Annotated in this window: 204 protein-coding genes, 4 tRNA genes, 1 other RNA gene and 2 pseudogenes (1 of these 211 cut by a window edge); 120 read left to right on the top strand and 91 right to left on the bottom strand. The window is 72.5% G+C overall.

What is annotated here, in order from left to right; translation table 11 throughout:
* Positions 1-145 precede the first annotated feature (145 nt).
* Positions 146-541, bottom strand: a complete 396-nt coding sequence (locus ACFYPS_RS11065; RefSeq protein WP_354963324.1) for a hypothetical protein — start codon at positions 539-541, stop codon at positions 146-148.
* Between the two features lie 88 nt (positions 542-629).
* The gene (locus ACFYPS_RS11070) at positions 630-2,450 is read right to left on the bottom strand and encodes a VanW family protein (RefSeq protein ID WP_387324007.1); all 1,821 of its coding nucleotides are present in this window, start codon (positions 2,448-2,450) and stop codon (positions 630-632) included.
* Positions 2,451-2,632: 182 nt separating this feature from the next.
* On the opposite strand from ACFYPS_RS11070, the gene nudC reads away from it, so the two are divergent.
* Positions 2,633-3,562: an NAD(+) diphosphatase gene (gene nudC / locus ACFYPS_RS11075; RefSeq protein ID WP_387324010.1), complete on the top strand. Its 930-nt coding sequence runs from the start codon at positions 2,633-2,635 to the stop codon at positions 3,560-3,562.
* Here nudC and ACFYPS_RS11080 read toward each other — a convergent pair.
* Positions 3,456-4,880: a polysaccharide biosynthesis protein gene (locus ACFYPS_RS11080; protein WP_387324013.1), complete on the bottom strand. Its 1,425-nt coding sequence runs from the start codon at positions 4,878-4,880 to the stop codon at positions 3,456-3,458. The two genes, nudC and ACFYPS_RS11080, sit on opposite strands and share 107 nt — an antisense overlap.
* Complete coding sequence (locus tag ACFYPS_RS11085; RefSeq protein WP_387324016.1) at positions 4,877-7,102, bottom strand: hypothetical protein; 2,226 nt, start codon at positions 7,100-7,102, stop codon at positions 4,877-4,879. Before ACFYPS_RS11085 ends, ACFYPS_RS11080 begins: the two co-directional genes overlap by 4 nt.
* 136 nt (positions 7,103-7,238) lie before the next feature.
* Here ACFYPS_RS11085 and ACFYPS_RS11090 point away from each other — a divergent pair, with 136 nt between their 5' ends.
* Both ACFYPS_RS11090 and ACFYPS_RS11095 read left to right on the top strand, forming a co-directional pair.
* Positions 7,239-8,957: a hypothetical protein gene (locus tag ACFYPS_RS11090; RefSeq protein WP_387324019.1), complete on the top strand. Its 1,719-nt coding sequence runs from the start codon at positions 7,239-7,241 to the stop codon at positions 8,955-8,957.
* Positions 8,954-9,121 carry a hypothetical protein gene (locus tag ACFYPS_RS11095; RefSeq protein WP_158609830.1) on the top strand — a complete coding sequence of 56 codons (168 nt, stop codon included), beginning with the start codon at positions 8,954-8,956 and terminating at the stop codon, positions 9,119-9,121. Before ACFYPS_RS11090 ends, ACFYPS_RS11095 begins: the two co-directional genes overlap by 4 nt.
* Before the next feature lie 55 nt (positions 9,122-9,176).
* Here ACFYPS_RS11095 and ACFYPS_RS11100 read toward each other — a convergent pair whose 3' ends face one another.
* Complete coding sequence (locus ACFYPS_RS11100) at positions 9,177-10,337, bottom strand: glycosyltransferase family 4 protein (protein WP_354963329.1); 1,161 nt, start codon at positions 10,335-10,337, stop codon at positions 9,177-9,179.
* 258 nt (positions 10,338-10,595) lie between these two features.
* Between ACFYPS_RS11100 and ACFYPS_RS11105 the strand changes: the two genes are divergently transcribed.
* From ACFYPS_RS11105 to ACFYPS_RS11130, 6 genes are all read left to right on the top strand, one after another.
* Positions 10,596-12,266, top strand: a complete 1,671-nt coding sequence (locus ACFYPS_RS11105) for a substrate-binding domain-containing protein (RefSeq protein WP_387324022.1) — start codon at positions 10,596-10,598, stop codon at positions 12,264-12,266.
* Positions 12,263-16,540, top strand: coding sequence for an alpha-(1->3)-arabinofuranosyltransferase family protein (locus ACFYPS_RS11110; RefSeq protein WP_387324025.1), 4,278 nt, complete (start codon positions 12,263-12,265; stop codon positions 16,538-16,540). The genes ACFYPS_RS11105 and ACFYPS_RS11110 overlap by 4 nt, the downstream gene beginning before the upstream one ends.
* Positions 16,537-17,334, top strand: a complete 798-nt coding sequence (locus ACFYPS_RS11115; protein WP_387324028.1) for a class I SAM-dependent methyltransferase — start codon at positions 16,537-16,539, stop codon at positions 17,332-17,334. Before ACFYPS_RS11110 ends, ACFYPS_RS11115 begins: the two co-directional genes overlap by 4 nt.
* A 91-nt stretch (positions 17,335-17,425) precedes the next feature.
* Entirely contained in the window at positions 17,426-18,592 is a 1,167-nt protein-coding gene (locus tag ACFYPS_RS11120) for a DUF3068 domain-containing protein (RefSeq protein ID WP_387324031.1), read from the top strand.
* 420 nt (positions 18,593-19,012) lie between these two features.
* Entirely contained in the window at positions 19,013-19,636 is a 624-nt protein-coding gene (locus tag ACFYPS_RS11125; protein ID WP_387324034.1) for a DUF6230 family protein, read from the top strand.
* A 77-nt stretch (positions 19,637-19,713) separates the two neighbouring features.
* Complete coding sequence (locus tag ACFYPS_RS11130) at positions 19,714-21,177, top strand: DUF6114 domain-containing protein (RefSeq protein ID WP_387324037.1); 1,464 nt, start codon at positions 19,714-19,716, stop codon at positions 21,175-21,177.
* An 85-nt stretch (positions 21,178-21,262) separates the two neighbouring features.
* Here ACFYPS_RS11130 and ACFYPS_RS11135 read toward each other — a convergent pair whose 3' ends face one another.
* Entirely contained in the window at positions 21,263-22,933 is a 1,671-nt protein-coding gene (locus ACFYPS_RS11135) for a DUF885 domain-containing protein (RefSeq protein WP_387324040.1), read from the bottom strand.
* A 141-nt stretch (positions 22,934-23,074) separates the two neighbouring features.
* Here ACFYPS_RS11135 and ACFYPS_RS11140 point away from each other — a divergent pair, with 141 nt between their 5' ends.
* Positions 23,075-24,058: a DMT family transporter gene (locus tag ACFYPS_RS11140; protein WP_354963337.1), complete on the top strand. Its 984-nt coding sequence runs from the start codon at positions 23,075-23,077 to the stop codon at positions 24,056-24,058.
* 21 nt (positions 24,059-24,079) lie between these two features.
* On the opposite strand, the gene ACFYPS_RS11145 is transcribed toward ACFYPS_RS11140, so the two are convergent.
* Entirely contained in the window at positions 24,080-25,150 is a 1,071-nt protein-coding gene (locus ACFYPS_RS11145) for a PHP domain-containing protein (protein ID WP_387324042.1), read from the bottom strand.
* A gap of 29 nt (positions 25,151-25,179) precedes the next feature.
* Positions 25,180-25,944, bottom strand: a complete 765-nt coding sequence (locus tag ACFYPS_RS11150) for a M23 family metallopeptidase (protein WP_387324044.1) — start codon at positions 25,942-25,944, stop codon at positions 25,180-25,182.
* Positions 25,945-26,007: 63 nt separating this feature from the next.
* On the opposite strand from ACFYPS_RS11150, the gene ACFYPS_RS11155 reads away from it, so the two are divergent.
* The 4 genes from ACFYPS_RS11155 to ACFYPS_RS11170 all read left to right on the top strand — a co-directional run bounded on the left by ACFYPS_RS11155 (position 26,008) and on the right by ACFYPS_RS11170 (position 27,961).
* Positions 26,008-26,400: a hypothetical protein gene (locus tag ACFYPS_RS11155; protein WP_387324047.1), complete on the top strand. Its 393-nt coding sequence runs from the start codon at positions 26,008-26,010 to the stop codon at positions 26,398-26,400.
* A 111-nt stretch (positions 26,401-26,511) separates the two neighbouring features.
* Positions 26,512-26,679 (top strand): hypothetical protein, encoded by a 168-nt coding sequence (locus tag ACFYPS_RS11160; RefSeq protein WP_354963340.1) that lies wholly within the window; start codon positions 26,512-26,514, stop codon positions 26,677-26,679.
* A gap of 117 nt (positions 26,680-26,796) precedes the next feature.
* Positions 26,797-27,324 (top strand): tRNA adenosine deaminase-associated protein, encoded by a 528-nt coding sequence (locus tag ACFYPS_RS11165; RefSeq protein ID WP_354963341.1) that lies wholly within the window; start codon positions 26,797-26,799, stop codon positions 27,322-27,324.
* 190 nt (positions 27,325-27,514) lie between these two features.
* Positions 27,515-27,961, top strand: coding sequence for a nucleoside deaminase (locus ACFYPS_RS11170; RefSeq protein ID WP_328426144.1), 447 nt, complete (start codon positions 27,515-27,517; stop codon positions 27,959-27,961).
* Positions 27,962-27,972: 11 nt separating this feature from the next.
* On the opposite strand, the gene ACFYPS_RS11175 is transcribed toward ACFYPS_RS11170, so the two are convergent.
* The 3 genes from ACFYPS_RS11175 to deoD form a co-directional block, all read right to left on the bottom strand.
* Positions 27,973-28,437, bottom strand: a complete 465-nt coding sequence (locus ACFYPS_RS11175; RefSeq protein WP_354963342.1) for a thioesterase family protein — start codon at positions 28,435-28,437, stop codon at positions 27,973-27,975.
* Complete coding sequence (locus ACFYPS_RS11180; RefSeq protein WP_354963343.1) at positions 28,434-29,072, bottom strand: TetR/AcrR family transcriptional regulator; 639 nt, start codon at positions 29,070-29,072, stop codon at positions 28,434-28,436. The genes ACFYPS_RS11175 and ACFYPS_RS11180 overlap by 4 nt, the downstream gene beginning before the upstream one ends.
* A gap of 132 nt (positions 29,073-29,204) precedes the next feature.
* Positions 29,205-29,912, bottom strand: a complete 708-nt coding sequence (gene deoD / locus ACFYPS_RS11185) for a purine-nucleoside phosphorylase (protein ID WP_030328147.1) — start codon at positions 29,910-29,912, stop codon at positions 29,205-29,207.
* Positions 29,913-29,987: 75 nt separating this feature from the next.
* Here deoD and ACFYPS_RS11190 point away from each other — a divergent pair.
* Positions 29,988-30,074: transfer RNA gene (locus ACFYPS_RS11190), tRNA-Ser, on the top strand.
* A gap of 75 nt (positions 30,075-30,149) precedes the next feature.
* Here the strand turns inward: ACFYPS_RS11190 and ACFYPS_RS11195 are convergent.
* Both ACFYPS_RS11195 and ACFYPS_RS11200 read right to left on the bottom strand, forming a co-directional pair.
* Positions 30,150-31,838 (bottom strand): SdrD B-like domain-containing protein, encoded by a 1,689-nt coding sequence (locus ACFYPS_RS11195; RefSeq protein ID WP_387324050.1) that lies wholly within the window; start codon positions 31,836-31,838, stop codon positions 30,150-30,152.
* A 174-nt stretch (positions 31,839-32,012) separates the two neighbouring features.
* Positions 32,013-32,948 (bottom strand): TetR/AcrR family transcriptional regulator C-terminal domain-containing protein, encoded by a 936-nt coding sequence (locus ACFYPS_RS11200; RefSeq protein WP_354963346.1) that lies wholly within the window; start codon positions 32,946-32,948, stop codon positions 32,013-32,015.
* A gap of 264 nt (positions 32,949-33,212) precedes the next feature.
* Between ACFYPS_RS11200 and ACFYPS_RS11205 the strand changes: the two are divergent.
* Positions 33,213-34,625, top strand: a pseudogene (locus ACFYPS_RS11205) (carboxylesterase/lipase family protein); the annotation flags it as partial.
* A gap of 132 nt (positions 34,626-34,757) precedes the next feature.
* Here ACFYPS_RS11205 and ACFYPS_RS11210 read toward each other — a convergent pair.
* Complete coding sequence (locus ACFYPS_RS11210) at positions 34,758-35,252, bottom strand: hypothetical protein (protein WP_387324608.1); 495 nt, start codon at positions 35,250-35,252, stop codon at positions 34,758-34,760.
* Between the two features lie 205 nt (positions 35,253-35,457).
* Here ACFYPS_RS11210 and ACFYPS_RS11215 point away from each other — a divergent pair, with 205 nt between their 5' ends.
* The gene (locus ACFYPS_RS11215; RefSeq protein WP_387324053.1) at positions 35,458-37,116 is read left to right on the top strand and encodes a hypothetical protein; all 1,659 of its coding nucleotides are present in this window, start codon (positions 35,458-35,460) and stop codon (positions 37,114-37,116) included.
* A 106-nt stretch (positions 37,117-37,222) separates the two neighbouring features.
* Here the strand turns inward: ACFYPS_RS11215 and ACFYPS_RS11220 are convergent, their stop codons facing one another.
* Positions 37,223-37,777 (bottom strand): hypothetical protein, encoded by a 555-nt coding sequence (locus ACFYPS_RS11220; protein ID WP_354963347.1) that lies wholly within the window; start codon positions 37,775-37,777, stop codon positions 37,223-37,225.
* Between the two features lie 153 nt (positions 37,778-37,930).
* Between ACFYPS_RS11220 and ACFYPS_RS11225 the strand changes: the two genes are divergently transcribed.
* Complete coding sequence (locus tag ACFYPS_RS11225) at positions 37,931-39,166, top strand: MFS transporter (protein ID WP_354963348.1); 1,236 nt, start codon at positions 37,931-37,933, stop codon at positions 39,164-39,166.
* On the opposite strand, the gene ACFYPS_RS11230 is transcribed toward ACFYPS_RS11225, so the two are convergent.
* Positions 39,141-39,332, bottom strand: coding sequence for a DUF397 domain-containing protein (locus ACFYPS_RS11230; protein ID WP_354963349.1), 192 nt, complete (start codon positions 39,330-39,332; stop codon positions 39,141-39,143). The genes ACFYPS_RS11225 and ACFYPS_RS11230 overlap by 26 nt on opposite strands.
* Positions 39,323-40,090, bottom strand: a complete 768-nt coding sequence (locus tag ACFYPS_RS11235) for a helix-turn-helix transcriptional regulator (RefSeq protein ID WP_354963350.1) — start codon at positions 40,088-40,090, stop codon at positions 39,323-39,325. Before ACFYPS_RS11235 ends, ACFYPS_RS11230 begins: the two co-directional genes overlap by 10 nt.
* A gap of 198 nt (positions 40,091-40,288) precedes the next feature.
* Here ACFYPS_RS11235 and ACFYPS_RS11240 point away from each other — a divergent pair, with 198 nt between their 5' ends.
* Positions 40,289-40,528, top strand: a complete 240-nt coding sequence (locus ACFYPS_RS11240) for a flavin reductase (RefSeq protein WP_387324056.1) — start codon at positions 40,289-40,291, stop codon at positions 40,526-40,528.
* On the top strand, positions 40,525-41,016 hold the full coding sequence (locus ACFYPS_RS11245) for a DinB family protein (RefSeq protein WP_387324059.1): 492 nt from the start codon (positions 40,525-40,527) through the stop codon (positions 41,014-41,016). The genes ACFYPS_RS11240 and ACFYPS_RS11245 overlap by 4 nt, the downstream gene beginning before the upstream one ends.
* A gap of 5 nt (positions 41,017-41,021) precedes the next feature.
* On the opposite strand, the gene ACFYPS_RS11250 is transcribed toward ACFYPS_RS11245, so the two are convergent.
* Entirely contained in the window at positions 41,022-41,858 is an 837-nt protein-coding gene (locus tag ACFYPS_RS11250; protein WP_387324062.1) for a class I SAM-dependent methyltransferase, read from the bottom strand.
* A gap of 76 nt (positions 41,859-41,934) precedes the next feature.
* Positions 41,935-42,019, bottom strand: a tRNA-Ser gene (locus tag ACFYPS_RS11255).
* An 82-nt stretch (positions 42,020-42,101) separates the two neighbouring features.
* Between ACFYPS_RS11255 and ffs the strand changes: the two genes are divergently transcribed.
* Positions 42,102-42,191: signal recognition particle sRNA small type (gene ffs, locus ACFYPS_RS11260), an RNA gene on the top strand.
* Positions 42,192-42,383: 192 nt separating this feature from the next.
* Positions 42,384-45,089, top strand: a complete 2,706-nt coding sequence (locus ACFYPS_RS11265; protein ID WP_354963354.1) for a DNA polymerase III subunit gamma and tau — start codon at positions 42,384-42,386, stop codon at positions 45,087-45,089.
* Here ACFYPS_RS11265 and ACFYPS_RS11270 read toward each other — a convergent pair.
* Positions 45,086-45,790 carry a DUF998 domain-containing protein gene (locus tag ACFYPS_RS11270; RefSeq protein ID WP_354963355.1) on the bottom strand — a complete coding sequence of 235 codons (705 nt, stop codon included), beginning with the start codon at positions 45,788-45,790 and terminating at the stop codon, positions 45,086-45,088. The genes ACFYPS_RS11265 and ACFYPS_RS11270 overlap by 4 nt on opposite strands.
* Positions 45,791-45,994: 204 nt before the next feature.
* Between ACFYPS_RS11270 and ACFYPS_RS11275 the strand changes: the two genes are divergently transcribed.
* The 7 genes from ACFYPS_RS11275 (at position 45,995) to ACFYPS_RS11305 (ending at position 53,152) form a co-directional block, all read left to right on the top strand.
* Positions 45,995-46,303: a YbaB/EbfC family nucleoid-associated protein gene (locus ACFYPS_RS11275; RefSeq protein ID WP_231931157.1), complete on the top strand. Its 309-nt coding sequence runs from the start codon at positions 45,995-45,997 to the stop codon at positions 46,301-46,303.
* Between the two features lie 8 nt (positions 46,304-46,311).
* Positions 46,312-46,905, top strand: coding sequence for a recombination mediator RecR (gene recR / locus ACFYPS_RS11280; protein WP_354963356.1), 594 nt, complete (start codon positions 46,312-46,314; stop codon positions 46,903-46,905).
* Between the two features lie 244 nt (positions 46,906-47,149).
* Positions 47,150-48,823, top strand: coding sequence for an ABC transporter substrate-binding protein (locus ACFYPS_RS11285; RefSeq protein ID WP_354963357.1), 1,674 nt, complete (start codon positions 47,150-47,152; stop codon positions 48,821-48,823).
* 100 nt (positions 48,824-48,923) lie between these two features.
* A complete protein-coding gene (locus ACFYPS_RS11290; protein WP_354963358.1) occupies positions 48,924-49,931 on the top strand; it encodes an ABC transporter permease in 1,008 nt (335 codons plus the stop codon).
* A gap of 65 nt (positions 49,932-49,996) precedes the next feature.
* Positions 49,997-50,956, top strand: coding sequence for an ABC transporter permease (locus ACFYPS_RS11295; protein WP_387324612.1), 960 nt, complete (start codon positions 49,997-49,999; stop codon positions 50,954-50,956).
* 112 nt (positions 50,957-51,068) lie between these two features.
* Positions 51,069-52,055: an ABC transporter ATP-binding protein gene (locus ACFYPS_RS11300; protein WP_354963359.1), complete on the top strand. Its 987-nt coding sequence runs from the start codon at positions 51,069-51,071 to the stop codon at positions 52,053-52,055.
* Positions 52,052-53,152 (top strand): ABC transporter ATP-binding protein, encoded by a 1,101-nt coding sequence (locus ACFYPS_RS11305; RefSeq protein ID WP_387324069.1) that lies wholly within the window; start codon positions 52,052-52,054, stop codon positions 53,150-53,152. Before ACFYPS_RS11300 ends, ACFYPS_RS11305 begins: the two co-directional genes overlap by 4 nt.
* A 70-nt stretch (positions 53,153-53,222) precedes the next feature.
* On the opposite strand, the gene ACFYPS_RS11310 is transcribed toward ACFYPS_RS11305, so the two are convergent.
* Both ACFYPS_RS11310 and ACFYPS_RS11315 read right to left on the bottom strand, forming a co-directional pair.
* Complete coding sequence (locus ACFYPS_RS11310; RefSeq protein WP_354963361.1) at positions 53,223-53,714, bottom strand: hypothetical protein; 492 nt, start codon at positions 53,712-53,714, stop codon at positions 53,223-53,225.
* On the bottom strand, positions 53,696-54,352 hold the full coding sequence (locus tag ACFYPS_RS11315) for an HNH endonuclease family protein (RefSeq protein ID WP_354963362.1): 657 nt from the start codon (positions 54,350-54,352) through the stop codon (positions 53,696-53,698). The genes ACFYPS_RS11310 and ACFYPS_RS11315 overlap by 19 nt, the downstream gene beginning before the upstream one ends.
* Before the next feature lie 107 nt (positions 54,353-54,459).
* On the opposite strand from ACFYPS_RS11315, the gene ACFYPS_RS11320 reads away from it, so the two are divergent.
* Positions 54,460-55,953 (top strand): MFS transporter, encoded by a 1,494-nt coding sequence (locus ACFYPS_RS11320; RefSeq protein WP_354963363.1) that lies wholly within the window; start codon positions 54,460-54,462, stop codon positions 55,951-55,953.
* 72 nt (positions 55,954-56,025) lie between these two features.
* Here ACFYPS_RS11320 and leuA read toward each other — a convergent pair whose 3' ends face one another.
* Both leuA and ACFYPS_RS11330 read right to left on the bottom strand, forming a co-directional pair.
* Complete coding sequence (leuA, locus tag ACFYPS_RS11325) at positions 56,026-57,777, bottom strand: 2-isopropylmalate synthase (protein WP_354963364.1); 1,752 nt, start codon at positions 57,775-57,777, stop codon at positions 56,026-56,028.
* A gap of 237 nt (positions 57,778-58,014) precedes the next feature.
* Entirely contained in the window at positions 58,015-59,286 is a 1,272-nt protein-coding gene (locus tag ACFYPS_RS11330; RefSeq protein WP_354963365.1) for an MFS transporter, read from the bottom strand.
* 78 nt (positions 59,287-59,364) lie between these two features.
* Here ACFYPS_RS11330 and ACFYPS_RS11335 point away from each other — a divergent pair, with 78 nt between their 5' ends.
* Positions 59,365-60,351: an ArsR family transcriptional regulator gene (locus ACFYPS_RS11335; protein ID WP_354963366.1), complete on the top strand. Its 987-nt coding sequence runs from the start codon at positions 59,365-59,367 to the stop codon at positions 60,349-60,351.
* Positions 60,352-60,356: 5 nt separating this feature from the next.
* Here the strand turns inward: ACFYPS_RS11335 and ACFYPS_RS11340 are convergent, their stop codons facing one another.
* Positions 60,357-60,887, bottom strand: coding sequence for a nitroreductase family protein (locus ACFYPS_RS11340; protein WP_354963367.1), 531 nt, complete (start codon positions 60,885-60,887; stop codon positions 60,357-60,359).
* A gap of 84 nt (positions 60,888-60,971) precedes the next feature.
* Positions 60,972-61,757 (bottom strand): hypothetical protein, encoded by a 786-nt coding sequence (locus ACFYPS_RS11345; RefSeq protein ID WP_354963368.1) that lies wholly within the window; start codon positions 61,755-61,757, stop codon positions 60,972-60,974.
* A gap of 268 nt (positions 61,758-62,025) precedes the next feature.
* Here ACFYPS_RS11345 and ACFYPS_RS11350 point away from each other — a divergent pair, with 268 nt between their 5' ends.
* Positions 62,026-63,291: an aspartate kinase gene (locus ACFYPS_RS11350; RefSeq protein WP_354963369.1), complete on the top strand. Its 1,266-nt coding sequence runs from the start codon at positions 62,026-62,028 to the stop codon at positions 63,289-63,291.
* Between the two features lie 5 nt (positions 63,292-63,296).
* Positions 63,297-64,355: an aspartate-semialdehyde dehydrogenase gene (locus tag ACFYPS_RS11355; protein WP_387324077.1), complete on the top strand. Its 1,059-nt coding sequence runs from the start codon at positions 63,297-63,299 to the stop codon at positions 64,353-64,355.
* A 44-nt stretch (positions 64,356-64,399) separates the two neighbouring features.
* Here ACFYPS_RS11355 and ACFYPS_RS11360 read toward each other — a convergent pair whose 3' ends face one another.
* Positions 64,400-65,776, bottom strand: a complete 1,377-nt coding sequence (locus ACFYPS_RS11360; protein WP_387324615.1) for a diguanylate cyclase — start codon at positions 65,774-65,776, stop codon at positions 64,400-64,402.
* A gap of 244 nt (positions 65,777-66,020) precedes the next feature.
* Between ACFYPS_RS11360 and ACFYPS_RS11365 the strand changes: the two genes are divergently transcribed.
* The 3 genes from ACFYPS_RS11365 (at position 66,021) to ACFYPS_RS11375 (ending at position 69,462) form a co-directional block, all read left to right on the top strand.
* Complete coding sequence (locus tag ACFYPS_RS11365) at positions 66,021-66,800, top strand: phosphodiesterase (RefSeq protein ID WP_354963372.1); 780 nt, start codon at positions 66,021-66,023, stop codon at positions 66,798-66,800.
* Between the two features lie 11 nt (positions 66,801-66,811).
* Complete coding sequence (locus ACFYPS_RS11370; protein WP_387324080.1) at positions 66,812-67,480, top strand: histone deacetylase; 669 nt, start codon at positions 66,812-66,814, stop codon at positions 67,478-67,480.
* Between the two features lie 275 nt (positions 67,481-67,755).
* On the top strand, positions 67,756-69,462 hold the full coding sequence (locus ACFYPS_RS11375; protein WP_387324083.1) for a bifunctional metallophosphatase/5'-nucleotidase: 1,707 nt from the start codon (positions 67,756-67,758) through the stop codon (positions 69,460-69,462).
* Positions 69,463-69,556: 94 nt separating this feature from the next.
* Here ACFYPS_RS11375 and ACFYPS_RS11380 read toward each other — a convergent pair whose 3' ends face one another.
* Positions 69,557-70,840 carry an MFS transporter gene (locus tag ACFYPS_RS11380; RefSeq protein WP_354963375.1) on the bottom strand — a complete coding sequence of 428 codons (1,284 nt, stop codon included), beginning with the start codon at positions 70,838-70,840 and terminating at the stop codon, positions 69,557-69,559.
* Positions 70,841-71,008: 168 nt separating this feature from the next.
* On the opposite strand from ACFYPS_RS11380, the gene ACFYPS_RS11385 reads away from it, so the two are divergent.
* Positions 71,009-71,482, top strand: a complete 474-nt coding sequence (locus ACFYPS_RS11385) for a hypothetical protein (protein WP_387324086.1) — start codon at positions 71,009-71,011, stop codon at positions 71,480-71,482.
* 28 nt (positions 71,483-71,510) lie between these two features.
* On the opposite strand, the gene ACFYPS_RS11390 is transcribed toward ACFYPS_RS11385, so the two are convergent.
* The 8 genes and pseudogenes from ACFYPS_RS11390 to ACFYPS_RS11425 form a co-directional block, all read right to left on the bottom strand.
* Positions 71,511-72,335 (bottom strand): class I SAM-dependent methyltransferase, encoded by an 825-nt coding sequence (locus ACFYPS_RS11390; protein WP_387324089.1) that lies wholly within the window; start codon positions 72,333-72,335, stop codon positions 71,511-71,513.
* A 75-nt stretch (positions 72,336-72,410) separates the two neighbouring features.
* Positions 72,411-74,405, bottom strand: coding sequence for a LuxR C-terminal-related transcriptional regulator (locus ACFYPS_RS11395; protein WP_387324092.1), 1,995 nt, complete (start codon positions 74,403-74,405; stop codon positions 72,411-72,413).
* Between the two features lie 215 nt (positions 74,406-74,620).
* Positions 74,621-75,007: pseudogene (locus ACFYPS_RS11400) on the bottom strand (ATP-binding protein); the annotation flags it as partial.
* A 137-nt stretch (positions 75,008-75,144) separates the two neighbouring features.
* A complete protein-coding gene (locus ACFYPS_RS11405) occupies positions 75,145-75,762 on the bottom strand; it encodes a TMEM175 family protein (protein ID WP_387324095.1) in 618 nt (205 codons plus the stop codon).
* Positions 75,763-75,864: 102 nt separating this feature from the next.
* Positions 75,865-76,869, bottom strand: coding sequence for a CU044_5270 family protein (locus tag ACFYPS_RS11410; protein ID WP_387324098.1), 1,005 nt, complete (start codon positions 76,867-76,869; stop codon positions 75,865-75,867).
* Positions 76,866-77,399, bottom strand: coding sequence for an RNA polymerase sigma factor (locus ACFYPS_RS11415; protein WP_387324101.1), 534 nt, complete (start codon positions 77,397-77,399; stop codon positions 76,866-76,868). Before ACFYPS_RS11415 ends, ACFYPS_RS11410 begins: the two co-directional genes overlap by 4 nt.
* A gap of 154 nt (positions 77,400-77,553) precedes the next feature.
* Positions 77,554-77,630 (bottom strand) — tRNA-Pro (locus ACFYPS_RS11420).
* 104 nt (positions 77,631-77,734) lie between these two features.
* Entirely contained in the window at positions 77,735-78,628 is an 894-nt protein-coding gene (locus ACFYPS_RS11425) for a metallophosphoesterase (protein WP_387324104.1), read from the bottom strand.
* Positions 78,629-78,653: 25 nt separating this feature from the next.
* Here ACFYPS_RS11425 and ACFYPS_RS11430 point away from each other — a divergent pair, with 25 nt between their 5' ends.
* Positions 78,654-79,109: a GatB/YqeY domain-containing protein gene (locus tag ACFYPS_RS11430; protein ID WP_387324107.1), complete on the top strand. Its 456-nt coding sequence runs from the start codon at positions 78,654-78,656 to the stop codon at positions 79,107-79,109.
* A 143-nt stretch (positions 79,110-79,252) separates the two neighbouring features.
* Here the strand turns inward: ACFYPS_RS11430 and ACFYPS_RS11435 are convergent, their stop codons facing one another.
* On the bottom strand, positions 79,253-81,685 hold the full coding sequence (locus ACFYPS_RS11435) for a transglycosylase domain-containing protein (RefSeq protein WP_387324110.1): 2,433 nt from the start codon (positions 81,683-81,685) through the stop codon (positions 79,253-79,255).
* Between the two features lie 405 nt (positions 81,686-82,090).
* Here ACFYPS_RS11435 and ACFYPS_RS11440 point away from each other — a divergent pair, with 405 nt between their 5' ends.
* Positions 82,091-82,411 carry a WhiB family transcriptional regulator gene (locus ACFYPS_RS11440; protein WP_007466209.1) on the top strand — a complete coding sequence of 107 codons (321 nt, stop codon included), beginning with the start codon at positions 82,091-82,093 and terminating at the stop codon, positions 82,409-82,411.
* Between the two features lie 6 nt (positions 82,412-82,417).
* On the opposite strand, the gene ACFYPS_RS11445 is transcribed toward ACFYPS_RS11440, so the two are convergent.
* From ACFYPS_RS11445 to ACFYPS_RS11455, 3 genes are read right to left on the bottom strand one after another with little or no spacing between them, the layout of a single operon-like run.
* Positions 82,418-83,569 carry an ArsA-related P-loop ATPase gene (locus ACFYPS_RS11445; RefSeq protein ID WP_354963384.1) on the bottom strand — a complete coding sequence of 384 codons (1,152 nt, stop codon included), beginning with the start codon at positions 83,567-83,569 and terminating at the stop codon, positions 82,418-82,420.
* A gap of 54 nt (positions 83,570-83,623) precedes the next feature.
* Positions 83,624-84,601, bottom strand: coding sequence for an ArsA-related P-loop ATPase (locus ACFYPS_RS11450; RefSeq protein ID WP_387324113.1), 978 nt, complete (start codon positions 84,599-84,601; stop codon positions 83,624-83,626).
* A 26-nt stretch (positions 84,602-84,627) separates the two neighbouring features.
* Positions 84,628-85,311: a hypothetical protein gene (locus tag ACFYPS_RS11455; protein ID WP_354963386.1), complete on the bottom strand. Its 684-nt coding sequence runs from the start codon at positions 85,309-85,311 to the stop codon at positions 84,628-84,630.
* Positions 85,312-85,668: 357 nt separating this feature from the next.
* Between ACFYPS_RS11455 and ACFYPS_RS11460 the strand changes: the two genes are divergently transcribed.
* The 7 genes from ACFYPS_RS11460 to ACFYPS_RS11490 all read left to right on the top strand — a co-directional run bounded on the left by ACFYPS_RS11460 (position 85,669) and on the right by ACFYPS_RS11490 (position 93,582).
* On the top strand, positions 85,669-86,151 hold the full coding sequence (locus tag ACFYPS_RS11460) for a hypothetical protein (protein WP_387324116.1): 483 nt from the start codon (positions 85,669-85,671) through the stop codon (positions 86,149-86,151).
* Between the two features lie 44 nt (positions 86,152-86,195).
* Positions 86,196-86,351 (top strand): DUF4177 domain-containing protein, encoded by a 156-nt coding sequence (locus tag ACFYPS_RS11465; RefSeq protein WP_007466198.1) that lies wholly within the window; start codon positions 86,196-86,198, stop codon positions 86,349-86,351.
* Complete coding sequence (locus tag ACFYPS_RS11470; protein ID WP_354963388.1) at positions 86,348-86,809, top strand: RidA family protein; 462 nt, start codon at positions 86,348-86,350, stop codon at positions 86,807-86,809. Before ACFYPS_RS11465 ends, ACFYPS_RS11470 begins: the two co-directional genes overlap by 4 nt.
* A gap of 120 nt (positions 86,810-86,929) precedes the next feature.
* The gene (locus ACFYPS_RS11475; RefSeq protein WP_387324119.1) at positions 86,930-87,766 is read left to right on the top strand and encodes an MBL fold metallo-hydrolase; all 837 of its coding nucleotides are present in this window, start codon (positions 86,930-86,932) and stop codon (positions 87,764-87,766) included.
* On the top strand, positions 87,763-91,383 hold the full coding sequence (locus tag ACFYPS_RS11480; RefSeq protein WP_387324122.1) for an adenylate/guanylate cyclase domain-containing protein: 3,621 nt from the start codon (positions 87,763-87,765) through the stop codon (positions 91,381-91,383). Before ACFYPS_RS11475 ends, ACFYPS_RS11480 begins: the two co-directional genes overlap by 4 nt.
* Positions 91,384-91,542: 159 nt before the next feature.
* Positions 91,543-92,067 (top strand): hypothetical protein, encoded by a 525-nt coding sequence (locus ACFYPS_RS11485; RefSeq protein WP_387324124.1) that lies wholly within the window; start codon positions 91,543-91,545, stop codon positions 92,065-92,067.
* Positions 92,068-92,097: 30 nt separating this feature from the next.
* Positions 92,098-93,582 (top strand): serine/threonine-protein kinase, encoded by a 1,485-nt coding sequence (locus ACFYPS_RS11490; protein WP_387324127.1) that lies wholly within the window; start codon positions 92,098-92,100, stop codon positions 93,580-93,582.
* On the opposite strand, the gene ACFYPS_RS11495 is transcribed toward ACFYPS_RS11490, so the two are convergent.
* Positions 93,569-93,901, bottom strand: a complete 333-nt coding sequence (locus tag ACFYPS_RS11495; RefSeq protein WP_387324130.1) for a hypothetical protein — start codon at positions 93,899-93,901, stop codon at positions 93,569-93,571. The two genes, ACFYPS_RS11490 and ACFYPS_RS11495, sit on opposite strands and share 14 nt — an antisense overlap.
* 349 nt (positions 93,902-94,250) lie before the next feature.
* On the opposite strand from ACFYPS_RS11495, the gene ACFYPS_RS11500 reads away from it, so the two are divergent.
* A complete protein-coding gene (locus ACFYPS_RS11500) occupies positions 94,251-94,598 on the top strand; it encodes a PadR family transcriptional regulator (protein WP_387324133.1) in 348 nt (115 codons plus the stop codon).
* Positions 94,595-95,608, top strand: a complete 1,014-nt coding sequence (locus ACFYPS_RS11505; protein ID WP_387324136.1) for a hypothetical protein — start codon at positions 94,595-94,597, stop codon at positions 95,606-95,608. Before ACFYPS_RS11500 ends, ACFYPS_RS11505 begins: the two co-directional genes overlap by 4 nt.
* A gap of 16 nt (positions 95,609-95,624) precedes the next feature.
* Here ACFYPS_RS11505 and ACFYPS_RS11510 read toward each other — a convergent pair whose 3' ends face one another.
* From ACFYPS_RS11510 to ACFYPS_RS11550, 9 genes are all read right to left on the bottom strand, one after another.
* Positions 95,625-96,788: an acyl-CoA dehydrogenase family protein gene (locus tag ACFYPS_RS11510; protein ID WP_387324139.1), complete on the bottom strand. Its 1,164-nt coding sequence runs from the start codon at positions 96,786-96,788 to the stop codon at positions 95,625-95,627.
* Entirely contained in the window at positions 96,785-98,776 is a 1,992-nt protein-coding gene (locus tag ACFYPS_RS11515) for a biotin carboxylase N-terminal domain-containing protein (protein WP_387324142.1), read from the bottom strand. Before ACFYPS_RS11515 ends, ACFYPS_RS11510 begins: the two co-directional genes overlap by 4 nt.
* 11 nt (positions 98,777-98,787) lie before the next feature.
* The gene (locus ACFYPS_RS11520) at positions 98,788-100,389 is read right to left on the bottom strand and encodes an acyl-CoA carboxylase subunit beta (RefSeq protein ID WP_387324145.1); all 1,602 of its coding nucleotides are present in this window, start codon (positions 100,387-100,389) and stop codon (positions 98,788-98,790) included.
* Between the two features lie 55 nt (positions 100,390-100,444).
* Positions 100,445-101,641: an acyl-CoA dehydrogenase family protein gene (locus tag ACFYPS_RS11525; protein ID WP_354963402.1), complete on the bottom strand. Its 1,197-nt coding sequence runs from the start codon at positions 101,639-101,641 to the stop codon at positions 100,445-100,447.
* On the bottom strand, positions 101,638-103,275 hold the full coding sequence (locus ACFYPS_RS11530; RefSeq protein ID WP_387324618.1) for an acyclic terpene utilization AtuA family protein: 1,638 nt from the start codon (positions 103,273-103,275) through the stop codon (positions 101,638-101,640). The genes ACFYPS_RS11525 and ACFYPS_RS11530 overlap by 4 nt, the downstream gene beginning before the upstream one ends.
* 56 nt (positions 103,276-103,331) lie before the next feature.
* Positions 103,332-104,141 carry a TIGR03084 family metal-binding protein gene (locus tag ACFYPS_RS11535; RefSeq protein WP_387324149.1) on the bottom strand — a complete coding sequence of 270 codons (810 nt, stop codon included), beginning with the start codon at positions 104,139-104,141 and terminating at the stop codon, positions 103,332-103,334.
* 37 nt (positions 104,142-104,178) lie between these two features.
* A complete protein-coding gene (locus ACFYPS_RS11540; RefSeq protein WP_387324152.1) occupies positions 104,179-104,784 on the bottom strand; it encodes a TetR/AcrR family transcriptional regulator in 606 nt (201 codons plus the stop codon).
* 310 nt (positions 104,785-105,094) lie between these two features.
* A complete protein-coding gene (locus ACFYPS_RS11545; RefSeq protein ID WP_354963405.1) occupies positions 105,095-105,838 on the bottom strand; it encodes a metallophosphoesterase family protein in 744 nt (247 codons plus the stop codon).
* Positions 105,839-105,971: 133 nt separating this feature from the next.
* The gene (locus ACFYPS_RS11550; protein ID WP_007073398.1) at positions 105,972-106,649 is read right to left on the bottom strand and encodes a Crp/Fnr family transcriptional regulator; all 678 of its coding nucleotides are present in this window, start codon (positions 106,647-106,649) and stop codon (positions 105,972-105,974) included.
* 143 nt (positions 106,650-106,792) lie between these two features.
* Here ACFYPS_RS11550 and ACFYPS_RS11555 point away from each other — a divergent pair, with 143 nt between their 5' ends.
* The 6 genes from ACFYPS_RS11555 (at position 106,793) to ACFYPS_RS11580 (ending at position 112,055) form a co-directional block, all read left to right on the top strand.
* Positions 106,793-107,455, top strand: coding sequence for an adenosylcobinamide amidohydrolase (locus tag ACFYPS_RS11555; RefSeq protein ID WP_387324155.1), 663 nt, complete (start codon positions 106,793-106,795; stop codon positions 107,453-107,455).
* A gap of 56 nt (positions 107,456-107,511) precedes the next feature.
* Positions 107,512-108,684, top strand: coding sequence for a CapA family protein (locus tag ACFYPS_RS11560; RefSeq protein ID WP_387324158.1), 1,173 nt, complete (start codon positions 107,512-107,514; stop codon positions 108,682-108,684).
* A 40-nt stretch (positions 108,685-108,724) separates the two neighbouring features.
* The gene (gene nth / locus ACFYPS_RS11565; protein WP_387324160.1) at positions 108,725-109,513 is read left to right on the top strand and encodes an endonuclease III; all 789 of its coding nucleotides are present in this window, start codon (positions 108,725-108,727) and stop codon (positions 109,511-109,513) included.
* Complete coding sequence (locus tag ACFYPS_RS11570; RefSeq protein WP_387324163.1) at positions 109,510-110,124, top strand: TlpA family protein disulfide reductase; 615 nt, start codon at positions 109,510-109,512, stop codon at positions 110,122-110,124. The genes nth and ACFYPS_RS11570 overlap by 4 nt, the downstream gene beginning before the upstream one ends.
* A complete protein-coding gene (locus tag ACFYPS_RS11575; protein ID WP_387324166.1) occupies positions 110,121-110,813 on the top strand; it encodes an NUDIX hydrolase in 693 nt (230 codons plus the stop codon). Before ACFYPS_RS11570 ends, ACFYPS_RS11575 begins: the two co-directional genes overlap by 4 nt.
* A gap of 63 nt (positions 110,814-110,876) precedes the next feature.
* Positions 110,877-112,055 (top strand): MarP family serine protease, encoded by a 1,179-nt coding sequence (locus ACFYPS_RS11580; RefSeq protein ID WP_387324169.1) that lies wholly within the window; start codon positions 110,877-110,879, stop codon positions 112,053-112,055.
* 12 nt (positions 112,056-112,067) lie between these two features.
* On the opposite strand, the gene ACFYPS_RS11585 is transcribed toward ACFYPS_RS11580, so the two are convergent.
* From ACFYPS_RS11585 to eccCa, 4 genes are all read right to left on the bottom strand, one after another.
* Complete coding sequence (locus ACFYPS_RS11585) at positions 112,068-112,775, bottom strand: phosphatase PAP2 family protein (RefSeq protein ID WP_387324172.1); 708 nt, start codon at positions 112,773-112,775, stop codon at positions 112,068-112,070.
* A 37-nt stretch (positions 112,776-112,812) separates the two neighbouring features.
* A complete protein-coding gene (locus ACFYPS_RS11590) occupies positions 112,813-113,604 on the bottom strand; it encodes a phosphatase PAP2 family protein (protein WP_387324175.1) in 792 nt (263 codons plus the stop codon).
* 54 nt (positions 113,605-113,658) lie between these two features.
* On the bottom strand, positions 113,659-115,011 hold the full coding sequence (gene mycP / locus ACFYPS_RS11595; RefSeq protein ID WP_387324178.1) for a type VII secretion-associated serine protease mycosin: 1,353 nt from the start codon (positions 115,009-115,011) through the stop codon (positions 113,659-113,661).
* A 74-nt stretch (positions 115,012-115,085) separates the two neighbouring features.
* Complete coding sequence (gene eccCa, locus ACFYPS_RS11600) at positions 115,086-119,057, bottom strand: type VII secretion protein EccCa (RefSeq protein ID WP_387324180.1); 3,972 nt, start codon at positions 119,055-119,057, stop codon at positions 115,086-115,088.
* 101 nt (positions 119,058-119,158) lie between these two features.
* Between eccCa and eccD the strand changes: the two genes are divergently transcribed.
* Entirely contained in the window at positions 119,159-120,562 is a 1,404-nt protein-coding gene (gene eccD, locus ACFYPS_RS11605; protein WP_387324183.1) for a type VII secretion integral membrane protein EccD, read from the top strand.
* 31 nt (positions 120,563-120,593) lie between these two features.
* Here the strand turns inward: eccD and ACFYPS_RS11610 are convergent, their stop codons facing one another.
* Positions 120,594-121,100 (bottom strand): inorganic diphosphatase, encoded by a 507-nt coding sequence (locus ACFYPS_RS11610; protein ID WP_121656698.1) that lies wholly within the window; start codon positions 121,098-121,100, stop codon positions 120,594-120,596.
* Positions 121,101-121,719: 619 nt separating this feature from the next.
* Between ACFYPS_RS11610 and dacB the strand changes: the two genes are divergently transcribed.
* The 3 genes from dacB to tilS all read left to right on the top strand — a co-directional run bounded on the left by dacB (position 121,720) and on the right by tilS (position 125,291).
* Positions 121,720-123,126 carry a D-alanyl-D-alanine carboxypeptidase/D-alanyl-D-alanine-endopeptidase gene (dacB, locus tag ACFYPS_RS11615; protein ID WP_387324621.1) on the top strand — a complete coding sequence of 469 codons (1,407 nt, stop codon included), beginning with the start codon at positions 121,720-121,722 and terminating at the stop codon, positions 123,124-123,126.
* A 91-nt stretch (positions 123,127-123,217) separates the two neighbouring features.
* On the top strand, positions 123,218-124,288 hold the full coding sequence (locus tag ACFYPS_RS11620; protein WP_387324186.1) for a zinc-dependent metalloprotease: 1,071 nt from the start codon (positions 123,218-123,220) through the stop codon (positions 124,286-124,288).
* A 10-nt stretch (positions 124,289-124,298) separates the two neighbouring features.
* Positions 124,299-125,291, top strand: a complete 993-nt coding sequence (gene tilS, locus ACFYPS_RS11625; protein ID WP_387324189.1) for a tRNA lysidine(34) synthetase TilS — start codon at positions 124,299-124,301, stop codon at positions 125,289-125,291.
* 32 nt (positions 125,292-125,323) lie between these two features.
* Here the strand turns inward: tilS and ACFYPS_RS11630 are convergent, their stop codons facing one another.
* A complete protein-coding gene (locus ACFYPS_RS11630; RefSeq protein WP_387324192.1) occupies positions 125,324-126,286 on the bottom strand; it encodes a GlxA family transcriptional regulator in 963 nt (320 codons plus the stop codon).
* Positions 126,287-126,424: 138 nt separating this feature from the next.
* On the opposite strand from ACFYPS_RS11630, the gene ACFYPS_RS11635 reads away from it, so the two are divergent.
* The 4 genes from ACFYPS_RS11635 to folE all read left to right on the top strand — a co-directional run bounded on the left by ACFYPS_RS11635 (position 126,425) and on the right by folE (position 130,443).
* Positions 126,425-126,574, top strand: coding sequence for a hypothetical protein (locus ACFYPS_RS11635; RefSeq protein ID WP_387324653.1), 150 nt, complete (start codon positions 126,425-126,427; stop codon positions 126,572-126,574).
* Positions 126,575-126,674: 100 nt separating this feature from the next.
* Positions 126,675-127,250, top strand: coding sequence for a hypoxanthine phosphoribosyltransferase (gene hpt / locus ACFYPS_RS11640; protein WP_354963420.1), 576 nt, complete (start codon positions 126,675-126,677; stop codon positions 127,248-127,250).
* 473 nt (positions 127,251-127,723) lie between these two features.
* Positions 127,724-129,742 (top strand): ATP-dependent zinc metalloprotease FtsH, encoded by a 2,019-nt coding sequence (gene ftsH / locus ACFYPS_RS11645; protein WP_354963421.1) that lies wholly within the window; start codon positions 127,724-127,726, stop codon positions 129,740-129,742.
* 35 nt (positions 129,743-129,777) lie between these two features.
* Entirely contained in the window at positions 129,778-130,443 is a 666-nt protein-coding gene (gene folE, locus ACFYPS_RS11650; protein WP_354963659.1) for a GTP cyclohydrolase I FolE, read from the top strand.
* Positions 130,444-130,497: 54 nt separating this feature from the next.
* Here the strand turns inward: folE and ACFYPS_RS11655 are convergent, their stop codons facing one another.
* The gene (locus ACFYPS_RS11655; protein WP_387324195.1) at positions 130,498-131,217 is read right to left on the bottom strand and encodes a hypothetical protein; all 720 of its coding nucleotides are present in this window, start codon (positions 131,215-131,217) and stop codon (positions 130,498-130,500) included.
* A 28-nt stretch (positions 131,218-131,245) separates the two neighbouring features.
* Positions 131,246-133,807 carry an FtsK/SpoIIIE domain-containing protein gene (locus ACFYPS_RS11660; RefSeq protein ID WP_387324198.1) on the bottom strand — a complete coding sequence of 854 codons (2,562 nt, stop codon included), beginning with the start codon at positions 133,805-133,807 and terminating at the stop codon, positions 131,246-131,248.
* Positions 133,808-134,002: 195 nt separating this feature from the next.
* Here ACFYPS_RS11660 and ACFYPS_RS11665 point away from each other — a divergent pair, with 195 nt between their 5' ends.
* A complete protein-coding gene (locus tag ACFYPS_RS11665; protein WP_387324625.1) occupies positions 134,003-134,566 on the top strand; it encodes a hypothetical protein in 564 nt (187 codons plus the stop codon).
* Between the two features lie 3 nt (positions 134,567-134,569).
* Here ACFYPS_RS11665 and ACFYPS_RS11670 read toward each other — a convergent pair whose 3' ends face one another.
* The 7 genes from ACFYPS_RS11670 to ACFYPS_RS11700 all read right to left on the bottom strand — a co-directional run bounded on the left by ACFYPS_RS11670 (position 134,570) and on the right by ACFYPS_RS11700 (position 143,300).
* Positions 134,570-135,169, bottom strand: a complete 600-nt coding sequence (locus ACFYPS_RS11670; protein ID WP_387324201.1) for a hypothetical protein — start codon at positions 135,167-135,169, stop codon at positions 134,570-134,572.
* Between the two features lie 13 nt (positions 135,170-135,182).
* The gene (locus tag ACFYPS_RS11675) at positions 135,183-136,352 is read right to left on the bottom strand and encodes a M23 family metallopeptidase (RefSeq protein WP_387324203.1); all 1,170 of its coding nucleotides are present in this window, start codon (positions 136,350-136,352) and stop codon (positions 135,183-135,185) included.
* Entirely contained in the window at positions 136,349-136,906 is a 558-nt protein-coding gene (locus ACFYPS_RS11680) for a hypothetical protein (RefSeq protein ID WP_387324205.1), read from the bottom strand. The genes ACFYPS_RS11675 and ACFYPS_RS11680 overlap by 4 nt, the downstream gene beginning before the upstream one ends.
* Positions 136,903-138,837 (bottom strand): MFS transporter, encoded by a 1,935-nt coding sequence (locus ACFYPS_RS11685; RefSeq protein ID WP_387324627.1) that lies wholly within the window; start codon positions 138,835-138,837, stop codon positions 136,903-136,905. The genes ACFYPS_RS11680 and ACFYPS_RS11685 overlap by 4 nt, the downstream gene beginning before the upstream one ends.
* 187 nt (positions 138,838-139,024) lie before the next feature.
* Positions 139,025-142,396, bottom strand: a complete 3,372-nt coding sequence (locus ACFYPS_RS11690) for an ATP-binding protein (protein ID WP_387324207.1) — start codon at positions 142,394-142,396, stop codon at positions 139,025-139,027.
* 214 nt (positions 142,397-142,610) lie between these two features.
* The gene (locus ACFYPS_RS11695) at positions 142,611-142,973 is read right to left on the bottom strand and encodes a hypothetical protein (RefSeq protein ID WP_007466101.1); all 363 of its coding nucleotides are present in this window, start codon (positions 142,971-142,973) and stop codon (positions 142,611-142,613) included.
* Between the two features lie 12 nt (positions 142,974-142,985).
* Positions 142,986-143,300 carry a hypothetical protein gene (locus ACFYPS_RS11700; RefSeq protein WP_030327982.1) on the bottom strand — a complete coding sequence of 105 codons (315 nt, stop codon included), beginning with the start codon at positions 143,298-143,300 and terminating at the stop codon, positions 142,986-142,988.
* A 356-nt stretch (positions 143,301-143,656) separates the two neighbouring features.
* Between ACFYPS_RS11700 and folP the strand changes: the two genes are divergently transcribed.
* From folP to ACFYPS_RS11735, 7 genes are all read left to right on the top strand, one after another.
* The gene (gene folP, locus ACFYPS_RS11705) at positions 143,657-144,532 is read left to right on the top strand and encodes a dihydropteroate synthase (protein WP_387324210.1); all 876 of its coding nucleotides are present in this window, start codon (positions 143,657-143,659) and stop codon (positions 144,530-144,532) included.
* Complete coding sequence (gene folB / locus ACFYPS_RS11710) at positions 144,529-144,894, top strand: dihydroneopterin aldolase (RefSeq protein WP_387324213.1); 366 nt, start codon at positions 144,529-144,531, stop codon at positions 144,892-144,894. The genes folP and folB overlap by 4 nt, the downstream gene beginning before the upstream one ends.
* A complete protein-coding gene (gene folK / locus ACFYPS_RS11715) occupies positions 144,891-145,418 on the top strand; it encodes a 2-amino-4-hydroxy-6-hydroxymethyldihydropteridine diphosphokinase (protein ID WP_387324215.1) in 528 nt (175 codons plus the stop codon). The genes folB and folK overlap by 4 nt, the downstream gene beginning before the upstream one ends.
* Positions 145,419-145,437: 19 nt before the next feature.
* Positions 145,438-145,977 carry a DUF3180 domain-containing protein gene (locus ACFYPS_RS11720; protein WP_387324218.1) on the top strand — a complete coding sequence of 180 codons (540 nt, stop codon included), beginning with the start codon at positions 145,438-145,440 and terminating at the stop codon, positions 145,975-145,977.
* A 120-nt stretch (positions 145,978-146,097) separates the two neighbouring features.
* Positions 146,098-147,312, top strand: a complete 1,215-nt coding sequence (locus tag ACFYPS_RS11725; protein WP_387324220.1) for an ABC transporter permease — start codon at positions 146,098-146,100, stop codon at positions 147,310-147,312.
* A gap of 53 nt (positions 147,313-147,365) precedes the next feature.
* The gene (locus ACFYPS_RS11730) at positions 147,366-147,674 is read left to right on the top strand and encodes a hypothetical protein (RefSeq protein WP_089021851.1); all 309 of its coding nucleotides are present in this window, start codon (positions 147,366-147,368) and stop codon (positions 147,672-147,674) included.
* A gap of 125 nt (positions 147,675-147,799) precedes the next feature.
* Complete coding sequence (locus ACFYPS_RS11735) at positions 147,800-148,231, top strand: hypothetical protein (RefSeq protein ID WP_387324223.1); 432 nt, start codon at positions 147,800-147,802, stop codon at positions 148,229-148,231.
* Between the two features lie 23 nt (positions 148,232-148,254).
* On the opposite strand, the gene ACFYPS_RS11740 is transcribed toward ACFYPS_RS11735, so the two are convergent.
* A complete protein-coding gene (locus tag ACFYPS_RS11740) occupies positions 148,255-149,259 on the bottom strand; it encodes an ABC transporter ATP-binding protein (RefSeq protein ID WP_387324226.1) in 1,005 nt (334 codons plus the stop codon).
* 2 nt (positions 149,260-149,261) lie between these two features.
* Here ACFYPS_RS11740 and ACFYPS_RS11745 point away from each other — a divergent pair, with 2 nt between their 5' ends.
* The 3 genes from ACFYPS_RS11745 to ACFYPS_RS11755 all read left to right on the top strand — a co-directional run bounded on the left by ACFYPS_RS11745 (position 149,262) and on the right by ACFYPS_RS11755 (position 151,913).
* A complete protein-coding gene (locus ACFYPS_RS11745; protein WP_354963435.1) occupies positions 149,262-149,948 on the top strand; it encodes an ABC transporter permease in 687 nt (228 codons plus the stop codon).
* A 32-nt stretch (positions 149,949-149,980) separates the two neighbouring features.
* Entirely contained in the window at positions 149,981-150,682 is a 702-nt protein-coding gene (locus ACFYPS_RS11750; RefSeq protein WP_387324630.1) for an ABC transporter permease, read from the top strand.
* Between the two features lie 226 nt (positions 150,683-150,908).
* Entirely contained in the window at positions 150,909-151,913 is a 1,005-nt protein-coding gene (locus ACFYPS_RS11755; protein ID WP_387324229.1) for a glycine betaine ABC transporter substrate-binding protein, read from the top strand.
* Positions 151,914-151,972: 59 nt separating this feature from the next.
* Here ACFYPS_RS11755 and ACFYPS_RS11760 read toward each other — a convergent pair whose 3' ends face one another.
* Positions 151,973-152,314: a hypothetical protein gene (locus ACFYPS_RS11760; RefSeq protein ID WP_387324232.1), complete on the bottom strand. Its 342-nt coding sequence runs from the start codon at positions 152,312-152,314 to the stop codon at positions 151,973-151,975.
* Positions 152,315-152,488: 174 nt separating this feature from the next.
* On the opposite strand from ACFYPS_RS11760, the gene ACFYPS_RS11765 reads away from it, so the two are divergent.
* Positions 152,489-154,165, top strand: a complete 1,677-nt coding sequence (locus tag ACFYPS_RS11765; protein WP_387324234.1) for a hypothetical protein — start codon at positions 152,489-152,491, stop codon at positions 154,163-154,165.
* Positions 154,166-154,169: 4 nt separating this feature from the next.
* Here ACFYPS_RS11765 and ACFYPS_RS11770 read toward each other — a convergent pair whose 3' ends face one another.
* The 3 genes from ACFYPS_RS11770 to ACFYPS_RS11780 form a co-directional block, all read right to left on the bottom strand.
* Positions 154,170-155,357: an NADH-quinone oxidoreductase subunit D gene (locus tag ACFYPS_RS11770; protein WP_387324237.1), complete on the bottom strand. Its 1,188-nt coding sequence runs from the start codon at positions 155,355-155,357 to the stop codon at positions 154,170-154,172.
* On the bottom strand, positions 155,354-156,517 hold the full coding sequence (locus ACFYPS_RS11775; protein WP_387324240.1) for an SAM-dependent methyltransferase: 1,164 nt from the start codon (positions 156,515-156,517) through the stop codon (positions 155,354-155,356). Before ACFYPS_RS11775 ends, ACFYPS_RS11770 begins: the two co-directional genes overlap by 4 nt.
* A gap of 133 nt (positions 156,518-156,650) precedes the next feature.
* Positions 156,651-157,562: an SDR family oxidoreductase gene (locus tag ACFYPS_RS11780; RefSeq protein ID WP_387324243.1), complete on the bottom strand. Its 912-nt coding sequence runs from the start codon at positions 157,560-157,562 to the stop codon at positions 156,651-156,653.
* A gap of 120 nt (positions 157,563-157,682) precedes the next feature.
* On the opposite strand from ACFYPS_RS11780, the gene ACFYPS_RS11785 reads away from it, so the two are divergent.
* The 7 genes from ACFYPS_RS11785 to nadC all read left to right on the top strand — a co-directional run bounded on the left by ACFYPS_RS11785 (position 157,683) and on the right by nadC (position 164,600).
* The gene (locus tag ACFYPS_RS11785; RefSeq protein ID WP_387324245.1) at positions 157,683-158,273 is read left to right on the top strand and encodes a TetR family transcriptional regulator; all 591 of its coding nucleotides are present in this window, start codon (positions 157,683-157,685) and stop codon (positions 158,271-158,273) included.
* A gap of 188 nt (positions 158,274-158,461) precedes the next feature.
* A complete protein-coding gene (locus tag ACFYPS_RS11790; protein ID WP_387324248.1) occupies positions 158,462-159,421 on the top strand; it encodes a Rossmann-like and DUF2520 domain-containing protein in 960 nt (319 codons plus the stop codon).
* A gap of 55 nt (positions 159,422-159,476) precedes the next feature.
* The gene (panC, locus tag ACFYPS_RS11795; RefSeq protein ID WP_387324250.1) at positions 159,477-160,325 is read left to right on the top strand and encodes a pantoate--beta-alanine ligase; all 849 of its coding nucleotides are present in this window, start codon (positions 159,477-159,479) and stop codon (positions 160,323-160,325) included.
* Between the two features lie 41 nt (positions 160,326-160,366).
* Positions 160,367-160,795, top strand: a complete 429-nt coding sequence (gene panD / locus ACFYPS_RS11800) for an aspartate 1-decarboxylase (protein WP_387324253.1) — start codon at positions 160,367-160,369, stop codon at positions 160,793-160,795.
* 93 nt (positions 160,796-160,888) lie between these two features.
* Positions 160,889-161,785 (top strand): septum formation family protein, encoded by an 897-nt coding sequence (locus ACFYPS_RS11805; protein ID WP_387324255.1) that lies wholly within the window; start codon positions 160,889-160,891, stop codon positions 161,783-161,785.
* Between the two features lie 108 nt (positions 161,786-161,893).
* Positions 161,894-163,591: an L-aspartate oxidase gene (locus ACFYPS_RS11810; protein ID WP_387324257.1), complete on the top strand. Its 1,698-nt coding sequence runs from the start codon at positions 161,894-161,896 to the stop codon at positions 163,589-163,591.
* Positions 163,592-163,697: 106 nt separating this feature from the next.
* A complete protein-coding gene (nadC, locus tag ACFYPS_RS11815) occupies positions 163,698-164,600 on the top strand; it encodes a carboxylating nicotinate-nucleotide diphosphorylase (protein WP_387324259.1) in 903 nt (300 codons plus the stop codon).
* 29 nt (positions 164,601-164,629) lie between these two features.
* On the opposite strand, the gene ACFYPS_RS11820 is transcribed toward nadC, so the two are convergent.
* Positions 164,630-165,721 carry a DUF5919 domain-containing protein gene (locus ACFYPS_RS11820; RefSeq protein ID WP_387324262.1) on the bottom strand — a complete coding sequence of 364 codons (1,092 nt, stop codon included), beginning with the start codon at positions 165,719-165,721 and terminating at the stop codon, positions 164,630-164,632.
* A gap of 118 nt (positions 165,722-165,839) precedes the next feature.
* On the opposite strand from ACFYPS_RS11820, the gene ACFYPS_RS11825 reads away from it, so the two are divergent.
* Complete coding sequence (locus ACFYPS_RS11825) at positions 165,840-166,598, top strand: type III pantothenate kinase (protein WP_354963448.1); 759 nt, start codon at positions 165,840-165,842, stop codon at positions 166,596-166,598.
* Positions 166,599-166,611: 13 nt separating this feature from the next.
* On the opposite strand, the gene ACFYPS_RS11830 is transcribed toward ACFYPS_RS11825, so the two are convergent.
* On the bottom strand, positions 166,612-167,352 hold the full coding sequence (locus ACFYPS_RS11830) for a class I SAM-dependent methyltransferase (RefSeq protein WP_387324265.1): 741 nt from the start codon (positions 167,350-167,352) through the stop codon (positions 166,612-166,614).
* Between the two features lie 88 nt (positions 167,353-167,440).
* Here ACFYPS_RS11830 and lysS point away from each other — a divergent pair, with 88 nt between their 5' ends.
* The 3 genes from lysS (at position 167,441) to ACFYPS_RS11845 (ending at position 172,451) form a co-directional block, all read left to right on the top strand.
* The gene (gene lysS, locus ACFYPS_RS11835) at positions 167,441-168,949 is read left to right on the top strand and encodes a lysine--tRNA ligase (RefSeq protein WP_387324267.1); all 1,509 of its coding nucleotides are present in this window, start codon (positions 167,441-167,443) and stop codon (positions 168,947-168,949) included.
* Positions 168,950-169,060: 111 nt separating this feature from the next.
* Positions 169,061-169,405 (top strand): Lsr2 family protein, encoded by a 345-nt coding sequence (locus ACFYPS_RS11840; RefSeq protein WP_074318984.1) that lies wholly within the window; start codon positions 169,061-169,063, stop codon positions 169,403-169,405.
* A 514-nt stretch (positions 169,406-169,919) separates the two neighbouring features.
* Positions 169,920-172,451 carry an ATP-dependent Clp protease ATP-binding subunit gene (locus tag ACFYPS_RS11845; RefSeq protein WP_354963451.1) on the top strand — a complete coding sequence of 844 codons (2,532 nt, stop codon included), beginning with the start codon at positions 169,920-169,922 and terminating at the stop codon, positions 172,449-172,451.
* A gap of 239 nt (positions 172,452-172,690) precedes the next feature.
* Here the strand turns inward: ACFYPS_RS11845 and ACFYPS_RS11850 are convergent, their stop codons facing one another.
* On the bottom strand, positions 172,691-173,587 hold the full coding sequence (locus tag ACFYPS_RS11850) for an A/G-specific adenine glycosylase (protein ID WP_387324271.1): 897 nt from the start codon (positions 173,585-173,587) through the stop codon (positions 172,691-172,693).
* 96 nt (positions 173,588-173,683) lie between these two features.
* Between ACFYPS_RS11850 and ACFYPS_RS11855 the strand changes: the two genes are divergently transcribed.
* From ACFYPS_RS11855 to ACFYPS_RS11865, 3 genes are all read left to right on the top strand, one after another.
* Positions 173,684-174,196, top strand: coding sequence for an ACT domain-containing protein (locus ACFYPS_RS11855; protein ID WP_354963453.1), 513 nt, complete (start codon positions 173,684-173,686; stop codon positions 174,194-174,196).
* On the top strand, positions 174,193-174,789 hold the full coding sequence (locus ACFYPS_RS11860) for a peptide deformylase (protein ID WP_354963454.1): 597 nt from the start codon (positions 174,193-174,195) through the stop codon (positions 174,787-174,789). The genes ACFYPS_RS11855 and ACFYPS_RS11860 overlap by 4 nt, the downstream gene beginning before the upstream one ends.
* 118 nt (positions 174,790-174,907) lie before the next feature.
* The gene (locus ACFYPS_RS11865; protein ID WP_354963455.1) at positions 174,908-175,624 is read left to right on the top strand and encodes a hypothetical protein; all 717 of its coding nucleotides are present in this window, start codon (positions 174,908-174,910) and stop codon (positions 175,622-175,624) included.
* A gap of 6 nt (positions 175,625-175,630) precedes the next feature.
* Here ACFYPS_RS11865 and disA read toward each other — a convergent pair whose 3' ends face one another.
* From disA to ACFYPS_RS11885, 4 genes are all read right to left on the bottom strand, one after another.
* Positions 175,631-176,815: a DNA integrity scanning diadenylate cyclase DisA gene (gene disA / locus ACFYPS_RS11870; protein ID WP_089021854.1), complete on the bottom strand. Its 1,185-nt coding sequence runs from the start codon at positions 176,813-176,815 to the stop codon at positions 175,631-175,633.
* A 131-nt stretch (positions 176,816-176,946) separates the two neighbouring features.
* Positions 176,947-178,404 (bottom strand): DNA repair protein RadA, encoded by a 1,458-nt coding sequence (radA, locus tag ACFYPS_RS11875; RefSeq protein ID WP_354963456.1) that lies wholly within the window; start codon positions 178,402-178,404, stop codon positions 176,947-176,949.
* 83 nt (positions 178,405-178,487) lie between these two features.
* Positions 178,488-179,246, bottom strand: a complete 759-nt coding sequence (locus ACFYPS_RS11880; RefSeq protein WP_354963457.1) for a hypothetical protein — start codon at positions 179,244-179,246, stop codon at positions 178,488-178,490.
* 140 nt (positions 179,247-179,386) lie between these two features.
* Positions 179,387-180,226, bottom strand: a complete 840-nt coding sequence (locus tag ACFYPS_RS11885; RefSeq protein WP_354963458.1) for a UbiA family prenyltransferase — start codon at positions 180,224-180,226, stop codon at positions 179,387-179,389.
* 46 nt (positions 180,227-180,272) lie between these two features.
* Here ACFYPS_RS11885 and ACFYPS_RS11890 point away from each other — a divergent pair, with 46 nt between their 5' ends.
* The 4 genes from ACFYPS_RS11890 (at position 180,273) to ACFYPS_RS11905 (ending at position 184,077) form a co-directional block, all read left to right on the top strand.
* Entirely contained in the window at positions 180,273-181,046 is a 774-nt protein-coding gene (locus tag ACFYPS_RS11890; protein WP_354963459.1) for a methyltransferase domain-containing protein, read from the top strand.
* A 42-nt stretch (positions 181,047-181,088) separates the two neighbouring features.
* Positions 181,089-182,258 carry an acyl-CoA dehydrogenase family protein gene (locus ACFYPS_RS11895; RefSeq protein WP_354963460.1) on the top strand — a complete coding sequence of 390 codons (1,170 nt, stop codon included), beginning with the start codon at positions 181,089-181,091 and terminating at the stop codon, positions 182,256-182,258.
* Positions 182,259-182,344: 86 nt separating this feature from the next.
* Positions 182,345-183,403 carry a type III polyketide synthase gene (locus ACFYPS_RS11900; RefSeq protein ID WP_354963461.1) on the top strand — a complete coding sequence of 353 codons (1,059 nt, stop codon included), beginning with the start codon at positions 182,345-182,347 and terminating at the stop codon, positions 183,401-183,403.
* Positions 183,404-183,435: 32 nt separating this feature from the next.
* Positions 183,436-184,077 (top strand): hypothetical protein, encoded by a 642-nt coding sequence (locus tag ACFYPS_RS11905; protein ID WP_354963462.1) that lies wholly within the window; start codon positions 183,436-183,438, stop codon positions 184,075-184,077.
* Positions 184,078-184,128: 51 nt separating this feature from the next.
* Here the strand turns inward: ACFYPS_RS11905 and ACFYPS_RS11910 are convergent, their stop codons facing one another.
* Complete coding sequence (locus ACFYPS_RS11910) at positions 184,129-184,809, bottom strand: hypothetical protein (RefSeq protein WP_354963463.1); 681 nt, start codon at positions 184,807-184,809, stop codon at positions 184,129-184,131.
* Between the two features lie 328 nt (positions 184,810-185,137).
* On the opposite strand from ACFYPS_RS11910, the gene ACFYPS_RS11915 reads away from it, so the two are divergent.
* From ACFYPS_RS11915 to ACFYPS_RS11930, 4 genes are read left to right on the top strand one after another with little or no spacing between them, the layout of a single operon-like run.
* Positions 185,138-185,623, top strand: a complete 486-nt coding sequence (locus ACFYPS_RS11915) for a CarD family transcriptional regulator (protein WP_007073334.1) — start codon at positions 185,138-185,140, stop codon at positions 185,621-185,623.
* Between the two features lie 56 nt (positions 185,624-185,679).
* The gene (gene ispD / locus ACFYPS_RS11920; RefSeq protein ID WP_387324280.1) at positions 185,680-186,375 is read left to right on the top strand and encodes a 2-C-methyl-D-erythritol 4-phosphate cytidylyltransferase; all 696 of its coding nucleotides are present in this window, start codon (positions 185,680-185,682) and stop codon (positions 186,373-186,375) included.
* 16 nt (positions 186,376-186,391) lie between these two features.
* Positions 186,392-186,874, top strand: coding sequence for a 2-C-methyl-D-erythritol 2,4-cyclodiphosphate synthase (ispF, locus tag ACFYPS_RS11925; protein ID WP_354963465.1), 483 nt, complete (start codon positions 186,392-186,394; stop codon positions 186,872-186,874).
* A 10-nt stretch (positions 186,875-186,884) separates the two neighbouring features.
* Positions 186,885-187,916, top strand: a complete 1,032-nt coding sequence (locus ACFYPS_RS11930; RefSeq protein WP_387324284.1) for a tetratricopeptide repeat protein — start codon at positions 186,885-186,887, stop codon at positions 187,914-187,916.
* 1 nt (position 187,917) lies between these two features.
* Here the strand turns inward: ACFYPS_RS11930 and ACFYPS_RS11935 are convergent, their stop codons facing one another.
* Positions 187,918-189,084 carry a homogentisate 1,2-dioxygenase gene (locus tag ACFYPS_RS11935; RefSeq protein ID WP_387324287.1) on the bottom strand — a complete coding sequence of 389 codons (1,167 nt, stop codon included), beginning with the start codon at positions 189,082-189,084 and terminating at the stop codon, positions 187,918-187,920.
* A gap of 94 nt (positions 189,085-189,178) precedes the next feature.
* Here ACFYPS_RS11935 and ACFYPS_RS11940 point away from each other — a divergent pair, with 94 nt between their 5' ends.
* The 5 genes from ACFYPS_RS11940 to ACFYPS_RS11960 all read left to right on the top strand — a co-directional run bounded on the left by ACFYPS_RS11940 (position 189,179) and on the right by ACFYPS_RS11960 (position 193,667).
* Positions 189,179-190,048, top strand: coding sequence for a hypothetical protein (locus tag ACFYPS_RS11940; RefSeq protein ID WP_354963468.1), 870 nt, complete (start codon positions 189,179-189,181; stop codon positions 190,046-190,048).
* Positions 190,045-191,241 (top strand): fumarylacetoacetase, encoded by a 1,197-nt coding sequence (gene fahA / locus ACFYPS_RS11945; protein ID WP_387324290.1) that lies wholly within the window; start codon positions 190,045-190,047, stop codon positions 191,239-191,241. The genes ACFYPS_RS11940 and fahA overlap by 4 nt, the downstream gene beginning before the upstream one ends.
* 239 nt (positions 191,242-191,480) lie before the next feature.
* On the top strand, positions 191,481-191,690 hold the full coding sequence (locus tag ACFYPS_RS11950) for a DUF397 domain-containing protein (RefSeq protein WP_354963470.1): 210 nt from the start codon (positions 191,481-191,483) through the stop codon (positions 191,688-191,690).
* Positions 191,691-191,825: 135 nt separating this feature from the next.
* Positions 191,826-192,308: an SRPBCC family protein gene (locus ACFYPS_RS11955; protein ID WP_387324293.1), complete on the top strand. Its 483-nt coding sequence runs from the start codon at positions 191,826-191,828 to the stop codon at positions 192,306-192,308.
* A gap of 102 nt (positions 192,309-192,410) precedes the next feature.
* Positions 192,411-193,667 (top strand): PQQ-binding-like beta-propeller repeat protein, encoded by a 1,257-nt coding sequence (locus tag ACFYPS_RS11960; protein ID WP_354963472.1) that lies wholly within the window; start codon positions 192,411-192,413, stop codon positions 193,665-193,667.
* Between the two features lie 47 nt (positions 193,668-193,714).
* Here ACFYPS_RS11960 and hisC read toward each other — a convergent pair whose 3' ends face one another.
* From hisC to hppD, 4 genes are all read right to left on the bottom strand, one after another.
* Positions 193,715-194,818: a histidinol-phosphate transaminase gene (gene hisC, locus ACFYPS_RS11965; RefSeq protein WP_354963473.1), complete on the bottom strand. Its 1,104-nt coding sequence runs from the start codon at positions 194,816-194,818 to the stop codon at positions 193,715-193,717.
* Entirely contained in the window at positions 194,815-195,786 is a 972-nt protein-coding gene (locus ACFYPS_RS11970) for an RDD family protein (RefSeq protein ID WP_387324297.1), read from the bottom strand. Before ACFYPS_RS11970 ends, hisC begins: the two co-directional genes overlap by 4 nt.
* A 76-nt stretch (positions 195,787-195,862) precedes the next feature.
* A complete protein-coding gene (locus tag ACFYPS_RS11975; protein ID WP_387324300.1) occupies positions 195,863-196,564 on the bottom strand; it encodes an RDD family protein in 702 nt (233 codons plus the stop codon).
* A gap of 11 nt (positions 196,565-196,575) precedes the next feature.
* Entirely contained in the window at positions 196,576-197,781 is a 1,206-nt protein-coding gene (hppD, locus tag ACFYPS_RS11980) for a 4-hydroxyphenylpyruvate dioxygenase (RefSeq protein WP_387324302.1), read from the bottom strand.
* Positions 197,782-197,920: 139 nt separating this feature from the next.
* Here hppD and ACFYPS_RS11985 point away from each other — a divergent pair, with 139 nt between their 5' ends.
* From ACFYPS_RS11985 to ACFYPS_RS12005, 5 genes are all read left to right on the top strand, one after another.
* Entirely contained in the window at positions 197,921-198,427 is a 507-nt protein-coding gene (locus ACFYPS_RS11985; protein WP_387324305.1) for an Lrp/AsnC family transcriptional regulator, read from the top strand.
* Positions 198,428-198,530: 103 nt separating this feature from the next.
* Positions 198,531-199,973 carry a PQQ-binding-like beta-propeller repeat protein gene (locus ACFYPS_RS11990; RefSeq protein ID WP_387324308.1) on the top strand — a complete coding sequence of 481 codons (1,443 nt, stop codon included), beginning with the start codon at positions 198,531-198,533 and terminating at the stop codon, positions 199,971-199,973.
* A 150-nt stretch (positions 199,974-200,123) separates the two neighbouring features.
* Positions 200,124-201,791, top strand: a complete 1,668-nt coding sequence (locus ACFYPS_RS11995) for a fumarate hydratase (protein ID WP_387324311.1) — start codon at positions 200,124-200,126, stop codon at positions 201,789-201,791.
* Between the two features lie 259 nt (positions 201,792-202,050).
* Positions 202,051-205,032, top strand: coding sequence for a BTAD domain-containing putative transcriptional regulator (locus tag ACFYPS_RS12000; protein WP_387324314.1), 2,982 nt, complete (start codon positions 202,051-202,053; stop codon positions 205,030-205,032).
* A 35-nt stretch (positions 205,033-205,067) separates the two neighbouring features.
* Positions 205,068-206,477: a class II fumarate hydratase gene (locus ACFYPS_RS12005; RefSeq protein WP_354963480.1), complete on the top strand. Its 1,410-nt coding sequence runs from the start codon at positions 205,068-205,070 to the stop codon at positions 206,475-206,477.
* A gap of 51 nt (positions 206,478-206,528) precedes the next feature.
* Here the strand turns inward: ACFYPS_RS12005 and ACFYPS_RS12010 are convergent, their stop codons facing one another.
* Positions 206,529-207,071: a CGNR zinc finger domain-containing protein gene (locus tag ACFYPS_RS12010; RefSeq protein ID WP_354963481.1), complete on the bottom strand. Its 543-nt coding sequence runs from the start codon at positions 207,069-207,071 to the stop codon at positions 206,529-206,531.
* 86 nt (positions 207,072-207,157) lie between these two features.
* Between ACFYPS_RS12010 and ACFYPS_RS12015 the strand changes: the two genes are divergently transcribed.
* Together ACFYPS_RS12015 and ACFYPS_RS12020 are read left to right on the top strand one after the other, a co-directional pair.
* Positions 207,158-208,123 (top strand): DMT family transporter, encoded by a 966-nt coding sequence (locus ACFYPS_RS12015; RefSeq protein WP_354963482.1) that lies wholly within the window; start codon positions 207,158-207,160, stop codon positions 208,121-208,123.
* 280 nt (positions 208,124-208,403) lie between these two features.
* Positions 208,404-210,092 carry a S8 family serine peptidase gene (locus tag ACFYPS_RS12020; protein WP_387324319.1) on the top strand — a complete coding sequence of 563 codons (1,689 nt, stop codon included), beginning with the start codon at positions 208,404-208,406 and terminating at the stop codon, positions 210,090-210,092.
* Between the two features lie 246 nt (positions 210,093-210,338).
* Here ACFYPS_RS12020 and ACFYPS_RS12025 read toward each other — a convergent pair whose 3' ends face one another.
* On the bottom strand, positions 210,339-211,478 hold the full coding sequence (locus tag ACFYPS_RS12025; protein WP_354963485.1) for a hypothetical protein: 1,140 nt from the start codon (positions 211,476-211,478) through the stop codon (positions 210,339-210,341).
* A gap of 213 nt (positions 211,479-211,691) precedes the next feature.
* A complete protein-coding gene (locus tag ACFYPS_RS12030) occupies positions 211,692-212,402 on the bottom strand; it encodes an IclR family transcriptional regulator (protein WP_387324322.1) in 711 nt (236 codons plus the stop codon).
* A gap of 63 nt (positions 212,403-212,465) precedes the next feature.
* Here ACFYPS_RS12030 and cysS point away from each other — a divergent pair, with 63 nt between their 5' ends.
* Both cysS and rlmB read left to right on the top strand, forming a co-directional pair.
* A complete protein-coding gene (gene cysS / locus ACFYPS_RS12035) occupies positions 212,466-213,881 on the top strand; it encodes a cysteine--tRNA ligase (protein ID WP_354963486.1) in 1,416 nt (471 codons plus the stop codon).
* Positions 213,881-215,011, top strand: a complete 1,131-nt coding sequence (gene rlmB, locus ACFYPS_RS12040; RefSeq protein WP_354963487.1) for a 23S rRNA (guanosine(2251)-2'-O)-methyltransferase RlmB — start codon at positions 213,881-213,883, stop codon at positions 215,009-215,011. Before cysS ends, rlmB begins: the two co-directional genes overlap by 1 nt.
* Before the next feature lie 140 nt (positions 215,012-215,151).
* On the opposite strand, the gene ACFYPS_RS12045 is transcribed toward rlmB, so the two are convergent.
* Positions 215,152-216,243 (bottom strand): sn-glycerol-3-phosphate ABC transporter ATP-binding protein UgpC, encoded by a 1,092-nt coding sequence (locus ACFYPS_RS12045; RefSeq protein WP_354963488.1) that lies wholly within the window; start codon positions 216,241-216,243, stop codon positions 215,152-215,154.
* A 351-nt stretch (positions 216,244-216,594) separates the two neighbouring features.
* Here ACFYPS_RS12045 and ACFYPS_RS12050 point away from each other — a divergent pair.
* Positions 216,595-216,671 (top strand) — tRNA-Thr (locus ACFYPS_RS12050).
* Between the two features lie 73 nt (positions 216,672-216,744).
* On the opposite strand, the gene ACFYPS_RS12055 is transcribed toward ACFYPS_RS12050, so the two are convergent.
* Entirely contained in the window at positions 216,745-216,972 is a 228-nt protein-coding gene (locus ACFYPS_RS12055; RefSeq protein WP_354963489.1) for a hypothetical protein, read from the bottom strand.
* 88 nt (positions 216,973-217,060) lie between these two features.
* Here ACFYPS_RS12055 and ACFYPS_RS12060 point away from each other — a divergent pair, with 88 nt between their 5' ends.
* Both ACFYPS_RS12060 and ACFYPS_RS12065 read left to right on the top strand, forming a co-directional pair.
* Complete coding sequence (locus ACFYPS_RS12060) at positions 217,061-217,708, top strand: 2'-5' RNA ligase family protein (protein ID WP_354963490.1); 648 nt, start codon at positions 217,061-217,063, stop codon at positions 217,706-217,708.
* A gap of 37 nt (positions 217,709-217,745) precedes the next feature.
* Positions 217,746-217,994 (top strand): hypothetical protein, encoded by a 249-nt coding sequence (locus ACFYPS_RS12065; protein WP_354963491.1) that lies wholly within the window; start codon positions 217,746-217,748, stop codon positions 217,992-217,994.
* Positions 217,995-218,080: 86 nt separating this feature from the next.
* Here ACFYPS_RS12065 and ACFYPS_RS12070 read toward each other — a convergent pair whose 3' ends face one another.
* Positions 218,081-218,485, bottom strand: a complete 405-nt coding sequence (locus tag ACFYPS_RS12070) for a hypothetical protein (protein ID WP_354963492.1) — start codon at positions 218,483-218,485, stop codon at positions 218,081-218,083.
* 834 nt (positions 218,486-219,319) lie between these two features.
* Between ACFYPS_RS12070 and ACFYPS_RS12075 the strand changes: the two genes are divergently transcribed.
* On the top strand, positions 219,320-219,832 hold the full coding sequence (locus ACFYPS_RS12075) for a membrane lipoprotein lipid attachment site-containing protein (protein ID WP_387324328.1): 513 nt from the start codon (positions 219,320-219,322) through the stop codon (positions 219,830-219,832).
* Between the two features lie 20 nt (positions 219,833-219,852).
* On the top strand, positions 219,853-220,185 hold the full coding sequence (locus ACFYPS_RS12080) for a hypothetical protein (protein WP_387324330.1): 333 nt from the start codon (positions 219,853-219,855) through the stop codon (positions 220,183-220,185).
* 883 nt (positions 220,186-221,068) lie between these two features.
* Here the strand turns inward: ACFYPS_RS12080 and ACFYPS_RS12085 are convergent.
* Complete coding sequence (locus tag ACFYPS_RS12085) at positions 221,069-221,512, bottom strand: HIT domain-containing protein (RefSeq protein ID WP_354963495.1); 444 nt, start codon at positions 221,510-221,512, stop codon at positions 221,069-221,071.
* Positions 221,513-221,890: 378 nt separating this feature from the next.
* Here ACFYPS_RS12085 and ACFYPS_RS12090 point away from each other — a divergent pair, with 378 nt between their 5' ends.
* From ACFYPS_RS12090 to ACFYPS_RS12105, 4 genes are all read left to right on the top strand, one after another.
* Positions 221,891-222,289 carry an AraC family transcriptional regulator gene (locus ACFYPS_RS12090; protein ID WP_354963496.1) on the top strand — a complete coding sequence of 133 codons (399 nt, stop codon included), beginning with the start codon at positions 221,891-221,893 and terminating at the stop codon, positions 222,287-222,289.
* A 35-nt stretch (positions 222,290-222,324) separates the two neighbouring features.
* Complete coding sequence (locus tag ACFYPS_RS12095; RefSeq protein ID WP_354963497.1) at positions 222,325-222,744, top strand: VOC family protein; 420 nt, start codon at positions 222,325-222,327, stop codon at positions 222,742-222,744.
* 11 nt (positions 222,745-222,755) lie between these two features.
* A complete protein-coding gene (locus tag ACFYPS_RS12100; RefSeq protein WP_387324335.1) occupies positions 222,756-223,421 on the top strand; it encodes a DUF998 domain-containing protein in 666 nt (221 codons plus the stop codon).
* 68 nt (positions 223,422-223,489) lie between these two features.
* Entirely contained in the window at positions 223,490-224,128 is a 639-nt protein-coding gene (locus ACFYPS_RS12105; RefSeq protein WP_354963499.1) for a histidine phosphatase family protein, read from the top strand.
* A 23-nt stretch (positions 224,129-224,151) separates the two neighbouring features.
* On the opposite strand, the gene ACFYPS_RS12110 is transcribed toward ACFYPS_RS12105, so the two are convergent.
* Entirely contained in the window at positions 224,152-224,712 is a 561-nt protein-coding gene (locus ACFYPS_RS12110) for a protealysin inhibitor emfourin (RefSeq protein ID WP_354963500.1), read from the bottom strand.
* Between the two features lie 168 nt (positions 224,713-224,880).
* On the opposite strand from ACFYPS_RS12110, the gene ACFYPS_RS12115 reads away from it, so the two are divergent.
* Positions 224,881-227,230, top strand: partial view of a M4 family metallopeptidase gene (locus ACFYPS_RS12115; RefSeq protein WP_387324338.1) — the 5' portion only. 44 nt of this gene lie beyond the right edge of the window; 2,350 of the gene's 2,394 nt are visible here — the first part of the coding sequence; the start codon lies at positions 224,881-224,883; its stop codon lies off the right edge, out of view.

Genomic DNA, 227,230 nt, shown 5'->3' on the forward strand with positions numbered 1-227,230 from the left:
GAAGCTAAGCCCTCCAGCGCCGATGGTACTGCACTCGTGAGGGTGTGGGAGAGTAGGACGCCGCCGGACAAACATTGGTCAGGGCCACCCCTTCAGGGGGTGGCCCTGACGCATTTCCGCACCCAAATCTGCCGATCACCATTCGCTATCCGATCCGGGAGAGAGCCGCCTGGGCCCGCGGGCACTGCCAGCAGGCGACACCGTCGACCACAGCCGCGGTCGGCGGATGGGTGTCGCCGGCCGCACAGCCGGGCCAGACCGTGTCACCCTCGTCGAACTCCTTCTCCTGCAACAGGTCTGCCAACTCGACGACGGCCCGCTCGACGTCGCTCGTCACCGGGAGGCTGCCCAGGAGGGCATCGCCCGGCTGTCCCCGCCAGCGGTAACGGACCAGCAGGTTGTCGAGATCCCCCAGGTCCACGTCCAGCGGCTCCACGACGGCACCGCGCCGGGCGAAGTCGTCCGCCACCCGCCGTACCGCGCGCTGGTAGCACTCCAGCGCGCCGAGTACGCGCTCGACGTAGTCGTCGGGTTCCGACATGGCGCCCAGGCTACTCACGGGTGAGCGTGCTGGCCGTGGTCACGGCGGTGCGCAGCAGCACCCGGGTCCTGCGGTGGATCAGCGACGCTCAGGACGGCTTCGGGCCGCAGACGTAGCGGGGCTCCGCGTTGTAGCGCCAGGTGAACTTCTCCCGCTTGACCACCGCCCCGCCCTTCTTGATGACCCGGAAGGCGTCCTGGGTGAAGCCGTTGATGCCGTTGCTCGGGATGCACGTCGGGCCGGGTTCGAGGTGGATGAGCTTCGGCGTGGTCGTGTTGCGGCGTGGCCCGTACTCCGTCTTCACGCTGTCGTAGATCTTCGTGCTCCAGATCGACACGGTGATCGTGCTCGACGTGTAGGACGTGTCGATGAGCAGGCCGTACTGGGTGTTGTTGCGGAACTTGAAGTCCAGGTTCGGCCAGAAGATGGTCGACTCGATGACCGCCGGGTACCGGTCGAACCAGTACGAGTGCGGCTTGTGCTCGACGTCCTCCAGCCCCGCGTAGTAGGTGGCGTTGAACAGCGTGGTGGTGAACTGTGAGGTGCCGCCCCCGACACCGGGCACCAGCTTGCCGTCCAGGATCACCGGCGCGTCCCGGTAGCCCTGCGCGTAGCCGCGTTCGCCGGTGTGGCCGTTCAGCGAGAACGTCTTTCCCGGCAGCACGACCGTGCCGTCCACCTCCCTGGCGATCGTGGCGATGTTCTGGCTGCGCGACGAGGCCATGCCCCCGGTGAACCGGGTGGTGAAGGTGGAAACCCGCTCCTTGATGCCGAGACCGGCCAGCTTCTCCGCGGTCAGCTCGGGCGGTGTCGGCTTCAGTTCGCCGGTCACCTCGCGGCCGTCCGGCTTCGGCAGCACGGCGAGCAGATCACGGCCCAGGGTGGCGGTGTCCAGCTGCTGCCCGGGTCGCCCGTCGGTGACCTTCGGTCGGCCACCGGAAATGGTCATCGTCGCGTTCTTCGGCGGCACCTCGATGGCGTCCAGGTCGTCGCCGAGCGCCGAGCGCAGCCGCTTGACGTCCACCGTCGGGGTCAGCTTGCCGGCCTTGTCGGCGGTGAACCGCAGGCCCTTCGCGATGGCCGCGGGCGGGATCTTCAGCGAGCCGCGATCGGTGCGCAGGGTGACCGGTGCGGAGACGGCCGGCTTCGCCAGCTCGGCGACCAGCCGGTCCAAGTCCTCGGCGGTGGTCGCCGGCTGGCTCTCCACCAGCGGCACGGTGACCTGGGTGCCGGTCAGCCAGCCGGCGCGGACCGCGTCGGCGGAACGCTGCGGGTCGAACGCCAGCCCCGGCTTGGGCTGGACCACCTTCGGCGTGGTGCCCTTGTAGGTGATCGCCGGCATCGTCATCGGGCGGGCCTGGTCGCCGAGCACCTTGCGGAGCGCGACGTCCAGCCGATCCACGTCGACGGTGACGACCGGGTCGACGGTGCGGGAGCCGACCAGTCGGCTGACCGGGTGCGCGTCGGCCTCGGCTGCGGCCGCCACGGTGCCCTCGACGTCGACGTTCAGCCCCACGTCGGTGGGGTTGATCTCGGCCGTGCGCTCCCCGACGCTGACCCGCAGGGGCGCGGCGAGGGCCGCCGCCCGCCGGTCCAGCTCCGCGCGCAGCTCCCGGTGGGCGTCGGTACGGCTCCGGCCACCCAGCTCGGCGCCGAGCACACTGGTGCCACGGGGAACATCCCCGGCGTACGCCCAGGCGCCAGCGCCCGCCACGGCGGCGAGCACGCCGCCGGTGACGCCGGCGGCGAGGAGCATCCGTAGCCGGCGGGGGCTACGCCGGCGGCCCTCCGGCTCGCCGATGGGAGGTGGCGTGACCTGCCCCGGCCCGTTGTCGGGCCAGGTGACCGCGGTGACCTGCACGGTGGGCCGGTCGTCGGCGGGTGGACTTGTTTCGCCGTACAGCGTCACTGCAACCTCGATCGCCAGGTGCCGCGGGAGGTCCTCCCTCCCGGAGGCACCTACGGTAACGAATGCCCGGCCGTCCTCGTCGGCTGCACGCCCACCGGTGCCGATACCGCGTGTCGTCCCGGCGTGTCGCGCGGGGCGGGGGCGATGTCCGCGTGGGACCGCGCACGTGGCACGGTGGCGCTGTGAACACTGCGGAGCGGGTGTTGGCGTACGGCGGCGGGTGGCTGGACCGGGCGGGTGAGTTGCGCACCGATCCGGCCCGGCTGAGCGCACTGCTCACCGACGCGACCACCGTGGTGCTGCCGCTGTGGCGGGACCGCTGTCTCGTCGACGGGAACGGCCCGGTTCGGTTGACCGCGGAGCTGGCGTCTCTCGTCCGGTCCGCCGCGGTCGAGTCCGTATTCCTGGGGCTCGACGGGGACGCCGCCGTGTTCGCCGCGGACCTCTCCGCGCTCGGCGAGCAGTCCGCCGTCGAGATGGCCGGTGCGGCGCGGGCCGTCGACGTACGCGCACTGGTCGGCCGGCTGGACCCGGCCGAGGCGGCCGTCCAGGCGTACGCGCGGGGGTTGCTGCACTGGCACCGGCAGCAGCGGTACTGCGGCGCGTGCGGAGCGCCTGCTGTGGCTGGCGGCGGCGGGCACGTGCGGACGTGCACCGGCGGGGAGTGCGGGCGGCTGCTGTTCCCCCGGATCGAACCGGCGATCATCGTGCTGGTGGTGGCACCCGACGAACCGGGTGTGCCGGAGCGCTGCCTGCTGGCCCGGCACGCGGGCGCGGCGCAGGACGCGTACTCGACGCTGGCCGGCTTCGTCGAGGTGGGCGAGAGTCTGGAGGACGCGGTCCGGCGGGAGATGGCCGAGGAGGCCGGGATCACCGTGACGGACGTGGCCTATCAGGGGTCGCAGGCGTGGCCGTTCCCGGCCGGGCTGATGGTGGGCTTCCGGGCCAGCGCCGGATCGGACGAGGTCCGGGTGGACGGTGTGGAACTGCTGGAGGCCCGCTGGTTCACGCGGGCGGAGCTGCGGGAGCGGGTCTCCGCCGGTCGTCCGCTCGGCCGGGTCGACTCGATCGATCACCAGCTGCTGGGCGCCTGGCTGGCCGACGGCGACTGACCCTCGGCCACCGGTGGCCGGTCTTCCGGGGTCCGCCGCGGGTACGGCGAACGGTCAGCCAGATCATCACGGCGGCGGTCAGCGCGGCGGTGACCAGCGCGCAGCTGAGCACGCCCTCGACCGTGCGCGGCGCCACCAGCAGGGCCGCCCCGACCAGGCCGGCGGTGGCCACCCAGAGCGGCGCGGCCGGCCATCGGGCACCGGTCGCCACCCGGTCGTTGACCAGCATGAACACCACCGCGTAGAGAGCGCCGGTGGCGGCGAAGAGCGGGGCCGCGCCGGCCAGGTGCAGGTAGTCCGCGCCGCCCACCAGCCGGAAGGCCAGCCCACCGGCGAGGGTGGCGGCGGTCACCAGCACCGCACCGCAGGCCACGATCAGCGCCAACGCGAGCGCGCGAGCCCTCCGGTCGCCCCACGCCAACCTCGGCAGCACCAGCAGCGTGACCACCTGCGGCGCCCAGAGCGCGCCCTTGGTGAGCACCGACCCGACCGCGTAGCCGCCGGAGCCGGTGGCCGGTAGGAGTTGGCGGGCGAGGATCAGGTCGGCGTACGAGATGACGAGCATCGCCAGGGTGGCGCCGCACGCTGTCAGCACCTGCCGGCCGCTCAGTGTGCGGTCCTGCTCGCCGGCAGGGGTGGGCGCGACCCTCGGCTCAGGGGCGGCACCGCTGACGGCCGTGCTGCCGGGGGCGGCGAGCCGGGCCAGCAGCGGCAGGACGAGGAAGCCGGCGAGCATGCCGAGCAGCAGGGAGCCGACCGGTCCCCACCCGAGGGTGAGCCCGACGATGAGCCCGCCGTAACGCCCGGCGGCGAGCCCGGTCATCGCGCCCGAGAGCCGCAGGAACCGCTGGTCACCTTGAAGCTCGCCGAGCCAGCGACCGGCCAGCACAGTGGCGAAGGTGGTCGGGGCGAGCAGCAGGGTCAGTGCGACCGGAAGCCGGAGCGCCAGGGTGAGCACCGGTGCCGCGGCGAGGGTCACCCCGGCGGTGAACGCGGCGGTACGCAGCGCCAGTCGTGTCGTCCCGCTGGACCCCCACCTGGCGCGGTGGGCCGCCACCGCGATCTGCAGGCCGAACCCGGGCACTGCCGCGATGGCGCCGAGCGCGAGCACCGTGGCCAGCGCGCCGAGGTCGGAGGCGGTCAGTTGCCGGGCACCGAGCATGGGGACCAGGTAGGCCAGGCCGTTGGTCAGCATGGTGGCGGCGGTGACGGCCGCGCCCGCGACACCGAGCCGTACGACCCCCTTGTCGCGGGCCGGGCGCTTCGCCGCGTCGGGCCGGGTCACCTCCGCCACCAGCCGGGGCTCTTCGGTGGTCACTCGGGCTTCGGCACCAGGTCGCCGATGGTGATCTCGTTCGTGCAGAGCGTCAGGTCCGAGCCGGTCACCGTCAGCTCCACCGCGTCGTCACCGCCGGTGATTTCGAAGAAGCGCTGGTTCAGGCCCCTCTTGATCGGGAACGTGTGGCTGCCCTGCCCGAACCGCAGCACGGCCATGCCATCGGTCGAGCTCAGGTAGCCGATACGGACGATCCAGTCCCAGTGGTGCCGTGGCTTGTCCAGCGGCATCCGGACGGTCTGGCCGGGCGTCACCAGGTAACCGCAGCCCTCCTGCGGACCCGGAACGATGCTGCTGCCCTGAATGGTGGCCACCTGCACCCGCCCGAGGCCGTCCAGGATCGAGGCGTTCTCCGTCTCGGTCACGAACTCCGGACGCGAGCCGGCGGCCGCGAAGAACCGGGACTGGTAGTTGTACGGCCAGGAGAGATTCGACAGGACTTCGCTCGGGAGCGGCGTGTCGAAGAAGACGGTGCCGGGCGGGGCGCTGGCCAGCTCGATCCGGGCCGTGTCGAGGTAGGACCGGCCGTACTTCTTCGCCCACTCGTCGCCGTAGCGCGACGTGGTCCAGACCGTGCCGAACATCGCGGCCACCAGCAGCAGCGCCAGACCAGCCGTCACCACCTCGCGGTACCGCTCGGGCACCGGCCCCAGCCAGTCCGGCGGTGGGGGCGTTGACGGCCGCCGCTCGCCTCGACTGGCCGGGGACGCCGCGGTGGTTTCCGGCGCGCGCTCCGCCGGGGGCCTCGGCCCTGCCGTCGGCCGGGGCTCCGCTGCCTGCTCCGGGTCGAGTGGGGTGTCCGGCTCGGTCGTCGGTTCGCCGGCCGGGCCGGGGTCCGGGTCGTCCGGGGCCTCGGCGTGGATCACACCGGCCCGGGACGAGTGGGCCGCGACCACGGAGCGCGGTGCGGCCGGCGACGGCTCCGAGCGCGGCGCCCTGGGCGCCACCCCGCTCAGCGCCGCGGCCGGCTCCGCGTCGGCGGGCGGTGCCGGAGACCCCGCGGGCGGAGTTGACTCGTTGTCGGTCGGCTCGCCGCCGGAGGGCGTTGATCGGGCGATCCCGACGAGGGCCACGCCGACGCAGAGGGCGGCCACCACCACGGCGTCGCTGACGTAGCGGGGTACCCCGCCCGCGACGCCGGAGAAGACCGAGCCGAGCCGGGTGGCCGCCAGCAGCGCCGTGACGAGGATCAGGTAGCTGCCGAGCAGCACCCAGGCCCGGGTGGCCCGGCGGTCCCGCTTCACGGTCAGCACGATCAGCGCGGCGAAGACCGCCCAGGCGATCCAGCGACCGAGGTCGGGCGGTGCGACCACCGGCGACCCGTCTCCCGCGCCAAGCCAGCCCCAGGGGCCGCCCAACAGTCCGGGCACGAGCGTGGAACCGAAGAGTTGGGTGAAGAACGACAGCACCTCCTCCACCGACTCCGGCCGGCGTACGGACGACTCGGCGCGCCCCAGGTAGACCGCGGCGAACGCGCCGACCAGCGCGGTCAGCACCAGCCAGGACGGCCACCAGCGGCGCAGCGCCGTCAGCACCGAGCGGACCGGACCGCCGTCGGTGAAGAAGCAGACGGTGAAGAGGAAGACCAGGGGTACGGCCAGCAGCGCCTTCTCGAAGAACAGCAGACCCAGCAGCACGGAGAGGACCAGCGACAGCAGGTGGCGCTTGCGACCGGTGCGGACGTACCTGAGCTGGGCACCGAGGGCGAGCACCATGCTCAGCTCCATGGGCAGCATGTTCGCGCCCACCGCCCACCACGAGGTGGCCTCCAGAGTCAGCGGGCTGAACAGGAACATCCCGAGCGGGACGAGCAGCAGGCGGCTCGGTCGCAGCAGGTCCCACAGCAGTCGGTAGAACGCGACGGAGAGCACCGCCTGACCGGCGGCCATCAACAGCACGTACGGCCAGTAGGTGAGCCCGAAGGCGTCGGTGACCAGCCAGGTGAGCAGCCGTCCGCCCGGCATGAAGTGGTTGTTGTAGAGGCTGAGCAGGAAATCCGGGGTGAGGGCCGATTCGGTGGACTGCGTGACCAGCACGTAGTCGTCGGCCGCGAGGTAGCCGCGGGAGGCGATCTGCGCCCGCCACAGCACGCTGACCACGATCATCGTGACGGCCAGGGGTCGGATCGGATCGACGCGTACCCGTCCGCCGGCCTCGCCGGTCTCGCCACGCGCCGCGTCCACCTCGGATCCGGTCAATGCCATGGCGGGAAGACTGCCACACCGGTGACGGGTGGCCCCATCAGGTCAACGGATGGTTCAGGGGCCGACGGCGGTCCGCGTACAGTGGCCGCCACCAGCGCGACGGGTGCTCGCGCCGGACCGGGGTGGGGTCGACGAAATGCGCGAACGGTTGGTGCCGCACGGTGTCGCCGCCGCCGTCACGGCGGTGGTCCTCGCGCCGCTGCTGCTCCCCGGATACGTGCTCCGCTACGACATGGTCTTCGTGCCCCGGCAGGCGCTTGGCTGGGAGGTGATCGCTCCGGCCTCGGCGCTGCCCCGGGCCGTCCCGCAGGACGCCGTGGTGGCGCTGGCCAACCAGCTGGTGCCGGGCTGGTTGCTGCAACGGCTGGTGCTGGTCGCGATCCTCTACCTCGCGGCCCTCGGCGCGGCCCGGCTGGTGCCGACCGAACGGGTCGCGGTGCGGGTGGTGGCCGCCCTCGGGTACGCCTGGACGCCGTACCTGGCCGAGCGGCTGCTCGTCGGCCAGTGGGGGCTGCTGGTCGCGTACGCCGCGCTGCCCTGGCTGGTCCGGGCGGCGATCGGGGTACGGACCGGCCGGCCCGGCGCGCTGCCGCGGCTGCTGCTCGCCGCGGCGGCGTCCGCGCTCACCCCGAGCGGCGGCGTGATCGCGCTGGTGGCGATCGCGGTGCTGCTGCCCGGCCGGTATCCGGGGGCGGCCCGGGCGGCCTCGACCGCGCTGGGCGCGACGGTGCTGCTCAACGCGCCGTGGCTGGTCGCCGGGTTCGCGAGCACCGGCAGCGGGAAATCCGACCCGGCGGGCGTGCTGGCCTTCGCGGCGCGGGCGGAGAACTGGGCCGGGCCGCTGGTGGCGCTCGCCGGTACCGGCGGCATCTGGAACGGGCAGACCACGCCCGCCTCCCGGGGCGCGCTGCTGGTGCCACTGGTCACCGTGCTGGTGCTGGCCGTCGCCGGGTTCGGCGTACCGCTGCTGCGCCGGCGCTGGCCCGCCCCGGTGACCGGCCGGCTCGGCCTGCTCGCCGTCGGTTCCTGGCTTGTGGCGGCGCTCGGCGCGCTGCCCGGCGGCGCGGACCTGCTCGGCTGGCTGGTCGCGACCCTGCCCGGAGCGGGGCTGGTCCGGGACGGCCAGAAGCTGCTCATCCCGTACGCGCTGGCCCTGGCGGTGGCCGCCGCGGTCGGCGCGGAACGCCTCGCCGACCGGCTGGCCGCCCGTTTCGACCCGGCCACCGGGCGGGTGCTGCTGGTCGGTGCCGCGCTGCTGCCGGTGGCGCTCCTGCCCGACCTGGCGTTCGGTGCGGCGGGTCGGCTCCGACCGGTGGCCTGGCCGGCGGACTGGACCAAGGTGGCCCGGCTGGTCGAGCAGCGGCCCGGTGAGGTGATCTCGCTGCCGTTCCAGGAGTACCAGCGCTACGGGTGGAACCGGGACCAGGTGGTGATCGATCCGGCGCCCCGGTACCTCGGTGTGCCGGTGCTGATCGACGACACACTGCGGGTGGGTGGGCTGGCGGTGGCCGGCGAGGACCCGCGCGCCGAGCGGGTGCGGGAACTCCTCGACGCCGGGACGCCGGTTTCGGCGGCCGGCGCCCGCTGGGTGCTGGTCCAGCGGGCGGCGGGACCGCCGCCGCCTCCGACGGCCCTGGCCGGACTGCGGATCGTCCACGATGGACCGGAGCTGACCCTGTACGAGAATCCGCGCTGGTCTCCGCCGCCCGCGCCGACCCGGCCCGGGCCGGTCGGGCTGGCCCACCTGCTCGCCGGAACGGTGGTGCTGGCCATCGGTTTTTCGGGCGCTGCGCGGGCACGCTACCGCGTGGTAGCGTCCCGGCACGCGAGTCCCGCGGAAGGAGAAGGTGGATGAGGAACCTGCCCGCGTTCGTCGCCGTCGGGGTGCTCGGGGTCGTGCTCGGCCTGCTCGGTAGCGTCGGTCTGGCGAATGTGCTCAGCCCGTCCGCCAAGGAGGCTGCCACCACCAACGTCAATGGTGAGCAGGGCGCCGAGCCTCCGCTGTACGGCACGCGCTAAGTCAGACGACGAAAGGGCGCCCGCTGGTCGCGGGCGCCCTTTCGTGGTGCTCGGGTCAGCCGGCCCGGCCCGTCGCCTGGGCCACCAGTTGGGCGAAGCGGGCCCCGGTCGCCGTCCAGGTGAAGCGGGACGCGTGGTGCAGCGCCGCCTCACCCATCGCCTTGCGCCGCACGTCGTCGGCGAGCAGTTCGCGGACCTGGGCGGTGAACTCGGCCTCGTCGTCGGCGAGCAGGCCGGTTTCGGTGTCGACCATCGCCTCGGCGACGCCGCCGGCGTAGCGGAAGGCCACCGTCGGGGTGCTGCGCGCGGCGGCCTCGACGATGGTGAGCCCCCAGCCCTCCTTCAGCGACGGGGTGAGCGCCACCCAGGCCGAGGAGAGCACGGCGTGCTTCTCCTCCTCGCTGATGAAGCCGGTGAACCGGACGCGGTCGGCGATGCCGAGCGAGTCGCACAACTCCCGCAGCGGCTGCTCCCACCAGCCCTGACCGGCCACCACCAGCTCCAGGTCGGGCAGCTCACCGACGAGTTCGGCGACGGCGCGCAGGGCGATCTCCACCCGCTTGTGCGGGACCAGGCGGCCGAGCACCAGCAGCGACGGGTGTGGCGTGCGCGGCAACGGCGGTCCGGTCACCGGCGGCGTGCCGTTGGGCACCACGTCGATCCGCTCGGCGGCGACCCCGAGCGCGGCCAACTCGGAGCGGCTGGCCTCGGAGACGGTGACGTACCGGCAGCGCCGGTAGAGCCGGACGGCCAGCCACGACTCGATCCACCAGCCGAGCCGGGCCATCCACGGGCCGAAGACGACCGGCCACTGCTCCCGGTGCACGTGGTGCACCAGCGCGATCACCGGTCGGCCGGCGTACAGGGGGGCGAAGAACGGCACGCCGTTGCAGACGTCGATCACCAGGTCGGGCCGGCCGAGACCGCGCCGGCCGAGCGGGCCCAGGCCGAACCGGCCGGCGAGACAGGTCAGAGCGGCCCGGGCGTAGACGGTGTGCCGGGAACCGCGCCGCAGCACGCGTACGCCCTCGGCGGTGGTGTCCGTCGGGCCGGCGTTGCCGTGCGCGGCGCAGAGCAGGGTCACCCGGTGGCCCATGGCGACCAGTTCGGCGGCGATCCGCTCGAGGTAGACCTCGGAGCCGCCGCCTTCCGGGTTGGTGGTGTCGCGCCAGTTGAGGAACAGGACGTGGCGTGTGGGGGTGCCGGAGGGGTCCACGCTGCTCCTACCGATGAGTAAGTGAGCACGATCGCGCCACCCTAGGGCGGCCCGGCCCGTGGGCGCAATGGGTCGCACCGGCAGCGAAGATCGGATAACCGCTCGTCGATCGGGGGTTTGCCGGCGGCGGAAAAGCTTGGCAGGGTGTGCAGCGCAACCGCGCGTGACGGCCGGCGTCCAGGTGACGCCGCCCGGCGGGCGCGATGGATTCCGACCTGCGCACGGACGCGCCGGTACGTGACGAGGAGGTGGCCGGCGGTGTTGCGCGACGGGCTCGCGCCGGTGCGCTCCCTCTTCCGCCGATCCCCGGTGGTGCTGCTCAGCGCCGCCCTGGTGCTGCTGCTGATCGGTTGGGCCGCCGTGGCCTACGTGCGCGCGGACCGGGGTGTGCCGGAGTGCGCCGAGCGGGTCCAGCTGCGGGTGGCCGCCGCGCCGGTGATCGCCCCGGCCCTGGACCGGATCGTACGGGCCAGCGTCGGTCGGCAACCGTGCGTGTCGATCGCCGTGCAGGCCCGGGAGTCCGCCGCCGTGGCCGGGGAACTGGCCAACGCGGCGGACGTCGCCGACGCGTGGCTGCCGGAGTCCACGTTCTGGCTGCGCCGGGCCCGGGCCGGGGGCGCCTTCGAGGTGCCGGGCGAGGGCACCTCGGTGGCGAGCACCCCCGTGGTGCTCGCGGTGACCGAGCCGGCCGCGCGTCGACTGGGATGGCCGGCGAAGGCGGTGACGTGGGCGTCGCTGATCGGACCGAAGGCCCGTCCGGCCCCGGTGGGAGTGCCGGACCCGGCCGCCGATCCGGCCGGGGTCGCGGCGCTGCTCGGCGTGCGCGCCCTGGTCGCCGGTGAGCGGCAACCGGCCGCCGCGATGGCGGCGGTGCTGCGCCGGCTCGCGGGTGAGACGTTCCCCGCCGGCGAGGGCGGGGGCGTGCTGGCACCCGGGGGCGGGCTGGCCGGTAAGGCCCAGGCGGTGGCGGCCAGCGAGAAGGCCGTGCTCGACCACAACGCGCTGGCCGGCTCCAACAAGCTGGTCGCCGCGTACCCGGAGATCGGCGTCCCGTCGCTGGACCTGCCGTACGTGGTGCTGCCCGCCGCCCGCGGCCAGGTCCGGGAGGCGGCCGCGGGCTTCCTGGCCAACCTGCTGACGGTCGAGTCCCGGGACGCGCTGCTCGGGTTCGGCTTCCGGACGGCGGCGGGCTTCCCGCCGGCCATTCCCGACGACCGCCGACTGCGGGCGGAGGAGCGCAGCCCGGTGCCGTTGCCCGCCGAGGAGGCGGTCACCGAGGTGTTGAACGGCTGGAGCGGCGTGCAGCGCAGCGCCCGGATCCTCACCGTCATCGACGTCTCCGGCTCGATGGCGGCTCCGGTGCCCGGCACCGGCGAGACCCGGCTCGGGGCGACCGTCAAGGCCGCCCAGGAGGGCGCCGGTCTGCTGTTGGACAACAGCGAGCTGGGGATCTGGGTCTTCTCCACCAAGGTGGACGGGGGCCGGGACTACCGGGAGATCCTGCCCGTCGCCCCGCTGCGCGCCCAGCGGGCCCGGCTGGCCGATCGGCTCGCCGCCGTCCGGGTCAAGACCGGTGGGGGCACCGGGCTGTACGACACGACGCTGGCCGCGTACCGGGACGCCCGGCAGCACTGGACGCCCGGCCGGATCAACCTGGTGCTGGTCATGACCGACGGGCGGAACGAGGACGAGGACAGCATCGGCCGGTCGAAGTTCCTCGCCGAGCTGACCCGGTTGCAGGACCCCCGCAAGCCGTTGCCGATCATCTTCATCGGGCTGGGCCGGGACGTCGACCCGGACGAGCTGACCGCGATCGTCAAGGTGGCCGGCGGGCGGGTGTTCCGTACCGAGCAGCCCAGCGGCATCCGGCAGATCTTCTTCTCCGCGCTCGCCGACCTGAGCTGCCTGCCCCCGGAGTGCCGCCGATGATCCGGCCGCGCGTCCCCCGGCCGGTGCGCTCGGCGCCCTGGACCGCGCTGTCGCTGCTGCTGCTCACCGCGATCGCCTTCGGGCAGCGGCCCGGCCAGGTCACCTTCGACACCAAGCTCGACCTGGCCGCGAACCCGATCCACTTCCTGACCCGCGCGCTGCACCTGTGGAACCCGGAGGCGACCTCCGGCGAACTGCAGAACCAGGCGTACGGCTACCTCTTCCCGATGGGGCCGTTCTTCGCGGGCGGGCAGCTGCTGGGCGTACCGTCGTGGGTCACGCAGCGGGCCTGGACCGCGCTCCTGCTGGCGGTCGCGTTCTACGGGCTGCTCCGGCTCGCCCGGGCGTTGAACATCGGCACCGAACCGACCCGGTACGCGGCCGCGCTCGGCTACGCGCTGGCGCCCCGGATGCTCACCGAGATCGGCGCGCTCTCCTCGGAGACGCTCGCCGCGGCGCTCCTGCCGTGGGTGCTGCTGCCGCTCGTGCTGGTCCGCCGCATCGGCTCGCCACGCCGGGCCGCGGCGCTCTCCGCGCTGGCCGTGCTCGGCATGGGTGGGATCAACGCGGCGGTGGTCGTGCTGGCCCTGCTGCTGCCCGGGATCTGGCTGCTCACCCGACGCTGGGACCGAGCCCACCTGCGCCTGGTCGGCTGGTGGTGCCTGAGCGTCGCCGCGGTCTGCCTGTGGTGGATCGTGCCGCTGCTGCTGCTCGGCGAGTACAGCCTGCCGTTCCTGGACTACATCGAGTCGTCCACCACGACCACGGCGGTGGCGTCGCTCTTCCAGGCCGTTCGGGGCACCAACCAGTGGGTGGCGTACATCGTCCAGGGTGATCCGTGGTGGCCGGCCGGTTGGCTGCTGATCGACCACCCGGCGCTGATGGCGCTGACCGCGCTGGTCGCGTTGATCGGGCTGGCCGGGCTGGCCGGCAACCTGCTGCCCGAGCGGCGTTTCCTGGTGCTCGGCTTCCTGACCGGGCTGACCCTGCTCACCATGGGCTACGTCGGCAGCCTGGACAGCCCGCTCTCGGGGCCGGTCCGGGAGCTGCTGGACGGTCCGCTGGCCCCGTTGCGCAACGTGCACAAGTTGGACCCGATGTTGCGGCTGCCGCTGATGCTCGGGTTCGCGCACGGTGTGGACGCGGTGGTCACCCGGCTGCACAACGCCGCCGCTCGGCGCCGCCCCGGTGTCCGGCTGCGGCCGCTGGCGCTCGTACCGGTGCTGCTGCTGGTGCTGGGCGCGGCCGCGCCGGCCTGGCTGGGCCAGCTGCGGCCCGGGCCGGGCTGGTCGGACCTGCCGCCGCACTGGCGGTCCGCGGCCACGTGGCTGGCCGACCGGGACGCGCTGGCCCGGACGCTGATGGTGCCCGGGTCCGGCTTCGGCCAGTACGAGTGGGGGCGGACGGTCGACGAGCCGCTCCAGGCGCTCGCCGGAGCGCCTTGGGCGGTGCGGAACCAGATCCCGCTCGGCTCGGCCGGCAACACCCGGGTGATGGACACCGTCGAGACCGTCCTGGCCGGCGGCCGGGGGTCGGCCGGGCTGGCCGACTTCCTGGCCCGTGCCGGCTTCCGGCACGTGCTGCTGCGCAACGACATCGACCGGAGTCAGGTGGACGCCCCACCGGTCGCGGTGCTGCGCCGTGCGCTGACCGGATCGCCGGGCATCGCCCGGGTGGCGACCTTCGGGACCACCACCGCTCCCGGTCGCACGCCGGGCAGCCCGATGGACGACGACGCCGGCCCGGTGCCGGCCATCGAGGTGTACGAGGTGCAGCGACCGGTGCTGGTCGCCTCGGCGGTGCTCACCGACGACGTGCCGACGGTCAGCGGCGGGCCGGAGTCCCTGCTGCCCCTGCTCGAACAGGGGCTGGTGGAGCGGGACCGGCCGGTGGTGCTGGCCGGGGACCGCGCCGAGGTCGGTGACGAGCGGTGGATCGTCACCGACGGGCTGCGCCGCCGGGAACGCGACATCGGCCGGGTGCGGGACAACGTCAGCCAGACGCTGACCGCCACCGAGGCCGGCCGGCAGGGCCGGGTCGCCCTCGACCTGCTGCCGTTCCCCGGCAAGCGGCACCAGACCATCGCCACCTACCAGGGGGTGCGGGAGGTCAGCGCGAGCACCGCGACCAGCTTCGTGGACAACCTCGCCGCCGCCGACCCGTCGCACCTGCCGTTCGCCGCCGTGGACGGCGAGTACTCCACCGCGTGGCACTCGGCGCCGCTGGCCGGGCCGGTCGGCCAGTGGCTCCAGGTGGACCTGGACACCCCGCGTGCGGTGGAGACCGTGTCGTTGGCGTTCGTCGACGACCTCGGGGTCGGCTGGCCGGTGACCCGGTTCCGGATCACCACCGACCGGGGCTCGGTGGACCACGAGGTGGCCGACACGCTGGGTGGCCACTCGTACTACACGTTGCCCGGATCGACCAGCCGGGTACGGGTCACGGTGCTGGCCGTCGCCGGGGAACGGCGCGACGGCGGGGTCGGCATCCGGGAACTCGCCATCCCCGGCACCACCGCCCGTCGGGCGCTCAGGGCGCCGAACGACCTGCCCAACGGGTTCGGTGGTCCGGTGGCCTGGTCGTTCAGCCGCGGCTCGGGCGACCGGCCCGCCTGCTTCCCGACCTCCGCTCCCGGTGCCGGTTCGGACGCGGCGGGGACGGGGAACGGGTCGGCGGGTGGCACCGGGACCCGGCCGGCCGGAGCGGTCGTACGGTGCGACCGCTTCCTGGCCCGCGCCGGCGAGGAACCGCTCGGCGTCGACCGGGTGTTCCGCAGCACCACCCCGGGCAGCTACCGGCTGGCGCTCACCGCCGTGCCACGGCCGGCCGGTCAGCTCACCCTGATCGGGGTGCCGGTGGTGGCCACCGTCTCCTCGTACCTGACCGGCGATCCGGCCGTCGCCGGTTACGCGGCCGTCGACGGCGATCCGGGGACGGCCTGGCTGGCGGACACCGGCGACCTGCGCCCCACGCTGCGGCTGCGGTGGCCCGGGCAGCGACGCCTCGCCGAGGTGCGGCTGCGGCCCGCGGAGTTGCCGGTCGGCTCGCTGCCCACCCAGGTCGAGGTACGGACCCCGGGCCGCAGCCTGGTGCTGCCGGTCGGCGCGGACGGAACGGTCCGCTTCCCGGCGGTCCGGACGGACCGGATCGAGATCGTGGTCCGGGAGACCGCCGCGCGGACCGCCGACCGGCGCGGTAACGGCTGGACCGCCACCGCCGGGATCGCCGAGGTGGAGATTCCGGCGCTGGACGACCTGCTCCGCCCGCTTTCCGGCGGCACCCGGGTCACCGAGAGGTGCGGCACCGGCCCGGCCGTGGAACTGGACGGCTACCGCTACGAGACGTCCGTGACCACCACGCTCGCCGACGTGCTGGCCGGGCGGCCGGCACCGGTGACGATCTGCGGCTCCACGGGGGCGGTGGTGGACCTCCCGGCCGGAGGGCACCAGCTCGCGACCGCACCGTCGGCCGGTTTCCTGGTGCAGGACGCCACGCTGCGCCCGGAGGCGGCGGTGCCGGCACCCCGGCACCGTGCGGTGACCACGCTCGACTGGGACCCGACCGACCGCCGGGTGCGGGTGGCCGCCGGCGGTGCGGCGCTGCTGGTGGTGCCGGAGAACGCCAACGCCGGCTGGACGGCCACGCTGGACGGTCGAAAACTGACCACGACCCGGGTGGACGGCTGGCAGCAGGCATGGGTGCTGCCGGCCGGTGACGCCGCGGAGGTCCGGCTGGTCTTCGCGCCGGACCGGACGTACCGGGGCGCTCTGGCGGCGGGCGCGTTCGCCGCGCTGGTGGTGCTCCTGCTGGCCGCATGGCCGGTCCGCCGCCGCGCCGGGGTGGACCGGACGATTCCGGCCGAGGGCCCGGCGTGGGCGATCGGCGTCCTGCTGGTGGTGCTGCTCGCCGCCCTGGGCGGGGTGCTGCCGGTGGCCATCGTGCTGGCCGCGATGCTGCTGCGGCAGCTCGCCATCCGGGCGTTGCCGGTGGTGGTGCTCGGCGGGCTGACGGTCGCCACGGTGACCGCGGTAACGGGCCGGTTGCAGGGCCACGGGCAGGAGTGGGCGTACGGCCCGTGGGTGCAGGCGGCGATGCTGGTCGCGGTCGCCGCGGTCACCGCGGCGGTGATCCCGGCTCCCGGCACGCCCGCCGAGCGACTCGTACCTGCGGGCGCGGGCGAGGCGGCGACGGACCCGTCTCCGCAGACGAACGACGGTGGGCCGGACGCGGCCGGCCCCACGGATCAGGACGAGGACGGGACGGTGGCGCGATGACCACAGCAGACGGGGTCGCTGGCCCGGCGGACCGCCGCCGGTTCGCCACGCTGGGCCGCTCGGTGACGCTGTTCCGGGCGTTCCTGGTCGAGCAGACCGACCCGGACCACTTCTACGGCCTGCTGGCCGGGGACTCGGTACGTCAGGTGTCCGGCTACACCGCGCTCGCCGGGCGGACCGTGCTCGACGTCGGCGGCGGTCCCGGCTACTTCGCCTCCGCCTTCCGGGACGCCGGTGCCCGTTACGTGGGCCTCGACCCGGACGTCGGCGACTTCTCCGCCGCCGGGGAGTCCGTCGCCGGCATGCTGCGGGGCAGCGGCACCGCCCTGCCGGTCCGGTCCGCCAGCGTGGACGTGACGTTCTCCTCGAACGTGCTGGAACACGTCTCCGAGCCGACCCGGATGCTGGACGAGATGGCCCGGGTGACCCGTCCCGGTGGCGTGCTCTTCGTGTCGTTCACCCCGTGGCTGTCACCGTGGGGCGGGCACGAGACGGCCCCCTGGCACTACCTCGGCGGCGACCGGGCCCGGCGGCGCTACCAGCGGAAAACTGGCCGACCGCCGAAGAACCGCTACCTCGAGACGCTCTTCCCGGTGTCCATCTCGGACGCCCTGCGCTGGGCCCGCGGCAGCCGCGACGTCGAGGTGCTCGAGGCGCTACCGCGCTACCACCCGTGGTGGGCCCGCTGGGTGATCCGCGTGCCCGGCGTACGGGAGATCGTGGCCTGGAACTTCGTGCTCGTCCTGCGGCGCACCGGTCCGGAACCGGGCGGCGCGGCGGAAAAACAGAGCTGACCGGGGGTCGCGTTGCGATGTGACCAGGTAGTAACCTCGCGGCCACATCACTGATCGATAGCGGCGAAATTAGCTCCTCCAGGGAGGAAACATGAAGCACCGCGCCATAGGTGCCGTGCTGTTCGGTGGCGGCGTACTGCTCCTGGCGTTGGCCGCCGGATTGGTGTTCGTCGTCAAGCCCGCGATGACCAAGCTGCCCTACGATTTGGAGGCGTCGACGTCCGTCGCCGAGGCGAAGGGTGCGACCTTCCTTCAAATCGCCAACGGCGCCATCGCCATCAACCAGGGTGACCTCAAGTCCACCGTCCTGGTCACGCCCAACCGCGAGCAGACCGCCAACCTCAGTGGCGACCTCGAAGGCGACACGGTGGTCTGGACGGTCGGTCAGACGGTCGACCGGACGGACACCAAGGAACTGGTCAACGCGTACGGTGCCACGCTGGCGCTGGACCGGGTCTCCGGTGCCGCCGTGGACTGGGACGGTCAGTACCTGGACGACACCGGCACGCGGGAGAAGGTGACGTTCGCCGGCCAGGTCTACAAGTTCCCGTTCAACACCGAGAAGCGGAGCTACGACGTCTTCGACCGTGATCTGCGGAAGGCGCTGCCGGCCGAGTTCAAGGGCACGGAGGACGTCAACGGGCTCGAGGCGTACCGGTTCGAGCAGGTGATCACCGACCAGCAGCTGAACCTGGCCGCCGACCGGATCGGCCTGCTGCTGGGGGCCCTCGCCCCCGGCGCGACCCAGGGCACGATGACCTACAGCAACACCCGGACGCTCTGGGTCGACCCGGTCACCGGGTCGTACGTCAAGGTGCGGGAGGTGCAGAGCAAGGCCCTGGTGCCGGACGTCGGCACCCCGATCTCGCTGCTCAAGGCCGACTTCACCTACAACGACGCCACCATCGAGGCTTCGGTGGAGCGGGCCAACGAGAGCCGCGGTCAGCTCACCATCCTCGGCGTGTGGGCCCCGATCGGCGTGGCCGTGCTGGCTCTGCTGCTGATCGTCGCCGGTCTGCTGGTGGCCCGCCGAGGCGGGGCTGTGCCGGCGGGCGAGGCGCGCCACCGGGCCGACCCGGTGCCCGTGGAGGACCCGACGCCGACCCGGGTGGACCAGCCGGCGGTGCGGGACGACGAGTCCGAGCGGGAGGGCGGTCCACTGACCGACGAGATTCCGCCGGCATCGACGAACTGGAAGTCCGAGGACCCGACGGTGCCGACCCAGCGCCCGGCTCCCGGCGAGGTGGAGCAGCGCTGACGCGCGTACGACCGGAAGTACGACGAAGGGGTGGACCGCGATGCGGTCCACCCCTTCGTCGCGTGACGGGGGTACCCGTCTCGGACGCCCACGCAGCGGCCACGACCTGCGCACTTTACATCTGTTACCTGATTGTAATCGGTCGATGTGATTGTGACTCTCCGTCGCCCTGTAGTGGGCATATGCCGGCTTTGTCGGCACTTCAGACCACTCTGCACGTGGAGGGCTCGACACTTCGTGACGCCCTGCCACCGTTCGGTCGCCCGTCTGTTACCGCTGGGTAATCAGGGGGTTGTGAGCCGCGCCGCAACGGGTGCACGATCAGGCTCGATCGTTACCCGCCGGTAACAGGTGACGGGCCCGGTGCGGGCCGCCAGTCCGGGACCGGCCACCCGCGCGCATCCGCCCGAGGAGGAACCCGTGCAGGATCGGTTTGACAATCAGGGTCGTACCCGGTGGCGGCGGTTCGCCGCCATGATGGTGCCCGCCACGGCCGCCGCTGGCGCCATCCTGTTCGGGATGTCGACCGGCGCGATCGCCTCCGACATCAGCGTGTCCGGGCAGACGTTCAAGATCGGCGCCGAGCGCCTCGAAGGCGACGGCTTCAAGCAGTACGGCGGCATCGTCCGGGAGAAGGGCAAGGACGGTAAGGCCGGCGAGGTCCACCCGGTCGCCCTCTCCGAGATCAGCAGCGCCGAGCTGTACAGCCTCTGCCAGTCGGTCCGCGCCGACCTGCCCGGCCTGCCGGTGGTACTCACCATCAACGCCGGTGAGGGCAAGGAACCCGCCCGGGCCAAGGACCTGCTGATCGCGATGGACACACTGAACGGCAACGCGACGTTCACCAACATCAAAATCGGCCGGGACGCGACCGACCTGAACCCGACGGCGAAGGCCGGTTCGTTCGGTCAGAACTCCGACCACGTCACCATCACCAACCTCCAGCAGGTGTCCCGGTACACCACGGCGGCCACCTTCAACCTGGTCGGACTCCGGCTGAAGGTCAACGTGGGCGACGACGCCAAGGGCAAGGAGTGCTTCTGAGGTGAGCCGTGGCCCGCGGTGGCCGACCGCCGCGGGCCACGTCCGTGTCCCCGTCCCCGCTCCGCCAGGAGGAGTACGTGACAAGCGACAACCCGTCCCACGCCCGGCCCGGCGATCCGGCTCAGGCGTGGCGGATCTTCCGCCGTTGGCAGCGGAGCCGACCGTTCTGGGGCGGCCTGTTCATCGTCCTGGCCGGGGTGGAGATGTTCGCCTCCACCCGGATGACGCTGAACGGCCTGAGCTTCCACAGCGGAGCCACCGGCCTGCTCTCGCTGTTGATCCCGGTCATCCTGGTGACCTGTGGCCTGCTGCTCTGGCTCAGCCCGGCGCAGCGGCTGTTCTACTCGATCGTCGCGGCGGTCACCGCCGTCTACGCACTCATCGGGCTCAACCTCGGCGGCTTCTTCGTCGGTCTGCTGCTCGGCATGGTCGGGAGCGCACTCGCCTTCGCCTGGACGCCCACCCGCCCCGCCCCACCCGCCGCCGAGCCGGCCGCCGCCGAGCCGGCCGACACCGAGCCGGCCGACACCGAGCAGTCCGACGCTGAGCGTTCCGACGCTGAGCAGGTCGAAGCCGAGCAGCCCGGCGTGGTTGATGACCCCACGGTCGAGATCGCCGACGCGGGCGCGCCGCCCGAATTGCCGGGACGCTCCGCTGATCCGCGTACCTTCGCCATCGTCCTGGTGCTGCTCGGTGTCGCGGCCGCTGGACTGGCCACCCAACCCCGACCCGTGCAGGCCGCCCCCGACCGGCCCGCCGCGACTGCCTGTCCCATCCCGCCCAGCGTGGTCACCCCGTCGCCCAGCCGGAGCGCGCCCACCGCGACGCCGACGGCCAGCCCGAGCCCGACGCCGGAGCGCGACCCGGACGGCAACCTGATCACCGACATCCTGGACGGGATCGGCGACCTGTTCACCGGTGGACGCCGCGACGACACCGCGACGCCGTCGGCGAACCCGACCGCGCCACCGTCAGCGAAGCCGACCGGCACGCCGACCCGGCCACCGGCCAGCCGCCCCGAGCCCACGGACTGCCCGTCGCCGACCCCGACCCGTCCCGCCAAGCCGGGCAAGGCGGAGCCGGGTAAGCCGCTGCCGCGCCTCGCCGCCGACCCGACGCTGCCGAAGGTCGCGCAGACGCCGTCCAAGCTCACCGGCTCCAAGGTCATCATGACGGGGCTGCGGTTCGAGGGCACCACCGAGCTGCGGTCCGAGAAGGGCGACCTCAAGGTGCTGAAGTTCAGCATGCGCGAGGCGGTGACCGACGACTTCCTGCTCCGCGCGGACGGCCCCGAGGGACGCAGCCAGCGGTACGCGACCGACCGGCTGACCATTCGGGGTGACGTGGCCTTCTACGCCACCCGTTTCGTCGGCCGGCTGCTCGGCATCAAGGTCACTCTCACCCCGGACCTGCCGTTGCCGGACGGCATACCGGTCACCCTGCCCATCCCGGTCACGTTCACCGAGCCGGTCATCGACCTGGCGTACGTCACCAGCGACACGCTGACCGCCCGGCCGTCGTTGGCGCTGACGCTCGGTTAGGCCCTGGACCCACACGGCGTCGGACGCCGGCGGTACGGGGCGTCCCGCCGGCGTCCGTCACCGTCGTGATCGGTGCCGGGACGGCTCAGAGCCGGGCCAGCGCCTTGCGCAACGGGTCGAGGCCCAGCGCACCCAGGTCCAACGCCTGCCGGTGGAACTCCCGCAGGTCGAAGTCCGCGCCCTTACGGGCCTTGGCATCCTCGCGGGCCTGGAGCCAGATCCGCTCACCGACCTTGTACGAGGGTGCCTGCCCCGGCCAGCCCAGGTAGCGGTTCAGCTCGAAGCGCAGGTTCTCGTCCGGCACCCGGCAGTGCCCCCGCATGAACTCCCAGCCCAGCTCGGGCGTCCACCGCTCGCCCGGGTGGAAGCCGAACGGGTTGTCCTTCGGGATCTCCAGCTCCAGGTGCATGCCGATGTCGACGATCACCCGCGCCGCGCGCATCGCCTGGCCGTCGAGCATGCCCAGCTTGTCGCCCGGGTCCTCCAGGTAGCCCAGCTCGTCCATCAGCCGCTCCGAGTAGAGCGCCCAACCCTCGCCGTGCCCGGAGACCCAGCAGAGCAGGCGCTGCCAGCGGTTGAGCAGGTCGGCGCGGACCGCGGTCTGCGCCACCTGGAGGTGATGACCCGGCACGCCCTCGTGGTAGACCGTGGTCACCTCCCGCCAGGTGGAGAAGTCGGTGATGCCCTGCGGCACCGCCCACCACATGCGACCCGGGCGGGAGAAGTCCTCGCTCGGCCCGGTGTAGTAGATGGCGCCGTCACTGGTCGGGGCCAGGCAGCACTCGATCCGGCGAACCTGCTCCGGGATGTCGAAGTGGGTGCCGTGCAGCTCGCTGATCGCCTTGTCCGCGAGCGCCTGCATCCAGTCCCGGAACGCCTCCTTGCCCTGGATGGTCCGCGCCGGGTCGGCGTCGAGCGCGGCCACGGCCTCGTCGACACTGGCGCCGGGGCCTGCGATGCGCCCGGCGACGACCCGCATCTCCGCCTCCAGGCGGGCCAGCTCCGCGAACCCCCAGGCGTACGTCTCGTCCAGGTCGACCTTGGCGCCGAGGAAGTACTGCGAGGCGAGCTCGTAGCGTTCCCGGCCGGCGGCCTGCTTGTCCCGCCCGTGCGGTGCCAGCTCGGCGCGCAGGAACTGGCCGAACTCCGCGGTCGCCGCGGTGGCCGCCGCCGCGCCCCGGCGCAGCTCGGCGCCGAGCGTGCCGTCCGCGCCCAGCCGCTCGACCAGCCCGTGGAAGAAGTTGTCCCCGGTCGGGTCGACCCAGACGTCGCACTGCTTGGCCACCTCGACCAGCTGCACCTTCGAGCTGATCTGGCCGGCGGCGAGCGCCTCCCGCAGCGTGGTCTTGTAGCCCTCCAGCGCGCCGGGGAAGCCGTTGAGTCGGGCAGCGATGTTGGCCTGAGCGTCGGCCGTCGCGGTCGGCATCAGGTCGAACACCATGCGGATGTCGTGCAGCCCGCTGGCGATCACATTGACCTCGCTGGTGGCCTCGCCGGCGTCGTACCGGGCCAGGTCCAGGCCGAGCCGTTCCTGCATGGCCTCCTTGGCGGTCCGTTCCGCCTCGGTGTCCGGGTCGGTCACCTCCAGCTCCGAGAGCGTCCGGCGGGTCAGGTCCGCCCGCGCCCGGTAACCCTCGGGCGAGAGATCGTCCAGCTGGTCGTCATGGCCGGCGATGCCGACGTAGGTGGCGCCGGTCGGGCTCAAGGGCGCCCACTCGGCCACGTAGCGGTTGGCGAGTTCATCAATTCGTCCCACGGTGCGACCCTACGTGACCACCCCGCCCCGGTGTCGACGACGTTTGTCGTGTTCAGCTGGCAGTTGGCGGCACCGTGGTGGTCAGAGATGGTGTCCGAAAGTCGTGCCACTTTGTCGTACGCCTCGGGAAGAGTGTCAGGGGTGAACACCGACATCACTCCTGACAAGGCAGCGCTGCGCGCCTGGCTGCCGGGATTCATCGCCCTCGCCGCCATCTGGGGCTCCAGCTTCCTGTTCATCAAGGTCGGGGTGGCCGAGCTGCACCCGGTCCAGCTCACCCTCTACCGGGTCCTCGCCGGCGCGCTGACCCTGCTGGTGGTGCTCGCGGTGCTGCGCGACCGGCTGCCCTCCGAGCCCCGGGTCTGGGCGCATCTCTTCGTGGTCGCCGCGTTCGGCGTGGCCGTGCCGTTCACCCTCTTCGGCTACGGCGAGCAGCGGGTCGAGTCGATGCTCGCCGGCATCTGGAACGCCACCACGCCACTGATCGTGCTGCCGCTGGCGGTGCTGGTCTTCCGCACCGAGCGGCTGACCGTACGCCGCGCGGTCGGGCTCGGGCTGGGCTTCCTGGGCGTGCTCGTGGTGCTCGGGGTCTGGGAGGGCATTGGCGGGGCGCACTTCATCGGGCAGCTGATGTGCTTCGGCGCGGCCGCCTGCTACGGCCTCGCCATCCCGTACCAGAAGCGGTTCGTCGCGGGCAGCAGCCACTCCGGCCTGTCGCTCTCCGCGGCGCAGTTGCTGCTCGCCGCCGGCCAGTTGGCCATCGTCACCCCGTTCGTCGCGGGCGCGCCACCGCTGCCCACCGACCTGTCGCCGAAGGTGGTGGCCAGCGTGCTGGCCCTCGGCGCGCTCGGCACCGGGCTCGCCTTCGTGATCAACATGCGCAACATCCGGGTGGCCGGGGCGAGCACCGCCTCCACCGTCACCTACCTGATCCCGATCTTCGCGGTGCTGATCGGGGCCGTGGCGCTCGATGAGCGGCTCAACTGGCACCAGCCGGTCGGCGCGCTGATCGTGCTGCTGGGGGTCGCGGTCTCGCAGGGCGTCTTCGGCCGGCGGCGGCCGCGGCCGCTGGTTGGCGTCGGCGCGCCCGCCGCCCCCGCTGCCGAGCCCGCCGCCCAGCGCTGACCCACGGCGGCCGCCGATCCGTCAGGGCCGGTCGGCGGCCCACTCCACGAGTTGTTTCGCAGACCAGGTGTTGACCACCCGGTCGGCGGGGACGCCGCAGCGGGCCGCCCGCTCGCAGCCGAACCGCTGCCAGTCGAGCTGGCCGGGCGCGTGCGCGTCCGTGTTGATCGCGAACCGGCAGCCGGCCTCCAGGGCGCGGCGGATCAGCCGCTTCGGCGGGTCCTGCCGCTCCGGCCGCGAGTTGATCTCGACGGCGGTGTCGTGCTCCGCGCAGGCGGCGAAGACGGCGTCCGCGTCGAAGTCGCTCTCCGCCCGGGTCCGGGCCCGGTGCCCCCGGTCGCCCGGCCCGGTCACCCCGGCCGGGCGCGACGACACCATCCGGCCGGTGCAGTGACCGAGGATGTCCAGATGGGGGTTGGCGACCGCGGTCAGCATCCGCCGGGTCATCTTCGCCCGCTCGTCGTTCAGGCCGCTGTGCACCGATCCGACCACCACGTCCAGCCGGGCCAGCAGCTCCTCGTCCTGGTCCAGTGAGCCGTCGGCGAGAATGTCCACCTCGATCCCGGTCAGGATCCGGAAACCCTCCGGCAGCGCCGCGTTGACCTGCGCCACATGGTCGAGCTGACGGCGCAGCCGATCGGCGGTCAGCCCCCGGGCCACCTTCAACCGTGGCGAGTGGTCGGTCAGCACCATGTACTCGTGACCCATCTCCACCGCGGCCAGCGCCATCTCCTCGATCGGGGAGCCGCCGTCGGACCAGTCCGAGTGGGTGTGACAGTCGCCGCGCAGGGCGGTGCGCAGCGCCGTCGCCTCGGCGTCCAGGTCGCTGCCCTCGGTCGCCACCAGCCGGCGCAGGTAGACCGGCTCCTCACCGGCCAGCGACTCCGCCACACAGCGGGCCGTGACGTCACCGACCCCGGCCAGCTTGGTGAGCGTGCCGTTGCCGGCCCGCTCGGCCACCTCGGCCGCAGGCAGACCGGCCAGCGCCTTGGCCGCCGACCGGAACGCCCGTACCCGATAGGTGGCCTCGTTCGCCCGCTCCAGCAGGAACGCGATCCGGCGCAGGTCGGCGATGGGGTCCCGGGCCTTCATCCCACCGAACCTAGCCGTTGCGGGGCCCGTCAGGGAGCCTTCGGGCAGCCGTGTTTACGCTGCCACGCCGTCACCTCGGCGGCCGGTTCCCGATTGCCGCCACGCCGCCAGGAGTCCAGGTAGCGCGCCGGCCAGAGCACCCCGCGCCGGATCCACCAGCCGTCCCGGCCCGTACACGGCGGCGAGATGCCGAAGTGCACGTGGCAGACGTTGTTCGCGTTGCCGGTGCGACCCACCTTGCCGAGCTGCTGCCCGGCGCGCACCCGGGCCCCGGGGTCGACGCCGCTGGTCACCACGCTCAGGTGCGAGCCGTAGTAGCGCACCCCGTCATCGCCGAGCAGGGCGACCGACAGGCCCCCGTTGTCCGGACCCTGCGGCCCGCGCTTGTCGTACCGGTCGGTGCGACTCACCTCGAGCACCGTCCCGTCGGTCACCGCGACGAACCGCTCACCACAGTCGGCGAAGATGTCCGTCGCCGGGTAGGCGCCGTGCGTCGGGTGGTACGCCACGTCGTCGGCGCGTACCGGGAAGACATGCCGCAGCCCGGCGCGGGGTGCGGCTGTCGACGGCCGGGCCGACGACGGCGCCGTGCTGGCCGGACCGGTCGCCGTCGGCGTGGCGGATGGCGCCCCGGGCTGGTCGGCCGTCGCCCAGACCGCCGGCGGCGTCGGGGCGGCGCCACCCGCTGGCACTCCCGGCCGGGTCGTCGCGCAGCCGGCGGCCAGCACCGGGGCGAGCAGCAGCAGGATCGGGTACGCCGGACGCGTGCGGCGGCCGATCGTCGGCGAGGGCATCCGGTCATCCTGGCAGACCGGTACCGTGGGCACGAGCGACGCGTGTAGGGGAGGGCAGCGACGGTGACCATCGCCCGGCCCGATCCCGGCCCGGATCCCGACGCCGTCGCGCGCCCGGCCGCGCGTACCCCCTCGGGGCTCTTTCCGGCCGGGCCACCGACCCGCCCCACCTACCGCGAACCGCACCCGGTCACCGGCGGCGGTGTCGCCGCCGGCGGCGGTGCGGCAGCCGCCTGGCTGGTGCTCTTCGGTCTGCTCGGCACCGGCGTGGCCAGCTACGCGTGGTGGACGGTGGTGGCCGGTCTGCTGGCCTGGACGACAGCCCTGGTCCTCGTGCGCCTCGGCGACCGTGGGGTGGCCGCCGGGGTGGCCATCGTCACCGCCGGTGGCTGGAGCATCGCCGCCGCCGTGGTGGCGGTCAAGTGGGCGACCGGTGGTGACTGGCCGCTCTGGTGAACGGGCCGGCGGGCCTCGGTTCGGGTCGACGGTGACTGCGCCGCGTGCCCGGTTGGCTGCACAGCGAACGCCGTCTTGACGTGGCTGCCGAGACTGGGCACGCTCGGCACTATGGCCTGGACCACCCAGCGGCAGGACCCCGATCGAAGCCGCCGCCGCCTGCAGCTGCTCGCCGAACTGGCGGGGGCCCGGCAGGTACGTCAGCGCACCCGGCCCCAGCGGCTGCGCACCGAGCGTCTGCGCCAGCTCATCGCCACCCGCCGTCGGGTAGCCGGCTGATCCGACTTTGTCAGGAATGACCGGCCCTTCGGGGCGTTGACCGGTCGCCTGCCGACCCGACCGGCTAACGTGCACGCGTAACGAGTCGGCGCTGTGCCGAGGGCTATTGGGGGGACCGTGTCGTACTTCGCTGCGGCCGTGGTGCGCGACGACAGCGGCTGGACCGCCGCAGAGGTCAACCTGCGCGGCGCCACCGACATCGACGAGGTCGCCGACCGGCTGCGTGACGTCGACCAGGAGGCCGACATCTCGCTGCTCTTCGTCGAGGCGGACGACGCCTACCTGGTGATCCTGCGGCTCGACGAGGGCGAGGACCTGCGGGTGTTCGGATCGGACTCCGCGTACGCCGAGGAGTCGCGGCTGGGTTCGCTGCTGGTCGGTGATCTGAAGACCTCGGTCACCGGGCTCGACGGCGACGACGAGCCGCGCCCGGCGGCCAGCGGCGACGAGGAGAGCGAGCAGCCCGTCGTCGACCCGGAGGCCGACCCGGTGGGCGACGCCGACCTGCTCGCCAACCTGGGCATCCCCGCGCAGAAACTGCTGGCCCTGTGCACGCACGAGGGGATGATGCCGGCCGACGTCACCGCCGAGATCTGCGAGGTGCTCGGCTGCGCCGACGAGGTCGAGGACCTGCGTGAGGTCTGATCCCACCGGGTCTGACGGTGGGATGCCGCCGGTGGGCGGCGGGGAGCCCGCCGACGCCACCGATCCCCTGCTCGAGACGATCCGGCCGGGGCAGCCGACCCCCGGCGCGGTCGGCCGCGCCGGACCGGGCGCCCACGAGGGGCTGGCCGACCCGGGTGAGGTCGGCCGGCGCCAGCGGCACGAGCTGTGGATGCGGCGTGCGCTGGAGGTCGCCGTCACCGGCCCCGCCGTGGACGACGCGGGCGCTGTCGACGTGGACGACGTGCCGGTGGGTGCGGTGCTCTACGGCCCCGACGGGACCGAGCTGGCAATCGGGCGCAACGAGCGGGAGCTGACCGGCGACCCCACCGCGCACGCCGAGGTGCTGGCGCTGCGCAGGGGCGCCGAGCGGGCCGGCCGGTGGCGGCTGGACGACTGCACCCTCGTGGTCACCCTGGAGCCGTGCACCATGTGCGCGGGAGCGCTCGTGCTGGCCCGGGTCTCCACCGTCGTCTTCGGTGCCTGGGAGCCGAAGACCGGGGCGGCGGGCTCACTGTGGGACGTGCTGCGCGACCGCCGACTCAACCACCGCCCCGAGGTCTACGGCGGCGTGCTGGAGGCCGAGACCGCGGCCGTGCTGCGCGCCTTCTTCCGCTGACCCGCAGCGCGTCAGGCGGAGGTGGCGGTGGTACGGAGGAGGGTGGCGGCCACCGCCCGGGCGGCCTCCGTCCACGGCGCGGGCCGCAGCGTCGCCGGGTCGAGGCGGACGATCGCCCGCCGCCCCTCGGCGTGCACGGTGTCGCCGTCGACGGAGCGGAACTGGAAGGCGTACTCGGCGCTGCTGGTGCCGAAGTGTTCGAGCCAGAAGTGCACGGCCACCGGGCCCGTGGCGGCGATCGGCGCCCGGTAGGTGATGGTGAACTCGCGGACCGCGTGGAACAGGTCCGGCGGGGTGGCGCTGCCCCGGTAGGCCAGCCCCCGCTCGGTCCAGTACGGCGTCAGGGCCCGTTCCAGCAGCACCGCGTAACGCGCGTTGTGCAGGATGCCCATCGCGTCGAGGTCGTCGAAGTGCACCGTGACGTGCTCGACGTGCCCGAACTCGGCGGTGGGCTGGTCGGCGACGGCGTGGGTCATGAGGTGCCTTCCGTTAGCAGGGTGGGGTTGGGGCAGAGCGCCCGCAGGCGGTCCAGCAGGCCGGCGCGGGCGTAGCGGTAGGCGGCGTCCGGGTCGAGCAGCCGGGACTGCATCGCGGCACCCATCCCGAGCGCGTCGATTTCGTACGCCAGCTGTGGGACGTTCAGGTCGGTGGGGAGTTCGCCGGCGTCGACCGCCTGCTGGACGAGGAGTTCGAGGAACGCCGTCCACTGGCTGTACGTCTCGGCGAGCCGGTCCCGGACCGGGCCGGGGCGGGCGTTGAACTCGAACTGGGTGTTGGCGAAGAAGCAGCCACCGGGGAGCACCCGGCTGGCGTAGAAGTCGATCCGTGCCTCGTGCAGGGCGCGAAGCCTCCGTACGCCCCGGGGGGCGAGCAGCGCCGGCGCGACGATCCGGTCCTGCCAGAGCGTCACCGCACGGTCGATCGCGGCGAGCTGGAGCGCCTCCTTCGACCGCCAGTGCGCGAAGAGGCCCGACTTGCTCACGCCGAGCGTGTCGGCGAGCTGGGCGAGGCTGAGACCGTCCAGGCCGGACTGGGTGGCGAGCACCACGGCCGCGTCCAGCGCGGCGTTCCGGCTGCGCTCGCCCCGAGCGAGGCGTCCGTCGACGGTCATGGGGACACCGTACTAATAAAGCACGACCGGTCGTGTTGTTTTCCGTCGTGATCGTCATCACCCCGCCACCCGACCGACAGCACACCGCCCCGCCGTCCAGACGGACGACGGGGCGGCGGGTGCGCCAAAGGGTCAGGCGATGATGGTGTCCAAGGCGATCTCGACCATCTGGCTGAAGGTCTGCTCCCGCTCCTCGGAGGTGGTCTTCTCGCCGGTCTTGATGTGGTCGCTGACGGTCAGCACGGTCAGCGCGCGGGCCTTGAACCGGGCGGCGATCGTGTAGAGCGCCGCCGACTCCATCTCCACCGCCAGCACGCCGTAGTCGGCGAGGGTGTCGTAGAGGTCCGGCCGGTCCGTGTAGAAGGCGTCCGCGGCCAGGATCGGCCCGACGTGCATGCTGATGCCGCGCCGCTCGGCCACCTCGACCGAGGTACGCAGCAGCCCGAAATCGGCCACCGGGGCGTAGTCGATCAGACCGTCGAAGCGCATCCGGTTCATGTTCGAGTCGGTGGACGACCCGATCGCGGCGACCACGTCGCGCAGTTGGAGGTCGGTGCTGAGGGCACCGCAGGAGCCGACCCGGATCAGCGTCTTCACGCCGTACTCGTTGATCAGCTCATGGGCGTAGATGGAGGCGGACGGCATGCCCATGCCGGAGCCCTGGACGGAGACCTCGACGCCGTTCCAGCGGCCGGTGAAGCCCAGCATGCCCCGGACCGTCGAGTAGCAGGTGGCGCCCTCGAGGTAGGTCTCCGCGATCCACTTGGCCCGCAGCGGGTCGCCCGGCATCAGGACCCGCTCGGCGATCTCTCCCGGCTTCGCGCCGATGTGCGTACTCATGGCAAAGATCCTGCCAGGCCGCTGCCGGTGATACCGGTTCGGCGTCGGAACCAGCGGTCCTGTACCCTCGTCGGCGGTGGCGTGTCCGAGCGGCCTAAGGAGCACGCCTCGAAAGCGTGTGAGGGTTAACGCCCTCCGAGGGTTCAAATCCCTCCGCCACCGCTCCTGAAATGCAGAAACGCCCGGACGATCCGTGAGGATCGGCCGGGCGCTTTCGTTTCTGATTCCGGGCAGGCGTCAGGACTGCGGCAGGATGCCGACGTCCACCGGGGTCTCCGCGCCGTCACGAACCTCGACGAGGGCGCTGAGCCCGTACGGGTAGTAGCCGCCGACGTAACTGACGATGTCCGAGTCGGTGGCGTCGTCGCCCAGGTCGGGCGTGCTGAACTGGGTGCTGCTGCCGTCCGGCAGGATGACCTTGACGGTGTACCGGCCCGGCTTCAGCCGTCCGCCCCAGTACGTCCCGCTGACCGTGTTGGTGTAGATGCCCTGCCAGTCCCACGGCAGCGAGCCCGTCTCCGGTACGACGGTCAGTCCGGCAATCTTGTCGAAGGCCATCGGCTCCCCGGCGTCACGCTGGCCGTCCCGGTCGAGGTCGAGCCAGACGCGGCCGGTGACGGCGCCCTCGGCGACGTAGGTGACGGTGTCCGAGGCGGTGTTGTTCTCCGTCGACGACTCCGGCGTGCTGGCGGACCCGGTCACGGTGAAGGTCAGCTGGCCGGCCGGCGTGCCGGGCTGCGCCCGCAGCTTCACCCGCACGTTGAGCCCGTCGGTGGCGATGTCCCAGTGGTCACGGGTGCACTCGACGACCCGCTCAGTCGTCTCCTCCAGCCGGCAGGCCCAGGCGGGGCCGCCAGCGTCGACCGAGAGGAACTCGACGGTTGGCGGGAGCGGGAGCCGGACCACGACGTCCTCCGACGGGCTGCCACCCTCGGTGTACACGTACGCCGACACCTCGAACTCCTGGTTCGCCCGCAGCTCATCCGTGGCGACCACGTCGAGCCCGTAGACGTTCAGATCGCCCGGAAGCGGCACGGCGTACGTGAAGGTGGTCGTGTCGCTGTTGTTGGCCAGCGACCGCTCGATCGCCGGGGTCGACACCGAGCCGGTCACCGTCCGGGTGTCGCCCGCCGTACCGGCCGGGAAGTACGGGTAGAGGTTGAACTGGGCCGCCTCGCCCGGGCGGATCTCCTGGTCGTTCTCACAGACCCAGGTGGAGGTGGAGAAGTCGCACGTCCACGATGGGTCGCTCTGGGTCCAGGCGCCGGCGAAGGCGCCCGGTGGCATCTGGAAGGTGAAGCGGGCACCGGGGGCGCTGACGGTGCCCTCGTTGACCGCCCGGGCCCCCACGGAACCCCGCGAGCCGTTGCCGCCGAGGGTGGAGATCTCGCCCCCGTCCCATTCAACGAAAGAGAAGCTGAGGTCCGGCTTCACCACGTACTCCACCGTGGCCGTGCCGGTGTTGTTGGTGGTGGACGACTCGCGGCTTTCGGTGGTGGCGGTGGCGGAGACCGTCACCTTCCGGCCGTCGGTGCCGGGAGGCAGGGTCGCCCAGACGTCGAGCTCGGCGGTGGCGCCCGCGGCGAGGTCGCCCCACTTGCACTTGGCGGCGGCCGCGTCGCACCTCCAGCCATTGAGTCCATCGCCCCAACCGAGGGTGGCGTCGGCCGGCAACTTCAGTTTCACGGTGATGTCGGTGGCCTCGGCGCCCCCCGCGTTGCGTACCGAGACGTGGAGGCGGACGCGGCCGCCGTCCGGGCCGACCTCGCCGGGGTCGGCGACCAGGCCGAGGACGACGTCGGCGGGGCTGGGTGCGGCCACCGCCGCGCCCGGGAGGGTGGTGAGCATCGACGCGACGACGGCGGCCGCGAGCGAGCCGGTCCGCAGCGCGCGGCGGAGCGTTGGTCGGAACAGGTGGTTGACCATGGGTTCCTATCGTGGTCGGGATGGGACGTGGGGCCGGGACCCGCGCTGGAGACGGTCACCGGCCCGGCCGGCATCTGGCCCGGTCGATAGGTCAGGCGTCCCTCCGGCCGAAAGGGTTACATCGCTCACGAACAGGCGACACGCCCGGTTGATCCGCACGGATCGGCCGGGCGTTCATCGTTCGAGCAGAGCCGCCACCCCGTCGAGCAGCCGTTGCAGACCGAATTCGAAGAGGCTCTCGACGTTGAGGTCGACCGCGGACCGGGTGAGCCGGGCCAGGTGGGGAAACTCGCCCGCCGTGAGCAGCGCGGTCAACACCTCGGCCTGGGCCGCCATCCACTCGTCGTCGGTCAGGCCGGTGTCCTGTTCCGCCTCGGCCTCCCGCTCCAGGCTCACGGCGGTGCCGCGTACGTGGTTGGCCAGCGCGGCCACCAGGTGGAGCTGGGTGTGCTGGTCCAGGCCGTGCCCGGCCAGGGCGCGCAGGGCCCATTCGGTGTGTGCGACGGCGTGCGGCGCCATGAGTGGGCGGGTCAGCGAGATGACCTGGGCCAGCCAGGGATGCCGCCGATAGATCGACCACTGGAGCCGGCAGAGCAGTTCCAGTTGGGCTCGCCACCCGGGCGGGAGGGTGTGGGGCAGTCGATGCGCGGCGAAGGCCGCGTCCGCCATCAGCAGTAGTAGCTGCTCCTTGCCGCGGACCTGCCGGTACAGCGACATGGTCGGCACGTCGAGTTCGGCCGCGATGCGCCGCATGCTCAGCGCCGCCAACCCCTCGGAGTCGGCGATGCCGGTGGCGGTCCGCACCACCTGATCGCGGGTCACGCCGCGGGCGGAGCCCCGCCGGGCGTCGACCCGGGCACCCCGCGCGGCCGAGGTCGGCTCCGGGCCGGTCACCACCATGCCCACACCGGGTAGCGCCCGGACCAGGTCCTCCTGGCGGAGCACGGTGAGCGCCCGGCTGGCGGTCGCCATCGCGACCCCCCATTCCCGGACGATCTGCCGGGTGGACGGCAACCGGTCGCCGGGGCCCAACTCGCCTGCGGCGATGCGCCGCCGCAGCTCCCCGACGATGCGCAGGTACGGGGGTGTCGACTCGTCGATCTCCGTCACGGTCGGCCTCCCGCCGGTCGGGCTGTGACGGTAGCGCACTAGAGCACCGACAGTCGGCCCGTCGGTGTTCGTCGGCCCCGGCGGTCGGGCGTACTAGAGCTCCCTGGTCGCGTGGTTGCCAGGTCGGCATGCTCGCCGCAGCACGGTGCGTACGCCGTACCGGCTTCGACGAATGGAGGAAACATGGCCAGCATCCCGTACCTCGGAACGGGTTCTCCGAAGCGGTGGGTCGCCGCGCTGGGTGCCGTCGCGCTGCTCGTGCCGATGGTGGCCGTCGGCCCGGGCGCCTCGGCAGCCACCGGCCGGAGCGCGGCCGTCGTGCGGACCGACCAGGGCGCGGTGCGAGGGACCGTGGCGGCGGACCACCGCTCTTTCCAGGGCATCCCGTACGCCCGCCCGCCGCTGGGCGCGCTGCGCTGGGCCCCGCCGCTGCCGGGTGCCGCCTGGACGGGCGTACGCGACGCGACCCGACCGGGCGACGCGTGCGCCCAACTCCAGGGTCTGCCGATGGACGATCCGTCGGAGTCCGAGGACTGCCTCTACCTCAACGTCACCACGCCGCGTGCCGCCGCGCGGACGCCCCGCCCGGTGCTGGTGTGGCTGCACGGTGGCGACTTCCGGTTCGGCAGCGGGGACGTGTACGGCGGGCGGCGGCTGGCGACCGGCGGTGACGTCATCGTCGTCACGCTGAACTACCGGCTCGGTGCGCTCGGCTTCCTGGCGCATCCTGCGCTGGCCGACGGGGGCGGGTCCGTCGGCAACTACGGCCTCCAGGACCAGCAGGCGGCGCTGCGGTGGGTGCGACGCAACGCGGCGGCCTTCGGCGGGGACCCCGGCAACGTCACCCTGTTCGGCCAGTCCGCCGGGGCGACCAGTGTCTGCGCGCAGCTGGCCGCGCCGGCCTCCGCCGGCCTGTTCCACCGGGCGGTCATGCAGAGCAACTCGTGCGCCAACCCGGTGCAGACGCGGGCCGGCGCGACCGAGGCGGCCGAGGAGTTCGCGCGCGGGGTCGGCTGCGTCGATCCGGGTACGGTCGCCGCCTGCCTGCGCGGGCGTGACCCCTCCAGTCTCATCGAGGCGGCCGGCTACCCGGGTGCGGGTGTCGACCTCGGTCCGGTCGTCGACGGCCGCACGCTGCCGGTGGACCCGGCGGACGCGCTGGCCACCGGGCGACTGCATCCGATGCCGGTGTTGACGGGGATGAACCGGGACGAGTCCCGACTCCTGGTGTGGGGGATGGAACGCAGTGGGATGAACTGCCCGACGCCACCGGAGCCGGGTGAGCAGCCCGAGTCGTGCCCGCTCACCGACGAGCAGTACCGCGAGCAGGTGCGGGCCGCCTTCGGTGACCGGGCGGGGGAGGTGCTGGCCCGCTATCCGCGCGACGCCGCGCGATCGGCGAGCGAGACGTTGGCCGCCGTGCTCACCGACCGCGACTACGCGGAGCCGGTCTACTCCGCCGCGCTGGAGTTCGCCCGGCGGGTGCCGACGTACGCCTACGAGTTCGCCGACGACGACGCGCCGTTCTTCGCCGACGGGCCGGAGTCGACCTACCCGACCGGCGCGTACCACTGCGCCGAGCTGCCGTACCTGTTCACGGTCGACTACGCCGAGGCGCTGACGCCGCCCCAGCGGCGGCTGTCCGACGAGATGGTCCGCGCCTGGAGCGACTTCGCGCGGACGGGCCGGGCGGACTGGCCTCGACTGCGCAGCGGTTCGCCGTACGTGCGGGTGCTGGGCGGCGGCGGGTCGGGCACGAAGGGTTTCGCGGAGGCCCACTCGTACGACTTCTGGCGGTCGTTCCGCGGCTCAGCAGGGGCCGGTGCCCTCGTCGAACATGCGGCGGGCCCAGTCGGCGTACCCGGCGATGGTCTTGCGGACCGTGCGCCCGTCGTGCAGGAAGAGGTACGCGCGGTCCCCGCTGCGGGCGAGCAGCCCATCGAGCCGGTACGTCCCCTGTGGAGCTCGCAACCGGGTGACCGACGGATAGCGGGACCAGACCTGGTCGACGGGTGAGCCTGCCGTGATGCCCTCCGGTGTCCGCATCGGGTCGCCGACCCAGAGCAGCACCAGTTTGTCCCCGGCGAAGACCGGGCTGACCGTGTCGTGGCCGGCGAGCATCGGCCCGCAGGCGTCCAGGTCGGTACGCAGGATGCCCCGGCGGGTCAGCTCGTCCTCGGTGTCGCCGAACTCGATGTTGCGCAGGCCGTTCAGGTCGATGATCTCCACGCTGCTGGCGGGCCGGCCGTCCGGGACCGGCCCCGGTGGTGGCACGCCGCTGCCGGCGATCGAGGCAGCCGTCAGCAACGCGGAAATAAAAGCAAATTGTCGCAATTTCATGGAATCCCCCAGTCCACAACGGAACCAGGGCGTCCAAGTTGCTGCCGGTCACCGGATTTCTGGTGGGCTGATCCTCGGCGGGCCGTCGTCAACCCTGCCCGTTCGCCTCATTTCGGTGATCCGACCGTCCGCCTACGGTGTCCAGGCGCCCAACGGAAGCGGGGTATCTATGCAGCGATCTGCACCAATCTTAGTAGTTTCGACCGTTCTGGCCAGCCTGGCGCTCAGCGTCCCGGCACAGGCTGCGGGAGGCGTCCGGACCATCACCCGTGAGGGCATCGTTCTCCAGCACCACAGGGTCGCGGTGCCAAGGACGATCACCCCGGTACGGGGCAAGGGCGCCGGCCGCTCCGACTTCGACGGCGACGGCATCGACGACATCGCGGCCACCGGCGACCCGTTCAACTACAACCTGCCCCTGACCCCGGCTGGTGTGGTCACCGTGCGCTACTCGTCGGCCGCGCAGGTCGATTACCTCCTAGGCGTCGTGCCGCCGGACGGCGGCTGCGTCTGTTTCGGGATGGCTCTCGTGGCGGGAGACTTCAACGGCGACCGTTACGACGACCTGGCCATCGGCAACAGTGACGAGGTGAATCCCCGGACCAAGACCCGCGCCGGCGGGGTCTGGGTCATCCCGGGCAGCCGTACGGGCCTGGTGGTCGACTCGGCGATCCACTTCAACCAGGATTCGCCGGGCGTTCCGGACGACCCGGAGAGCTTCGACCAGTTCGGTGCTGCCCTCGCGGCCGGTGACATCAACGGCGATGGCCGCGAGGACCTCGCCATCGGCGCGTACGGAGAGTCGATCGGGAGCAAGAGTTTCGCCGGCGCGGTCACCGTCCTCTTCGGCGGGTCGACGGGCCTCACGGCCACCGGAGCGCAGCACCTCCACCAGGACCAGGCTGCGGTGCCCGGCGGGGCCGAGGGCAACGACCAGTTCGGCTTCTCACTCGCGATCGGGAAGGTCGACAACAACGGTTACAACGACCTGGTGATCGGCGCTCCTCGCGAGAACGACGGCGTGGCCTCGGACGGCAGCGGCATGGTCACCCTGATGTGGGGCTCGGCGAGTGGTGTGTCGTCCACCGGCGCCACCGCGGTCACAGGTGCGGCGGTGCGGCCGAAGGATCAGAGCGGCACCATCGCGTGGTACCTGGGTGACACGCTCGCGATCGGCGACGTGAACGGCGACGGGCTGGGCGAGGTGGTCGCCGGGGCGCCCGGCGCGCAGACCCCGCACATCAACGGCGGCCTCGTCGCGGTCTTCACCGGCCGCTCCGGCGGCCTGTCCAGCGGCGCGGCAAGAATCATCACGCAGAGCACGGCCGGCGTACCGGGAGATCCTGAGGACGACGACCGCTTCGGTGGTGCGCTGGCGGTCGGCGACGTGACCGGCGACGGCAGGGCGGACGTGCTGATCGGCGCCCCTGGCGAGGGCATCGGCTCGCAGACCGAGGCGGGCGGCGTCACCCTGCTCAAGGGCTCCGCCGCCGGGCTGACGGGGAGCGGTGCCCAGGCGTTCGACCAGAACCACCCGACCGTCCCGGGCGGGTCCGAGAGCCGAGACGTGTTCGGCGCGTCCGTCGCCCTGCTGAACCTCAACGGCGTCGGCGGGCTCGACGCCGTCGTGGCGGCGACCGGGGAAGAGGTGAGCGGTGACCTTGCCGGATATCCGTCCGGGACCATCATCCCGTTCCACGGGGCCGCCGGCGGGCTCGAACCGCTCAACAGGTCGTGGAGTGGGCTGACCCTGCGCACCCAGGTCGTCTGGCCCCAGCGCTACGGCCTCCGGATCGCCGGGCCGCAGAGTGGTGGCCCGCTGTTCTGAGCTGAACACGGCGACGCCCGGCCGGTCCGTCACGGACCGGCCGGGCGTTGTGCGCGGGTGCCGGGCCGTCAGGCCCCGTCGGCGACGGTCGATGCCGCTCGGCGGATCACCGGTTCTCCCACTGCTCGACCAGCTCATCCCAGTAGTCGGCGCTGAGGCGGCGCCGCCCGTGCGCAAGCCAACCGTCGGTGTTGCTCTCCAGGTGCAACCCCAGCTCGGCGAACGGGTCGATCCAATTGCCCGGCTCGACACCGAGCCGGGTGAGCGCCATGTTGATCGGCCACTGTCCACGCGGCGCGTCGAGCACGTCGTCGAACCGTGGCCCCCAGGAGAGCGCGCCGCCCAGCCATACCGCCGCCGACTGGTAGCCGGCGCCGCCGCCGAACTCCGCCTCCAGGTACGCCACCGGCCCGGACCGCGACCAGCGGGCCAACAGCTCGACCAGTGCCGGCGACAACACCAGGTCGAACGGGTGCTCGGCACTCCGGTCGTCCAGCGCGAAATCCGGCAGCGACCCGGTCAGCTCCACCACCAACTGAGGGGTGACCGGCAGCAGCGCGAAATCCTGGCGCAACTCGCCGAGGACCGCGTGATCCAGCTCGGCGGTCTGCTCGCGGAGCAGTTCCGCGTCCGCGACCACCGCGCTGAGCTGGTAACCCATCGAACCCTCCGCCGTCCACAGCCTGTGGATAGAACATGTGTACGACGGATTCCGGGCCGGCCGCCGTCGATCCCCGGACCGTACCCGCCGGCCGGGCCGGACAACTGCCGTGGCCGCCGTTCGGGCAGAATCTGCCGGTGGTGGGGAGGTGCGATGAGCTGGGGTACGGCCAGGGTGCTGACCAACCGCGACGCCGGCCGCTATCTCGGCGGGGTGCTGGTGTCCGGCTTCGGCACCGCGGCGATGCTGCTGGTGGCCGGCATCTGGGTGAAGGAGCTGAGCGGGTCGAGCGGCCTCGCCGCCCTGGTGACCCTGGGGGTGTGGGCGCCGACGCTGGTCGGGCCACTGCTGGGGCTGCTCGCCGACCGGTTCCGCCGCCGGCCGCTGCTGATCGTCCTGCACGCGGTGATGGCGGCGCTGCTGCCGGTGCTGCTGCTGGTCGACTCGGCGACCCGGGTGTGGTTGATCTTCGTGGTGATGACCGCGTACGGGATCAGCTTCGTACTGAGCGACGCGGCCGAGGCCGCGCTGGTACCGGCGGTGGTGTCCGGCCCGCTGCTCGGCGACTTCAACGGGCTGCGGACCACGATCAACGAGGGGATGAAGCTGCTCGCCCCACTCGCCGGAGCGGGGCTGTTCGCCGCGTACGGCGCGCACCCCGTGGTGCTGCTGGACGCGGCCACCTTCATGCTGGCCGGCCTCGTCTTCTGGTCGCTCCGGGTCCGCGAGCAGCCGCCGGGGCGCCCCGAGCGCTGGAGCCGGCAGCTCGCCGACGGGTGGGGACACCTGCGTCGGCATCGGGCGCTACGGCACGTGGTCGGCTGCGCCGCGCTGACCATGGTGCTGATGGGGCTCAACGGCGCCGTCGCGTACGCCGTGGTGGACGCCGGCCTGGGGCGGCCGCCCGAGTTCAACGGCGTGCTCGCCACCGTGCAGGGCGTCGGGTCCCTTCTCGGCGGCCTGGCCGCCGGGTCACTGCTGCGCCGCTTCGGTGACCGGCGGGTGGTGGCCGGGGCGGTCGCGGTCTTCGCCGTCGGGCTGGCCCTGCGGGCCACGACCTCGGTCGGACTCGTGGTCGCCGGCGGGGTTGCGGTGGGGCTCGGCGTGCCGCTGGTGCTGGTCACCGTCTGGACGGCGGTGCAGCGGGAGACGCCGGGCGAACTGGTCGGGCGGGTGGCGTCGACGGTCAACACGCTGACCTTCGGCCCGTCCACTGTGGCCCTGATGGCCGGCGCGAGCCTGCTCGAACTCGTCGACCATCGCCTGATCCTGCTGACCGCCGCGGTCGCCGCCGTGCCCCTTGCGCTCTGGTCCCTCCGGGCCACGCCTGCCCCGGCGGACGGACCGGACGCGTCGGTCCCGGTCAGGGCCGCCGAGCGAGCTGGGTGACGAACGCGCGCCAGGCCGCTGGCGCGAAGGTGAGGGCCGGCCCTGCCGGGTCCTTGGAGTCCCGCACGGCCACGACGCCGGAACGGTTGTCGGCGACCTCGACACATGCGCCGCCGTTGCCGCTGCTGCGGCTGCTCTTGCGCCACCGGGCGCCGTTCAGCTCCATGTCTCCGCCACTTCCGTGATGAGTTCAACCGACTGCCAGTGGGACAGCGCCTCGCCGCGCACGTTCTCCCACGCCGCCATCATGGCCGCGATGTCCTCCGGGTCGCTAGCGAGATGTCCCTGGAGTTGGTTGTCCAGGTAGCCGGCGACCCGGTGGTCGTGGCTGTGGGCGATCACGAACGGCCCGTTGAGACCGGCGTAGGCGCCGACCGAGGCGGGCACCACGTGCACCCGGACGTGCGGCTCGGCGCAGGCCGCGACCACAGCCAGCAGTTGCTCGCGCATGGTGGACCGGCCTCCGACCGGCCGGCGAAGGATGGCCTCGTCGATGACCGCCGTGAACTGCGGCGGGTCGTCCCGTTTGAGTACGCCCTGCCGGGTCAGCCGGACCGTGAGGTGCCGCTCGATGTCGGCCGTGGGGATCAGGCCCGCGCCGCTGAGCACGGCACGGGCGTACGCCTCGGTTTGAAGCAGTCCCGGCAGGACGGTTGACTCGTACCAGCGCAGCGACACCGCCTCGCGCTCGATTTCCTGCCAGGGACGGAACCAGATGGGGTCCCGACGTCTCGAAGTGTCCGGCCAGATGTCCGACACGTCCCGATGAAGGGCTTCCGCTGCCGCGAACCGGTGCCGAGGATGCGGGATGCGACCCTCGGTCAGCCAGCGCGCCACGGTCTTCGGGTCGACACCGACGGTCTCGGCGAGGGACTCGGTGGTGTGCCCGGTGTCGCTGAGCGCCACCCGCAGCGCGTCGTTCACGGCCCCTCCATCGGATGTCTCGAATATCTGACGACCATATCGCTACGGGATGTATCTGTCTGGTGACGCGCGCAAGGGTGGTCCACAGAAGACGGCGCGGCCGGTGGAGGCAAAGGAGCCCGGCGGTCGGCGTCAGTCGGGGGACCGCCCGGACGGGGAGGCCGGGCGGCCCCCCTCCACCGTGAAGGAGGCCCGCCCATGCCCCGCCGATCCCGGAACCATTTGCCGACCCGTCCCACCTGGCGGTGCGGGACGTGCGGCATCGCCTGGCCCTGCTCGGCGGCGAAGCTGCGGCTGCTCGCCGAGTACCGGCACGACCGCGTGGCGTTGATGGTCTACCTGGCGACGATCCAGGCCGAGGCCGGCGAACAGCTCACCAGCGTGGATCCGACTCGCCTGGCCGAGCGCTTCCTGTACTGGGCACGCGCTCGTGGGTGACCGGCGGGGTTGGCAATCCACACGGCCGCTGTGGTGGTCAGAAGCCGTTCGACGCGGTGCATGCGGTGTGGGAAGGTCGCCTGGTGCCTGCATCCGGTGGTGATCTGCTGCGTTGGCAGTTAGAACTGACCTGGTCGCTGTTCGAATATCACCTCGTTCCGACGATCGGGTGGATCACCTGGCATATCGGCTGGTGGTGGACCGTCGCTATCGATCACCTTCAGGGGCGGCCGGCGCGGGAGCGTACCGAGGTCAACTGGCCCGGTGATGGCGACAAGACGGTGGCGTGGCTGCGTGATCTCCGTACCGAATGGTTGGCGGTGTTCGACCGGCTCAGCGAGACCGACCTTGACGGTACGGCGCCGTTCCCGTGGCAGGACGACCCCGAGCACACCGTCGCCCACATGATCGCCTGGGTGAACGCCGAGCTGATGAAGAATGTCGCCGAGGTCGGCCAGCTTCGGTTGCTGTGGCACGCAGGCGGGTAGCCAGGTCAGGGGTGCCAGATGACGACGTCGATCCCTCGTCTCCGCTCAGCGAAGCGGCCGTCGCGCGCCGCTTCGGACAGGAGGCGACGCAGGTCCGCCTCGAAGGCGGGGAGTCGATCGGCGAACAGGTGCGGTGCCGAGCTGGACAGGGAGAACACCGCGGAGGCGATCTCGTCGACACCGCGTTCCACGACCATGCCTTGATCGACCGTGAGACGGGTGGGGCCGGTGAAGCCGGCCTGCCGCATGATCTCTTCCTCCCCGCCGGGGGTGCCGGCGGGTAACCATCCCTGACCGGCCCGGCGGACCGGTCCCAGGTAGCTGGCGACCAGGTCGTCGATCTGCCGCCACGGCGGCCGGGGGTACGGCAGCGTCTCGTCGTCGGCCACGCCCTGGTGCGTGTTGGCGCTGACGTGGACCCACGCCCCGCCCGGCGCGAGCATGTCGCGGACCCGACGGGTGACGAGAGGCCGGTCCATCCAGTGGAACGACTGGGCGAACGTGGCTACCCGGAACGTGCCCAGATCTGCGGGCAGGGCCTCGGCGCGCAGGTGCCGCCACTCGACGTTTGTGGCTCCGACCTCGCTGGCTCTGCGCCGCGCCTCGGTGAGCATGTCCGGGTCGGCGTCGACGCCCACCGCCGCCTGGAACAAGGGCGCGAGCAGGAGCGTCACCGATCCGGGCCCGCAGCCGACGTCCAGCAGTCGGCCGGTGCCGTCGAGGCCGAGTGCCTCCCCGACAACCTCGGCGAGCCGGGACGGGTAGGGCATGCGTCCAGAGCTGTAGTGGCTCGCGCTGCCCGCGTACAACGTCTCGTCCCATTGGCACGTCGTGTCCGCCACGACGTCGATGAGACCACAAGATCAACGCCCGGCGGACCGATTATGGTCTGCCGGGCGTCTGTGCTGCTCAAGCGAGCGGAGGATACGAGATTCGAACTCGTGAGGGTGTAAACCCAACACGCTTTCCAAGCGTGCGCCCTAGGCCTCTAGGCGAATCCTCCGCGAGCCAGGATACAGGCCCCCGCCAGCCCGGCCACCCCACCACCCCCTGAAGATCGACGAGCGGTCGGGTAGGCTTGGCGGCACCTCCCGTGCGGCGGTATCTCGTGAACCTCCCCAGGGCCGGAAGGCAGCAAGGATAAGCGAGCTCTGCCGGGTGCACGGGAGGCCTTTTCGTCTGTGGCCGGTTGATCCACTCGACATCCGTGATGTCGGGACATCCCGGGCGTAGGGACACCGCGACTTCCAGGAAGCCGAGTCGATCAAGCGGGGCAACCCGTGGCAACCCGGCGTCGGGCCGGGGTGGTGGGTGGTCACCCGCGCCCGAGCGGCGCAGAATGGCTCGGTCGAGAGGAGGCGGGACGAGTGACGCTGGCGCTCTACCGCAAGTACCGGCCGCGTACCTTCGCCGAGATGATCGGCCAGGAGCAGGTCACCGAGCCGCTGTCACAGGCGCTGCGCAGCGGGCGGCTCAACCACGCCTATCTCTTCTCCGGCCCGCGCGGCTGCGGCAAGACCTCCAGCGCCCGGATCCTGGCCCGTTCGCTCAACTGTGAGCAGGGCCCCACTCCCGAGCCGTGCGGCAAGTGTGAGTCCTGCCGCTCGCTGACCACCGACGGCGCCGGCTCGATCGACGTCATCGAGATCGACGCGGCCAGCCACGGTGGTGTCGACGACGCCCGCGAGCTGCGCGAAAAGGCGTTCTTCGCGCCGGCCCGCAGCCGCTTCAAGATCTACATCATCGACGAGGCGCACATGGTGTCGACGCAGGGCTTCAACGCCCTGCTCAAGCTGGTCGAGGAGCCGCCGGAGTACGTCAAGTTCATCTTCGCCACCACCGAGCCGGAGAAGGTCCTCGGCACGATCAGGTCGCGGACCCACCACTACCCGTTCCGGCTGTTCCCGCCGAAGGTGCTTCGGCCGTACCTGGAGCAGCTCACCGAGGCGGAGGGGGTGACCGTCGAGCCGGCGGTCTTCCCGCTGGTGGTGCGCGCCGGTGGGGGCAGCATGCGGGACAGCCTCTCGGTGCTCGACCAGCTCATCGCCGGTGCCGGGCCGGAGGGGGTCACCTACGCCCGGGCCGCCGCGCTGCTCGGGGTCACCGACGCCGCGCTGATCGACGAGATGTGCGACGCGCTGGCCGCCGGGGACGGCGCCGCCGCGTACGCCACCGTCGACCGGGTCGCCGAGGCCGGGCACGACCTGCGCCGGTTCGCCTCCGACCTGCTGGAACGGCTGCGCGATCTGATCGTGCTCCAGCAGGTGCCGGACGCCGCCGCGAAGGGCCTCATCGACGGCCCGGCCGACCAGATCGAGCGGATGGCCGCGCAGGCCTCCCAGCTCGGTCCGGGCACGCTCTCCCGCTGCGCCGACATCGTGCACGACGGCCTGGTGGAGATGCGCGGCACCACCGCGCCCCGGCTGCTGCTGGAGCTGATCTGCGCCCGGATGCTGCTGCCCGGCGCGGACGACTCCACCGGCGGCCTGCTCCAGCGCTTGGAGCGGATGGAACGCCGGCTCACCCTGAGCGGCGCCGACGCGCCGTCGGCCGCCGCCGGCTCCGCCCCGGCGACCCACCCGGCGGTACGCGCACAGCAGGCCTCCCCGTCCCCGGCACCCGCTGCCGCCCCGACCTCCGCACCCCCGTGGGCGGTCGACCCGGCCCCGAACACCCCGTCATCGGCCCCGAGCACTCCCGCCTCGGCCGCTGACACGCCGATCCCGGCGTCCCCCGGTGCGTCGGCGACCGTCGATCGGGCCGTACCCGTCTCGCCAGCCGGGCCCGGCTCGCCCGGTGGGTCGCCGGCCCCCCGCCGCGCGGTGCCGTCGTCGGCGGTGCTTCCCGACCCGGCGACGCCGGCGCCGCCCCGACCCGGTGCGCCGGCCGCGGCGCTGGACGCCGTCGCGGTCCGCCGGGTCTGGCCCGACGTGGTCGGCAAGGTCAACCGGACCAACAAGCGGATCGCGGCCCTGATGCGCGACGCGGTGGTGCGCGACCTCGACGGCGACACGCTGGTGCTGACGGTCAAGTCCACCGTGCTGGCCAAGATGATGGCCGACCACTCGGCGGTGCTCACCGACGCGCTCTACGAGGAGTTGGGCGGGCGCTGGCAGATTCGTTGCGAGGTGGCCGGCGAGCGGGGCGGCGTCTCGCTGTCCGGCCCGCCGCGTTCGCAGGCCGCCGCGCCGGCCCGACCCGCTTCCTCGCCGACGCAGGCGGACGCCTCACCCACACCGACGAATGCGACCGCCGCCCCCGGCCCGACCGGCGGTCCGGATTCCCGCGCTGGTCTGCCCGGGGGCGCGTCCGGTGCGCCGGGCGTTTCCGGTGTCTCCTCCGGCGCCGGTGCCAACGGAAACGCCCCCAACGGTCGCGCCACGGGTCGGCAGCCCGGCGGGCAGCGGTCCGGGTCGGCTCCGCCGGCCGAAGCCGAGGACGACTGGCCGGAGGCGGCCCGCCCCGGTGGCAGCGCCCCCGCCGCCGCGCCGACGGATGACGAGGACTGGCCGGAGGCCGCCCGACCGGGCGGCGTCGTCGCCGACACCGCGCCGGCCGGCGCCAGCTCGGCACCCGCCGGCGCGAACGGCACGGACCAGGGCGGCCCCGACGCGACGGCCGCCGGTGCGACCAGCACCGACCTGGGCCGCGCGGGTGAAAGCGGCACCGGCGCGACCGGCGGCGGTAAGCCGAACGCGCGGGCCAACCCCACACCGGCGGCCCGCCAGCCCGCCGCTGGCGGCGCACCGGTGAGCAGCGCCATCGCCGCCGCCCGCGCGGCAGCGGCGGGGCGCGGTCCGCGTACCGGAGCGACGGCCCGGCCCACGGCGGACGCCGAATGGGCCGGCGAACCGCCCTACGACCCGGACTTCGACGGTCCGTTGCGCGGTGCCAAGCCGGGTGCCGCGGCACCGGCGGCCACCCCGACCTACGAGGGGTTCGACCCGGGCGACGAGCCGCTGGACGAGGTCATCGACGAGAAGACCGCCCGGGAGTCCAGCGAGGAGCAGGCGGTACGGCTGCTCCGCGAGACGTTCGGGGCCGAGAAGATCGACGAGGTCGACGCCCGCTAGCGGCGCTGCCAGCGATGATCATTGGACGGTCGGCGCTGCCGACCGGGTGCGCTGCGCCCGCCGCCGGGTGGCTCGGCGAGCAGGACACCGAGGCAGCAGGCCCAGAGCGGGAAGGGCAGCACGGCGACCCGTTCCATGCCGCCCACCCCGATCCCGAGACCCTGCTGGGCGAAGAACAGCACCGTCCCGACCAGCGCGGTCAGCCCGGCGGTGAGGGTGAGCCGGCGCCACCGGCCGAGCATCGTGGTGCCCGGTGCCAGCCCGGCGAGGAGCAGGCCGAGGTTGCCCACTCCCATGATCAGGACAGCGCCGAGGACGTGCCGGTTCTCGTCGACGTCCGCTGGGTAGACGGCTGCCAGCGCGTACCCGCCGGTGGCCAGCAACAGCAGCGTCTGGGCCGACCGCACCACGCCGCCGCGACCGAGGATCCGCCCGGTCAGCAGGAGCCCGGCGGCGAGCAGAACGGCGGTGGCCAGCGTGGCGGTGTTCATCAGTGGGTGCCAGGGCGAGCAGACGTAGCGGGGTCGGCTGCTGTCCCAGATCCCGCAGTGGACGTTGCCGAGGTCGCTGATGTTGTGGGTGGCCCAGCTGTAGGACGGGTGGCGCCAACGAAGGCCGGTGACCAGGTTGGCGGCGAGGAAGATTGGTACGGCCGCCACCCAGCACAGCGCGCCGACCCGGGTGGTGCGGTTGAGGTTCATGCCGACGAGCAGACCAAACCGGCGGGTGTTGCCGCACTACGCGTAGGTGGCCGGTTCCGGGTAGTGACAGGTGTACTCCTTCCGGCTCCGGCGTGGGCGGACGCACCGGGCGGGGCGGGGTCGGTCCCAGCGGATAGGCTGGGCGGCGGCCGAGCAGACGAGTGCGAGAAGGAGCCATCCGTGCGCCCAGGTGGACAGCCGAACATGCAGCAGATGCTGAAGCAGGCGCAGAAGATGCAGCAGCAGATCGCCGCCGCCCAGGCCGAGCTGGCCGAGGCCGAGCTGACCGGCACCGCCGGCGGTGGGCTGGTCACCGCGACCGTCTCCGGTTCCGGGGAGCTCAAGGCCATCAAGATCGACCCGAAGGCCGTCGACCCGGACGACGTGGAGACGCTGGAGGACCTGGTCGTCGCGGCCGTGCACAACGCCGCCGAGGCGGCGCGTGAGCTGACCGAGCGCAAGATGGGTCCGGTCACCGGTGGCATGGGCGGCCTCGGCCTGCCCGGTTTCTGAGCCGGCAGATGTACGAAGGTGCCATCCAGGATCTGATCGACGAGCTGGGTCGGCTGCCGGGCGTGGGCCCGAAGAGCGCCCAGCGGATCGCGTTCCACGTCCTGTCGGCGGATCCGGCCGACGTCAACCGGCTGGCCGGCGCGCTGCGCAAGGTCAAGGAGCTGGTGCGGTTCTGCACGACCTGCTACAACGTGGCCGAGTCCGAGCAGTGCCGGATCTGCCGCGACCCACGCCGTACCGACGAGGTGCTGTGTGTGGTGGAGGAGCCCAAGGACGTGGTGGCCATCGAGCGGACCGGTGAGTTCCGCGGCCGCTACCACGTGCTCGGCGGCGCGATCAATCCGCTGGAGGGGATCGGTCCGGACAACCTGCGCATCCGGGAGCTGATGACCCGGCTGAGTGGCGGCAAGGTGCGCGAGCTGATCCTGGCGACCGACCCGAACACCGAGGGCGAGGCGACCGCCACCTACCTGGCGCTGATGGTGAAGCCGATGGGGATCGCGGTGACCCGGCTGGCGAGCGGGCTGCCGGTCGGCGGTGACCTGGAGTACGCCGACGAGATCACCCTCGGCCGGGCTTTCGAGGGGCGCCGGGCCGTCTGATTCGTACCCCCGGGGGTGGTGTCGTCCCTGACGATGCCACCCCCGTCGCGGTGCCCCGCCCCGCGCGGATCGATGTGTCGCCCCATGTGTTCGTCGTGCCGTCGACTGTCAGACCCCCGCGCAAGGTGTCGGCTTGATAGCGATTGCCTGACGCCAGTTCCGCTTCGCGTGTGACATGTCATAGCCTCCCGCACACGGACCGAGCCACAACTCGGCGTGGTCATGCGCATGACAGAGGTGAGAGATGCAGGCGAGAAGGCTTAAAACGGCTGTGGCCATCGCGGCCGTTGCCGCTCTGGCGGTCGGCGCGGCCGGCTGCGCGGAGAGCGAGCGCGACGGCGACAGTGGCGAGGCCAAGACTGGCGGCACCTTCATCTTCGCGGGTGCCGGTGACCCGAAGAACTTCGATCCGATCTTCAACGATGACGGTGAGTCGTTCCGGCCGGTCCGGCAGATGTTCGACACCCTGGTGAGCCACAAGCCGGGCACCGCGGAGCTGCAGGGCGGCCTGGCTGAGAGCTGGGAGCACGACCCGGACGGCAAGGTCTGGACGTTCAAGCTCCACCAGGGCGTGAAGTTCCACGACGGTACGCCGTTCAACGCCGCTGCGGTCTGCTTCAACTTCGACCGCTGGTACAACATGAAGGGCGCTGCCGCCCAGTCCCAGATGATCTACTACATGGACACCTTCGGCGGGTTCGCGAAGAACGAGGCCGAGGGCGCCGGCGAGTCGATCTACAACAAGTGCGAGGCCAAGGACGACGGGACCGCCGTCCTGACCCTGAACAAGTACAAGGGCGCCTTCCCGGGCGCCTTCGCGCTGACCTCGCTCTCGATCGCGAGCCCCGAGGCGCTGGGGAAGTACGACGCCAACACGGTGAAGCAGAACGGCGACTCGTTCGAGTACAGCGCCTTCGCCACCACCAACCCGGTGGGCACCGGCCCGTTCACCTTCGGTGGCTGGGACAAGGCCAAGAACGAGATCACCCTGAACCGGAACCCGGACTACTTTGGCGAGAAGGCCAAGGTGGACAAGATGATCATCAAGGTCATCAAGGACGAGAGCACCCGCAAGCAGGAGCTCCGTGCCGGCACCGTCCAGGGCATCGACTTCCCGGCCCCGGCCGACCGCACGGCGCTCGAGGGTGAGGGCTTCCAGGTCATCAACCGCCCGGCGTTCAACGTCCTCTACCTGGGCATCAACCAGAAGAACCCGAAGCTGAAGGACCTGCGGGTGCGCCAGGCCATCGCCTACGCGCTCAACCGCCAGCAGCTGGTGCAGACCAAGGGCCCGGGTGGCGCCAAGGTCGCCGACGAGTTCATGCCGGACACCGTGCTCGGCTACGCCCCGGACGTGCAGAAGTACGAGTACAACCCGGACAAGGCGAAGCAGCTGCTCAAGGAGGCCGGCGCCGAGGGTCTGACGCTGAACTTCTACTACCCGCCGGACGTCTCCCGGCCGTACATGCCGAACCCGCAGGAGATCTTCACCGTCCTGGCCAACGACCTGCAGGCCGTGGGCATCAAGGTCAACGGTGTGCCTCGCCCGTGGAACGGTGGCTTCAAGGACGACGTGCAGCAGTTCGGCAAGCACGACCTGCACATCCTCGGCTGGACCGGTGACTACAACGACCCGGGCAACTTCGTCGGCACGTTCTTCGGCCGCGGCAAGGCCGAGTTCGGCGACCAGTCGATGACCGAGATGTTCGAGGCCATCACCAAGGCCGACGCCACCGTCGACGAGGCGGGCAAGAAGGCGGCTTGGGAGCAGGTCAACAAGGACATCGCCGCCAAGTGGCTGCCGGCCGTGCCGGTCTGGCACGCGCCGCCGGCCATCGTCGTCACCAAGGATGTCAAGGGCCTGGTGGCCAGCCCGCTGACCGACGAGCGGTTCAACACGGTCAGCGTCGCCAAGTGACGTACGTCGGCTGACGCCGTAGGCGCGAATCGGCCCGGTCCGGGGCTCCTTCCCCGGTCCGGGCCGATTCCGCGATCATCGAGAGTCTGGTGTGTGAGAGATGTTGCGAGTCATAGTCCGCCGCCTGCTACAGCTGGTGGTGACGCTGATAGCGCTGTCGGCGCTGATCTTCATCTGGCTGCGGAATCTGCCCGGCGGCCCGGTGGAGGCGCTCCTCGGCGAGCGGGGCACGCCCGAACGCCGCGCCCTGCTGACCAAGGCCCTCGGCTACGACCAGCCGGTCCTGGTGCAGTACGGCAAGTTCATGCAGCGGGTCGTCACCGGCGACTTCGGCAACTCGATCCGGACCGGTGACCCGGTCACCGAGGTCATCAGCCGTGCGTTCCCGGCCACGATCGAGCTGGCTCTCGCCGCGATGATCATCGCGGTCGGCCTCGGGGTGCCGCTCGGCTACCTCGCTGCCCGCTGGCGGGGACGTTCCCTGGACAATCTCACCATTGCCGGCACCCTGCTCGGCATCTCGATCCCGATCTTCTTCCTGGGTTACCTGCTCAAGGATGTCTTCACGCAGAACATCCACTGGTTCCCGCCGTCCGGACGGCTCACCACGGGTCTGGACAACACCAACGTCACCGGCTTCTTCGTGCTCGACGGCCTGCTCACCCGGGAGTTCGACGCGAGCGCCGACGCGCTGTGGCACCTGATCCTGCCGGCGATCACGCTCGCCACGATCCCGCTCGCGGTGATCGTGCGGATCACCCGTGCCAGCGTGCTGGACGTGCTCAACGAGGACTACGTGCGGACCGCCGAGGCGAAGGGCCTGCGGCACCGCACCATCCGCGGCCGGCACATCCTGCGCAACGCGCTGCTGCCGGTGGTCACCACCATCGGCCTGCAGACCGGTGCGCTGCTCTCCGGCGCGGTGCTCACCGAGAAGGTCTACAACTGGGGCGGCCTCGGCACGCTGATCACCGACTCGATCAGCGGCGGCCGGGACTATCCGGTGCTCCAGGCGATCATCCTGCTCGCCGCGATGGTCTTCGTGGTGGTCAACCTGCTGGTCGACCTCTCCTACGCCTTCATCGACCCGAGGGTGCGTGTGCGATGAGTGACCCGATCACCCAGGCCGGCACGCCGGCTCCCCGCAGTGGGGACGACAAGCCACGCCCCGGCATGAGCGAGCGCAGCATCGGCCTGCTCGGCGACCGCAAGAAGGCCCGCCTGGATGAGCTGGCCCAGGCGAGCGCGGCCGACCGGGGCGGAATCAGCCTCGTCCGCGATGCCGTGCGCCGGCTGCGACGCAACCCGGTGGCGATCGTCGGAGCCAGCATCGTGGGTCTGTTCGTCCTGGTGGCGATCTTCGCTCCGCTGATCGCCCAACACGACCCGGTGCAGCGCTTCGACGAGCTGACCAGGAACCTCACCGTGGATTCCATCCCGGGCGCCAGCGGCGAGTTCCCGTTCGGCTCCGACCCGCTCGGCCGGGACTTCCTGTCCCGGATGATCTACGGTGCCCGGCAGACGCTCTTCGTCGGCGTCCTCGCCACCCTCATCGGTCTCGCGCTCGGCGTGCTGCTCGGCGCGATGGCCGGTGCCTTCGGCGGTTGGGTCGACGTGGTCCTGATGCGGCTGACCGACGTGATGCTGGCCCTGCCCAGCCTGCTGCTCGCGATCACCCTGGTCGCGATGGCCAGCCGGTCGAGCCAGTGGACGGTCATCTTCGCGGTGGCCATCGTGAACGTGCCGATCTTCGCCCGACTGCTGCGCGGCGCGATGCTGGCCCAGCGGGAGAGCGACCACGTGCTCGCCGCCCGCGCGCTCGGCGTCAAGCAGCGCAACATCGTGCTGCGGCACATGCTGCCCAACTCGCTGACCGCGGTGATCGTGCAGGCCACCCTGACCTTCGCGGTGGCCATCCTGGACGCCGCGGCGCTCTCCTTCCTGGGCCTCGGTGACCCGGACATCAACCGGGCCGAGTGGGGCCTGATGCTCGGCGTGGACGGTCAGCGCTACTTCGAGGTCCGCCCGGAGCTGGCGTACTACCCGGCGCTCGCGATCATCGTGGTCGCGCTCGGCTTCACCCTGCTGGGCGAGGCGATGCGCGAGGCGATCGACCCGAAGAACCGGCGGTGACGGCGGTGCGAGTGAACAGCACGACCAACGAGCGCCAGTGGCGAGCGCGAGGAGTGAGCTTGCGGGACCCGCAGTCGCGAGCGCCGCGCCAGTGCAGTGAGGAAGTGACCCGATGAGCCTGCTCGACGTCCGTGACCTGAGCGTGGTGTTCCAGCGACGCGGCGAGCGGCCCTTCACCGCCGTCGACAAGGTCAGCTTCACCGTGGAGCCGGGCCAGACCGTCGGCCTGGTCGGCGAATCCGGCTGTGGCAAGAGCGTGACCAGCCTGGCGATCATGGGCCTGCTGCCCAAGCGGGGCAACAAGGTCACCGGGGAGGTGCTCTTCGAGGGCGCCGACCTGCTGAAGCTGCGGCCGGACGACATGCGCGACCGGCGCGGCCGGGAGATCAGCATGATCTTCCAGGACCCACTGTCGTCGTTGAACCCGGTCATCCCGATCGGGATCCAGGTCGCCGAGGTGCTGGAGCGCCACCAGGGTCGGGACCGCAAGCAGGCGTTGCGGGAGGCGCGGGAGCTGCTCGACGCGGTCGGGATTCCGGATCCGCAGCGGCGGCTCAGCGAGTACCCGCACCAGATCTCCGGCGGGATGCGCCAGCGCGCGTTGATCGCCATCGCGTTGGCCTGCAAGCCTCGGCTGCTGATCGCCGACGAGCCGACCACCGCGCTCGACGTGACCATCCAGGCGCAGATCCTCACCCTGCTCAAGCAGCTGGTCGATGAGACCGGCACCGCGCTCGTCATGATCACGCACGATCTGGGCGTGGTGGCCGGCCTCTGCGACACGGTCAACGTGCTCTACGGCGGCAAGGTGGTCGAGCGGGCACGACGGCACGAGCTGTTCGCGCACGCCCGGCACCCGTACACGCACGGGCTGCTCAACTCGGTGCCCCGGCTCGACTCACCGCGTGGTGAGCGGCTCCACGCGATCCGCGGGTCGGTCTCCGACAACATCCCGTGGGCCGAGGGGTGCGCCTTCGCGCCGCGCTGCGACAACGTCGTGGACGCGTGCCTGGAAGGGCCTCCGCCGCTCGAACCCACCGCCACCGGCGGCGACATCCGCTGCAACAACCCCGTCTCCGAGGAGGTGGCGGTCCGATGACCGAACAGACCGGACCTCTGGTCGAACTGCGCGACGTCAAGGTCCACTTCCCGATCAAGAGCGGCCTGCTCTTCGACCGCACCGTCGGGTACGTCTACGCGGTGGACGGCGTCTCGCTGAGCATTCAGGCGGGTGAGACGTACGGCCTGGTCGGCGAGTCGGGCTGCGGCAAGTCGACGCTGGGCCGGGGCCTGCTGCGACTGGTCGAGCCGACCGACGGCGAGATCGTTTTCGACGGCACCGACGTACGTTCGCTCAAGGGCGAGTCGATGCGTCAGGCCCGGCGCCGGATGCAGATGATCTTCCAGGATCCGCTGTCCAGTCTCGACCCCCGCCAGTCGGTGGAATCGCTGCTGGTCGAGGGGCTCAAGGCGCACGGCCTGGCCGGTGACAAGGCCGAGACGAACCGGCGGCTGCGCGAGACGCTGGAGGCGGTCGGCCTGCCCGCGTCGGCGCTGAGCAAGTACCCGCACGAGTTCTCCGGCGGTCAACGCCAGCGAATCGGCATCGCCCGGGCGCTGGTGCTCGACCCGGACCTGATCGTCGCCGACGAGCCCGTCTCCGCACTGGACGTGTCGATCCAGGCCCAGGTGCTCAACCTGCTGGAGGACCTGCAGAACGAGCGCGGCCTGACGTACCTGATCATCGCTCACGACCTGGCGGTGGTCCGGCACATCGCCGACACGGTGGGCGTCATGTACCTCGGCGGGCTGGTGGAGGAGGCGTCCAGCGACGACCTGTACCGCGAGCCGATGCACCCGTACACGCGGGCGCTGATGTCCGCGGTGCCGGTACCGGACCCGGTGGTCGAGGATCGTCGGGAGCGGATCCTCCTCGCCGGCGACCTGCCCTCGCCGACCAACCCGCCGTCGGGCTGCCGGTTCCACACCCGGTGCCCGTGGGCGCAGCCGACCCGCTGCGCGGACGAGCGGCCGGCTCTACGCGACGTGGTCGGCGGGCACCGGGTGGCCTGCCACTTCGCCGAGGACATCGCCGCCGGCCGGAAACGGCCGCACGAGGTCGAGGTGGAGCTGGTCCGCCCGACCGAGGGCACCGGCCCGGTCGACCCGCCGGGCGAGCTGATCCCGACCCCGTGACGCAGCCAGGGGCCGTCCTGTCACAGGACGGCCCCTGGGCACTGCGGCCTGGCGTGCCCCGGCGTGGGGCTCAGCCCTCCGGACGGTGCAGCAGGGCCACCGCGACGCCGTGCACCGCGTCGAGACCCGCCGGGTCGGGCAGCGGCACCGAGCCGCCGGTCACCGCGTACCACTCGTCCGCGTCCTTGTACTGCACGTTCAGCGTGACCCGGCCGTCGGCGTAGCTGGTGCGCAGTGTCAGCTCCCCGGTCACCACACCCACCTCGTCGGTCATCACTCCGCCCGGCCCGGGGACGATGTCCGCGGTACGCGTGGCGCCGCTGGCCGCGTCCGCATCCATGCCGGCGCCCGGCGTCGCGGTGTCGGGCGGGTTGGGGCCGTCCGCGTTCATCCCCGCACCGGGCACCGTGCCGGCGGTGCCGGTGCTGCCGTCCACGGTCATGCCCGCGGTCGCCGGTCCGGCCGGCGCGCTGCCGGCCGCAGCCGCGTCGTCGCCGCCCGCGTCCGGCGTCTGCTCCGGGGCGGGGGTTCCCCCAGCGCCCGTCACGGCTTGTTCGCCCATGTGCAGCCCTCCAACATCTCGGTCAGGGCGGTCTTCTCGGCGCTGGTCACCGTCAGCCGCCAGTGGTGCTTGACCGTCACCCAGCTCTCGGCGTACTGGCACCAGTACGACCGGTTCGCCGGTTTCCACTGGGACGGGTCCTGGTCACCCTTTGCCCGGTTGGAGGACGCGGAAACCGCGAGGAGCTGAGGCCGCGTCGTGTCGTTGGCGAAATCGCCGCGCTTCGCGTCGTTCCACTCGTCGGCACCCGAACGCCACGCGTTGGCCAGCGGCACCATGTGGTCGATGTCCACGTCGGAGGGATCGGTGGCGCTGCGACCGTCGTACACGCTCTCCCAGCGCCCGCCGACCACATTGCAGCCGGAGAGCTTCACGTCCTTGCCGTCGCGCTGCAGGATGGTGTCCCGCACGTCGCAGTTCTTGCCGGTGTTCCGCCAGTGCGGGAAGTGCTCACGGCTGTAGCCCTTCATCGAGCCGGCGCTGGCGACCGTCAGCTGGCCCAACTGCTCAACGGCGTTGCTGCCGCCACCCGGTGGCGCGGTGTCCGGCTCATCGGGCGGGACGCAACCGGCCACGCCGAGCGCCAGCGACGCGACGAGCGCGGCCACCGCCGCGCGCGGTCCTGATCTGGTACGCACAGACGACACCTCTCCAGCTTGCGGTCTCCCGGCGATTGCGCACAGTACCCGGGGATGGTTTCGGCGTTTCGTGGCGTCTCCCACATGCTGCAAGGCAGATTGGTGGGATGACCGCACCCGTACCGGCGCCGGCACTGCGGATGGGGACCGCCGCCGGCCGGGGGACCCTGCTCGCCACCGTGCTCGCCTCCGGCATGGTCTTCCTGGACAGCACGGTCGTCAACGTGGCGCTGCCGAAGCTCGGCCAGGACCTCGGCGCAAACGTGGCGGATCTGCAATGGACCGTCAACGGCTACCTGCTGATGCTGGCGGCGTTCGTGCTGCTCGGCGGCGCGCTCGGGGACCGCTTCGGCCGGCGACGGGTCTTCCTGACCGGGGTGGTCTGGTTCACCGCCGCCTCGGTGCTCTGTGGGCTTGCCCAGGGCACCAGCTGGCTGATCGCGGCCCGGTTCCTCCAGGGCGCCGGCGGGGCCCTGCTCACCCCCGGATCGCTGTCGGTGCTCCAGGCCAGCTTCCACCCGGACGACCGGGGTCGGGCGATCGGCGCCTGGGCCGGGCTGTCCGGCGTGTCCACCGCACTGGGTCCGTTCATCGGCGGCTGGTTGATCGACACGCTGTCCTGGCGGTGGATCTTCTTCCTCAACCTGCCGATCGCCGTGCTGGTACTGCTGGCGGCCCTGCGCTGGGTGCCGGAGAGCCGGGACGAGAAAGCATCCCGGACCGTGGGACCGGGCCGGACCCGACGCCGGTTCGACGTGGCCGGGGCGCTGCTCGGCGCGCTCGCGCTCGCCGGCGTCACGTACGCCCTGATCGACGCGCCGGCGCGCGGCTTCGACTCGGCCGTGGTGGTGGTCGCGGCACTGGTCGGTGTGCTAGCCGCGGTGGCCTTCGTGCTGCTGGAACGGCGGCGCGCAGACACCGCGATGCTGCCCACCGGGCTGTTCAGCAGCCGGCTCTTCTCGGTGCTGAACATCTTCACCGTGGTGGTCTACGCCGCGCTCAGCGGCTTCACCTTTTTCTTCGCCGTCTACCTGCAGAACGTGGTCGAGTGGTCGGCCTTCCGCACCGGGATCGCGCTGCTGCCGATGACGGTGCTGCTGCTGATCGGCTCCGCCCGGGCCGGCGCGCTGTCGGCGCGGATCGGCCCGCGGCTGCCGCTGGCCGTCGGACCGGCGGTGGCGGCCGTCGGTCTGCTGTTGCTGCGCGGCGTCGGCCCGGGCGCGTCGTACTGGCGGGACGTGCTGCCCGGGGTGCTGCTCTTCGGTCTCGGGCTGACCCTGGTGGTGGCGCCGTTGACCGCGTCGGTGCTGGCCGCCCTGGAGGACCGGTTCTCCGGGGTGGCCAGCGGTTTCAACAACGCCGCGTCCCGGGCGGGCGGCCTGCTCGCGGTGGCCGCGCTGCCGCTGCTGGTCGGCCTCTCCGGCGGCGGGTACGAGCAGAAGGCCGACCTGACGCACGCGTTCCGGGGCGCGATGACCTGGTGCGCCGGCCTGCTGCTGACCGGCGCGGTGCTGGCCCTCGTCCTGGTCCACCGGCCGCCCCGCGCGGCCCCGCCGTCGCAGCCCTGCCACTCGCTGCCCGCCGCCACACCCCCGAAGTAAGGAAGGGCCCCTTATTAACGCCAGGCGTTAATAAGGGGCCCTTCCTTACACTTCGACGTCCGGAGGGTGCGTTCAGCCGCGGGCGCGGTTGACGGCGCTGGTGACCGCCTTGATCGAGGCGGTGACGATGTTGGCGTCGGTGCCCACGCCCCAGACCGCCCGGCCGTCCACCTCGCACTCCACGTACGCGGCGGCCTGCGCGTCCCCGCCGGAGGAGAGCGCGTGCTCGTGGTAGTCGAGCACCCGGACGCCCACCCCGACCGACTGGAGCGCGTTGACGTACGCGTCGATCGGGCCGTTGCCGACCGCGGCGAGCGAACGCTGCTCGGCGCCCACGCCGACCTGAGCCTCGATCTCGACCTTGCCGTCGGTGGTGCTGATCGTGTAGCCGGCCAGGCGTACGGCCGGGTCGGGCTGGTGGTCGAGCAGGTAGTGCGTCGCGAAGATCTCCCACATGGCGGCCGGGTCGACCTCGCCGCCGTCGTGGTCGGTGACCTGCTGCACCACGCCGGAGAACTCGATCTGGAGCCGGCGGGGCAGGTCCAGCTGGTGCTCGCTCTTCATGATGTACGCGACGCCGCCCTTGCCGGACTGCGAGTTGACCCGGATGACCGCCTCGTAGGTGCGGCCCAGGTCCTTCGGGTCGATCGGCAGGTAGGGGACCGCCCAGGTGTGCTCGTCCACCGGTACGCCGGCAGCCGCCGCGTCGGCGGTGAGGGCGTCGAAGCCCTTCTTGATCGCGTCCTGGTGGGAGCCGGAGAAGGCGGTGTAGACCAGGTCGCCGGCGTACGGGTGGCGTTCGTGCACCGGCAGCTGGTTGCAGTACTCCACGGCCCGCCGGACCTCGTCGATGTTCGAGAAGTCGATCATCGGGTCGATGCCCTGGGAGAAGAGGTTGAGCCCCAGCGTCACCAGGTCCACGTTGCCGGTGCGCTCGCCGTTGCCGAACAGGCAGCCCTCGATCCGGTCCGCGCCGGCGAGCAGGCCCAGCTCGGCGGCGGCCACGCCGGTGCCCCGGTCGTTGTGCGGGTGCAGGCTGAGCACCAGGCTGTCCCGGCGCGGCAGGTGCCGGTGCATCCACTCGATCGAGTCGGCGTACACGTTCGGCGTCGCCATCTCGACGGTGGCCGGCAGGTTGATGATCAGCTTCCGGTCGGGCGTCGGGTCGATCACGTCGATGACCCGGGCGCAGACCTCCACCGCGTACTCCAGCTCGGTGCCCGTGTACGACTCCGGCGAGTACTCGTAGTGGATGTCCGTGTCCGGGGTGTGGATTTCGGCGTACTTCTGGCAGAGCCGGGCGCCGGAGGTGGCGATGTCGGTGATGCCGTCCCGGTCCAGGCCGAAGACCACCCGACGCTGGAGGGTGGAGGTCGAGTTGTAGAAGTGCACGATCGCCCGCTTCGCACCGCGCAGCGACTCGAACGTGCGCTCGATCAGGTGCTCCCGGCACTGGGTGAGCACCTGGATGGTGACGTCGTCCGGGATCATGTCCTGCTCGATGAGCTGCCGGACGAAGTCGAAGTCGGTCTGGCTGGCCGACGGGAAGCCGACCTCGATCTCCTTGTAGCCCATCTGGACCAGCAGCTGGAACATCCGGCGCTTGCGCTCGGGCGACATCGGGTCGATCAGGGCCTGGTTGCCGTCCCGCAGGTCCACGGCGCACCAGCGCGGCGCGGCGTCGACGTGCCGGGTGGGCCAGGTGCGGTCCGGCAGGTCGACCCGGAACTGCTCGCGGTAGGGCTGGTAGCGGTGGTACGGCATCCGGCTCGGGCTTTGCCGGGCGATCGGATCGGTCTCAGCGTCGGTGACAGGTTGAGCCATCTCAGAGTGCTCCCTGGAACATGTGGCGTCAGCAGATCGGAAGGTGTCGGCGAGATGCCGGGCGACGGTGCGCGGCGGTGCCGAGAAGAAGTTCGGATGTGCTGGACGGCGCGATGCGACTCCGCGACGAGGTGCCGGCCGGTCAGGCCTCGTCGCGGCGGCTAAGGAGGAGAAGCGCCCGCCACATGACCAAGTAACCGTACGTGATGCGGCGAGGAGCGGGAAGGTAGGTCCGGATTATGGGACCGGGGTCATGACCTGCTCGGGGGCCACGGCACTCAGTCGCGGCGTCCGTTCGGCCCAGCCCACCACGGGTACGATCGCCAGCCCGACCAGCGCGAAGATCGCTGCCGCCGGTATCCAGCCCCACCCGCCGGTCGTCACCCCGAGCGCGGTCAACCCCGCCGGCGCGATCAGGTACTGCACCTGCGTGCCGAGCCGGAACGCCCCCACGTACGCGCCGCGCTGCGCGGCCGGCGGCAGGGTGGCGGTGAGCCCCCAGGTGCCCGCCGACTCGATCAGCTCGGCCAGGATCAGTAGCGTCGCGGCCGACACCAATACGACCAGGGTGAGCGCGCCCCGGGTCACCCCGGAGATCGGCAGGACCAGACAGAACAGGGCTATCAGTAGGGCACCCCGGCGGGAGGCCCGGGCCGCGCCCGGCGCAGTGTCGGCGTCCCGGCTGGCGCGTACCTGGAGCAGCACGATCAGGACCGTGTTGAGCAGGACCAGCCCGGCGATCACCGTCTTCGGGGCGTCGGTGTGGGTGAGGATCCAGAGCGGCAGCACCGTCAGGTAGAGCGTCTGGTGCGCGGTGAGCAGCCCGGAGAGCAGGGACACCGCCATGAACGGGCGGTCCCGGAGCACGGCGAGCCGGCCCATCGGCTCCACCGGCCGAGTCGTCTGGGGCAGCCGGGGCAGTCGCCGTACGAAGAGAGCTGTCACCAGGAACACCGCCGCGATGAACCAGACCATCCCCCGGTACGTCGCCATCGTGTCCACCGCCAGCACCAGGCCGCTGATCACCGCACCCAGCCCGAATCCGACGTTCAGCGACGAGCGCTGGTACGCCATCGCGGTGACCCGTTCGGCCGGGGGGAGTGCGTTGATCGAGTAAACCTGCCGGGCCACCCCGGTCGCGGCGTCCACGGCGGCCAGCGCCATCACCACGGCGAGAAAACCGGCGAAGCCGCCCACGAACGGGTAGGTCGCGAAGAGCGCCGCGTCCAGCACCAGCCCGAAAATCCAGACCCGCTGCGGTCCGTACCTGTCGGTGAGTCCGCCCAGCGGCACCGTACCCAGCAGCGACACCCCCGCCGCGATGGACAGCCCCAGCCCGACCTGGGCGGCGCTGAGCCCGAGCGCCCGGGTGAAGAAGACGGCGCTGCCGGCCTGGAACAGGCCGCCGCCGACGGCGCCGACCATGGCCTGCACCGCCAGGGCGCGGGTCAGCCCAGCCGGCGGTACGACGTTTCGGACGGCGGTGCGGATGGTGTCTCTGGCCCCCATGACCGGTGAGTGAAGCGTGCCCCCACGGGCCCGGTCGAGTCTTTTAGGCTGGACCGAATCCTGAGCCCGGGGGTGCGTGTGTCCGAGTTGCGGTTCAGCCTGGCCGACGTCGCGGGAGTGCGGCTCGCCGTGTCGCCGGCCAACGAGACGGTCATGAGCATGTGGGCACTGGCCAGCCCGGTCCGCTACGCGGTGCACCTGCCCTGGATCGACCGGGCCCGGGTGACGTTGCGTCGTCCAGAGGTGGCCCGCCGGGTCCGACCGCTGGTGGAGCTGACCCGGCCGCGTTGCTGGCTGCCCGACTTCCTCACCCCGGCGGCCCGGCCGAACATGGAGATGGCCGAGCAACTCGACCAGATCGCGGCGACGCCGCCGGACGTGGTGGTCCGGGATCTGCTGGCGACCACCCCGAGCCGACCGTTGAGCCCGTTCGGGCGGGCGCTGCTCGCCGATCCTCGTGGGCTGCTGCCGCAGCTCATCGGCGCGGTGCGGGTCTGGTACGACGAGGCGATCGCCCCGGACTGGCTGCGGATGCGCGCGCTGCTCGACGCCGACGTGGCGTACCGCGCCGCTCAGCTCGCCGAAGGCGGTGCCGGTCGGCTGTTCGAGCAGCTCCACCCGAGCCTGCGCTGGCTCGGCGACCGGGTGGTCACCGACGACCCGTTCAAGCGGGACTTCGACCTCCGCGATCGCGGGCTGGCGCTGAATCCGGGCGTGTTCACCGACCGGAGGGTGCTGTGGAACCTGCTGGAGGACTCGGTGCCGGCCGGGGCGTACCCGGTCCGGGCGGTCGGGACGCTCTGGGAGGCGACCGCGACGCCGCCCGGTGACCCGCTGGCACGCGTGGTCGGCCCCGGCCGGGCCGCGCTGCTGCACCTGCTCGACATGGCGACGACCACCACCGACCTGGCCCGACTCACCGGGATGTCCGCCGGAAACGTCTCCCAGCACCTGGCCGCCCTGCACGCCGCCGGCCTGGTCTCCCGGTCCCGACAGGGTCGGCACGTCCTCTATCGCCACACTGATGCCGCGAAGGTCCTGCTCCGGGCCAGCCGCGGCGGGTGACCCGATCAGGCGAGTAACAGGTCGACGACCGGGCGGCGGTGACGCAGGCCGGTCTCCCGCGCGCGCAGGTCGGCCGGGAGAGCGAACGGGTCCCCGAGCCGGCCGACAGCGGCGACCACCAGCGGGCGGACGCCGCCGGGCAGGTCGAGTTCGGTGGCGAGGCCGGTCTTGTCGAAGCGGGTGAGCTGGCGCACGTGCAGGCCGAGGGCGGTTGCCTGCAAAGTCAGGTGGGCCATCGCCTGACCGAGGTCGTATGCCGCCCGCTCGGCGTCGCCGCCGATGTGCGCGCCGACCACCAGGGTCGCGGCGTGCCGGACCCAGCCCTGGTCGCTGTCCGGGAGGTTGATCAGGATCCGTTTCCAGTTGTCGTCGTCCCGGTGGCCGAGGGCGAACCGCCAGGGCTGCCCGTTGTCCGCCGACGGCGCCCAGCGCGCCGCCTCCAGCAGCGAGGCCGCCTCGTCCGGAGTCAGGTCGGCACTCGGGTCGAAGGCCCGAGGGCTCCAGCGGAAAGCGAGCAGCGGGGTCAGGTCAGCCATGTCAAAAATCGTCCTTTACGGGTGATTCGCCACTCAGGGCGGCCTCTCGAAATGTGGTTAAACGCACCCGTAACGGAACGAAGATCAGAGCGTTCCCGCGCCCGGGCTGTCGGACGGGTCGGGCGTTGGCGGAGCCGCGGTGCCGAGCGGCTCCTCGTCCGCCACCGGACCGGCGAGCTGCACGGTGGCCGGAGCCGGACCGGGCGGAGCGGCGAGCTTCAGCGTCCCGGTCGCCGTCCGGACGCCGGTCGGCGTGCCGTCCCGGTCGTAGCAGTAGATGCCGACGTCCAACGGGGCGTTGAGCGAGGCGGAGGTGGAGTCCACCGAGTAGCAGGTGCCGGTGAGGCCCTCGGGCGTGTCGGCCGGGGCGACCGCGAGCGGCGCGCGCCGGTCGGTGAGCACGTCCAGCCAGTCGGTGAGCGGGTGCTGGACCTGCGGGTCCAGCCGACGCGGAAGCGCGTCGTCACGCTCGCCGAGGCGTACGCAGCGCGCCGGCTCCGGCCACCCCGTTGACGGCAGGGCGCACTGGAACAGCCCGTCGGCGGTGGCCGCCAGCGAGACGTCGGCGGTGCCCCCCAGCGCGCCACCCGGCACGTCCACCCGCCAACTGCCGTCATTCGCGCTGGTGAACACGATGGTGCGGTCCGGTTGACCGGCCCGGCTGAATGCGTACCGCGCCACCAGGTGGCGGTCCTGGGCGGCAGCTGCGAGCGCGGCCAATTCGTCCCGGGCCGCGTCCACCTCCACCGGCCCGGGATCGATGGGCGGCGGGGGCGAGGGCTGCTCGCTGGTGCAGGCGACCAGGAGCGCCGGCAGGGCGAACAGGAGCGGCCCGAGCACGCGGCCGGCCGAGCGGGTGAGGACGGGCACCGGCCCATTCTGGTGGGTCCCGGCGGCCGGTGGGGGCCGTCGCGTACGCGGCTCGCCCCGGCGTGTCGGGCCGGACCGCGCCCGCGTACCGCCCGAGCCCGCGGACCGGGCCGCCCGCGCCGCCCCCGGCCCGGTCGGGCCGGATGGTGGGATCACCCGACCCGGCGTGGCGGCCCGCCCGATACCCTCAAGGGGTCTGACACGCGCCGCCGGCCCCGGTTCCGGCGGCGTCGGCACGCTCAGGGTCACTGGGAGGGAGTGCACCGTCGTGGCACTCGTGGTGCAGAAGTACGGCGGGTCCTCCGTCGGCAACGCCGAGCGGATCAAGCGGGTGGCCGAGCGCATCGTCGCCGCCCGCAAGGCCGGCGACGACGTGGTGGTGGTGGTCTCCGCGATGGGTGACACCACCGACGAGCTCCTCGATCTGGCCAACCAGGTCAGCCCGCTGCCACCGGGCCGCGAGCTGGACATGCTGCTCACCGCCGGGGAACGGATCTCCATGGCGCTGCTGGCCATGGCCATCCACAACCTGGGGTACGAGGCACGCTCGTTCACCGGCTCGCAGGCTGGCGTGATCACCACTTCGGTGCACGGCCGCGCGCGGATCATCGACGTCACCCCCGGGCGGCTCAAGGGCGCGCTCGACGAGGGCGCGGTGGTCATCGTGGCCGGCTTCCAGGGCGTCTCGCAGGACACCAAGGACGTCACGACGCTGGGCCGAGGCGGTTCCGACACCACGGCCGTCGCGCTCGCCGCCGCGCTGCGCGCCGATGTCTGCGAGATCTACACCGACGTCGACGGCATCTTCACCGCCGACCCGCGGATCGTGCCCAACGCCCGGCACATCCGCCACATCACGTACGAGGAAATGCTGGAACTGGCCGCGTGCGGCGCGAAGGTTCTGCACCTGCGTAGCGTGGAGTACGCCCGGCGGGCGGGGTTGCCGATCCACGTCCGTTCGTCATACTCGACCAACACCGGCACGATGGTCACCGGATCGATGGAGGACCTTTCCGTGGAGCAGGCACTGATCACCGGGGTCGCGCACGACCGCAGCGAGGCCAAGATCACAATCGTCGGGGTGCCCGACGAGCCGGGTGCCGCCGCGCGGATCTTCGACACCGTCGCCGGCGCCGAGATCAACATCGACATGATCGTGCAGAACGTCTCCACCGAGGGCACCGGCCGGACGGACATCTCGTTCACCCTGCCCAAGACCGACGGTCCGACCGCGATGGCCGCGCTCAGCAAGATCCAGGAGCCGGTCAAGTTCAAGGGCCTGCTCTACGACGACCACGTCGGCAAGGTCTCGCTGATCGGCGCCGGCATGCGCTCGCACCCCGGTGTGGCCGCCGGCTTCTTCGCGGCCCTCGGCGCGGCCGGGGTCAACATCGAGATGATCTCCACTTCCGAGATCCGGGTCTCCGTGGTCTGCCGGGACACCGACCTCGACGCCGCCGTCCGCGCCATTCACGACGCGTTCGAGCTGGGCGGCGACACCGAAGCCGTGGTCTACGCGGGGACGGGTAGGTAGCGCCGATGACGGCGCTGCCCACCCTCGCCGTGGTCGGAGCGACCGGTGCCGTCGGCACCGTGATGTGTGAGCTGCTCACCGGGCGTCGCAACGTCTGGGGCGAGATCCGGCCGCTCGCCTCGGAGCGTTCGGTCGGGCGGCGGGTGCGCTGCCGGGGCGAGGAGCTCGTCGTCCAGGCGCTGACCCCGGAGGCGTTCGACGGCGTCGACGTGGCGATGTTCGACGTACCCGACGAGGTCTCCACCGAATGGGCGCCGGTCGCCGTCGCCCGTGGCGCGGTCGTGGTCGACAACTCCGGTGCCTTCCGGATGGACCGGGACGTTCCGCTGGTGGTTCCGGAGATCAACCCGGAGCAGGTCCGCAACCGGCCCCGGGGCATCATCGCGAACGCCAACTGCACCACCCTCGCGATGATCGTCGCGGTCGCCCCGCTGCACCGCGAGTACGGCCTGCGGGAGTTGGTGCTCGCCTCCTACCAGGCGGTGTCCGGGTCCGGTCAGGCCGGCGTGGACATCCTCCACGACCAGCTCGTCAAGGTCGCCGGGGATCGCTCGCTCGGATCCCGCACCGGCGACGTACGGCAGGCGGTCGGCGACGACGTGGGTCCGTTCCCGGCGCCACTGGCGCTCAACGTGGTGCCCTGGGCCGGCTCACCGGCCGACGGCGGCTGGTCGTCCGAGGAGATGAAGATGCGCAACGAGTCGCGCAAGATCCTCGGGCTGCCCGACCTGAAGGTCTCCGCCACCTGCGTCCGGGTGCCGGTGGTGACCGGCCACTCGGTGGCCGTGCACGCGGTCTTCGCCACCGAGGTGGACGCCGAAGGTGCCCGCGAGGCGCTGCGCAACGCCCCCGGGGTGATCCTGGTCGACGACCCCGCCGCCGGTGAGTTCCCGATGCCGATCGACGCCGTCGGCACCGACCCGTCCTGGGTCGGCCGGATCCGCCGCGCCCTCGACGACCCGCGCGCCCTCGACCTCTTCATCACCGGCGACAACCTGCGCAAGGGTTCGGCCCTGAACACCGCCCAGATCGCCGAACTCCTGGCCAAGGAACTGACCGCCTGAGCCGGCCCGTCCGGCCCTCCCGCCCGGACGAGCCGGGAGCCGGGTCAGGCGGCGGCCAGGTGGACGCCGTCTCTTCCCTGGCGCTTGACGGCGTAGAGGGCCTGGTCGGCGCGGCGGAGGGTGAGATCGGGCGACTCGCCGGGGCGGGGTAGTGCCACGCCCACGCTGATCGTGCGGCCGGTCCGCCGAGCCGCCTCGGTCAGCCGCTCGGCGATCCGGACTGCCTCCTCCGGGCGGCTCACCTCGATCACCGCGACGAACTCGTCACCGCCGATCCGGTACAGCTCGTCGCCGTGCCGCAGCGCCCCCTCCAGCGCCCGGGCCAGGCCGACCAGCACCCGGTCGCCGGCCTGGTGGCCGTACGTGTCGTTGACCGTCTTGAAACCGTCCACGTCGATCGCGAGCAGGGCCGTACGGCCAGGGGTGGCGGCCGCGATCCGCTGCCCGAACGGGCCGGTGTGCCGCAGCCCGGTCAGCGGGTCGGAGCTGGCCTGTTCCAGTAGCCGGGCCAGCGTGCGCAGCCGGTCCAGGCTGGTCCAGGCCTGCCGGGCGAGCAGCTCCATCAGACTGACCGTGGTCGGGTCGGGGCGCAGCAACCGCTCGTCGGCGACCAGCAGTAGCCCGCCCGCGTCCGTCGGCCCGACGGGAACGGCGACCAGCGTGCGCACCCCGGCCCGGGTCAACGGCCGGTAGTCCTCGGTCGGTGGCTGACCCGCCTCGCCCAGCGTGTACCCGGCGCCGTACCGGTGCGCCCGGTCGACCATCCGACCGAGCGCGGCCGGACCCGCCTCGGTCAGCTCGGCCCGGATCCGGGTCTCCAACTCGCCCGGGACCAGCGGCGACGGCCGCAGGAGGGCACCCTCCGGCCCGGCGATCAGCAGCACCGCGGTGGAGAGGGTGGAAACCTCCCGGGCGGCGCAGCTCGCCGCGCCCATCAGCTCCCGTTCGGTCGGCGCGGACGAGAGCGCGGCGGCGTGCCGGAGCAGCTTCTCGCTGCGGCTCTCCGCCGGCGGGCCGCCGAGCGCGACGATGCGCGCACCGAGCCGGGCGGCCAGCCGCTGCGCGGTCTCCCGCCACGGCTCCAGGTCGACCGGCCCGCTCCACTGCAGGTCGAGCACGCCGATCGCCCGGCCGGACGGATCAAGCACCGGCACGCACAGCTCCGCGGTCACGTCCGGGCGCACCGGCAGGTAGTCCGGGTCGGCGGTGACGTCCGGGACGACGGCCGCGACGCCGGTCGCGTACACCCGGCCGACGATCCCGGTCCCCGGCGGCACGGTGGCGAAGACCTGCCAGGCGCCGGTCGCCGCGACGCAGCGCAGCCGGTCGTGGACCTGGAGCAGCACGGAGATGGTCGCCGGGGTGTAGCGGGACAGCGCGGTGACCGTCCACCGGCAGGCCTCTTGCGCGCTCGACGCCATCGGCAGGCGGACGGTGACGTCACGGATGACTCGCTGATGATCCACTCGCACGTCGTTCCAGGTCGGGGAGGGGCCGGCCGGCGCCAAGCCACACGATCAAGCGTACCCACGGTCGCCCGGAGCCGGCCGAGCTTCGTACACATGTGCCATCCACAGGCTGTGGACGCAGCCTGTGGGCGGCGCGGGCCCCCGGACGGCGCCGGGCGGCGATAGCGTGGAGCCTCCGGCACCCAGGAGGCGGGCCATGCTCATCGCCCAGCTCAGTGACCCCCATCTGACCACCGGCGTGCTCGCCGCCGAGCGGGCCGCCGGGCTGCACAGCGCGCTCGGGCGGGTGCTCGCGCTGCGGCCTCGACCGGACTGCGTGGTGATCACCGGCGACCTGGTCGACCACGGCCGACCCGACGAGTACGCGGTGCTCCGCGAGCTGATCGGCCGGTTCCCGCTGCCGGTGCACCTGGTCGCCGGCAATCACGACGATCGGGAGTCCCTGCTCGACGCCTTCGGCGGCACGCCCTGGCTCGGCGGCGGATTCTCCGCCTACTACCACGTCGACCATGCGGCGGCGACCGTCGTGGTGCTCGACTCGCTCATCCCCGGCAGCGACGGCGGCCAGCTCGGCGAGGAGCAGCTCGGCTGGCTCGACGGCGTGCTGGCCGGCCGGCCCGAGGTGCCCGCGGTGGTCTGCCTGCACCACCCGCCAGTCGCGGTCGGCATTCCGGCGGCCGACGCCGTCCGGCTCGCCGACGGGGACGCGTTGGCCGAGGTGATCGGCCGGCACCGGCACGTCGTGCGGGTCGCCGCCGGGCACCTGCACCGCCCGGTCACCACGGGGTACGCCGGCACCGTGCTCACCGTGGCACCCAGCACCTGGCGGCAGAGCACGCTCACCATGAGCGCCGACGAGCTGATCGGCTGGGTCGCCGAGCCGACCGCCTTCCTGCTGCACGCGGTAGAGCCGGGCGGCTGCGTGACGCACACCGTGCAGGTGAGCCACTCCGCCGGCCAGACGTGCGGCTTCTGAGCGCGCCCGTCGTGGTCGACGCTGAAGAGCGGCTGGTCTGGTACGTCGCCTACGGCTCGAACATGCACGCCGCCCGGCTGGCGTGGTACATCGACGGTGGCTGCCCACCCGGTGGGCGGCGGACCTACCCGGGCTGCCGGGACCGCCGTCCACCGAGCCGGTCGGTGCCGGTGTCGCTGCCCGGCGGGATCTACTTCGCCGGGGAGTCCGGCGCCTGGACCGGCGGGATGGCGTTCTACGACCCGCAGCTGCCGGGCGTGGCCGCCGCCCGCGCCTACCTGGTCACCCTCGAGCAGTTCACCGACATCGCGGCGCAGGAGATGTACCGGCCAGCAGGTCACGCCGCCGACCTGACCCCGGCGACCGGTGCGGCGATCGACGCGGCCGTCGCCGACGGGCGAGCCACGCTCGGCCCGGGGCGCTACGAGACGCTGGTCTGCCCGGGCCACCGCGCTGGGGCCCCGATGCTCACCTTCACCGCGCCGGAGCCGGCGTCCGCCGTGCGCTGCCGTCCACCGGCGCCGGTCTACCTCAGCATGATCGCCCGTGGGCTGCACGAGTCGCACGGCTGGCCGGCCGAGCGGATCGTCGGCTACCTGGCACGGCGCCCCGGGGTCGCGGACGGCTGGCCGCCCGACGCCGTGGCGGCGCTCGTAACCGAGGCACTCGCCGTCGGGTGACCGCCGCGCGTCGTGGACCGCGTCCTTTCTGGATTGCGGCGTCGTCAACGGACGCTCAGGTCGATCCCGTCGGCCGCCCCTCCGGGCCGTCCGGTGCATTCGCGGCTCCGATGTGCTCGCCGGGTCGACCGGTGGGCTTCTGGATGAGAGGCTGTCCGGGCGGGCGGCGATCCCCACCGCCGGCATCCGCGATCGACCCTTCCGACGGCGTCGGTCGGCGGCCCGGTCGACCCACAGTCCGGGCACCGCACGCGCCGATTCTCACGAGGAGTTCCATGTCCATCCCCGGGATGCGTCGGGCCGCCGTCGGCCTGACCGCGCTCGCGCTGGCCGCGTTCGGCGCGGTCGCCACAACCCCCGAGCAGGCGGACGCGAGGCCGAAGCCGGTCGACGTCACCCTGCTGGCCCTCAACGACTTCCACGGCAACCTCGAACCGCCGAGCGGCTCCAGCGGCACCATCGCCGGGCAGGCCGCGGGCGGCGTCGAGTTCCTGGCCACCCACCTGGCCGAGCTGCGCGCCGCCGCCAAGAAGAAGAACACCATCACGGTCGCCGCCGGTGACCTGATCGGCGCGTCCCCGCTGCTCTCCGCGGCGTTCCACGACGAGCCGACCATCGAGGCGCTGAGCATGGCCGGCCTGGACTACGCCAGCGTCGGCAACCACGAGTTCGACGAGGGCGCGGCCGAGCTGCTGCGGATCCAGAACGGCGGCTGCCACCCGGTGGACGGCTGCGCCGACGGCACCCCGTACCGGGGCGCCAGCTTCAAGTACCTGTCCGCGAACGCCTTCAAGACCGCGACCGGCAAGCCGCTGATGGCGCCGTACGCGATCCACAAGGTGCAGGGCGTCAAGGTCGGCTTCATCGGGATGACCCTGGAGGGCACCCCGGAGATCGTCAGCCAGCAGGGCGTCGCCGGCCTCACGTTCGCCGACGAGGCGGTCACCGCCAACCGGTACGCCCGCGAACTGCGCCGCAAGGGCGTGGAGACGATCGTCGTCCTGCTGCACGAGGGTGGCACCCAGGCCGCGACCGGCGGTATCAACGACTGCGTCGGCATGACCGGCCCCATCGTGGACATCGCCAACCGGATGGACCCGTCGATCGACGTGGTGGTCAGCGGGCACACCCACCAGGCGTACAACTGCGACATCAACGGCAAGCTGGTCACCAGTGCCAGCTCGTTCGGCCGCCTGGTCACCGACATCGACCTCAAGATCGACCGTCGGAGCGGGGACGTGATCTCCGCCGCGGCGAACAACGTCGTGGTCAGCCGGGACGTCGCCAAGGACCCGAAGCAGACCGCTCTGATCGACCGGTACAAGACGGTGCTCGGCCCGGTCGCCGACCGTCAGGTCGGCGAGACCACCCAGGCGATCACCCGCGCCCAGGAGACCCTCTTCGGTACGACCATGGGCGAGTCCGCGCTGGGCAACGTGATCGCCGACGCGCAGCTCGCCGCCACCGACGACGAGCAGAGCGCGGTCGCCGCGTTCATGAACCCGGGCGGGGTGCGAGCCGACCTCGACGCCGGACCGGTCACCTATGAGGAGGCGTTCACGGTGCAGCCGTTCGCCAACAACCTGGTGACGCTCGACCTGACCGGCGCACAGCTCTACTGCGTACTCGAGCAGCAGTTCGTCACCGGCCGCACGCTGTACCCGTCCGCGACGGTCGGCTACGTGGTCGACCCGAACGGCACCACCGGCACCGCCGCCGACCCGTGCGTCGGCACCCGCGTCGTCCGGGGCAGCCTCACCTTCGGTGGCACCGCGGTCGACACCGCCGCCACCTACCGGGTGACGGTGAACAACTTCCTGGCCGGGGGCGGCGACGGGTTCAGCGCCCTCACCGGCGGCACGAACCTGGTCACCGGGCAGATCGACCTGGACGCGTTCGTGGCGTACCTGACCGCGCAGTCGCCGGTCTCCGCTCCGACGCTGGACCGGATCCGCACCACCGCCGAGGTCCCCGCCGCCTGACGGGCGACCCCGCGACGATCGGGCCCCGGAGCATCCGCTCCGGGGCCCGACCCGTTCCGGAGTACGACGCCACGGTCGCGGGCGCGGGGCGTGGTCAGGCCGTGGCGGGTGTCGGCTCGGGGGAGGTTGCGCCGGTCGTGACCCGGCCGTCCTGCTCGGGGGTGAGCAGCCGGCGCAGCGAGAGCGCCACCAGGGAGGCCACCAGGCAGCCGCCGACCACCACCGCCACCCAGACCATGCCGTTCGCGGCACCGATGAGCGGGCCGGCGGTCACCGGACCGATCACGCCGCTGACTCCGAAGATCATCGAGCTCATGGCGTTGTACCGGCCGCGCAGCTCATCGGTGGCCAGCGCGTTGGTCAGCGCCGGCATCACCGGCGACAGCATCGTCTCGCCGAAGCCGAAGATCGCCGAGCAGGCCACCACGCACAGGGCGGCCACCAGGGCGTTTCCGGTGCTGACCAGGCCGGCCGCGCCGAGAACCAACCAGGCGGTGGCGAACACCGCGCCGACCACCGCGAGCGCGGCGGTGCGGCTGCGCCCCTCGATCCGGCGGATCACCAGCAGCTGGGCGAGCACGATCATCACGGTGTTGGCCGCGAGCGCCCAGGCCACCACCCGGGGGCTGACCTCGGCGACCCGCACGGCGTACGCGGCGAAGCCCACCTCGATCTGGGCGTACCCGCATGTGGTGAGGACCAGTCCGAAGATCACCAGCCGGCGGAACGGGCGGTCGCGGAGCACGGTCAGGTAGCCGCCGGCCGACGGCTCGCCGCCCGTCCGACGTTTGCCGAGGCGGTGGCCGACGCCCGGCAGGGTGAGCAGGATCAGCGCCGGCATCAGGTAGCTCACCGCGTCCAGCAGGTAGATCACCTGGAAGGTGCCCGGCCGGGCGGTGTCGATGATCGCGCCGGAGGTCATGCCGCCGATACCGATGCCGAGGTTGAGCAGGGCGAAGTTCAGACCGAAGACCCGCTGCCGCTCGCCGTCGTCGGTCAGCGAGGCGAGGATCGTGTTCTGCCCGGACCAGATCGCCGAGCTGCCGATCGCGATCACCGTCATCACCAGCAGGGCCGAGCCGGTCGAGTGGACCAGCGCCAGTGAGCCGGTGCCCACCGCCTCGACCAGCAGGCACGGCACCACCACCCGGCGGGCGCCGAACCGGTCGATCAGTGTCCCGCCCAGCGGCGACAGGGCCAGGGTGACCGCGCCGTACCAGCCGATCACCAGGCCGGCGCGGGTGTCGGTGAGCCCGCGCACGTCGGTCAGGTAGATGAACAGGAACGGCAGGGTCAGCCCGCGCCCGATCGCCGACAGCAGGGTGCCGAGGAGGATCCGGCGAGCTTCCGAACGGCGGGGCAGGGAGCGACGCAGCATGTCCGGCATTCTGTTCGCCGGGTGTGACGGTTGGCGAACCGATTACGGCGCTCCCCGCGCACGAGGCGGCGGGTCCGTGACGGAGCCCACGCCCCGGTCCGTCCAGCCCGGCGGCACGCACGGTCGGTGCGGATGCCAGCCGTCGGTGTGCTCTGCCATGCTGGCGCCGTGAGTGTGACCTGGCGACACCTGCCCGCACCGGCCCGTGAGATCGCCGTCGCCGCCGGCGAGGCCGTCGCCGCCGCACAACAGCGCGACCCCACGGCGTACGAGGCGGCCGTGCAGCGGCTCACCGGTGCCGACCGGTCCGGCCTGGTGCTCGGCGCGGCGGTCCGGCTGCTGTTGGAGGAGACACATCCGGACGGGCTGGACGGCGACGACGTCCGCCAGGTGCTGGAGGCCTGCGTTCGCTCGGCCGCCGGCTGGCTTCCGGAGGTCGACCCGCACGTGGTGCTGGTGCTGCTCGCCGGGGCGCTCGGCGTGTACGACCCGGGCGACGACGACAACCCGCCGGGCCCGGCGGCGGTCGCCCGGCACGCCCCGCTACTCGTCGCCGACCTGCTGTCGACCGCCGGCCGGCCGCTCGACGGCTACCTGGCCACCGCGTTCGCCGAGATCGAGCGCACCGAGCGGCAGGACTGACGCCACGCCCGATCCGGCTACCCCCGGGTCATGCCGGCTCGGGCGCCCGCTGCGCCACCACCTCCAGGTACTCCGCCGGGATCCGTACCGTGCCGTCGCTGGCGCGGTTGTGCGTCCGGGCAAGCTCCACCAGGTCGGCGTGCAGTTGCGGGCGCCGCTCCTCGGGCAGCGCCTCGAACGCCTTCAGCGTCGGCCCGTAGTTGGCCCGGAAGAAGTCCGCGAACTCCTCCGGGGTGCCGAAGCGGAAGACGAACTCACGGCGTACCGCCCGCAGTTCGCCCACGGACCCGCCCAGCAGCTCGCGGACCCGGCCCTCGTCGCCCCACTGGACCGGCGGGCGTAGCCCGGCCGGCGGCGGCACGTGGCGCCCGACCGTGCGGAACAGTTCGCCGATGAATCCCTGGGGCGTCCACGACGCCAACGCCACCGTGCCGCCGGGTCGGCAGACCCGGAGCAGCTCCGCCGCTGCCCGCTCCTGGTCCGGCGCGAACATCACGCCGACGACGGAGAGCACCGCGTCGAAGGAACCGTCGGGGTACGCCAGCCGCTCCGCGTCGCCGGTCACGAAGGTGACCGGCAGCCGCTCCGCCGCCGCCCGGGCGTGGCCACGCTCCAGCAGTTCGGGTACGTAGTCGACGCCGGTCACCACGCAGCCGCAGCGGGCGGCGGCGATGGCGGCGTTGCCGGTGCCGGTCGCCACGTCCAGCACCCGGGCGCCGGCCGGCAGGTCGGCTGCCGCCACCAGCCACTCGGCGATCGGGTGGATGAGCGCGGCGACCGCGCCGTAGTCGCCGCTGGCCCAGGTCACCTGCTGGCGTGCCTTCACAGCGCTGAGATCGAGTGCGGTGGTCATGTGGTCCCCCCTCGGACGGATCGTTGTGCCACCGACGCTAGGTGGGGCGCTGCCCCGGGGGATCGGCAGAAACACCTATTTTGGCGGCACCAGGCCCTGCCGGCGGGCCGCCGCGGCCGCCTGACCGCGGCTGGGCACGGCGAGCTTGTCCAACACCGCCGACACGTGGTGACCGACGGTCCGGGTGGAGAGCGACAGTCGGGCCGCGATCTCGGCGTTGCTCAGCCCCTCGGCGAGCAGCGCGAGCACCTCCCGCTGCCGGGCGGTCAGGCCCGTCGGGTGTGCGGCCGTCGCCGGGCGCGGCCCCCGTGGCACCCGGGCCATCCCGCGTCCGCGCAGCTCGGCCCGGAACCGCCGGGCCACGGCGACCGCACCAAGCCCGTCCAGGATCCGCAGCGCCTCGCCGGCCGCCAGGTCGTCGCCGCAGGCCAGCGCCTCGGCCCTGGAGTACGGGCAGCCGAGCTGGTGCCACTCCTCGGCCGCACCGGCCCAGTCGCCCTCGATCAGCCGCCGGTACGGGGACGCCAGCGCCCCGGTGTCTCCGACCGGCTCCCCGGCCCGCCACAGCCAGTACGCCAGCTCCCCGGCGAACCACGGTTGCCCGGCGTCGACCGCCAGCCCGTGGACCCGGCGCAGCTCGGCGGCTGCCCGTGTCGGCTCGCCGGCCAGCCAGTGCCGTTCCGCCAGCGCCGCGGCCACCGGCACGACGAACTGGAGTTCGCGGCTCTGCGCGGCCCAGCGGGTCGCGCCGTCCAAGTGGTGTGGCCCGGCCCGGCCGCCGCACCGGGCGTCCAGCCGGCTCAGCGTGACCAGTGCCGGGGCCAGACTCGCGCCGGGCTGCTCGGTGCCGCTCAACGCCTGCTCGGCGTCGGCGCGGGCGCCGGACCAGTCTCCGGTGGCCAGCCGCAGCCGGGCGCGGTAGCCGAGCAGATGGCGGGAATACCCGTCGAGGTCCCGGGTGGTGGTGAAGCGCAGCGCGCGATCGAGCGCCTCGGCAGCCGGCGTCAGCCGGTGCCAGTCCACCGACACGGTGGCGAGATTGACCAGCGCGCGGGCCGCGTGGTCGTCGAGGTGGTGGGCGGCGGCCAGCGTGTGCCCGCGTTCCAGCTCGATGACCCCGGCGACGTCGCCGCGTTGAAGGCGCGCCGAGCCGACGTTGACCAGCGCGTGGGCCTCGGTCTCCACGTCGCCGAGCCGTCGGGCCAGCTCCCGGGCCCGGCCACCCCAGTCGATGGCCCGGTCGATGTCGTCACCGAGCATGAGCAGCTGCGACATGTTGCTGTACGCCATGGCCAACTGCACGCCGGGGGGCGTGGACTCCAGCACCTGGACCGCGCGGGTGCCCGCCGCCCGGGCTGCCGTGCTGTCCCCGGTCCACCAGGAGAGCCGGGACACCCAGCGCAGGTTCTCACCGATCCGCAGCGGCTCGCCCTCGGCCTCCCGCAGGGCCAGCGCGTCCCGCCGTGCGGCGAGCGCCTGCGCGCCCAGCCCGGCCAGATATGCCGCGGTCCCGTACGCCTCCAGCAACGCGGCACGGCGTGGCGGCGGCAGACCCGCGGCGTGCGGGAGCGCGACGGTGTAGTGGTCCGCCGCCTGCCGGTGCGCCCCCGCTCGGCTCGCCCGCTGCGCCGCCACGGGCGCCCAGCGCAGAACCGCCGTGGGATCGTCAGCGTGGTGCGCGTGGTGCACCAGCCGGGCGGCGTCGACGTCGGCCCGTGGCGTGAGCCGGGCCAGCACGGCCGCGTGCAGCGCGGCCCGGCGCACCGGGGACAGTGACTCGCGCACCGCCCGGCCCAGCAGCTCGTGCCGGAACGCCACCCCGTTGCCCGCCGGCACCAGCACGCCCCGGTCCAGGCTCTCCTGCACGGCAGCCGGCGGATGATCGACCAGCAGGTACGGCTCGGCCCGGGACGGGACCACCGAGACCAGGGCGGCGACCTCCCGCGCCGGCGGCGACAGCGCGGCCAGCCGGGCCAGCACCAGATCGCGTACGGTCGGCGGCACACCCGGACCGGTCGCGGCCAGCACCTCGGTGACCAGCAGCGGGTTGCCCCCGGTGGCCTGGTACAACCCGCCGGGGCGCGGCCGGCGCGGCGGGCCAACGCCGCGACGGCGTCCGTGGACAGGGCGGGCAGCGGCAGCCGGTGGACCAGCGGCCGGGGCAGGCCGGCGAGCACGCCGTGCAGCGGATGCTCCGCTCCGACCTCGTCGTCGCGCAGGGTGAGTACGAGCAGCGCCGGGTGGCGTGCCAACCGTCGCCCCAGGTACGCGATCAGGTCCAGAGTGGCCCCGTCCGCCCAGTGCGCGTCCTCCACCACCATCACCGCCCGGCGCCCGGGCCGGGGACCGGTCAGCTCGTCGAGGAGCGCGTCAAACACCGTGCCGCGGCGTTCGGCCTCCGCCGCCGCGTGCAGCGCGGTCAGTCGCTCCGCGAGTACGCCGCCGACCTGACGGGCGATGTCGTGCAGTGGGCCGAGTGCCCGGGGCGTCAGCAGCGGGTCGCAGCTGCCCCAGAGCACCCGGGCACGTGGCTCGGCCGTCGCCGCGAACGCGTTGACCAGGGCGGACTTGCCGGCACCCGCCTCGCCGGCGACGAGCGCGATCGCGCCGCCGGGGGAGGCCAGCAGCCTGTCCAGGGTGGCGAGCGCGTTTGCGCGCTCCAGCAGCTCCATCACGGTCGATGCTAGTCAGCAGGGCGCCCGGCCGGTGTGCGGCGGAGACCCTCGACGTGGTCAACCGACAACTCGGCGTAGGCCTGCTCGACGACGGTTGGCTCCGGACGGGGGCTGAACCCTCGTCCGGCAGCGGCTCACTGCTGCCGCGCGCCTGCGGGGGAGCCGAGCGCCGGGGCGCGTTCGAAGATGTAGTAGACGGGGACGCCGGCGATGATGGCCAGTGCCACCGGCGGGCTGACGAAGGCGGCGGCGATCGCGGCCAGATACAGGATCGATGCTGCCCCGAATCGCAGCCGCGCCCTCCAACGGATCCCCGCCGGCACGGGCTGGGGGAGCCGGCCCGGCCGCAAGGTCCATTCGAAGATCCCAGCGAAGCTCAGCCCCATCCCCAGGAAGGCAGCCGCATACAGAGTCACCGCCACCTGGGCGTCCTGCCCGCCCAGGGCGAGGTACTTGGCCACCGTCGCCGTGTCCACCGGGATCAGAACCACGAACAGCAGCAGGATGAGGTTGAGGAGGGCCAGGGTCCGGTCGATGACGACGAGGTTGTCGATGAGGGCGTGGTGGTTGACCCAGATCAGCCCGATCGTGGCGAAGCTGATCAGGTAGGCGACGAATGAGGGCCAGTGTTCCGCGACCTGATGCAGGAGCGGGCCATGACCCGGGCCGGCCACCGCCAGATTCAGCGCGAGAAGCGTGATCGCGACCGCGAAGACCGCATCACTGAACACCTCCAGCCGGGTTCGGCTCACCCGACAGTTCTACCGCACCATCCGGACGTGCCGTGGGCGTTCAACCCGGGTCACAACGGCTTTCCCCGCTCGGCCGGCCAACCGCATGTCGCCGTGACGTCGTCAGCCGAGCACGTCCGTGTAACCCCGTTCCAGGTACACGGTCGACCATGACATACCGCCCGCTGCGGAGTTGGCACCGTAGCCCCTGGCCAGCAACTCCCCGGTCTGCGGGTCGAAAAGCAGATATTCCCTGCCCCAATCGCCGGGGCTCGGCTGGGGACCTCGGCCGAGGTCGGCTGACACCACGATCCCGGTCCGTCCTGCCGGGTCAGTCTGCTCATCGCGACAGGTCACCCCCTCCGTTCCGGCAAGGAACCGCAGCAGCGCAACCCGATGCGCGAAGTCCACGACCCGCTCGTTGTTCAGCTCCGCGACGCTGACAAGCACGTGCGATGGCCCGTTCTCCCGCGCCTGGTACAGCGCCTGGCCCATTGCCGCGGGTTCCGCCGCCGGCAGTGGCAGGACGCTGAAGTCTCCGGGGCGCAGGTCGTCCGTGTCGGAACCCTCCTTCGGGATCATGTCTGGGTGCTCAGCGTAGAAGTTCCGTGATGCTTCGTCCGGATAGGTCGCTGCTCCTCGCACGATGCGAATGCGTCCCGAGCCGTCGGCCGCGAGCCACCGCGACGTCTCCTCGCTGAACAGCACACTCACCGACTGAGTGCGGCTACCCGGTCGCAGTCCCGAGCTGCCGCTCTGCCCCCTCCGGTGCAGGTACTCATACCGTCCGGCCTTTCCGTCGTACGACGTGGCCCGCATCCGGTCCGCGATCGTGCTCAGGCAGTGGGCCGGGACGCCAGCGGCACCCGGAACGATCGGAGGCTGGGATGATCCGGAGGGCCCGGCGGTGGGCCGGAGGACCGTGACCGTCATTGCCGCAACGGCGATTACGGCGAAGGCCGCCCCGACGGCAACGAGTCGCCGCGCCCGCCGAGCAGGTACCACCTGGTCGTAGGACGTGACGTCGTTGCTGGCGAGCCGCAACACTTCCTCGACGTCACCGGCCCCCACCTGGATCCCGCGGGCCGGGTCAGCGGCCTCCAGCAGTTCACGCACTCGCTTGTTCATCGCGCTCCTCCCAGCTGGCCGTCGAGTAAGGGGGTCTGTTCGGACTGTTCCCGGAGCATCTCGGTCAGTCGCCGTCGAGCCCGGTGCAGCCGCACTTTGGCCGTGGCTGCACCGCAGCCCAGGACCAGTGCCGCCTCGCTCAGCGATGACTGCTCCCAGCCGACCAGCCGCAGGATTTCCTGATCGTCGTCCGACAGCCGGCTGAGCGCCGCGCGCACATCGACCAGCCGCAGGACGCCGTCATGACGGTCCAACGCGGCAGCTTCGGTCAGCTCCACGGGCGGCGGTACGGCCCGTTGGGTACGCCAATGGTTGGCCAACAGCCGACGAGCGACCCCGTACAGCCAGGGCAACGTCCGCGCCGGCAGTTCCGACCGGCGCCGCCAGGCCACCAGGAACACCTCCTGGGCAAGTTCCTCCGCCGCCGTCAGGCCGTCGAGTCGCCGCAGTCCGTAGCGCACGACGTCCGGATAGTGCCGTGCGTAGATCCCGCGGAACCAGTCGGCTCCCCGGGCGTCGACTTCCCTCATACCCCTACTTGTGTCGGTCGGCGGCCGGGGGTTACAGGACCGGACCGTATCCGCTTGCCCGCGTCGCTTGCTGCCTTCTCGCTGCTTCCGGCAGGACAGTGAGCGCCGGAAACGAATCAAGGCCCCTCGGTGGAGGGGCCTTGACCTTTACCTCTGGTCGGGGTGGCCGGATTCGAACCGACGACCTCTTCGTCCCGAACGAAGCGCGCTACCAAGCTGCGCCACACCCCGAGGCGTGCCGACAAATAGTAGCCCACCCGTCCCGATGGTCAAACTCGGTACCCCCGGGGGGCGGATCTTGACGGCGGGACGCCGGGACGGCGCGGGCGCGCGGGTCAGCGGGGGATCAGGGTGAGGATGGTCGCCTCCGGGGGGCAGGCGAAGCGGACCGGAGCGGTCGGGTGGGTGCCCAGGCCCGCGGAGACGTGCAGCCAGGAGTCCGAGCCCGGCCACCGGTGCAGCCCGCGCGCCATCGAGCGGGGCAGCCCGCAGTTGGTCACCAACGCCCCGACGCCCGGTACGCGGACCTGCCCGCCGTGGGTGTGCCCGGCCAGCAGCAGCCCGAAGCCGTCCGCGGCCATCCGGTCCAGCACCCGTGGTTCGGGGGAGTGCGCCAGCGCGATGGACAGGTCCGCCGAGGATGAGACCCGGCCGTCCACGGCGCCGTAGTCGTCCCGCTCGATGTGCGGGTCGTCCACGCCCACCAGGTCGATCTGCCGGCCGCCGGCCTTGAGCATGGTGCGGGCGTTGTTCAGGTCCAACCAGCCGGCGCCGGTGAACACCTGGCGCAGCTCCTCGTAGGGCAGGTCGACGCCCTCGGTGTACTCCCGGTCGGGCAGGAAGTAGGTGAACGGGTTCTTCCACACCGGCCCGGTGTAGTCGTTGGAGCCGAACACGAAGGCGCCCGGGTAGTCCAGCAGCGGTTGCAGCGCCCGCAACACCCCGGGCACCGCGCCCGGGTGCGCCATGTTGTCGCCGGTCACCACGACCAGGTCCGGGTCGAGGGCGGCCAGCGACGCCACCCAGCGCTGCTTGCGCGCCTGGTCGGGCATCATGTGCAGGTCCGACAGGTGCAGCACGCGCAGCGGCTCCGCCTCGGCCGGCAGCATCGGTACGTCGTACCGCCGCAGGGTGAACATGTTGCGCTCGACGAGTGACGCGTACGCGAGGGTGGCCGCTCCAACCGCGGCGGTTCCGGCGGCGAGCCGGAATAGTGTGCGCTTTCGCATGCCGTTCAGGGTAGTTTGACCGTCCATGAGCACGCTGAAGGACCGCCTAACCGCCGACATGCGTTCCGCGCTCAAGGCGCGCGACGAGCTGACCACCTCCACGCTACGGATGGCCCTGGCCGCCGTCGGCACCGCCGAGGTCGCCGGCAAGGCCAAGCGCGAGCTCACCGACGACGAGGTGCTCGTGGTGCTGACCAAGGAGGCGAAGAAGCGCCGGGAGGCGGCCACCGCCTTCGCCGACGCGGGCCGCGCCGAGCAGGCGGCGAAGGAGACCTCCGAGGGTGAGGTGCTGGACCGTTACCTGCCCAAGCAGCTCTCGGACGCCGAGTTGACCGAGCTGGTGTCTGGGGCACTCGCCGCGGGCGGCATCACCGGGAAGGCCCAGATGGGCCCGGCGATGAAGGCGGCCCAGGCCGCGGTGGCCGGCCAGGCCGAGGGTGGTCGGGTGGCCGCTGAGGTACGCCGCCAGCTCGGCCTCTGACCGGCGGCACCCAGACCAACGGGGTTCCGACACCGCGCGGTCCGGACACCGCGCGGCCCTGAAACCCGCCGACGCAGTCCGGGCAGACGAAACGGGCGGGCACTCGAAGGTGCCCGCCCGTTTCGTGCGTCTTGCTCGTCGGCTCAGCCGCCCGGGCGGCCCGTGCCGGGTCGACCCGGGGTGCCGGGCTGGTTCGGCTTGTTCGGCGTGGTGTTTCCCGGCGGGGGAGCGCCGCCGCCGCTGCTGACCTGGATGGTGACCACGCCGCCCTTGATGGTGCGCCCGTCCGGGCTGGTGCCGGCGGCGGTGCCAGCCGGACACGTCGAAGTCACCTTCGTGTCGGAGACGACCGGGTCGAAGCCGGCGTCCTTGAGCCGGGACTTCGCGCTGTCCACCGACGCGCACTTCACGCTGGGGATGCTGCGCTGGTCACCCTGGGAGATCTTCTGGCCCGGCGGGTCGAACGGGATATCCGGTTTGCCCTTCATCGCGTCCCGCAGCGTCTCCCACACCGGCGGGTTGATGCCGTCCTTCTCGCCGTGCTTCATCTTGACGTTGGTCTGCGGCCAGTCCGGGTCGGCCATGATGCCGGCCACCGCGTACTGCTTGGTCATCGCGACCAGGGCTGCGGTCTTCTCCGAGTCGGTGGTGCCGGACTTGCCGGCCACCGGCGCACCGACGTCCCTCCGCACGTTGCCGGCGGTGGCTCCCGTGCACCTGGAGGTCGTCGACCGGTCACCGACCGGGCAACGGGCCGCGTCCACAGCGGCGCGGGCCACCTCGGTGCTGAACCGCTTCTCGCAGCGCGGGTTGGCGATGTCCAGCTTTTTGCCCTCCGGGTCCCGAATCTCCTGCACCGGGATCGGCTCGCAGAATTTGCCGTCCGCGGCCAGGGTGGCGTAGGCATTGGCAAGGTCCAGCGGGGTGGTCTGCGAGACGCCCAGGGTGAACGCGCCCCACTGGTGCGCCCCCCGTTCCAGGTCCAGGTCCTCCTGGGCTCGGAAGTTGATGCCCAGCCTCTTCGCGGCCTTGACCACGTTCTCCGCGCCGACCTGCTGCTGGAGTGGCACGAAGTAGGTGTTCACCGACCGGCCGAACGCGCCCCACATGGTGTGCACGCCGGCCATGCTGTCGGTCGAGTTGGTGGGGCAGTAGAAGTGGGTCCCGGCGCAGGCTGCTGGGCCTGGTCGGATGATGTACTCCGACTTGAACTGCTTCGGCGCGTTGATGGTGTAGCTGAGGGGGATGCCCTTCTCCAGCGCCGCCACGACGGTGAACATCTTGAACGTCGAGCCGGCCTGGTAGCCGGTGATGCCGTCGCCGCCGGTGAGCAGCGGGTTGACCGTCGCCGGGTAGTTGCCCCGGATGCCCTTCCTCTTCTTCGCGGGATCGCTGGAGATCCTGTTCTTCGGGTTCTTCGGGTCGTCCAGCTTGAACTGGCGGTTGACCGCGAGCGCCCGAACCCGCCCGCTGCCCGGTTCCACCACGGCGACCATGGCGGCCTCCTTGGAGGTCTCCTTCTTGGCCCTGCGAACCGCGGCGTCGGCGCCCTTCTGGGCCTGCACGTCGAGCGAGGTGATGATGGTGTAGCCGCCGCTCTTCAGCCGCCGCTCACGGTCGTACGACGTCGAGCCGAACGTCTCCTGCTGCATCCACCAGCGGTAGAAGTAGTCGCAGAAGAAGCCCCAGCTGTTGACGTTGGCGGCGACGCAGCCGTTGGGGGTGCGCTTGTCCTTCACCACCAGCTTGGTCGCCTTGGCGGCGTCGGCCTCCTGCTGGGTGATGGCCTTGATGTCGACCATGTTCTGGATGACGTAGTTGCGTCGGTTCAGTGCGAGCGGGAAGCCGGCCTTGGTGGTCGGGTCGTTGGTGGTCGGCGCCTTCACCATGCCGGCCAGCAGCGCCGCTTCCTCGATCTTGAGCTTGCTCGGCGGCTTGCCGAAGTAGACCTGGCTGGCGGCGTACACGCCGTACGCGCCGTTGCCGAACGAGGCGAGGTTGAGGTAGCGGGTGAGGATCTCGTCCTTGGAGAACTCCTTGTCGACCTGGAGGGCCAGCCGCATCTCGCGGAGCTTGCGGGCGCTGGTGTCCTCGGTCGCGGCAACCACGTCGGCCGGGTGGGTGGCCGAGTACGCGATGGCCAGCCGGACGTACTGCATGGTCAGCGTCGAGGCGCCCTGCCGGCCGGCGCTCTCGTTCTGGTTGTTGACGAACGCGCGGGCGACACCGTTGATGTCGACGCCGTTGTGCTTGTAGAAGTCGTGGTCTTCGGCCGCGATGATGGCCTTCTGCATGTCCGGCGAGATGTCGGCGAGCTTCACGTCGCGCCGGTTCTCGTCGTACATGATCGCCAGCGGTGTCTTGCCGTCCGAGGCGTACAGGTAGCCGAGCTGTGGCGCGCGGGCCACCGTCAGCTCCGTGGGCAGGGCGCCGAATGTCTCGGCGCCGGCCTTTGCGGCCAAGCCGGACATCGCCACTGCGGGGAAGGCCGCCGCGGCGACCACCACGCCGGCCAGCAGGCCACATACGAGCAGCGATGCGGCGTTGGTCAGCACATTGTGGTCACGTTTCCGCATCCAGGTCACCTCAGCAGGGTACGCGAGTAGGGAACGAGGGGGCGCTGGGGCGTTCTTCCCCATTTCCTGCGCGCGCTGCCCTCGTTGTGCTAAACGCACGACCCCCGGTGCGTGGTTGCGTCTGACCTGGCGTGAGTCTCCTCCGATCGAAGGAAGCGGCGCAGCGTTTTCGCCGACCTCGACGGGGTAACCGGCGGTCGAGCGCCCGGGAAGCCGGGAGTGTCCGGAATGATGGATTTCGCCGACAACGTTGCGTAATCAGTCGACTACAGAGCATGATGGGGGGCGGCGACAGCGCCACATGTCGTTCGCGCCGCCTTGGGGAAGGCGAGCCGGGCGATCGGGGGGAATTGCCGGCTGACGTGCAACGAGGTCGGTAGGTACTGCAAGGGGGGACGTGTACACATGGGCATGATCACTGACTGGCCGTCGCTGGCGGCGTGTCAGAACGGGGACCCGGACGCGTTGTTCGTACAGGGCGCCGAACAGAACGTGGCGAAGCGGATCTGCCGGAGCTGCCCAGTTCGGTACGAGTGCCTGGCCGACGCGCTGGACAACCGGATCGAGTTCGGTGTGTGGGGTGGCATGACCGAACGCGAACGCCGAGCGCTGCTGCGTCGTCACCCGCAGGTGACGAGCTGGCGCAAGATGTTCGAGGCCGCGATGAAGAAGAACAGCAAGGACAAGGCCGGCAAGGACAAGATTCTCGTCAGCGCGGCCACCTGACGCCGGTCACGGCCGGCTGATCGCCGCGCCGATCGTCCGCAGCCCGTCGACGTCGTGCACGTCGGCGGGTTGCGCCGTCACCGACACCGCGGGCACCGCCGGGAACGCCTCGGTGAACCGCGCGGCCACCTGCTGCTCGCGTACCGCTTGGCGGGCCAGCGCGGCGTGCGCCCGCAGCACGTCGGCGGTGGCCTCGTGCCCACCCAGCTCGGCCAGCCGCTCCGCGGCGGCCCGGCTCCGCTCGGCGTCCAGCTCCGGAACCGCAGGCCGGTGCACCCGGTTGAGCACCAGACCGGCCAGCGGCATGTTCTCCTCCCGCAGTCGGCCGGCGAAGTAGGCGGCCTCCCGGACAGCGTCCGGCTCCGGCGCCGCGACCAGCACGAAGGCCGTCTCCCGTGCCTGGAGGATGCGGTACGTCTGCTCGGCCCGCTGCCGGAAACCGCCGAACATCGAATCCAGCCCGGCCACGAAGCCGGACAGGTCGGTGAGCAGCTGCGCGCCGAGCACCTTCTGCACCACCTTCGAGAACATCCCGAACGAGGCGGTGACCAGGCTGAACATGCTCCGCCCACCGCTGCGGGCCGGTGCCAGCAGCAGTCGCAGCATGCGGCCGTCGAGGAAGCGGGAGAGCCGGGCCGGCGCGTCCAGGAAGTCGAGCGCCGAGCGGGACGGCGGGGTGTCCACGACGATCAGGTCCCACTCGCCCCGGGCGTGCAACTGGCCGAGCTTCTCCATCGCCATGTATTCCTGCGTGCCGGCGAAGGTCGAGCTCATCGCCTGGTAGAAGGGGTTGGCGAAGATCTCCGCCGCCTTCGCCGGATCGGTGTGCTGCAGCACCACGTCGTCGAAGGTGCGTTTCATGTCCAGCATCATGGCGTGCAGCTCGCCGCCGCTGGCCTCGACGTCGATCCCCTTGACCTGCCGGGGCGTGTTGTCCAGCTCGGTCAGGCCCAGCGACTGGGCCAACCGGCGGGCCGGGTCGATGGTGAGCACCACCGTGCGGCGGCCGTGGTGCTCGGCGGCCCGCAGCGCCAGCGCGGCGGCCGTGGTCGTCTTTCCCACCCCGCCGGCACCGCAACACACGACGATCCGCACGCCCGGGTCGGCGAGGATCTTGTCGACGTCCAGCTGCGGCGCCGCGTCTTCGGAAGGCACCAATCGAGCGTATCGGGCCGGGTGGGTCCGTGCGCCCGTGCCGACCTCAGGTGTGAGTCAATCCGCCCGGAGGAGGGCCTGAGCCAGCGTCGCGAGCCCCGCCCGGTCCACCCCGTCGGCCAGCAACGGCAGCTCGGTCATCGGCAGCCCCAGCTCCACCAGCTCGGCCCGCAGTGAATCCTCCAACTCGCGCCGGATGAGCTGGTCACGCGCCTCGTCGTGCAGGCCGGCGACGGTTTCCCGGTCGGCCGGCAGCCCGGCGGCGACCAGCCCACGCTTCAGCTCGGCCGCGGTGACCGCCCGACCGGAGGGCACCGGTGGCCGCGTGCCGTTGACGATCACCCGCCCGATCCCGAAGCCGAGCGAGGTCAGGTCGGCGATGGCGTCCACCGTCTCCTGCACCGGCATCTCCTCCAGCAGCGTGACCACGTGCACCGCGGTTATCGGGGACCGCAGCAGTGCCGCGACCCCCTCGCTCTGAGTCTTGATCGGGCCCACCTTGGCCAGCCGGGCCGTCTCGGCCGTGACGTTGAGGAACCGGCCGATCCGCCCGGTCGGCGGGCCGTCCAGCACCACCGCGTCGTACACGCGCCGCTGCCCGGACGTGCGGGTGGTGGCCTCCTTCGCCTTACCGGTGAGCAGCACGTCACGCAGGCCCGGGGCGATGGTGGTGGCGAAGTCGATGGCGCCGAGCTTGCGCAGCGCCCGGCCGGCGGCACCCAACTTGTAGAACATGTCGAGGTATTCGAGCAACGCCTCCTCGGCGTCCACGGCCAGCGCGCGCACCTCACCGCCGCCCGGGGCGTCAGCGAGGTGCCGCTCCTCGTACGGCAGCGGGTCGATGCCGAAGAGCTGGGCGATGCCCTGCCGCCCCTCGACCTCCACCAGCAGGGTGCGCCGGCCGCCGGCGGCCAGCGCCAGGGCCAGCGCCGCCGCCACGCTGGTCTTGCCGGTGCCGCCCTTGCCGGTCACCACGTGGAGACGGGCCGACCATCCGGTACCGGCCGGGTCGGTCGGCCGCTCAGCTGCACGCACCCGTCGAGCCTATCCAGGCCTGCCGGTCACGCGACCTCGCAGACCCACCAACCCGACTTCTGCACCACCGTGAAGCGCAGGTCCTGGTCGGCCACCTTCTCGTCGGAGGTGGTCATGGTGACCCGGGTGGAGACGGTCGCCCGTGCCCCGGTCTGGTTGTCCACCTTCGGGCTGGTCCACCGGAAGCGGGGGTTCTTGTACTCGGCGGCGTACTTCTGCACCTCTGCGACCTTCGCGGCGATCTTCTCGTCGTCCCGGGCGGCCGCGCAGACGCGGCTGGCCGCCTTGGTCGCGTCGCGGTCCTTGTAGACCGCGGTGAGAAACTCGTCGACGGCGACCGCGGGTTCCTTGGCGCCCTCGCCGGTCTCGGCGTTGCGCAGGGTCAGGAACGCCACCACGCCGCCGCCCACGCAGAGCACCATGATCACGACGAGCGCGATCGCCGCGATCAGCAGGCCGCGCTTCTTCTTGGGTTCGGCGGCGCCCTGGTACGGGGGGTAGCCGGGCGGGGGTGACGGGATCGCCGACGGGTCCTGGGCACCCGATGCCGGTGCCGAGCCGCCGGGACCCTCGGGCGGGGCAGGCAGGGCGAGCGGCCCGGGCTGCGCCGCGGGGGCCGGCTGGTCGGGAACAGCCGGACCGGCGGGATCCCGGTGGGCCTGCGGGAGTGCGGGCGGCCCGGCCTGGTCGCCGCTGGGCGGTTGGGTCATGTCTTTCCCCCGGGGGGTGCGGGCGCCCGCCGCCACCCCTGGCGCCGAGCGTGATCGAGCGGGTGGCCGGCGCTGCGCGACCGTCCGACCGGAAGGGTAGCGGTCAATCATCGAACCGGTGTCGCCCCTGCCGGGCCGGGCGGGCGACGGATCCGGCCGACGGGATCTCCGACGCGGTGCCCCGTAGGGCCTCCCACCTGCGATGTGTCGCATATGTGACTAGGGGTTACCGGCCGTGCGCGTCCTGTTGGCGGGACTGCGGCCACGGACCTTACCTTCGATCCCGGGTGCGGGGGCCGGGACGGATGGATGGTCCGATCGGAGGCGTGATCCGACAGGTACGACCGGAGGCAGTGCATGCGCGACGTGGACAACATCCCTCGCACCCAGTTCCCAACCAACGACCGGCTGCGCCGGTCCGGGTCCCGGGGCGAAGCTGACGGGCCGGTCGGCAGCCTGCCGGTCAACGAGCGGTCGTACCGCCGGGTGCCGGAGCCGACGGAGGTGGTCCTCGCGTCGGGTCGCCCCGCCGAGCGGGGCCGGGACGACGAGGAGCCGGGCTTCGTCATCCACCTGCCGATCCGGGTGCCCGACCTGGCGGCGGCGACCGCGCTGGCCGGTCGGGTCGCGGTGTCCCTGGGTTTCCTGCCGGAGCTGGACGCCGGTGAGACCACCGTTTCCAACGCCGACGACCAGAACAACCGGCATCGGGTCTTCTGCGACCTGCTGCTGCCCGACCGCTCCCGCTGCCCCCAGGGGTACGAGCACGAGGGGCCCTGCGGTGAGCTGCCGGCCGCGCCGGAGCAGCGTCCCGCACCTCGCCCCGCCAGCGGACCGTAGGCTGTGCCTCGAATACGTCCGCACCGAGAGGGAGCCCTCCAGCGATGCAGAAGTGGGAATACTCCACGGTCCCGCTGCTGGTCCATGCGACCAAGCAGATCCTCGACAACTGGGGCGAGGACGGGTGGGAACTCGTCGCCGTGGTCCCCGGGCCGAACCCGGACCAGCTGGTCGCGTACCTGAAGCGGCCCAAGGCATGAGCAACGGTCCGCACGCGAAGCTCGCCGAGCTGGGTCTCGAACTGCCCGAGGTGGTGCCGCCGGTGGCCAGCTACGTACCGGCCGTGCAGTCCGGCCAGCACGTGTACGTCTCCGGGCAGCTGCCGATGGCCGAGGGCAAGCTGCTGGCCACCGGCAAGGTCGGCGCCGGTATCTCCGGCGAGCAGGCGAAGGATCTGGCCCAGCGGTGCGCGCTCAACGCGCTGGCTGCGGTCGACTCGCTGGTCGGTCTGGAGAACGTGGTCAAGGTGGTCAAGCTGACCGGGTTCGTGGCCTCCGCGCCCGGCTTCACCGGCCAGCCCGCGGTGATCAACGGCGCCTCCGACCTGCTGGGCACCGTCTTCGGTGAGGCCGGCCGCCACGCCCGCAGCGCCGTCGGGGTGGCCGAGCTTCCCCTGGACGCGCCGGTGGAGGTCGAGCTGATCCTCGAGGTCGCCTGACGCGTCGCCGGCCCCGCGGTCGTGCGCTTCCTGGCCGATGAAAGCCCCGAACGGGGACGAATCAGGGACCGCAGGTGCAAGATCGCGGGGTGTGGCGCGCGGGGTCGTACGATCGCAGCCATGAGCGGGCACGTGACGGCGCCGGCGGCGGCGCTCGCCGACGAGCTGCCGAGCTGGGTGACGCTGCTGCGTGCGCCGAACCCGGGTCCGATGACCCTCGACGGCACCAACACCTGGGTGCTGCGCGCCCCGACGGCGGAGTACGGCGTCGTGGTCGACCCGGGGCCGGCGGACGAGGGGCACCTGGCCCGGATCGCCGAACACGGCCCGATCGGGCTGATCCTGATCACCCACGGCCATCCCGACCACACCGAGGGTTCCGCCCGCCTGAGTGAGCTCCTCGGCGGCGTGCACGTCCTCGCCGTCGACGCGGCGCACACCATCGGTGGTGCGCCGTTGACCGATTCGGGCGAGCACTTGGACGGCTTCGGCCTGGAGATTCGCCTGCTGGACACCCCGGGGCACACCGGCGACTCGGTCTGCTTCCTGGTCGAGTGCGGCGACGAGCGGGTGGTGCTCACCGGTGACACCATCCTCGGCCGGGGCACCACCGTGGTGGCGCAACCCGACGGGCACCTCGGCGACTACCTGACCAGCCTGGAGCTGCTCTCCGCGTACCGCGGGGTCCCGGCGCTGCCCGGGCACGGCCCGGCGCTGGCCGACTGCGCCGCCGCCGCCGAGTTCTACCTCGCCCACCGCCGGGCCCGTCTCGACCAGGTCCGGGCGGCCGTCGCCGCGGGCGCCCACACCCCCGCTGAGGTGGTCGCCGCGGTCTACGCGGACGTGGACCGCTCCCTCTGGTGGGCCGCCGAGTGGTCGGTCCGCGCCCAGCTTGAGTACCTGGGGGTCGGCACCGGGGAATCCGAGCCCCGGGTCAGTGGGTTGGAGCAGACGTGACCTGCCCCGTGTGCGGAACCGTCGCCGTCCCCGGCGCGCGGTTCTGCCACAACTGCGGGGCGGCGCTGCCGGCCGCCGCGACGTTGCCGGCGGCCGAGCGCCGGGTGGTCACCGTGCTCTTCGGCGACCTCTCCGAATTCACCTCCTGGTCGGAGGACCTCGACCCGGAACGCGTCGGGGCGGTCACCGACCGGGTGCTCGCCGCCCTCGCCGGCGCGGTGAAGACCTTCGGCGGGCACGTCGACAAGCTGACCGGTGACGGGATCATGGCAGTCTTCGGTGCTCCGGTGGCGCACGAGGACGACGCGGAACGTGCCGTCCGGGCCGCCCTTTCGATGCAGCGGGCTGTCCGCCGGGTGCTCGACGACGAGCGGGGCGGCGGCGCGCCGCTCGGGCTGCGGGTCGGGCTGAACACCGGCGACGTCATCGCGGGCATCCAGGCCGCCATCGAGTACACGGTCATCGGGGACACGGTGAACACCGCCGCCCGGCTGGCTGACGCCGCAGCGGTCGGCGCGGTCTACGCCGGTGGAAGGACCTCCGCCGCCACCCGGCACGTGGCCTCATGGCGTGCCCTGCGCCCGCTGCGGCTCAAGGGCAAGCGCGAACCGGTCGAGGCGTACGAGCTGCTGGGTCTGCTGGACGCGCCGGGCACCCGGTCGGGGCTCGGCGACGAGGCGCCCTACGTGGGCCGGGAGACCGAGATCGGTCGGGTCGCCGGCCGGCTCGCCGAGGTGATCGACCAGGGTGACCCGCGGGTGCTGCTGATGACCGCCGAGGCGGGCATCGGCAAGTCCCGCTTCGCCGCCGAGGTGGAACGGCTCGCCGCCGGATACGACGTCGGCGCCGGCCGGTACGCCGCGCACACCGGCGCCCGGGTGCTCTCGGTGCGCTGCGCCGCCTTCGGTGAGCGGCGCCGGCTCGCGCCGCTGGCCGATCTGGTCCGCGCCGCGGTCGGCCTGCCCGGTGACGCGGCCACCGCGCTGACCCGGCCGGCGGTCGAGGAACGGTTTCGCCGGCTCAGCCAGCGGCTCGCCCGCGCCGGTGGAGAGACCGCACCGATCGCCACCGACCAGCTGCTCGCGTTGCTTGGCTACGCCGAACTTCCCGCGCACGGCGGCACCGACAACGGCGAGTGGGGCGCGGGCGCGCCGGCGGCCGACGCCGAGGCGGTGCCGAACGCGGTCGCCGACCTGCTCAGCGGGCTCGCCGCCGAGGCGCCGCTGGTGATCGTGGTGGACGACCTGCACGACGCCACCGCCGAGACGATCCGCGCCCTCGGGCTGACCCTGTCCCGGCTCACCGGCCCGGTGCTGGTGCTGCTGCTCGGCCGCCCCGAGCTGGTCCGTACCGCCGGCGCGCTGACCCGGGTCGCGGACGCCGAGGTGCACTCCCTGCCGCCGCTGCGCGGTGCCGACGCGGCCCGGCTGCTCACCAGCTACCTCGGTGGTGGCAAGCTGCCGCCGGCCGACACGGACCGGCTGCTCGCCACCGCCCAGGGCAACCCGTTCTACCTGGCCGAGCTGGTCACCCTGCTGATCGAGCGCGGGGCGCTGACCACGGTGGAGCCGGCCCGCGGTGTCCGCGCCGGGTCCGGCGAGCGGGACCAGGGCTCGACGGCCGGCTGGCGGCTGGTGCCCGGCTCGCTGGGCAGCCGGCTGCTCTCCCGGGACCTCGCCGCGGTGCTCGCCGCCCGGATCGACGCGCTGCCACCGGACGCCCGCTCGGTGCTGCGCGACGCCGCGGTCATCGGTGACGCGGTGCCCACCGGTGCGTTGGAGGCGCTGCGTGAGCAGCACGGCGGCCGCGATGGCCGGCCCTCGGCCGTGGCCGCGGTGGAACTCGACCGGGCCGTCGATGAACTGCTGCAACGCCGGATGCTGCACCGCACCCGCCTCGGCTACGCGTTCGCCACTCCGCTGATGCGGGAAGCCGCGTACGCCGGGGTGAGCAAGGCGGAGCTGGCCGAGCGGCACGCCGCGCTGGCCCGCTGGGCTGCGCCGCGGGACGAGGCCGCCGCCGGCACGCCGGGCGGGTTCACCGACGAGGCCCGGGACGACTTCGTGGCCACCCATGTGGAGCGGGCCGCCAGGCTCGCGGACGCGGTGAAGCTGCGCCCGGACGCGCCGGCCCGCGCCGTGGCCCCGCTCGGGGTCGCCGCGCTGGGCCGGGCCGCCCGCCGGTCGTTGTCGGCCGGCGAGCCGGCGCTGGCCGTGGAGTACGCCGAGCGCGCCACCGAACTGGCCCGCGACGGGGTGCCGGCGGCGGACCGGGTGGTGCACGCTCGGGCGCTGCTCCAGATCGGCCGGGTCGTCGACGCGCTCGCCTACGCCGAGAAGATCGCCGCGAACGCGGGGGACGAAGCAGTTCGGGCCAGCGCCCTGCTGCTCGCCGGGCAGGCCCAGCAGACCCTCGGCGACCAGGGCCGGGCGGTGGCCGCCTGGCAGGAGGCGTTGCAGGTGGCCACGGACGGCGGCCTGCCCACCCTGCGCGCCTCGGCGATGCGGCGGCTCGGCATGGCCGACTTCGTGACCGGGCGGCTGAGCCAGGCGAGCAGCCGGTTGGCCGCCGCGTACCAGGTGAGCCTCGGCGCACAGGACCGGCGCGGGCAGGCCTGGTCGTTGCAGAACCTGGCCTGGGTGACCACCACCCGGGGCGACTTCGCCGGCACCGACGCGGTGCTCGGCCGGGCCGCACGGCTCTTCGCCGAGTTGAAGGATCCGTACGGGCGGGCCTGGCTGCGGGGCACGGCGGCGTTCGCCCGGCTGCTGGCGGGCCGGCTGCGCGAGGCGGGCCGGCTGGCGCGGGTCTTCCTGCCCTTCGGCGAGCGGGTCGGCGAGGCGTGGGCGGTGGGCACCCTGCGGGCGGTGGCGGCGTTCGCCACCGCCGAGCTGGGCGACCTGGCCGAGGCGGACCGGGAGGCCCGGCGCGCCTACCGGGAGTTCGCCGCTGCCTCCGACGACTGGGGGCGCGGGTTCGCGCTGGTGGTCCGGGCCGTGGTGGCGCGCGGGCTGGGGGAGCCGGAACACGCGGCCGACCTGCTCACCGACGCCCTGGCGTACGCCGACCGGACCTCGCACCCGCTGCTCACCGGGATGGCCGGCACGCTGCGGGGCTTCGTGGCGCTGGACATGGGTGACTGCGAGACCGCCGAGCAGGCCGCCCGCGCGGTGCTGACCGCTGTGGAGCCGCACAACCCGCAGGCCCCGGCGCAGGTCGCGCCCCGGGTGCTGCTGGCGACCGCCCGGCTGGCGGCTGGCGACTCGGCGACCGCGGTCGGGCTGCTCGCCCCGGTGGCCACCGCCGCCGCGAACGCGCCATCGCTGCTCTTCTCCCGCCGCCAGACGATGGCCCGGTACGCGTCGGCGCTGCTCGCCCACGGTCAGCGGGACCAGGCGCTGGACTGGGCACGGCGGGCGGTCACTGCACCGGCCGAGGACGTACGCAGCCAGGTGATCGCGGCCAGCGTGCTGGCCGAGGCGCTGGCCGCCTGCGGTCGCCCGGCTGAGGCCCTGTCCTGTGCGGACGAGGCGGTGCGCCTGGCGTACGCCACCGAGCAGCGCAGCGAACGCGCCGAGGCGGATGCCCTGCGCGCCCGCCTCACCGCCACCCCCTGACCCGGCGCTCTCCCCGCGGCCCGCGCCGATCGGGGGGCTGGCGTGGTGGGGTGGGTTATTGACGGTTTCGGGGATGTGGTGGTCGGGGTGAGCGGCTAGCGTGTCAACACCGTGCGGGGTCCACAGTGGTGACCGTCGCCGTGCCTGGGGAGGCTCTCCATGAAGCTGCCGCGTTCCGTCGCGGGCTGGACCATCGCGGTCTTCGGTGTGCTGGCGCTGCTGATGGGTGCGCTCGGGCTGCTCTGGCCGGAGGCGCTGCTGCGCATGCTCGGGTTCGACGTGCCGGCCAGCCGTGCCGTCGGTGACCACACCGGCACCTTCCTGCTGGCGTCCTCGATGGCGTCGTTCAACATGGGCGTCTACTACCTGCTCGCCACGGTGACCGAGTGGCGGGCGTTCTACCGGTTCACGGTGGTCTTCCGGCTGGTCACGTTCACCGTGTTCAGCATCGCGGTGCTGGCCGAGATCGCTCCGGACCGGTTCTTCGGGGTGGCTGCCTGGGAGGGCCTTGGCGCGCTGGCCACCGCCGTCGGCCTGCGCCTGGACGCCCGTAGGAGTGCGCCGGCCGGCGCTGGCGCGACGGAGGAACACACCGCTGCGACGGCTGATGGCACCGACGTGGCCGGCGATGTCGGAGAGGGGCCCGGCGCGGCCGGTGCCGCTCCGGCGGACGCGGTGCGCTGAGCCACCGGCAGGGTTGGGTATTTTCGAGCAGTGACCGACACCCCGACCGGCGGCTTGCCGGTGCCGAATGTGCCCGGTCTGACCGACTTGCGGGTCTTTGCCCGGGGTGGTTACGCGACCGTCTACCAGGCCACCCAGATCTCGGTGGGCCGCGAGGTCGCCGTCAAGGTGGAGAACCGCACGCTGGACAGCGAGCGTGACCAGGCCCGCTTCCTGCGCGAGGCGCGGGCGGCGGGGCGGATGTCGTCACACCCGCACGTGGTCGACCTCTTCGACGTCGGGGTCACCGTCGACCAGCACCCCTACCTGATCATGGAACTCTGCGACGGCTCGTACGCCGAACGGATGCGCACCTCGCCGCTCGGCCCGGTCGAGGCCCGCGACCTCGGCCTGAAGATCGCTGACGCGTTGGCCCACTCGCACGCGGCCGGGGTGCTGCACCGCGACGTCAAGCCGGCCAACATCCTCTACTCGGGCTTCAACTCGGCGGTGCTCGCCGACTTCGGGCTGGCCGTGCTCGCGGAGCACCGCGACGCCTCGGTCACCCTGGAGGTGCTCACCCCGGCGTACGCGCCGCCGGAGATGTTCAACCACAGCCCACCGTCGCCGGCCGTCGACGTGTACGCGCTCTGCGCCACCCTCTACGCGGTGATGCACGGTCGGCCGCCACGCTGGCAGTCCGAGCGAAACCCCAGCCTCGTCACCGTGCTGGAGATGTTCAACCAGCCGCTTCCTCGCCTGCCCGGCGTGCCGGACGAGCTGATCGACGTACTCCGCGCCGGCATGGCCAACGACCCCGCCGATCGGCCCTCCGCTCTCGAACTGCACGAGCTGCTCGCCAGCCTGCCGCTCGGCCCGCCGTCGACGCCGGTCAGCGGTGCCCCGGTCAGCGGCGGAACGGGCTACGCCGCCGGCCAGCCGGCGCCGCGCCCCCCGGTTGAGGACGTCCACCCGACGGTCCCCGCCGGTCGGCGCTGGCGGCGCTGGTTCCTCGGCGGTGCCGGGGCGCTCGCGCTCGCCGCCTCGGCCAGCGCCGGCGCCTGGATGGCCGGCAGCGGCCCACCGCCCGAGCCGTCCCCCTCGGTCAGCCGGGTCGCCGCGCCAGCGACCGGGCCGCTGCCCGGCTGCACGACCGGCACCGGCGCGCCGACCGCTCTGCCCGAGGGCGCCCACTGCCTGCCCGAGCTGGAGTGCTTCGGCCCGGTGCGGATCCGCGGCACCCGCGCCGAGGCGGCCCGCGTCCCCTGCACCGGACGGCACACCTGGGAGACGTACGCCGAGGGCGTCCTGCCGGTGTCCCTGGTCGGCGCCGAATACGACGACGTGGTCGCGGCCGAGCCGGTGCGCCAGGTGTGCAGCACGACCACCTTCCGACTGACCACGGCGATCAGCGACCCGGTCGGCTGGCACCTGGAGGTGCTCCCGCCGGTGGACGGCAGCGTCGACCGGACCTACCGGTGCCTGGCCGGGCGGGGCGTCGACGCGCTCACCGCGCCCACACTCACCGGTCGCTGAGCCCGCCCAACCCGCGCCGCCGGTCACGCACCGCACGCAACGCGTCCCGGCTGTCCAGAGCTTCGAGCGTATCCGCGTCGATCCCGTACGGCCTCAACTCCGGCGGCCCGGCGGCGAACGGACGGTCCACCGGCTCCGGGTCGTCGCCCTGGCGGGCGGCGGACACGGACACCCCGGCCACCATGGTCAGCAGGACGCAGAGCAACGCGAGGGCTACGCCGAGAAGATCCTGGCGGCGCCAGACGACCAGCGTGACCAGCACCGCAAGGGCTCCCAGCGCCGCGACCACCGCTACCGTCCGCGCATCGGACCTGGACAATCGACTCACCCCTCCAGCATGTCGTCACAGGGCCCGCTGTCAACCACAGAGCCGTCCGACGTGCCGGTCGACGCCACCAGCCGGCCCCACCGACCAGACCGATCGGCGCGCACACGGAGTGGACCGAAATCGCTACTCCCGGTGTCCCGCAGGCCGGTTCCGTCAGCGAGGTCGCCCATGACCACACGCACTGCCCAGTCCCGGCTCCGCTCGGTCGCGACGACACTGGCGGTCGCCCTGACCCTCACCCTGGCCGCCGCCGCCGGCTGCGACAGCCGGCAGCAGCCGGACCTGCCGTCCGTGCAGGAGAAGCTGTCGTATATACAGTCGATCGGTATATGCTGTGATCATGGCGAGTGCTTCCATGCAAGAGTCGACCTATCTGATCCTTACCGCGCTCGTCGAGGCCCCACGGCACGGGTACGCAGTCCTCGATGAGGTCCGCCGGATCTCCGACGGGCGCGTTGACCTGCGCGCCGGCACCCTCTACGCGGCCCTGGATCGGCTGCGAACCGAGGGCCTCATCGACATTGATCGCGAGGAGCAGGTGCAGTCCAGGTTGCGCCGGTACTACCGACTCACCGCGCCCGGCGCGCGACGCTTGGCCGAGGAGTCGGCGCGCCTGCGGAGCAACGCCGAGGCGGCGAACGTGCGACTTCGCCGTGCCGGCCTCATCTTCGAAGGCGGCTTGGCGTGAGATTGGACCAGGTCTACCGGTGGCTGTTGGCCTGCTATCCCCGTGAGTACCGCCAACAGTACGAGGACGAGATGCTCGGGGTGCTGCTGGACGACGCGGCGCCCGACCAGCGAAGGCCCGCGGCGCGCGACGTGCTCGCCCTGCTCGGCGGGGCGTTCCGTGCGCACGTCCGCCAACTGGATGCCCGACTCTCGGTCGATGCCTGGCGGGAAGCCGCAGCGGTACTGGGTCTGATCGCCTCGCTGGTGCTGTTCGCGCGCGCCGCGCGCCTTCCGGTGTTGCACCTCGCCCTGCTCGCGGACGGCCATCCGTTTGGGCTCGGTCAGGAGGTCGTCTCCTGGCCGTCGTGGCTCGGCTCCGGGGTGTGGCTCGTCGTGGCGATGTTGGCAGCATTGCGGTGGAGCCGGACAGCAGCCGCGACCGCCGTATGCGCTGCGGCGTTCGAGGTGGTGCGGGTCGCCGGGGCGTATGGGCAATATTCCACGGTGTTCAATCTCTGGCCGGCGGTGCTGGCCGGGATGGTCCCCGTGGCGCTTGTCGTCCGCGCTCCCGGCTCCGGCACAGCTGGCATCGGCCGCTGGCGGCTTGACCTGCTGGCTGCGGCGACGCTGGTCAGCGTCGGTGCCCCGAGCATCGCCACCGTTGCATTTGCCGACCGCTGGACGGAACCCGTTCGAACCTCCTGGATATTCACCGTCGGCGTCGGCCAGATCGAAGCGATTCTGCTGAGTGTGGGATACCTGCTTTTCGCCCTCGTCATCCTGTCCACGCCGGCGGTGCTGCGACGGCGCCTCCTCGCGCTGGTTGTCCCGGTGGGCGTCACGCTGCTGCTCACCCGACTGGGGCTTGGGACCACGGAGACGTTCCTCGAGCGTGGAACCCACGATGGCGTCCTCGATGCGCTCACCCCTGCGCAGGGGCTGACATTGGTGCTGGTGCCCGCGCTGCTCTTCGCAGTGGCCGCGGCCGTACTCCACTACCGGGAACGGCCGGGCTCCCAAGGCGCGTAACCGCGAAGTGGGCCGGTCAGTACGACTTCTCCTGACCGAGGACGTGCTGGGCCACGAAGTTGAGGATCATTTCCCGGCTGACCGGGGCGATCCGGCCGGCCCGGACCGCTCCGAGCAGGGTGGCCACCCCGTACTCGGTGGTCATGCCGGCGCCGCCGAGCACCTGGACGGCGGTGTCCACGGCGAGCGCGGCGGCCTCCCCGGCGGCGTACTTGGCCATGTTGCCGGCCACTCCGGCCTCCAGGTCGCGGCCGGCGTCGTACAGGGTGGCCGCCTTCTGGATCATCAAGCGGGCCAGCTCGACCTGCACCGCCGCGTGCGCGAGCGGGTGCGACACTCCCTGGTGGGAGCCGATGCTGCGGCCGCCCCAGACCTTGCGGGTGGCGGTGTAGTCACTGGCCCGCTCGATGGCGTACCGGCCGGTGCCGGCGCCCATCGCGGCGACGGTGATCCGCTCCGGGTTGAGCCCGGCGAAGAGGGCCGGCAGCCCGGCGTCCAGCGACTCGCCGACCAGCGCGTCGGCGGGCACCCGCACGTCGTCCAGGTAGAGCAGGAACTGGTTCTCCGGGGACAGGATCTCCATGTCCAGCTTGGACCGGGTCAGACCGGCCGCGTCGGTCGGCACGAGGAACAGCGCCGGCTTGAGCTTTCCGGTCCCCGCGTCCTCGGTGCGGGCCACCACCAGGACGTGCCCGGCCTCGTCGACCCCGGAGATGTAGCACTTGCGGCCGGAGATCAGCCAGCCGTCACCGTCGCGGCGGGCCACCGTGCCCAGGCGGTGGAAGTTGGAGCCGGCCTCCGGCTCGGTGATCGCGAAAACGATCTTCTGGGAGCCGTCGGCGAGGCCCGGCAGGTGCCGCTTGCGCTGCTCCTCGGTGCCGTGCCGGTTGATGACGGTGGCCGCGATGGCGGGGGAGACCACCAGCAGCAGCAGCGGGCAGCCGGCCGCCGCCAGCTCCTCGCAGACGATGGCCAGCTCGGTGATGCCGCCGCCCCCGCCGCCGTACTCGGTGGGGATGTTGACCCCCAGGTAGCCGAGCTGGCCGGCCTCGGCCCACAGCTCGGTGGTGTGTTCCCCCGATTTCGCTTTCGCTACGAAATAGGAATGACCATAGCGGCGGCCAAGTGCCCGCACGGCGTCGCGCAGCTGGTCCTGCTCGGGGGTGAGGTCGAAGGTCATCGGGGGTCCTCCTCGGGATTGACCACGGCCAGCACGGCGCCGGTGCGGACCTGACCGCCGGCCGGCACCGGCAGCTCGGCGACGACGCCGTCGGTCGGGGCGAGCACGGGATGTTCCAGCTTCATCGCTTCCAGCGTGAGCAGCGGATCGCCGGCCGTGACCCGCTGGCCGACCTGCACGTGCACCCGGGTCACCGCGCCGGGCAGCGGCGCGAGCAGCGACCCGGCGGCCAGCTCCGCGGTGGGCAGCGGGAAACGCGGCAGTTCGGCAAGGCTCGCCGGCCCGTCCGGGCCGTCCACGAAGACCGCCGACCCCACCCGGTGTACGCGGTACGCGCACCGCACCCCGTCGACGTCGAGCACCACCCGGTCCGGGGTGGCCTCGACCAGTGCCACAGCGGGGTCGGCGGCGCTGGGCTCGGCGGCACCGGGGTCGGCGGACCATTCCGCCAGCCCGCCCGTACGGTCCAGCCGGTAGCGGACCTCGATCTCGCCGTCGGGGCCGGTGAACCGGGTGACCTGCGGGACGGCCGGCACGTTGCGCCAGCCCGACGGCAGCCCGGCCAGCACCCGAGCATCGGCGCGACGACCGGCGGCGGAGGCGAGAGCCGCCGCGAGCGTGGCCAGCGGGAGCCGGTCGGCGGGGAGCAGCGGGGTGAAGACCTCGGAATGCCGGTCCAGGAACCCGGTGTCGATCTCCACGGCGGCGAATGCGGGGCTGCGCAGCACCCGGACCAGCAGGTCCCGGTTGGTGGTCACCCCGTGCAGCTCAGCGCGGGACAGCGCGGTGGCCAGCAGCCGGGCCGCCTCGGCCCGGGTCCGGCCCCAGGCGACCAGCTTCGCCAGCATCGAGTCGTAGTGCACGCCGACGGTCGAATTGGCCACCACGCCCGAGTCGAGCCGCAGCCCGGGGGCGGCCAGCGCGCCGAACTCGGAGGCCACCCCGGGGACCGTGAACCGGTGCAGGGTGCCGGTGGCCGGCCGCCAGTTCGCGGCCGCGTCCTCGGCGCAGAGGCGTACCTCGATCGCGTGCCCGGTGCTGCCCGGCAGCGTCGCCGGCAGCGGCTCCCCCTCCGCGACGAGCAGTTGCAGCCCGACCAGGTCCAGCCCGGTGCACAGCTCGGTGACCGGATGCTCCACCTGGAGTCGGGTGTTCATCTCCAGGAAGAAGAACTCCCCGTTCGGGGCGAGCAGGAACTCCACCGTGCCGGCGCCCAGGTAGTCGACCGCGCGACCGGCGGCGACCGCCGCCTCGTGCAACGCCGTCCGCACCCGCTCCGGGACGACCGCCGGCGCCTCCTCGACGATCTTCTGGTGCCGGCGCTGGATCGAGCAGTCCCGGTCGCCGATGGACACCACCCGACCGTGGGCGTCACCGAGGATCTGCACCTCGACGTGCCGGCCGCGCTCGACGTACCGTTCGATGAAGACCGTGCCGTCGCCGAACGCCGCGGCCGCCTCGCGCCGCGCCGAGGCGACGGCCTCGGCAAGCTCCCCGGCGTCCCGGACGATCCGCATCCCGCGCCCGCCGCCGCCGGCGGCCGCCTTGACCAGCACCGGGAAGTCGCTGATCTCGTCGGTGTCGGTCCAGCTGGCCAGCATCGGCACGCCCGCCTCGGCGAGCAGCGCCTTCGCCGCCAGCTTGTCGCCCATCGCGGCGATCACCTTGGCCGGCGGCCCCACCCAGGTCAGCCCGGCGTCGGTCACCGCCGCCGCGAACTCGGCGTTCTCGGCCAGGAAGCCGTAGCCCGGATGGACGGCGTCCGCGCCGCTGCGGCGTGCCGCATCCAGGATCTTCTCGACCCGCAGGTACGTCTCGGCCGGCGTGTTTCCCGGCAGCCTCACCGCTTGGTCGGCCTCGGCGACGAACGGCGCGGCGGCGTCCGCGTCCGAGTGCACGGCGACCGTCTCCACGCCGAGCGCCCGGCAGGTCGCGAAGACACGGCGGGCGATCTCACCCCGGTTGGCCACGAGCAGTCTGCGAATCATGAGCGAGCCCCTCACATCCGGAAGACACCGAAGCCGTCGGCGCCCTTCACCGGTCCGTTGTGGATCGCCGAGAGGCAGAGCCCGAGGACGGTCCGGGTGTCCCGGGGATCGATCACCCCGTCGTCGTAGAGCCGGCCGGAGAGGAACAGCGCCCCGGACTGCGACTCGATCTGCTGCTCGACCATCATCCGCATCGCCGCGTCGGACTCCTCGTCGTAGTCGCGCCCGCGCGCGGCAGCGGCCTGCCGGGCCACGATGGACAGCACGCCGGCGAGCTGCGCCGGGCCCATCACCGCAGACTTCGCGTTCGGCCAGGTGAACAGGAACCTCGGCTCGTACGCCCGGCCGCACATGCCGTAGTTGCCGGCCCCGTAGGAGGCGCCCAGGTTCACCGTCAGGTGCGGCACCGTCGAGTTGGACACCGCGTTGATCATCAGGGCGCCGTGCTTGATGATTCCGCGCTGCTCGTACTCGGTGCCGACCATGTAGCCGGTGGTGTTCTGAAGGAAGACCAGCGGGGTGTCTGCGGCGTTGGCGAGCTGGATGAACTGCGCCGCCTTCTGCGCCTCCTCGCTGAACAACACCCCCCGGGCGTTGGCCAGGACGCCCACCGGATACCCGTGCAGCTCGCCCCAGCCGGTGACCAGCGCGTCACCGTACGCGGGCTTGAACTCGTCGAAGTCGCTTCCGTCCAGGATCCGGGCCAGCACCTCGCGCGGGTCGAACGGCACCTTGAGGTCTGCGCTGGCGATGCCGAGCAGCTCCTCCGGGTCGTACTTCGGCGGCTGCGGGACAGCCGTGCGCGGTGGCGGGCCCTGCTTGCGCCAGTTCAGCCGGCGGACGCACTGCCGGGCCAGTCGGACGCCGTCCCGCTCGTCCTCGGCCAGGTAGTCGGCGAGCCCGGACGTGCCCGCGTGCATCGCCGCGCCGCCCAGTGACTCGTCGTCGGTGACCTCGCCGGTCGCCATCTTCACCAGCGGTGGCCCGGCCAGGTAGACCTGCGACCGGTCCCGGATCATGATCACGTGGTCGGACATCCCCGGCACGTACGCCCCACCGGCCGTGGCGTTGCCGAAGACCACGCTGACCGTGGGGATGCCCGCCGCGGAGAGCCGGGTGAGGTCGCGGAACACCCGGCCGCCCGGAATGAAGATCTCCGCCTGGGTGGGCAGGTCCGCCCCGGCTGACTCGACCAGATTGACCATCGGCAGCCGGTTGGCCAGCGCGATCTCCCCGGCCCGCCGGGTCTTGGCGAGGGACCACGGGTTGACCGCGCCGCCGCGGACCGTCGGGTCGTTGGCGATGATCAGGCACTCGACGCCCTCGACCACGCCGATGCCGGTGACCACGCTGGCCCCGACCGGGAAGTCCGTGCCGTAGGCGGCGACCGGCGACAGCTCCAGGAACGGGCTGTCGGCGTCCACCAGCAGCTCGATCCGCTCCCGGGGGAGCAGCTTGCCGCGGGCGTGGTGCCGGGTCACGTACTTCTCGCCGCCGCCGGCCCGGGCCTGGTCCAGCGCGGCGTCCAGCTCGGCCAGCCGGTCCAGCAACGCTGCCCGGTTCGCCGCGTACCCGGGTGCGGACGGGTCGATCGCGCTGTCCAGGGTGCTCAATGCATCTCCTTCGCTCGCGACTGCGGGGCTCGCAAACCCGGCTCACTCCTCGCGCTCACAGGCCCATGCCCTTCGCGATGATCTCGTTCATGATCTCGGTGGTGCCGCCGCCGATGCCGAGGATGCGGGCGTCCCGGTAGTGCCGTTCCACCTCGGCGTCGCGCAGGTAGCCGAAGCCGCCGTGCAGCTGCAACGCCTGGTCGACGACGTGGTCGCAGGCGGCCACGGCGACGTTCTTCGCCATCGCCACCTCGGTCACCACCGGCTCGCCGGCCGCCACCCGGCCGGCCACCTCGTGTACGTACGACCGGGCCGCCTCGGCCCGGGTGTGCATCTCGGCCAGCCGGTGCCGGACCAGCTGCCGGCTGGCCAGCGGACGGCCGAAGGTCTCCCGATCCCGGCACCAGCGCACCGCCAGCTCGACGCAGCGCTGCGCCGTGGCGTACGCCTGGGTGGCCAGCGAGAGCCGCTCCGCGGCGAAGTGCTGCATGATCGCCAGGAAGCCGGTGTTCTCCGCGCCGATCCGGTTGGCCACCGGCACCCGTACGTCGACGAAGGAGAGCTCGGCCGTGTCCGAGCAGTGCCAGCCCAGCTTCTCGAGCCGGCGCCCCACGGTGAACCCGGGGCTGCCCTTGTCGATGACCAGCAGGCTGAGCTCGCCGCTGCCCGGGAAGTCGGTGCAGACCGCGGTGGTCACGAAGTCCGCCCGGTGCCCGCTGGTGATGTAGGTCTTCGACCCGTTGACCACGTAGTGGTCGCCGTCCCGACGGGCGGTGGTACGGATGCCGGCCACGTCCGAACCGCCGTCCGGCTCGGTGATCGCCAGCGCTCCGATCATCGTGCCGGCCAGGGTGGGCCGGACGTACCGCTCGATCAGGTCGTCGTCCCCGGGCTTCGACACGCCGCCGAGCCGGCCGCCCAGCGACCCGCCGGTACGCGCACCGGACGCCGCGACCATGTGCGGCAGCGCGATGCCGTGCGTGAACAGGGCCGCGACCAGGCCGGACGAGCCGCCGGAGCGGATCAGCTCCTCGGTCACGAGGATCGAGTCGAGCAGGTCGCCGCCGCTGCCGCCCACGGACTCGGGGAAGCCGATGCCGAGCAGACCGAGCTTCGCGGCGGTGGCGTGCAGCGCCCGGGGGACCTCGCCGGCCCGCTCCCACTCGTCCAGGTGCGGCAGCACCTCCCGGGTCACAAAAGCCCGGGTCAGCTCGCGCAGCTGTCGCCGCTCCGGCGTGTCCACGATGCTCACGCCCCCTCCCCGCCCGAAGTCGTGGGCCCGATCGGCACGTCGACCGGCAGGTCGACGGTCCGCGAGCGCAGCAGCTCGCCGAGCGCCTTGGCCTGCGGGTCGAACCGGGTGGACGCGGCCACCCCGGCCCCGAGCAGGCCCTCGATCACAAAGTTGACCGCACGCAGGTTCGGCAGCTCATACCGCTGCACTGCCAGCGGTGCCGTCTCCGGCAGCAGCTCGGCCAGCCGTTCGACGGTCAACCAGTGGCGCAACCAGGCGTACCCGGCGTCGGAGCGCGCCCAGACGCCGAGGTTGGCGTCGCCGCCCTTGTCGCCGGAGCGCGCACCGACCAGCTCGCCGAGCGGCCCGCGTCGGGTCCGCGATAAGGAAGGGGCCCTTCTTATCGGATTTTGTTGTACAGGGGGCCCCTGCAAACACGTGTTCGGCGGTGGCGCGATCGGCACCCGCTCGCCGGAGGGCAGCACCGCGACGTGCGCAACCGCGTCCTGCGGCACCGTGTCGGCGGTGAAGACGCCGTACGGGGTGGCGTCGCCCGGCAGGGTGGTCAGCGTGCAACCCGGGTACGAGGCGAGCGCCAACTCCACCGCGGCGGCCGAGAAGGCCCGGCCGGCTCGCGTCCGGTCGCTGTCGCGCAGGTGGACGTGGAGCAGCGCGCTGGCCGCCTCGGTGTCGACGGCGTCCGGATGGTCGGTCCGGGCCAGCACGAACTCCAGCCCGTCCTTGCCCACCGCCTCCTCGACCTGCCCCCGGACCAGTGCTGCCTTCGCCTCGATGTCCAGCCCGCAGAGCACGAACGTCATCGAGTTGCGGAAGCCACCGAGGTTGTTGACGCCCACCTTGAGGGTGGCCGGCGGCGGCGTGCCCCGGACGCCGGAGACCCGGACCCGGTCCGGCCCGTCCGGGCGCAGCGTCACGCTGTCCAACCGGGTCACCACGTCCGGCCCCAGGTACGCCGGCCCACCGACCTCGTAGAGCAGCTGGGCGGTGACCGTCTCCACCGTGACCGCACCGCCGGTGCCCGGATGCTTGGTGATCACCGTGGAGCCGTCCGGGTGCACCTCGGCGATCGGGAAGCCAGGCCGGTGCCCGCCGTCGGGCAGCTCGGTGAAGAAGCTGAAGTTGCCGCCGGTGACCTGCGCGCCGCACTCGACGAGGTGCCCCGCCACGGTCGCCCCGGCGAGCTCGTCCAGGTCGTCGCGACCCCACCCGTAGTGGGCGATGGCCGGGCCGACCACCAGCGACGCGTCGGTCACCCGCCCGGTGACCACCACGTCCGCCCCGCCGTCGAGGCAGGCGGCGATCCCGAACGCGCCCAGGTAGGCGTTCGCCGTCAGCGCGTCGGGCCGTTGGATGGCGTCGCCCTCGACGTACCCGACCCGCACCGGCAGGTCCAGCCGACCGGCGAGCCGGTCGATGGCGGCGGCCAGGCCGGCCGGGTTCAATCCACCGGCGTTCGTCACGATCCGCGTCCCCCGGTCGAGGGCGGTGCCGAGGCAGCTTTCCAACTGGCGCAGGAACGTCTTCGCGTAGCCCAGATCGGGGTCGCGCAGCCGGTCCCGGCCGAGGATCAGCATGGTCAGCTCGGCCAGGTAGTCGCCGGTCAGCACGTCCAGCTCGCCGCCGTCGAGCATCTCCCGCCAGGCGGTGAACCGGTCACCGTAGAAGCCGGAGGCGTTGCCGATGCGGATCACGCTCGTACTCCCTGCCCACCGGCCGGCGTCGCGGACGGCTCCCGGCCGGCGCCCGGCGGGCCGGCGAAGGCCTGCGCCACGTCGAGCCACTCGTCGGCGACCGGCCCGATGGCCAGCAGGGCGAGGTCCGCGCGGTGCCGGCGCTGGGTGACCAGCAGGCAGAAGTCCCGGGCCGGGCCGGTCAGCCGGTCGGCGGCGTCCGCCGGACCCCAACTCCAGGTGTCGCCGCCGGGCCCGGTCAACTCGACCCGGACCGGCGCCGTCGGTGCCGGTCGGCCGTGCGCGGCGAAGCCGTGCCCGAGGGTACGCACGCCGAGGTGCGCCACGTGTCGGAGCCGGTCGCTGGCGGGGCGGGCGACGCCGAGCGCGTCGGCCACGTCCTCGCCGTGCGCCCAGGTTTCCATGATCCGGGCGGTCGCCATGGAGGTGGCCGACATCCGGGTGCCGTACCAGGGCAGTTTCTCGCCGGCCGGGACGGCGGCCAGCGCGGCGGCGAGCGCCGTCCGGCCGGCGCGCCAGCGGGTCAGCAGCTCCGCCGGCGGGGCGAGGAACTGCTCGGCGCCGTGGTCGACCATGCGGGCCGGGTCGGGTGCGGCGCTCACCGTCGCGAAGAAGGCCGCCGCATCGGTGGCGGCCAGCAGCGCCACGTGGTCGGTCCAGGCGAGGTGGGCGACCTGGTGCCCGATGCTCCAGCCCGGCGCGAGGGTCGGCCGAGCCCAGTCGGCCGCCGGTAGCGGAGCCACCAGGGCGTCCAGCTGGGCGGACTCGTCGGCCAGGTCCGTGAGCAGGTCGCTGAGGTCGACCATAGTGCCTCCGGTTGGTGCGGGCCGGTGCGGCCGGCGGTCAGGGCGTGAGCAGAGTGGCGAGCTGGCGCTTCCAGGTGGTCAACAGGGCGGTGCGCCGAGCCGAGTCGTCGTTGAGCAGGTTCGCCACGCCCAGCCCACGAAGCAGGTCGAGGGTGGCCTGCACCGCTTCCCGGACGCCGGGGCGGCGCTCGTCGACGCCGAGCAGGGCGACGGTGAGTCGGTGCATCTCCCGGCCTACCGTCGCCTCCAGGGGGACGAGGGCGTCCCGAAGCTCCCGGTCGGTGCGGGCGGCGACCCAGAGTTCGAGCGCGGCCACGAAGAGCGGCCCGGTGAAGGCCACGCCGAGCAGGTCGATGACCCGGTCCAGCCGCTGCGGCCCGGCCGGCAACGCCTCCGCCTCGGTGCGCAGCTCGTCGGCTCGACGCTCGGCCAGGTGGGCGACGGCGGCCGTGACCAGCGCAGCCCTGGTGGGGTAGTGGTGCAGCTGAGCGCCTCGGGAGACACCGGCCCGGGCTGCGACGACGGTCGTGGTGGTGCCGGACCAGCCGTGCTCGACCAGACAGTCGACGGTCGCCTCCAGCAGCCGGGCCTGGGTGGCCCGACTGCGCTCCTGCTGAGGGACACGCGTCGATGCGGTGGACACGGGCATAGCCTGCGGCCTCGGAAACAAACAGTCAAGACTGACTTTTTCCTAGGCTTCCGCGACGACGGATGCTGCCTCTGGAGGAGGCCGGTCGGTGACGGTGCTCCGTGAGCCTGTAGAGCTGCCCCAGGAATGGGACGCCCTCCAGGTCACCCGCGGCGGGTCGTGGCGCCTGCCAGGTCGGTGTGCCGGGCTGGCCGGGAGACACGCGCGGCCGTCCCAGATCTGGGGCAGCTCTACAGGCGCAGAGGCGACCTCCAAGCCCGAGCCGGCTGCGGCTTCGCCCCGGCCACGGTAGGCGGGACCGGTGTCAGCGACCGTCGCGGGGAGCGAAGACCGCCAGCGCCTCGGCGTCGCTGTACTGGGAGCGCAGGTACTCGTCGACCCAGGCGACGGCATCGGGGAAGGTGGATTCAGCGGCCACCCGAGCGCAGGCCGCGTCCACGTCGAACGCGGTGCGGCGCAGTTGCGCCCCCGGCCCGAGCAGTGCCCACCACGCGCCCGCTCCGCCGTACGGCATGCCGACGCTGCCCGCGTTGACCACCAGGCGGCGGTCGACCAGGCGGGTGAAAGGCATGTGGGTGTGGCCGCAGACCACCGTTCCGATCTCCGGCGGGAGGCCGGCGAACACCTCCGACCAGCGTGCCATCCGGGAGTCGACGAGCACGACCTCCTCGTCGTCGCGGGGCGTCGCGTGGCAGAACAGCGTCGGGCCGAGGCCGTCGATCTCCAGGGTCACCGTCGTCGGCAACGCGGCGAGCCGAGCGACCTGGTCCTCACGCAACTCCCCGGCGGCCCAGTTCGACACCTCGATCGAGGCGGGCCGGCCGGCGCGGGCCTCGACCAGCTCGCGGTCGGCGTTGCCCCCGACCCAGCAGATCCGGTCGCCGAGGCCGGCGAGCAGGTCGAGCACCTCGACCGGTTGCGGGCCGGCGGCGATGTCGCCGGTGAGCACGATCAGGTCGGCGGCGGCGACGTCCGGCTCGGCCAGCACCGCCTCCAGTGCGGGCAGCACCCCGTGGATGTCGGACAGGACAGCGACTCGGCTCAGCATCGCTCCACCCTCCGGCCGGACCGGCGTCCCGTCCAGCGATTCTGCGCCGGGCAGACGAGGAAGCGGTGAGCATCAGGCGCAACGAAAGTCCCCGCCTGCCGTCATCGACGGCGGGCGGGGACAGACGTGCTGCTCAGACGCGGGCGCGGCGGGCCAGACGCTCCGGGTCCAGGATGATGATGCTCTTGCCGTCCAGCCGCAGCCAGCCGCGGGAGGCGAAGTCGGCCAGCGCCTTGTTGACCGTCTCCCGGGAGGCGCCGACGAGCTGGGCGATCTCCTCCTGGGTGAGGTCGTGGGTCACCCGCAGCACGCCACCGTCGCGGGTGCCGAACCGGCCGGCCATCTGGAGCAGGTTCTTGGCGACCCGGCCCGGCACGTCCGTGAAGATCAGGTCGGCGAGCGAGTCGTTGGTCCGGCGCAGCCGCCGGGCGAGCACCCGGAGCAGCTGCTCGGCGATCTCCGGACGGTTGTTCAGCCACGGTCGCAGCGCCTGCTTGCGCAGCCGCACCAGCCGGGTGTCGGTCACCGCGGTGGCGGTCGCCGTACGCGGACCGGGGTCGAAGAGCGACAGCTCACCGACCATGTCCGACGGGCCCATCACCGCGATCAGGTTCTGCCGGCCGTCCGCCGCGCGGCGGCCAACCTTGATCTTTCCAGACAGCAGGATATAGAGGCTGTCACCGGGCTCGCCCTCATTGAAGACGACCTCGCCCTTGCGGACCTCGATCGTCTCCATCTCCTTGGCGAGCGCCTCGGCAGCCTCCGGGTCTACACCCTGGAAGATCCCGCTGCGGGCCAGTACCTCGTCCATCGCCCACCTCCGGTTGCGCGTGCCGTCCGTCGGCCGGGTCCGCCGTCCGCTGATCCCCTCGCGCGCCGCCAAGTCTAGGCGCACGTGAGCATGAATCAGAGGTCGCCCCTGGAATCTTGATCGGTGGGCGTAACCTGCCCGACGTGCTGAGCGAGCCGACTCTGACCAGCCGCACCGAGGACGGGCGGGACATCCCACTGCTCGTCTGGCGCGCGGACGGACCCCTGCGTGCCGTCAGCAGCGGCCCGCTGGGCGGTGGGATCGGCGTCCGGCGCTGGGTGCTCAACGCCACCGTGCCCATGTCGTACGACCGGGACGACCCGGGCGCGCACCTGGCCTCGCTCGCCACCGACCTGGCCCTCGACGGGCCCGGGGTGGGCCTGCTGACCGGCGTCGATGTGGGCGAGGTGGTGACCCGGACCGACACCGGCGTTCGGGCCTGGGCGACGGTCGGGCTCGGCATCCCCGTGCCGGCCGCCGCGCCGGCTCCGGCCGCGCTCACCCAACGGGTCGGCACGGTCAACATCGTGGTGTACGTGCCGGCGCGGCTCGCCGATTCAGCTCTGGTCAACGCGGTGGCCACCGCGACCGAGGCCAAGACCCAGGCGATCAGGGAGCTGGGGTTGCCGGGAACCGGCACGCCGACCGACTCGGTCACCGTGCTCTGCCCGGTGGACGGGCCGGAGGCCGCGTACGGCGGGCCGCGCTCCGCCTGGGGTGCCCCGCTGGCCCGAGCGGTGCACGCCGCGGTGTTCGCCGGCGGCGACCGGCCGGTCGTGCCCTGGTCAGAACGCCTGACCGGCTGAACTTCCGGCCGATCGGCCCTCGTCGGCGCGTTTGACGACCGGTAGGGTCGCCAGCGATGTATGCTCCCGCGCCCCTCACCCCCCGCCCGCGCCGCCGCGTCGCCCTCGGGCTCGCCGCGCTGCTGGCCGCCCTGCTCGTCGCCGGCTGTGCCGACTCCGCGGAGGCGCCCGTCTGGCAGCCGGGCGCCGGCGGCGGTGGCACCGGCGCGCCGGTCGCGACGGCCGGGCCGAAGGGCAGCGACGGCCCGACGACGTCCGGCCGCGCCATCTCGCTCTCCGCCACCGGCGACATCATCATGGGCAACGCGCCGAACCGGCTGCCCGCCGCCGGCGGAAAGGGCTTCTTCAACTCGGTCACCGAGGCGCTCAAGGCCGACCTGGTGATGGGCAACCTGGAGGAGCCGTTGACGGTGGACACCGGCACCGGCAAGTGCGGGGCCAACTCCACCCGCTGCTTCCAGTTCCGGGCCCCACCGGAGTACGCCGCGCACCTGCGGGACGCCGGCTTCGACGTGCTCAACCAGGCCAACAACCACGGCTACGACTACGGGCCGAAGGGCTACCGGAACACCCAGCAGGCGCTGAAGAAGCACGACCTGGAGCACACCGGTGCCCCCGACCAGATCACCGTGGTCGACGTCAAGGGCGTCAAGGTCGCCGTGGCGGGCTTCTCGTCGTACGTCTGGTCCAACAGCCTCGTCGACATCACCAAGGCGAAGGCGGTGGTCGCCAAGGCCGCCACGATGGCGGACCTGGTCGTGGTGCAGGTGCACATGGGTGGCGAGGGCGTGGAGAAGACCCGGGTGAAGCCGGGCACCGAGATGTTCCTGGGCGAGAACCGGGGCGACCCGGTCAAGTTCTCGCACGCCATGATCGACGCTGGCGCGGATCTGATCGTCGGACACGGACCGCACGTGCTGCGCGGCATGGAGTTCTACCGGGGTCGGCTGATCGCGTACAGCCTGGGCAACTTCGCCGGTGGGGGCAACTCGCTGAGCAACGACGGCCGGCTCGGCTGGGGCGGTGTGCTGAAGGTGTCGCTGAAGCCGGACGGCACGTGGGCCGGTGGCTCGTTCACCTCGACGTACATGAACTCCGCCGGCAAGCCGACGATGGACCCGGACGACCGGGGCCTGGGCCTGGTCACCGAGTTGAGCCGCAGCGACTTCCCGAAGGGTGGCGCCCGGTTGGACGGGCAGGGCAAGATCTCCGCACCGACGGGCGGTTGACCCGGCGGGAACGTCCGGGGCGCGACGTAGGCTGACCGTCGTGACCAGTAGCCCTCCCGGTGCCAGCGAGACCGACCTCGGGCGCAAACGCCGTGCCCGCAAGATCGGCCGGGTGCTGGCCGAGACACACCCTGACGCGCACTGTGAGCTGGATCATTCGACTCCGCTGGAGCTGGCCGTCGCCACCATCCTCTCCGCGCAGTGCACGGACAAGAAGGTCAACGAGGTCACCCCGAAGCTCTTCGCCCGATACCCGACCGCCGCGGCGTACGCCGGCGCCGACCGGGGCGAGATGGAGGAGCTGATCCGGCCCACCGGCTTCTACCGCAACAAGACCGACTCGCTGCTCAAGCTCGGACAGGCCCTCCTCGACCGGTACGACGGCCAGGTCCCCGGCCGGCTCGTCGACCTGGTGACGCTGCCCGGGATCGGCCGCAAGACCGCCAACGTCATCCTGGGTAACGCCTTCGACGTCCCCGGCATCACCGTCGACACGCACTTCCAGCGGCTGGTCCACCGGTGGCGGCTGACCACCGAGACCGACCCGGTCAAGATCGAGCACGCGGTCGGCGCGCTGTACGACAAGCGCGACTGGACGATGCTGTCGCACCGGATCATCTTCCACGGGCGACGGGTCTGCCACGCCCGCAAGCCGGCCTGCGGCGCCTGCACGCTGGCCAAGCTCTGCCCCTCGTACGGCACCGGCCCGACTGAGCCGGCCGCCGCCGCCAGGCTGCTCAAGGGGCCCCGGGCGCGCGACCTCGCGGCGGCCGCCGGCGTCGACCCGGAGTTGGTGCCCGCCCAGGCGGTTGCCGCGGAGGTGCCGTGAACCGGCGCCTCGCCCTGCTGGTCCTGCCGCTGCTGCTGCTCGTCGTCACCGGGTGCACCGCCGGCGCGGACGACGCCCCCGCGCCCCGGGCGACCGCCGCCCAGCGCCCGTCGCCGTTCCGGGACTGCGCCGCGCTGAGCACGGCACCGACGGCCGGCGCGGGCACGGCGGCACCCACCACCGGCGGGGAGGAACTGCCGGAGCTGACCCTGGCCTGCTTCACCGGCGGAGCCCCGGTCACGTTGCGGGATGTGGCGGGGCCGGCGGTGATCAACGTGTGGGCGTCCTGGTGCCCGCCGTGCCGCAAGGAACTGCCCGCCTTCCAGCGGCTCAGCGAGCGGGCCGCCGGCCGGCTCCAGGTGGTCGGGGTGAACAGTCGGGACAGCCGCGACGGCGCCCAGTCCATCGGCGACGATTTCGGCGTCCGGTTCCCGATCCTGGTGGACCAGGGCGAGGCGCTGCAACGGGCGCTGAACCGCAACGCCATCCCGCTGACCCTCTTCGTCGACGGCCAGGGTCGGATCCGGCACATCGACGCCACCGGCGCGCTCGACGACGCCCAGCTCGACAAGCTGGTCCGCCAGCACCTCGGCCTGGCGGTGCCGGCGTGACCCGTCGACCACCCGAGTGGATCGAGCCGTTGCTGAGCCGGCTGGGCACCGCCCGCGCGGAGGACTTCACCCGACTGATCACCCCGGCCCAGGGCGGCAGGCAGAGCGCCGTGCTGGTGCTGCTCGGCGAGCAGCCCGGCGCCGGCCCCGACGTGCTCGTCCTGCAGCGCGCCGCCAACCTGCGCAACCACGCTGGTCAGCCGGCCTTTCCCGGCGGCGCGGCCGACCCCGAGGACATCGACGTCCGCGCCACCGCGCTGCGCGAGGCGAACGAGGAGGTCGGCCTCGACCCGGCGAGCGTGACCGTGCTGGCCGAGCTGCCGAAGCTGTGGATCCCGGTCAGCGACTTCGTGGTCACCCCGGTCCTGGCCTGGTGGCACGACCCGCACCCGGTGCACCCCCGGGAGCCCGCCGAGGTGGCGCACGTGGCCCGGCTGCCGGTCAGCGAGCTGGTCGACCCGGCCAACCGGCTGCGGGTCCGCCACCCCAGCGGCTGGATCGGGCCGGCGTTCTCGGCGCGCGGCATGCTGGTCTGGGGGTTCACCGCCGGGGTGCTGGCCACCCTGCTGGAGATGGGCGGCTGGGCCCGCCCGTGGCCGCATGGCCGGGTTGTCGAGCTGCCGCCCACCGGGGCGACGCCGGCACCCTCGGCCGGCACCGACGACGCCGACGAGACCGCCCTGCGCTGACCCCGCGGTCACCTTCCGCAAGCGATGGTCATCTGCCGGGCGCCCTGCCCGTACGCTGGACCCGTGTCCGTCGTGGATCTCGTCCTACTGCTGCTCATGCTCGTGTTCGCGATCAGCGGATACCGCCAGGGCTTCGTCATCGGAATCCTGTCGCTCTCCGGCTTCTTCCTCGGGCTGCTGCTGGGCCTCCAGCTCGGGCCGCTGTTCGCCCGGCAGTTCGTGGACCCCGGCATCCGGGTGCTGATCTCGCTCGTGGCGGTCTTCGGGCTGGCCGTGGTCGGGCAGGCGCTCGCCGGCTGGCTCGGCTCGCACCTGCGCAAGACGATCACCAGTGAGGTCGGCAAGCAGGTCGACGACGTCGGCGGGGCGTTCGTCTCGCTCTTCGCGGTGCTCCTGCTCGCCTGGCTGGTCGCCGTGCCGCTCGGCTCGTCCTCGGTGCCCTGGCTCGCCGCCTCGGTGCGCAACAGCGCGCTGATCACCGTGGTGAACCAGGTCCTGCCGGAGCAGGCCCACGAGCTCTCCACCGCGCTGCGGGACACCGTCGACACCGACGGTTTCCCGGACGTCTTCGGTGACCTCGCACCAACCCGTGCCCGACAGGTCGAACCTCCCGACCCGGCGTTGGCCGGCTCCCAGGTGGTGGTCAACGGCCAGCGGTCGGTGGTCAAGGTGCTCGGCTCCGCGCCCGGCTGCTCGCGCCGGATCGAGGGTTCCGGCTTCGTGTACGCCGACGACCGGGTCATGACCAACGCGCACGTGGTGGCCGGCACCCGCACGGTGTCCGTGGAGCTGGGTGGCGACCGGTACGACGGCGAGGTGGTGGTCTACGACCCGGACCGGGACCTGGCCGTGCTGCTCGTACCCGGGCTGCCCGGCCCGTCGCTGCGGTTCGCGGCCGGCAACGCGGGCAGCGGTACGGACGCCATCGTGCTCGGCTTCCCGCTCGACGGCCCGTACAACGCGCAGTCGGCACGTGTGCGCGACGTCGACCGGATCACGGGGCCGGACATCTACGCCTCCGGAGACGTCACCCGGGAGATCTACACGATCCGAGCGTTGGTCCGCAGCGGAAACTCCGGCGGCCCACTGGTCTCCGCCAACGGCCTGGTGCTCGGCGTCATCTTCGCGGCGGCGGCCGACGACCCGAACACCGGCTTCGCGGTGACCGCCGCCGAGGCGCGTCCGGTGGCGCTGGCCGGCGCGGAACGCAACCGGCGCGTCGGCACCGGCGAGTGCACCTGAGCGGCACCCTGGTCAACTCCGGGCTGGCGCGGCGGGCCTGCGGCCGCTGGGCAGCTTCGCCCGTCCCCACCGCACCCCTCGATCGAGCACGCTGCGCGCCATGATCGCCACGCAGGTGCCGCCGTTGAGGAAGGAAGCCACCACGTCGCTCGGGTGGTGCATCCCCCGGTACATCCGGGTCAGCGCCACGCTCAACGGCACCACCAGCAGCAGCGTCCACCAGGCCACCTTCGCCCCCGTGCTACGGGTTCGCAGCGCCAGCAGGACCGCGATGCCGACGTAGAGCGCCATCGCCGCCGAGGTGTGCCCGGACGGGAAGCTGGAGGTGGGCGGCGAGACGTCCATGTGCTCCACCGCCGGCCGCCGCCGGTCGATTGCGAGCGTGGTCAGCAGGAACACCAGCGCCTGGGCGGTCACCGCCGCGCACAGGAACACCGGCTCCCGCCAGCGGTTCAGCCAGAGCCGCAGCGTCAGCGCCACCAGCACGGTGACCACCACGATCATCTGGGTGCTGGCCAGCGTGCTGAACACCAGCGACACGTCGTTCCAGCCGGCGGTGCGATCAGCGGCGAGCTCGCGGTTCACCGCGTCCTCAACGGTGAACGGCCAGGTCCGGGCGAACACCCGGGTGATCAGCACCCCGAGCAGCACCATGACGCCGAGCAGCAGGGACACCGGCAGCAGCACCCGCCGGACGATCTGGACCGCGGTGTCGGACATGGGCCGGCCAGTACCCTGTCGTGGTCGTCGGCACGCCTCAGGCGGCTCCAGGGTCCCGCTTCACCTCCGGCGCGAGGCCGTCCCGGGTCGCCCGGACGGGCCGCAGGCCGGTGTGCGCCCGCCAACTGGTGAACGCGGCCGTGGTCGCCGCGACCACCGCCGCACCCAGCAGCCACCCGCCCAGCACGTCGCTGGCCCAGTGCACGCCGAGTGCCACCCGGCTCAGGCCGGTCAGCACGGCGACCAGCACCGCGGCGACCCAGAGCGTGACCCGCCACGCCCCTCGCCCCGCGTACGGCAGGAGCACCAGCAGCAGCACACCGGCCGCCAGGGTGGCGTTCAGCGCGTGCCCGGAGGGGAACGCGTAGCCGACGGCTCGGGCGACCGGGTCGAGCAGGTCCGGCCGGTCCCGGCCGACGAGCAGCTTGAGCAGCGGGCCGATCAACCCGCCCACCACCATGGTGGTGGTCACCCACAGGGCCAGCCGGCGGGCTCCCCGGCGTAGCAGCCAGATCACCAGGAGCAGTGCGCCGGCCCGCAGCGGCATCGGCGCGAACACCTCGGTCCAGACCCGCATCAGCGCGACCCAGGCCGGATGGTCGAGCGCGTAGCCGTGCAGCGCGTCGGTGACCGTCGCGTCCAGCCGGTGCAGCGGCGCCCAGCCCCCGAGCACCAGCAGGGCGAGCAGCGTGAACGGCACCAGCACCAGGAACGTCGCCGTCGCGGCCAGCGTCAGCCGCAGGCCCAGCGAATGATCCGGGTCGAGGCGGCGGCGCCACCAGGACGGGTGGGAGGCGTGGGCCAGGGTGCGCGGGCCGGGCGTGCTCATGGACACGGTTCTACCCCACCGCCGGTGCGCTCAGCCCTGCGGCGGCGGAAGCGATCAGCGGGCCCGCTGGCGGAACCGCCGCACCATCAACGCCGCGCCGGTGATCAGGGCGACGAGGAGCACGGCCGCGGTCCACAGCTGCTCCGGCGCCGAATCGGACGGCCCGCCCGCCGCCCGGGCCGTCCACCGGGTCTGCTGCCGGGGGGCGGTGAGACCGAGCGGGTCGCTGCCGGCGCCGGTCACCGGGTCGTTGTCGGCGGAACCGGGGGCCGGGCCGAAGCCGACCACCCCCGGTGACGTCTGATCGTCCAACGGGTTGGCGGTCACCGGGGGGACCTGTGCGGTCAGCGCGGCCACCGGGTCCACCGCCCCGTACCCGAATCGGTCGTCCCGCCCGGTCGGGCCGAGGTCGCGCGCGGTGGCCAGCAGCCGGTTGACCACCTCGCCAGCGGGCATCCCCGGGTAACGGGACCGCACCAGCGCGGCCGTGGCGGTCACCAGCGGCGCGGCGAAGCTGGTGCCCTGCACCCGCCAGTACCCGTCCGGGGATTTGGCGCCGACCAGCCCGGTGGCGGGTGCGCTCAGCACCGTCGCCCGCCCGGTGATCGAACCGGACCAGAGATTGTCGCTGCTGCGTTCCAGGCCGGCGACCGCGATCACGCCCGGCTCACGGGCCGGATACCAGACCTTGGAGTTGCTGGAGGTGGCCAGGTTGCCGGTGCAGGCGACCACGACCACGTCCCGGGCGAAGGCGTAGTCCAACGCCGCGGCCAGGGCGGGGCTGTCGCCGCTGCCGCCCAGCGACAGGTTGATCACGCCGGCGCCATGGTCGACCGCCCAACGCACACCCTGAGCGACGATCAGCGCGTCGTCGTAGCGGTTCTCGTCGTCGAGCACGCGCACCGGCAGAATCCGGGCGTCCGGCGCCAGGCCGACAACGCCCCGCTTGTCGTCCTTCCGACCGGCGATCAGGCCCGCGACGGTGGTGCCGTGCCCCACCGGATCCGGTCCGGCGCCGCCGTCCGGGCCGACCAGATCGACACCGGACAGCACCTGGCCCACCAGATCGGGATGGCTGGCGTCCACCCCGGAGTCGATCACCGCGACGGTCACCCCCCGCCCGGTCGAGCTGCGCCAGGCCGTCTCGGCGCGCAGCTCGTCGAGCTGCCACTGCTCGTCGCGGACCTGGTCGGTGCGGCTCACGCTGTCACCAGGGGCGAACACCACCGGCGCGCCGGCGAGCTGTCCGCCGGTGGCGGGCGCGGCGACGGGCGCGGCGACGGGCGCGGCGGCCGCGGCCGGGGCCACGACGGCGAGCACCGCCACCACACCGAGCAGCACCCGGCCGGTTGCCCGTCGGGCCGCTGCCGGACAGCTGTGCCGAACCCCAGTCACATCCTCTGCCATTCATCCCGACGGAACCATGACGATCGGAGATTACCGGTTTCCCCACCTGTCACGGGAGGAACCGCGGAGACACGTCACGGCGGTGGCAGCTGAGCGAGCTGGACGAGGCGTACGCCCTCCCGCCGGGTGACCAACCGACCACGGCCCGCTGGCAGCGGCCCGGGCCGGACCGGCCCGACCAGTGCGCCCTCCTCCGGGCTGCCCGCCATCACCAGGCCGGCCGTGGACAGCTCCCGCAGTCGCTGCACGATCGACTCGTACTGGGCCCGGCCCGCGCCGCCGGAGCGGCGGGCCAGCACCAGGTGCAGGCCGACATCGCGGGCGTGCGGCAGGTGCTCCTCCAGCGCCCGCAACGGGTTCGCCGGCCCGGCCGCCACCAGGTCGTAGTCGTCGACCAGCACGAAGAGCTCCGGCCCGGACCACCACGACCGGTCGCGCAGCTGCTGCGGGGTGACCTCCGGCCCTGGGGCCCGCCGCTCCAGGTAGCCGGCCGCCGACTCGACCAGGTCGGCGGTGTGCGCCGCCGCGGTTCCGTAGCCGATCAGGTGCGGTGTCTCGATGGCGCCGAGCAGGCTGCGCCGGTAGTCGACCAGGATCACCCGGGCCTGCTCCGGGGTGAACCGGGTGATGATCGAGGTGGCCAGCGCGCGCAGGAACGACGACTTGCCGCACTCCGCGTCGCCGAAGACCACGAAGTGCGGCTCGGTGGCGAAGTCGAGCACCACCGGGCGCAGGTCCGCCTCGGCGATGCCGATCGGCAGCCGCAACCCGGTCGTCGCGGCGAGATCCAGCTCGGCGTACGGCAGCACCGGCGGCAGCAGCCGCACCCGGGGCGCCGGAGGGCCCGCCCAACTGCCGGCGACCCGCTTGACGAGGTCGGCGGTGTCCCCGCTCGAGGCGGCGAGCTGGGGTAGCGCGGTGAGGAAGTGCAGGCTCTCCGCGGTGACTCCCCGTCCGGGCCGCTCCGGCACGTTCGCGGCCGCCCGCCGGGCCACCAGCGAGTCGGCCGGGTCGCCGAGGCGCAGCTCCAGCCGGGAGCCGAACAGGTCCCGGATCGCCGGCCGGAAGTCCAGCCAGCGCAGCGCCGTGGCCACCACGTGCAGCCCGTACGACAGGCCCCGGGTGGCCAGCTCGGTGACCAGTGGCTCCAGGTCGTCGTACTCGCCGCGCACCGTGCTCCAGCCGTCGACCACCAGGAACACGTCGCCGAACGGGTCGGCGCCCGGCTGGCTGGCCGTTCCCGCCGCGGCCCGGCGCTGCCGGTACGCGGCCATCGACTCCACACCCAGCTCGGCGAAGCGGCGTTCCCGCTCGGCCAGCAGGGTGGTCATCTCGCCGACGGTGCGCCGTACCGCCGTCGGGTCGGCGCGGCCGGTCACCCCGCCCACGTGCGGCAGCTCGCGCAGCGCGGCCAGCCCTCCGCCGCCGAAGTCGAGGCAGTAGACCTGCACCTCGGCCGGGGTGTGGGTGAGTGCCAGTGCGCAGATCAGCGTGCGCAGCGCGGTGGACTTGCCGCTCTGCGGCGCGCCGACCACCGCGACGTGCCCTGCCGCGCCGTCCAGCGCCAGCCAGAGGAGGTCCCGGCGCTGCTCCAGCGGCCGGTCCACCACGGCCACCGGCACCCCGAGCGCGCCGTGCAGCTCCGGGTTGCCCACGGTGAGCCCGCGCGCCGGGTCCACCTCGACCGGGCCGAGCAAGTCGTCCAGGGTCGGTGGCTGGCCGAGCGGCGGGAGCCAGACCTGGTGCGCGGGCGGGCCCTGCCCGACGAGTCGGTCGACCAGCAGGTCGAGCAGGGTCTCCCGGCCGCTCTCCTCCTCGGCCAGGACGGGCGCGGCCGGGCTGACCGGCTCGGGCGCGGGCACGGCGTGGGTGGTGAACGTGAGCAGGCGGGCACCGCCCCCGCCGGTGGCGCCGGTCGGCGCGGCCCGGCGGCGGACCGAGCCGGAGACGTACGCGGCCCGGAACCGGGCCAGCGGGTCCGTGCCAGCGCGCAGGTAGCCGTGGCCCGGTGAGCGGGGCAGCTCGTGTGCGTCCGGCACCCCGAGCACGGTCCTGGATTCCAGGGCGGAGAAGGTCCGCAGCCCGATCCGGTACGACAGGTGGGTGTCGAGCCCGCGTAGGCGGCCCTCCTCCAGGCGCTGGCTGGCGAGCAGCAGGTGCACGCCGAGTGACCGGCCCAGCCGGCCGATCTGCACGAACAGGTCGATGAAGTCGGGTTTCGCGGAGAGCAGCTCGGAGAACTCGTCGCAGATCAGCAGCAGGGATGGCAGCGGCGCCAGCGGGCTGCCGGCCGCGCGGGCCCGCTCGTAGTCGCGCACGCCGGCGAAGTTCCCGGCCCGCCGCAGCAGCTCCTGGCGGCGGATCAGCTCCCCGTTGATCGCGTCCACCATCCGGTCGACCAGGGGCAGCGCGTCGGCCAGGTTGGTGATCACGGCGGCGGTGTGCGGCAGCCGGTCGAACGAGGCGAAGGTGGCGCCGCCCTTGAAGTCGACCAGCACGAAGTTGAGCTGTTCGGAGCTGTGCGTGACGGCCAACCCCAGCACCAGCGTGCGCAGCAGCTCGGACTTGCCGGAGCCGGTGGCTCCGATGAGCAGGCCGTGCGGGCCCATCCCGTCCTGGGCGGACTCCTTGAGGTCCAGCTCGATGGCGCCGCCGTCGACGCCGACCCCGATCGGCACCCGCAACCGGTCCCGGGACGAGCGCGGCGCCCAGCCCTGCTCGGCGGTGAAGCTCTCCGGGTCGCCGAGGCCGAGCAGCTCGGGCAGGCCCAGCTCGGCCTGGAGCGGGGCGTCCGGGCCACGTGCCGCCCCGGCCAGGCGCAGTGGCGCGAGCCGTCGGGCGACCGCCTCGGCGTCGGCGGGGTCGAGCTGGTCGGCGGTGCCCACCTCGGCGTGCCCCTCTATCGACCAGGAGTGCAGCCGTCGGCCGCGCAACTCCAGCAGCAGCGCGTACCGGTCGAGCAGGCGCGGCGGCGGTGTGTCCAGGTCCAGGACGGTGACCGCGTCGATGCCGCCGTCGCCGGTCAGGTCGGTGGCACCGGTCAGGTCGCCGCCGTCGAGGACCACCACCACGTGCGGGCCGTCGGTGGCCGGGCCGGCCGGGCTGAACCGGGACCGGCTGGTCAGCACGTCTCCGAGCAGCCGTTCCAGCTCGGCGGCGGAGCTGGTGACCAGCCGGACCGGACCGAGCGCGTCGGTGCGGCCGGGATGGTGGACGTGCGGCAGCCACTTCACCCACTCCCAGACGGCCCGGCGTTCAGGCCCGGCGCAGATCGCGACCAGCAGCTCGTCGGGCGCGTGGAAGACGGCCAGCTGGGTCAGCACGGCCCGGACCAGCGCCTGTGCGGCCGGGTCGCCGGTGGGCGGCCCGCCGGTGGCCGGTCCGCCGCCGGAGCGACCGCCGGTCCGCACGTACACCCGGGCGAAGCTGCGCAGCGACAGCGCCACCGGCAGGTCCGGCACCACGGAGTACGCGTCCAGGAAGCGGCGCAGCGCGCCGGCGGTCATCGGCTCCAGCTCCTCCAGTGGTCGGGTGACCGGTGGGACGAGCGGGGTGGCCAGCGTCTGCGGCCCGACGGCGACCCGGACCACCGCGAAGTCCGGGTCGGCGGGACGCCGCTCCCAGACCCGGTGGCTGTCCACCGTCGACCACAGCCGGCCCGGGTCCGGGTGTCGGTAGTAGAGCCCGGCCCGCTGCTGCCCGACGGTCTGCCGGACCCGGCGGCGCAGCGTGGCCAGGTGGCGCAGGTACTCGCGGCGGGCAGCCATCATCTCGGACTTCTTGGGGGTGCCCGAGGCGCTGCCCCAGGAGGTCACCAGCATCGCCAACGAGGAGAGCCCGAACATCCCGCCCACCACGTACGAGTAGGCGCCGCCGCCCCGGCCGAACATCATCGCCATCGCCACCGTGCCGCCGAGCATGAGCATCTGCTGCCACCGTCCACCGGTCACCGCGGGGATCTCCGGCGGTGCCTCGACCGGTAGCTCACCGGCCGGGATCTCCGGCGCCGGCCGGCGGGGCGGACGCTTGATGACAACGGTGGACACTCGGCCTCCTGACTGCGCTGGGTAACCCGAGCCTGGCTCATGGTAGGTAAAGTCCTGTCGTCCGCGCAGCCTCCGATCCCCCTCGATATGGAGACCAGTCGATGACAACCGGGCTGGCCCGCGTCACCATCAGCGCGCCGCAACGGAGGGTGGACGTCGCCCTGCCGGAGCAGGTGCCCCTGGCCGAGCTGCTGCCCGACGTGCTCCGGCACGCCGGTGAGGGGCTGGCCGACGACGGCGAACGGCACGGCGGCTGGGTGCTGCGCCGCACCGACGGCGCCCTGTTGGCGACCGCTCAGGCGCTGCTGCCACAGGGGGTCCGCGACGGTGAGGTGCTGCACCTGGTGCCGGCCCGCGCCCACTGGCCCGAGCTGGAGTACGACGACGTGGTGGAGGCGATCGCCGACGGCGCCCGTCGCCGCGGCGGCGCCTGGTCGCCCACCGCTACCCGCGCGGCCGGCCTGGCGGGCGCCGCGGTGCCGCTCGCCGTCGGGCTGATCGCCCTGCTCGCCGGTGGCCCGGCGTACCGCGGCGGCTGGCTCGCGGCGGCGGTGGTGGCGGTTCTGCTCACGGTGGCCGGCACGGTCGCCAGCCGTGCCAATGGCGACGGCGCCGCCGGGGCGACCCTCGGTGGCTACGCCCTGCCGTACGCGTTCGTGGCCGGCGCCCTAGCGGTCGGCTCGGGCGACCCGGTCGGCCTCTTCGGGCCGCTGCGCTGGGTCGGCGCGCCCGAACTGCTGGCCGGTTCGGTGGCGCTCCTGCTGGTCGCGCTGCTCGGGCTGCTCGGGGTGGCCAGCCGGCTGCGGGTCTTCGTGGCCGGCGTAACGGTGGGGCTGGTCGGCGCTGGGGCGGCGCTCGGCGGGCTGCTGCTGACCCCGGCGGGCACGGCGGCGGTGCTGCTCAGCGCGTTGGTCTTCGCCGTCGGGGCGATCCCGCTGCTGGCCATCCGGCTGGGCAAGCTGCCGTTGCCGCCGATCACCCTGCCGGCCGCCACTCCCGCCGTGGAGCCGGAGCGGGCCCGGGACCTGCCGGACCGGGGCCGGGTGCACGCGGCGGTGTCCCGCACCGAGGAGATGCTCACCGGGATGCTGCTCGGGCACGCCCTGCTGGCGGTGGCCGCGGCGGCGGTGCTGGGGGTGGCCGGCGGCACCGCCGGCCGGGTGCTGGTGGCGGTGACCTCGGCCGTGCTGCTGCTGCGGTCGCGGCTCTTCGTCGCGCTGCGGCACCGGGTGCCGGCGGTGCTCGCCGGTCTGGCCGGCTACGCGGTGCTGGGCACGGTGCTCGTCGGCCGGGCCGACGACGCCGGGCGGCTGGCGCTGGTCGTCGGCGGGGCGGCGCTGGCTCTGGTGGCCGTCGCGGCCGGCACCGGGTACGCCCGCCGACCGGTCTCGCCGTACCTCGGCAGGATCGCGGACCTGACCGACACGGCGCTGGTGGTCGCCGTGGTGCCGGTCGCCTGTGCGGTGCTCGACCTGTACGACCGGACCCGGGGGCTGCTCGGTTGAGCGGCCCCCGGGCCCGGCACGTCAGCGTTCGTCAGTGGGTGGATTCGCCGCGCGCCTCGGCGTCCCGGGCCCGCTGGTAGGAGGCGTGGATCTCGGCCTCGGCCTCGGTGCGGCCGACCCAGGTCGCGCCCTCCACCGACTTGCCGGGCTCCAGGTCCTTGTACACCTCGAAGAAGTGCTGGATCTCCAGCCGGTCGAACTCACCCAGGTGGTGGATGTCGCGCAGGTGCTCCTGGCGGGGGTCCTCGTAGGGCACGCAGAGGACCTTGTCGTCGCCGCCCTTCTCGTCCGTCATCCGGAACATGCCGATGGTGCGGCAGCGGATCAGGCAGCCCGGGAAGGTCGGCTCGGGGACCAGCACCAGGGCGTCCAGCGGGTCGCCGTCCTCGCCCAGGGTGCCCTCAATGAACCCGTAGTCCGCCGGGTACTGGGTGGACGTGAAGAGGGTGCGGTCCAGCCGGATCCGGCCGGTCGCGTGGTCCACCTCGTACTTGTTCCGGTGACCCTTGGGGATCTCAACCGTCACGTCGAAATCCATCTGCACGCTCCCTCGTCTGCCCACGCTGGCTAACGGAAACCACTGACGGCACCCCCGGACAGGTGAATGCCCACCCGCCGACTCCGGCCGCCGCATAGTCTTCGAACCGAAGTAGTGTCACCCAAGCCGATTTTCGCTGGGGGAGGAGGGGGTCGTGGGGAGGGAAGATTCACACTACCGCCCGGACGGGGGCGCCGCGCGCGGTACCGGGCGATCCGGCTCCGGTGGTGCCACCGGCAGGGTCCCGGTGCCCGACGCCCACCTCCCTCGGGCGGCAGAGCCGTCGCCTCCGACGCCGGAGGCGGTTCCCGAGCGTCCCCCGCCGTTGCCCTGGCGCCCGCCCGCCGGGCCGGCCCCCGTAGGCCCGAACGCCGGTCGCTTCCCGACCCTCGACGGCAACCGGCCGACGAGCGCCCCGCCGAGCGGGAGGGCTGCGATCCCGACCAGCCCGGCCCCGGGCCGCCCGCCGTCCGGCAACGAGTCGACCATCCCGATCCCGACCGGCGTCCCACCGCTCGGCCCGCCGATCTCCGCGCTGCCCGCGTCCGCCGGCGCCGTGTCGCCTCCCGCGTCCACCGGCGCCGCACCGCTCCCCACGCCCGCCGCGCCGCGCCGGCGACTGCCGGTGGTGCTGGGCCTGGTGCTGCTGCTGGTGCTCGCCGGCGTCGGGGTCGGCCTGACCCGGCCGGGTCCGGTCGCCGGCTGGCTGGGCGACGACGCCGAGCCCGCCCGGAACTCCGCCGGGGCGACCCCGGAGCCCGGCCCGTCGGACGTGCTCGCCGGACCGGACCCGAACGCCCCCCTGCCCAGCCCCGACGGGGTACGGGCCGCGCTGGACCCGCTGGTCGGGGTGGCCGACCTGGGTGACCGGGTGAACGTCTCGGTGGCCGACGTGACCTCCGGCCGCACGCTGTTCGCCAAGGGGGAGGACGACGGGACGGTGCCCGCCTCGGTGACCAAGCTGGCGACGGCGGTGACCGTGCTGGCCGCCCGTGGCCCCGCGTACCGGATCCCCACCCGGGCGGTGGCCGGCGCCCAGCCCGGCGAGGTGGTGATCGTCGGTGGGGGCGACCCCACCCTCGCGGTCGACAAGAAGGGCTACTACCCGGGCGCGGCACGCCTCGACGATCTGGCCGCCCAGGTGCGCACCGCGCTCAATGGCGTCGCCCCGACCAGGGTCATCGTCGACGGCTCGATCTACTTCGGCCCGGTCTACGGCCCGGGTTGGGACGACGACATCCCCACCGGCGGGTCCGGCGGGGCGGTGACCGCCTTGATGGCCGACGGGGCACGCAGGGACCCGGGCGTCGGGCAGGGTGCCGCCGAGCGGGTCGCCGAGCCGGACCTGGCCGCGGGCCGGTCGTTCGCGCGGCTGCTCGGCGTACCGGCCGACGCCGTCAAGCGCGGCACAGCCCCGGCCGCGGCCGCCGGTGGCGCTGCCCCGGCACCCGGCGTCGAGCTGGGCGTGGTGCAGTCGCCGCCGCTGATCCGCCTGGTCGACGTCATGATCGCCGAGAGTGACAATCTGCTGGCCGAGGCACTGGCACGGCAGGTCGCGCTGGCCCGCAAGCAGCCGGCCTCGTTCGACGGGGCCGCCGCCGCGATGGACGCCCAGGTGGCCGAGCTGGGCCTGCCCGCCGACGAGATCACCCTCTCCGACGGCAGCGGGCTGTCCCGCCGCAACCGGATCAGCCCGTCCCTGCTGACCGACCTGGTCCGGCTGGCCGCCAGTCCCGACCATCCGGAGCTGGCGGGGATCTTCGGTGGCCTGCCGGTGGGCGGCTGGTCCGGCACCCTGGGCGACCGCTACCGCAACGCCCCCGGCACCGACGCCGGGGCGGGCACCGTGCGGGCGAAGACCGGCACGCTGACCGGTGTGCACGCCATCGCGGGCCTGGTCACCACGGCCGACGGCCGGCTGCTCACCTTCGCGGTGCTCACCGACAAGGTGCCCGGCGGGAAGGAGACCGCCCAGCCGGCGCTGGACCGGATCGCCGCCGCGCTCGCCAGCTGCGGCTGCCGCTGACCGTCGCCGGCCCGGCTCCGCGGTCGGCCGTGGGCCGGGACCGCCGTCGCGAGCCCGGGCCGGGGTGTTGCGGCGCGGGTACGGTGGGGCCATGGCGCAGTTCGTGGACTGGGATCTGGCCGCCGCCACCGCGGGGGCGTTGAGCAAGTCGGGCCCCCGGGTGTCGTACACCGAGGCCACCGACGTGGTCGGCGACCTGCGGCGGCTGACCGACGAGGCAGCCGGGCACGTGGCCGACTACACGGGGCTGCGGGCGCAGGTGGCGCACCCGCCGGTGCGGGTGGTCGACCGCCGGGACTGGGCCGCCGCCAACATCGCCGGGCTACGCGAGGTGATCACTCCGTTGGTCAGCAGGCTCTCCGGCGACAAGCAGCCCGGCGCGCTGACCGAGGCGATCGGGTCCCGGCTGACCGGGGTGCAGGCCGGCACCGTGCTGGCCTACCTGTCCGGCCGGGTGCTCGGCCAGTACGAGGTCTTCTCCGCCGACCCGGGCCAGCTGCTGCTGGTCGCGCCGAACATCGTCGAGGTGGAGCGCAAGCTCAACGCCGACCCGCGGGACTTCCGGCTCTGGGTGTGCCTGCACGAGGTCACCCACCGCACCCAGTTCACCGCGGTGCCGTGGATGCGGGCCTACTTCCTGAGCGAGGTGCAGGCGTTCGTGGACGCCTCGTCCAGCGGCGGCGAGCATCTGATCGAGCGGCTGCGGCGCGGGGTGGCCACCCTGTCCGAGGCGGTCCGCGACCCGGAGAGCCGGACCAGCGTGCTGGACATCGTGCAGACCCCGGCGCAGCGGGCTGTGCTGGACCGGCTCACCGCGCTGATGACCCTCCTGGAGGGGCACGCCGAGTTCGTCATGGACGGCGTCGGCCCGCAGGTGATCCCGAGCGTCGAGCGGATCCGGGCGTCGTTCAACCGGCGCCGCGAGGCGGGCAACCCGCTGGAGAAGGCGATCCGCCGGCTGCTCGGGGTGGACGTCAAGATGCGCCAGTACGCCGAGGGGCGCAAGTTCGTGCACGGCGTGGTCGAGCGGGTCGGCATGGACGGGTTCAACTCGATCTTCAACTCGCCGCTAACTCTGCCCCGCCTCGCCGAGCTGGGCGATCCGGACGCCTGGGTGGCCCGGGTGCACGGCCCGGCCGGCACCTTCCCGGCCGCCGGCTGATCGTCCGCCGGTGGCCGCACTCGCCCCGCCGGTGGCCGCGATCCGGGTGGCGGTCCGCCGCGCGCTGACCGGGCTGCCGTCCGCTGGTCCGGTGCTGGTCGCCTGCTCCGGTGGCGCCGACTCGCTCGCCCTGGCCGCGGCCACCGCGTTCGTGGCGCCCCGGCTGGGTCGGGCCGCCGGCCTGGTGACCGTCGACCACGGCCTGCAGGCCGGCTCGGCGCAGCGCGCCGAGGCGGTGGCCAGCTGGGCCAGGGAGGCCGGATTCACGCCGGCGACGGTGGTCCGGGTGGAGGTGGCCGGGCGGCCGGGTGGACCCGAGGCGGCTGCCCGGGAGGCCCGCTACCAGGCGTTGACCGAGGTCGCCGGCCAGCACGGCGCGGTCGCGGTGCTCGCCGGGCACACCCGCGACGACCAGGCGGAGACCGTGCTGCTCGCGCTCGCCCGGGGTGCCGGCCCGCGCGGGCTGGCCGGGATGCCCGTCCGCCGGGACCTGGCCGGGGTGCCGCTGCTGCGCCCGCTGCTGGAGATCAGTCGGGAGCAGACCCGCGCCGCGTGTGAGGTGCTCGGGTTGAGCCCGTGGCAGGACCCGCACAACATCGACCCGTCGTACGCCCGGTCCCGGGTGCGGGCCGACGCGCTGCCGGCGCTGGTGCGGGCGCTCGGGCCGGGCGTGCTGGACAATCTGGCGCGTACCGCCCGGCTGGTGGCGGCCGACAACGCCGCCCTCGACGAGTTGGCGGAGACGGCGCTGGCGGCGGCCCGGTGTTCCGACGGAGGGCTCTCCGTGCGGGCGCTGGCCGGCCTGGTCCCCGCCGTGCGCGGCCGGGTGCTGCACACCTGGGCGCGGGAGCTGGGTGCCCTGCCGGGTGCGCTGTCGTATCGGCACGTCAACGCGCTGGACGCCCTGATCACCAAGTGGCACGGTCAGGGCCCCGCCGACCTGCCCGGCGGCATCCGGGTGCTCCGCCGCGCCGACCGACTGGCACCCGTCGCTGTCAGCTGAACGCCCTTTGCGGAGCTGGTGTCGGGCCGATCTCAGCCGGTGTGCGCGCGGTCGCGGAAGGTGGTCCGGTAGCCGTGCGGGGTGGCGCCCACCCGGCGACTGAAGTGGTGGCGCAGCGCCGCCGCGTCGCTGAAGCCGGCCTGGTCGGCGACGGCCTCCACGCTCAACGGGGTCTCCTCCAACAAGCGCCGGGCGAGCAGCACCCGCTGGTTGGTGAGCCAGTCGTGCGGGGTGGTGCCGGTCTCGGCGCGGAACCGGCGGGCGAACGTACGCGGTGCCATGCCGGCCCGGGCGGCCAACTCCTCCACCGTGATCGTCCGGTCCAGGTGCCCCATCAGCCACTCCAGCACCGGCTCCAGGGTGGGGGCCTCGGGCGCCTTCGGGATGGGCGCCTCGATGTACTGCGACTGGCCGCCGTCGCGGTGCGGCGGGACCACCATCCGTCGGGCCAGTCGGGTCGCGGTGGCCGAGCCGTGCTCCTGGCGGATCAGGTGCAGGCAGGCGTCGATGCCGGCCGCGGTGCCGGCGCTGGTGAGCAGCCGGCCGTCCTGGACGTAGAGCGAGTTGCAGCGCACCTGGGCGCGCGGATGTTGGCGTTGCAGCTCGTCGACGTACCGCCAGTGGGTGGTGCACTCCCGGTCGTCGAGCAGCCCGGCCGCGCCGAGCACGAAGGCGCCGGAGCAGACGCTGAACAGGTACGCGCCGCGGGCGTCGGCCCGGCGCAGCGCGTCGAGCACGGGGCCGGGAACGGTGGTGCCCTGGGTGTGCGCGGGCACGGCCACCAGGTCGGCGTCCTCCACCGGGCCGAGATCGGCGTGCGGGGTGAGGTGGAAGCCGGACGAGGTGCGTACCGGCGCGCCGTCGGGGCTGCACACATGGAAGCGGTAACCGGGGAAACCGTCCGCTGTCCGGTCGGTGCCGAACACCTCGGCGAGCACGCCGAGCTCGAAGGGGGCGACCTGGTCGAGGGCGAGGACGGCCACGGAGCGAAGCATGTGACGAGGGTAACCCCAGAGGTGGCAGTAAATCGATGCTCAGCGGCATTCCTGCCACTGTTCGGTCGGCGCGACTCGTCGCAGACTGGTCTCAGTCCGGTGCGCACCGGCGGCGAAACCGACAGCAACCATGCGAAAGTGAGCGCCGCCATGGAGTTCCTGCTCTTCCTCCTGTTCCTTGTCCTGCTCGCCGCCGCCTCGGCGGCCAACCTCACCGTCGACAGTCACGATTCGGCCGACTGGAAGCCTAGCGACGACGGCCGTCGCTGGCAGTCCCGTACCAGCTGATGTGTTTGATGGTTTTTGCGACGAAAATCCCGCGCGGGACCGCGCCAAAAGGTGCGGCCCCGCCGACGGGGGCCATCCGACGTACGGCAGGCTAGGAGTCATGGCTGATGGCTCCTGGTACGACGCCGACATCGACCACGTGATCATCTCCGAGGCCCAGATCCGCGAGAAGACGGCGGAACTGGCCAAGCAGGTCTCCGCCGACTACGCCCACGTGGGCGACGGGCTGCTGCTGGTCTGCGTGCTCAAGGGCGCGGTGATGTTCATGGCGGACTTCGCCCGGGCGCTGGGCCGCAACGGCCCCCCGGCCGAGCTCGACTTCATGGCCATCTCCTCCTACGGCCAGGGCACCACCTCCTCCGGAGTGGTCCGCATCCTCAAGGACCTGGACCGGGACATCGCCGGCCGGCACGTGGTGGTCGTCGAGGACATCGTCGACTCCGGGCTCACGCTCTCCTGGCTGCTGCGCTACCTGGAGTCCCGCTCGGCGGCGAGCGTCGAGGTGGTCGCGCTGTTCCGCAAGCCGGACGCCGTCAAGGTGCCGGTCCCGGTGAAGTACGTCGGCTTCGACATCCCGACCGAGTTCGTCGTCGGGTACGGCCTCGACTTCGACGAGCGCTACCGGGAGCTGCCGTACGTCGGAGTGCTCAAGCCGGAGGTCTACGCCCGGAAGTGACGCCGGCCTGGCGCACACCCCGCTCGGACGCCGGTGTGAGGCCGACTTGCATCGGCACCCATCAAGCCGACGTTCAGCGCACTCTCAGCTCTTCCGGTTACCGTAGAGCCCGGTGGCGCGGAGGTTACTCCGCGCCCGACCCCCTCGATCGCGTGACCGGGCGTTCGGGTGGTCGGGCCGGACTCTCCGCCACGCCGGCTTCTGCCCGGACCCGCCGTACGTTTCGGTGAGGGCTGGCGAGCCTGCCCACGGTGCGCGCCGTCGATGGCGAAGGTGTGCCGAGTGCGGGGCTCGCAAGCTCACTCCTCGCGTACACGGTGTACCGTCGAATGACCGCGGCGCGGCAGTTTTCGCGCTTCGGGGTCGAGGCCGGCCCGCACGGCGGCTCCGGCCGCCGCTCAACCGCGGCGACACCATCAGACGGTCAGGACGTCGATCAGGAGGATGCGGGCGCTCCGGCGCTCGACAACAGTATGGAACGTACGCGTTTCTTCCGCCGACCGGTGGTCTGGATCATCCTGGTCATCCTCGGCGCCGTTGTGCTCAGTCAGCTGTTCACCGCTGGTCCCAGCTACCACCGCGTGGACACTTCCGTTGCGCTCGACCAGCTCCACACCGCCAAGATCAATAAGGTCGTCTTCCAGGACAAGGAGCAGACGCTCCAGCTGGACCTGGCCCAGAAGACGAAGTTCGGCGACACCACCACCAACAAGATCGAGGCCCAGTTCCCGTACCAGGTTGGTGACGAGGTCTGGAACGAGGTGCTGGACGCCAAGTCGGCCAACCGGGTCACCGGCCCGGCCGACGCCAAGGTCTCGTCGGACAGCATCTGGGTGAGCCTGCTGGTCAACCTGCTGCCGATCGCGCTGCTCGTGCTCCTGCTGCTGTTCTTCATGTCGCAGATGCAGGGCGGCGGCTCCCGGGTGCTCAACTTCGGTAAGTCCAAGGCGAAGATGATCACCAAGGACACTCCGAAGACGACCTTCGCGGACGTCGCGGGTGCCGAGGAGGCCGTCGAGGAGCTGTACGAGATCAAGGACTTCCTGCAGAACCCTGCGAAGTACCAGGCCCTGGGCGCCAAGATCCCGAAGGGCGTGCTGCTGTTCGGCCCGCCCGGCACCGGCAAGACGCTGCTGGCCCGCGCGGTCGCCGGCGAGGCCGGGGTGCCGTTCTACTCGATCTCCGGCTCCGACTTCGTGGAGATGTTCGTCGGTGTCGGCGCCAGCCGGGTCCGTGACCTCTTCGAGCAGGCCAAGACGAACGCCCCGGCGATCGTCTTCGTCGACGAGATCGACGCCGTCGGCCGGCACCGTGGCGCCGGCATGGGCGGCGGCCACGACGAGCGGGAGCAGACGCTCAACCAGCTGCTCGTCGAGATGGACGGCTTCGACACCAAGGGCGGGGTCATCCTGATCGCGGCCACCAACCGACCGGACATCCTCGACCCGGCGCTGTTGCGCCCGGGCCGGTTCGACCGGCAGATCCCGGTGGACGCCCCCGACATGGAGGGCCGCAAGGCCATCCTGCGGGTGCACGCCAAGGGCAAGCCGTTCACTCCGGACGTCGACCTCGACGCGGTGGCACGGCGTACCCCGGGCTTCAGCGGTGCCGACCTGGCCAACGTGATCAACGAGTCGGCACTGCTCACCGCTCGCAAGGACCAGCGGGCAATCACCAACGACTCGCTGGAAGAGTCGATCGATCGGGTGATCGCCGGTCCGCAGCGACGGACCCGGGTCATGAGCGACCAGGAAAAGAAGATCACCGCGTACCACGAGGGTGGGCACGCGCTGGTCGCCTGGGCGCTGCCGCACGCCGCGCCGGTGCACAAGGTGACGATCCTGTCCCGCGGCCGCTCGCTGGGCCACACCCTGGTGCTGCCCACCGAGGACAAGTACACCCAGACCCGCGCCGAGATGATCGACACCCTGGCGTACGCGCTGGGCGGTCGGGCCGCCGAGGAGCTGGTCTTCCACGAGCCGACCACCGGCGCCGGGAACGACATCGAGAAGGCCACCCAACTGGCCCGCGCGATGATCACCCAGTACGGCATGAGCTCCAAGCTCGGTGCGATCAAGTACGGCACCAGCGGGGACGAGCCGTTCCTTGGCCGCAACATGGGCCACGAGCGGGACTACTCGGACTCGGTGGCCGCCGAGATCGACGGCGAGATGCGGGCGCTGGTCGAGCTGGCGCACGATGAGGCCTGGGAGATCCTGGTCGAATACCGGGACGTCCTGGACAGCATCGTGCTCGAGCTGATGGAGAAGGAGACCCTCTCCACCGCCGACATGGCCCGGATCTGCGCGCGGGTGGTCAAGCGCCCGCCGCTGGCGCCGTACAACGGCTTCGGCAAGCGCCAGCCCTCCACCGAGCCGCCCGTGCTCACCCCTGCGGAGAAGGACGCGCTCAAGGCACAGGCGCAGGCCGACGGCGCGCAGGCGTCGGTCGGCGGCGGCACCTCGTCCAACAACTCGGACGGCACGCACTGAGCAGCGACCCGACGGCCAGCTCCCCCCACCGGGAGCTGGCCGTCTCCGCGACCGAGCCCGACGGCGACGACGCGCTGGACTACGTGGCCGCACGGCTGATCAGCGGAAAGCTGACCGGCCGCCCGGTCGAGGACGCGGTCGACCTGCGTCGCATCGAGAAGGCGGTCCGGGAGATCCTGATCGCGGTCGGGGAGGACCCGGACCGCGACGGGCTCCAGCAGACCCCGGCCCGGGTCGCCCGGGCGTACGCCGAGCTCTTCGCCGGCCTGCGGGTCGACCCGGCCCAGGTGCTCAGCACCACCTTCGAGGCCAACCACGAAGAGCTGGTGATCGTCCGGGACATCGACGTCATGAGCCTCTGCGAGCACCACCTGCTGCCGTTCCGCGGCAGTGCGCACATCGGCTACATCCCCGGCCCGGACGGACGGATCACCGGCCTGTCCAAGCTGGCCCGTCTGGTCGAGGTCTTCGCCCGCCGCCCGCAGGTGCAGGAACGGCTCACCTCGCAGGTCGCCGACCTGCTGATGACCAAACTCGCCCCACGCGGCGTCGTCGTCGTGCTGGAGTGCGAGCACATGTGCATGGCGATGCGCGGCATCCAGAAGTCCGGTGCGAAGACCATCACGTCGGCCGTGCGCGGCATATTGCAGACGGACTCCAAGTCGCGGGCCGAGGCGATGGCGCTGATCATCCCCCGCTGACACCCGGACGCGTCACCGGCCGGCCGCCCCACCCTGGGACGGCCGGTCGTTGCGTCAGCCGGCCAGCAGGGCGAGCAACAGGCCGGCCGTGACCAGCACCGCCGGCACCAGGCAGACCAGCGCACCGAAGCGAACCGTGCGGTCCAGCCGCTCGCCGGGGGCGGCGCGGAACACCCGCCCGATGCCCACCCAGCCGGCGACGAAGGCGACCGCCGGCATCGGCAGCCCGCAGATCAACGCCGCCACACTCGCCGGGCCCGCCCCGGTCGCCACGAACACCACGACCTGGATCAGCGGCACCAGCAGCGCCAACGGCCCGTACACCAGGAGGTTGCGCCCCCGGGTCGGCCAGGACCCCGGGCGGAACCGGCTGCGCGCGGCCAGCGCCGCGTCCGCCGCCTCGGCCCCACCCCGCGCGGCCCGCAGCGCCGCCAGCACGGCCGCCGGGCCGCCCACCATCGACCGCGCCGCCTCGGTCACCTCCGGCGGGGACGGCACCAACGAGATCGCCGGTACGCCCAGCTCACAAAGCCGTTCCTGCTGGTTCGCGAGCCCGGTGCGGACCACCGTCAGCTCCTCCCGGGCGGCCTCCGCCGAGCGGGCCTGCTCACCGGCGGCGGCTGCCGCGCTGCGGCGTACCCCGTCCAGCTGGCGGGCCGCGGCGAGATACTCCGACCAGGCCGTGGTGGGCTCCGCGCGCGCTGGCGCGACGTCCCCGTCCGGCTCGGCGGTCCGCTGCCGTCCCGGCCCGGTCACCGTCGCGTTCGGACCCATCCCGACACCCCCCGCGCGCACCGCCGGATCACCTGGCCTCGTCGGCGAACGGCACCAGGACCGTGCCCCGCTCGTCCGGCCCGTCCCAGAGCACCGCCCGGTCGGGACGGGCCCGCCACTCCACCGGCCGGCCGAAGACCGCGGCGAGCTGGGCCGCCGGCACATCCAGCACGGCCACGGCCGCGAGCTTGTCCACCTCGCCCTCGGGCTCCAGCAACGCGGCGAACGGTGGCACCGCCCGCCACCAGCCCAGCAGGTGCCGACCCGACGGCGGCCCGTCCCGCAGCAGCGCGCGCAGCCGGTCCACCGGCAGCTCGCGGGGCCCCGGCCGGTCCAGACCGAAGACGACCAGGTAGGTCGGCAGCTCCCCGTCCGCGTCCGCGAGCAGCGTCGGCAGGTCCACCATGGCCGCCGAATGGCGGACGGCCAGCTCCGCCGTCAACGCCTCCGCCAGCGGCCGGGAACCCGGGTCGGGAGCCGCCACCAGGAACCGGGCGGTGCCCGGCGAATGGTGGTCCGCCGTGCTCCGCGCCGCCGTCGCCAGCAGCCCACCCGCCGCCGGGCCGGATCCCAGCACCGCCAGGTTGCGCCCCGCCGCCGACCCCAGCGGTACGGCGACCGTCGAGCGGGCCACGTCCACCGCCCGGCCGAGCAGAGCCGCCGGCCCGTGCGCCTGGCCGGCCAACGCCGCACGGTGTCGCGGATCGTTGCCCAGCGACGGACGGGCGTACCCAGCGAACACCACCGGCGGCACCGACCCGGCCGGCCGTGCCGTCCACAGCTCGTGCCGCAGCCGATCCACCACCCCCGGGTGGTCCTGCGGATCGGGGTGGCGGATCAACCGTTCATGACCGCGGATCGCGCCCCGGGGGCCGCCGAGCCCGCCCGCGGTGTTCACCACCGCGCTGCCCACCGGCAGGCCGGCGGCCGAGTCGTTGGTCGGTTCCAGCACCGGGCTGCCCCCCGGCAGCGCCACCCGCACCGGGAACTGGCCGAGCACCGAATCCCGGTGCCCGGTGTCCGCCCGGCCGCTGAGCCCCAGCTCACCCGCGCCGGCCAGCACCAGGTGTACGCCGTACGCCCGGCCGGCGCGGGCCAGCCCGTCCAGCTGGGCGGCAACCTCGGCGGCCAGCCGGTCCCGCTCGGCGAAGATCAGCGGCAGATTGTCCAGCACGCACACGATCCGGGGCAACGGCCGGTGCTGGCGCAGCTCCGCGAAGCGCTGCCCACCGGCGCGCCCGCCGGCCTCGGCCCGGCGCTGCACCTCGACCGTCAACTGATCCAGCAGGTCCCGGACGTACTCCCGATCCGCGGCCATCGCCGCCGCGCGCACCTGCGGGATCCAGGACCGGTCCCGCTCGGTCTGGAGGAACTCCACGAAGGACTCGCCGTCGCCCAGATCCACCAGGTAGAGCGCCAGGTCGTCCGGGCCGTACCGGGCGGCGAGCCCGAGCAGCGCCGTGGTCAGGAACGCCGCGCGACCCGCACCGGACCGGCCACTGACCAGCCAGTGCGGGGTCAGCTCGGTGAAGCCCAGCGGCACCGGGCGGCCCCCGGCGTCACCAACCGTGGTAGTCAACCCGTCCACCGAATCCGACTGCCACAGCCCCTCACCCGTCGCCGGCAGCAGATCCGCCAGCGCCAACCGGGAACCCGCCTCCACCTGCGCGGCGAGCCGCCGACAGACCGCGTCGACCAGGTCGGCCGGCGGGTCCGCCTCGACGAAGACCGGCGAGTTCAGCCCGCCCGGCGAATCGGCGCCGGGGCTGGCGAAGGACGCCCCCGGCGGGTCACCGAGCAGCGCGTACGCGTTGCGCAGCACCAGCGGTGTGGCGCGCGGCAGTGGCCCCCGAGCCGCGTACGGGCCGGCGGGCGGCCAACCGGCCACCACTAGATGCAGCCCGGCCGCCGGCCCCTGCTCAGCCAACGCCTCGACCCGTGCCAGGTCGGTCGGGCCGGTCAGCTCCGGCAGCGCGGCCACCACCAGCAGCAGCGTCCGGTCATGCCGGCGTCGCCCACTCGCCCCCGGCGCGACCCACTGCTCCGCCTCGGTCAACACCGCGCGCAAACCCGCCACATCCACCGCCGGCGGCGGCAACAGGCCGGCATCCGCCAGCGCCCCGAACGGGGTGAGCACACCCCCCGTGGCGTCCACCGCGCGCACCAGCAGGGCGCCCGCCGGTGCCGCCGCCAGCGACCGCAGCAGCACAGCCCGAATCAACCCCGCCACCCGCGGTTCCCGGGCGTCGGTGTCCACGCTCAGATGCCCGGTGCCGACCAGCGGCACCAGCGCGGGAAAACGGGCGTCGTCCAGCGGTGCCGCGGTGCCCACCCGCACGAAGGACGGCGGGCCGTCGCCGGCCGGCGAATCCACGGTCAGCGAGTCCAGGGCGGCCCCCGACCATCCCGGAGCCAGCCGCGCGGCCACCGCCCGCAGCCGGTCGGCCACCTCGTACTGGCGGCGCTGATCGGCGGGGGCCGGTCGGGTCTCGTCCAGGATGCCGGCCGCGGCGGTCGCGACAGCCGCAGCCCGCCGGTGCAGAGCTGCGGCGCGGTTCGTGCGTGCCTTCGGACCGGCCACCGCGTCCACCCCCTCTGCCCGAGGTTGGCAACCCCTCCCTGAGCAGAGACGGTATCCCAGCCAGGGCCCCTCCTCCGGGAGGTGTCGCGGCGGTGCGCCGGTGTTGTCGTGGATGTCACCGGTGGGGAGGGGTCCGTCACGATCCGCTGGATCTGAGGCATTGGCTCCGGGGCGTCCAGCCGTTAGCTTCAGGGGGTGGAATCAGTGCAGCCCCCCGCCGGTTCCCAGGTCTCCCGCGTACCGGCCCAGCGGACGCCGTCCGAGCAGCTGCCGCCCGCCCCGGCCACGCCAGCGCCGCAGCAGCCACGCCGCCGGGTACGCACCGTGCTCACCGTGGTCGCCGGGGTGCTCGCTGTGCTGATGTTGAGCGGGATCATTGCAGGTGTGGTGCTTTACAACCGAGCTGCCGCCCCGGACCGCAGCGCGCCCGACGTGGTCGTGGACAACTACCTGCGCGCGTTCCTCGTGGATCGCAACGATACGAGGGCAGACCTCTTCACCTGTAAGGGCGGTGCGGACCTTCAGGCCGTGCGGGACCTCCGCCTTGAGGTGGAGCAGCGTGAGTCCAAATTCCACGTCACTGTGCGAGTCAGCTGGGGCCCGTTGACCAGGACTCCGTCTCGTGACGGTGAATCCGTTGGCACGACGCTCATCATCGCCGGGTCTGCCGATGGCGTCCCTCGGAGCAGCCGACGAGAGGACTGGTTGTTCAATGTCGTCGAGGACGATGATGGTTGGCGGGTCTGCGGCGGCACACGAGCCGGTTGATCGTCACTCGATCCACAACAGGTGGACGGGAACCTCCAGAGTGGTGGGGGACTGGCCTCGCCAGGCCCAGCGATACCACTCCACCTCAGGCGCGATCCGGACGCAGATGTCTCCCTCGGCACCCGAGTAGGTTTCGGTCACCGCCCGCAGGTCCCGGTGCTCCAGGCCGCCTTCGATGTGCACCACGCGGCGCCCGGTGACGGCATCCGCCTCGAAGACCGGCGTGGGGGGCCGATGGGCCGGGCCGTCCAGTGAGACCAGCCGGATCCCGCTGGCCCGGGTGTCGGCCGGCTCGGGCCGGTCGCCGACCGTCTCCACCCAGACCCGATCGACCGGCACCAGCGGCGCGAACACCTCGACCTGGTCGGCCTCGGCCCGGTACCACTCGTGCTCGGGGATCACTGGCACATAGGTCCGGGCGCCCTGTACCACCCGGTCGTCCGCCCGCAGGTCGCCCCGCCAGCCCAGCCCCGGCAGCCCGACCAGCACCCGTCGCCCGCGCAGCTCCACGCGCTCGGTGGCCGGCACGATCGCCAGTGGTCGGGGTGGCCGAGGCGCCCAGTCGGGCTGGTCGGCGAACGGGTCCGGCAGGGGTCCGGTCATGCCCGTGGTGGCCTCACTCCGCGCTACGCAGCGGGGCGCCCCGCTCGCGCATGAACGGTATCGGATCGATGGCGCCGCGGCTGGTGCGGTCGTTGCGCAGGTGCACCTCGAAGTGCAGGTGCGGGCCGGACGAGTTGCCGCTGCTGCCGACCTGCCCGATCACCTCACCGGCCGGCACGATCTGATCGGGCGACACCCGGGGGCGGACCACCATGTGGCAGTACCGGGAGATGTACCCCCCGGCGTGCAGCAGGTCGACGAACCAGCCGCAGCCGCCCTTGCCAGGGTGCCCGTCCACGTCGCAGTCCTTTCGGCCACGGTCGTCCGGGTCGCATCGGGCGACCAGGACCCGGCCGGCGGCGGCGGCGCGGATCTCGGTGCCCTTGGCCGCGCCGATGTCGACCCCGTTGTGGCTGGGTCGGCTGCTGGTGCGGAAGCCGGAGCCGACCTCGCCCGGGATCGGAGCGGTCCAGCCGGAGGCGGCGATCTGACCGCGCTCGGCCGCGTTGCACACCGCCTTGCCGTTGATCTCGATCGTGCGCGCCGCGCCGCCGGCCAGCGCGTCGACGATCCGGCTGGCCAACTCCTCGTGCTTGGCGTAGGCGTCCGGGTAGGCGCTGATCTGGACCTGCTGCGCCACCACCGTCAGCGGCCGGCGCTGCCAGCTCTGCACCTTGACCAGCTTTTCGTAGAACTTGCGGGCCGTGTACGCGGGGGTCATCCGCTCGGTGACGCTGCCCCACCCCGGCCGCTGCTGGAACAGCCCCAGCGAGTCATGGTCGGCGCCGACGCCCTCATGCGGTAGTGCCAGTGACGCGGGAACGCCACTGTTCGCCAGGTTGCGCAGTGCGGATTCCTGCATCGCGGTAGCCAGGGCGATCACCCAGCCCCGTGACGGCACCCCCAGGTCCTGGCCGACCTTGATGATGATGGCGGCGTTGCGGATTTGCGCATCGCCGTACTCGGTGAACCGCGGCAGCTCGCCGGCGATGTCCACCGGACGGATTGGGCCACAGCCCCAGCCGGCGAGGGCGTCCCCGTTCTCCGCGTCGCCGCCGAGGCCACTGAGGAAGAACGCCGCCGTCCCCCCGGTGCAGCAGAGCAGGAGCAGCACGCCAGTGAGCATTGTGGCGAGCACACCGACCCGCACCGGTCGACGGAGGGCGCGGCTGCCGGCGTTCATTGCCGCTCCCAATCCACCACGTCGACCAGCCAGCCGCCATCCGCAGCGAGCAACTCCAGCCGGAGCCGGCCGGTGTCGAGGGGCAGCACCACCTCGACGAACGTCTCGGTGCGCGACCGCACCGCCGGTGGGCCGGTCACCTCCTCGGCCGGGACCCCGCCGGAATCGACGCCGACCAGCTTCTCGGTCAGCGCCGCTGTGGACAGCGGGCGCAGGCCGGCCTGCCACTGTTCGGCAGTCATGCCGGGGCGGCCGAGCCAGGCCGTGGTGAACCGGTCGGCGGTCTGTTCGGGCGTGCGGTCGCCCGGTCGGGTCACCGGTGACGGTGGAGCTTCGGTGGAGATCGCGCCATCGTCGCCGGCTGTCGGGTCCACGGTGGTGATCGGCCGGTCCGGCCGGCTGCTCAACCCGTCCGCCGGGTCGGACGGATCGGAGACCAGCCGGGCCGCCCCGAGCACCCCGAAGACGAGCACCGCGATCACCAGCGCCACCCCCAGCCGGGACCGCAGAACCCGCGTGAACAGGAACTCCATTGCGCGTCGCATCGCCATCACCGCGCCTCTGAGCGCACCCGCGGTCCGGTGCGGTCCGGCGCACGCTCTGTGGAGCCCGGTCGGTAGACCACGAACGACGGATTCTCCGCTGGCACGTCCGGCTCGGTCCAGGTCGCCGGCTGCCGGCGACGGGGTTGGGGCGCCACCGGTCGGCCCCGGCCGCCGGTCGCCTCCTTCGGCACGTCGTCCGCGCGTTCCTGACCATCCGGGCGCTCGGCGCCGGGACGCCGGCCGTCGACCTGGGCCGTCGGCGCCAGGACCGGGTCTTCCCGCCGCGCCTCCGGGCGCAGCGTGGTCTGCTCCGCCACGGGTGAGCGACGGCGGCCGCCCACCGGCTCCGCCGTGCCGCCCGGCTCTGCCACGTCCAGCCGTGCCGCGGTCCGCATGTCCCGGAAGAACCGGCGGTGCCAGGACCCGGCCGAACTGACCGCCTCGCTGCTGTCCTTGCCGCCGAGCTGGGTGATCCGACGGTAGGGCCGCAGCAGCAGCCAACCGACCACCCCGCAGAGCCAGACCAGCACCACCTGGAGCCAGCCGGGCAGGGTTGGTGTGCTCATGATCAGGTCAACCGCGAACAGGTAGATCGCTGCCCCGGTACCGAAGATGGCGATATTGAAGACCGCGGCCACCACGGCGTTCGCGAGCCGCCGCAGCCCAGCGCTGGCTGGTCGGAGCAGACCGACGGTGCCCAGGATCGGTGCCGCGATCACTGCCCACCGGAAGATGAGGAAGCCCAGCAGGACCAGCAGCGACGCGGTCAGATCGAACATGGCGAACAGCACCGACGCCAGCACCGCGATGAAGCCGGCACCCACCCGGTCCATGTCGCGGACACCCTGGAGGTACTCGTACGCCTCTGGGTCCTCGGTCTGGATCTGCTGAGCAACCCGGGCCCACTGCTGCTGCTTGGCCTTGATCGTCGCTTCTCGGGTGGCCGGGTTGGCGCGCAGCTTCTCGGCCTCGTCCCAGGAGAGCGACTTGGCGTCGTAGAGCGCCGGACCGTACTTGCGAGCGGTTTCACTGTCGGCCGAGCCGAGCACACCCCGTAGCCAGTTCCGGTAGAGCATCGCCTCGGTGGCGGTGTCACTGGCCCGCACGGCGGGCGGGCGATTGTCCTTGCAAGCCGCGGGATTCGGATCGTCGCACTGGTCCGGCGGGGTGTCCCGGGCTGCGGGACCCACGGCGTCGTGCACCACACCCAGTGTGGTGACCAACGTGCCGTCCGCGATGTTCGCCGATTTGACCGGCCAGGCGGCAAGCGCGGTGACCGCCACCATCACCAACAGCGCCCAGCCCGCAGTGGTCATGGCGTTGCTCATGTCTGACTGGCGGGAGCGCCAGAGCAGGTACAGCCCCACCACGCAGAGCGTGACGATGCCGAAGACACTGAACACCTTCTGATAGACGGCCTTGGTCGCCTGCTCGACCAGCGGATCGGCCCAACCCCACATCGAACGGGGGTCCCAGGCCCGCTCACGCAGTGCGTTCGAGGCGCCGACGATCGCGGTCGCGATCATGAACTCGCCGTTCGCCACGGTGGTGGTGAACTTGTAGTCCGGATGGAGGACCGACGACGCGCATCCGCCTGGGATGTCGTACGTCGGATAGCTGTAACCGGCGTAGCCGTAGTCGCTGTAGAGGCCCTTCGGCCCCAACTGCTTGGCGGAGTCCGGCCGGCCGGCGAACCAGCCGGCGAGGCCGGAGTCGGGGGTGCCGGGGGTCGGTGCGTTTCGGCAGGTGACCTCGTCCTCGCTGACCTCCTTGAGTTTCGCCACGCAGGCCCGGAAGTCGGCCTGCCACTCCGGTGTCGTGCAGAGGTCGGCGCGTGCCTGGGCGGCGGGCGGGGCGGCGGCGGCCGCCTCCGCGCCGATCAGCGGCCAGGTGAGGGAGGCCCCGGCCAGTACGCCGAGGGCGAGCAGGAACGCCGCGATCCGTGCCCGGGTCCTGGGGCCCCTGTCGAGGTCCCTGGTCGGCCTGCGGCGGGGCCAAGCGACGACCGGCTGCGTTGGAGGTCCGTCGGGATGCAACGCCGGTGTCCGGCCGAACCTCCGCCTTGCCGGACGTCGTCTGGGCTCCGCCTCGGCTCGACTGAGGACCTCGACGCGGCCCCTAGCCATGTCACGCCTCCAGATCCGGCAGGGGGATGCTCGGGAGTACTCCGGCCGCTGCGGCGATCGCGGCGGGCGTCGTATCGAGGTGGTCCAGCAGCCCTTCGACGTACGAGACGTCGACGCGAACCTTCTGCACCCGCCCGTCGACGTCGCGCATCACGAACTCGCGGAAGCCGAGGCGGTTGGCCGAGCTGGTGTCGGCGGCGGAGAGCGACGCCAGGGTGGCCTCGTACCCGTCGTTGACGGGCACCCGGAGCAATCGCAGCGCTTCGGAGGCGATCTCGGCGTCTTCGGCGATCCGGCCGACGAAGACGGTGGAGACGAGGTTCTGCACGTCGAGGCCGAGGATGTCGCGCGGGTTCTGAGAGGCGACGAGTGCGGCAAGGTTCCACTTGCGGGAGTCCCGGGCGAGCCGGACGAGGAACGACCGCCCGGACCGCCAGCCCTCCATGAAGTGCGCCTCGTCCAGGCCGACGAGCTTGCGCGACGACATGGATCCGCCGTAGCAGCGGCGGACGGCGAGCCGGTGCGCGGTGTGCAGCATCGGCAGGGCGAGTGCCTCCTCGGCGGACCAGTACTCCCGTTCGATCTTGAGGTCGGGCAGCCGCAGCCCGGCCATGGTGATCACCGTGAGCGCCGCGTCGGCGCCGAGCAGCCCCTCCGGCGGTCGGCCGAAGAAGAGCATGGCCAGTGGCATCTCGGCGGTGTCGAGCAGGAGGTTGGCCAGTTCCTTCCCGGCATCGTCGTCGAGTTGCCCGAGGCAGCTCACCACGTCGTCCAGGGTGGAGGTCTCCTCGGCGGGAACCTGACGGACCGCGTGCCGGAACAGGGTGGCGGTGGACGCCTCGCGGGCCACCTGCGGCGGCACCAGCATCATGCAGATGTCCTGGACCAGCATCCGGCGCTCGGCCCGGGCGTTGGAGACCGCGATCTCGAACTCACGGTCGCCGGAGGCGCCAACGCCGAACTCACTGCGCAGCGGCGTCGGGATCAGCGAGTAGGGCGCCAGGGTGCCTTGCTCGGAGCCGGTCAGGTTCAGCACCCGGGAGTACGGCCGCAGCTCCGGCATGGCGCAGAGCCGGGCCAGCGGCCCGGACGGGTCGAGCAGGGTCACCTGGACCCCTCGCCGTGCGGCCAGGTAGCCCAGCGCGCCGAGCAGGGTCGACTTGCCACCGCCCGGCTCCGCCACGAAGACCGCGAGCCCGGAGCGTTCCCGGACCTCCATGGGGAAGTGCAGGTCGAGGAAGACCGGGCGGCGGCAGGTGCCGGCGGTCCGGCCGATCAGGTCGCCCCGCCGGTCGCCCACGTTGGAGGCGGCCTGGGGGAGCGCGGCGGCGAGCAGCGGGACCGGCATCCGACGGACGTAGCCGGTGTTGGCGATCGGCTCGCCGGGGATGAACTCGCGGGCCAGCCAGTCCTGGTTCTTCGGGTGCTGGAGCGAGATGCGCAGCTCCCGGGAGTAGAGCTGGATGAGCCGGCGGGCCCGTTCCAGGCACTCCTCCCGGGTCCGGCCGCCGACCGCGATCCGGTGCCAGCCGTGAGCGCGGGCCGAGTCGACCGGCAGCCCGGTGGTCATCTCGTCGCCGATCACCAGCGCGCGCTTGGCCAGCCGCTCCAACTCGGGCGGCGCGTCGATGCCGTGTTCGGCGTAGTCGAGCTGCTGCGAGCGGATCATCCGCAGCCGGTGTTCGAGATTGCGGAACGAGTCGCCGGAGCCGAGGATGTCGACCCGGGTGGAGATCTCCATCGGCCAGGGCAGGCGCTCGTGGAAGTGCAGCCACGGCTCGTGCCGTTCCGGGATCTCCAGCGGCTCCATCCGGCCGACGGCGAGCACGGCGACGTGCCGTTCCTCGCCGGTCATGCGGTTGACCAGCTTCACGGTCGAGCCGTACGGGGTGCGGTAGCGCTCGACCTGCTCGGTCAGGGCGAGCAGGTCACCCCGCTCCCAGCGACCGTTGGTCACCGGGGAGAGCGTGCCCGGAGGCGCCATGCACAGCGCCACCGAGCGGTAGAGCAACCACTCCAGCTCTTGGGCGGTGACCCGCCGACCGCGCATGCCGAACGCGCCGAGCACCTCGTCGAACTGCTCCACGGTGCGGCCCAGCTTGCGGCGTTCCCCCTCGGCGGTGCCGCGCCCGAAGGTGCGCAGCAACCGCTCGGTGAGCGAGTCACCGAGCGACCGGCGGGCGAAGGTGACCCCCAGGTAGGTCTGCCCCTCGGCGTGGTTGACCGCCATCAGGTGCCGCTGGGCGGCGACCAGGTGGTCGGCCCAGCCGGTGGTGCCGGGCACGTCGGGCAGCGGCGCCGGGGTGTGCGCGTCGATGGTGCGGGCCCACTCGTCGGCGGGGAACGGCCGGGTGGTGCGGCGCAGGTGCAGCCGGAAGCCGGCCAGGCCGGCGTACTGCTCGGAGATCGCCGAGAGCAACGCCTCGCGTTCGGCGTCGGGCCGGAAGGCCCAGCGCACCTCGGGCAGCCAGTACCAGGCGGTGACCGTGTTCGGGGTGAAGGTCAGGTGGCCGGCGATCTCGGTGATGGCCAGTTCGACTGACGGGTCCCGGTCCCCAAATTTGATCTTCGGGGCGCGGACGCGGACCGGCCGGGTCGGCCGGTCCTGTCGGCTCACGGCCTTTTGCCGGGGCGCGGCTATTTCCCGCCCGGTCGGCTCCGCGCCGCCCGGTCCCGGCCGCGCCGGGCCGCGGCGTGGCGCGCGTTCCAGGGCCGGCCGGTCCGTCGGGGCGGCGCTGGACGGCCCGGCCGTCGGGCGGCCGACCGGCGCGGCGCTGGGCGGTCGGGTCGTCGCATCGGTGGTCGACGACGTGGGCGCACCCGCGGCGGTCGCGTCGGCCTCGTCCGATGGCCGGAGCATCGGAAGCCGGTCGCCGGCCTGGTGTGGCACCCGGGACTCGCCCGCGGGACTGCCGCCGCGGCGGCGCGGCTCGACCGGCCGCCCGCTGCTGGTGGGGGCGTCGCCGTGGGCCCAGGGCGGTTCCAGGTCGGGTGCCCGGTCCGGCACCCGGTGGGCCGGTCGGGACGGCTCGGCGGCGGGCGGCTGCTGCTGCGGGATCGCCGGCAGCTCCCGGGGCGCCGGGGCGGCACGCGTCGCGCCCGGCCGGGACGCGTCGAAGAGATCCAGGAACGGGGAGTCGATGTCGGCGTTCTCGCCGGCCGACACCGCGCTCGGCTCGGCGGGCGGCGTCCGGCGGGGCACTGGACGGGGGGCCTGGAAGACCCCGACCGCACCGTGGCCGGGCGACGTCACCAGCGCGGGATCGAGCGCGACCTCGTCCTCGGATTCGGTGTAGTCGAATGACTGCGCACCGTGACCTGCCGGCGCGGCCGGACGGCCGGCCGGGGAACCCGGCGTGGAAGAGCGACTCATGCGACCGCCTTAGAGACTGTCGGGAGACCCCGCAGCGGCTGCGGCGGGCCCAGCCGACGACCGGCGGCGTTGGGGATTGGTCCGGATACAACACCGGTATCCGGACCAATCCCCGCCTTGCCGGATCGCCGCCTGGACTCCGCCTCGCTCGCCCCGAGGTCTACCGACAGCCTCTTACCCGCGTCGTGCGACGGACCGATCGGCGTACGCCCGGTCATGCCAGCTCCTCCCGGATCCTGATCCGGCTGCCGACCAGGCGCGGGTCGCGCTGCTCGATCGCCGGCTCCCGGGTGCGTCGCCAGTCGGTCAGCGCGGTGCGGATGACCACCCGCGCCGGCCGGTCCGGGTCGACGTGCCGGAAGATGAACGACGTGGTCACGATGGCGAGCGCGATCTCCCAGGCCGGGAAGAGCTCGACCGTCAGCGTGAACAGCCAGTGGATGAACATGTAGAGGGGGACGAGCAGCATGAAGAGCCCGTACTGGGCGTACGGCAGGTGGACCGGAAGGGTGTAGCCGGGCGGCCCGAGGTAGACCAGGCGGGCCCGGTAGATGTCGTCGTCGGTGCGCAGCCGCATCTGGGAACGCGCCTATTCGAAGATCAGGTCGATCAGGTAATCGCCGACGAAGAAGAGTGTGGCCGCGCCGGCGATGAACGCCAGCCCGACGATCGCGATCGCGGAGCTGGTCAGCACCTTGGAGATCTCGCCCCGGCTGGCCCGCCCGATGAAGATGACGCCCAGCACGGCGAGCAGGATCGGCGCGATCTTGCTGGCGAAGAAGGTGACCACACTGTTGGTGTCGATCCCCTTCGGTGCCGGCTCGGCGAGCGGAGCGGACGCCAGGGTGGAGAGCGCGTGGGCGACGCCGGACGACGCCGTCTCCATGAGCTCGAAGGCGATCACTGGAACCTCCCCATATCGCGGCCGGCGGTGCCGCGGCGGTGCAGTAGGCAAGCCTGGCGGGAAATGTGCTCACAGGGCGCAGCGTTCTCGACCCTGCGTTCGTTACTCACCACAGAGAGTGGCGAGCTTTGGGCGGTTTTTCCCCGCTTCGGCCCTCCCTCCAGGCTTCGCCATCTCGATGCTGGCCAATTCCAAAGCGTACGGGCCGCCCCGGATTGCGACAAGCCGCGAAGGGACTGCCCGTTGCTGCCCGGACGACCGATCGTACACCTGTTCCAATGCGCACGTCAGGGATGGTGGCTCGGGGGTGGACCCGGGTCGGCCGGGCCGACCTCCACGACCGGTACCGTCTAGTCGTGACCGATCTGGTGCGGGCCCCGGGCCCGGTGGTGATGGGCGTCCTCAACGTCACGCCGGACTCCTTCTCCGACGGCGGACGGTACGCCGACCTGGGCGCGGCCGTCGGACACGGCGTCCGTCTGCGTGCTGCGGGGGCGCACCTGGTCGACGTCGGCGGTGAGTCGACCCGCCCGGGTGCCGAAAGGATCGACGCGGTGACCGAGGCCGAGCGAGTGCTGCCGGTCATCCGCGAGCTGACCGCCGCCGGGGTGCCGGTCAGCATCGACACCAGCCGCGCCCGGGTGGCCGAGGCGGCCCTGGGCGCTGGCGCGGTCGTCGTCAACGACGTCTCCGGCGGGCTGGCCGACCCGGACATGGCCCGGGTGGTCCGCGACGCCGGCTGTCCCTGGGTGCTGATGCACTGGCGTGGCCACTCACGGGAGATGCGTGAGCTGGCCAGCTACACCGACGTGGTGGCGGACGTCCGGGCCGAGCTGGCCCAGCGGATCGACGCGGCGCTGGCAGCCGGAGTGGCCGCCGACCGCATCGTCGTCGACCCCGGCCTCGGCTTCGCGAAGACGGCCGCGCACAACTGGGAGTTGAGCGCCCGCCTGCCGGAGCTGCTCGACCTCGGGTACCCGCTGCTCTTCGGCGCCAGTCGCAAGTCCTACCTCGGCCGACTGCTCGCCGGCCCGGACGGAACGCCGCGACCCACCGCGCAGCGGGAGGCGGCCACCGTCGCCACCAGCGTGCTCGCGGTCGCGACGGGTGCCTGGGGGGTACGCGTGCACGACGTCCAGGCCACCGCCGACGCGCTCGCCGTCTGGGTCGCCACTGGCAGACCGCGTGTGGCCCCCGCCCATGCCGGTCACGAGCGAGAGGGAAAGCGATGACCGACCGGATCGAGCTGACCGGCCTGCGGGCCCGGGGCCGGCACGGGGTGTACGACTTCGAACGGGTCCAGGGACAGGATTTCGTCGTCGACGCCGTACTGGAGATGGACCTCGCCCCGGCCGCCGCCACCGACGATGTCAACTTCACCGTCCACTACGGCGAGCTGGCCGAACGCCTGGTCGCGGTGGTGACCGGCGAGCCGGTCAACCTGATCGAGACCCTCGCCGACCGGCTGCTCGCGGTCTGCCTGGCCGACGAGCGGGTCACCAGCGCCACCGTCACCGTGCACAAGCCGGAGGCGCCGGTGCCGCACACCTTCACCGACGTGGCCGTCACCATGAGCCGGGCGCGTGCCCGGTGACCCGGGCCGTGCTCTCGCTCGGTAGCAACCTGGGCGACCGGCTGGGCCACCTGCGTACGGCCGTCGCCACGCTCGGGGACAGCGTGCTGGTGCTCTCCGGCGTGTACGAGACTCCACCGTGGGGTGACGCCGATCAGCCCGCGTACCTCAACGCGGCGCTGCTGGCCCAGGATGACGCCGCGACCCCACGCGACTGGCTGGAGCGGGCGCGGGCCGCGGAGCGCGCGGCCGGTCGGGTCCGTGACCCGCGGCGGCGGTTCGGGCCGCGCACCCTCGACGTGGACGTGATCGCGGTCTGGGGCGACGACGACGAGCCGGTGCTCAGTGACGACCCCGAGCTGACCCTGCCGCACCCCCGGGCGCACCTGCGCGCCTTCGTGCTGCGACCGTGGATCGACATCCAGCCGTACGGGCAGCTGCCCGGTCACGGCTGGCTGACCGACCTGCTCACCGCTGGTCCGGTCGCCGACGACGCGCTGGATCTGCGCCCCCGACCGGAACTGGCGTTAGAGTCGACGGCATGACCGAGCGGAGCCGGCCGGCATGACGCAGGCGAAGTCCCCACCACCGGGCGGGCCGGGCCCGGACCGGTCGCGGATGGGCCCCACCCGGATCTCCAGCCTGGTCGTGGCCGCCCTGGCCGCGGCGGCGGTGGCCTGGCTGCTGATCAGCACCCTCTACTACAGCGGCATTCCCCGGCTGCCCTGGCTGCCGGTGGTGACGCTGGCCGCGCTCGCGGTGCTCGAGGCGTACGCCGCCGTCAACACCCGGGGCCGCATCGAACGCAAGCCCGGCCGTGATCCGGTCAACCCGCTGATGGTCGCCCGGTTCGTGGTGCTGGCCAAGGCGTCGGCGCTGGCCGCGGCCATTTTCGCCGGCTTCTACGCCGGGCTGACCGGCTGGCTCTTCGTCGAGACCACGCGGGCCGCCACGGAGGATCGGCCGGCCGCCGGGGGTGGTCTGCTCGCCTCGCTGGCGCTGGTGGGCGCCGCGCTCTGGCTTGAGCGTTCCTGCCGGGTGCCGGAGCGCCCGGACGACGAGCGTGAGCCCGACCAGCGGGAGAGCCGCCCCGGCCAGCGCTGACCAGGGGGTTACGCCCGGCTCCGGGCGCGGGTACGGTGCCTGCGATCGGAGAGCAACGGCCGCCCCGGTCCGTCCGCGTGTACCGGACCGGGGACGGCCGGCCACTGGGGAGGCGGCGTCATGGGGTACGAAGAAGCGGGCCGGGAAGGGTCGGTAGAGCCCTCGTCCGGGGTGCCCGCCGCCGTTCTGGAGAACGTCTTCGACGACCCCAGCCAAGGTGAGCCCGGTCGGGACCGGGTCGGCGTGCACCTGGGGTGGGAGGTCCTGCTGCTGGCCGGTGTCGCCACTCTGGGCTGGCTGCTCTGGCGGGCCGACTCGGACGTGCTGCGTGGCGACAGCCTGCGCACCCTGCTGGTCGGCCTGGTCGGGCTCGGGCTGCTCACCCTCGCGGCCGGGCTGAGCCTGCGTACCGCCGCTCCGAACCTGGCCGTCGGGCCGGTCGCGGTCGCCGCCGCGCTGCACTACGCGGAGCAGGGTGACCAGGGTCTGGTGGCGTCGGTCGGTCCGGCGGTCGGGGTCGCCGCGCTGGCCGGGCTGGCGCTGGCGCTGGCGGTGGTGGTGCTGCACGTGCCGGGCTGGGCGGCCAGTCTCGCCGGCGCCGCCGGGGTGGTGGTGTACATCGAACGCCGGTCGGCGCCCGTGCTGGTGCAGGGCGACTACGACCCCGGGCGGAGCGCCGGCTACCTCTTCGCCGGTTTCGCCGCGGTGGCGGTCCTCGGCGGGCTGTTCGGCGCCATCCGGGCGATCCGCCGGCTGGTCGGCCGGTACCGGCCGGTCACCGACCCGGCCCGTCGCCGGGGAGTGATGGCTGCCGTGGTCACCGCGTTCGCACTGGTCGGCTCCACCGTGCTTGCCGCCCTCGCCGGCGTGCTGCTCGCCGCCAACGGCCCCGGGCCGGTCACACCCGATCCCGGGCTGGACTGGACCGTGCTGGCGATCGGGGTGGCCCTGCTCGGCGGCACCAGCGCGTACGGCCGTCGGGGTGGCCTGCTCGGCACTCTGCTGGCGGTGGGCCTGGTCACGGTCTTTCAGGCGTACGCGCTGGCGCGCGGCTGGACGTTCGACCACTGGACGGTCGGCGGCGTCGCGCTCGGCGTCGGACTGCTGGTCACCCGCCTGGTCGAGACGTTCGGGCGGCCCCGGACGGGCAGCACCGACACGCCCGAGCCGGTCGGCGACGGCACGATCAGCACGGGCTGGACGATGCCGCGGTCGCAGCCGGTCGACACCTGGCCTCCCACCCTGCCGACGCCGGCCGCGCCGCAACCGGTCGACCCGTGGCGGGATCCGCGCTGGGAGGACAGCCCGCGCCGGTGGGACGACGGCGAGCGGTGAGCCGTGTCGCGTCCGCTGAGCCGGAGCTGATCTCGACCGTTAGGCTCGGCGGCATGACCGACACACCTGCCGCCACCCCCGGCGGATCCTCGTTCGAGGAGCTCGACGCGCTGTCTACCGAGGAGCTGCGGGAGCGGGCGTTCGCCCGGGCCCGGGAGCACCGTGACGTGGGTTTCTACTGGTCGGTGCTGCGGCACCTGCCGAACGCGGACGAGGCGACGGTGCTGGACGGCGCGCCGAATTCGATCGGCCCGACCATCGACGAGGCGAATGCTCTGTGGCGGGAGCTGACCGGCCACGGTTACGAGGAGTCGGCCCCGCTGCTGCGGGCCGCCTTCATCGACTACCTGTTGAAGCACTGAGCCGGCCGGGGCGGCCCAGGTCCACCCGGTCGGTCGGCTCGGGGTCTGGGCGGATCATCGCGCGGTTCACCCGCACCGGCCCGGCCAGCCGGTACGGTACGGCCGCCGGCACCGGCGCGCTCGCCGTGCTGCTGCTGGTCGGGATCTGCGGCAGCCCGGCGTACACCGGATGGGTCGGCACGCAGACCGACCCGGCGTCGGCCGGCGCTTACTACCTGCGTCTGCTCGCCTGGCCCGCCTGGCGGCTGGACGCGGACGGGCAGCCCGGCGGGTTGCTCGCCGCCGACCTGCGGGCCGTCCTGCTGGTGGTCCTCGCGGTGGCTCTGCTCTACCTGCTGCCCACCGCCCAGGTGGCCCGGGTGCCGGGCCCGGTGAGCCAGTTCTTCTCCGGCTGGGCCGCGTACGTGCTGGCCGGTGGGCTCGCCGCCGTGCTGGCGGCGCCGTTCGGCCAGGACCCGTCGCTGCTCGGCGCGTTGCAGGATGCCAGCAGCGGCGCCGGCTACGGCTTCCTCTGCGGTTGGATCATCGGCGCCGCCAGCCTCGGCGGCCGGGCCTGACCCGACCGGTCGAGCCGGGCGGGTCAGCCCGTCACGCGACCGAGGTCGAGCAGGCGCTGCCGGCTGAGCGCGCCCACGGGTCGGCCGCCGTCGGTCACCACGAGCCGGTCCCGTCCGGACGTGAGCAGCACCGCCAGCGCGTCGTACGCGGAGCCGTCCAGCGGCACGGTGGGCAGGTCCGCCTCGGCGTCGCCGGGCACCGGCTCCAGCGCGTCCCGGTCGAGCTGGGTGACCGCGAGCCGGCGGATGCCCCGGTCGGCCCCGACGAACTCGCGCACGAACGGGGTGGCGGGCGCGCCGAGCAGGGCGGCCGGCGTGTCGTACTGCTCCAGGTGCCCGCCCTGGGAGAGCACCGCGATCCGGTCGCCGAGCCGGACCGCCTCGTCGAGGTCGTGGGTGACCAGCAGGATCGTCTTGCGGACCTCGGCCTGGAGTCGGAGGAACTCCTCCTGGAGACGGGCCCGGACGATCGGGTCGACGGCCGAGAACGGCTCGTCCATCAGGAGCACCACGGGGTCGGCGGCGAGCGCACGGGCCACCCCGACCCGCTGCCGCTGCCCACCCGAGAGTTCGTGCGGGTAGCGGCGGCCGAACTGGGCCGGGTCCAAGCCGACCAGGTCGAGCAGCTCGTCGACCCGGACCCGGGTCTGGTCACGGGACCAGCCGAGCAGCCCGGGCACGGTGGCCACGTTCGCCCGGACCGTCTGGTGTGGAAACAGCCCGACGTTCTGGATCACGTAGCCGATCCGGCGGCGCAGCCGCACCGGGTCGACGTCGGTGACGTCCTCGTCACCGAGCAGGATCCGCCCGGCGGTGGGCTCGATCAGCCGATTGACCATGCGGAGCACCGTCGACTTGCCGCAGCCGGACGGGCCGATCAGCACCACCAGCTCGCCGGCCCTGACCTCCAGGGTGAGGTCCCGGACGGCCTCGGTGCCGTTCGGGTAGCGCTTCTGGATGCCCTGAAGGGAGATCGACGCCGCGCGAGGGGAGTCGGTCCCGCCGGCGGCCTCCGGGGTAACGTCCACGTATGTCCTTCCGCCTGAGCTACCTGGCTGACCCGGGTAACCCCTGGTTCTCCTGGCAGTACGTGCGGGACAACTCTGACACGATCGTCGCGGCGGTGGGTGAACACGCCTCCCTCACCGGGCGCGCGGTGCTGATCGCGGTGCTGATCGCCCTGCCGTTGTCCGTGCTCGCGTACTGGTTCCGCCCGCTGGCCGGGCCCATCCTCGGCGTCACGGGCGTGATCTACACCATTCCGTCGCTGGCTCTGTTCGCGTTCATCGCGCCCTACCTTGGCACCGGCGCCACCACCGTGCTGGTCGGCCTGGTCCTGTACGCACTGCTGCTGATCGTCCGCAACGTGGTGGCGGGGCTCAACCAGGTGCCGCCCGAGGTCCGCGAGGCCGCCGAGGGTATGGGCTACGGCCGGTGGGGCCGGCTGTTCCGGATCGACCTGCCGCTGGCGATCCCGGGCATCATGACCGGGCTGCGGCTGGCCACCGTGTCGACGGTCGCGCTGGTCACCGTGGGGGTGCTGGTCGGGCACGGCGGGCTCGGGCAGCTGATCTTCGCGGGTTTCCAGAACAACCTCTACAAGGCCGAGATCATGACCGGCACGGTGCTCAGCGTGGCGCTCGCGGTGCTCCTGGACCTGCTGCTGGTCCTCATCGGCCGGCTGGTCACCCCCTGGTCCGCCCGGGGCGTGCGGTGAGTGTCGCGGCGAGCCCGGTGCGCCAGGCGGTGATGTGGCTCAACGACCCGCTGAACTGGACCAATCCCGGCGGCATCCTGGACCGGCTCGGTGAGCATCTGGAGATCTCCGCCGCGGCGGTGGCGCTCGGCTGCCTGGTGGCCTGGCCGCTCGGACTCTGGCTGGGGCACACCGGGCGGGGTGGTGGCCTGGTGGTGCTGGTGTCCAACGCCACGCTGGCCATCCCGACCCTCGCGCTGCTGACCATCCTGCCGTTGACGTTCCTCGGCTTCGGCCGTACGCCGGTGGTGGTGGCGCTGGCCGTCTTCGCCGTTCCGCCGCTGCTGGCCAACGCGTACACCGGCGTACGCCAGGCGGACGTGGAGGCGCTCGACGCGGCCCGCGGGATGGGCCTGTCCGGCGGGCAGGTGCTGCGCCGGGTGGAGCTGCCGCTCGCGATCCCCTACCTGGCCGCGGGGTTCCGGACGGCCGCAGTGCAGGTGATCGCCACCGCCGCGCTGGCCTCGTTCGTCAACGGCGGCGGCCTCGGGGAGATCATCCGTACCGGCTTCGGCCTGAGTATCGCGGCCGGCGGGGGTCAGATCCTGGCCGGCGGTGTGCTTGTGGCCGGGCTCGCGTTGCTGGCCGAGCTGGTCCTGGGCGGTGTCGAACGGCTGGTCACCCCCCGTCCGCTGCGGCGCGACCGGCAACGCGCGGGACGACCCCGCCCCGCCGACGCCACCGGCCGCGCCTGATCTGAGCCCGTTTCGTCCGTGGGACGACCCGTTCGGGTGATCGGTCGACGAGCCGGCGACCGGCAGCGAGTTGTCGGTGACGATGCGGTGACGAACTCCACCTCAGGTTGTCGGTCGGTCCCGGAGGATGTTGGGTGGACATTCGCGGGCGGCCGACAGTCAGGATCGCCCGTCGGACACGCGGCCGGCCCGGGACGGGTCGCGCCGGGACACGGAAGGCGGGCACATGCGCGCACGTACACGTCTGGCGATCGGCGCGGTCGGCGCCGTCGCCGCGGCAGGGCTTCTGACCGGGTGCGGTGACGCCGGTTCGTCCGGCACCGACGCGCCCAAGCAGGGCGCCTCCGGGGCCGGGTGCGCCCCGGTCGCCGGGCAGCAGCTCATCGCACTGCAGGACGACAAGAAACTCCAGAACTCCGACAACATCATTCCGGCGGTCAACAGCAAGGCGGCCAACCCGCAGTTGATCGCCGCGCTGGACAAGGTCTCCGCCGTGCTCGACACGCCGAAGCTGATCCAGCTCAACAAGGCCGTCAACGACGACCGTAAGACCCCCAAGGTGGCGGCCGAGGAGTTCGCTTCCGCCAACAACGTCACCGCGGGTGTAGCCAAGGGTCCGGGTGGCGAGATCGTGGTGGGAGCCGGCAACTTCGCCGAGAGCCAGACCCTGGGCGAGCTGTACCGGATCGCGCTCACCGCCGCCGGCTACCAGGTCAAGGTTCAGCAGATCGGCAACCGGGAGCTCTACGAGCCGGCGCTGGAGAAGGGCGAGGTGCAGGTCGTCCCGGAGTACGCGGCGACCATGGCGGAGTTCCTCAACACCAAGGCCAACGGCCAGAACGCCCAGCCGGTCTCCTCGCCCGACATCAACAACACGGTGACCGCGCTGAAGGCCGAAGGTGACAAGGTGGGCATCACCTTCGGCGCCCCGGCCGCCGCACAGGACCAGAACGCCTTCGCGGTCACGCAGGCCTTCGCCGACAAGCACGGCGTGCGGACCCTGTCCGAGCTGGCCGCGAAGTGCTCGGGCAACGCGACCGTGCTGGGTGGTCCGCCGGAGTGCCAGCAGCGTCCGTTCTGCAAGCCGGGCCTGGAGAAGACGTACGGGCTGTCGGTGGGCTCGTTCTCCTCGCTGGACCAGGGCGGGCCGCTGACCAAGAACGGGCTGCGCACCGGCACCATCAGCGTGGGCCTGATCTTCTCGTCGGACGGCGCGTTCGCCACCAGCTGAGCCGCCTCCTGAGGCGTTGACGACGCCCCCGACCTCACCGGGTCGGGGGCGTCGTCAGGTCAGTACGCCCGCGCCCAGCCGGTGCACGCCTCACCAGAGCACACCCGGTACTGCAGCGCGTACGACGAACCGGAGGTGTTCTTCTGGCCGCACCCCGTGGCGGAACCGTTGGGGTCCCGGACGTTGTCGGTGTAACCGGTGTTGAGCCGGACTTCGGTCACCGCGCCGATACCGTTGGCCCGGTCGTCGCAGGCGTACAGCGTGTAGCCGCTGCTGATGACGCCCCCGTGGGCGAATTTGATGTCGCCCATCTTGAGGGTCTGCTCCACCGCCCAGGCCGGCTGGCCGGCCACCAGGACCCCCACCACGGCGGCTGCCGCCACCACGGACACGCGCTTCACCGTTCTCGACGCTCTCATATCCACCTCCATGATTGCCCTGCGCCGATTGAACCACGTGCATGCATCGTCACGGAGTGGGTTATGTAGATGCGGCGATGGATGGCCAGGTCAAGTTCCCCGAGGGGTGTTCAGGTCCGTTCCCCTGAGCGGGGATCCTCGGTAGGCTGCACAGCCATGCCAGCCCCGGTCGCCCCCGATGCCCGGCGTCAACCGCCGCTGCTCACCCTGCTCTTCTGGGCCGGTGTGGGCCTAGCTCCGGTGGCGGCGCTGATCCTGCTGGTCGCCGACGGCAACGGCCCGCTGCGCTTCGCGGCGGTGCTCGCCATCCTGGCGGTGGTGCTGATCGGCCTGTCCATCGCGCTGCGGCCCGACGGTGAGGACGCCTCGGCGCGAGCCGATGAGCTGCTGGACGAAATCGAGGAACTCCGCCGGGAGCTGCGCGCCGAGATCGTCGCCGCCGCGCAGCGCGGTAACCAGGCGCTCGACCAGGCACACCGGGCCCAGGAGGGTGTCGTCGCCGTCCGCCGCCGCCTCGACGCCAGCGGCGCTGCGCTCGCCGGCGGCGTCCCCGCCGCCGCCGAACCGGCGGGCGCCGGCCGGGCCCGGGTATCGGCCGGCGAGCCGGTCGACGATGTCCCGGTCGCCCGCAGCCGCGTGCCGGTGCCCGGCGGCGTCCCGGCGGGCCGGGGTCGGGTGTCGCCCCCGGAGGACGCCGGTGCCCGGTGGGGTCGCCCCGAGCACGCGGACGATGATGAGCCGGCGTACCACCGGGAGGCCCCCGACGCCGGTGCCGAGCCGCCGGCCGCCGGGCTGTACGGCGCGGAACGACCGGCCGCCGGGTACGGCCCGGAACGGCCGGCCGCCGCCGGGTACGGCTCCGTGCCCCGCCCTCGTGAGCACGACCGCCCCGAGTCGGGGCGCCGTCCGGTCGGGGTGGTGCGGCACACCGAGACCGTGCACGTCACCACCCGGCACACCGTGGTGGACGGCGGCCCGGCCGAGCCGGGTGCGCGGTACGGCGGCGGGTACGCCGGGCAGTGGACCCCGCCGGCGCAGGAGTGGACCCGGGGCGGCGGCGCGGAGGAGCGTTCCCGGGGCGCGCAGCCCGCGACCCGGGGTGAGCCCGGCTGGACGGCCCGCCGCGACGAGCCGGAGTGGACCGATCCGCGCGACGCGTACCCCCAGCCCGACGAGTCCGGCTGGGGGGCCCGGCCGCAGCCCGTCGCGGACCGGTCGCAGCCGGATTCGTGGGCGGGCCCCGACGACCGCGGCTGGTCGGAGCAGCGGGAACCCGACCGGGCGACGGCCGCGGCGCAGCCCGGACCGGCTCTGCGGGCCGACGACACCGGTGAGTACTGGTCGCAGCTGCGGGCCGGTGACCGGTGGGCCGCCGTTCGGGACGACGAGAACGGCCGTGAGTTGCGGGTCGGGGAGCGCCGGGCCGAGGTGCACGCCGACGCCACGGGCGCCGAGTACCGGGTGGCCGACAGCTGGGCCTCCGTCCGGCACGAGGAGCCCCGCCGCCACGAGGAGTCCCGCCGGCACGAGGACGCGCGCCACTACGACGAGCCGCGCCGGTACGACGAGCGCGAGCCGTACCAGCGGGACGAGCCGGCGCGCCAGCACGACCGCGACGGCGGTTGGCGGGACGAGCCGGCGGACCGGCCGGCGCTGCCGGTGGGCGGCGTGCCGGTGCCGGACGAGTGGCGCCCGCCGCGCCAGCGGGGCCACCAGGCGGAGCCCGCGCCGGAGCGGGCCGGCCGACGCCGGGTCGACGAGCGGTACGGCTACCCGCCGCAGGACGACGTGCCGCGCGCCGGGGGCGCCCCGGCCACCGACCGCTGGCGCTGACCGGTCACTTGTCGATGTCGCCGACCACGAAGAACATCGAGCCGAGGATGGCGATCAGGTCCGGCACCAGGCAACCGGGCAGCAGGGTGGACAGTGCCTGCACGTTGGCGTACGACGCGGTGCGCAGCTTCAACCGCCAGGGCGTCTTCTCACCCCGGGACACCAGGTAGTAGCCGTTGATGCCGAGCGGGTTCTCGGTCCAGGCGTAGGTGTGCCCCTCCGGCGCCTTGAGCACCTTCGGGAGGCGGGTGTTGATCGGCCCGGTCAGCCGGTCCACCCGGTCCAGGCACTGCTCGGCGAGGTCCAGCGAGGCGTACACCTGGTCGAGCAGCACCTCGAAACGGGCGTGGCAGTCACCGGCGGTGCGGGTGACCACCGGCACGTCCAGCTGGTCGTAGGCCAGGTAGGGATCGTCACGGCGTAGGTCCAGGTCGAGCCCGGACGCCCGGGCCACCGGCCCGGACGCGCCGAACGCGGCGGCGTCCGCGGCGGAGAGCACGCCCACGCCCACCGTCCGGGCCAGGAAGATCTCGTTGCGCCGGATCAGGTGGTCCAGGTCGGGGAGCCGCCGGCGTACCTCGCCGATCGCCGCGCGGGCCCGGCCGGTCCAGCCGTACGGCACCTCCTCCTTGAGGCCGCCCACCCGGTTGAACATGTAGTGGATCCGCCCGCCGGAGACCTCCTCCATCACCGCCTGGATGGTCTCCCGCTCCCGGAAGGCGTAGAAGACCGGCGTGATCGCGCCGATCTCCAGCGGGTAGGAGCCGAGGAACATCAGGTGGTTGAGCACCCGGTTCAGCTCGGCCAGTGCCATCCGCAGCCAGGTGGCCCGCTCGGGCACCTCCATGCCCATCAGCCGCTCCACCGCGAGCACGACACCCAGCTCGTTGGAGAACGCCGAGAGCCAGTCGTGCCGGTTGGCCAGCACGATGATTTGCCGGTAGTCGCGTACCTCGAAGAGCTTTTCCGCCCCCCGGTGCATGTAGCCGATGATCGGTTCGCAGGCGATCACCCGCTCGCCGTCGAGTACCAGCTTCAGCCGCAGCACGCCGTGGGTGGAGGGGTGCTGCGGGCCGATGTTCAGCACCATGTCGGTGCCGAGCTGCTGATCGCCGGTGCCGGCGACCAGGCCGGCCCCGGTGCCGACGGTCAGTTCACGGAGGTCCCCGGCGTCGGTGGTCATGCCCGTCATCGTGCCACGGCCGGACCGAGCGGGATGCCGACCGGTTGGCGCAGCCACCAGTGCCCGCCGAGCCCGGCCGGGTCAGTCAGCTCGGCCACCGCCGACGCGGCGGCCAGCGCCCGCACGTACCCCGCCGGGTCGGTGCCGGCCAGGCTCAGCGGCGGTCGGCCGCCGTCGGCCCCGAGCGCCCGCAGCGCCTCCCGCTGCGAGACCAGGGAGTACGCACACCGAGCGACCGCCGCACCGGCGGAGGCGACCGAGTCCATGGCCACGTGCGCGGTCACATCACTCGAACCGTCCGGCACCGGAGGCACCTGCCGCCCGGCCCGGTACCCGGTCAACGTCCCGTCGACCGGCCGGCTCTCCCGCAGATGTCCGTAGTCCACGGCCAGCGCCATCCCCCGCTCGATCCTGCTCACCGCGTCCGCCCACGCCTCGTCCCGCGTCCTTCCGATTTCTGCCCGGAAACCCGACTCGCTCGCGCTGGTCGCGTCCGTCCAGGTCGTGAGCCAATCAAGATCATCGAGGCTGACCAGTTCGCCAACAGTTTCCGAACCGCTCTCGGGATCGACCAACACATATCGCCAGCCATCTGTCGTGTGCACCGCCACGTCCAGCGGAACGTTGTCCAACCACTCGGTTGCCAGCAGCAACCCATTGATCCCAGCAGGAATCTCAGACACCCACCCGATCTCCTCCGGTAGGTGCTCGGGACGGGGCGCCAACTCGACTGCCGTGAACCGCACGCGTTCCGCGAGCGACGGACGAACGGCGACCGCCGACGGCTCGTCCCCAGAGGGACGGACGGCGGCCGTGGGAGTCAGGGTTTCCGGGGAGCCCGCCTGCGGAGGGATCAAGCCTGACCGCCCGGAGCGGGTGGGCTCCCCGGAAACCCCCACCGCGAGCCCGACGGCGTCCCCGGCTGAGACGAGCCTGAGCAGGGTAAGAAGCAGTTCGCCCCGCCCGGCGCCCACGTCGACCACGGAGAGGCGGGAAGGGTGGCCCAGGGCTGTGTCCACCTCTGCGATCAGGCGTAGCAGTGCGCTGGCGAACGCCGGGGAGGCGTGCACGCTGGTTCGGAAGTGATCGGCCGGCCCGGTGCCAGCGACGAAGAAGCCGTCCGGCCCGTAGAGGGCCTGGCTCATCGCGTCCCGCCACAGCATCGACATCAGCTCAGTCCGGGTTCGGGGTGCGTCACCGTGCCGACCCTACGGTCACCTGGCGGATCGACCCGCGCACCCGGCCGAGTGCCGGACAGGAACTGCCGGTGTCCCGGCAGGAGTCAGGGCCGCCGTTCGCGGCTCATGCCTGGAAGTAGTGCCCTTCGTTCAGGTCGGCGATCAGGCGGGGGTGGGAGGGGGTCCAGTCCAGCAGTTCGCGCGTGATCGCGGACGACGTCGGATTGTCCAGCTGCACGAACGAGCCGAGGAAGCCGAAGTGGTCGTTCGCCTCATCGGCGCTGATGCTTCGGACCGGGATGTCGAGGTTGCGGCCGATGGCAGCGGCGATCTGCTGGAAGGGGACTCCCTCGTCGGCGGCTCCGTGCAGGCGCGCACCGGCCGGGGCCCTTTCGAGGGCGAGCCGGTAGAGCTCGGCCGCGTCGAGCGTGTGCACGGCCGGCCACCGGTTGGCGCCCTCGCCGACATATGCGGCGTACCCGTTCTGCCGGGCGGCCGCGATGATGGCGGTGATGAAGCCGTAGTGGTCGAGCGAGCTGTGCACGGTGGGCGCGAGCCGGACGATGGAGGAGCGCACACCGCGGGAGGCAAGATTGGCTACGAAGTTCTCCGCGTCGATCCGGTAGCCGCCGCTCGGGAAGGTGTCGCGTTCGGTGCCGGGGCGGCCGACGATGCCGCCCATCGCGAGCATGGCCGTTCCGGTCGTGCCGACGAGGGGTTTGCCGGAGCCATCCAAGCCGTCGGCGAGTGCCTTGAGGGCGTCCAGATCGGCCGCGGCGGCACCGGCCAGGTCGCCGTTGATCATGAGGTCGTGGCGGAACGCCAGGTGGATCACCCCGTCGGAGGCCGCCGCCTCTTCCCGAAGCACGTCGAGGTCGGACAGGTCGCCGCGGCGTGCCTGGGCGCCGAGCTTCTCGATCGTGGCGGCGGACGCGTCTGAGCGTGCCAGGCCGACGACGTCGTGTCCGGCGGAGAGCAGTTCCGGCACGACCGCAGAGCCGAGATGGCCGGAGGCACCTGTGACGAATACGCGCATGGTGGTTCCTTCGTGTGAGTACCGATGTCACTTGGCGACATCACCGTAGCTCGCGATGTCACCGCGCGACATCCCTCGGACGAAATAATGTCGCGGTGTGACATCGGATACCATCGCCACATGGCCCGCTGGCAACCGGACGCGCGCGGCCGCCTGGAGGCGGCCGCCTTCGAGCTGTTTCGTGAACGCGGGTTCGAGCAGACGACGGTCGCCGACATCGCCGCCCGCGCCGGCCTCGACAAACGCACCTTCTACCGGCTCTTCGGCGACAAGCGCGAGGCGCTCTTCAGCGGCGGCGGGCACCTGGAGGAGGTCCTGGTCAAGGCGGTGGCCGAGACGGACGCCGCCCCTTTCGAGGCGGTCGTCGTCGCCTTCCGTCGGGTGGCGGAGGAAATCTTCGCCGACCGCCTTGAGCTGGTCCGGGTGCGCCAGTCCATCATTGCGAGCAGCCCCGAGCTCCAGGAGCGTGAGCTGCGCAAAGGGACCTCAATGGTGGCCGCGGTCATTACCGCGCTGCGTGCCAAGGGCCTCGGCGAGACTACGGCCACCCTGGCCACCGAGTCGGGTGTCACAGTCTTCCGGGTTGCGTACGCCCGTTGGGTCGCGCCCGACAGCGACGCCCCGCTCACCGACCTGATCGCCGAGGTGGCCACCGAGCTGCGCGCGATCACGTCGGCCCCGGGGCCATGCCCCGACCGTGGTCGGCCGTGACCTCCACCCCGCTGCCCGGGTGATGCACCCCGCCGCTGGTCCCGCACCGGTTGGGAAGGGCCCTTGAGGCGTTAACAAGGGGCCCATTCTTCGGTGGTGAACGTTTTCACACATCCTGTTTCGGCTCTGTGACGCGGGCGCATACTTGCGATCGACCGGTACCCCTTCTCGAGGACTGGATCGTCGTCATGAGCGCACCGCTGCGCCCGCGTCCGGCCGCCCCTCACGGGCCCGCCGTTCTCGGTGCTCCCCCCGCCACCTCCCGTCTGCTCACCGTCGGTGTCGTTGGCGCCGGCCGGGTCGGTGCCGTGCTGGGCGCCGCACTCGCCGCCGCCGGCCACCGGGTGGTCGCCGTCACCGGCGGCTCCGGAGCCAGCCGTGCCCGGCTCGCCCTGCTGCTGCCGGAGGTGCCCCGCCGCCCGGTTTCCGCTGTCGCCCACGCCGCCACCGACCTGCTGCTGCTCGCGGTGCCGGACGACGCGCTGGCCGGTGTGGTGGCCGACCTCGCCGACCGGGGCGCACTGCGCCCGGGCCAGATCGTCGCGCACACCTCCGGCGCCCACGGGCTGGCCGTGCTGGCGCCGGCCGTCGCGGTGGGCGCCCGGCCGCTCGCCCTGCACCCGGCGATGACCTTCACCGGTACGCCGGACGACCTGACCCGGCTGGCCGGCATCTCGTACGGGGTGACCGCTCCGGCGGAGTTGCGCCCCCTGGCCGCCCGACTGGTCGCCGACCTCGGCGGAGTGCCCGAGTGGGTGGGCGAGGCCGACCGCCCGCTGTACCACGCCGCGCTGGCCCACGGCGCGAACCACCTGGTGACCCTGGTGAACGAGGCCACCGACCGGCTGCGCGACGCCGGGGTGGCCCGGCCGGAGAAGGTGCTCGCCCCGTTGCTGCGGGCGGCCCTGGAGAACGCGCTGCGGCTCGGCGACGACGCGCTCACCGGCCCGGTCTCGCGTGGCGACGCGGGCACGGTCCAGCGGCACCTGGCCCGGTTGGCCGCGACCGCCCCGGAGTCCGTTCCCGCGTACCTGGCGCTGGCCCGGCGTACCGCCGACCGGGCGATCGCCGCCGGCCGGCTGCGGCCGGTGGACGCGCAGTCGCTGCTCGGCGTGCTCGCCGACACCACCCGGCAGGTGAACGCGTGAGCGCGAGGAGTGAGCCGATCTTGCGAGCCTCGCAGTGCTGGACGGAGGTGACGCGATGACGCAGCTTGTGCACACCCGCGCCGACCTGGCCGAGGCTCGTGCCGGGCTGAAGGGCACGGTCGGTGTGGTGATGACCATGGGTGCCCTGCACTCCGGGCATGAGACGCTGCTGCGCGCGGCGCGGGACCGGGCCGACCACGTGCTGGTGACGATCTTCGTGAACCCGTTGCAGTTCGGGCCGAACGAGGACTTCGACCGCTATCCGCGGACCCTGGACGCGGACCTCGAGGTGTGCCGTCGGGCCGGCGCCGACGTGGTCTTCGTCCCGTCGGTGGCCGAGATGCACCCGGACGGCCAGCCCCGGGTGCGGCTCGACCCGGGCCCGCTCGGCGAGGAGTTGGAGGGAGCGAGCCGGCCCGGCTTCTTCCACGGGGTGCTCACCGTGGTGCTGAAGCTGTTCCAGCTCACCCAGCCGGACCTGGCGTTCTTCGGAGAGAAGGACTACCAGCAGCTCACCCTGGTCCGGCGGATGGCCCGGGATCTGGACGTGCCGGTCGAGGTGGTCGGTGTGCCGACCGTCCGGGAGCCGGACGGGTTGGCGCTGTCCAGCCGTAACCGCTACCTGAGCGGGCCCGAGCGCGCCGCCGCGCTGAGCCTGTCCGCCGCGCTGCGGGCCGGTGCCCAGGCCGCCGATGCCGGTCTGGACGCGGGGGCGGTGCTGACCGCCGCGCACGCCGCGTTCGGCGCCGGTACGCCGGGTGCCCGGCTCGACTACCTGGTGCTCACCGATCCGGAGCTGGAGCCGGGGCCGGTGTCCGGGCCGGCGCGGCTGGTGATCGCCGCGTGGGTGGGCGCCACGCGGTTGATCGACAACGCGGCCATCCACCTCGCTCCCCGCCCCTGACCCGGCCGCACCCTCCACCACTTTCGCGAAAGGCCATCCCGATGCTGCGGACCATGCTCAAGTCGAAGATCCACCGCGCCACGGTGACCCAGGCCGACCTGCACTACGTCGGTTCGGTGACGGTGGACGAGGATCTGCTCGACGCCGCCGAACTGCTCCCCGGCGAGCAGGTGGCGATCGTGGACATCACCAACGGTGCCCGGCTGGAGACGTACGTCATCCCGGGCGAGCGGGGCAGTGGCGTGATCGGCATCAACGGCGCGGCCGCGCACCTGGTGCACCCTGGTGACCTGGTCATCCTGATCTCGTACGGGCAGATGGACGACGCCGAGGCCCGGTCGTACCGGCCGCGGGTGGTGCACGTGGACGCCGACAACCGGGTGGTCGAGCTGGGCGCCGATCCGGCTGCGGCGGCTCCGGGCACGGCCGGCGACCCGGTGCCGAGCCCGCTGGCCGTGGCCAGCGTCTGATCCGCGCGGCGATTCCGGTCTGTCACCGGAAGGTCATTTCCGGTTACCCTTGTCACGCCGTCGGAAGCTGGTCGGTGGCTGGGGGAGGCCGCGATGCGCCGTGCGATGACGACCCTGCTCGCCGCCGCCGCCACGGCAGTTCTGCTGGTCGGCTGCGCCGGAGACGGCGGCCTGGACGATGATCTGACCGATGACTGGGCGGCCCTGCCGCCAGCGGCGGCGCTCACCCCGGTCGCCGGGGTGTGTCAGGCCGCCGACTTCACCGACGTGGTCACCCTGGCCAGCTACCAGCCGATGGACTGCGCCGGCCCGCACCGGTTGGAGACCGTGCACGTCGGCGCTTTTCCGGTCGAGCGGGCCACCGCCCCGGCCGGTGGCTCGGCGGAGCTGCGTGGCGCGTTCGCCGACTGCGACACCCGGGCCACCGGGTATGTGGGCGACGACTGGCGGGCGGGCCGGCTGCGGCTGTCGGTGGCGCTGCCCTCGGCGCCGGGCTGGGCGGCCGGATCCCGCTGGTACCGGTGCGACCTCAGCGAGCTGACCACGGTGGAGGCGGCGGCCACGGTGGTGGTCCGGTCGGGCAGCCTGCGGGACGCGTTGAAGGGGCCCTCCGGGCTGCGGCTGGGCTGTCAGCAGACCCGCGGCGGGGCCGGCCGGGGCGTGCAGACGCTGATCCCGGTGGAGTGCGGCGCTCGGCACGACGCCGAGTTCGTCGGGGTCTGGCGAGCGCCGGACCGGCCGTACCCGACCCGGGATGCCGACTGGGCTCCGCTCTACACGGGTTGTCGCAGCGTCCTCGGCCGGTATGTGGGGGTGCCGGACGACGCCGAGCTGCGGTTCCGCAGCGGAGTGGTCGTTCGCCCGCCGGGTGCGGGGCGCTGGCGGGTCGGTGACCGGGGGGTCCGCTGCTACCTGTGGCTCAGCGACCGTACGGTGACCGCCTCGCTGCGGAGCGCGGGCCCGGCGGGGCTGCCGGTCCGGACGAAGTGACCATGGCCCACCGGTCTGCGCGGCGCGGTGGGTGCGGGACGGGGTAGCCCATACCACTCGTCCCGCCCCCGGCGCCCCGGACGAGGACGGTTCGGGTTGACTGGGGGGATGGACCTTCCGACCGTCGACCTGCCGGCCCTGCCCCCGTTGCTGGCCGCGCCCGCGCCAGGCTGGGTGGAGACCACCGACGTGATCGTGGTGGGTTCCGGGGTCGCCGGGTTGACCGCGGCGCTGCACCTGCGCGAGGCGGGCCTGCACGTCACGGTGGTCACCAAGGTCAATATCGATGACGGCTCGACCCGGTGGGCGCAGGGCGGCATCGCGGCGGTCCTCGATCCGCGGGACACTCCGGCGGCGCACGCCTCGGACACCGAGGTCGCCGGCGTCGGGCTCTGCGACCCGGCGGCTGTCCAGGTGCTGGTCGAGGAGGGCCCGGTCCGACTGCGGGAGCTGATCCGGATCGGCGCCGAGTTCGACCGCCACCCGGACGGCTCGTTGATGCTGACCCGTGAGGGCGGGCACCGGGCGGACCGGATCGTGCACGCCGGCGGGGACGCCACCGGGGCCGAGGTGCAGCGGGCGCTGCACGCGGCGGTTCAGCGGGACCCGTGGATCCGGTTGGTCGAGCACGCCCTGGTGCTGGACCTGCTGCGCGCTCCCGGCGACGGCCCGGACGGGCTCGGCCGGGCCTGCGGGATCACCCTGCATGTGCTCGGCGAGGGCAGCGAGGACGGCGTCGGAGCGCTGCTGGCCCGGGCGGTGGTGCTGGCCACCGGCGGGATGGGCCAGATCTTCGCGGCCACCACCAACCCGGCGGTCTCCACCGGGGACGGGGTGGCGCTGGCGATGCGGGCGGGCGCGGCGGTGACCGACGTGGAGTTCGTCCAGTTCCATCCGACCGCCCTCATGACGCCGCCCGGTGCCGGTGTGCCCGGCGCCGGGCACGCGCAGCAGCCGCTGGTTTCCGAGGCGCTGCGCGGCGAGGGCGCGTACCTGGTGGACGGGGACGGCAAGCGGTTCATGGTGGGCCAGCACGAGCTGGCCGAGCTGGCTCCCCGGGACGTCGTGGCCAAGGGCATCCACCGGGTGCTGCTCGCCACCGGCGCGGACCACGTCTTCCTCGACGCCCGGCACCTGGGCGGGGAGTTCCTGGCCGGGCGGTTCCCGACCATCGTGGCGTCCTGCCTGGCGATCGGTGTCGACCCGGCCACGGACCTGATCCCGGTCGCCCCGGCCGCGCACTACGCCTCCGGCGGTGTCCGCACCGATCTGTTCGGCCGCACCTCGATTCCCGGCCTGTACGCGTGCGGCGAGGTCGCCTGCACGGGCGTGCACGGCGCGAACCGCCTGGCCAGCAATTCGCTGTTGGAGGGTCTGGTCTTCTCCCGGCGGATCGCCGACGACATCGCGGCGGGCCTGCCCGAGCAGGTCCGACCGGCGGACACCGGCGCGTGGCGCGGTGGTGCGGGCTGGGTGCTGCCGGCCGAGGCGACGCCGGCCCTGCAACGGGCGATGACCCGGGGCGCCGGGGTGCTCCGTTCGGCTGCCACGCTGGCCGAGACGGCCGGGACGCTGACCGAGATGGGCACCGCCCGAGGTCGGCCGCGGACGGCCGACTGGGAGGCGACGAACCTGCTCACCGTGGCGTCGACGTTGGTGGCCGCAGCGTACGCGCGCGGTGAGACCCGGGGTTGCCACTGGCGGGAGGACTTCCCGACGGCCGACGAGCGGTGGTTGGGCCACCTGGTCGGGTCGGTCGGGGCGCAGGGTCGGTTGACGCAGCAGTGGGAGGGACGGCAACAGTGAGCGCGAGGAGTGAGCCGGTGTTGCGAGCCCCGCAGTCGCGAACGGAGATGGCCCAGTGAGCGCGAGGAGTGAGCCGGTGTTGCGAGCCCCGCAGTCGCGAACGGAGATGGCATTGACGGAGTCGACGCAGCGGGCGTTGCGGGCGGGCGGCCTGGACCCGGCGCAGGTGCGGACGGTGATCGAGACCGCGCTGGTCGAGGATCTGGGGCCGGACTTCCTCGACGTCACCAGCGTGGCCACCATCCCGGCGGAGCAGACCGACACCGCCGATCTGGTGGCCCGCGCGGACGGCGTGGTGGCCGGGCTGAGCGTGGCCGCCGCCGTGTTCGAGCTGGTCGGCGAGGTGACCGGCTTCGGCCGTACCGTCGAGGTGTCGCAGGTGGCCTGCGACGGCGAGCGGGTGGCCCGCGGCGATGTGCTGGCGACGGTGACCGGGCCGACCCGGCTGCTGCTCACCGCCGAGCGGACGGCGCTCAACCTGCTCTGCCGGATGTCCGGGGTGGCCACCCACACCCGTGCCTGGGCGGACGCGCTGGCCGGCACGAAGGCGATGGTGCTGGACACCCGCAAGACCACGCCGGGCCTGCGGGCGCTGGAGAAGTACGCGGTGCGGGCGGGCGGCGGCACCAACAAGCGGATGGGCCTCTATGACGTGGCCATGATCAAGGACAACCACAAGCTCGCGGCCGGGGGCATCACCGCGGCGTACCGGCGGGTCCGGGAGGCGTTCCCGGAGGTGCCGGTGCAGGTCGAGGTGACCACGGTCGACGAGGCGCTGGAGGCGGTGGACGCCGGCGCGGACTTCCTGCTCTGCGACAACATGACTCCGGAGACGCTGGCCGAGGCGGTGGCCGCGGTGGGTGACCGGGCGGAGCTGGAGGCGACCGGCGGGCTCACCCTGGAGGTGGCCGGCCGGTACGCGGCCACCGGCGTGGACTTCCTCTCGGTGGGCGCGCTGACCCACTCGTCGCCCATCCTGGACATCGCGATGGACCTGCGGATCGAATGACGGGTACGCGGCCGGCGGCGGGCCGGGCCTCAGACGGTGGTCAGTGAGGTGGCGGCCAGATTGAAGATCACCCGGTTCTCGGTGTCCTGCCGGCCGTCGAGCCCGTACTTGGCCCGGAAGAGCTCCAGCACCCGGTTGTAGATCGCGGGCGCCAGCTCGTCCGCCTCGCCGATGGCGAAGACCTCGCCCGCCACCTCGGGCCGGTCCAGCACCACACTCAGCCCGGCCAGCCCGTGTCGGGCGACGTTGCGCACCAGGTCGGTGCCGGCGATGTACCAGTCGCCGTCGGAGCGTACGTAGAGCGCCTCGCAGGTCTCCACGTCCCGTCCGGCCTGGCGTAGGCAGAGCCGCAGGCTGAGGCAGGCCTCCAGGTCCTCCAGGGGCGCGGTCTCCCACAGCTCGGCGAACCGGTCGTCGACGAACTCGCCCAGCGGGGTGGAGACGAACGCCTCGATCTGCTGGGTGTCGAAGGTGCTGCCCTGCACCGGGAAGAACGAGATGAACGCCTTGCCGTCCCAGCGGTACATCTGCACGGAAGGGGCGGCGCTGTAGACCCGGACCTGGAGCCGGGCCCGGGCCGCCTCCGGCAGCTCCTCGCGGAGCCGGGCCAGGTGCCACAGGTTGTTGAGGATGGCCACCGAGGCGTCCCGCCGGCGCAGCTCCTCGCCGCGCAGCCGGACCGCCGGTGAGTCCGGGTCCAGCAGCAGCACCTTGACGGTGGCGCCGTTGGCGAGCGCGGAGCGCAGCGCGGCCACGAACCGGGTCGCGTACGGGCCCTCGAGCATGCTGGTCCAGGTCTCCAGGATGGCCACGGTCTCCCGGCACTGGGCGACCCGTTCGATCAGCGCATCCCGGTCCAGCCGGGGATGCTCGATGATGCTGACCGTCTGGAGTTCGCGGAAGAGCGGGTTGAGCACCACGTAGGTCAGCAGCGTCATGATCAGCGCGGCGCCGATGTTGAGGTAGAGGTCCCCGGCGAAGCTGCCGGTCTCCCGTCGGGACGCCTGCCACGCCTGCACGATCATCCAGATCGCGCCGCCGGCCAGCGCGACCAGCACCAGCACGTGCCGCCGGCGCCGGCGCAGGGTGTTGCGCCCGCGCACCCACCACGTCCCCGACATGTCCGCTCCCCGTCCGGCCGCGCCGTGGATCGACCTATGTTCATGTCGTGATGGGACCAGGATACGGTCCGCCGGCCGGTCCGCGCCCGTCCGTACGGTCGTTGTCTAGGCTTCGTGCGTGCTGCTCTGCATCGACATCGGAAACACCAACACCGTGCTGGCGACCTTCGACGGCGACAAGCTGGTGCATTCCTGGCGGATCAAGACCGATGCCCGCTCGACGGCGGACGAGCTGGGCCTGATGTTCCGGGGCCTGCTCGCCGGGGACAACGTCGAGATCACCGGCGTGGCCGCCTGCTCCACGGTGCCGGCCGCGCTGCGCTCGCTGCGCACCATGCTCGGCCGCTACTACGCCGACCTGCCCAGCGTGATCGTCGAGCCCGGTGTGCGGACCGGGGTTCAGCTGGCGATCGACAACCCGAAGGAGGTGGGTGCCGACCGGGTGGTGAACACGCTGGCCGCGTACACGCTCTACGGCGGGCCGTCGATCGTGGTGGACTTTGGCACCACCACCAACTTCGACGTGATCAGCGGTCGTGGCGAGTTCCTCGGCGGGGCGTTCGCCCCGGGCATCGAGATCTCCTTCGACGCGCTGGCCGCCAGGGCCGCCCAGCTGCGCAAGGTCGAGGCCACCAAGCCCCGCTCGGTGATCGGCAAGAACACCGTGGAGTGCCTCCAGTCCGGCCTGTACTTCGGCTTCGCCGGGCAGGTGGACCGGATCGTCGAGCGGATGACCGAGGAGCTGGGCGAGGTGAAGGCGGTGATCGCCACCGGCGGCCTCGCCGCGCTGGTGATCAACGAATGCCACAGCATCACCCACCACGAGCCGATGATCACGTTGATCGGGCTGCGGATGGTCTACGACCGGAACCTGTGACTCCGGTGGGGGTTCAGCGCCGTCGGGCGCGGAAGACCACGGTCCGGTACGGCAGCTCGACGCTCTCCCGTCCGGCCAGGTCCGGATGGCCGGCGAGTAGCTGCCGCAGCTCCCGGTCGACGGTCGCCCGCTGCTGGCGATCCGCCGTCAGGTAGTGGGAGCGGGTGTGACTCATCCCGACCACTTCGTCGGGGGTGAGGGTGGTGTGGTGCTCGAACACGCCCAGCTCCACCGCGTCGAAGGCCGGGCCGAGGTCGGTCACCGACTCGGTCAGGTCGGTGGTGTGGTCGCCCATGTGGGCGATCCGGCCCAGCTCGGCCACCCAGTCGACGCGATCGTCCCGGGTGTTCCAGATCGGGGCGAACGTCCCGCCCGGCCGCAGCACGCGGGCGACCTCGGCGTGCGCGCGCTCCTTGTCGAACCAGTGGTAGGCCTGGCCGACCACCACCGCGTCGGCGCTGCCGTCCGGTAGCGGCATCGACTCGGCGCTGCCGGCCAGGGCCGTGACGTCGGGGGTGGCGGAGTCCAGTTGGGCCCGCATGCCGGGGTCGGGCTCCACCGGCAGCACCCGGTGGCCGAGTGCCCGTACGACCCTGGTCAGGATGCCGGTGCCGGCCCCGAGGTCGACGACCTGCGCGGCGTCGCTCAGCCCGTCGAGCGCCCAGCGCACCGCCTCTACGGGATAGCTGGGACGAAACCGGTCATAGTCGCTGGCCGCGGCACCGAAGGACAGGGCGTGAGTGTGATCGACCATGAGGCGCAGGTTATCCGGTAACGACCCCCAGGAGGCTTGAGTACGCTCGGGCCTGACCCCCCGTATCTCCGTGACGAGGAAGCGTGCCGTGAGCGAGCAGAACGCCGTGCCAGTGGACCCCGCCGACGACCTTCCCGAGCAGATGAAGGTCCGCCGGGAGAAGCGGGACCGGATGATCGCCGACGGCATCGAGGCCTACCCCGTCGGATTCCCGCGTACCGCCACCCTGTCGGAGGTCCGTGGGCGCTACGCCGACCTGCCCACCGACACCGCCACCGGCGACCAGGTCTCGGTAACCGGACGGGTGATCTTCGTACGCAACACGGGCAAGCTCTGCTTCGCGACGCTGCGCGACGGCGACGGCACCGAGTTGCAGGCGATGCTCTCGCTTGACCGGGTCGGGCCGGAGCGGCTGGAGGCCTGGAAGCGGCTGGTCGACCTCGGCGACCACGTCGGTGTCGCCGGCGAGGTGATCACCAGTCGCCGCGGTGAGCTGTCGGTGCTGGCCGACCGTTGGGACATGACCGCCAAGGCGCTGCGGCCGTTGCCAGTGGCGCACAAGCCCCTCTCCGAGGAGGCACGGGTCCGGCAGCGCTACGTCGACCTGATCGTCCGGCCGCAGGCCCGGCAGATGGTCCGTACCCGGGCCGCGGCGGTGCGCAGCATCCGCGATTCGTTGCATGGGCAGGGTTTCATCGAGGTGGAAACTCCGATGTTGCAACTGCTGCACGGCGGCGCGGCGGCCCGACCGTTCGTGACCCACAGCAATGCGTTGAACACCGACCTGTATCTGCGAATCGCTCCGGAACTGTTTCTCAAGCGCGCGGTGGTCGGCGGTGTCGACCGTGTCTTCGAGATCAACCGCAACTTCCGTAATGAGGGTGTCGACTCTTCGCACTCACCGGAGTTCGCGATGCTGGAGACGTACGAGGCGTACGGCGACTACGACACGATGGCCGAGTTGACCCGCAATCTCGTGCAACAGGCGGCGGTCGCGGTCAGCGGCTCGACCGTGGTGACCCACGCCGACGGTCGGGAGTTCGACCTGGGCGGTGAGTGGCGGTCGGTGACCCTGTTCGGCGTGCTTTCCGAGGCGCTTGGCGAGGAGGTCACGGTCCGCACCGAACGGTCCCGCCTCGTGGAGTACGCGGAGAAGGTGGGATTGGCCGTGGACCCGAAGTGGGGCCCGGGCAAGCTGGCCGAGGAACTGTTCGAGGAGCTGGTCGTCCCCGGCCTGGAGGCGCCCACCTTCATCCGGGACTACCCGGAGGAGACCAGCCCGCTCACCCGTGCGCACCGCAGCGAGCCGGGGCTGGCCGAGAAGTGGGACCTCTACGTGCTCGGGTTCGAGCTGGGCACCGCGTACTCGGAGCTGGTCGACCCGGTGGTGCAGCGGGAGCGGCTGGTGGCCCAGGCGCAGCTCGCCGCCCGTGGCGACGACGAGGCGATGCGTCTCGACGAGGACTTTCTCCGGGCGATGGAGTACGGAATGCCGCCGGCCGGCGGTATGGGAATGGGAATCGACCGGCTGTTGATGGCCCTGACCGGGCTCGGAATTCGGGAAACCATCCTCTTCCCGTTGGTCCGCCCGGAGTAGTCCGGCTCGCCTCGCGCCGCGTCGATACCGCATCCTATTGACGGGGCGCGCGGCGCGGGGGTTATTGTGCTCTCGTTAGCAGGAGCACCCTGCTCGAAAGGAATGTGGGACGTGGCCAAGCAGATCATTCACAAGCTGGTCGATGACCTGGACGGCGGGGACGCGGACGAGACTGTCAAGTTCGCCCTCGACGGCGTTCAGTACGAGATCGACCTGTCGAGTTCCAACGCCGCGAAATTGCGCGACGTATTCGCTCCCTACGTGGGCGCCGGCACCAAGGTGGGCCGGGGCGGCGTGGTGATCGGAGGACGGGCCGCCCGCGGCCGGGGCGGCGCGACCGCCGACCGGGAGCAGAACAAGGCGATCCGGGAGTGGGCCAAGAAGGCCGGCAAGGACATCTCGGACCGGGGGCGCATCCCGCAGGAGATCGTCGACGAGTACCACGCGAAGCGCTGATCCTCAGCAGTCTGGTGGCCAGCGGCCGCCGCAGGGCGACACCGACGCCGGGCCGGAGCATTCTCCGGGCCGGCGTCGCCGTATTCCCGTCAGGCGCGGGGCCGGAGGCCGGAGGCCGAGCCAGGGTCGGGAAGCATTCCCACGCGACCGACGTTGTCCACAACCGGTGGAGCAGTTGTCCACAGCCTGTGGAAAACCCTCCCCAGGGTCGGGCGCAGCGTTCGTCGCCAGCGCCGGCCCCCTCCCCGGAGCTCTCCGGAGCCGGGAGAGGGCTTCCGTCGCGCCGGTCGGATTTCGCTCTGCGCGTAGCGACAGGGGTACCGGAACACCTCCTGAGCGCGGACGGTTGTGCAAAACGACGTGGAACCGACCCGTACCCGAGACACACGACCTCAGCTGAGTCGGTCAGCGACGATAGAGTAAGGAGGCACGGACGCCCGTCCCGGACGTTCGTGCACCGGCCCCGCCAAGATCTTGACCATCAAGGCGCACGGCACGTGAGGAGCACGAGGGCATGTTCGAGCGGTTCACCGACCGAGCGCGACGGGTTGTCGTCCTGGCCCAAGAAGAGGCCCGGATGCTCAACCACAACTACATCGGTACGGAACACATCCTGCTGGGCCTGATCCACGAAGGTGAAGGCGTCGCGGCAAAGGCCCTGGAGAGCCTCGGCATCTCCCTGGAGGGCGTCCGCCAGCAGGTCGAGGAGATCATCGGCCAGGGTCAGCAGGCGCCGAGCGGGCACATCCCGTTCACGCCGCGGGCCAAGAAGGTGCTGGAGCTGTCGCTGCGCGAGGCGCTGCAGCTCGGCCACAACTACATCGGCACGGAGCACATCCTGCTCGGTCTGATCCGCGAGGGTGAGGGCGTCGCCGCCCAGGTGCTGGTCAAGCTCGGCGCCGACCTCAACCGGGTCCGCCAGCAGGTGATCCAGCTGCTCTCCGGCTACCAGGGCAAGGAGCCGGCCGCGGCGGGCGCCGCGCCGGGTGAGGCCGCGCCGTCGACCAGCCTGGTGCTGGACCAGTTCGGCCGCAACCTGACCCAGGCCGCCCGTGAGGGCAAGCTCGACCCGGTCATCGGGCGCGAGAAGGAAATCGAGCGGGTCATGCAGGTGCTCTCCCGCCGTACCAAGAACAACCCGGTCCTGATCGGTGAGCCCGGCGTCGGTAAGACCGCCGTGGTGGAGGGCCTGTCCCAGAAGATCATCAAGGGCGAGGTGCCCGAGACGCTCAAGGACAAGCAGCTCTACACGCTCGACCTCGGTGCGCTGGTCGCCGGTTCCCGTTACCGCGGTGACTTCGAGGAGCGCCTCAAGAAGGTGCTCAAGGAGATCCGCACCCGCGGCGACATCATCCTGTTCATCGACGAGATCCACACCCTGGTGGGTGCGGGTGCCGCCGAGGGCGCGATCGACGCGGCGAGCATCCTCAAGCCGATGCTGGCCCGCGGTGAGCTGCAGACGATCGGTGCCACCACGCTCGACGAGTACCGCAAGCACCTGGAGAAGGACGCCGCGCTCGAGCGCCGGTTCCAGCCGATCCAGGTGGGTGAGCCGTCGCTGGCGCACACCATCGAGATCCTCAAGGGCCTGCGCGACCGCTACGAGGCGCACCACCGGGTCTCGATCACGGACGCGGCCCTCGTCGCGGCCGCGACTCTGGCCGATCGATACATCTCCGACCGCTTCCTGCCGGACAAGGCGATCGACCTGATCGACGAGGCCGGTGCCCGGATGCGGATCCGCCGGATGACCGCGCCGCCAGACCTGCGCGACTTCGACGAGCGCATCGCCCAGGTGCGTCGCGACAAGGAGTCCGCGATCGACGCGCAGGACTTCGAGCGCGCCGCCCAGCTGCGCGACAAGGAGAAGCAGCTCCTCGGCCAGAAGGCGCAGCGGGAGAAGGAGTGGAAGGCCGGTGACCTGGACGTCGTCAGCGAGGTTGACGACGAGCAGATCGCCGAGGTGCTGGGCAACTGGACCGGCATCCCGGTCTACAAGCTGACCGAGGAGGAGACCTCGCGCCTGCTGCGCATGGAGGACGAGCTGCACAAGCGCGTCATCGGCCAGGAGGACGCGGTCAAGGCGGTCTCGAAGGCGATCCGGCGTACCCGGGCCGGCCTGAAGGACCCGAAGCGCCCGTCGGGCTCGTTCATCTTCGCCGGCCCGTCCGGTGTCGGTAAGACCGAGCTGTCCAAGGCGCTCGCCGAGTTCCTCTTCGGCAGCGAGGACGCCCTCATCCAGCTGGACATGTCCGAGTTCCACGACCGCTACACGGTCTCCCGGCTGGTAGGTGCCCCTCCCGGCTACGTCGGCTACGACGAGGGCGGGCAGCTGACCGAGAAGGTGCGGCGTCGGCCGTTCTCGGTGGTTCTCTTCGACGAGATCGAGAAGGCCCACCCGGACGTGTTCAACACGCTGCTCCAGATCCTGGAGGACGGTCGGCTCACCGACGGTCAGGGTCGGATCGTGGACTTCAAGAACACGGTCATCATCCTGACCACCAACCTGGGCACCAGGGACGTCGCCAAGGCGGTGTCGCTCGGCTTCCAGGCGTCGGAGGACTCCGAGTCCAACTACGACCGGATGAAGCAGAAGGTCAACGACGAGCTCAAGCAGCACTTCCGGCCTGAGTTCCTCAACCGGATCGACGACACCATCGTCTTCCACCAGCTGCGCCAGAACGAGATCCTCTCGATCGTGGACATCATGATCCAGCGGATCGAGACGCAGCTGCGCAACAAGGACATGGGTCTGGAGCTGACCGACAACGCCAAGAAGTACCTGGCGTTGAAGGGCTTCGACCCGGTGCTCGGTGCCCGTCCTCTGCGTCGCACAATCCAGCGCGACATCGAGGACAACCTGTCCGAGCGGATCCTGTTCAACGAGCTGACCCCGGGTCAGATCGTTGTGGTGGACTGCGAGGGCGACCCGAACGACATCGACAAGTCCAAGCTCGTGTTCCGGGGCGCGGAGAAGCCGGTGGAGGTTCCGGACGCCGTGCCGGCCGACCTCGGTGGCACCGCCGCCGCGGGCGCGGACGAGTAACACAAGCAGCATCAGGGGCGGGGCCCCGGTGGCGCGAGCCACCGGGGCCCCGCTTTTTTTGCTGTCCCCGTGTCCTTGCCGTGTGCGCGGCTTCCACCCCTCGGCGGTTGGTGTCCGTCCGATGCGGCCCCCACCGGGTGGCGGTCACTGTCTTTGGCGCTATACCTCAGAGGTATGAATATGCCTCTGAGGTATAGCGCTCGTTGCCGACCTCGCCCCGGCCGCGTCGGCGGAGGTGATCAGGCGGGTAGGGACGGGCCGTCGCCGGCGAGGCGGAAGGAGTCGGCCCCGACCGCTTCCACCAGCCCGTCCTGAACCAGGCCGGCCAGGGCCCGGGCGCGCTGCACGTCGTCGGTCCAGACCTGGTCCAGCCGCTGGTGCGGCACCGGTCCGGTGTTCTCTCGGAGCACCCCGAGCAGCAGCCCGCGTACCTGCCGGTCGGTGCCCGCGTACCGCTGGGGGCGGCGTGTGGGTCCGGCCGGCGCCTCCTGCCCGGAGGCCCTCCACCCGCAGACCGACTCGACCGGGCAGGCCGTGCAGCGCGGTGAACGGGCCGTGCAGATCACCGCGCCCAGCTCCATGAACGCCGCGCTGGCCAGGGCCGCTGCGGCCGGCTCGGCGGGCAGCAGCTCCTCGGTCGCGACCAGGTCGGCGGGCCGGGTGGCCGCCCCCGCGTCCGGTTCGCCGGCCACCGCCCGGCAGACCACCCGGCGCACATTCGTGTCGACCACCGGGTGCCGCTGCCCGTACGCGAACGCGGCCACCGCCCGCGCCGTGTACGTGCCGACCCCGGGCAGCGCCAAAAGCTGCTCCAGTCGGTCCGGCACCTGGCCGCCGTGCCGGTCCACGATCGCGACCGCGCACTCCCGCAGCCGGACCGCCCGGCGGGGGTAGCCGAGGCGCCCCCACATCCGGATCGCCTCGGCCGGGCTGTCCGCCGCCAGCGCGGCCGGGTCCGGCCAGCGGGCCAACCACGCCTGCCAGGCGGGGACCACCCGGACCACCGGCGTCTGCTGGAGCATGACCTCGCTGACCAGAATGGCCCACGGGCTGACCCCGGGCTCGCGCCACGGCAGGTCACGGGCGTGCTGTCGGTACCACTGGCTGATCAGAGTGGCGAAATCGGGTTGAGTCATCGCGCCGTCGATGATGTCACGCGGCGCGTTCCCGCTGGATGGGCGGCTCGGGCGGGGTGTCACGGCGGCGGCCGACGGATCGGGCAGAATGCCCGGATGAACGAGCTCGCGATCACCGTCATCGGTCGGGACCGGCCGGGCATCGTGGCCGACGTCGCCGAGGTGCTGGCCCGACTGGGCGCCAATCTCACCGACAGCACGATGACCCGGTTGCGGGGGCACTTCGCGATGACCCTCATCTGCACCGGTCCGGCCGCCACCGAGGTCGAGGCGGCGCTGGCGCCGCTGGCCGCCGAGGGTCAGCTTCTGGCGACGGTACGCGCGGTCATCCCGGACGGTGAGGTGGCCCCGGTGGGCGAGCCGTACGTGATGGCGGTGCACGGGTCGGACCGGATGGGCATCGTCGCGGCGATGACCCGGGTGCTGGTGGACGCCGGCGGGAACGTCACCGACCTGAGTACCCGGTTGGCCGGCTCGCTCTACGTGGTGCTGGCTGAGGTGGAGTTGCCGGCCGGCGTCGCCGACGGGCTGACCGACCGGTTGCATCGGACGGCTGCCGAGCTGGGGGTCGAGGTCACCCTCCGGCCGGCGGATCCGGATCTGCTGTGACCGGCGAGCGGAGCGACCCGGGCACTGACTGGAACGTCGGGACGTACGTCGGCCTGGGCGACTGGACGCCGGAGTCGCTGGCCGAGCCGGGCGAGGTGCGCGCGGTGGTGTCGGCCCCGCACCCGGTGCTGAGCCGGGCCGGCGGCGAGGTCGATCCAACCGCGGGGGACACCGTCCGGTTGGCCGCCGACCTCGTCGCCACCATGCGGGTGTCGCCGGGTTGCGTCGGCCTGGCCGCACCGCAGATCGGGGTGGCGGCCCGGGTGTTCGCCGTCGACGTGACCGGGCATCCGAAGGCCGTCACCGTGCACGGCACCTTCGTGCTCTGCAACGCCCGGGTGGTCGAGGCGACCCGGTGGAAACCAGGCCGGGAGGGCTGCATGTCGGTGCCGGACCTGACCGGGGACGTGAAGCGGGCCAGCCGGTTGGTGGTGGAGGGCGACCTGCCGGGCAGCGGGGAACCGGTCCGTCTGGTGACCGACGGCTTCGAGGCGCGCGCGTTGCAGCACGAGATCGACCACTGCGCCGGGCTGCTCTTCCTCGACCGGGTGGCCGGCGCACACGCCGTCTATCAGCGCAAGGTCTACCTCTGACGGTGCGCCGGACGATCGACAAGGTCGTCCTCAGTGGACGGTTACCGGGTGGTGCCGGCGGCGCTCCGGCGCGTCGCGGCGGGCTGGGGGGCGCAGCGCCGCTACGGTGGGAGGCATCATGCGTCTGACGGTCGGCCCCCTGCCACCCGCCGTGTACTGGCGGCGTCGCGCCGTCGTACTCGGAGCGGGGCTTCTCTTCCTGATTGTCCTGCTCTACTCGTGCACCGGCTCGGGTCGCTCCGACGGTCGGCCGCAGGCGGGGGAGACGCCGACGTCTGCTCCGACGTCCGCCGCGAGCCCGGGTCCCGGCGGGCCGGTGTTGACCCCGCAGACCGGCGCTCCGCCAGCGTCCGACGATCCTGACAACGGGAGTCCGAGCCCGGAGACCACCAGCAACGACCCGCCACCGGGCTCGGCTGCCGGGTCGGTGGACGACGGCACCTGCACCGATGCGGAGATCAGCGTGACCTCGGTGGCACGGCCCACCTCCGTTCAACGCGGAGCGGTCGTCGACCTGAAGCTCAAGATCAAGAACACCTCGGACCGGACGTGCAGCCGGAACGTCGGTGCCGACCTTCAGGAGATCTTCATCAAGTCCGGGGCCGAGAAGGTGTGGTCGTCGGACACCTGCGGCAAGGTCAAGGGTTCGGACGTGCAGTCCTTCACCCCGAACTTCGAGCGTTCCTACGAGGTGGGCTGGAACGGGCGGGACACCACCCGCTGCGACGGCAGTGGGCTGGCCGCCGGCCCCTTCCCGCCGGTCGGGACGTACCAGGTGTTCGCCCGGGTCGGCACCAAGCTCAGCGCGCCGGTAAAGGTCACAGTCACCGGCTGAGCCGGGTCAGACGTACCGCTCCAGGATTGATGCCTCGGCGAGCCGGGACAGCCCCTCGCGGACACCCCGGGCCCGGGCATCGCCGACCCCCTCGACTGCCTGCAGGTCCTCCACCGTGGCGCCCAGCAGCCGCTGGAGGCTGCCGAAGTGCACCACCAGCCGGTCGACCACCGGCACCGGCAGCCGGGGCACCTTGGCCAGCAGCCGGAAGCCCCGAGGGCTGACCGCGGCGTCCAGCGCGTCCGATGCGGCCGGGTAACCGATGGCCTTGGCCACCGACACCAGGTCGATCAGCTCGGTGGCGCCGAGCAGGTCCAGCTCGACCAGCGCCTCGTCCAGAGTGCGGGACTTGCGGCCGACCGGGAGGTAGTCCCGGATGACCAGCGTCCGGTCGGCGTCCACGCCGGCCATCAGCTCGTCGAGCTGGAGGGCGAGCAGACGGCCGTCGGTGCCCAGCTCGACCACGTAGCCGGCGATCTCGTCGGCGATCCGGCGGACCATCTCCAGTCGCTGCACCACCGCCACCGCGTCCCGCACGGTGACCAGGTCCTCGATCTCCAGAGCGGAGAGCGTCCCGGAGACCTCGTCCAGCCGGAGCTTGTAGCGCTCCAGGGTGGCCAGCGCCTGGTTGGCTCTGGAGAGGATGGCCGCCGAGTCGTCGAGCACGTGCCGCTGACCGTTGACGTAGAGGCTGATGATCCGCATCGACTGGCTGACCGAGATGACCGGATAGCCGGTCTGCCGGGCCACCCGCTCGGCCGTGCGGTGCCGGGTGCCGGACTCCTCCGTCGGGATGGACGGGTCGGGCATCAGGTGCACGGCCGCCCGGACGATCCGGGTGCCGTCGCTGGAGAGCACGACCGCGCCATCCATCTTGCAGAGCTCCCGCACCCGGGTCGCGGAGAACTCCACGTCCAGGGGGAAGCCGCCGGTGCACAGGCCCTCGACGACCTTGTCGTAGCCGAGCACGATGAGCGCGCCGGTGCGGCCGCGCAGAATGCGCTCTAACCCGTCCCGCAGCGCGGTGCCGGGTGCCATCAGGGCGAGGTTCGCCCGCAGCGGGTCCCCGGCGCTCCCGGCGGCTCCCGCGGTCACGCTGACACTGATCGTGCGGGCGGGCGAGCCCACGCCGCCGGTGCGGGCGTGGGGCGGCGCGCCGGCAGGCTTGGTGGTATCGCGGTCGATCGGCACGGGCACAGTCTACGGACTGCCGTGCGGTGGGTGCTGTCGTGGTTACTGTGATGTGTCACGATGCCGCCCCTTCAGCCGTTTCCCGCTTGCGGCGTGCTGTCCGGTATCGCCGTCCCCGTCGACACGGTGGGTCACTCGGCGGACGCACGAGCGGCATGGTGCAACGCCGAGCGGACGTCCGTGACCTCGGTCACCCGCATCTGTTCGGGACCGGCACCGGTGCTGGCCGGGCCGCAGCCGGGCGGGACCAGGGCCACCTTGAACCCGAGCCGGGCCGCCTCGGCCAACCGGCGCGGCACCGCCCCGACCCGGCGCACCTCGCCGGTCAGCCCCACCTCGCCGATCGCCACCAGGTGCGGCGCGATGGCCAGGTTGAGCCCGCCGGACGCGACCGCCAGCGCGACCGCCAGGTCGGCGGCCGGCTCCACCACGCGGATTCCGCCCACGGTGGCCGCGAAGACCTCCCGGTCGTGCAGGGTGAGCCGCTCGGTGCGGCGTTGCAGCACCGCGAGCACCATCGCCAGCCGGGCCGAGTCGAGGCCGGAGACCGTACGCCGGGGCGAGCCGGCGACCGTCGCGCCGATAAGTGCCTGCACCTCGGTGACCAGGGCGCGGCGCCCCTCCATCGCCACCGTCACGCAGGTGCCCGGCACCGGCTCGGAGTAACGGGTCAGGAACAGCCCGGACGGGTCGGCGAGGCTGCTGATGCCGCCCTCGTGCATCTCGAAGCAGCCGACCTCGTCGGCCGCGCCGAACCGGTTCTTGACGCCGCGCACGAGCCGCAGCGACGAGTGCTTGTCGCCCTCGAAGTGCAGCACCACGTCGACCAGGTGCTCCAGCACCCGGGGGCCGGCGACCTGGCCGTCCTTGGTGACGTGCCCGACCAGCACCGTGGCGATGCCCCGCTCCTTGGCGACCGAGACCAGCGCCGAGGTGACCGCCCGGACCTGGGTCACCCCACCGGGCACCCCCTCGGTGCCGGTCGTCGAGATGGTCTGCACCGAGTCGAGCACCAGCAGGCCCGGCTTGACCGCGTCGAGGTGCCCGAGCACCGCCGCCAGGTCGCTCTCCGCCGCGAGGTAGAGCTGGTCGTGCAGGGTGCCCATCCGCTCGGCGCGGAGGCGTACCTGACTGACCGACTCTTCGCCGCTGACCACGAGCGACGGGCTGCCGGCGCCGACGGCCCACTGCTGCGCCACGTCCAGCAGCAGGGTGGACTTGCCCACGCCCGGCTCGCCGGCGAGCAGCACCACCGCGCCCGGGACCAGGCCGCCGCCGAGCACCCGGTCGAGCTCGCTCACCCCGGTGGGCCGGGCGCGGGCCGGTGCGGCGCTGATGGTGGCGATCGGTCGGGCCGGCTCGGCGGGAAGCCGGGAGCTGACCACCCGACCGGAGACCGTCGGGCCGGTCACCGTGCACTCGACCACCGAGCCCCACTCGCCGCATTCCGGGCAGCGCCCCACCCACTTCGGCGGCTGGTGGCCACAGGCGTCGCACTCGTAGGCCGGGCGTGGCTCGCGGGCGGTGGACCGACCGCGGGCGCCGCTGGCCGTGCCGCCGCGCGGAGGGGTCGATCGGGAGGTGGTCACATCAGGACGCTAGCCCTCGCGTACGACGAAAACACCCCGGCGTGGTGGTCACCACGCCGGGGCGTTTGTCGATGTCGCTCGGGTCAGCCGTGGGTCGTGCCGCCCTCGTCACCCTCGTAGCCGCCCTCGCGCTCGATGATCGGCGAGGGGGGCGCTGCCGGGGTGAGCGGCACCGCGACCGGCGCGGGGCCGGTGAGCGTGTTGCCGTTACCGAAGTCGAAGGTCACGACGACGTTCTGGCCGGAGCGCAGCGCCTCGGTCAGGCCGATCAGCCGGAGCTGCTGGGTGGCCTCGGAGTTGAGCTGGAGGTAGCTCAGCGGAGCCAGCTCGATCCGGGCGGGCTGACCCGGAGTGGAGGGGCTGGCCGAGCCGGACGCCCGCGCGGACTCCGGGGCGGACGGGGTGGCCGAGGACGATCCGGTCTCCGACGGGGTCGCCGACGGGCTGGCCGAGCCGGAGTCGGAGGCGGACGGGCTGGCGGAGGCCGACTCGGAGGCGGACGGCGACGGGCTCTCCGAGCCGCCGCTGATCACGACCTCGCGGGCGCTCTCGGTGGTGACGGTGACCGTCACCGTGTCCTTCGAGTCGTTGTAGATCACGGCGTTGAGTGTTGCGTCCTGCCCAGCCCGGTAGCCCTCGGTGCCCGGGTACTCGACCAGCAGGCCACGCACCGCGAAGACGCCGTTGCCGGACGAGAGGTTCACGCCCTGGACCGACGTCGCCTTCTTGGCGGTCTCGGCGATCTGGCCGGCGCCGCACCCGGACGCCAGCAGGCTGGTCGTCACCGCAATCCCGGACAGCAACAGGGCCGCCCGCCGGGATCCCCTGATCGAGCGCGTCACGTCGGTCCTCCTCGTCACGATCCCCACCCGGCCGTACGCCGGGCACGGTGGCCATACCCGCGCAGACCGCGCTCCAGGGTAGTTGGAGCTGATCGAGGCCCGCACGCGGACCCGGGCAATGCCACCTTCCCGGGTGCCGGTCACACCACCCGACCGCTCACCACCAGCAGGACCACGTCGATGAGGGCCACCAGCATCACCGCCCGGAAGGCGGCCACCGGCCGGCGGCCGGCCCGGACCGCCGAGCGCCCGGCGTACCAGCCCAGCGCCGGCACCACGGCGGCCGCGCCCACCGCCGTCATCCCGATCACCGACGGTGGCCCGGGCGGCCCGAGGACCAGGGCCGCGGTCGCCGCGAGGAGCAACCCGGCCGCGGCGGCCCGGCTGCCGGTTGGGCCCAACCGGTGCGGCAGGCCCCGCACCCCGGTGCGGGCGTCGTCGGCCAGGTCAGGCAGGACGTTGGCGAAGTGCGCCCCGGCACCCAGGCAGGCGGCCGCCGCCAGCAGCCAGGCCGGCGGGGTCGGCTCGTCGGGCAGCCCCAGCACCACGAAGGCGGGCAGCGCGCCGAAGGAGACCGCGTACGGCAGCACCGAGAACGCGGTGGCCTTGAGCGGCCAGTCGTAGAGCAGCGCGGAGACCAGGGCGACGGTGAGCCAGAACGCCGCCGTGGGGTTCGTGGTCAGCGCCAGCAGCGGGCAGGCCACCGCGGCCGCCGCCGCGGCCCAGGCCGTGGTGCGGCGGCCGACCGCGCCGGTGGCGACCGGCTTGTCGGTACGCCCCACCGTGGCGTCCCGTTCGGCGTCCAGCGCGTCGTTGGTCCAGCCCACGGCGAGCTGGCTGGCCAGCACCGCGAGCACCACCGAGGCGATTCCGGCCGGCCGGTGCCCCACTCCCCAGGCCAGCAGACCCGCCACTGTGGTCACCGCCGCGGCCGGTTCCGGATGGCTCGCCCTGACCAGCCCTAACACCCTCGACGACATAAGGGAAGTCTGGTCGTTACCGAGCAGTCGTGCCACGCTCGGAGCCATGCGAGACGTGGCTGCGGCCGCGGCGTCCACCGGCCCCCGGGTGCTGCCGCGCAACGATCCGCGCCAGTACGACGATCTGGCCGGTGAGTGGTGGCGGCCGGATGGCGCGTTCGCGATGCTGCACTGGCTCGCCGAGGCCCGCGCGGCACTGGTGCCACCGGCTGCCCGCCCTGACGCGCTCCTGGTCGACCTGGGCTGCGGTGCCGGGCTGCTCGCGCCGCACCTGGCTGGCAAGGGATACCGGCACGTCGGGGTCGACCTGACCCGCTCGGCGCTGGTCCAGGCAGCCGGGCACGGGGTGCGCGTGATCCAGGCCGACGTCACCGCGGTCCCGCTCGCCGATGGCTGCGCCGACGTGGTTTCCGCAGGTGAGCTGCTCGAACACGTCCCGGCCTGGCCGCGCGCGGTGGCCGAGGCGTGCCGGCTGCTGCGCCCGGGTGGGCTGCTGGTGCTGGACACCCTGAACGACACCGCACTGGCCCGGCTGGTCGCGGTGCGCATCGCCGAGCGACTGCCGACCGTGCCGCGCGGCATCCACGATCCACAGTTGTTCGTGGATGCCCGGGCGCTGGTGGCCGAGTGCGCCCGGCATGGCGTCGTGTTGCGGCTGCGCGGCATCCGACCTCAGGTCGGTGGCCTGGTCACCTGGCTGTTGCGGCGGGCCCGCGCCGCCCGGAGGCCCGGTGCGGCGGCCACCGGCCGTGCTCCGCGCATCGTGCCGACCCGGTCCACCGCGGTGCTATACCAGGGCCGGGGGGTCCGCAACGGATAGTCGGGCCGTGGCGGGGGTAAGGGACGCCGAGAAGGGGGCAATATGACGGTGCACGCGCTGGAGGCGGCCCGCCGGTTGGCGCCGCGGTTCGCCGCGCGGGCGGCGGAACACGACCGGGACGGCTCCTTTCCGGTCGAGGACTTCCGTGACCTGCGGGAGGCCGGCCTGTTCGGGTTGATGGTGCCCCGGTCGTTGGGTGGCCTGGGCGCCAGCTTCGCCGAGTACGCCGCGGTGGCGACCGAACTTGCCCGAGGCAACGGCGCGACCGCCCTGGTGTTCAACATGCACGCCTCGGTGACCGGCGCGTTGGGCGCGGTCACCGAGGAGTTGGCCGAGGCGCTGGGCGTGCCGGACGAGGCGCTGGCCGCCCGGGACCGGCTGCTCACCGCCGCGGCGCAGGGCTCCTGGTACGCGGTGGCGATGAGCGAGCGCGGCGCCGGGGCCCGGCTCTCCCAGCTGAGCACGGTCTACGAGGCGACCGATGCGGGCTGGCGCCTCAAGGGCAGCAAGACCTTCTGCTCCGGCGCCGGGCACGCCGACGGTTACCTGGTGGCCGCGCGCAGCACCGCGGACCAGTCGGTGGTCTCCCAGTTCCTGGTGCCTGCCGGCCCGGAGGGCCTGACCGTCGAGCCGACCTGGGACGCGCTCGGCATGCGCGCCACCTCGTCGCACGACCTGCACCTGGACGTCACGGTGCCGGCCGACCGGCTGCTGGGCGGAGTGGAGGGGCTCGCCCTGGTGGTCGCCCAGCTGATGCCGCACTGGTTGGTGGCCAGCTACGCGGCGGTCTACGTGGGGGTGGCCCGGGCGGCGATCGACGCGGCGGCCGAGCACCTCAACGCCCGCAACCTGGCCGGTCTGCCGGCCGTGCGCGCGCGGTTGGGGCGGGCGGACGCGGCCACGGCGGCGGCCCAGCTGGTGGTGGCCGAGGCGGCCCGCCGGGTGGACGAGACGCCGGGTGACGCGGAGACCAACCGTTGGGTGTGGCGGGCGAAGCTGCTCGCCGGCACCACGGCCGCCGAGGTGGCGGCGTCGATGCTGGAGGCGGCGGGCACCTCGGCGACGCGGCGCGGCCACCCGTTGGAGCGTCTCTACCGGGACGCCCGCTGCGGCTCGCTGCATCCGGCCACGTCGGACGTCTGCGCCGACTGGCTCGGTATTGCCGCGCTGGGCGGGGATCCGGACCGTGACGGATCGGCCCCACGTTGGTGAGCCGGTGCGGCTGGACCGGCGCGGGGGATCGGCTGGCCGGGATGGCCGGGGGGGAGGAGTCGGGGGAGGATCGGGTCGGACGAGAGGTGGGGATCGTGGCCGTACCAGTGATCGCGGGGCTCGGGACGGCACAGCCGCCGTCCGCTTCGCAGGACGAGTTGTGGGAGGGCTTCTTCTCCCGGCACTTCTCCGGCACCACCCGGTCGTTGGCCCAGCGGATCTTCGCGAACTCGGGGGTGACGCGCCGACAGGCCGCGGTCAATCCCCTGCTGGAGGACGTCTCGGACTGGCCGACCGAACGCCGGATGCGCCGCTACCAGGTGGAGGCGCTGCCGCTGGGCAAGGAGGCGGTCGGCCGTGCGCTGACCGCGGCCGGGCTGGGCGCCGGCGACATCGGGCTGTTCATCGTCTGTTCCTGCACCGGGTACGCCACCCCCGGGCTCGACATCCTGCTCGCCCGGGATCTCGGCATGGCTCCGGACACCCAGCGGATGTTCGTCGGTCACATGGGCTGTTACGCGGCGCTGCCGGGGCTGGGCGCGGCGAGCGACTTCGTCACCGCCCGGGGCCGTCCAGCGTTGCTGCTCTGCGCGGAGCTGACGAGCCTGCACATCCAGCCGTCCAGCGCCCGGGTGGACACCCAGCAGATCGTCTCGCATGCGCTCTTCTCGGACGCCGCGGTCGCCGCCGTGGTGATGCCGGGCGGCCCGGGGTACGTCATGCGTGAGGTCACCTCGATCACCGACACGTCCACCGCCGACCACATGACGTGGGACGTCACCGACGCGGGCTTCCGGATGGGGTTGTCGCCGAAGGTGCCGCAGGTGCTCTCCCGGCACGTCCGTGGGCTGGTCGACGACCTGCTGGCCCGGCACGGCACCACGGTCTCCGAGGTGGACGGCTGGGCGGTGCACCCGGGCGGGCCGCGCATCCTCAACGTGGTCGAGCGGGAGCTGGCCCTCCCGCCGCAGGCGCTGGCGGCGTCCCGGGCGACGCTCGACGAGCACGGCAACTGCTCCTCCCCGACCGTGCTGCTGATCCTCGATCGGCTGAGCCGCGCGACGGCGGCGCCCCGGCGGATCGTCATGCTGGCGTTCGGTCCCGGCCTCACCCTGTACGCCGTGCTGCTCGATCGACAGGGCTGATCGCCGCGCGACCCGGCCGGTACGCTCGCCGCATGGATGCTGCGGCGGACGACCGGCTGCGTTCGGCGGCGCTGGTCGGGGTGGCCCTGGCCGCCCTGGCCGTCGGCGGCTGGTGGTGGCGTGCCGCCGCGCCCGCTGCGACGGCCCAGCCGGCTCCCACCCCGACCGTCCGGCCGGACGAGATCGGGCCGGGAAGTGGCACGCCTTCCGGCGTGCCCGACGTGCGGCGCACGGTGCAGCTGGATTCGGAGACGAGTGTGATCGCCCGCGAGGGGGAGACCTCGTCGGTGTGGATCGACCCGGAGACGGGCAGGATCACCGACCTTGACGGCCCCGCGGATGAGTTCGTATCCCAGGGGGACCCGGCGGACGGGCTGCCCGGATTCAGCGCGACGATCTGGCGGGAGCGGGCGACGCTCACCCCTGGAAAGAGCGTGATCCGGGAGGCCTCGGGCGACGGCGGCCGCTATCTGCTGCAGTACCGCTGCACCCGGCCGGGCGGCATGCTGGTGGTGGTCACCGGCGCGCGGCTGACGGGACCGTCCCGGATCGACTGTGACGGCGCGCTCAACATGGCCGACGTCGACGCGATCGGTGGCCCGATCCGGGTGTCGCTGTCGACGGCCGGCGAGGAGCCGGTCGACGTCGAGGCTCAATTCGTCGAGCTGTCCTGACCCGAGCCGTACGTCCGGCGTTCGCTGGCCGGGCCGTCCGGCGAGGCCACCTCAGCGGGCGAGGGCGGTCAGGTCCTCCCGGTACGCGTCGACCGGCCCCACTTCGGGTAGCACCCGGGTCACCACGCCGGCGCGGTCGACCAGCAGTGCGGTCGCGGTGTCGTTGCGCGCCGGCTCGCCCAGGAACGAGCGCAGCCCGCCAGCGGGGTCGGCCAGGGCGCGGACGTCCCGCCCGACCGGCGGTGGGGCGGTAACCGCCCGCCCTCCGCTGACGGTGACCACGGCCACCCCGGCGGGCGCCGCCGCCACGGCCTCGGCCACCCGGTCCGCGCACGGGCAGCCGTCCACCAGGATGATCATGGCGGGCAGTAGGCCGCGCAGGGGTACCGGTGACTGGCCGGCGTCGACCAGGTCCAGCGCGGGCAGCGCCCGCCCGGCGAGGGGCGCGGGTGGCGCGTAGGGAGCCGGGGTCGGGCGGTCGGCGCCACGGTTGGCGCGCGGCCAGGTGACCGCCAGCAGGCCGGCCAGTGTGGTGAGCACGGCCACCAGCAGGATCAGCAGTGGCAGGGCCATGGCGCGGTGCCCACCCGGTAGGCCGGTGGTCCGGCGCAGCTCACGGCGGATCTGGGCGGCCTCGGTGGCGAGTGCGGACGCGTCGTCGGGGACGACCACCCGACCCCACTCGGGTGGCAGGTCGGGCAGCCCGTGGCCCTCTGCGTCCGGCTTGCCCATCGGACCCCCTGGCAGCGTCTCGAGAGCGGAGTGTGGTGCTGCCTCCAGCGTCCCGCACCGGGGGCACCTCCCGCTACACCTGGGCGCGGTCCCGCCCGGCGGGATACCATGAGGTGAGCGCATAGCCCTTGATCTCGACGTTCTGTTCACCCGTACCGGGAAGTCATCCGTGCGTTACGGAGCGTGTTCGAACCATCGGTTTGACCGCCTGTCAAGCTGAAGAAAGACCTCTCACAGGGCCCCTGAGCTGCGCCAACGGTCAGGACATCGGTGAGACATCGGTGCCTGACCGTGTTACCCTAGACACAGCGAAAGGGGTTTCGAACCTATGGTTTTCAGTGTCGGCGAGACCGTTGTTTACCCCCACCACGGGGCCGCACTCATCGAGGCAATCGAGACTCGGGTCATCAAGGGCGAGCCTAAGCAGTACCTCGTCCTGAGGGTCGCGCAGGGTGACCTGACGGTCCGGGTGCCGGCCGAGAACGCCGAGATCGTGGGCGTGCGTGAGGTGGTCGGCGAAGAGGGCCTCGGCAAGGTCTTCGACGTTCTTCGGGCACCGCACACCGAGGAGCCGACCAATTGGTCGCGGCGTTACAAGGCCAACCTGGAGAAGCTGGCCTCCGGCAACCCGCTGAAGGTCGCCGAGGTCGTGCGTGACCTGTGGCGTCGGGAGCGGGAGCGGGGCCTTTCCGCGGGCGAGAAGCGGATGCTCGCCAAGGCCCGTGACATCCTCGTCGGCGAGGTCGCGCTGGCGGAGAAGAGCACCAAGGACGAGGCGGAGACGCTGCTCGACAAGGTGCTCACCGAGGCCTAGTCCGCACAGCATCGTCGTACCCAATTCGTAGCGAAGAAACCACCGAGGACCGCGACGTGACCGCGCAGCTGAATCCGCGCGGTGACGTCGCGGTCCTCGTGCCTGCGGCGGGTGCCGGCGTACGGCTCGGCCCCGGCCGACCCAAGGCGCTGCGCCTGCTCGCCGGGGAGCCGCTGCTGGTGCACGCCGTGCGCCGGCTGGCCGCCGCACCCTCGGTGCACACGATCGTGGTGGCCGCCCCGGCTGCCGAGGTGACGGCCGTCCGCGAGTTGCTCGCACCGGTCGCCCCGGTGACCGTGGTGCCTGGCGGCGCGGAGCGGCAGGCGTCGGTGGCCGCCGCGCTGGCCGCGGTGCCCGCCGGTCCGACGATCATCCTGGTGCACGACGCCGCCCGTGCGCTGACGCCGCCGGAGCTGGTGGAGTCCGTCGCGGCGGCTGTCCGCGACGGGCGGGACGCGGTCATCCCGGTGCTGCCGGTCGTCGACACGATCAAGGAGGTCGGCGCCGACGAGGTGGTGCTCGGCACCGTGGACCGGTCCGCCCTGCGCGCGGTGCAGACACCGCAGGGCTTCCGCCGGTCCGTGCTCACTGCCGCGCACGCCGCGGCCGGCGATCCGCTCACCGACGACGCCGGGCTGGTCGAGAAGCAGGGCATCGCGGTGAGCTGCGTGCCCGGCTCGGAGTACGCGCTGAAGATCACTCGCCCGTTCGACCTCGCGCTGGCCGAGCATCTGCTCGCGGCCGCCGATTGACGCGTACCCTCGGTTCATGATCGTTCCCCGGGTGGCCGTCGGCACCGACGTGCACGCGTTCGAGCCCGGCCGGCCCTGCTGGGTGGCCGGCCTGCTCTGGCCCGACCAGGACGGCCTCGCCGGGCACTCGGACGCCGACGTGGCCGCGCACGCCGCCTGCAACGCGCTGCTCTCCGCCGCCGGTCTGGGTGATCTCGGTTCCGCCTTCGGGGTGGGCCAGCCGGAGTGGGCGGGCGCGTCCGGGGTGGCCCTGCTGACCGAGACGGCACGCCGGGTGCGGGCCGCCGGCCTGGAGATCGGCAACGTCTCCGTGCAGATCGTCGGCAACCGACCCAAGATCGGCCGGCGCCGCGCGGAGGCCCAGCAGGTTCTCTCCGCTGCCGTCGGTGCCCCGGTCACCGTCTCCGCCGCGACCACCGACGGGCTCGGCTTCACCGGCCGCGAGGAAGGGCTCGCCGGCATCGCGGTGGCCCTGGTGTACGACGCGCCGGCCACCTAGGCTCGCCGCGATGTCCAGCGACCCCGCCTCCGACCGTTCCGCCGCCGACGGCTACCTCGAGCGCGCCCAGCTCCTCGCCGAACTCGGTCGCCACGACGAGGCGGCCGGGGAACTGACCTATGGGCTCGCGCTGAAGCCCGACGACCCGGAAGCGCTCACCATGCTGGCCCGCGTACACCTGGCGGCCGGCCGGCCGGTCGACGCGCTCACCGCCGCCGACGCGGCCGTGGCCGCCGCACCGGAGGCACTCCCGCCGCTGGTCGCCCGGGGCATGGCGCTGGCCGACCTGGAGCGCTACGCCGAGTCGGCCGCCACCGCCGACCAGCTCCTCGCGCTCGGCCCGGCGGACGCGTACGCCCAGCGCAGCGCGGCGGCGCTCCTGGCCGATTCGCGCAACGGCCAGCCGGCGCTGAACGCGGCCTGGCGCGGGGTCGAGCTGACCCCGGACGAACCGCAGGCGCACCTGGTGCTCGGCCTGGTGGCGGCCCGGCTGGAGCTGTTCGACCTGGCCGAGCGGGCCTACCGCGAGGCGCTGCGGCTCGACCCGCGCCTCGCCGACGCCCGGCACGACGTGGGTGTCATCCGGCTGGAGCAGCGCCGCTGGTCGGAGGCGTTGGAACACCTCGCCGAGGCGGCCACGATCAGCCCGCGCCGGATGGACTCCGGGCGGACCATCGCGTACGGCCTGCATCGTCTGGTGCTCTACGGCGCTGGTTGGTCGCTGGTGGCCGCGGTGGTCGTGGCCTTCGCCGCCTCGGCGAACGACGGCTTCTCCCGCGTCCTGGCGGTGCTCGCCGCGCTCACCGGGGCGATCGTCGTCTGGCAGCTCGCGGCTCGGCTGCCGGGGCTGACCCGGACCGTCCTACCCGCCCTGCTGCACTCGGACCGGACGATGGCCCTGGCGATCTACGCCGTGGCGGCCGCGCCGGTGCTGCTCCTGGTGTACGCGGTGGTCGGCTCGCCGTGGCCGCTCGTACTGGCCATCGCCGCCACCGCGGTCGCCGAATTCGCCATCTTCACCCGCACGGCCATCCGCTCGTGATCTAGGCGCGACGCGCCCACGTCCAGGCGTAGCCGTCGTCCTCGCAGGCGGGGGCCGCGTCGCAGAGGTCCAGCGGGCGGAAGGTGTCGACCATGACGGCCAGTTCGTCGAAGTAGTCCGCACCGATGGAGCGCTCGGCGGCGCCCGGCTGGGGGCCGTGGGTGAAGCCGGACGGGTGCAGCGAGATCGAGCCCTGCTCGATGCCGGAGCCGCGCCGGGCCTCGTAGTTGCCGCCGGTGTAGAAGAGCATCTCGTCGGAGTCGACGTTGTGGTGGTTGTACGGCACCGGGATCGAGTCCGGGTGGTAGTCGACCTTGCGGGGAACGAACGAGCAGATGACGAAGTTCGGGCCCTGGAAGGTCTGGTGCACGGGCGGGGGCTGGTGGATCCGGCCCGTGATCGGCTCGAAGTCGTGGATGGAGAACGCCCACGGGTAGAGGTGCCCGTCCCAGCCGACCACGTCGAACGGGTGGTTCGCGTAGACGTAGCGGGTCCAGCCACGCCGGTGCCGGACCAGCACCTCCGCCTCCTCGCCGTCGACGAGCAGCGGGGCGTCCGGGCCGCGGACGTCGCGCTCGCAGTATGGCGAGTGCTCCAGGAACTGGCCCCGGACCGAGAGGTAGCGCTTGGGCGGGCCGATGTGCCCGGACGCCTCGACGGTGAGCAGCCGGACGGGCTGCTCGCCGGTGGGCACGAGCCGGTGGATGGTCGAGGTGGGGATGACGACGTAGTCGCCGGCCACCGCGTCCAGCACGCCGAACGGGGACTCGACCCGCAGCGCCCCCGACTCGACGTAGAGGCAGTGGTCGCCGGTGGCGTCGCGGAACAGTGGCGACGGCCGGTCGGCGAGCACGTACCCGATCCGTACGTCGTCGTTGGCGAGCAGGTACTGCCGGCCGAGGACCGGGTCGGCACCGCCGGCGTCGAGCTTGTGGGTGCGCAGGTGGCGAGGCTTGAGCGGCAGGTTCGGCGTCCGGGTGAACGCCGGCGGGGTGAACTCGTCGGCAGCCAGGATCGCGGTGGGCGCGCGCCGGTGGTAGAGAAGGGACGAGTCGGAGGAGAAGCCCTCCTGGCCCATCAGCTCCTCGGCGTAGAGGCTGCCGTCGGGCTGACGGAACTGGGTGTGGCGCTTGCGCGGCACCTCGCCGACGCTGCGGTAGTACGGCATCTCGCCTCCCGATATGTCCCGTCAACCGGCCGGGGGCGTCCGATAATCGGACGCTGTTGTCCGTTCCTTGTAGCGTCCCGTACATTCTTGTTCCGTGTCAACGCAGGTGCCCGCACTCCTCGACGGCCTGGTGGATGACGCCGCCGTCTTCCCTCCGGGCAGCGCCGCGCTGCCCGACGCCCTGTCCGCCCACCGCGGGCACCGCGCCGCCTGGTACACCGACCTGGTCGGCCCGCTGCTGGTCCCGGCCTCGACCGTCGCCGCGGGCGAGCTGAGTGGTCTCGTCGACCCCGCCGAGGGCCTGGTGGTCGGCGTGATCGGAGACACCGGGATCGGGAACCTGCCCTTCGCGCTGTCGTTCCTGGCGCCGGACGGCGTCACCGCCCGGCAGGTCGAGGTGGCGGTCGCCCGGCGGGGCGAGGATCCGCTGCCCGGCATCGCCGAGCTGCTGCGGGTGGCCGATTCCCTGCCCGACGTCGAGGCCGTCTACGCCGAGCTGCCGCTGACCTTCGGGCTGACGGGCGCGCTGGACGCGCTCGCCGCCGCCCGGGCCGACGGGGTGCCGGTCGCGGCCAAGTTCCGCACCGGTGGGTTGGCCGCCGAGCTATTCCCCACGCCGGCCGAGCTGGCCGCGGTTATCTGCGCCTGCCGGGACCGGGACCTGCCGTTCAAGCTGACCGCGGGGCTGCACCAGGCGGTCCGCCACCTCGACCCGGAGACCGGGTTCACCCACCACGGCTACGCCAACGTGCTGGCCGCGACGTTGGCGGCCGCCGAGGGCGACGGCGTGGGCACGGTCGCCGAGCTGCTCATCGTCACCGATCCGCGCCCGCTGCTGGAGCGCACGAACGGCCGGCTGGACGCGCTCCGCCCGCTCTGGGTCGGCTTCGGCTCGTGCAGCATCCTGGAACCACTGACCGATCTGATCCGGCTGGGGCTGGTGAACGGGGGCTACGACGCATGACCTGGGTGACCGGTGTCGACGGTTCGCCGTACGGGGTGACGAACCTGCCGTACGGGGTGTTTCGGTCCGACGGGGGTCGGCCGCGGATCGGCGTGCGGATCGGTTCGTGGGTGCTCGACCTGGCCGCGGCGGAGGCCGCCGAGCTGGTGCTGGCCGCCGGGACGCTGTGCCGGCCCACTCTCAACGACTTCATGGCGCTGGGCCGTCCGCAGTGGACGGCCGTGCGGCGGCGGATCACCGAACTGCTGACCGACCCGGCGCACCGGGCCGAGGTGGAGCCGCTGCTGGTGCCGCTGGATGAGGTGGAGTTGCTGCTCCCGGTCGACGTGGCCGACTACGTCGACTTCTACTCCTCCGAGCACCATGCGTCGAACGTCGGGCAGATCTTCCGCCCGGGCCAGCCGCCGTTGCTGCCCAACTGGAAGCACCTGCCGATCGGCTACCACGGGCGGGCCGGCACGGTGGTGGTCTCCGGGACGCCGGTTATCCGCCCGACCGGCCAGCGCGCCTCCGCCGAGGGCCCGGTCACCGGCCCGTCCGTACGCCTCGACATCGAGGCTGAGGTCGGCTTCGTGGTCGGCGTTCCCAGCCCGCTGGGCGCCCGGGTGTCCGTCGACGACTTCGCCGACCACGTCTTCGGCGTGGTGCTGGTCAACGACTGGTCGGCGCGGGACATCCAGGCCTGGGAGTACCAGCCGCTCGGGCCGTTCCTGGGCAAGTCCTTCGCCACCTCGATCTCGGCCTGGGTGACGCCACTCGACGCGCTCGCTGACGCCTTCGTGCCGGCGCCGGACCAGGACCCGCCGGTCGTCGGCTACCTGCGGGACGTGCCGCACCTGGGGCTGGACCTCCGGCTGGCCGTCGAATGGAACGGCGAGCGGGTCAGCGAGCCGCCGTTCGCCACCATGTACTGGACGCCGGCCCAGCAGTTGGCGCACCTCACCGTCAACGGCGCGTCCCTGCGCACCGGCGACCTGTACGCCTCGGGCACCGTCTCCGGCCCGGACCGTGGGCAGGTCGGCTCGTTCCTGGAGCTGACCTGGGGCGGGGCAGAGCCGGTGAAGCTCGGCGGGGAGAGTCGCACCTTCCTCGCCGACGGCGACACGGTGACCATCACCGCCACCGCTCCCGGCCCGGACGGCACCACCGTCGCCCTCGGCGAGGTCACCGGGACGGTCCGTCCGGCCCGCTGATCCGGGCACCCCTTGACCGGCCGGTCGGACCGGGTTCGGGGGTCGTGCTGGACCCAGTGTGGGCCCGTCCGGGGAACCGTCTCGTCGATGGGACTGATGATCGCACCGGCTGTGCGATCACCGATCCGGGTTACCCCGTTGATCGTCGCGGATTCCATCGCCGCCCCGCCGCCCGGTACGGGCCGGGCCGCGCCCGGCTGCCAGCGGTGGGGCACCCCATCGCACACGGAGGTAGGACGATGCACGATTTCGCGGGCGCGGTATGGCGTACCAGCAGCCGTTCCAACGACCAGGGGCTCTGCGTGGAGGTGGCGGACAACCTGGTCGACGTCGTCGGTCTGGTCGCGGTCCGCGACTCCAAGGACCAGGCCGGTCCCACACTCGCCGTCAGCCCGCCGGGATGGACGGCGTTCATCGGCGCGATCCGGGCCGGTCGCTTCGATCGCTGACCGCCGTACCGGTCGCTGACCGCCGCCGATCGGCCGGGCGAAACGGACAACGTGGCCTCCGGGCGGTGGAAATTCCGTCCCGGAGGCCCCGTCCGGCCCTTACCCCGCGTACCGTCGAGGACACGGGAGGGTGGCATGTCGACGGTGGCGGTTACCGGGTTCATCGAGGCGCACGCCGTCGACGTCTGGCGTCTACTGACCGACCTTCCCGGCCGTGCGGCCCGGCTGAGCGCCGCCGGCCCGGTCGAGCTGCTCACCCCGGGTCCGTTCGGGCCCGGCACCGCGTGGCGCGAGGAGCGCACCCAGCCGGGCGGCGGCACGCTGACCGAGGAGTTCCTGGTGGTGGAGGCGCGCGCCCCACACCGGCTGGTGCTCTGTTCCTCCGGTGCCGGTGTGGACTACCGGATCACCTGGAGCCTGCGGTCGGTCCAGCGTCGCCGTCGTGGCTGCACGGCGGTCACCGTCACCCAGGAGGCGGTGCCGACCGCCCCGTACGGCCGGGTGGTGGCGCTGCTGCTCGGTGGGCTCGCCGCCCGGGCGGTGGAGGTGGCGCTTCGGCGTGATCTCGCCGACCTGGCCCTCGTGGCCGGCGCCACCGGCTCCGTCGAAGCAGCCTGACCTTCATCCGTCCGGTTCCACCGCCGATGTCCCCGCCGGTCGGCGCGACCTGACCAGGGTCCGACGGGTTCCGCTGGGTAGGGTGCCGGGCGGAGGTGCGGCATGGGGTTCCCGAAGGGCCGACGACGGCTCGTGATGGCGGTCGTGGCGCTGCTCGCCACCGCGGCGGTCGCGGTCATCGTCCACCGGGTGCTCGCGCCGGCCGAGGTGAGCACGGTGGCACGGGGGACGTACCCGGCCGCGGCTCAGCCGGCCGTCGGTGTGGTCGGTCGGCTGCCGGTCGCCCCGTTGATCGTGGACGCGCGGCTGCGGGTGTACGCCGCGCACCGCCAAGTCTATGCCGACCGGCCGGTCGACGGGCGGCGCCGGACCAGCCCGTACTGGTCGTACCGGCGCTGGCCGGCGGAGCTGACCGGGGTGGTGGCCAGCGGCAGGACCGTGGTCAGCCGCTGGTCCGACGGCCGTCTGGTCGCGCTCGACGCGTCGACCGGGCGGGTGCTCTGGCGAGCCGACGGCCCGGTGCCCGCCCGGGGTGGGCCGGTGGTCCGGCGTACCGGGGCGGCAACGGTCTGGGATCCGCGCGGGATCTACCTCACCGACCTCAAGGACGGCCGGACGGTGCTGGTGGTCACCGGAGACACCCAGGCGCGCGGGGTGGCGCTGAGCGGCGGCCGGGAGCTGTGGCGGGTCGACCTGCCCGGAGGCTGCCGCGACGACGTCGGCACCACCTCCTCCGGCCAGCTGATCGGCGTCGACAACTGCGCCGGCCCGGCCACGGTCGAGTTCCGGGACGCGGTGACCGGCATGGTGCGCGAGCGCTGGCGGCCGCCGAACGGCCCGGACGGGCTGGTGGCGACACCGCTCGGTTGCCGTACCGGGCGGTCGGACTGCCCGGGGCTGCGGACCGCCGGGCCGGGTGACGCGGGTGGCCGGGGGTGGCTGCTAGGCGCCGGTGAGCCGATCGCCGCCCCCGCGCTGGACTCGTCCGGCACCATCCTGGCCGGCGAGCAGGCGATCACCGTGCTCGACGGTGTGGCCGTTGGTCGGTCGACCCGCTCCGGTGCCGAGCTGTGGCGGGTCGACGGGCTGGGACGGGCCCGGGTGCTCGCCGCCCAACCCGGCCGGGTGCACCTGCTGACCGACGAGAACGACCTGGTGACGCTCGATCCGGTGACCGGTAGGCAGCTCTCTCGCTTCACGCTCAACGTCGGCTCGGACGGGACCGGCTGGGCGCCCGGGGCGGTGGCGGCGGCGGACGGCTACCTCGCGGTGGAACGGCTCCGCGAGCCGGTCGACCCGACCGGGGACGACCAGCGGTACTACCTGACCGCCGAGACGGTGGTCCTGGCCGCCACCTGATCGGTTGGCTGGTGGTGCGCCGTCGGCGACCGGAGTGAGCCGGCGAGTCAGACCAGTGCCGCCTCCGCGGCGGCCAGGAACGCGTCGTTCTCGGCCGGAGTGCCGATGGTGACGCGGACCCCGTCCCCGGCGAACGGGCGGACGATGACCCCGCGCGCCTCGCACGACTTGCCGAACGCCACCGCCCGGTCGCCCAGCGGCAGCCAGATGAAGTTGGCCTGGCTGGTGGGGACGTCGGGCACGAACTTGCGCACCGCCTCGGTGACCCGGTCCCGCTCGGCGACGACCAGGGCACAACGGCGCTCCATCTCCGGAGCCTGGGCCAGCGCGGCAAGAGCCCCGGCCTGGGCGGCCGTGCTGGTGGAGAACGGGGTCACCACCTTGCGGATCGCCGCCGCCACGACCGGCTGGGCGACCAGCCAGCCCACCCGCAGCCCAGCCAGGCCCCACGCCTTGGACAGGGTGCGCAGCACCGCCACGTTCGGCCGGTCCAGGTAGTCGAGCCCGTCCGGCACCTCCGGGTCGGTGACGAACTCCCGGTATGCCTCGTCGATGACCACCAGCACGTCGTCCGGCACCGCGTCGAGGAACCGGTCCAGCTCCGCCCGGCGTACCGCAGTGCCGGTGGGGTTGTTCGGGTTGCAGACCAGGACCATCCGGGTCCGGTCGGTCACCGCCGCGGCCAGCGCCGCCAGGTCGTGCCCGTGCCCGGCGTCGTTGGGCACGCGCACGCTGGTCGCGCCGCTGGTCGCCGCAATGATCGGGTACGCCTCGAACGACCGCCACGAGTAGAGCAGTTCGTCGCCGGGCAGGCAGGTGGCCCGCACCAGGTGCTCGGCGAGCGCCACCGACCCGCAGCCGGTGGCGATCCGGTCGGCGTCCACCCCGTACCGCTGGGCCAGCGCGTCGCGCAACGCGACCACGCCCATGTCCGGGTAGCGGTGCGAAGCGGCGAGCGCCTCGGTGACCGCCTCCACCACACCGGGCAGCGGCCCGTACGGCACCTCGTTGCTGGCCAGCTTGATCGCCTCCGGCAGACCCAGCTCACGCGCCAGGTCGGCGGGGCTGCGCCCCGGTACGTAGCTGGGCAGCGCGTCGAGGTCGGCGCGGGTCAGCCGCAGCGCCGGCTGGTGACGTCCGGAGTCGGTCATGGGGTTTCTCCCGAGGGCTCGTTGCTGTCGTTCTGGGTGGCGGAACCGGTGGTGCGGGGGACCTGGACGACCACCGTCTGCGCACGTCTGTCGTGCAGCGCCTGACGGAGCGGGTGGTCGAAGAGCGGGGAGAGGGCGTCGACCAATTGCAGCAGCAGGCCGAGCCCGGCGCAGTACCAGAGCAGGGTGGGCATGCCGAGCGTGGTCCACCGGCTCAGCGCCGAGCCGAAGCCCAGCGGCTGGTCGGCGGCGAGCGGCACGGCGCGGATCCGCATCACCCGCTTGCCGATGGTCTGCCCGCCAGCGGCCATGGCGGGCACCTCGTACGCCAGCCAGAGCGCCGTGGCGATCACCAGGATCACCACCAGGAGAAGCCCGGCCTGTTCGCCAGGCACCGGCATCCCCTCGGCGGAGGTGTCGCCGCGCGCTGCTCGCCGGAAAAGTTCCCGCCAGTACGGCGCCCACTCCTGGACCCACCGCCAGACGAACCAGCCGTTGACCAGTGCGTTCAGCGCGAAGACGAGGCCAAAGTCGATCAGTCGGGCGGTGAACCGCTGGCCGTAGCCGGCCAACGCCAGCCCGTGCGGGCGCGGCTCGGGCGGCCGTCCAGGCCAGCCGGGAGGAGCACCGTGCGGCGCCCAGCCGGGCGGAACACCGTGCGGTGCCCAGCCGGGGGGACCCGCCTGCGGTCCCCAGCCCGGGCCGTGCCCCGGCTGTGTGCCCGGCCCTGGCTGTGGACCTGGACCGTGGTGTGGCGACCAGCCCGGCGCGGCGGTCACCGGGCCGGGAGCGGCCGGCGGTGCCGGCGCGGCCGGGGTGACCGGGACGGGTGGCGGCTCGACCGGGGGTGGCCCGTCCGGCGGAGTCTCGTCGACGGGGATGGGCGCGCCGAGCCAGCCCTCGCCGTCCCAGTAGCGCCGGGTCTCACGGTCGGCCGGGTCGACGTACCAGCCAGGTTGCACGCTCACGCCGCCGCTCCGCTTCGCTGCGCGCCGGCGCGAGGCGCCACGCTACTGAGCCTGATGGTTCGCTCGCTGCGCTCGCTCACGAGGACACCTTAACGACGACGGTTCCGGCGACCTTGTCGTGGAGGCACTGCTGCCAGGGCTTATCCCAGAGCTGCCACAACCCGTCGAGATAGCTCAGACCGGGAATCAGGCCGGCGCCCTGCTGCACCAGGTACCGCTTGGCGGCGGCCCGACGGTCGAGGGTGCGGGCCGGGTCGAGCGGAACGATCCGCAGCTTCATGCTCTTCTTGCCGAACGTCTGGCCGCTCTTGAACATCATCTCGACGTAGTAGACGTACCCGATCACCAGCGAGATCGCGAAGACCGCGAGTTCGATCCACAGCAACGGCAGCAGGAAATCGTTGAGGAAGTCAGGCTCGCGGAGGGTGCCGTCCGGCGCGACCTGGAAGAGGTCGGGCATGACGACGATCATGAAGATGATCATTGCGGGTACGGCGAGCACCATGCCGATCACCAGGAAGACCGCGGTGTCGATCAGAGCGGCCAGCAGCCGGTCGGCGAAGCTGGCCAGCGGCTGCCCGCCGGGGCTCAGTGCCGGTGGCGGGGTCACCGGTCGGGGCGGCCCGGCGTACCACGGCGCCGGGGCGTATCCGGGCGGAGCGTACTGCGGCGGCACCGCGTACCCCTGGGGGTGTGGTCCGGGCGGCGGAGCGACGCCGCCGGCGGCGGGCGGGGGCCCACCGACCGGCGGCGTCGGGTACGACGGAGGCTGCGTCACGCTCGCAAGTGTTACAGGTTGCCGCGGGCTTCCTGCTCCCGCTCGATGGCCTGGAAGAGCGCCTTGAAGTTGCCCTTGCCGAAGCCGAGCGAGCCGTGCCGCTCGATCAACTCGAAGAAGACGGTCGGCCGGTCCTGCACGGGCTTGGTGAAGATCTGGAGCAGGTAGCCGTCCTCGTCCCGGTCGACCAGGATCCTGCGGGCCTTCAGCTCCTCGATCGGCACCCGCACGTTGCCGATCCGGGCACGCAGCTCCGGGTCCTCGTAGTACGAGTCCGGGGTGTCCAGGAACTCCACCCCGGCGGCCCGCATCGCGTCGACGCTGGCCAGGATGTCGTTGGTGGCGACGGCGATGTGCTGGGCGCCCGGGCCCTGGTAGAACTCGAGGTACTCGTCGATCTGCGACTTCTTGCGCGCGATCGCCGGCTCGTTGAGCGGGAACTTCACCTTGCGGGTGCCGCTCGCCACGACCTTGCTCATCAGCGCCGAGTAGTCGGTGGCGATGTCGTCGCCGATGAACTCCGCCATGTTGGTGAAGCCCATCACCCGCTTGTAGAACTCGACCCACTCGTCCATCCGGCCCAGTTCCACGTTGCCGACCACGTGGTCGACGGCCTGGAAGAAGCGCTTCGGCTGGATGCCGGCGTCGATCATCGGCTGCCGGTCCACGATCGGGCTGCGGGCCACGAAGCCGGGCAGGAACGGGCCGGTGTAGCGGGACCGGTCGACCAGCGTGTGCCGGGTGTCACCGTACGCGGCGATGGCCGCCATCCGGACCGTGCCGTGCTCGTCGGTCACCTCGTGCGGCTCCACGACGCTGGTGGCGCCCTGGGCGATGGCGTGTGCGTACGCGGTGTCCACGTCCGGCACCTCGAGCGCAATGTCGCTCACCCCGTCGCTGTGCCGGGCCACGTGCTCGGCGCCGTCGGCGTCCGGGCGCACCGCGCCGGTCAGCACGAACCGGGCGGAGCCGCTGGTCAGCACGTACTGGGCGTGGTCCCGGTAGCCCTGCTCGGGGCCGCGGTACGCCACGCAGGTCATGCCGAACGCGGTGGAGTAGTAGTGCGCGGCCTGCTTGGCGTTGCCGACCAGGAAGTGCACGTGGTCGAGGCCCTTCACCGGGAAGGGGTCGTGGCTGATGTCGTGGTCGACGGCGCCGACGAGCCGGTCGACGTCGACGTCCTCGGTCGACTGGGGTCGGTCGATCGCCTGGGTCATGGTGGCCTCCCTCGCGTACCGGCCGGCCTCGTGGGCCGCCGTGGTTGGTTCCTGTGGCGAGGATCGCTGTGCCGGCCCCGACTGGGCAACTGTCGGAGTAAAAGCTGGTCAGGTTGCACATTCGGTATGGTCTGAACCCATGAATGGTGAGCAGGCTGTACAGCTCGACACGCTCGACGTGCGTTTGATCGAACTGCTCGCCGAGGAGCCGCGGATCGGCGTGCTGGAGTGCTCCCGGCGGCTCGGGGTGGCCCGAGGCACCGTGCAGGCCCGGCTGGACAAGCTGGTCGACCGGGGAGTCATCGGCGGGTTCGGCCCGGAGATCTCACCGGCCGCGATCGGGTTCGGGGTGACCAGCTTCGTCACCCTGGAGATCAGTCAGCGGCACGGCCACGACCCGGTCACCGCCCACCTGGCCGCCATTCCCGAGGTGCTGGAGGCGCACACCATCACCGGTTCCAGTGACCTGCTCTGCCGGATCGTGGCCCGCTCCAACACGGACCTGCAGCGGGTCATCGACCAGATCGTGTCGTCCGTTGGGATCACTCGGGCTTCGACGATCATCGCGCTGGCCGAGCAGATCCCGTACCGCACGCTGCCGCTGGTGCGCAGTGCCGTACGGACCGAAGGAAGGGCACCTTCTTAACGCCTCCGGTAGAGGAAGGGCCCCCTGTTAACACCTCCGGCCGCAGAAAGCGCGGCGACACGGCGGCGCGGGCGTACGAAAGATCCGTGATCGTGGCTACCGTGTGCGTGTGGCGAAGGGGAGCGTGCGCGGCGGGCTGCTGCTTGGCCTCGCCGTGGTGGTCGCCCTCGCCGCGACCGGCGTGTGGAACCCTTTCCCGGGCCTGTGGGACTGGGTGGACCGCAGTGAACCCATCTCCGAGCCGGACGTGGTCTGGCAGGTGCGGGCCGGCGGCACCCCGCGCAGCGTGACCATCGCCGGCGACACGGTGGTGGTCGAGCAGCGCACCCGGGTCGAAGCCCGCAGCCTCGCCACCGGCGCTCAGCTCTGGGAGCGCAAGGCGGACTGGTCCGCGGTGGCCGGCGGCGACCGGGACCCGGTGGTCGCGGTAGGAAAGCTCCTGGTCAAGGGGTACGAGCTGCTCGACCCCAGCACCGGGGTGACCCGGCGACGTGACGACGACGCGGTTGCCGTCTGGACGTACCGCAACCTGCTGCTGGACGCCCACTGCACCGACGCCACCGACTGCACCCTGAGCGCCTGGGATCCGCGTGGCACCGCACCACTGTGGACGGCCTTCCTGCCCGGCGTGAGCAGCGGGCTGCTCGCCGACAACCCGGGTCTGCGCGGCACCCGCCGGCTCACCGCCACCCGGATCGACGACCGGGTGGCCGGACCGGAGCCGGTGCCACCACTGCTCGGGTTCCCGGTCGACGGTCGCGTGCACGTGGTCGACACCGCGACCGGCCGGGTGCTGCAGAACGTCGAGCCGGACCGGGACGAGCGGCTCTCCGTGGTGGGCGGTCGGATGCTGCGGATCGACGCCCGCTCCCAGGACGGCACCTGCTACTTCGCCATCTCCGCCCGCGACCCGGCTACCGGGCAGGAGGCCTGGCAGCGGGCCGGCGTCAACCTGCGGACCGCCGACAGCGCCGGCTGCGCCCAGCGCGAGGACCCGCAGGGCGCGCGGAACGTCCTGGTCGGGGTCGGCCCGGACGGCCGCGAGGCGGTCATCGACGGGTACGACGGGCGGCTGCTCTGGGTCGGCGAACCGGGTACCAAGCTGATCGCGGTCGACGACCGGTACGCCCTGTTCCGGGCCGCCGACAAGCGCTCGGTGGTGGCCCGCGAACTCGGCACCGACCGGGTTCTGTGGACCCGGCCCGCCGGCGGCAAGGCCGGCGCGGCGCTCACGCCGTACGCGGCGGTGGTCGCCGACGAGAAGCCGTCCCGGTTGGTCGCCGTGGACCCGCGCAGCGGCCGGGAGCTTGCCGCCCTGCGGACCCCCGCGAACGCCCTCGCCGTCGGGCCGCAGGGCATGATCGTCGGTGAGGGGCGGGAAATCGGGTACGTCCGCTTCGGCGCGACCGCCGGCGCCCCCGGCGCACCGCCCGACAGCGGCGGCATCCCCGGCCCGGGCGGCACCGGCCCCGCCCCCGGAGGCGACGACAACTGCGGGCCCAAGCGGGAACTCTGCGGCGACCCGGCCGGAGGCAAGGACGGCTGAGCGGGCGGTGCCGGCGCGGCCAGCCTCGGCCGGGCGGGACGCTGACCGGGACGAGCCGGGAGCTCGGCGGGGCCGGCGAATGAGAGCGGCATCCCAGGACCAGCCCGGCGGGTGGGAATGATCGACCGGCCTGCCCTAGGCTTGCCGCTCATGAGCAGTGCCGCCGCATTCTCGTACGCCCCCTTGCTGCCGACCGGCCCCGACCAGACCGACTACCGCCTGGTCACCGACGAGGGCGTGGACGTCGTACACGGCCCGGGAGGCCGCCGGTTCCTCACCGTGGAGCCGGCCGCGCTCACCGCCCTGACCGCCGAGGCGATGCACGACATCGCGCACTTCCTGCGCCCCGCGCACCTGGCTCAGCTCCGGGCGATCATCGACGACCCGGCCGCCTCGCCGAACGACCGGTTCGTGGCGCTGGATCTGCTGCGCAACGCCAACATCGCCGCCGGCGGGGTGCTGCCGATGTGTCAGGACACCGGCACCGCCATCGTGATGGGCAAGCGGGGCCGGCACGTTCTGACCGACGGGGCCGACGCCGAGGCCATCTCCCGGGGTGTCTACCAGGCGTACACCAAGCTGAACCTGCGTTACTCGCAGCTCGCCCCGCTGACCATGTGGGACGAGCGGAACACCGGCAGCAACCTGCCGGCCCAGGTCGAGCTGTACGCCGAGGACCCGGACGGGCACCCCGACGCGTACAAGTTCCTGTTCATGGCCAAGGGCGGCGGCTCGGCCAACAAGTCGTACCTCTACCAGGAGACGAAGGCGCTGCTCAACCCGACGCGGATGATGCAGTTCCTGGAGGAGAAGCTGCGGCTGATCGGCACCGCGGCCTGCCCGCCGTACCACCTGGCCATCGTCATCGGCGGCACCTCCGCCGAGTACGCCCTGAAGACCGCGAAGTACGCCAGCGCCAAGTACCTGGACGCGCTGCCCACCGCCGGCTCGATGAGCGCCCACGGCTTCCGGGACCTGGAGCTGGAGGCGGAGGTGCTGGAGCTGACCCGCAACTTCGGCATCGGCGCGCAGTTCGGTGGCCGGTACTTCTGCCATGACGTGCGGGTGGTCCGGCTGCCCCGGCACGGTGCCTCCTGCCCGGTGGCGATCGCGGTCTCCTGCTCGGCGGACCGGCAGGCGGTCGCCAAGATCACCCCGTCGGGTGTCTGGCTGGAGCGGCTGGAGACCGACCCGGCGCGCTTCCTGCCCGACGTCACCGACGATTCGCTCGACGCCGAGACGGTCGTCCGGGTCGACCTGAACCGGCCGATGGACGAGATCCGCGCCGAGCTGTCCAAGTACCCGGTGAAGACCCGGCTGTCGCTGTCCGGCCCGCTGGTGGTGGCCCGGGACATCGCGCACGCCAAGATCGCCGAGCGGCTGGACGCTGGCGAGCCGATGCCGCAGTACCTCCGCGACCACGCGGTCTACTACGCCGGCCCGGCCAAGACCCCCGAGGGGTACGCCTCCGGCTCATTCGGGCCGACCACCGCCGGCCGGATGGACGCCTATGTGGAGAAGTTCCAGGCCGCCGGCGGCTCGCAGGTGATGCTGGCCAAGGGCAACCGGTCTGGTCAGGTGACCCGCTCCTGCCAGCAGCACGGCGGCTTCTACCTCGGCTCGATCGGAGGCCCCGCCGCACGCCTTGCCCAGGACTGCATCAAGCACGTCGAGGTCCTGGAGTATCCGGAGCTGGGCATGGAGGCGATCTGGAAGATCGAGGTGGAGGACTTCCCCGCCTTCATCGTGGTCGACGACAAGGGCAACGACTTCTTCGCCGAGGTCACCAAGCCGGTGCTCACCGTCGGTCGTCGCTGACCCGCGTACGCGAAGGGGGCACCGGGCGATCAGCCCGACGCCCCCTTCTGTCGTCTGTGCTTCACCGACATCGGTGCGCCCGCCCCCGCTGGGGTGGGAACGGGCGCACCGCCCCCGTCGGATGTCGTCACCGACAACCCGGAGCGAGTCTCCGGCGCGTCGCTGTCGATCCGCTCTCAGATCACTATCGCCGGATCGAGGCGATCCGTGACCGTGGGGCTACTCTGCTGGAAGTTGCACCATCGATGCGGGGGAGCAGATGCGGTTCGGGATCCTGGGGCCTCTGCGGGTCGGCGGTGGCGAGTCCACCGTCACCGCCGGTCGCGACCGGATCGTGCTCGCCATGCTGCTGCTGCGGTCCGGCCGGTTGGTGCCGGTCGAGGAGCTGGTCGACGCAGTCTGGGAGGAGCGCCCACCGGCCACCGCCCGCGCACAGTTGCAGACCTGCGTGTCGCGGTTGCGGCGCCGGTTCGCCGAGCTCGGGCTGGCACCGGAGACCATCGTCACCGACCCGGCGGGGTACGGCGTGCGTACCGCGCCGGCTGACCTGGACGCCGAGGTCTTCACCCGCACTGTGGAGACTGCCCGGGCCGCTGTCTCGGCCGGTCGGTTGGTCGACGCGCGGGAACGGTTCCGCGCGGCCCTGGTGCTCTGGCGTGGGCCGGCACTCGGGGGCATCACCAGCCGCAGCGTCCGCCGCCGCGCCCAAGGGCTCGACGAGCAGCGCCTCACCGCGCTGGAGGAGTGCGTCGACGTCGAGTTGCGCCTCGGCCAGGCCGCCGAGCTGCTGGAGGAGCTGACCGAGAGCGTCGACCAGCACCCGCTGCGGGAACGCCTGCGCGGCCAACTGATGCTCGCCCTCTCCTCGGTCGGCCGGCAGGCCGACGCGCTCGCGGTCTACCGGGAGGGCCGGCAGATCTACGCCGACGAGCTGGGCATCGAACCGGGCGTCGAGTTGCAGGAACTGCACCAGCGGGTGCTCGCCGGCGACCTGGCCCTGGCCGGCCGGGAGACCAGGCTGGTCGCCCCGGTCCGGTCGCTACCCCGGGCGATCGGTGACTTCACCGGCCGGCACGAGACGATGGCCCGCCTGGTCAAGGAGATCGAGGAGGACGGCAGCCGGATCCAACTGATCGACGGGATGGCCGGCAGCGGCAAGACCACCCTCGCCGTGCACGTCGCCACCGCGCTCGCCGACCGCTACCCGGATGCCCAGCTCTTCGTCGACCTGCACGGGCACAGCGAGCGCAGCCCGCTGACGCCGGCCACGGCCATGGCCGCCCTGCTTCGCCAGCTTGGCGTAGCGGCGGAGCGGATGCCGGTGGACCCGGACGACCGGCTGGCGCTCTGGCGGACCGAGCTGGCCGGCCGGCGCGCCCTGGTGGTGCTGGACAACGCGGCCAGCGTCGACCAGGTGGCACCGCTGCTGCCCAACGGCTCACACTGCCTGGTCCTGATCACCAGCCGCCGCCGGCTGGTCGGGGTGGACGAGGGACGACCGTCGTCGCTGCCCGTGCTCGACGCCGACGAGGCCGTCGAGCTGCTGGGTCGGGTGGCCGGCGCGGAACGTGTCGCCGCCGAACCGGAGGCGGCCGCCGAGGTGGCGCGTCGTTGCGGCCACCTTCCGCTCGCCATCCGGTTGGCCGGCGCCCGACTGGCGCACCGACCGCACTGGCGCGTCGCCGACCTCGCCGAGCGCCTGGTCACCGGGGCGGGCCCGCTGGCCGAGCTGGCCGCCGGGCAGCGCTCGGTGGGGCAGGCGTTCGCACTGTCGTACGCGCAGGTCTCTCCGCCGGCGCAACGGCTGTTCCGGTTGCTCGGCCTCCACCCGGGCGGACGCCTGGACAGCGAGGTGGCTGCCGCCCTCGCGGAGCTGTCCCTCACCGAAACTCAGGAGCTGCTGGACGAGCTGGTCGACGCGCACCTGGTGGAGGAGGTGCAGTCGGGCCGGTACCGGTTGCACGACCTGCTTCGGGAGTACGCCCGGCTGCTGCTGGATTCCCGGGAGTGGCGGCACGAACGCCGGGCCGCCCTGGAGTGGCTGCTGGACCACCACCTGTCCGTCACGGTGGCGATCGCCTGGTCGATCGAGGCGGCGGGCAGTCGCCGCACCATCCCCATCAGCATGCCCAGCCGGCCCGATCTGGTGGCCGCCCCGGCTGCCGAAGGGCGGGCGTGGTTCGAGGAGAACCTTGCCGCGCTCACTGCCCTGGTCCGGCTGGCGGAGGAGGAGGACTTCCCCACCCAGTGCTGGCAGCTGGCCCGGGCCTGCTGGCGGCTCAACTTCGACGGCGGGCACCTCGACGAGCTGATCGAGACCCACACGATCGGGCTCCGGGTCGCCGAGCGACTCGGTGACGATGCGGCCGTCGCCGTGATGCTCAACTACCTCTCCTCGGCGTACTTCCGGCTGGCCCGCTTCCCGGAGGCGATCAGGTCGATGGAGGTGGCGCTCGACCTGCGCCGCCGGCTCGGGCTGCGCGGTGACGTGCTCAGCACGCTGTGGAACCTCGGAATCTCGTACGCCGCGAACGGTGACTTCCGGCAGGGCAAGGCGAAGTTCGACGAGGCACTGAGCCTGGTCACCGGGCTCGGTGACGCACACGAGCTGACCAACCTGCAGAACAACCTGTGCTTCGCGCTGGTCGGCTGGGGCCGGTACGACGAGGCGCTGCGCACCGCCCGGCAGCATCTTCTCCTGGCCCGTCAGACGAAGGACATGCGGCAGACCGTGAACGCGATCGGGCACCTCGGCATGATCCGGCACCGGATGGGTGACCTGCGCCCGGCCCGTCGGATCCTGCGGATCGCGTTGCACCTCAAGCGCCAGTGGGGCAACCGGTTCGGCGAGGGTGAGGTGCTCAACGAGATCGGTGTGATGGAGCGCGTCGCCGGGCGGCCGGAACGCGCCGCTGCCCTGCACCGGGACGCGCTGGTGGCGATGATGGAGGTGGGCGACCGGGTGGGGCAGTGCGCCTCGCGCAACCTGTTGGCCCGGGCGATCCTGGACCAGGGGGACGTCGCCAGCGCGCTCGACCTGCACCGACGGGTGCTCGGCGACGCGACCCGGTTGAGTGTCCGGTACGAGCTGGCCCGCGCGCTGGAGGGCATCGCCCGCTGCCTACGGGACACCGACCCGGCCGCGGCCCGCGCGCATCTGATCCGGGCCCTGCCCCTGTTCCGACAGATCGAGTCACCGGACCAGCACGGGGTGGAGCGGCTGCTGGCCGAGTTGGACTGAGGGTTCATCTGCGAGTCGGCGACGGGCGCGGCAGGATGGTACGCGTGACGACTCCAGAGGCGACGGGTTACCGGATCGAACGCGACTCGATGGGCGAGGTGGAGGTGCCCGCCGAAGCGTTGTGGCGGGCGCAGACGCAGCGTGCGGTGCAGAACTTCCCGATCTCCGGCCGGGGCCTCGAACCGGCCCAGATCAAGGCGCTGGCCCAGATCAAGGGGGCGGCGGCCGAGGTCAACGGTGAGCTGGGCGTGATCGACGCGAACGTGGCCGCCGCCGTCGTCGCCGCCGCCGCGCACGTGGCCGCTGGCGGCTATGACGACCAGTTTCCGGTCGACGTGTTCCAGACCGGGTCGGGGACGTCGTCGAACATGAACGCCAACGAGGTGATCGCCACCCTGGCCACCCGCGAGCTGGGCCGGGACGTGCACCCGAACGACGACGTCAACGCCTCCCAGTCCAGCAACGACGTGTTCCCGTCCTCAATCCACCTGGCCGCCACCCAGTTCATCGCGGAGGACCTGCTGCCGTCGCTCAATTACCTCGCGGAGGCTCTGGAGGGCAAGGCGGCCGAGTTCGAGACGGTGGTGAAGGCCGGGCGTACCCATCTGATGGACGCGACGCCCGTCACCCTCGGGCAGGAGTTCGGCGGGTACGCCGCCCAGGTCCGCTACGGCGTGGAACGGCTGGAGGGGGCGCTGCCCCGGCTGGCCGAGCTGCCGCTGGGCGGCACCGCCGTGGGCACCGGGATCAACACGCCGCTAGGTTTCGCCGCCGCCGTCATCGGCAGGTTGCGCGAGTCGACCGGGTTGCCGCTGACCGAGGCCCGCAACCACTTCGAGGCGCAGGGTGCCCGGGACGCGCTGGTGGAGACGTCCGGCCAGTTGCGTACCGTCGCGGTGGGCCTCTACAAGATCGCCAATGACATTCGGTGGATGGGCTCCGGCCCGCGCGCCGGCCTGCGCGAGTTGCGCATCCCCGACCTCCAGCCCGGCTCGTCGATCATGCCGGGCAAGGTCAACCCGGTGGTCGCCGAGGCGATGCGGCAGGTGTGCGCCCAGGTGATCGGCAATGACGCGACGGTCGGCTTCGCCGGCTCGCAGGGTGACTTCGAGCTGAACGTGATGCTCCCGGTGATGGGCCGCAACCTGCTGGAGTCGATCCGGTTGCTGTCCGCGGCGAGCCGGCTGTTCGCCGACCGTCTGGTGGCCGGCCTGGTCGCGGACGCCGAGGTCTGCCTGGCGTACGCCGAGGGCTCGCCGTCGATCGTCACCCCGCTCAACCGCTACCTCGGGTACGACGAGGCCGCGTCGATCGCCAAGGAGGCGCTGGCCAGGCAGACCTCGATCCGCGAGGTGGTGATCTCCCGGGGGCACGTCGATTCCGGCAAGCTCAGCGAGACCCAGCTCGACGAGGTGCTCGACCTGCTCCGGATGACCCACCCCTGACTCCCGGCCTGCCGCGGTGGGTGCCGCATCGTGGAGGTCGCGCCGGCAGAATCAGCGGCCGGCGGCCCGGCGGGCGCGGTAGGCGGTCACCGCGGCGCGGTTGCCACAGCCGGCCTCGCAGAACCGCCGCGACCGGTTGCGGGACAGGTCCACGACCACGTTCTCGCAGTCGGGGTACTCGCAGATCCGCAGCCGGCTCAACTCGTCGGCGCGGACCAGGTCGGCGATCGCCATCGCCGCCTCGACGGCGATCCGGGTGGCCAGCGGCGCGTCGCGGGGCACGGCGTGCAGGTGGTACGGCTCGTCATCGTGTTCGATCAGCTGTGGCAGCGCCCGGTGCTCCAGCAGCAGGCCGTTGACCACGGCGACGATCTCGGCCGGTTCGGCGTGCCAGATGCGGCGCAGCTGGGGCCGCAACTGCCGGACAGCGCGTAGCTCGGCGTCGGTGTGCTCGTGCCGTCCGCTGTAGGAGTGCCGGGTGAAGAACGCGTCCAGCGCGGCGATGTCGGGCAGGAGCTCGCCGTCTCGGCCCGCGGTGTTGACCAGCGCGGCAGCGGCGATCAGAGAACACTCGGTGTCATGAGCGAACAGCAACTTGACTCCTGTCACAGGGGCCGCATAGCGTCATGGGCACAAGGATAGTTTGCTCATGACGCCATCGCCGATCCGAGGAGCGCAGGATGCAGCCACGACCCGCCGTCGGCGCCGCGTTGGCGCTGCTGTCCGCGGTCACCTTCGCCACCTCGGGCACCTTCGCGCGGTCGCTCATCGAGGCCGGCTGGTCGGCCGAGTCAGCGGTGATCGCCCGGGTCGGCGTGGCCGCCCTGGTGCTGGCGATCCCGGCGCTGCTGTCGCTGCGGGGCAGGTGGGACGTGCTGCGGCGGAACGTCACCGCGATCGGAATGTTCGGCCTGCTCGGCGTGGCGCTGGCCCAGGTCTGCTTCTTCAACGCCGTGCGCTACCTGCCGGTCGGCGTCGCGCTGCTGCTGGAGTACCTGGGCATCATCCTTGTCGTCGGGTGGATGTGGCTGCGGCACGGGCAGCAGCCGCGCCGGCTCACCGTGGCCGGGTCGGTGGCCGCCCTGGCCGGGTTGGCGTTCGTGCTGGACCTCACCGGCACCGCCAACTTCCACCCGGTGGGCGTGCTCTGGGGGCTGGGCGCCGCGTTCGGCCTCGCCGGCTACTTCGTGCTCGCCGGTCGGGTCGATTCCCGGCTGCCCTCGGTCGCCATGGCCAGCGGCGGGATGGCCGTCGGCGCCGCCGTGCTGCTCCTCATCGGGCTGACCGGTCTGCTGCCGCTGCGTGCCACCTTCGGCGAGGTCACCTTCGCCGGACAGCGCACCAGCTGGCTGCTGCCCATCGCCGGGCTCTCCCTGGTGGCCGCCGTGATCGCGTACCTGGCCGGGATCGCCGGCACCCGCATCCTCGGCCCCCGGCTCTCGTCGTTCGTCGGGCTGACCGAGGTGCTCTTCGCGGTGCTGATCGCCTGGCTCTTCCTGGACGAACTGCCCACCGCCTGGCAGCTGTTCGGTGGTGGGCTGATCGTCGCCGGGGTGGCCCTGGTGCGGCTCGACGAGCTGCGCGGGCCGGCAGCGGAACCCCCGCCTGCCTCGCCCGAGCCGGTGCTGGTGGCCGACGGTCGTTAAGACAGTGGGCACCGTGCTGACGGTGGTGTGTCCACGATGGCTGACCCGCCGGCAGCGCTGGCCGACCTGCCCGGTGTGCCGTCTGACCTGCCCGCCATGCCGTCCGACCGGCCACTGACGCCGCCCGATGTGCCGGAATTGCGCGTCGATCCGGGTGGGGCACGCGTCGACCCGGGTGGATGAAGGAGAGATTCACCGCCATAGCGGGCGTTCAGCTGGCGTAAATCCGTCGGGTGTTGTGTGATGGCTGCCACGTCCCTCAACGAGAGGATCCGATGTGGTGAGCAAGCGCTTCACCGCCGGTGCCGTCGCGACCGCGACAGTGCTGGCACTTACGGCGACGGGGTTGGGTGTACCGGCCAGCGCCGCGCCGACCAGCTCCGGCACCTTCACGGTCGTCGCCGAGGACGGCGTCGCCGCCGACACGGCGATCGCGGCGATCCGCGCGGCCGGCGGCACGGTGGTGTCCCGGTCCGACGAGGTCGGCATGTTCCAGGTCACCAGCGACCGGGCGGACTTCGCCGCACGGGCGACCGCCGCCCCGACGCTGATCGGCGCCACCGAGCAGAAGGCCATCGGCCGTAAGCCGAAGCTGGATCGGGTCGAGCAGGAAAACCAGCTGATGGCCGCCAAGGCCGCCGCCGGTGCCGCTGCCAAGAAGGGCGCCAGGCTGGACCCGCTCGACGAGAAGCTCTGGGGCCTGGAGATGATCCGGGCCGACAAGGCGCGCAAGATCGAGCCAGGTGACCGTCGGGTGACCGTCGGCGTGCTGGACACCGGCGTCGACGCCAGCAACCCGGACATCGCGCCGAACTTCAACTGGGCGCTGTCGCGCAACTTCGCGCCGGACATGACCGACGTGGACGGCGCCTGCGAGGTGCCGAGCTGCCTCGACCCGGTCGGCACCGACGACGGCGGGCACGGCACCCACGTGGCCGGCACCATCGGCGCCGCGGCGAACGGCTTCGGCCTCTCCGGCGTCGCCCCGAACGTCTCGCTGGTCGAACTGAAGGGTGGCCAGGACTCCGGCTACTTCTTCCTCGACCCGGTGGTCAACGCCCTGGTCTACGCCGGCCGGTCCGGGATCGACGTGGTCAACATGTCGTTCTACGTCGACCCGTGGCTCTACAACTGCACCGCCAACCCCGCCGACTCGCCGGAGGACCAGGCCGAGCAGCGGGCCATCATCAAGGCGATGAAGCGGGCGCTGGTCTTCGCCCACAACAAGGGCGTCACCCTGGTCGGGGCGCTCGGCAACAACAACGAGGACCTCGGCGCCCCGCGCACCGACGTCACCAGCCCGGACTACGGCGCCGACCCGTACCCGCGCCCGATCGACAACGAGAGCTGCTGGGACCTGCCCACCGAGGGCCCGCACGTGATCGGCGTGTCGTCGATCGGCCCGTCCGGCAAGAAGTCGGACTTCTCCAACTACGGCACCGAGCAGATCTCGGTCGCCGCGCCGGGCGGTTGGTTCCGGGACGGATTCGGCACCGACACGTTCCGCACGGACGCCAACATGACCCTCTCGTCGTACCCGAAGCACGTGCTCCAGGAGGAGGGCTCGGTCGACGCCGCCGGCAACATCGTCGCCGGCTTCGAGCAGTCGGTCTTCAAGCAGTGCAAGGCCAACGGTGAGTGTGGCTACTACACCTACCTCCAGGGCACCTCGATGGCGTCCCCGCACGCCGCCGGCGTCGCCGCGCTGATCGTCAGCCGGTACGGCAAGCCGGAGCGCCGGGGTGGCTTCGGCATGTCGCCGGACCTGGTCGAGCAGCACCTCTACCGGACGGCGGCCGAGCACGCCTGCCCAGAGCCGCGGCTGCAGCAGTACCGCAATGAGGGCCGGGACGAGACCTTCGACGCCTACTGCGCCGGCGGGGTCAACTTCAACGGCTTCTACGGGTACGGGATCGTCGACGCCTACGCGGCGGTGAAGACCCCGCTCAAGCCGAACGCCCGACCGTAACGTGATCAGGTGGGGCCCGGTCGACGCAGGTCGACCGGGCCCCGTCGCGTTCCCGGGCCCGGCGGTGCAGGGCGCCGGCTGGCGCGGTGCGCGGCGGCACCTCTTGATCGACTCGAGTTCCTTGAAGGCGGGGTGTCATCGGCGGGCGGACCGCACGATTTCCAGGAACCCGAGTGGACCTTGTCGCCTCGGGTCGCGGCGGCCGCCACGCCCGTACCGCCCCTCGCCCTGGTCCGGGTAGGGGCGTCACCTGCGCCATCCCCGATCGGTCAGCGCGCCGCGCACCTCGCGGAGCACCGCCGGGAACTCGGCGTGCAGGCGTCGGCTGGTCACGTGCAGCACCAGCCACCCGGCGCCGACGAGCAGGTTCAGCCGGCGGCGATCGCGGTGCAGCTGGTCAGCGTCGGCGTGCCACTGCCCGTCGTACTCGACGGCTACCCGGTACTCCGGCCAGGCCAGGTCGGGATGCAGGACGACGCCGTTGGGCAGGGGTACCGGATGCTGGACGACCGGTCGCGGCAGCCCACCAAGCGCCAGCCGGACGCGCAGGTGCGACTCCGGCGGAGATTCTGCCCCGCCATCAGCCAGATCGAAGAGCCACCGTGCCCGTCGCCCACCGGGCAGGTTCGCGTTGCGAGCGGCCACGTCGGCCAGCGTGTCGCGATTGGTCAGCCCTAGCCCGAGCAGCGCGTCGACGATGGCGACCGCGCGGATCGGATCGAGCCAGACGGCGGTCTCCCAGGCAGCTCGCCCGGGGTCGGAACGGGGGATCGCGCCGCCCGGGTCCCAGACCGGTCCCAGCGCGGCGGCCGCCCCCCGTTCGTCGCCCGGTCTGACCGCCACCGTGCTGCCCGGCCTGGCCGCCGCCGCACGCTGCCGGGGCGGTTGCCGTGTCGGGCGTGGTGACAGTCCTGCTCCCGCCGGTGAAAGCCCTGCCGCTGGTGAAAGCCCGGCCGACGGTAGGCGTCCTGATTCCCGCGGACGTCCTGTCTGCGCAGGGGTCGCGGCCTCCTCTCGCGGGCGGACGTCGAGGGGCGGGGTGATGGCATTGGCGTGCACGCGCAGGCCGCGCTGTGCGCCGATCCGCAGCGGTCTGGGCACGAGGACGTGAACGTCGTCGGTGAAGGCGGCGGCGTGTTCGACGCCGTGCAGGTATGCGGCCGACGGGCCTCCGACCGCCACCCCGGGTGGTAGCCGGAGGAGGGCAGCGCGACAGGCCAGGGTGTGGTCCCGGTCGAGCCGCGCGTCGGCGTAGACGTCGTGGCGCAGTCGCACCCAGGCGGCGCTGCGCAGTTGGTGCTCGGTGAGCAGGCCATCCCGGATCGCGTCGGAGCCGCGGAAGACCTGCCAGGTCAGAGTCTCGGGTCGGTGCGGACGTGGCGGCATGCCAGGCAGCGTGCCGACCGCCGAGTGGCCGCCGAAACCCCTGTGGACAACCCCGACCGGACGTCCGACCGGTCCCTGTGGACAACCGCGGATCGACCGGCCGATCTTGCTATGGCACAGGTGGTGATCGACTCGCGTTCCTGGAAGTCGGGCTGTCGCGGCCACCCGGACACCACGATGTCCGGGAACCCGAGTCGACCAAGCCGCAGCGTGTCAGCGGAGGGCGGTGGCGACGGCCGTGGCGGCGGCAAGGACCTGGGTGCCGACCGTCTCGACGTCCAGCGGGGCGAGCGCGACCACGCCGACACTCGCCTCCAGTCCGGGTACGCCGAGCACCGGCGCGGCCACCCCGTACGCGCCGGACTGCAACTCGCCGCTGCTGCTCACCGGTCCCGCCGCCCCGGCACGCCCGGCCAGGATGGCCCGGCCCGCCGCCCCCAGGTCCAGCGGATGCCGCGCCCCGGTCCGGTACGCGACGTGGAACGACGTCCAGCTCGGCTCGACCACGGCCAGGGCGACGCCTTCGCCACCCTCGACCACGGTCAGGTGTGCCGTGGCGCCGGCATGCTCGGCGAGCCGGCGCAGGGCGGGCAGCGCTCCCTCGGCCAGCAGCGGCTGGGCGCGCCGGGCCAGGTGCAGCACTCCCGCGCCGAGGCGGAGGCGGCCGTCGGCGTCGCGGCGCAGCATTCCGTGCCCGGTCAACGGGCCGACCAGCCGGTAGACGGCCGCTCGCCCGATGCCGAGCTGGTTCGCCACCTCGGTGACGGTCAGCCCGGCCGGCGCTTCGGCGACCAGGTGCAGCAGCCGTAACCCGCGGTCCAGGGTCTGTGCCGTCTCGCCGGCCCGCCCGACAACCGCGTCGGCTCGGCCGGCGGGGGCGCTGGGGCTGGCCGGCGGCTCACCGGGGCGTGCGGTCGCATCCACGCCTGGCAGCGTACGACCCGGCACCGGCGGACCCGGACAGGCGTGGACGGCTACCCTTGTACGGTGACGCTACGCCTGTATGACACCGCCACCCGATCGGTGCGGGACTTCGTCCCGCGGGAAGCCGGCAAGGTGGGGGTCTACCTGTGTGGTCTCACTCTCCAGGCCCCGCCACACATCGGTCACCTTCGCTCTGGCGTCAACTACGACGTGCTGCGCCGCTGGTTGCTGACCGCCGGCTACCAGGTCACCTTCATCCGCAACGTGACCGACATCGACGACAAGATCCTGGTCAAGGCGGGGGAGCAGGGCCGGCCGTTCTGGTCCATCGCGTACGCCAACGAGCTGATCCTCGCCGAGTCGTACCGGGCGTTGAACGTGTTGGCGCCCACCTACGAGCCCCGCGCCACCGGGCACATCCCCGAGATGCACGAGCTGATCACCAAGTTGATCGCCGACGGGCACGCCTACCCGGCCACCGACGGCTCCGGCGACGTCTACTTCGACGTGGCCTCCTGGCCGGCGTACGGGTCGCTGTCGGGTCAGTCGCCGGACGCGATGCAGTCGGCCGGTGACGCGCCGGACCGGGGCAAGCGCGACCCGCGCGACTTCGCGCTCTGGAAGGGCGCCAAGCCCGACGAGCCGGCGGACGCCTACTGGCCCTCGCCGTGGGGGCTGGGCCGCCCGGGCTGGCACATCGAGTGCTCGGCGATGTGCTGGCGCTACCTGGGCCCGGAGTTCGACATCCACGGCGGCGGGCTCGACCTCACCTTCCCGCACCACGAGAACGAGATCGCCCAGTCCCAGGCGGCCGGGCTGCCGTTCGCCCGCCACTGGGTGCACCACGGGCTGCTCAGCATCGGCGGAGCCAAGATGGGCAAGTCCGCCGGCAACGCGCTGGGCCTGGCGTACGTGGACTCGCTCGGGGTGCGGCCCGTCGAGCTGCGCTACTACTACGCCGCAGCGCACTACCGCTCGATGATCGACTACTCGGAGGACGCGCTGCGCGACGCGGCCACCGCGTACCGCCGGATCGAGGGTTTCGTGCAGCGGGCCGCCGAGCGGGTCGGCGCCGGGCAGTTCGGCGAGCTGCCGAGCGGCTTCGTCGCGGCAATGGACGACGACCTCAACACCTCCGCCGCGCTCGCCGTGCTGCAACAGCAGATCCGGGACGGAAACACCGCGCTGAGCACCGGCGACGATGTGACCGTCCGCACCACCCTGGCCGCAGTACGGGCGATGCTGGATATCCTCGGGATCGACCCCCTCGACCTGGCCTGGACCGGTGGCGGCCGCTCGGATGATCTGCGTGCCGTGGTGGACTCCCTGATCGCGCTGGCCCTGGAGCAGCGCGCACAGGCCCGGGGCCGCAAGGACTGGACTGCCGCCGACGCGGTACGCGACCAGCTCAAGCTGGCCGGCGTGGTGGTCGAGGACACACCCCAGGGCCCCCGTTGGACTATTGGAGAGCAGGACTGATGGCCGGCAACTCGCAGCGCCGTGGCCGGCGACTGACGCCGAAGGCGGGCGCCCCCAAGGGCACCGGCGGCAAGAACAAGGATTCGCTGGCCGGGCGGGGGCGCACCCTGCCCGCCGACGAGCGGCCGTGGCACAAGGGCTACTCGGGCACCGAGAAGCTGCCCCAGCGCACCGCCTGGAAGCAGGACAAGGAGCGCCGGGCGGCGGCCGAGGAGGGGCGTGCCCCGAAGATCGGCCAGCCCGGCAGCAAGGACACCACCTGGGGCAAGGGCGGTGGCCGGGGCGTTCCGGTCAACCGGGGCGGCACCGGCGGCCGGGGCGGCAAGCCCGCAGGTCGGTCCGGCCCGCGGGTCACGCCGGGGCGCAAGTCCAACCCGGCCAGGGACACTCCGGAGCTGCTGGTCGGGCGCAACCCGGTGCTGGAGGCGCTGCGCGCCCAGGTGCCGGCGACGGCGCTCTACACCGCCCAGGGCATCGACGTGGACGACCGGATCAACGAGATCATCCGGACCGCCGCCGACCGGGGCATCGCCAACCTGGAGATCAGCCGGGCCGAGCTGGACCGGATGACCGGCGGGGTGCTGCACCAGGGCGTCGGGTTGCAGGTGCCGCCGTTCGCGTACCAGCCGTTCGAGGACATGGTGGCCGCGGCCCTGGAGCAGCAGGCCCCGCTGCTGGTCGCGCTGGACGGTGTCACCGACCCGCGCAACCTGGGCGCGGTGATCCGCTCGGCCGCCGCGTTCGGCGCGCAGGGTGTCTTCGTACCCGAGCGTCGTGCCGCCGGGATCACGGCGACCGCCTGGCGGACCAGTGCCGGCGCGGCCGCGCGGGTGCCGGTGGCGCAGGTCACCAACCTGACCCGATCGCTGAAGGCGTGCCGCGACGCCGGCTTCATTGTCATCGGTCTGGACGCCGACGGTGACACCGAGCTCTACGACCTGGAGGCCGCCGTCGGCCCGCTGGTGGTCGTGGTCGGCTCCGAGGGGCGCGGGCTTTCCCGGCTGGTCGGGGAGACCTGCGACCTGACCGTCAGCATCCCGATGATCTCCGAGGTCGAGTCGCTCAACGCCAGCGTGGCCGCCGCGGTCACCCTGGCCGAGGTCGCCCGCCGACGCGCCGCCGAGCAGTAGACGAGCGTCATCGAGGCCCCGTTCCCCGCATACTCCGGGGGACGGGGCCTCATCGTGTCCGGCGGCGGGATCGACCGGGTCCGGAGATGCCACAGGGGCGGCCCGCCGAAGCGGACCGCCCCTGTCGGTACGGCGTTACGTCAGATCCGGCTGCCGGTGGTGGCGTGGAAGACGTGGCTGCGGCCGGTGCGCGGCTTGACGAACACGGTGTCACCCATGTTCGGCATGCTGCGTCGGTCGGTGCGGACGACGAAGCGCTCCGAGTTGCCACCCAGCGCGGCGTGACCGTAGATGTTGGCGTCCGAGCCGAGGTCCTCGACGAGTTCGACCACGACCGGCATGCCACCCTCGGTCGGGCTGACCAGGTCGCAGTCCTCCGGGCGGAAGCCCACCGTCACCTTGCCGTCGCCGCCCTCGGCGCGGGCCGCCTCGACCTGCTCGCGCGTCAGCGGGATCTGCAGCTCGGCGAACTCGGCGCCCTGCTCGTTCAGCGGCACGGTCTTGATGTTCATGGCGGGGGAGCCCATGAAACCGGCGACGAAGACGTTGGCCGGGGTGTCGTAGAGCGCCCGCGGGGTGTCCACCTGCTGGAGGACGCCATCCAAGAGCACCGCGACCCGGTGGCCCATGGTCATGGCCTCGACCTGGTCGTGCGTGACGTAGACCGTGGTGACGCCCAGCTTGGCCTGCAGCGACGCGATCTGGGTACGGGTCTGCACGCGCAGCTTGGCGTCGAGGTTCGACAGCGGCTCGTCCATGAGGAAGACCTGCGGCTCGCGGACGATCGCCCGGCCCATCGCGACGCGCTGACGCTGACCACCGGAGAGCGCCTTCGGCTTGCGGCCGAGGTACTCCTCCAACTGGAGCAGCCCGGCCGCCTCCTTCACCCGCCGGTCGATCTCCGACTTGGAGGTCTTGCGCAGCTTGAGGGCGAACGCCATGTTCTCGTACACCGTCATGTGCGGGTAGAGGGCGTAGTTCTGGAAGACCATCGCGATGTCGCGGGCCTTGGGGGGCAGGTGGGTCACGTCACGCTGGTCGATGTAGATCGAGCCGGCGTCGACGTCCTCCAGCCCGGCGAGCATGCGCAGGCTGGTGGACTTGCCACAACCGGAGGGGCCGACCAGGACGAGGAACTCGCCGTCGCCGATCTCGAGGTCCAGCTCGTTGACGGCGGGACGCTCGGTGCCCGGGTAGATTCGGGACGCCTTGGAATAGGTGACCGTAGCCATGGTGAAGCGCTTCCTTTCACCGGCAGGAACGTGCCGGACGATCCGAGTGAAGGAGCGACCGGCACATGTCCGTGCCGGTCAACGGACGGCGGGCCGATCGCGTGGCGGCCGGCCTGTCGTCCGTGTCACTGCACCGTAAACGGGTTTCCCCGCGCTGCCAAGGCGGGGGCGCACCGGAAGTGGCGCACGGCCTACGCAATACGGTCAGTCGGGCACGGTCATGCATCAATCGACGCATGGCGCGTCCGTGGGAGGCCGTATTGGCGTCGGGTTGTTGACGTTTCCCGTGCTCGGGAGCCCTCGCGAGCGGGATATCCAGACGTCACTCGCTATGCTGACTTCGACGCACGCGCCCCTGTAGCTCAGCTGGCCAGAGCACTCGCCTTGTAAGCGAGATGTCGCCGGTTCGATCCCGGCCGGGGGCTCCAATTCCACCAGGCATTTCCCGACGGGCACTGCCATGGGTCGGCCGGTTGACAGCAACGCTGACAGCAACGCGATTCACGAGAGCTTCCCGTCGAGCTTGCAAAGCGCCTGACGCATCGCATCGAGGTTGGCGTGAGCGTAGACCTTGAGGGTGATCTTTACATCGGCGTGCCGGAGATCGTGCAGGCGGACACCAGGCAGTCCGGCGGCCTCGCGGAGCCGGGCGAACGAGCGGCTGAGGTTGGTGGGCTCTATGGGGGTGCCCCGCTTCGAGGGAAAGACAAGGTCATGGTCCTCCCACACCTCGGCGAGTGCGGCCCGCGACGACTACGACGTGACGCAACAACCCGAGGACGCAGAGGGCCTCTCAGACCTCTAGGCAGGGAAGAAGATGCCCCCTCCGATCGAGCACGTCGACAAGATGAAGGACCACTGGTGGTGGCGGCCAGGCTGGCGTGCGGGCCGGCACTTCTACGCCTGCCACTTCACGATGGGCGAGTACGCCAAGCTCGGGGAGCTGGTGCAGCGCTACCAGATGGCACTACGACCGTTTCCCGGGCTCGACCTCATCCCCTCAACGTGGCTTCACCTGACCATGCAGGGGATCGGATTCGTGGACGACCTGGACGATGAGCAGGTCGCCCGGTTGACCTACGGGATCAGGGAAGAGCTTGCAGAGCTACCCGCACCGGTCGTCACCTTCCACCGCCCTGTCGTCAGACCGGAGGCTGTCTACCTGCCTGCGAACCCGCCAACACCCATCGCGGCGGTACGTCACGCGGTAAGAGATGTCATCAGCCGCGTCCTGGGCACCGGCAACGTCGAGCTGGCACCCGAGCACGTCCAGGGCTACCGCCCTCATGTGAGCCTTGCCTACTCCAACACAGCGCAAGCCGCGGAACCCGTCGCGGCAGCGCTGGCACGAGTGGAGGCGAAGCCGGTCGTGGTGACTCTTCAGCATCTAGGGCTCCTTGAGTTCCACCGCGACTACCGGATGTATCAGTGGATCCGGTCGGAGCAGGTGCGTATCGGGCGGTGACCAGCGCGATGCATTAGAACGTTTGTACGATCTTCTTGTGAAGGAGCTGGTGGAGCGCTGGTGGAACGGGACTTGGGGGCGATTGACCCGGCGTGACGTGTGGCTCGCCCGCGAGGTCCGGTGGCACGTCGTCGCCAGGTCCGGCGACTCAGAGACGGGCAAGGTGCTGCGGTGGGAGTTCGACACCGAGGACGAGGCCCGGCAGATGGTGAAGCGTCTCGTCCAGGCCGACGGCGGCCAGTGGCGCGAGCAGACCGGCGACGCAGCTACACAGCCCCCGAGGTGAGTCCGGCCGGCTGCCGGCGATGTCGAGTCTCAGGACCTCTGTGACGGATTAGTCTCGGGACCTTCGTGACAGATGCGGCTAGACGATCAGGTAGCCGGCGCGGAGAAGGCGATTAGGGCGGTGCCCGCCACGAGCACGATGATGCCGGTCACCCAACCGATGAGCAGGCCCAGTCCAAGGCCGCGATCGCCGCGTATGACCATCACACTGCCCGTCACGGCGCAGCAGGCGAACAAGGCCAGCTGAAGGAGTATTACCAGGCAGTCCACCATGAACAGCGAGTCCGGGCTTGCGTTGTAGACAAACGTGTAGAACGAGAGAAGCCATAGGCCGCTTGCGGGCAGGTGGCCGGCGAGGGCGATGCCGATACCGGCGGAGATCCGCCCACGTTTGGCCGACGGTGAGCGTGGCGGCAACTCCGCGGGCAGCGGTGGTGCCCCTTGCGGTCCTGTCTGCTCCGGATCCGTGCAAGGCGGTGGCGGAGTGGCCATCACAAGCAGCCTGCTCGGCTGAGTCTCACCAGCCACGCCCTGCCACCGCTTGGAGAAGTCCGGAGCATGCCCGAAGCCTACGGAGAGCTGATGGGGGCGTTTGCCCCGCCGCCGACACCGCCGCGCTACTCGGCCCAACGCCTAGTGGATGGAGCTGAGATGCGTCGCGGATCCCAGGCTCCGCAGAGCGTCACGCAGGTCCCGAGACCGATCTGTCACGCAGGTCCCGAGACAGGACAGCCGGCTGCCGGCGAAGTGGTTCAAAGTTTCTGTGCGTCTTCAAGGCGGCCCTGAACGGGCCGCACGCGCCGTCGCCAGGGCGCGCGGCCTGCACTCCGCTGCCGCTCCGCTCCGGCCACGCAACACGCCCAGCGGCTGGCGCGGAAGCGGGAAAGCCCGGAGGGCCGCCGCAGAACGACAGGGCGTTGGGGGCGAGAGTTGGTGGGCCGGCAGCCGGCCGGGGCGCGGCGGCCGTCGTGCCGGCGCGCCGTTGGACGGGTCACCGCCGGCCGTGGTGGGGATGCGGCGCGGAGGATGCGGGGCCGCCCCTCCGGCCTCAAGGGCGCTTCGCATCGCTGCGCGACGGCCCTGCGGGCCGCCCTTGACCCCGCAGCCTCTGCGACCCCTCGGGCCGGCGTTGCCAAGGTGGGGCCTGCCCGTGATGCTCGCGCCGCATCCCCACCACGGCCTCGTCGCGCGTCGACCCATCGCGGCGTTCCAACGAGCCGTCAAGGTGACCTTCACGCAGGTCCAGAGGCAATCAGCAAGCGCCGTTGCCCAACGACGGCGCACGTGATTTGTGCCTGATGATCGATCGCGCTCACGATGACAGGCATGCGCAAGCTTGTACTCGCGATCCTTCTGCTCGCGATGCTCACCGGCTGCTTCGGGGAGTCATGCCGCACCTACGCGCCCGCGGCGTCGATGACGCCGGCCGACGTCGTTGGATCTTGGCAGCATGAAGCGAGTGGTGCACTCCTGCACTTCGCGGCCGACGGCAGTTTCGAGGCGTCAGACATCGCTGAGAGGCTCTATTCGGGTGACCTGGAGAAGTATCGACCGTCACCCTTCGACCAGTCGCGAGACCGCCTGGATGGCTCCGGTACCTGGCAGCTTGAGCGCGACAAGAGCGGGGCGATGTCCGTCATCAATCTACGGATCACCGCACTCTCCGTCGGTCCTCGGACTGTCCCGGAGAGCCGCATTACATCCCTCTATGCCCAACTGGGCGAGTCCACCGTTGTCCTGGGAGGCATTGGCCGGACACACGCGAAGTGCTCGAATGACTGCAAGCCAGCACCCGAGTCGACCGCTCCCGGCGAAGGCCGTCGTAGCCCCACCCGGTAGGGGACAGTGACACCGGTTGGGTGACCAAGTGGGTGACGACGGGTACGACCGAGGCCGGACGCCCATGGACGTTGACGGACCGTTGGGGCAGCTCAGCCTTGCGGCTTGCGCAGCTCCTCGCCGCCCGGTCGTTCTTTCGCACCGAAGAGGTCGTGGTCAGGGACAATGCCTCGGTGCGCCACCGTGGCAGCAGCCTTGCCTTCTGGTCTCTGGTGCTAGCGGAGACCTTCGGTGAGGATGCCACCGAGGACCGCCTTGTCAGCGATACCGACCACAAGCGGGCCATCTCGAACCTCTGCCGGCTCCTCCGCGAGTTTCTCGGGCAGCAAGCGTCGACCGTCGACCAGCGCTAAGCGGCGGTGGCCCTGATGCTGTCGACAGCAACGATGACAGCAACAGGGCCAGACGGGTGGGGGCGAGGCCGGAAAGCTGCGGACCAACGCCCGACGTCAAAGACGTGCACGGATCGCGCCGGACGAAGCGCAGAGTTCTTGTAAGCGAGATGTCGCCGGTTCGATCCCGGCCGGGGGCTCCAATATTCCATCGGCTTCTCACGGCGAGCGTCGCCGTGAGCCGGCCGCGACCTTTACGTCGCCTGGTCGAAGTGAGCCCGACACCCAGTGAAGGTCGGGATGGACGTCAGCTGTCGGCCGGGGGCTTGCTAGTAGGGGTCAGAGGGATCGGCGCAGCCGCGCCGGCCGTGGGGTGGAGTGCGCGCAACTCGCCGAGATGTCGGGCAAGCGGGCAGGTTGAACCGCCATCACGCGAACAAAGCTATCGAGCAACCGATGGCGACGAGGGCTCCGTAAAATGGAGCAACTGACCATGAGAGCCACACAGTGGCGTTGGGAAACCAGCGTCTGAGGCGCAATCGGATTCGTTGTCCGCGGGTAGCCGCGGCAGGAACCGGATCGTCGGCGTCAGAAGGGTCGAGTGAGAATAGGGGGACGTTTCGCGTCCCACGCGCTACCGCGTCATAGAGTCGCCGGTATGCCTTCTCCTGCCGCAGGTAATTCGCGTCGAGGAAACCGAACAGGAGTGCGGCTGCGATTCCTAGCGCGGCAACGAGGTCTGCGTTCCGGGTCAATGCGTACCCGTACGTTGCGGTCACCACCGGGAGCAGCCAACCCTTGGCCGTCGAAGATGCTGAGGACATACGCGTCACGACCGCCTGGATGTAGTCCAGGTGCTTCCGCCGATCGTCGGGATCGACGGCTATCACGTCAACCGGTTGCATCACTCCCCACCAACCTTCCGGCACTCGTCTCGGAGTCGCTCCCAGACGTCATCCTTCTGCGTCTCCGAGTAACTGGTTTCTGAGGGCCAAATGCGTCCCATTTGGTCGCCGGACCAGCGGGGGACCACATGGATGTGCAAGTGGGGCACGGTCTGGGTGGCAACCGCGCCGTTCGACTGGATTATGTTCAATCCTTCCGGCTCGGTCGCGCACTTCACCGCATGCGAGAGCTTCAACGTGATGCGCGCCAGGTGGGCGGCGGCTTCTTCGTCCAGTGACCAGATGTCGGGGATGTGATCACGCGGCACCACGAGGGTGTGGCCCAAAGTCGCCGGCTCCAGTGGAAAGAAGGCAACCACGCGCTCGTCGCGATAGACCTCTCGGGTGTCCGGGGTCTCGCGCAGAACGATTTCGCAGAATGGACAGTCGGCCTTGACGTTCATCGTGAACGGATCCCGCCTTGCCCTGACCGCCACTCAAAGTGGGCTGACCTGGCCAAACTACTCCCTCTCCGGATGGGCGTGACTCGCTCGCGTCCCTGGGTGTCGCCCCCTCATGCCCTGCTTTCTTGAGAGTTCGCAAATGCTCGTCCCCGCATCAGGGTAGGGCAGCCGGCGGCTGATACGTATCGCCCAGAACCGACACTCTGCAAGTGCGGCCGAGGAGTGCGGCGTAAAGCATGTCAAAGTATCGCATTATGTCGCTTTGCCCGACCGCGCGCGAGCGGTAACCGTCGGCACCCGCCGTATGCTGGGCGGCAGCACGAGCGTGGGCGGCCGACCCGCGACGATGTCGTCCAGCCAAGGGGTGCACGCGAGCCGATGAGTCGCGCGGTGGAGGAGTCGAACCGGGCGATGCTGCGTGCCCGGGACGCGATGGACCGGGCGTACGCCCAGCCGCTGGACATCCCCGCGCTGGCCCGGATCGCGCACGTCTCCGAGGCGCACTTCATCCGGACCTTCCGGGCCACCTTCGGTGAGACCCCGCACCGCTACCTGCAACGTCGGCGGGTCGAGCGGGCGATGGCGCTGCTGGTGGAGACCGATCGCGACGTGACCGACATCTGTTACGCCGTCGGCTTCGGCAGCCTGGGCACGTTCAGCCGGACGTTCCGGCAGATCGTCGGGGCGTCGCCCTCGGAGTTCCGCCGCCGCTCGGCGCCGGTGAACGTGCCGTCCTGCTTCGCCAAGGCTTGGACCCGACCCAGCAGTTTTGGATAAGCACCAGGTCAGGCACTGCGTCTAGCGTGGTTCCCATGACGATGAACGCGATCAGCCGCTCCCAGATCTACGTCCTCGACCAGGACGAGGCGCTCGACTTCTACGTGAACAAGCTTGGCATGGAGCTCAACACCGACCAGGACCTCGGCTTCATGCGCTGGCTGACGGTCAACCTGCCCGGCGACCCGGAGCGCGAGGTTCTGCTGGAGAAGCCGGGCCCGCCGGCGATGGACCCGGCCACCGCCGCGCAGGTCCGGGAGCTGCTCACCAAGGGTGCGCTGGGTGGCTCGCTCTTCATGACCACGGACGACGCCCACAAGACGTACGAGGAACTGGTGGCCAAGGGGGTCGAGATCACCGACGAGCCGACCGAGCGCCCGTACGGGATCGACTTCGGCGTCCGAGATCCGTTCGGCAACCGGATCCGCATCGGCCAGATGTTCCCCCGGGCCTGAGGGGCAGACCGATGAGCCAGGCGGTTCCGCTCTCCGGGGTCCGACCGGCCACCGCCGGCCGGGACCGTGCGTTGCTGGTCGGTGGTGTCGTCGCCGGCCCGATCTTCGCCGGCTCGGCGCTGCTCCAGGCGCTCGCCCGGGACGGCTTCGATTTCCGGCGGCACCCGGTCAGCGTGTTGAGCACCGGTGAGCTGGGCTGGGTCCAGATCGCCACGTTCCTGGCCACCGGGGTGCTGTGCGTGGCGGCCGCCGGGGCGCTCCGGCGCTCCACCGGCGCCGGTTCGGTGTGGCCGTCCCGGCTGCTCGCCCTGTACGGGCTGGGTCTGGTGGGCGCGGGGATCTTCAGTGCCGACCCGGCCGACGGGTTTCCCGCCGGCACGCCCCGGGGCGCCGGCCAGATCAGCTGGCACGGCGGCCTGCACTTCCTGGTGGCGGCGGTCTCCTTCGTGTCGCTGATCGCGGCGACGGTGGTGGTCGGCCGGCGGGCGGCGCGGCACGGGGCGCGGGGCAGGGCGGGTTACAGCCTGGCGACCGGCGCGTTCTTCGCGGTGTCCTGGGTGACGCTGATCGTCCGGCCGGCTCCGGCCGTGATGGTGGCCTTCGGCCTGGCGGTGACGGCCGGCTGGCTCTGGGTGTCGGTCACGTTCGCGCGGGCGGCCTCCGGCCGGGTGGACTGAAACGTTTGGCGGCATACCGGGAGGCGCGGGGTAGATCCCGCGCCTCCCGGTGTGCTGAGGTGTGGGACATGATCACCCGGCTGCTGTACATCGCCCGGCACGCGGAGCAGGAGGACGCGGCGACCGAGTCGCCGGAGGCCGGCCTGTCGGAGCGCGGCCGGCGGCAGGCCAGGCTGCTCGGCGAGCGGCTGCGGGGCCGGTCGTTCGCTGCCGTGCACCACGGGCCGCTGCGTCGGGCCGCGGAGACCGCCGAGCTGGTCGCCGCGTCGCTGCCCGGGGTTCCGGTGTACGCGAGCGAGCTGGCCGGCGACCACCTCCCGCACGACACGGACGCCGCCGACCTGCCGCCCGCGTACGCCAGGTTCCTGGGCCAGTTCTCGGCGGCCGAGCGGGTCGACGGGCCGCGGGTGACGGCGGCGGCGGTACGGCGGTGGACCGGCCCGGTCGCCGGTGACGCCGAGGGCGCGGGCGGCGCCGAGCCGGTCCGTGAGCTGGTCGTGACGCACAGCTTTCTGATCGCCTGGCTGGTCCGGCACGCCCTGGACGCACCGGGGCGGCGGTGGGTGGGCTTGAACCACCACAACGCGGGGCTGACCGTCATCCGGTACGGGACGGCCGCACCGCCGAACCTGGTCGCCTTCAACGATGTGGCGCACCTGCCGGCGGAGCTGCGCGGCACGGGTCTGCCGCCGGACTACCTGGTCTGAGTCGCCGGAGCCCGGTCGGGCGATCAGCTGGTGGCCCGCAGGAGCAGCTCGACCAGCGCCCGGGTGGCCGGGGGCGGGGTGGGATCGGCGGGGCAGTCGACGTAGCCGGTCTCGACGGCGCCGACGGTCAGCCGGTAGGTGAACGCGTCCGCACAGCCGGTGGGTGTGGTCGGGCGGCGGGCCTCGGCGGCCAGCCGGGGGTCGGCGGCGAGCCCGCGCAGCCGGCCGAGGTCGGCGGGGTCGAGCCGGCCGGTACGCCGTCCGCCGGCCCGGTCCACCAGTGTCCATCTGCCGTCGGATTCCACTGTCACGGCGTCGCCGCGCCCGGCGAAGCCGCCGGAGCGGAACAGCATCACGCGGGTGGCCGCGCTGCCGGTGGCCTCGGGGCCGGTCGGTACGGGGACGCCCGGAGTGGTGGGGACGGCGGTCGGCGGCGGGGTGCCGGTGGCCGGGCCGGTCGGTCCCGGGCCGACGGTGGCGGTGGCCTGGTCCGGTGCGGTGCCGGCTCGGTCAGCGCTGGTGCATCCGGCCAGGAGGGCGACCAGTAGCGCGGCGGTGACGCCGGTCGTCGAGGCGGGTCTCATGCCGCTCGGACGTACGGCTGCGGCCGACGGTTCCCTCGTCGCCACCCTCATCCGAACGGTCACTGTCGATGTCTGGGAGCGGTCCAGGCCTTCTCTTTTCCTCAACACATCGTTATATCTACATGTGTGACTACCCCCGTCACAATCTTTCTCCTTTCAGGAGGGCACGTGAAACGACCCCTCGCCGCCGTCGGCGCAGCGCTGCTCACCAGCGGCCTGCTGACCTGCGTCGCCACCGCGGCGCATGCGGCTCCGCCCACCGCCCCCGCTCCGGACGCCTCCACCCCGGCCCCGGCAGCGACCGTCCTTCGGACGAACCCCGGTGCAGTCCAGGGTTCGAGCGCCGAGTCCTACCAGGTGCACAGCACCAAGGTCGACGCCACCGGTGCCACGCACACCCGCTACACCCGGAGCTATCAGGGGCTGCGCGTCTACGGTGGTGACTTCGTCATCCACGCCGCGCCGAACGGCAGCTACGCCGGCAGCTCGGTCGGCCTGGCCGCGCCGCTGACCATCGGCACCACGGCCAAGGTCACCGCTGCGGCGGCGAAGAAGGCGGCCCGTGCCGGGTTCACCGGCAAGGCCGAAGCCGTCGGCATTCCGGAGCTGTTCGTCGACGCCAGCTCCGGTCGGGGCAGGCTGGCCTGGGAGACGGTGGTGAGCGGCTGGCAGCCCGACGGGCAGACCCCGTCGCGGCTGCACGTGATCACCGACGCCACCACCGGCGGGGCCATCGGGTCGTACGACGAGATCGAGGCGGTGGCCGGCACCGGCAACAGCCTCTACTCGGGCACGGTCACCATCGACACGACGCTCTCCGGCAGCACGTACCAGATGATCGACCCGTCGCACGGCAACGGCTCGACCTGCGACATGAACAACGGCACGTCGAGCTGCACCACCTTCACCGACGCGGACAACACCTGGGGCACCGGGGCCAACTCCAACCGGCAGTCCGCCGGTGTGGACGCCCACTTCGGCGCCGCCAAGACGTTCGACTACTACAAGAACGTGCACGCCCGTAACGGCATCTTCGGCAACGGCACCGGCGTGCCGAGCCGGGTGCACTACGGCAACAACTACGTCAACGCCTTCTGGGACGGCTCCCGGATGACCTACGGCGACGGCTCGGGCAACTCCCGCCCGCTGGTCTCGCTCGACGTGGCCGCCCACGAGATGAGCCACGGCGTGACCGAGAACGTGGTCCCCGGCGACCTGACCTACTCCGGTGAGTCCGGAGGCCTCAACGAGGCCACCAGCGACATCTTCGGCAACATGGTCGAGTTCTACGCCAACACGTCCGCCGACCCCGGCGACTACCAGGTCGGCGAAAAGATCAACATCAACGGCAACGGCACGCCGCTGCGCTACATGTACAACCCGTCGCTGGACGGCTCGTCCGACAGCTGCTGGTCCACCAGCACCAAGAACAAGGACGTGCACTACTCCTCCGGGGTCGCCAACCACTTCTACTTCAACCTCGCCGAGGGCACCGGCGCCACCGCGTACGGCACCTCGCCGGTGTGCGGCTCCGCCCCCGCGATGACCGGCATCGGCCGGGCCAAGGCGGAGAAGATCTGGTTCCGGGCGTTGGACGTCTACTTCACCTCCAACACGGCGTACGTCAGCACCAGCAACCCGGCGAACACCGCCCGGGCATACAGCCTGCGGGCGGCCACCGACCTGTACGGCAGCTGCTCCGCCGAGTACAAGGCCGTGCAGGCCGCCTGGACCGCGGTGAACGTGGCCGGCAACGACGCGCCCTGCTCGACCGGCAACGACTTCTCCGTGTCGCTCTCGCCGACCGCCGGCTCGGTGAACCCGGGCGGCTCGGCCTCCACCACGGTCGCCACCGCGACCACCAGCGGCTCGGCGCAGACCGTGACGTTCTCCGCGTCCGGCCTGCCGACCGGGGCGAGCGCCGCGTTCAGCCCCTCCTCGGTGACCTCGGGCGGCTCGTCCACCCTCACCATCAGCACCTCGGCGGGCGCCCCGCCCGGCACCTACTCGGTCACCGTGAACGGCGCGGGCTCGGTCACCCGGAGCGCGACGTACACGCTGACCGTGAACGGCACCGGCGGCGGCTGCACCGCGCCGGGCCAGAAGCTGGCCAACCCCGGCTTCGAGTCCGGCGGGACCGGCTGGACGGCCACCTCCGGCGTGATCACCACCTCCAGCGGCCAGCCCGCCCGCACCGGCTCGTACAAGGCGTGGCTGGACGGGTACGGCAGCAGCCACACCGACACGCTCGCCCAGTCGGTGAGCCTGCCGTCCGGCTGCTCGTCTTACACGCTCAGCTTCTGGCTGCACATCGACTCGGCCGAGACCACCAGCAGCGTCGCGTACGACACGCTGCGCGTGCAGGTGCTGAACTCCGGTGGAACCGTGCTGGCCACGCTGGCGACCTACTCCAACCTGAACAAGGCCGCCGGCTACACCCAGCGCTCCTTCTCGCTGGCCTCGTACGCCGGTCAGACCGTCAGCCTGAAGTTCACCGGCACCGAGGACTCCTCGCTGC

It is taken from the genome of Micromonospora sp. NPDC005087, from assembly GCF_042872965.1.
GTDB lineage: Bacteria > Actinomycetota > Actinomycetes > Mycobacteriales > Micromonosporaceae > Micromonospora.

Bases quoted from the DNA above. Each gene is read 5' to 3' on its own strand.
- ACFYPS_RS11065 (WP_354963324.1), bottom strand. From the start codon at position 541: ATGTCGGAACCCGACGACTACGTCGAGCGCGTACTCGGCGCGCTGGAG.
- ACFYPS_RS11085 (WP_387324016.1), bottom strand. From the start codon at position 7,102: ATGGCATTGACCGGATCCGAGGTGGACGCGGCGCGTGGCGAGACCGGC.
- ACFYPS_RS11090 (WP_387324019.1), top strand. From the start codon at position 7,239: ATGCGCGAACGGTTGGTGCCGCACGGTGTCGCCGCCGCCGTCACGGCG.
- ACFYPS_RS11095 (WP_158609830.1), top strand. From the start codon at position 8,954: ATGAGGAACCTGCCCGCGTTCGTCGCCGTCGGGGTGCTCGGGGTCGTG.
- ACFYPS_RS11110 (WP_387324025.1), top strand. From the start codon at position 12,263: ATGATCCGGCCGCGCGTCCCCCGGCCGGTGCGCTCGGCGCCCTGGACC.
- ACFYPS_RS11115 (WP_387324028.1), top strand. From the start codon at position 16,537: ATGACCACAGCAGACGGGGTCGCTGGCCCGGCGGACCGCCGCCGGTTC.
- ACFYPS_RS11120 (WP_387324031.1), top strand. From the start codon at position 17,426: ATGAAGCACCGCGCCATAGGTGCCGTGCTGTTCGGTGGCGGCGTACTG.
- ACFYPS_RS11145 (WP_387324042.1), bottom strand. From the start codon at position 25,150: ATGAAGGCCCGGGACCCCATCGCCGACCTGCGCCGGATCGCGTTCCTG.
- ACFYPS_RS11150 (WP_387324044.1), bottom strand. From the start codon at position 25,944: ATGCCCTCGCCGACGATCGGCCGCCGCACGCGTCCGGCGTACCCGATC.
- ACFYPS_RS11160 (WP_354963340.1), top strand. From the start codon at position 26,512: ATGGCCTGGACCACCCAGCGGCAGGACCCCGATCGAAGCCGCCGCCGC.
- ACFYPS_RS11170 (WP_328426144.1), top strand. From the start codon at position 27,515: ATGCGGCGTGCGCTGGAGGTCGCCGTCACCGGCCCCGCCGTGGACGAC.
- ACFYPS_RS11175 (WP_354963342.1), bottom strand. From the start codon at position 28,437: ATGACCCACGCCGTCGCCGACCAGCCCACCGCCGAGTTCGGGCACGTC.
- ACFYPS_RS11180 (WP_354963343.1), bottom strand. From the start codon at position 29,072: ATGACCGTCGACGGACGCCTCGCTCGGGGCGAGCGCAGCCGGAACGCC.
- deoD (WP_030328147.1), bottom strand. From the start codon at position 29,912: ATGAGTACGCACATCGGCGCGAAGCCGGGAGAGATCGCCGAGCGGGTC.
- ACFYPS_RS11195 (WP_387324050.1), bottom strand. From the start codon at position 31,838: ATGGTCAACCACCTGTTCCGACCAACGCTCCGCCGCGCGCTGCGGACC.
- ACFYPS_RS11215 (WP_387324053.1), top strand. From the start codon at position 35,458: ATGCAGCGATCTGCACCAATCTTAGTAGTTTCGACCGTTCTGGCCAGC.
- ACFYPS_RS11220 (WP_354963347.1), bottom strand. From the start codon at position 37,777: ATGGGTTACCAGCTCAGCGCGGTGGTCGCGGACGCGGAACTGCTCCGC.
- ACFYPS_RS11225 (WP_354963348.1), top strand. From the start codon at position 37,931: ATGAGCTGGGGTACGGCCAGGGTGCTGACCAACCGCGACGCCGGCCGC.
- ACFYPS_RS11230 (WP_354963349.1), bottom strand. From the start codon at position 39,332: ATGGAGCTGAACGGCGCCCGGTGGCGCAAGAGCAGCCGCAGCAGCGGC.
- ACFYPS_RS11240 (WP_387324056.1), top strand. From the start codon at position 40,289: ATGCCCCGCCGATCCCGGAACCATTTGCCGACCCGTCCCACCTGGCGG.
- ACFYPS_RS11270 (WP_354963355.1), bottom strand. From the start codon at position 45,790: ATGAACCTCAACCGCACCACCCGGGTCGGCGCGCTGTGCTGGGTGGCG.
- ACFYPS_RS11275 (WP_231931157.1), top strand. From the start codon at position 45,995: ATGCAGCAGATGCTGAAGCAGGCGCAGAAGATGCAGCAGCAGATCGCC.
- recR (WP_354963356.1), top strand. From the start codon at position 46,312: ATGTACGAAGGTGCCATCCAGGATCTGATCGACGAGCTGGGTCGGCTG.
- ACFYPS_RS11285 (WP_354963357.1), top strand. From the start codon at position 47,150: ATGCAGGCGAGAAGGCTTAAAACGGCTGTGGCCATCGCGGCCGTTGCC.
- ACFYPS_RS11290 (WP_354963358.1), top strand. From the start codon at position 48,924: ATGTTGCGAGTCATAGTCCGCCGCCTGCTACAGCTGGTGGTGACGCTG.
- ACFYPS_RS11295 (WP_387324612.1), top strand. From the start codon at position 49,997: ATGAGCGAGCGCAGCATCGGCCTGCTCGGCGACCGCAAGAAGGCCCGC.
- ACFYPS_RS11300 (WP_354963359.1), top strand. From the start codon at position 51,069: ATGAGCCTGCTCGACGTCCGTGACCTGAGCGTGGTGTTCCAGCGACGC.
- ACFYPS_RS11305 (WP_387324069.1), top strand. From the start codon at position 52,052: ATGACCGAACAGACCGGACCTCTGGTCGAACTGCGCGACGTCAAGGTC.
- ACFYPS_RS11310 (WP_354963361.1), bottom strand. From the start codon at position 53,714: ATGGGCGAACAAGCCGTGACGGGCGCTGGGGGAACCCCCGCCCCGGAG.
- ACFYPS_RS11320 (WP_354963363.1), top strand. From the start codon at position 54,460: ATGACCGCACCCGTACCGGCGCCGGCACTGCGGATGGGGACCGCCGCC.
- leuA (WP_354963364.1), bottom strand. From the start codon at position 57,777: ATGGCTCAACCTGTCACCGACGCTGAGACCGATCCGATCGCCCGGCAA.
- ACFYPS_RS11330 (WP_354963365.1), bottom strand. From the start codon at position 59,286: ATGGGGGCCAGAGACACCATCCGCACCGCCGTCCGAAACGTCGTACCG.
- ACFYPS_RS11340 (WP_354963367.1), bottom strand. From the start codon at position 60,887: ATGGCTGACCTGACCCCGCTGCTCGCTTTCCGCTGGAGCCCTCGGGCC.
- ACFYPS_RS11355 (WP_387324077.1), top strand. From the start codon at position 63,297: ATGACGGCGCTGCCCACCCTCGCCGTGGTCGGAGCGACCGGTGCCGTC.
- ACFYPS_RS11360 (WP_387324615.1), bottom strand. From the start codon at position 65,776: ATGGCGTCGAGCGCGCAAGAGGCCTGCCGGTGGACGGTCACCGCGCTG.
- ACFYPS_RS11365 (WP_354963372.1), top strand. From the start codon at position 66,021: ATGCTCATCGCCCAGCTCAGTGACCCCCATCTGACCACCGGCGTGCTC.
- ACFYPS_RS11375 (WP_387324083.1), top strand. From the start codon at position 67,756: ATGTCCATCCCCGGGATGCGTCGGGCCGCCGTCGGCCTGACCGCGCTC.
- ACFYPS_RS11380 (WP_354963375.1), bottom strand. From the start codon at position 70,840: ATGCTGCGTCGCTCCCTGCCCCGCCGTTCGGAAGCTCGCCGGATCCTC.
- ACFYPS_RS11390 (WP_387324089.1), bottom strand. From the start codon at position 72,335: ATGACCACCGCACTCGATCTCAGCGCTGTGAAGGCACGCCAGCAGGTG.
- ACFYPS_RS11410 (WP_387324098.1), bottom strand. From the start codon at position 76,869: ATGAACAAGCGAGTGCGTGAACTGCTGGAGGCCGCTGACCCGGCCCGC.
- ACFYPS_RS11415 (WP_387324101.1), bottom strand. From the start codon at position 77,399: ATGAGGGAAGTCGACGCCCGGGGAGCCGACTGGTTCCGCGGGATCTAC.
- ACFYPS_RS11425 (WP_387324104.1), bottom strand. From the start codon at position 78,628: ATGCGAAAGCGCACACTATTCCGGCTCGCCGCCGGAACCGCCGCGGTT.
- ACFYPS_RS11430 (WP_387324107.1), top strand. From the start codon at position 78,654: ATGAGCACGCTGAAGGACCGCCTAACCGCCGACATGCGTTCCGCGCTC.
- ACFYPS_RS11435 (WP_387324110.1), bottom strand. From the start codon at position 81,685: ATGCGGAAACGTGACCACAATGTGCTGACCAACGCCGCATCGCTGCTC.
- ACFYPS_RS11440 (WP_007466209.1), top strand. From the start codon at position 82,091: ATGGGCATGATCACTGACTGGCCGTCGCTGGCGGCGTGTCAGAACGGG.
- ACFYPS_RS11455 (WP_354963386.1), bottom strand. From the start codon at position 85,311: ATGACCCAACCGCCCAGCGGCGACCAGGCCGGGCCGCCCGCACTCCCG.
- ACFYPS_RS11460 (WP_387324116.1), top strand. From the start codon at position 85,669: ATGCGCGACGTGGACAACATCCCTCGCACCCAGTTCCCAACCAACGAC.
- ACFYPS_RS11465 (WP_007466198.1), top strand. From the start codon at position 86,196: ATGCAGAAGTGGGAATACTCCACGGTCCCGCTGCTGGTCCATGCGACC.
- ACFYPS_RS11470 (WP_354963388.1), top strand. From the start codon at position 86,348: ATGAGCAACGGTCCGCACGCGAAGCTCGCCGAGCTGGGTCTCGAACTG.
- ACFYPS_RS11475 (WP_387324119.1), top strand. From the start codon at position 86,930: ATGAGCGGGCACGTGACGGCGCCGGCGGCGGCGCTCGCCGACGAGCTG.
- ACFYPS_RS11485 (WP_387324124.1), top strand. From the start codon at position 91,543: ATGAAGCTGCCGCGTTCCGTCGCGGGCTGGACCATCGCGGTCTTCGGT.
- ACFYPS_RS11500 (WP_387324133.1), top strand. From the start codon at position 94,251: ATGGCGAGTGCTTCCATGCAAGAGTCGACCTATCTGATCCTTACCGCG.
- ACFYPS_RS11510 (WP_387324139.1), bottom strand. From the start codon at position 96,788: ATGACCTTCGACCTCACCCCCGAGCAGGACCAGCTGCGCGACGCCGTG.
- ACFYPS_RS11515 (WP_387324142.1), bottom strand. From the start codon at position 98,776: ATGATTCGCAGACTGCTCGTGGCCAACCGGGGTGAGATCGCCCGCCGT.
- ACFYPS_RS11530 (WP_387324618.1), bottom strand. From the start codon at position 103,275: ATGCTCGACGGCGGCGAGCTGGACGTGCTGACCGGCGACTACCTGGCC.
- ACFYPS_RS11535 (WP_387324149.1), bottom strand. From the start codon at position 104,141: ATGGTCGACCTCAGCGACCTGCTCACGGACCTGGCCGACGAGTCCGCC.
- ACFYPS_RS11545 (WP_354963405.1), bottom strand. From the start codon at position 105,838: ATGCTGAGCCGAGTCGCTGTCCTGTCCGACATCCACGGGGTGCTGCCC.
- ACFYPS_RS11550 (WP_007073398.1), bottom strand. From the start codon at position 106,649: ATGGACGAGGTACTGGCCCGCAGCGGGATCTTCCAGGGTGTAGACCCG.
- ACFYPS_RS11560 (WP_387324158.1), top strand. From the start codon at position 107,512: ATGTATGCTCCCGCGCCCCTCACCCCCCGCCCGCGCCGCCGCGTCGCC.
- ACFYPS_RS11585 (WP_387324172.1), bottom strand. From the start codon at position 112,775: ATGTCCGACACCGCGGTCCAGATCGTCCGGCGGGTGCTGCTGCCGGTG.
- ACFYPS_RS11590 (WP_387324175.1), bottom strand. From the start codon at position 113,604: ATGAGCACGCCCGGCCCGCGCACCCTGGCCCACGCCTCCCACCCGTCC.
- mycP (WP_387324178.1), bottom strand. From the start codon at position 115,011: ATGGCAGAGGATGTGACTGGGGTTCGGCACAGCTGTCCGGCAGCGGCC.
- eccD (WP_387324183.1), top strand. From the start codon at position 119,159: ATGACAACCGGGCTGGCCCGCGTCACCATCAGCGCGCCGCAACGGAGG.
- ACFYPS_RS11610 (WP_121656698.1), bottom strand. From the start codon at position 121,100: ATGGATTTCGACGTGACGGTTGAGATCCCCAAGGGTCACCGGAACAAG.
- ACFYPS_RS11620 (WP_387324186.1), top strand. From the start codon at position 123,218: ATGGCGCAGTTCGTGGACTGGGATCTGGCCGCCGCCACCGCGGGGGCG.
- ACFYPS_RS11630 (WP_387324192.1), bottom strand. From the start codon at position 126,286: ATGCTTCGCTCCGTGGCCGTCCTCGCCCTCGACCAGGTCGCCCCCTTC.
- hpt (WP_354963420.1), top strand. From the start codon at position 126,675: ATGGCTGATGGCTCCTGGTACGACGCCGACATCGACCACGTGATCATC.
- ftsH (WP_354963421.1), top strand. From the start codon at position 127,724: ATGGAACGTACGCGTTTCTTCCGCCGACCGGTGGTCTGGATCATCCTG.
- ACFYPS_RS11655 (WP_387324195.1), bottom strand. From the start codon at position 131,217: ATGGGTCCGAACGCGACGGTGACCGGGCCGGGACGGCAGCGGACCGCC.
- ACFYPS_RS11670 (WP_387324201.1), bottom strand. From the start codon at position 135,169: ATGACCGGACCCCTGCCGGACCCGTTCGCCGACCAGCCCGACTGGGCG.
- ACFYPS_RS11675 (WP_387324203.1), bottom strand. From the start codon at position 136,352: ATGAACGCCGGCAGCCGCGCCCTCCGTCGACCGGTGCGGGTCGGTGTG.
- ACFYPS_RS11690 (WP_387324207.1), bottom strand. From the start codon at position 142,396: ATGAGTCGCTCTTCCACGCCGGGTTCCCCGGCCGGCCGTCCGGCCGCG.
- ACFYPS_RS11695 (WP_007466101.1), bottom strand. From the start codon at position 142,973: ATGCGGCTGCGCACCGACGACGACATCTACCGGGCCCGCCTGGTCTAC.
- folB (WP_387324213.1), top strand. From the start codon at position 144,529: ATGACCGACCGGATCGAGCTGACCGGCCTGCGGGCCCGGGGCCGGCAC.
- ACFYPS_RS11720 (WP_387324218.1), top strand. From the start codon at position 145,438: ATGACGCAGGCGAAGTCCCCACCACCGGGCGGGCCGGGCCCGGACCGG.
- ACFYPS_RS11725 (WP_387324220.1), top strand. From the start codon at position 146,098: ATGGGGTACGAAGAAGCGGGCCGGGAAGGGTCGGTAGAGCCCTCGTCC.
- ACFYPS_RS11730 (WP_089021851.1), top strand. From the start codon at position 147,366: ATGACCGACACACCTGCCGCCACCCCCGGCGGATCCTCGTTCGAGGAG.
- ACFYPS_RS11745 (WP_354963435.1), top strand. From the start codon at position 149,262: ATGTCCTTCCGCCTGAGCTACCTGGCTGACCCGGGTAACCCCTGGTTC.
- ACFYPS_RS11750 (WP_387324630.1), top strand. From the start codon at position 149,981: ATGTGGCTCAACGACCCGCTGAACTGGACCAATCCCGGCGGCATCCTG.
- ACFYPS_RS11755 (WP_387324229.1), top strand. From the start codon at position 150,909: ATGCGCGCACGTACACGTCTGGCGATCGGCGCGGTCGGCGCCGTCGCC.
- ACFYPS_RS11765 (WP_387324234.1), top strand. From the start codon at position 152,489: ATGCCAGCCCCGGTCGCCCCCGATGCCCGGCGTCAACCGCCGCTGCTC.
- ACFYPS_RS11770 (WP_387324237.1), bottom strand. From the start codon at position 155,357: ATGACGGGCATGACCACCGACGCCGGGGACCTCCGTGAACTGACCGTC.
- ACFYPS_RS11775 (WP_387324240.1), bottom strand. From the start codon at position 156,517: ATGTCGATGCTGTGGCGGGACGCGATGAGCCAGGCCCTCTACGGGCCG.
- ACFYPS_RS11780 (WP_387324243.1), bottom strand. From the start codon at position 157,562: ATGCGCGTATTCGTCACAGGTGCCTCCGGCCATCTCGGCTCTGCGGTC.
- ACFYPS_RS11785 (WP_387324245.1), top strand. From the start codon at position 157,683: ATGGCCCGCTGGCAACCGGACGCGCGCGGCCGCCTGGAGGCGGCCGCC.
- ACFYPS_RS11790 (WP_387324248.1), top strand. From the start codon at position 158,462: ATGAGCGCACCGCTGCGCCCGCGTCCGGCCGCCCCTCACGGGCCCGCC.
- panC (WP_387324250.1), top strand. From the start codon at position 159,477: ATGACGCAGCTTGTGCACACCCGCGCCGACCTGGCCGAGGCTCGTGCC.
- panD (WP_387324253.1), top strand. From the start codon at position 160,367: ATGCTGCGGACCATGCTCAAGTCGAAGATCCACCGCGCCACGGTGACC.
- ACFYPS_RS11805 (WP_387324255.1), top strand. From the start codon at position 160,889: ATGCGCCGTGCGATGACGACCCTGCTCGCCGCCGCCGCCACGGCAGTT.
- ACFYPS_RS11810 (WP_387324257.1), top strand. From the start codon at position 161,894: ATGGACCTTCCGACCGTCGACCTGCCGGCCCTGCCCCCGTTGCTGGCC.
- nadC (WP_387324259.1), top strand. From the start codon at position 163,698: ATGGCATTGACGGAGTCGACGCAGCGGGCGTTGCGGGCGGGCGGCCTG.
- ACFYPS_RS11820 (WP_387324262.1), bottom strand. From the start codon at position 165,721: ATGTCGGGGACGTGGTGGGTGCGCGGGCGCAACACCCTGCGCCGGCGC.
- ACFYPS_RS11830 (WP_387324265.1), bottom strand. From the start codon at position 167,352: ATGGTCGATCACACTCACGCCCTGTCCTTCGGTGCCGCGGCCAGCGAC.
- ACFYPS_RS11845 (WP_354963451.1), top strand. From the start codon at position 169,920: ATGTTCGAGCGGTTCACCGACCGAGCGCGACGGGTTGTCGTCCTGGCC.
- ACFYPS_RS11850 (WP_387324271.1), bottom strand. From the start codon at position 173,587: ATGACTCAACCCGATTTCGCCACTCTGATCAGCCAGTGGTACCGACAG.
- ACFYPS_RS11855 (WP_354963453.1), top strand. From the start codon at position 173,684: ATGAACGAGCTCGCGATCACCGTCATCGGTCGGGACCGGCCGGGCATC.
- ACFYPS_RS11865 (WP_354963455.1), top strand. From the start codon at position 174,908: ATGCGTCTGACGGTCGGCCCCCTGCCACCCGCCGTGTACTGGCGGCGT.
- ACFYPS_RS11885 (WP_354963458.1), bottom strand. From the start codon at position 180,226: ATGTCGTCGAGGGTGTTAGGGCTGGTCAGGGCGAGCCATCCGGAACCG.
- ACFYPS_RS11890 (WP_354963459.1), top strand. From the start codon at position 180,273: ATGCGAGACGTGGCTGCGGCCGCGGCGTCCACCGGCCCCCGGGTGCTG.
- ACFYPS_RS11895 (WP_354963460.1), top strand. From the start codon at position 181,089: ATGACGGTGCACGCGCTGGAGGCGGCCCGCCGGTTGGCGCCGCGGTTC.
- ACFYPS_RS11905 (WP_354963462.1), top strand. From the start codon at position 183,436: ATGGATGCTGCGGCGGACGACCGGCTGCGTTCGGCGGCGCTGGTCGGG.
- ACFYPS_RS11910 (WP_354963463.1), bottom strand. From the start codon at position 184,809: ATGGGCAAGCCGGACGCAGAGGGCCACGGGCTGCCCGACCTGCCACCC.
- ACFYPS_RS11915 (WP_007073334.1), top strand. From the start codon at position 185,138: ATGGTTTTCAGTGTCGGCGAGACCGTTGTTTACCCCCACCACGGGGCC.
- ispF (WP_354963465.1), top strand. From the start codon at position 186,392: ATGATCGTTCCCCGGGTGGCCGTCGGCACCGACGTGCACGCGTTCGAG.
- ACFYPS_RS11930 (WP_387324284.1), top strand. From the start codon at position 186,885: ATGTCCAGCGACCCCGCCTCCGACCGTTCCGCCGCCGACGGCTACCTC.
- ACFYPS_RS11935 (WP_387324287.1), bottom strand. From the start codon at position 189,084: ATGCCGTACTACCGCAGCGTCGGCGAGGTGCCGCGCAAGCGCCACACC.
- fahA (WP_387324290.1), top strand. From the start codon at position 190,045: ATGACCTGGGTGACCGGTGTCGACGGTTCGCCGTACGGGGTGACGAAC.
- ACFYPS_RS11950 (WP_354963470.1), top strand. From the start codon at position 191,481: ATGCACGATTTCGCGGGCGCGGTATGGCGTACCAGCAGCCGTTCCAAC.
- ACFYPS_RS11955 (WP_387324293.1), top strand. From the start codon at position 191,826: ATGTCGACGGTGGCGGTTACCGGGTTCATCGAGGCGCACGCCGTCGAC.
- ACFYPS_RS11960 (WP_354963472.1), top strand. From the start codon at position 192,411: ATGGGGTTCCCGAAGGGCCGACGACGGCTCGTGATGGCGGTCGTGGCG.
- hisC (WP_354963473.1), bottom strand. From the start codon at position 194,818: ATGACCGACTCCGGACGTCACCAGCCGGCGCTGCGGCTGACCCGCGCC.
- hppD (WP_387324302.1), bottom strand. From the start codon at position 197,781: ATGACCCAGGCGATCGACCGACCCCAGTCGACCGAGGACGTCGACGTC.
- ACFYPS_RS11985 (WP_387324305.1), top strand. From the start codon at position 197,921: ATGAATGGTGAGCAGGCTGTACAGCTCGACACGCTCGACGTGCGTTTG.
- ACFYPS_RS11995 (WP_387324311.1), top strand. From the start codon at position 200,124: ATGAGCAGTGCCGCCGCATTCTCGTACGCCCCCTTGCTGCCGACCGGC.
- ACFYPS_RS12000 (WP_387324314.1), top strand. From the start codon at position 202,051: ATGCGGTTCGGGATCCTGGGGCCTCTGCGGGTCGGCGGTGGCGAGTCC.
- ACFYPS_RS12005 (WP_354963480.1), top strand. From the start codon at position 205,068: ATGGTACGCGTGACGACTCCAGAGGCGACGGGTTACCGGATCGAACGC.
- ACFYPS_RS12015 (WP_354963482.1), top strand. From the start codon at position 207,158: ATGCAGCCACGACCCGCCGTCGGCGCCGCGTTGGCGCTGCTGTCCGCG.
- ACFYPS_RS12025 (WP_354963485.1), bottom strand. From the start codon at position 211,478: ATGCCGCCACGTCCGCACCGACCCGAGACTCTGACCTGGCAGGTCTTC.
- rlmB (WP_354963487.1), top strand. From the start codon at position 213,881: ATGGCCGGCAACTCGCAGCGCCGTGGCCGGCGACTGACGCCGAAGGCG.
- ACFYPS_RS12045 (WP_354963488.1), bottom strand. From the start codon at position 216,243: ATGGCTACGGTCACCTATTCCAAGGCGTCCCGAATCTACCCGGGCACC.
- ACFYPS_RS12060 (WP_354963490.1), top strand. From the start codon at position 217,061: ATGCCCCCTCCGATCGAGCACGTCGACAAGATGAAGGACCACTGGTGG.
- ACFYPS_RS12070 (WP_354963492.1), bottom strand. From the start codon at position 218,485: ATGGCCACTCCGCCACCGCCTTGCACGGATCCGGAGCAGACAGGACCG.
- ACFYPS_RS12075 (WP_387324328.1), top strand. From the start codon at position 219,320: ATGCGCAAGCTTGTACTCGCGATCCTTCTGCTCGCGATGCTCACCGGC.
- ACFYPS_RS12085 (WP_354963495.1), bottom strand. From the start codon at position 221,512: ATGAACGTCAAGGCCGACTGTCCATTCTGCGAAATCGTTCTGCGCGAG.
- ACFYPS_RS12090 (WP_354963496.1), top strand. From the start codon at position 221,891: ATGAGTCGCGCGGTGGAGGAGTCGAACCGGGCGATGCTGCGTGCCCGG.
- ACFYPS_RS12095 (WP_354963497.1), top strand. From the start codon at position 222,325: ATGACGATGAACGCGATCAGCCGCTCCCAGATCTACGTCCTCGACCAG.
- ACFYPS_RS12100 (WP_387324335.1), top strand. From the start codon at position 222,756: ATGAGCCAGGCGGTTCCGCTCTCCGGGGTCCGACCGGCCACCGCCGGC.
- ACFYPS_RS12105 (WP_354963499.1), top strand. From the start codon at position 223,490: ATGATCACCCGGCTGCTGTACATCGCCCGGCACGCGGAGCAGGAGGAC.
- ACFYPS_RS12110 (WP_354963500.1), bottom strand. From the start codon at position 224,712: ATGAGACCCGCCTCGACGACCGGCGTCACCGCCGCGCTACTGGTCGCC.